At 36.6% G+C, this 230686-nt stretch carries 218 protein-coding genes, 1 tRNA gene, 1 other RNA gene, 6 pseudogenes, 2 riboswitches and 1 other annotated feature (2 of these 229 only partly in view); of the genes and pseudogenes, 165 read left to right on the top strand and 61 right to left on the bottom strand.

Annotated elements, in window-relative coordinates:
- Nucleotides 1-526: the beginning of a putative bifunctional diguanylate cyclase/phosphodiesterase gene (locus DN392_RS08950; RefSeq protein ID WP_061673583.1), read on the bottom strand. It extends 2204 nt beyond the left edge of the window; only the first 526 of its 2730 coding nucleotides appear in the window; the start codon lies at nt 524-526; its stop codon lies off the left edge, out of view.
- A gap of 289 nt (nt 527-815) precedes the next feature.
- Here DN392_RS08950 and nuoA point away from each other — a divergent pair, with 289 nt between their 5' ends.
- The 53 genes and pseudogenes from nuoA to pgtP all read left to right on the top strand — a co-directional run bounded on the left by nuoA (nt 816) and on the right by pgtP (nt 54668).
- Nucleotides 816-1184, top strand: a complete 369-nt coding sequence (nuoA, locus tag DN392_RS08955; protein WP_000179270.1) for an NADH-quinone oxidoreductase subunit NuoA — start codon at nt 816-818, stop codon at nt 1182-1184.
- Nucleotides 1175-1693, top strand: a complete 519-nt coding sequence (nuoB, locus tag DN392_RS08960) for an NADH-quinone oxidoreductase subunit NuoB (RefSeq protein WP_000236331.1) — start codon at nt 1175-1177, stop codon at nt 1691-1693. Before nuoA ends, nuoB begins: the two co-directional genes overlap by 10 nt.
- The gene (locus DN392_RS08965) at nt 1690-2745 is read left to right on the top strand and encodes an NADH-quinone oxidoreductase subunit C (RefSeq protein ID WP_088321277.1); all 1056 of its coding nucleotides are present in this window, start codon (nt 1690-1692) and stop codon (nt 2743-2745) included. The genes nuoB and DN392_RS08965 overlap by 4 nt, the downstream gene beginning before the upstream one ends.
- A 3-nt stretch (nt 2746-2748) precedes the next feature.
- Nucleotides 2749-3849, top strand: coding sequence for an NADH-quinone oxidoreductase subunit NuoD (nuoD, locus tag DN392_RS08970; protein WP_000621434.1), 1101 nt, complete (start codon nt 2749-2751; stop codon nt 3847-3849).
- Nucleotides 3849-4850: an NADH-quinone oxidoreductase subunit NuoH gene (gene nuoH / locus DN392_RS08975; protein ID WP_048566712.1), complete on the top strand. Its 1002-nt coding sequence runs from the start codon at nt 3849-3851 to the stop codon at nt 4848-4850. The genes nuoD and nuoH overlap by 1 nt, the downstream gene beginning before the upstream one ends.
- 25 nt (nt 4851-4875) lie before the next feature.
- Nucleotides 4876-5295: an NADH-quinone oxidoreductase subunit NuoI gene (nuoI, locus tag DN392_RS08980; RefSeq protein ID WP_000677191.1), complete on the top strand. Its 420-nt coding sequence runs from the start codon at nt 4876-4878 to the stop codon at nt 5293-5295.
- Entirely contained in the window at nt 5292-5816 is a 525-nt protein-coding gene (locus DN392_RS08985; protein WP_001012824.1) for an NADH-quinone oxidoreductase subunit J, read from the top strand. The genes nuoI and DN392_RS08985 overlap by 4 nt, the downstream gene beginning before the upstream one ends.
- A complete protein-coding gene (gene nuoK, locus DN392_RS08990; protein ID WP_000100078.1) occupies nt 5809-6123 on the top strand; it encodes an NADH-quinone oxidoreductase subunit NuoK in 315 nt (104 codons plus the stop codon). The genes DN392_RS08985 and nuoK overlap by 8 nt, the downstream gene beginning before the upstream one ends.
- A gap of 29 nt (nt 6124-6152) precedes the next feature.
- A complete protein-coding gene (nuoL, locus tag DN392_RS08995; protein WP_088321278.1) occupies nt 6153-8015 on the top strand; it encodes an NADH-quinone oxidoreductase subunit L in 1863 nt (620 codons plus the stop codon).
- Nucleotides 8012-9514: an NADH-quinone oxidoreductase subunit M gene (locus DN392_RS09000; RefSeq protein ID WP_064057286.1), complete on the top strand. Its 1503-nt coding sequence runs from the start codon at nt 8012-8014 to the stop codon at nt 9512-9514. Before nuoL ends, DN392_RS09000 begins: the two co-directional genes overlap by 4 nt.
- A gap of 7 nt (nt 9515-9521) precedes the next feature.
- Nucleotides 9522-11036: an NADH-quinone oxidoreductase subunit NuoN gene (gene nuoN / locus DN392_RS09005; RefSeq protein ID WP_368681387.1), complete on the top strand. Its 1515-nt coding sequence runs from the start codon at nt 9522-9524 to the stop codon at nt 11034-11036.
- Nucleotides 11037-11248: 212 nt separating this feature from the next.
- A complete protein-coding gene (locus tag DN392_RS09010) occupies nt 11249-11485 on the top strand; it encodes a DUF1146 family protein (protein WP_000940744.1) in 237 nt (78 codons plus the stop codon).
- A gap of 51 nt (nt 11486-11536) precedes the next feature.
- Complete coding sequence (locus DN392_RS09015; RefSeq protein WP_000767922.1) at nt 11537-12241, top strand: YwmB family TATA-box binding protein; 705 nt, start codon at nt 11537-11539, stop codon at nt 12239-12241.
- 39 nt (nt 12242-12280) lie between these two features.
- A complete protein-coding gene (gene murA, locus DN392_RS09020; protein WP_088321280.1) occupies nt 12281-13585 on the top strand; it encodes a UDP-N-acetylglucosamine 1-carboxyvinyltransferase in 1305 nt (434 codons plus the stop codon).
- A 207-nt stretch (nt 13586-13792) separates the two neighbouring features.
- Nucleotides 13793-14812 (top strand): stage II sporulation protein D, encoded by a 1020-nt coding sequence (spoIID, locus tag DN392_RS09025; protein WP_048566710.1) that lies wholly within the window; start codon nt 13793-13795, stop codon nt 14810-14812.
- 114 nt (nt 14813-14926) lie between these two features.
- Nucleotides 14927-15396, top strand: a pseudogene (locus tag DN392_RS09030) (AMP-binding enzyme); the annotation flags it as partial.
- Nucleotides 15397-15512: 116 nt separating this feature from the next.
- Nucleotides 15513-16520: a LytTR family transcriptional regulator DNA-binding domain-containing protein gene (locus tag DN392_RS09035; protein WP_088321282.1), complete on the top strand. Its 1008-nt coding sequence runs from the start codon at nt 15513-15515 to the stop codon at nt 16518-16520.
- A gap of 180 nt (nt 16521-16700) precedes the next feature.
- Nucleotides 16701-17543 carry an ABC transporter ATP-binding protein gene (locus tag DN392_RS09040; protein WP_088321283.1) on the top strand — a complete coding sequence of 281 codons (843 nt, stop codon included), beginning with the start codon at nt 16701-16703 and terminating at the stop codon, nt 17541-17543.
- On the top strand, nt 17543-18247 hold the full coding sequence (locus tag DN392_RS09045; RefSeq protein ID WP_088321284.1) for an ABC transporter permease: 705 nt from the start codon (nt 17543-17545) through the stop codon (nt 18245-18247). The genes DN392_RS09040 and DN392_RS09045 overlap by 1 nt, the downstream gene beginning before the upstream one ends.
- 161 nt (nt 18248-18408) lie before the next feature.
- Nucleotides 18409-19314 carry a stage II sporulation protein SpoIIQ gene (locus DN392_RS09050; protein WP_048566705.1) on the top strand — a complete coding sequence of 302 codons (906 nt, stop codon included), beginning with the start codon at nt 18409-18411 and terminating at the stop codon, nt 19312-19314.
- 285 nt (nt 19315-19599) lie between these two features.
- Nucleotides 19600-19734, top strand: coding sequence for a hypothetical protein (locus tag DN392_RS09055; protein WP_000008907.1), 135 nt, complete (start codon nt 19600-19602; stop codon nt 19732-19734).
- Nucleotides 19735-20041: 307 nt separating this feature from the next.
- Nucleotides 20042-20314, top strand: a complete 273-nt coding sequence (gene spoIIID, locus DN392_RS09060; RefSeq protein WP_000544012.1) for a sporulation transcriptional regulator SpoIIID — start codon at nt 20042-20044, stop codon at nt 20312-20314.
- Nucleotides 20315-20475: 161 nt separating this feature from the next.
- Nucleotides 20476-21477, top strand: coding sequence for a rod shape-determining protein (gene mreB, locus DN392_RS09065; RefSeq protein WP_000457990.1), 1002 nt, complete (start codon nt 20476-20478; stop codon nt 21475-21477).
- Between the two features lie 658 nt (nt 21478-22135).
- Nucleotides 22136-22570 carry a 3-hydroxyacyl-ACP dehydratase FabZ gene (gene fabZ, locus DN392_RS09070; protein WP_000931959.1) on the top strand — a complete coding sequence of 145 codons (435 nt, stop codon included), beginning with the start codon at nt 22136-22138 and terminating at the stop codon, nt 22568-22570.
- A 366-nt stretch (nt 22571-22936) separates the two neighbouring features.
- Entirely contained in the window at nt 22937-23614 is a 678-nt protein-coding gene (locus tag DN392_RS09075) for a CpsD/CapB family tyrosine-protein kinase (protein WP_000467965.1), read from the top strand.
- A gap of 274 nt (nt 23615-23888) precedes the next feature.
- Entirely contained in the window at nt 23889-24632 is a 744-nt protein-coding gene (locus DN392_RS09080; protein ID WP_000393149.1) for a YveK family protein, read from the top strand.
- Entirely contained in the window at nt 24622-25326 is a 705-nt protein-coding gene (locus tag DN392_RS09085) for a CpsD/CapB family tyrosine-protein kinase (RefSeq protein ID WP_149238013.1), read from the top strand. The genes DN392_RS09080 and DN392_RS09085 overlap by 11 nt, the downstream gene beginning before the upstream one ends.
- Nucleotides 25327-25331: 5 nt before the next feature.
- Nucleotides 25332-26099 (top strand): tyrosine-protein phosphatase, encoded by a 768-nt coding sequence (locus DN392_RS09090; RefSeq protein ID WP_000566204.1) that lies wholly within the window; start codon nt 25332-25334, stop codon nt 26097-26099.
- A 242-nt stretch (nt 26100-26341) separates the two neighbouring features.
- Nucleotides 26342-27226, top strand: a complete 885-nt coding sequence (galU, locus tag DN392_RS09095; protein WP_000757811.1) for a UTP--glucose-1-phosphate uridylyltransferase GalU — start codon at nt 26342-26344, stop codon at nt 27224-27226.
- 1 nt (nt 27227) lies between these two features.
- On the top strand, nt 27228-27914 hold the full coding sequence (locus tag DN392_RS09100) for a sugar transferase (RefSeq protein WP_001173936.1): 687 nt from the start codon (nt 27228-27230) through the stop codon (nt 27912-27914).
- A gap of 55 nt (nt 27915-27969) precedes the next feature.
- Entirely contained in the window at nt 27970-28371 is a 402-nt protein-coding gene (tagD, locus tag DN392_RS09105) for a glycerol-3-phosphate cytidylyltransferase (protein ID WP_000167062.1), read from the top strand.
- A 15-nt stretch (nt 28372-28386) separates the two neighbouring features.
- Nucleotides 28387-29631 (top strand): flippase, encoded by a 1245-nt coding sequence (locus DN392_RS09110; RefSeq protein WP_000108281.1) that lies wholly within the window; start codon nt 28387-28389, stop codon nt 29629-29631.
- An 18-nt stretch (nt 29632-29649) separates the two neighbouring features.
- Entirely contained in the window at nt 29650-30846 is a 1197-nt protein-coding gene (locus DN392_RS09115; protein WP_088321285.1) for a CDP-glycerol glycerophosphotransferase family protein, read from the top strand.
- 532 nt (nt 30847-31378) lie between these two features.
- A complete protein-coding gene (locus tag DN392_RS09120) occupies nt 31379-32005 on the top strand; it encodes an O-antigen ligase family protein (protein ID WP_033658934.1) in 627 nt (208 codons plus the stop codon).
- Between the two features lie 179 nt (nt 32006-32184).
- A complete protein-coding gene (locus tag DN392_RS09125) occupies nt 32185-33390 on the top strand; it encodes a glycosyltransferase (RefSeq protein ID WP_000843803.1) in 1206 nt (401 codons plus the stop codon).
- A gap of 6 nt (nt 33391-33396) precedes the next feature.
- The gene (locus DN392_RS09130) at nt 33397-34173 is read left to right on the top strand and encodes a WecB/TagA/CpsF family glycosyltransferase (protein ID WP_000634660.1); all 777 of its coding nucleotides are present in this window, start codon (nt 33397-33399) and stop codon (nt 34171-34173) included.
- Between the two features lie 3 nt (nt 34174-34176).
- The gene (locus DN392_RS09135) at nt 34177-35550 is read left to right on the top strand and encodes a sugar phosphate nucleotidyltransferase (protein WP_000767080.1); all 1374 of its coding nucleotides are present in this window, start codon (nt 34177-34179) and stop codon (nt 35548-35550) included.
- Between the two features lie 36 nt (nt 35551-35586).
- Complete coding sequence (gene manA, locus DN392_RS09140; protein ID WP_088321286.1) at nt 35587-36534, top strand: mannose-6-phosphate isomerase, class I; 948 nt, start codon at nt 35587-35589, stop codon at nt 36532-36534.
- Nucleotides 36535-36645: 111 nt separating this feature from the next.
- Nucleotides 36646-37560: a polyisoprenyl-teichoic acid--peptidoglycan teichoic acid transferase TagU gene (gene tagU / locus DN392_RS09145; RefSeq protein WP_000727076.1), complete on the top strand. Its 915-nt coding sequence runs from the start codon at nt 36646-36648 to the stop codon at nt 37558-37560.
- A 98-nt stretch (nt 37561-37658) separates the two neighbouring features.
- Nucleotides 37659-38477 (top strand): SGNH/GDSL hydrolase family protein, encoded by an 819-nt coding sequence (locus tag DN392_RS09150; protein WP_001034196.1) that lies wholly within the window; start codon nt 37659-37661, stop codon nt 38475-38477.
- A gap of 90 nt (nt 38478-38567) precedes the next feature.
- Nucleotides 38568-39560 carry a UDP-glucose 4-epimerase GalE gene (galE, locus tag DN392_RS09155; RefSeq protein ID WP_001084639.1) on the top strand — a complete coding sequence of 331 codons (993 nt, stop codon included), beginning with the start codon at nt 38568-38570 and terminating at the stop codon, nt 39558-39560.
- Between the two features lie 92 nt (nt 39561-39652).
- Nucleotides 39653-41018, top strand: a pseudogene (locus tag DN392_RS09160) (phospho-sugar mutase); the annotation flags it as partial.
- Between the two features lie 166 nt (nt 41019-41184).
- Nucleotides 41185-41864: pseudogene (locus DN392_RS09165) on the top strand (IS3 family transposase); the annotation flags it as partial.
- Nucleotides 41865-42055: 191 nt separating this feature from the next.
- Nucleotides 42056-43483, top strand: coding sequence for a hypothetical protein (locus DN392_RS09170; protein WP_001061357.1), 1428 nt, complete (start codon nt 42056-42058; stop codon nt 43481-43483).
- Between the two features lie 240 nt (nt 43484-43723).
- Nucleotides 43724-44063 (top strand): annotated as a pseudogene (locus tag DN392_RS09175) (IS3-like element ISBth8 family transposase); the annotation flags it as partial.
- 132 nt (nt 44064-44195) lie between these two features.
- Nucleotides 44196-46142, top strand: coding sequence for a BglG family transcription antiterminator (locus DN392_RS09180; RefSeq protein WP_001042648.1), 1947 nt, complete (start codon nt 44196-44198; stop codon nt 46140-46142).
- A gap of 143 nt (nt 46143-46285) precedes the next feature.
- Nucleotides 46286-48238, top strand: coding sequence for a PTS fructose transporter subunit IIABC (locus tag DN392_RS09185; protein WP_000865784.1), 1953 nt, complete (start codon nt 46286-46288; stop codon nt 48236-48238).
- 17 nt (nt 48239-48255) lie between these two features.
- Nucleotides 48256-49200: a mannose-6-phosphate isomerase, class I gene (gene manA / locus DN392_RS09190; RefSeq protein ID WP_064057292.1), complete on the top strand. Its 945-nt coding sequence runs from the start codon at nt 48256-48258 to the stop codon at nt 49198-49200.
- 121 nt (nt 49201-49321) lie between these two features.
- A complete protein-coding gene (locus DN392_RS09195) occupies nt 49322-49993 on the top strand; it encodes a response regulator transcription factor (RefSeq protein ID WP_000699565.1) in 672 nt (223 codons plus the stop codon).
- An 11-nt stretch (nt 49994-50004) separates the two neighbouring features.
- Nucleotides 50005-51435, top strand: coding sequence for a HAMP domain-containing sensor histidine kinase (locus DN392_RS09200; protein WP_064057294.1), 1431 nt, complete (start codon nt 50005-50007; stop codon nt 51433-51435).
- 66 nt (nt 51436-51501) lie between these two features.
- A complete protein-coding gene (locus tag DN392_RS09205; protein ID WP_048566692.1) occupies nt 51502-52284 on the top strand; it encodes a DUF3919 family protein in 783 nt (260 codons plus the stop codon).
- The gene (locus tag DN392_RS09210) at nt 52281-53315 is read left to right on the top strand and encodes an ABC transporter substrate-binding protein (RefSeq protein ID WP_064057295.1); all 1035 of its coding nucleotides are present in this window, start codon (nt 52281-52283) and stop codon (nt 53313-53315) included. Before DN392_RS09205 ends, DN392_RS09210 begins: the two co-directional genes overlap by 4 nt.
- A gap of 18 nt (nt 53316-53333) precedes the next feature.
- A complete protein-coding gene (pgtP, locus tag DN392_RS09215) occupies nt 53334-54668 on the top strand; it encodes an MFS transporter (RefSeq protein ID WP_048566690.1) in 1335 nt (444 codons plus the stop codon).
- A gap of 106 nt (nt 54669-54774) precedes the next feature.
- On the opposite strand, the gene DN392_RS09220 is transcribed toward pgtP, so the two are convergent.
- Together DN392_RS09220 and DN392_RS09225 are read right to left on the bottom strand one after the other, a co-directional pair.
- Nucleotides 54775-55287 carry a DUF3278 domain-containing protein gene (locus DN392_RS09220; protein WP_048560327.1) on the bottom strand — a complete coding sequence of 171 codons (513 nt, stop codon included), beginning with the start codon at nt 55285-55287 and terminating at the stop codon, nt 54775-54777.
- Nucleotides 55288-55479, bottom strand: a complete 192-nt coding sequence (locus DN392_RS09225; protein ID WP_001067016.1) for a helix-turn-helix transcriptional regulator — start codon at nt 55477-55479, stop codon at nt 55288-55290. It abuts the gene before it with no gap.
- Between the two features lie 375 nt (nt 55480-55854).
- Between DN392_RS09225 and DN392_RS09230 the strand changes: the two genes are divergently transcribed.
- From DN392_RS09230 to DN392_RS09250, 5 genes are all read left to right on the top strand, one after another.
- Entirely contained in the window at nt 55855-57048 is a 1194-nt protein-coding gene (locus DN392_RS09230; protein ID WP_088321287.1) for an efflux RND transporter periplasmic adaptor subunit, read from the top strand.
- Complete coding sequence (locus tag DN392_RS09235) at nt 57045-57725, top strand: ABC transporter ATP-binding protein (RefSeq protein WP_048566688.1); 681 nt, start codon at nt 57045-57047, stop codon at nt 57723-57725. The genes DN392_RS09230 and DN392_RS09235 overlap by 4 nt, the downstream gene beginning before the upstream one ends.
- Entirely contained in the window at nt 57722-58924 is a 1203-nt protein-coding gene (locus DN392_RS09240) for an ABC transporter permease (RefSeq protein WP_000054368.1), read from the top strand. The genes DN392_RS09235 and DN392_RS09240 overlap by 4 nt, the downstream gene beginning before the upstream one ends.
- Before the next feature lie 128 nt (nt 58925-59052).
- Nucleotides 59053-59754, top strand: coding sequence for a YknW family membrane protein (gene yknW, locus DN392_RS09245; RefSeq protein ID WP_088321288.1), 702 nt, complete (start codon nt 59053-59055; stop codon nt 59752-59754).
- A gap of 218 nt (nt 59755-59972) precedes the next feature.
- Nucleotides 59973-60443, top strand: a complete 471-nt coding sequence (locus DN392_RS09250) for a sigma-70 family RNA polymerase sigma factor (RefSeq protein WP_074651561.1) — start codon at nt 59973-59975, stop codon at nt 60441-60443.
- Nucleotides 60444-60498: 55 nt separating this feature from the next.
- Here the strand turns inward: DN392_RS09250 and DN392_RS09255 are convergent, their stop codons facing one another.
- Nucleotides 60499-61005 carry a competence protein ComK gene (locus DN392_RS09255; protein ID WP_064460097.1) on the bottom strand — a complete coding sequence of 169 codons (507 nt, stop codon included), beginning with the start codon at nt 61003-61005 and terminating at the stop codon, nt 60499-60501.
- Between the two features lie 194 nt (nt 61006-61199).
- Here DN392_RS09255 and DN392_RS09260 point away from each other — a divergent pair, with 194 nt between their 5' ends.
- Complete coding sequence (locus DN392_RS09260) at nt 61200-61598, top strand: DUF4359 domain-containing protein (RefSeq protein WP_000731403.1); 399 nt, start codon at nt 61200-61202, stop codon at nt 61596-61598.
- A 19-nt stretch (nt 61599-61617) separates the two neighbouring features.
- On the opposite strand, the gene DN392_RS09265 is transcribed toward DN392_RS09260, so the two are convergent.
- Nucleotides 61618-61833, bottom strand: a complete 216-nt coding sequence (locus DN392_RS09265) for a DUF2922 domain-containing protein (RefSeq protein WP_001197599.1) — start codon at nt 61831-61833, stop codon at nt 61618-61620.
- Between the two features lie 94 nt (nt 61834-61927).
- Complete coding sequence (locus DN392_RS09270; protein ID WP_000257711.1) at nt 61928-62152, bottom strand: DUF1659 domain-containing protein; 225 nt, start codon at nt 62150-62152, stop codon at nt 61928-61930.
- 110 nt (nt 62153-62262) lie between these two features.
- Between DN392_RS09270 and DN392_RS09275 the strand changes: the two genes are divergently transcribed.
- On the top strand, nt 62263-62748 hold the full coding sequence (locus DN392_RS09275; protein ID WP_088321289.1) for a VanZ family protein: 486 nt from the start codon (nt 62263-62265) through the stop codon (nt 62746-62748).
- Between the two features lie 24 nt (nt 62749-62772).
- Here the strand turns inward: DN392_RS09275 and DN392_RS09280 are convergent, their stop codons facing one another.
- The 4 genes from DN392_RS09280 to DN392_RS09295 all read right to left on the bottom strand — a co-directional run bounded on the left by DN392_RS09280 (nt 62773) and on the right by DN392_RS09295 (nt 68691).
- A complete protein-coding gene (locus DN392_RS09280) occupies nt 62773-65529 on the bottom strand; it encodes a DEAD/DEAH box helicase (protein ID WP_088321290.1) in 2757 nt (918 codons plus the stop codon).
- Nucleotides 65513-67132, bottom strand: coding sequence for an SWIM zinc finger family protein (locus DN392_RS09285; protein WP_000939124.1), 1620 nt, complete (start codon nt 67130-67132; stop codon nt 65513-65515). The genes DN392_RS09280 and DN392_RS09285 overlap by 17 nt, the downstream gene beginning before the upstream one ends.
- A 298-nt stretch (nt 67133-67430) precedes the next feature.
- Nucleotides 67431-67733, bottom strand: coding sequence for a DUF3910 family protein (locus DN392_RS09290; protein WP_001102531.1), 303 nt, complete (start codon nt 67731-67733; stop codon nt 67431-67433).
- Between the two features lie 79 nt (nt 67734-67812).
- The gene (locus DN392_RS09295; RefSeq protein WP_048566682.1) at nt 67813-68691 is read right to left on the bottom strand and encodes a cell wall-binding protein EntA; all 879 of its coding nucleotides are present in this window, start codon (nt 68689-68691) and stop codon (nt 67813-67815) included.
- 665 nt (nt 68692-69356) lie between these two features.
- Here DN392_RS09295 and opuD point away from each other — a divergent pair.
- Nucleotides 69357-70871 (top strand): glycine betaine transporter OpuD, encoded by a 1515-nt coding sequence (gene opuD, locus DN392_RS09305; RefSeq protein WP_001229107.1) that lies wholly within the window; start codon nt 69357-69359, stop codon nt 70869-70871.
- Nucleotides 70872-71484: 613 nt separating this feature from the next.
- Here opuD and DN392_RS09310 read toward each other — a convergent pair.
- The 6 genes from DN392_RS09310 to DN392_RS09335 form a co-directional block, all read right to left on the bottom strand.
- Nucleotides 71485-72786, bottom strand: a complete 1302-nt coding sequence (locus DN392_RS09310) for a glycosyltransferase family 2 protein (protein WP_064470701.1) — start codon at nt 72784-72786, stop codon at nt 71485-71487.
- Nucleotides 72783-73538: a diguanylate cyclase domain-containing protein gene (locus tag DN392_RS09315; RefSeq protein WP_088321291.1), complete on the bottom strand. Its 756-nt coding sequence runs from the start codon at nt 73536-73538 to the stop codon at nt 72783-72785. The genes DN392_RS09310 and DN392_RS09315 overlap by 4 nt, the downstream gene beginning before the upstream one ends.
- 260 nt (nt 73539-73798) lie before the next feature.
- Nucleotides 73799-75010, bottom strand: coding sequence for a NupC/NupG family nucleoside CNT transporter (locus tag DN392_RS09320; protein ID WP_001051033.1), 1212 nt, complete (start codon nt 75008-75010; stop codon nt 73799-73801).
- Between the two features lie 346 nt (nt 75011-75356).
- Nucleotides 75357-77078: a C40 family peptidase gene (locus DN392_RS09325; protein WP_064449588.1), complete on the bottom strand. Its 1722-nt coding sequence runs from the start codon at nt 77076-77078 to the stop codon at nt 75357-75359.
- Nucleotides 77079-77287: 209 nt separating this feature from the next.
- A complete protein-coding gene (locus tag DN392_RS09330) occupies nt 77288-78172 on the bottom strand; it encodes a D-amino-acid transaminase (RefSeq protein ID WP_061673549.1) in 885 nt (294 codons plus the stop codon).
- 507 nt (nt 78173-78679) lie between these two features.
- Nucleotides 78680-80608 carry an LTA synthase family protein gene (locus DN392_RS09335; protein ID WP_000665354.1) on the bottom strand — a complete coding sequence of 643 codons (1929 nt, stop codon included), beginning with the start codon at nt 80606-80608 and terminating at the stop codon, nt 78680-78682.
- A gap of 545 nt (nt 80609-81153) precedes the next feature.
- Between DN392_RS09335 and DN392_RS09345 the strand changes: the two genes are divergently transcribed.
- Both DN392_RS09345 and DN392_RS09350 read left to right on the top strand, forming a co-directional pair.
- Nucleotides 81154-81519, top strand: a complete 366-nt coding sequence (locus DN392_RS09345; RefSeq protein WP_000435500.1) for a YkvA family protein — start codon at nt 81154-81156, stop codon at nt 81517-81519.
- Nucleotides 81520-81569: 50 nt separating this feature from the next.
- The gene (locus DN392_RS09350; RefSeq protein ID WP_001139086.1) at nt 81570-82061 is read left to right on the top strand and encodes a metal-binding protein; all 492 of its coding nucleotides are present in this window, start codon (nt 81570-81572) and stop codon (nt 82059-82061) included.
- 117 nt (nt 82062-82178) lie between these two features.
- Here the strand turns inward: DN392_RS09350 and DN392_RS09355 are convergent, their stop codons facing one another.
- A complete protein-coding gene (locus tag DN392_RS09355; protein ID WP_001014097.1) occupies nt 82179-82496 on the bottom strand; it encodes a magnetosome magnetite crystal formation protein family in 318 nt (105 codons plus the stop codon).
- A gap of 283 nt (nt 82497-82779) precedes the next feature.
- Here DN392_RS09355 and lldP point away from each other — a divergent pair, with 283 nt between their 5' ends.
- Both lldP and thiC read left to right on the top strand, forming a co-directional pair.
- On the top strand, nt 82780-84435 hold the full coding sequence (lldP, locus tag DN392_RS09360; protein WP_001099314.1) for an L-lactate permease: 1656 nt from the start codon (nt 82780-82782) through the stop codon (nt 84433-84435).
- Between the two features lie 71 nt (nt 84436-84506).
- Nucleotides 84507-84622: riboswitch (TPP riboswitch) on the top strand.
- 111 nt (nt 84623-84733) lie between these two features.
- Entirely contained in the window at nt 84734-86494 is a 1761-nt protein-coding gene (thiC, locus tag DN392_RS09365) for a phosphomethylpyrimidine synthase ThiC (RefSeq protein ID WP_000814449.1), read from the top strand.
- A 101-nt stretch (nt 86495-86595) separates the two neighbouring features.
- On the opposite strand, the gene DN392_RS09370 is transcribed toward thiC, so the two are convergent.
- From DN392_RS09370 to cydA, 3 genes are all read right to left on the bottom strand, one after another.
- Nucleotides 86596-87954, bottom strand: coding sequence for an arsenic transporter (locus DN392_RS09370; RefSeq protein ID WP_000021139.1), 1359 nt, complete (start codon nt 87952-87954; stop codon nt 86596-86598).
- A gap of 352 nt (nt 87955-88306) precedes the next feature.
- The gene (locus tag DN392_RS09375) at nt 88307-89332 is read right to left on the bottom strand and encodes a cytochrome d ubiquinol oxidase subunit II (RefSeq protein ID WP_000544164.1); all 1026 of its coding nucleotides are present in this window, start codon (nt 89330-89332) and stop codon (nt 88307-88309) included.
- The gene (gene cydA, locus DN392_RS09380) at nt 89325-90680 is read right to left on the bottom strand and encodes a cytochrome ubiquinol oxidase subunit I (RefSeq protein WP_000381970.1); all 1356 of its coding nucleotides are present in this window, start codon (nt 90678-90680) and stop codon (nt 89325-89327) included. The genes DN392_RS09375 and cydA overlap by 8 nt, the downstream gene beginning before the upstream one ends.
- A gap of 254 nt (nt 90681-90934) precedes the next feature.
- Here cydA and DN392_RS30305 point away from each other — a divergent pair, with 254 nt between their 5' ends.
- Nucleotides 90935-91084 (top strand): hypothetical protein, encoded by a 150-nt coding sequence (locus DN392_RS30305; RefSeq protein WP_000283173.1) that lies wholly within the window; start codon nt 90935-90937, stop codon nt 91082-91084.
- Between the two features lie 91 nt (nt 91085-91175).
- Entirely contained in the window at nt 91176-92261 is a 1086-nt protein-coding gene (locus tag DN392_RS09385) for a glycosyl hydrolase family 8 (protein WP_001231681.1), read from the top strand.
- 55 nt (nt 92262-92316) lie between these two features.
- Here the strand turns inward: DN392_RS09385 and DN392_RS09390 are convergent, their stop codons facing one another.
- Nucleotides 92317-93201 carry a LysR family transcriptional regulator gene (locus DN392_RS09390; RefSeq protein ID WP_064470704.1) on the bottom strand — a complete coding sequence of 295 codons (885 nt, stop codon included), beginning with the start codon at nt 93199-93201 and terminating at the stop codon, nt 92317-92319.
- Nucleotides 93202-93336: 135 nt separating this feature from the next.
- Here DN392_RS09390 and DN392_RS09395 point away from each other — a divergent pair, with 135 nt between their 5' ends.
- Nucleotides 93337-95337, top strand: a complete 2001-nt coding sequence (locus DN392_RS09395) for a YhgE/Pip family protein (RefSeq protein WP_064449592.1) — start codon at nt 93337-93339, stop codon at nt 95335-95337.
- 40 nt (nt 95338-95377) lie between these two features.
- Here DN392_RS09395 and DN392_RS09400 read toward each other — a convergent pair whose 3' ends face one another.
- The 3 genes from DN392_RS09400 to DN392_RS09410 form a co-directional block, all read right to left on the bottom strand.
- A complete protein-coding gene (locus DN392_RS09400) occupies nt 95378-95758 on the bottom strand; it encodes a VOC family protein (RefSeq protein WP_048566675.1) in 381 nt (126 codons plus the stop codon).
- Nucleotides 95759-95800: 42 nt separating this feature from the next.
- Nucleotides 95801-96958 (bottom strand): acyltransferase, encoded by a 1158-nt coding sequence (locus DN392_RS09405; RefSeq protein WP_000194349.1) that lies wholly within the window; start codon nt 96956-96958, stop codon nt 95801-95803.
- Nucleotides 96959-97224: 266 nt separating this feature from the next.
- The gene (locus DN392_RS09410) at nt 97225-98442 is read right to left on the bottom strand and encodes a dicarboxylate/amino acid:cation symporter (protein ID WP_000649364.1); all 1218 of its coding nucleotides are present in this window, start codon (nt 98440-98442) and stop codon (nt 97225-97227) included.
- A 222-nt stretch (nt 98443-98664) separates the two neighbouring features.
- Between DN392_RS09410 and DN392_RS09415 the strand changes: the two genes are divergently transcribed.
- From DN392_RS09415 to DN392_RS09425, 3 genes are read left to right on the top strand one after another with little or no spacing between them, the layout of a single operon-like run.
- On the top strand, nt 98665-98967 hold the full coding sequence (locus tag DN392_RS09415) for a PTS sugar transporter subunit IIB (protein ID WP_001023539.1): 303 nt from the start codon (nt 98665-98667) through the stop codon (nt 98965-98967).
- 14 nt (nt 98968-98981) lie between these two features.
- Nucleotides 98982-100283, top strand: a complete 1302-nt coding sequence (gene celB / locus DN392_RS09420) for a PTS cellobiose transporter subunit IIC (protein WP_088321292.1) — start codon at nt 98982-98984, stop codon at nt 100281-100283.
- Nucleotides 100284-100292: 9 nt separating this feature from the next.
- Nucleotides 100293-100610: a PTS sugar transporter subunit IIA gene (locus DN392_RS09425; protein WP_000379646.1), complete on the top strand. Its 318-nt coding sequence runs from the start codon at nt 100293-100295 to the stop codon at nt 100608-100610.
- 110 nt (nt 100611-100720) lie between these two features.
- Here DN392_RS09425 and speD read toward each other — a convergent pair whose 3' ends face one another.
- Together speD and DN392_RS09435 are read right to left on the bottom strand one after the other, a co-directional pair.
- A complete protein-coding gene (speD, locus tag DN392_RS09430; protein WP_064057306.1) occupies nt 100721-101092 on the bottom strand; it encodes an adenosylmethionine decarboxylase in 372 nt (123 codons plus the stop codon).
- A 27-nt stretch (nt 101093-101119) separates the two neighbouring features.
- Entirely contained in the window at nt 101120-102292 is a 1173-nt protein-coding gene (locus tag DN392_RS09435; protein ID WP_149238014.1) for a polyamine aminopropyltransferase, read from the bottom strand.
- Nucleotides 102293-102693: 401 nt separating this feature from the next.
- Here DN392_RS09435 and DN392_RS09440 point away from each other — a divergent pair, with 401 nt between their 5' ends.
- The 5 genes from DN392_RS09440 to chbG all read left to right on the top strand — a co-directional run bounded on the left by DN392_RS09440 (nt 102694) and on the right by chbG (nt 106908).
- A complete protein-coding gene (locus tag DN392_RS09440) occupies nt 102694-102996 on the top strand; it encodes a PTS sugar transporter subunit IIB (RefSeq protein WP_001023569.1) in 303 nt (100 codons plus the stop codon).
- A gap of 16 nt (nt 102997-103012) precedes the next feature.
- A complete protein-coding gene (gene celB, locus DN392_RS09445) occupies nt 103013-104320 on the top strand; it encodes a PTS cellobiose transporter subunit IIC (protein ID WP_001168817.1) in 1308 nt (435 codons plus the stop codon).
- Nucleotides 104321-104502: 182 nt separating this feature from the next.
- A complete protein-coding gene (locus DN392_RS09450; protein WP_000989055.1) occupies nt 104503-104826 on the top strand; it encodes a PTS lactose/cellobiose transporter subunit IIA in 324 nt (107 codons plus the stop codon).
- A gap of 3 nt (nt 104827-104829) precedes the next feature.
- Nucleotides 104830-106155 carry a 6-phospho-beta-glucosidase gene (celF, locus tag DN392_RS09455; RefSeq protein WP_000145757.1) on the top strand — a complete coding sequence of 442 codons (1326 nt, stop codon included), beginning with the start codon at nt 104830-104832 and terminating at the stop codon, nt 106153-106155.
- A gap of 48 nt (nt 106156-106203) precedes the next feature.
- Entirely contained in the window at nt 106204-106908 is a 705-nt protein-coding gene (gene chbG, locus DN392_RS09460) for a chitin disaccharide deacetylase (protein ID WP_064470711.1), read from the top strand.
- A gap of 38 nt (nt 106909-106946) precedes the next feature.
- Here the strand turns inward: chbG and DN392_RS09465 are convergent, their stop codons facing one another.
- A complete protein-coding gene (locus tag DN392_RS09465) occupies nt 106947-108128 on the bottom strand; it encodes a chromate transporter (protein WP_000429775.1) in 1182 nt (393 codons plus the stop codon).
- Nucleotides 108129-108317: 189 nt separating this feature from the next.
- Between DN392_RS09465 and exsM the strand changes: the two genes are divergently transcribed.
- Nucleotides 108318-108731, top strand: coding sequence for an exosporium regulatory protein ExsM (gene exsM, locus DN392_RS09470; RefSeq protein ID WP_000213117.1), 414 nt, complete (start codon nt 108318-108320; stop codon nt 108729-108731).
- Nucleotides 108732-108870: 139 nt separating this feature from the next.
- Here the strand turns inward: exsM and DN392_RS09475 are convergent, their stop codons facing one another.
- The 3 genes from DN392_RS09475 to DN392_RS09485 form a co-directional block, all read right to left on the bottom strand.
- Entirely contained in the window at nt 108871-111546 is a 2676-nt protein-coding gene (locus tag DN392_RS09475) for a sigma-54-dependent transcriptional regulator (protein WP_088321294.1), read from the bottom strand.
- Nucleotides 111547-111650: 104 nt separating this feature from the next.
- On the bottom strand, nt 111651-112388 hold the full coding sequence (locus DN392_RS09480) for a polysaccharide deacetylase family protein (protein WP_048566671.1): 738 nt from the start codon (nt 112386-112388) through the stop codon (nt 111651-111653).
- 200 nt (nt 112389-112588) lie between these two features.
- Nucleotides 112589-113662, bottom strand: a complete 1074-nt coding sequence (locus DN392_RS09485; protein WP_000378301.1) for a glycosyltransferase family 4 protein — start codon at nt 113660-113662, stop codon at nt 112589-112591.
- A 585-nt stretch (nt 113663-114247) separates the two neighbouring features.
- On the opposite strand from DN392_RS09485, the gene DN392_RS09490 reads away from it, so the two are divergent.
- Nucleotides 114248-115618: a UDP-glucose dehydrogenase family protein gene (locus DN392_RS09490; protein WP_083569064.1), complete on the top strand. Its 1371-nt coding sequence runs from the start codon at nt 114248-114250 to the stop codon at nt 115616-115618.
- Nucleotides 115619-115692: 74 nt separating this feature from the next.
- On the top strand, nt 115693-116808 hold the full coding sequence (wecB, locus tag DN392_RS09495; protein WP_064469962.1) for a non-hydrolyzing UDP-N-acetylglucosamine 2-epimerase: 1116 nt from the start codon (nt 115693-115695) through the stop codon (nt 116806-116808).
- A 40-nt stretch (nt 116809-116848) separates the two neighbouring features.
- On the opposite strand, the gene DN392_RS09500 is transcribed toward wecB, so the two are convergent.
- The gene (locus DN392_RS09500) at nt 116849-117982 is read right to left on the bottom strand and encodes an LCP family protein (RefSeq protein ID WP_064057311.1); all 1134 of its coding nucleotides are present in this window, start codon (nt 117980-117982) and stop codon (nt 116849-116851) included.
- Nucleotides 117983-118056: 74 nt separating this feature from the next.
- Nucleotides 118057-118692 (bottom strand): YigZ family protein, encoded by a 636-nt coding sequence (locus DN392_RS09505; protein ID WP_000926678.1) that lies wholly within the window; start codon nt 118690-118692, stop codon nt 118057-118059.
- 239 nt (nt 118693-118931) lie between these two features.
- Between DN392_RS09505 and DN392_RS09510 the strand changes: the two genes are divergently transcribed.
- The 14 genes from DN392_RS09510 to DN392_RS09575 all read left to right on the top strand — a co-directional run bounded on the left by DN392_RS09510 (nt 118932) and on the right by DN392_RS09575 (nt 134725).
- Complete coding sequence (locus DN392_RS09510; protein WP_000844776.1) at nt 118932-119774, top strand: DegV family protein; 843 nt, start codon at nt 118932-118934, stop codon at nt 119772-119774.
- A gap of 172 nt (nt 119775-119946) precedes the next feature.
- Nucleotides 119947-120261: a winged helix-turn-helix transcriptional regulator gene (locus DN392_RS09515; protein ID WP_000400858.1), complete on the top strand. Its 315-nt coding sequence runs from the start codon at nt 119947-119949 to the stop codon at nt 120259-120261.
- Nucleotides 120262-120512: 251 nt separating this feature from the next.
- Nucleotides 120513-121835, top strand: coding sequence for a C40 family peptidase (locus tag DN392_RS09520; protein WP_000734336.1), 1323 nt, complete (start codon nt 120513-120515; stop codon nt 121833-121835).
- Nucleotides 121836-121961: 126 nt separating this feature from the next.
- On the top strand, nt 121962-123311 hold the full coding sequence (comFA, locus tag DN392_RS09525) for an ATP-dependent helicase ComFA (RefSeq protein ID WP_064449594.1): 1350 nt from the start codon (nt 121962-121964) through the stop codon (nt 123309-123311).
- Nucleotides 123311-124015, top strand: a complete 705-nt coding sequence (locus DN392_RS09530; RefSeq protein ID WP_088321296.1) for a ComF family protein — start codon at nt 123311-123313, stop codon at nt 124013-124015. Before comFA ends, DN392_RS09530 begins: the two co-directional genes overlap by 1 nt.
- Before the next feature lie 126 nt (nt 124016-124141).
- Complete coding sequence (gene cspC / locus DN392_RS09535; RefSeq protein WP_001990088.1) at nt 124142-124339, top strand: cold shock protein CspC; 198 nt, start codon at nt 124142-124144, stop codon at nt 124337-124339.
- A gap of 320 nt (nt 124340-124659) precedes the next feature.
- Nucleotides 124660-125202 (top strand): ribosome hibernation-promoting factor, HPF/YfiA family, encoded by a 543-nt coding sequence (gene hpf, locus DN392_RS09540; RefSeq protein WP_000671193.1) that lies wholly within the window; start codon nt 124660-124662, stop codon nt 125200-125202.
- Nucleotides 125203-125476: 274 nt separating this feature from the next.
- On the top strand, nt 125477-127984 hold the full coding sequence (gene secA, locus DN392_RS09545) for a preprotein translocase subunit SecA (RefSeq protein WP_000579394.1): 2508 nt from the start codon (nt 125477-125479) through the stop codon (nt 127982-127984).
- Nucleotides 127985-128128: 144 nt separating this feature from the next.
- Nucleotides 128129-129227 (top strand): peptide chain release factor 2 gene (prfB, locus tag DN392_RS09550; RefSeq protein ID WP_096001656.1). Its coding sequence is split into 2 segments (ribosomal slippage): nt 128129-128200 and nt 128202-129227, totalling 1098 coding nucleotides; the frame shifts between segments, so codons are not numbered across the junction.
- A 438-nt stretch (nt 129228-129665) separates the two neighbouring features.
- Nucleotides 129666-129989: a cytochrome c551 gene (gene cccB, locus DN392_RS09555; RefSeq protein ID WP_000727965.1), complete on the top strand. Its 324-nt coding sequence runs from the start codon at nt 129666-129668 to the stop codon at nt 129987-129989.
- A gap of 317 nt (nt 129990-130306) precedes the next feature.
- Entirely contained in the window at nt 130307-130993 is a 687-nt protein-coding gene (ftsE, locus tag DN392_RS09560) for a cell division ATP-binding protein FtsE (protein ID WP_000594325.1), read from the top strand.
- A complete protein-coding gene (ftsX, locus tag DN392_RS09565; RefSeq protein ID WP_000645020.1) occupies nt 130983-131876 on the top strand; it encodes a permease-like cell division protein FtsX in 894 nt (297 codons plus the stop codon). The genes ftsE and ftsX overlap by 11 nt, the downstream gene beginning before the upstream one ends.
- 118 nt (nt 131877-131994) lie before the next feature.
- Nucleotides 131995-133431: a S41 family peptidase gene (locus tag DN392_RS09570; RefSeq protein ID WP_000830301.1), complete on the top strand. Its 1437-nt coding sequence runs from the start codon at nt 131995-131997 to the stop codon at nt 133429-133431.
- 91 nt (nt 133432-133522) lie between these two features.
- Nucleotides 133523-134725, top strand: a complete 1203-nt coding sequence (locus DN392_RS09575; protein WP_048566663.1) for a PDZ domain-containing protein — start codon at nt 133523-133525, stop codon at nt 134723-134725.
- Between the two features lie 60 nt (nt 134726-134785).
- On the opposite strand, the gene DN392_RS09580 is transcribed toward DN392_RS09575, so the two are convergent.
- Entirely contained in the window at nt 134786-135667 is an 882-nt protein-coding gene (locus DN392_RS09580) for a LysR family transcriptional regulator (RefSeq protein WP_064470717.1), read from the bottom strand.
- 150 nt (nt 135668-135817) lie between these two features.
- On the opposite strand from DN392_RS09580, the gene DN392_RS09585 reads away from it, so the two are divergent.
- The 3 genes from DN392_RS09585 (at nt 135818) to DN392_RS09595 (ending at nt 139038) form a co-directional block, all read left to right on the top strand.
- Nucleotides 135818-136573, top strand: a complete 756-nt coding sequence (locus tag DN392_RS09585) for an arylamine N-acetyltransferase family protein (protein WP_000354455.1) — start codon at nt 135818-135820, stop codon at nt 136571-136573.
- 370 nt (nt 136574-136943) lie between these two features.
- Nucleotides 136944-138659, top strand: coding sequence for an ABC transporter ATP-binding protein (locus tag DN392_RS09590; protein ID WP_000944611.1), 1716 nt, complete (start codon nt 136944-136946; stop codon nt 138657-138659).
- 67 nt (nt 138660-138726) lie between these two features.
- Entirely contained in the window at nt 138727-139038 is a 312-nt protein-coding gene (locus tag DN392_RS09595) for a heavy metal-binding domain-containing protein (RefSeq protein WP_000637523.1), read from the top strand.
- A gap of 113 nt (nt 139039-139151) precedes the next feature.
- Here DN392_RS09595 and abc-f read toward each other — a convergent pair whose 3' ends face one another.
- From abc-f to DN392_RS09615, 4 genes are all read right to left on the bottom strand, one after another.
- Nucleotides 139152-140786, bottom strand: a complete 1635-nt coding sequence (gene abc-f / locus DN392_RS09600; protein ID WP_088321297.1) for a ribosomal protection-like ABC-F family protein — start codon at nt 140784-140786, stop codon at nt 139152-139154.
- Nucleotides 140787-141059: 273 nt separating this feature from the next.
- Nucleotides 141060-141599, bottom strand: coding sequence for a flavodoxin family protein (locus DN392_RS09605; RefSeq protein ID WP_000497637.1), 540 nt, complete (start codon nt 141597-141599; stop codon nt 141060-141062).
- A gap of 4 nt (nt 141600-141603) precedes the next feature.
- The gene (locus DN392_RS09610; RefSeq protein WP_001219220.1) at nt 141604-141972 is read right to left on the bottom strand and encodes a MerR family transcriptional regulator; all 369 of its coding nucleotides are present in this window, start codon (nt 141970-141972) and stop codon (nt 141604-141606) included.
- A 51-nt stretch (nt 141973-142023) separates the two neighbouring features.
- The gene (locus DN392_RS09615) at nt 142024-142917 is read right to left on the bottom strand and encodes a LysR family transcriptional regulator (protein ID WP_048566661.1); all 894 of its coding nucleotides are present in this window, start codon (nt 142915-142917) and stop codon (nt 142024-142026) included.
- 151 nt (nt 142918-143068) lie between these two features.
- Here DN392_RS09615 and DN392_RS09620 point away from each other — a divergent pair, with 151 nt between their 5' ends.
- The 25 genes and pseudogenes from DN392_RS09620 to DN392_RS09740 all read left to right on the top strand — a co-directional run bounded on the left by DN392_RS09620 (nt 143069) and on the right by DN392_RS09740 (nt 164604).
- Nucleotides 143069-144091, top strand: a complete 1023-nt coding sequence (locus tag DN392_RS09620; RefSeq protein ID WP_000438417.1) for a YeiH family protein — start codon at nt 143069-143071, stop codon at nt 144089-144091.
- A gap of 234 nt (nt 144092-144325) precedes the next feature.
- Nucleotides 144326-144523: a helix-turn-helix transcriptional regulator gene (locus DN392_RS09625; protein ID WP_000538359.1), complete on the top strand. Its 198-nt coding sequence runs from the start codon at nt 144326-144328 to the stop codon at nt 144521-144523.
- Between the two features lie 11 nt (nt 144524-144534).
- Nucleotides 144535-144923, top strand: a pseudogene (locus DN392_RS09630) (hypothetical protein).
- A gap of 18 nt (nt 144924-144941) precedes the next feature.
- Entirely contained in the window at nt 144942-145163 is a 222-nt protein-coding gene (locus DN392_RS09635) for a hypothetical protein (protein WP_001150207.1), read from the top strand.
- Nucleotides 145160-145552, top strand: coding sequence for a hypothetical protein (locus tag DN392_RS09640; RefSeq protein ID WP_000043932.1), 393 nt, complete (start codon nt 145160-145162; stop codon nt 145550-145552). The genes DN392_RS09635 and DN392_RS09640 overlap by 4 nt, the downstream gene beginning before the upstream one ends.
- 16 nt (nt 145553-145568) lie before the next feature.
- Entirely contained in the window at nt 145569-145799 is a 231-nt protein-coding gene (locus DN392_RS09645) for a hypothetical protein (RefSeq protein WP_000524129.1), read from the top strand.
- Nucleotides 145800-145899: 100 nt separating this feature from the next.
- Complete coding sequence (locus DN392_RS09650) at nt 145900-146661, top strand: MerR family transcriptional regulator (protein WP_033658957.1); 762 nt, start codon at nt 145900-145902, stop codon at nt 146659-146661.
- On the top strand, nt 146658-147278 hold the full coding sequence (locus tag DN392_RS09655; RefSeq protein ID WP_000025204.1) for a hypothetical protein: 621 nt from the start codon (nt 146658-146660) through the stop codon (nt 147276-147278). Before DN392_RS09650 ends, DN392_RS09655 begins: the two co-directional genes overlap by 4 nt.
- A gap of 46 nt (nt 147279-147324) precedes the next feature.
- A complete protein-coding gene (locus DN392_RS09660) occupies nt 147325-147753 on the top strand; it encodes a DUF4362 domain-containing protein (RefSeq protein WP_000152011.1) in 429 nt (142 codons plus the stop codon).
- A gap of 151 nt (nt 147754-147904) precedes the next feature.
- Nucleotides 147905-149881: an excinuclease ABC subunit B gene (gene uvrB, locus DN392_RS09665; RefSeq protein ID WP_000400992.1), complete on the top strand. Its 1977-nt coding sequence runs from the start codon at nt 147905-147907 to the stop codon at nt 149879-149881.
- Between the two features lie 11 nt (nt 149882-149892).
- Nucleotides 149893-152763: an excinuclease ABC subunit UvrA gene (uvrA, locus tag DN392_RS09670; protein ID WP_033658958.1), complete on the top strand. Its 2871-nt coding sequence runs from the start codon at nt 149893-149895 to the stop codon at nt 152761-152763.
- Between the two features lie 145 nt (nt 152764-152908).
- Nucleotides 152909-153376, top strand: a complete 468-nt coding sequence (locus tag DN392_RS09675) for a DUF4275 family protein (protein ID WP_000394323.1) — start codon at nt 152909-152911, stop codon at nt 153374-153376.
- A gap of 97 nt (nt 153377-153473) precedes the next feature.
- The gene (locus tag DN392_RS09680; protein ID WP_001267305.1) at nt 153474-153854 is read left to right on the top strand and encodes a phage holin family protein; all 381 of its coding nucleotides are present in this window, start codon (nt 153474-153476) and stop codon (nt 153852-153854) included.
- Between the two features lie 156 nt (nt 153855-154010).
- Nucleotides 154011-154940, top strand: coding sequence for an HPr(Ser) kinase/phosphatase (gene hprK / locus DN392_RS09685; RefSeq protein WP_001127247.1), 930 nt, complete (start codon nt 154011-154013; stop codon nt 154938-154940).
- 24 nt (nt 154941-154964) lie between these two features.
- Entirely contained in the window at nt 154965-155777 is an 813-nt protein-coding gene (gene lgt / locus DN392_RS09690) for a prolipoprotein diacylglyceryl transferase (protein WP_000924234.1), read from the top strand.
- Between the two features lie 67 nt (nt 155778-155844).
- Nucleotides 155845-156495: a pyrophosphatase PpaX gene (gene ppaX, locus DN392_RS09695; protein ID WP_001222401.1), complete on the top strand. Its 651-nt coding sequence runs from the start codon at nt 155845-155847 to the stop codon at nt 156493-156495.
- Between the two features lie 75 nt (nt 156496-156570).
- Nucleotides 156571-157077, top strand: a complete 507-nt coding sequence (locus DN392_RS09700; protein WP_001255074.1) for an acyltransferase — start codon at nt 156571-156573, stop codon at nt 157075-157077.
- Between the two features lie 145 nt (nt 157078-157222).
- Nucleotides 157223-158734 (top strand): tetratricopeptide repeat protein, encoded by a 1512-nt coding sequence (locus tag DN392_RS09705; protein ID WP_000517701.1) that lies wholly within the window; start codon nt 157223-157225, stop codon nt 158732-158734.
- 85 nt (nt 158735-158819) lie between these two features.
- A complete protein-coding gene (trxB, locus tag DN392_RS09710) occupies nt 158820-159776 on the top strand; it encodes a thioredoxin-disulfide reductase (RefSeq protein WP_149238015.1) in 957 nt (318 codons plus the stop codon).
- A 163-nt stretch (nt 159777-159939) separates the two neighbouring features.
- Nucleotides 159940-160746 (top strand): DUF368 domain-containing protein, encoded by an 807-nt coding sequence (locus tag DN392_RS09715; protein ID WP_000455195.1) that lies wholly within the window; start codon nt 159940-159942, stop codon nt 160744-160746.
- 228 nt (nt 160747-160974) lie between these two features.
- Complete coding sequence (locus DN392_RS09720; protein ID WP_001190080.1) at nt 160975-161433, top strand: NUDIX hydrolase; 459 nt, start codon at nt 160975-160977, stop codon at nt 161431-161433.
- Between the two features lie 20 nt (nt 161434-161453).
- Nucleotides 161454-162335 carry an RNase adapter RapZ gene (rapZ, locus tag DN392_RS09725; protein ID WP_000138461.1) on the top strand — a complete coding sequence of 294 codons (882 nt, stop codon included), beginning with the start codon at nt 161454-161456 and terminating at the stop codon, nt 162333-162335.
- A gap of 3 nt (nt 162336-162338) precedes the next feature.
- The gene (locus tag DN392_RS09730) at nt 162339-163292 is read left to right on the top strand and encodes a gluconeogenesis factor YvcK family protein (RefSeq protein WP_088321299.1); all 954 of its coding nucleotides are present in this window, start codon (nt 162339-162341) and stop codon (nt 163290-163292) included.
- Between the two features lie 89 nt (nt 163293-163381).
- A complete protein-coding gene (gene whiA / locus DN392_RS09735) occupies nt 163382-164332 on the top strand; it encodes a DNA-binding protein WhiA (RefSeq protein ID WP_000006569.1) in 951 nt (316 codons plus the stop codon).
- A 23-nt stretch (nt 164333-164355) separates the two neighbouring features.
- Entirely contained in the window at nt 164356-164604 is a 249-nt protein-coding gene (locus DN392_RS09740) for an HPr family phosphocarrier protein (RefSeq protein ID WP_046955589.1), read from the top strand.
- A 404-nt stretch (nt 164605-165008) separates the two neighbouring features.
- Here the strand turns inward: DN392_RS09740 and clpP are convergent, their stop codons facing one another.
- From clpP to DN392_RS09785, 8 genes are all read right to left on the bottom strand, one after another.
- Nucleotides 165009-165590 (bottom strand): ATP-dependent Clp endopeptidase proteolytic subunit ClpP, encoded by a 582-nt coding sequence (gene clpP / locus DN392_RS09750; RefSeq protein ID WP_001049163.1) that lies wholly within the window; start codon nt 165588-165590, stop codon nt 165009-165011.
- A gap of 240 nt (nt 165591-165830) precedes the next feature.
- Nucleotides 165831-166700 carry a DUF421 domain-containing protein gene (locus DN392_RS09755; RefSeq protein ID WP_000018900.1) on the bottom strand — a complete coding sequence of 290 codons (870 nt, stop codon included), beginning with the start codon at nt 166698-166700 and terminating at the stop codon, nt 165831-165833.
- A 20-nt stretch (nt 166701-166720) separates the two neighbouring features.
- Entirely contained in the window at nt 166721-166927 is a 207-nt protein-coding gene (locus DN392_RS09760; protein ID WP_000215899.1) for a DUF1657 domain-containing protein, read from the bottom strand.
- Between the two features lie 11 nt (nt 166928-166938).
- Nucleotides 166939-167289: a stage V sporulation protein AE gene (spoVAE, locus tag DN392_RS09765; protein ID WP_000575918.1), complete on the bottom strand. Its 351-nt coding sequence runs from the start codon at nt 167287-167289 to the stop codon at nt 166939-166941.
- On the bottom strand, nt 167286-168302 hold the full coding sequence (gene spoVAD / locus DN392_RS09770; protein ID WP_000938954.1) for a stage V sporulation protein AD: 1017 nt from the start codon (nt 168300-168302) through the stop codon (nt 167286-167288). The genes spoVAE and spoVAD overlap by 4 nt, the downstream gene beginning before the upstream one ends.
- A complete protein-coding gene (gene spoVAC, locus DN392_RS09775) occupies nt 168303-168779 on the bottom strand; it encodes a stage V sporulation protein AC (protein ID WP_000095409.1) in 477 nt (158 codons plus the stop codon).
- 28 nt (nt 168780-168807) lie between these two features.
- Nucleotides 168808-169296 carry a YhcN/YlaJ family sporulation lipoprotein gene (locus DN392_RS09780; RefSeq protein WP_064057319.1) on the bottom strand — a complete coding sequence of 163 codons (489 nt, stop codon included), beginning with the start codon at nt 169294-169296 and terminating at the stop codon, nt 168808-168810.
- Nucleotides 169297-169389: 93 nt separating this feature from the next.
- Nucleotides 169390-169596 (bottom strand): DUF1657 domain-containing protein, encoded by a 207-nt coding sequence (locus tag DN392_RS09785; RefSeq protein WP_000216160.1) that lies wholly within the window; start codon nt 169594-169596, stop codon nt 169390-169392.
- Between the two features lie 205 nt (nt 169597-169801).
- On the opposite strand from DN392_RS09785, the gene DN392_RS09790 reads away from it, so the two are divergent.
- From DN392_RS09790 to eno, 9 genes are all read left to right on the top strand, one after another.
- A tRNA-Arg gene (locus tag DN392_RS09790) sits at nt 169802-169877 on the top strand.
- A gap of 261 nt (nt 169878-170138) precedes the next feature.
- Nucleotides 170139-171446, top strand: a complete 1308-nt coding sequence (rpoN, locus tag DN392_RS09795) for an RNA polymerase factor sigma-54 (protein WP_000647949.1) — start codon at nt 170139-170141, stop codon at nt 171444-171446.
- Between the two features lie 9 nt (nt 171447-171455).
- Nucleotides 171456-171701 (top strand): glutaredoxin family protein, encoded by a 246-nt coding sequence (locus tag DN392_RS09800; RefSeq protein ID WP_000869734.1) that lies wholly within the window; start codon nt 171456-171458, stop codon nt 171699-171701.
- Nucleotides 171702-171836: 135 nt separating this feature from the next.
- Entirely contained in the window at nt 171837-172865 is a 1029-nt protein-coding gene (gene cggR / locus DN392_RS09805; protein WP_001258189.1) for a gapA transcriptional regulator CggR, read from the top strand.
- Between the two features lie 26 nt (nt 172866-172891).
- Nucleotides 172892-173896 (top strand): type I glyceraldehyde-3-phosphate dehydrogenase, encoded by a 1005-nt coding sequence (gene gap, locus DN392_RS09810; RefSeq protein ID WP_000161237.1) that lies wholly within the window; start codon nt 172892-172894, stop codon nt 173894-173896.
- Between the two features lie 139 nt (nt 173897-174035).
- A complete protein-coding gene (locus tag DN392_RS09815) occupies nt 174036-175220 on the top strand; it encodes a phosphoglycerate kinase (RefSeq protein ID WP_001036333.1) in 1185 nt (394 codons plus the stop codon).
- 32 nt (nt 175221-175252) lie between these two features.
- The gene (gene tpiA, locus DN392_RS09820; protein WP_001231045.1) at nt 175253-176008 is read left to right on the top strand and encodes a triose-phosphate isomerase; all 756 of its coding nucleotides are present in this window, start codon (nt 175253-175255) and stop codon (nt 176006-176008) included.
- A complete protein-coding gene (gene gpmI / locus DN392_RS09825) occupies nt 176005-177534 on the top strand; it encodes a 2,3-bisphosphoglycerate-independent phosphoglycerate mutase (protein ID WP_001231145.1) in 1530 nt (509 codons plus the stop codon). The genes tpiA and gpmI overlap by 4 nt, the downstream gene beginning before the upstream one ends.
- A gap of 30 nt (nt 177535-177564) precedes the next feature.
- Nucleotides 177565-178860 (top strand): phosphopyruvate hydratase, encoded by a 1296-nt coding sequence (gene eno, locus DN392_RS09830; protein ID WP_000103947.1) that lies wholly within the window; start codon nt 177565-177567, stop codon nt 178858-178860.
- Nucleotides 178861-178911: 51 nt separating this feature from the next.
- Here the strand turns inward: eno and DN392_RS09835 are convergent, their stop codons facing one another.
- Nucleotides 178912-179862, bottom strand: coding sequence for a nucleoside hydrolase (locus DN392_RS09835; RefSeq protein WP_061673436.1), 951 nt, complete (start codon nt 179860-179862; stop codon nt 178912-178914).
- Between the two features lie 335 nt (nt 179863-180197).
- Between DN392_RS09835 and DN392_RS09840 the strand changes: the two genes are divergently transcribed.
- The 7 genes from DN392_RS09840 to ssrA all read left to right on the top strand — a co-directional run bounded on the left by DN392_RS09840 (nt 180198) and on the right by ssrA (nt 186262).
- Nucleotides 180198-180566 carry a CidA/LrgA family holin-like protein gene (locus DN392_RS09840; RefSeq protein ID WP_000673225.1) on the top strand — a complete coding sequence of 123 codons (369 nt, stop codon included), beginning with the start codon at nt 180198-180200 and terminating at the stop codon, nt 180564-180566.
- Nucleotides 180563-181255, top strand: coding sequence for an LrgB family protein (locus DN392_RS09845; protein WP_000078299.1), 693 nt, complete (start codon nt 180563-180565; stop codon nt 181253-181255). The genes DN392_RS09840 and DN392_RS09845 overlap by 4 nt, the downstream gene beginning before the upstream one ends.
- Nucleotides 181256-181349: 94 nt before the next feature.
- Nucleotides 181350-181583 (top strand): preprotein translocase subunit SecG, encoded by a 234-nt coding sequence (gene secG / locus DN392_RS09850; protein WP_000557263.1) that lies wholly within the window; start codon nt 181350-181352, stop codon nt 181581-181583.
- A gap of 161 nt (nt 181584-181744) precedes the next feature.
- A complete protein-coding gene (gene estA, locus DN392_RS09855; RefSeq protein WP_000761971.1) occupies nt 181745-182485 on the top strand; it encodes a carboxylesterase in 741 nt (246 codons plus the stop codon).
- A 142-nt stretch (nt 182486-182627) separates the two neighbouring features.
- Entirely contained in the window at nt 182628-185066 is a 2439-nt protein-coding gene (gene rnr / locus DN392_RS09860; RefSeq protein ID WP_064449602.1) for a ribonuclease R, read from the top strand.
- 248 nt (nt 185067-185314) lie between these two features.
- Nucleotides 185315-185782, top strand: coding sequence for an SsrA-binding protein (smpB, locus tag DN392_RS09865; protein WP_001123908.1), 468 nt, complete (start codon nt 185315-185317; stop codon nt 185780-185782).
- A 125-nt stretch (nt 185783-185907) separates the two neighbouring features.
- Nucleotides 185908-186262, top strand: a transfer-messenger RNA (tmRNA) gene (gene ssrA, locus DN392_RS09870).
- Nucleotides 186263-186430: 168 nt separating this feature from the next.
- Here the strand turns inward: ssrA and DN392_RS09875 are convergent.
- Nucleotides 186431-186868 (bottom strand): hypothetical protein, encoded by a 438-nt coding sequence (locus DN392_RS09875; RefSeq protein WP_131706436.1) that lies wholly within the window; start codon nt 186866-186868, stop codon nt 186431-186433.
- Between the two features lie 797 nt (nt 186869-187665).
- Nucleotides 187666-188616, bottom strand: coding sequence for a nucleoside hydrolase (locus tag DN392_RS09880; protein ID WP_001125076.1), 951 nt, complete (start codon nt 188614-188616; stop codon nt 187666-187668).
- Nucleotides 188617-189442: 826 nt separating this feature from the next.
- Here DN392_RS09880 and DN392_RS09885 point away from each other — a divergent pair.
- The 8 genes from DN392_RS09885 to DN392_RS09920 all read left to right on the top strand — a co-directional run bounded on the left by DN392_RS09885 (nt 189443) and on the right by DN392_RS09920 (nt 197656).
- Entirely contained in the window at nt 189443-190120 is a 678-nt protein-coding gene (locus DN392_RS09885; protein WP_064449603.1) for a response regulator transcription factor, read from the top strand.
- A 356-nt stretch (nt 190121-190476) separates the two neighbouring features.
- Nucleotides 190477-191490: a siderophore ABC transporter substrate-binding protein gene (locus DN392_RS09890; protein WP_064449604.1), complete on the top strand. Its 1014-nt coding sequence runs from the start codon at nt 190477-190479 to the stop codon at nt 191488-191490.
- Nucleotides 191491-191509: 19 nt separating this feature from the next.
- Nucleotides 191510-192526 (top strand): ABC transporter permease, encoded by a 1017-nt coding sequence (locus tag DN392_RS09895; RefSeq protein ID WP_061679285.1) that lies wholly within the window; start codon nt 191510-191512, stop codon nt 192524-192526.
- On the top strand, nt 192523-193587 hold the full coding sequence (locus tag DN392_RS09900; RefSeq protein ID WP_064449605.1) for an iron chelate uptake ABC transporter family permease subunit: 1065 nt from the start codon (nt 192523-192525) through the stop codon (nt 193585-193587). The genes DN392_RS09895 and DN392_RS09900 overlap by 4 nt, the downstream gene beginning before the upstream one ends.
- Nucleotides 193584-194336: an iron ABC transporter ATP-binding protein gene (locus DN392_RS09905; protein WP_064449606.1), complete on the top strand. Its 753-nt coding sequence runs from the start codon at nt 193584-193586 to the stop codon at nt 194334-194336. The genes DN392_RS09900 and DN392_RS09905 overlap by 4 nt, the downstream gene beginning before the upstream one ends.
- 490 nt (nt 194337-194826) lie before the next feature.
- Nucleotides 194827-196365, top strand: coding sequence for an anthrolysin O/cereolysin O family cholesterol-dependent cytolysin Alo (gene alo, locus DN392_RS09910; RefSeq protein ID WP_000576724.1), 1539 nt, complete (start codon nt 194827-194829; stop codon nt 196363-196365).
- Nucleotides 196366-196830: 465 nt separating this feature from the next.
- Entirely contained in the window at nt 196831-197196 is a 366-nt protein-coding gene (locus DN392_RS09915; RefSeq protein ID WP_002108988.1) for a YxeA family protein, read from the top strand.
- 271 nt (nt 197197-197467) lie between these two features.
- Nucleotides 197468-197656 carry a hypothetical protein gene (locus DN392_RS09920; protein ID WP_061673433.1) on the top strand — a complete coding sequence of 63 codons (189 nt, stop codon included), beginning with the start codon at nt 197468-197470 and terminating at the stop codon, nt 197654-197656.
- Nucleotides 197657-197763: 107 nt separating this feature from the next.
- On the opposite strand, the gene DN392_RS09925 is transcribed toward DN392_RS09920, so the two are convergent.
- Nucleotides 197764-198729: a DUF4822 domain-containing protein gene (locus DN392_RS09925; protein ID WP_088321300.1), complete on the bottom strand. Its 966-nt coding sequence runs from the start codon at nt 198727-198729 to the stop codon at nt 197764-197766.
- A gap of 368 nt (nt 198730-199097) precedes the next feature.
- Here DN392_RS09925 and DN392_RS09930 point away from each other — a divergent pair, with 368 nt between their 5' ends.
- On the top strand, nt 199098-199532 hold the full coding sequence (locus tag DN392_RS09930; RefSeq protein WP_064449623.1) for an Lrp/AsnC family transcriptional regulator: 435 nt from the start codon (nt 199098-199100) through the stop codon (nt 199530-199532).
- A gap of 40 nt (nt 199533-199572) precedes the next feature.
- Here the strand turns inward: DN392_RS09930 and DN392_RS09935 are convergent, their stop codons facing one another.
- The 4 genes from DN392_RS09935 to DN392_RS09950 form a co-directional block, all read right to left on the bottom strand.
- Nucleotides 199573-200130 carry a cysteine hydrolase family protein gene (locus tag DN392_RS09935; RefSeq protein WP_064449609.1) on the bottom strand — a complete coding sequence of 186 codons (558 nt, stop codon included), beginning with the start codon at nt 200128-200130 and terminating at the stop codon, nt 199573-199575.
- Nucleotides 200131-200360: 230 nt separating this feature from the next.
- Complete coding sequence (locus DN392_RS09940) at nt 200361-201641, bottom strand: purine/pyrimidine permease (protein ID WP_064449610.1); 1281 nt, start codon at nt 201639-201641, stop codon at nt 200361-200363.
- Nucleotides 201642-201768: 127 nt separating this feature from the next.
- On the bottom strand, nt 201769-202218 hold the full coding sequence (gene cynS, locus DN392_RS09945) for a cyanase (protein WP_001081567.1): 450 nt from the start codon (nt 202216-202218) through the stop codon (nt 201769-201771).
- Nucleotides 202219-202249: 31 nt separating this feature from the next.
- Entirely contained in the window at nt 202250-202831 is a 582-nt protein-coding gene (locus tag DN392_RS09950; RefSeq protein ID WP_064449611.1) for a beta-class carbonic anhydrase, read from the bottom strand.
- Between the two features lie 167 nt (nt 202832-202998).
- Between DN392_RS09950 and DN392_RS09955 the strand changes: the two genes are divergently transcribed.
- On the top strand, nt 202999-203430 hold the full coding sequence (locus DN392_RS09955; protein WP_002096214.1) for an Lrp/AsnC family transcriptional regulator: 432 nt from the start codon (nt 202999-203001) through the stop codon (nt 203428-203430).
- Between the two features lie 262 nt (nt 203431-203692).
- Here DN392_RS09955 and DN392_RS09960 read toward each other — a convergent pair whose 3' ends face one another.
- Both DN392_RS09960 and DN392_RS09965 read right to left on the bottom strand, forming a co-directional pair.
- Complete coding sequence (locus tag DN392_RS09960; RefSeq protein WP_064449612.1) at nt 203693-203932, bottom strand: DUF896 domain-containing protein; 240 nt, start codon at nt 203930-203932, stop codon at nt 203693-203695.
- A gap of 135 nt (nt 203933-204067) precedes the next feature.
- Nucleotides 204068-204715 (bottom strand): annotated as a pseudogene (locus tag DN392_RS09965) (nitroreductase family protein).
- Nucleotides 204716-204861: 146 nt separating this feature from the next.
- Here DN392_RS09965 and DN392_RS09970 point away from each other — a divergent pair.
- The 7 genes from DN392_RS09970 (at nt 204862) to DN392_RS10000 (ending at nt 210227) form a co-directional block, all read left to right on the top strand.
- Nucleotides 204862-205218 (top strand): winged helix-turn-helix transcriptional regulator, encoded by a 357-nt coding sequence (locus DN392_RS09970; protein WP_064449613.1) that lies wholly within the window; start codon nt 204862-204864, stop codon nt 205216-205218.
- A 71-nt stretch (nt 205219-205289) separates the two neighbouring features.
- The gene (gene psiE / locus DN392_RS09975; protein ID WP_016085619.1) at nt 205290-205694 is read left to right on the top strand and encodes a phosphate-starvation-inducible protein PsiE; all 405 of its coding nucleotides are present in this window, start codon (nt 205290-205292) and stop codon (nt 205692-205694) included.
- 140 nt (nt 205695-205834) lie between these two features.
- Nucleotides 205835-206350 (top strand): spermidine N1-acetyltransferase, encoded by a 516-nt coding sequence (gene speG, locus DN392_RS09980; protein WP_016085620.1) that lies wholly within the window; start codon nt 205835-205837, stop codon nt 206348-206350.
- Between the two features lie 436 nt (nt 206351-206786).
- Nucleotides 206787-208334, top strand: a complete 1548-nt coding sequence (locus tag DN392_RS09985) for an ABC-F family ATP-binding cassette domain-containing protein (RefSeq protein ID WP_064449614.1) — start codon at nt 206787-206789, stop codon at nt 208332-208334.
- Between the two features lie 5 nt (nt 208335-208339).
- Nucleotides 208340-209533 (top strand): MFS transporter, encoded by a 1194-nt coding sequence (locus DN392_RS09990; protein WP_048566647.1) that lies wholly within the window; start codon nt 208340-208342, stop codon nt 209531-209533.
- A 175-nt stretch (nt 209534-209708) separates the two neighbouring features.
- On the top strand, nt 209709-209921 hold the full coding sequence (locus DN392_RS09995) for a DUF3955 domain-containing protein (protein ID WP_016085623.1): 213 nt from the start codon (nt 209709-209711) through the stop codon (nt 209919-209921).
- A gap of 63 nt (nt 209922-209984) precedes the next feature.
- Entirely contained in the window at nt 209985-210227 is a 243-nt protein-coding gene (locus DN392_RS10000; protein WP_000980972.1) for a DUF3947 family protein, read from the top strand.
- Between the two features lie 32 nt (nt 210228-210259).
- Here the strand turns inward: DN392_RS10000 and crcB (DN392_RS10005) are convergent, their stop codons facing one another.
- Nucleotides 210260-210616, bottom strand: a complete 357-nt coding sequence (gene crcB / locus DN392_RS10005) for a fluoride efflux transporter CrcB (RefSeq protein ID WP_064449615.1) — start codon at nt 210614-210616, stop codon at nt 210260-210262.
- Complete coding sequence (crcB, locus tag DN392_RS10010; RefSeq protein WP_016135987.1) at nt 210613-211017, bottom strand: fluoride efflux transporter CrcB; 405 nt, start codon at nt 211015-211017, stop codon at nt 210613-210615. Before crcB (DN392_RS10010) ends, crcB (DN392_RS10005) begins: the two co-directional genes overlap by 4 nt.
- A 54-nt stretch (nt 211018-211071) precedes the next feature.
- Nucleotides 211072-211131, bottom strand: a riboswitch (Fluoride riboswitch).
- Between the two features lie 217 nt (nt 211132-211348).
- Here crcB (DN392_RS10010) and DN392_RS10015 point away from each other — a divergent pair.
- The 5 genes from DN392_RS10015 to tyrS all read left to right on the top strand — a co-directional run bounded on the left by DN392_RS10015 (nt 211349) and on the right by tyrS (nt 217485).
- A complete protein-coding gene (locus DN392_RS10015; protein ID WP_088321301.1) occupies nt 211349-212407 on the top strand; it encodes an endonuclease/exonuclease/phosphatase family protein in 1059 nt (352 codons plus the stop codon).
- Between the two features lie 27 nt (nt 212408-212434).
- The gene (locus DN392_RS10020; RefSeq protein ID WP_088321302.1) at nt 212435-213937 is read left to right on the top strand and encodes a DUF4077 domain-containing protein; all 1503 of its coding nucleotides are present in this window, start codon (nt 212435-212437) and stop codon (nt 213935-213937) included.
- Nucleotides 213938-214148: 211 nt separating this feature from the next.
- On the top strand, nt 214149-214544 hold the full coding sequence (locus tag DN392_RS10025; protein WP_000573650.1) for an SET domain-containing protein: 396 nt from the start codon (nt 214149-214151) through the stop codon (nt 214542-214544).
- A 388-nt stretch (nt 214545-214932) separates the two neighbouring features.
- Nucleotides 214933-215850 carry a UDP-N-acetylmuramate dehydrogenase gene (gene murB / locus DN392_RS10030; RefSeq protein ID WP_001057100.1) on the top strand — a complete coding sequence of 306 codons (918 nt, stop codon included), beginning with the start codon at nt 214933-214935 and terminating at the stop codon, nt 215848-215850.
- 105 nt (nt 215851-215955) lie between these two features.
- Nucleotides 215956-216171, top strand: a binding site (T-box leader).
- Between the two features lie 51 nt (nt 216172-216222).
- Complete coding sequence (gene tyrS / locus DN392_RS10035) at nt 216223-217485, top strand: tyrosine--tRNA ligase (protein ID WP_001021072.1); 1263 nt, start codon at nt 216223-216225, stop codon at nt 217483-217485.
- Between the two features lie 190 nt (nt 217486-217675).
- Here the strand turns inward: tyrS and DN392_RS10040 are convergent, their stop codons facing one another.
- The 3 genes from DN392_RS10040 to DN392_RS10050 all read right to left on the bottom strand — a co-directional run bounded on the left by DN392_RS10040 (nt 217676) and on the right by DN392_RS10050 (nt 220116).
- Nucleotides 217676-218854, bottom strand: coding sequence for an NAD(P)/FAD-dependent oxidoreductase (locus DN392_RS10040; protein ID WP_000043194.1), 1179 nt, complete (start codon nt 218852-218854; stop codon nt 217676-217678).
- 44 nt (nt 218855-218898) lie between these two features.
- Entirely contained in the window at nt 218899-219339 is a 441-nt protein-coding gene (locus tag DN392_RS10045) for a DUF1641 domain-containing protein (protein ID WP_001115310.1), read from the bottom strand.
- Between the two features lie 429 nt (nt 219340-219768).
- Nucleotides 219769-220116: a winged helix-turn-helix transcriptional regulator gene (locus DN392_RS10050; protein WP_000760478.1), complete on the bottom strand. Its 348-nt coding sequence runs from the start codon at nt 220114-220116 to the stop codon at nt 219769-219771.
- 392 nt (nt 220117-220508) lie between these two features.
- On the opposite strand from DN392_RS10050, the gene DN392_RS10055 reads away from it, so the two are divergent.
- From DN392_RS10055 to DN392_RS10075, 5 genes are all read left to right on the top strand, one after another.
- Nucleotides 220509-221672 (top strand): MFS transporter, encoded by a 1164-nt coding sequence (locus DN392_RS10055; RefSeq protein WP_164085710.1) that lies wholly within the window; start codon nt 220509-220511, stop codon nt 221670-221672.
- Nucleotides 221673-221687: 15 nt separating this feature from the next.
- A complete protein-coding gene (locus tag DN392_RS10060) occupies nt 221688-222527 on the top strand; it encodes an aldo/keto reductase (RefSeq protein WP_000793569.1) in 840 nt (279 codons plus the stop codon).
- A 112-nt stretch (nt 222528-222639) separates the two neighbouring features.
- Nucleotides 222640-223557: a thioester domain-containing protein gene (locus DN392_RS10065; protein WP_001022545.1), complete on the top strand. Its 918-nt coding sequence runs from the start codon at nt 222640-222642 to the stop codon at nt 223555-223557.
- A gap of 115 nt (nt 223558-223672) precedes the next feature.
- Nucleotides 223673-224080 (top strand): GNAT family N-acetyltransferase, encoded by a 408-nt coding sequence (locus tag DN392_RS10070; protein WP_048566645.1) that lies wholly within the window; start codon nt 223673-223675, stop codon nt 224078-224080.
- Nucleotides 224081-224535: 455 nt separating this feature from the next.
- Nucleotides 224536-228948, top strand: a complete 4413-nt coding sequence (locus DN392_RS10075) for a putative mucin/carbohydrate-binding domain-containing protein (protein WP_088321303.1) — start codon at nt 224536-224538, stop codon at nt 228946-228948.
- Between the two features lie 42 nt (nt 228949-228990).
- Here DN392_RS10075 and DN392_RS10080 read toward each other — a convergent pair whose 3' ends face one another.
- Entirely contained in the window at nt 228991-229629 is a 639-nt protein-coding gene (locus tag DN392_RS10080) for an NAD(P)-dependent oxidoreductase (RefSeq protein ID WP_048563494.1), read from the bottom strand.
- Between the two features lie 300 nt (nt 229630-229929).
- On the opposite strand from DN392_RS10080, the gene DN392_RS10085 reads away from it, so the two are divergent.
- On the top strand, nt 229930-230686 hold the 5' portion of the coding sequence (locus DN392_RS10085) for an alanine/glycine:cation symporter family protein (RefSeq protein WP_088321304.1). It continues 674 nt past the right edge of the window; the window shows 757 of its 1431 coding nt (coding positions 1-757); the start codon lies at nt 229930-229932; its stop codon lies off the right edge, out of view.

A 230686-nucleotide genomic window follows, 5' to 3' on the forward strand; every position in this document is an offset into this window, starting at 1 on the left:
TTGGATAGGTAAGTTGAACAAATATGTCGATATAGGATGTTGAAGAAACGTGAATGGTGCGTTCAATAAGTAAGTAGTAACTTAAAGTGAATTGTGCTGTAACAATAATACAAATATCACATATCATAAAAAGCTTTTCTAATAAATCGCGGTTATAGATGATTTCATATAGAAAGGCAAATGCAAAGCTAATTAAAAAAAGTAAGTAAAAAAAATCGGACGGATCAACGAATGTATAGTAGTCCTTTAAAATTAAACGTTGATAGGCAACGACCATATCACCAATGAAATAAGAGAGGGTTCCAACAGATAAAATGGTCCAAAATAAACGAGGTAACCCTTCTTTCCTATTTGAAAAATAAAGTATATAACTACAAGCGATAATATCAATGAATAAGGTACTCATTCCAATTAATATTTGAAAAGGAAATGAGTATTCATATAGAAAAGGCATTGCCACGTAATGAATCGCTATAGATAACAATATAATGCTTATAAGAATACTTACATGTGTTTGTTTTTTCATTTATCTCACCCACGGTATATACATATAAATTCCTCTTTTTATTTTTTATTGTTTCTTGAAACATATATATAATTTCTATACTTATTTTACACAGGTTTAGCGAGTTGTAAAAATAGATTTCAATAATTCTCGTTTCGGTCCCCAATATATCGACATAGGAATTTGAAGTTTGCTATAATGATTAAAATAGTTGCATTATTTAGAAAAATTTAAAAATAATAATTACTGCAACTAGGACATATTGTTTACTAAGTGAACTTGTTCTTAATTCAGGGGGGAGGGTTTCACAATGGCAAGTGTATATGAAAATAGTTATATGATCGTTTTGATTTTCTTGCTATTAGGTATATTGCTGCCGGTAGTGGCTCTTACATTAGGAAAGATGCTGCGTCCAAACAAACCAAGTGCAGCGAAAGCGACGACGTATGAGAGTGGGATTGAGCCTTTTCATGATGCAAATATTCGGTTTCATGCTCGTTATTATATTTTTGCTTTATTGTTTGTCATCTTTGATGTAGAAACTTTATTTTTATATCCATGGGCTGTTGCATATGACAAGCTCGGTTTATTTGCACTAATTGAAATGCTCATCTTTGTTGTAATGTTGCTAGTTGGATTAGCGTATGCTTGGAAAAAGAAGGTGTTACAATGGTTATAAATTTTGAGGAATTACATCCAAATGAGCGGGCGGAATTAGAACGAAATATCTTTTTTTCTACATTGGAGCAGTTAAAAGGATGGGCACGAAGCAATTCTTTATGGCCGATGACATTCGGACTGGCATGCTGTGCAATTGAAATGATGGGAGTAGGTTCATCACATTACGATTTAGATCGATTTGGGTCATTTTTTCGGACATCGCCAAGGCAATCGGACGTTATGATTGTGTCGGGAACAGTAACGAAGAAGATGGCTCCTATTGTTCGGCGTTTATACGATCAAATGCCTGAACCAAAATGGGTGATTGCAATGGGATCTTGTGCGACAGCAGGTGGCCCATATGTAAATTCATACGCTGTTGTGAAAGGTGTGGATCAAATTGTACCAGTTGATGTGTATATTCCTGGTTGCCCACCCAATCCTGCTGCTTTAATTTATGGAATTAATAAATTGAAAGAAAAAATTCGTTACGAGGCAAAGACGGGAAAGCAGGTGACGAATAAATGAGTGATCCAAATAAAGACCTAGAGGATTTAAAAAGAGAAGCGGCTAGGCATGCGAAAGAAGAGGCGAGAAAGCGTCTCGTTGCGAAACATGATGCGGAAATAAGTAAACTTGAGGAAGAAAATCGAGAAAAAGAGAAAGCGCTACCAAAAAGTGATGGTATGACTGTGGAAGAAGTAAAACGACGTGCAGCAGCAGCCGCAAAAGCAAAAGCGGCAGCATTAGCAAAGCAAAAAAGAGAAGGAACCGAAGAGGTAACGGAAGAAGAAAAGGCAAAAGCGAAAGCGAAGGCAGCAGCAGCCGCAAAAGCAAAAGCGGCAGCGTTAGCAAAGCAAAAAAGAGAAGGAACCGAAGAAGTAACGGAAGAAGAAAGGGCCAAAGCGAAGGCGAAGGCCGTGGCGGTAGCAAAGGCAAAGGCAGCGGCTTTAGCGAAGCAGAAGGCCTCGCTAGGTGATGGGAAATCGGGAGATGAAAAGGCGAAGGCAATTGCAGCAGCGAAGGCAAAAGTGGCAGCAAGGGCGAAAACAAAGGGCGCTGAAGGTAAAGCGGAAGAGGAGCCGAAGCAGGAAGAGCCATCCGTGAATCAGCCGTATTTAAATCAGTATGTTGAAGTTATTAAGGGGAAAATTGGAGAGGATACGTTAGTAGATTCCTACATTAATAAACTTTCAAAAGACGTGCCAACTCTTGTGGTGGAGCCCTCAAAATATTATGAAGTAATGGAGTTACTGCGATTCCATGAGGGACTTGCTTTTGATTATATGTCAGAGCTACATGCGACGGATTTTGTGACACATATGGAAGTGTATGTTCATTTATTTTCATATGGAAAGAAACAGTCAGTAGCGGTGAAGGTGAAGTTGGATAGGGAAGCACCAGAAGTAGAGTCGGTTGCAGCGCTTTGGAAAGGAGCGGACTGGCCAGAGCGAGAAGCGTATGATTTGCTCGGCATTGTATTTAAGGGACATCCGAATTTATCACGTATTTTAATGCCTGATGATTGGATAGGGTATCCGCTTCGGAAAGATTATGAACCGTATGATGTGGAGGTGTAGCTTATGATCCGTACGGAAGAAATGCTTTTGAATGTAGGGCCTCAGCATCCGAGTACGCATGGTGTGTTCAGGCTTGTTATTAAGATTGACGGGGAAATTATTAAAGAAGCTACACCAGTTATTGGATATTTGCATCGCGGGACCGAAAAGATTGCCGAGAGCTTACAGTATACGCAAATTATCCCTTATACAGATCGAATGGACTATTTATCGGCCATGACGAATAATTACGTCATTTGCCATGCTGTAGAGACGATGATGGGGCTTGAAATCCCGGAGCGGGCCGAATACTTACGAGTACTTGCAATGGAGCTTGGAAGGATTGCGAGCCACCTCGTTTGGTGGGGGACAAATCTTCTTGATATAGGAGCGGTCAGCCCGTTTTTATACGCTTTTCGTGAACGAGAGATGATTATAAATTTATTAAACGAATTATGCGGTGCCCGTCTTACTTTTAACTATATGAGAGTCGGGGGTGTAAAGTGGGATGCGCCGGACGGTTGGATTGAAAAAGTGGAAGAGTTTGTTCCGTATATGCGAGAACAATTGGCAGGTTATCATGATCTCGTTAGCGGTAATGAGATTTTCTTAAATCGCGTAAAAGGCGTTGGTATATATAGCGCGGAAGAAGCGATTTCGTATTCTTTAAGCGGAGCGAATTTGCGGTGTACCGGAGTAAACTGGGATCTTCGCAAGGATGAACCGTACTCCATTTATGATCGTTTTGATTTCGATATTCCTGTTGGGAGTGTGGGAGATGCTTGGGATCGTTACGTTTGCCGCATGCAAGAGATTGAGGAGTCATTAAAAATTGTTGAGCAAGCTGTCCAGCAGTTCCCGAAAGACGGAGCTGTGCTAGCGAAAGTGCCGAAAATCATTAAGGCGCCTAAAGGGGAAGCGTTCGTCCGTATAGAATCGCCGCGAGGAGAGATTGGTTGCTATATTGCTAGTGATGGAAAGAAAGAGCCGTACCGCTTGAAGTTTCGCAGGCCGTCTTTTTACAATTTGCAAATTTTACCGAAGTTATTGAAAGGTGAAAACATCGCCAATTTAATTACGATTTTAGGTGGAGTTGATATTGTACTTGGGGAGGTTGATGGCTAATGATTGAAACGCTCTTACAATCACCTTCAAGCTGGACGAATTTCTTCATTTTTTTCGGATTAGCGGTGCTTCTATTATTTGCAGTCCTTGGCTTCGTTACATATGGTATTTTGGCAGAACGGAAAGTAATGGGTTTTATGCAAGGGCGGATTGGACCAAACCAAGTTGGGGGCCGGTTCGGTTTACTGCAAACGGTAGCTGATGTTTTAAAACTATTATTGAAAGAAGATAGTATTCCGAAAGCGGCAGATAAACCGTTGTTTATATTAGCGCCTGTCATTGCATTCGCACCGGCATTTATGGTGCTTGCAGTCATCCCATTTACTGATAAATTTCAGTTCGCGGATATTGGCGTAGGCTTACTGTATTACATTGCTGTTTCTGGCATTACGACGATTGGTGTCGTAACCGGAGGATGGGCATCCAATAATAAATATTCCCTTTTAGGAGGGATGCGTGCGGCGGCGCAAATGATTTCTTATGAAATTCCGCTCGTAATGAGTGTAATTGGCGTCGTTTTGTTAGCTGGTAGCCTGAATTTAAATGAAATTGTAGCGGCACAGGAGAATGTTTGGTACATTTTCGTGCAGCCAATCGGTTTCGTCGTTTTCTTAATCGCGGCGGTAGCAGAGTTAAATAGGACGCCGTTTGATTTACCAGAAGCAGAATCGGAACTTGTTTCTGGATATCATACGGAATACTCAGGGTTTCGATGGGCGTTTTTCATGCTTTCAGAGTACGTATATTTCTTCGGAATGTCATCTTTAATTACAGTGCTCTTTTTAGGCGGATGGAATCCAGTTATGTTCCTTGGATTTATCCCGGGATCGGTATGGTTTGCTTTGAAATTTAGCAGTGTAGTCTTTCTATTAATTTGGTTCCGCGTTACGTTTCCGCGTATAAGAGGTGACCAGTTAATGGAGTTTGGCTGGAAAGTATTATTGCCAATTGCACTTGCGAATATTTTCTTAACGGCATTGATTAAGGAGTTATTCTTCTAATCTATGAGGGGGGTGCCAGTAAGAGATGAAAGGACTATTTAAAGGATTAAAATATACATTAAGCAATTTGAGTAAGAAGAAGGTGACTTACGATTATCCGAATCAACCGTTGCCGTTGCCAGACCGCTTTCGAGGTATTCAAAAGTTTTATCCGGAAAAGTGTATTGTTTGTAACCAATGCTCCAACATTTGTCCGACAGACTGTATTCAGTTAACAGGAAAAAAACATCCGGATCCTACGAAAAAAGGAAAAATTATCGACACGTACGATATTAATTTTGAAATTTGTATTCTGTGTGATTTATGTACAGAAGTTTGTCCGACAGAGGCGATTGTTATGACAAATAACTTTGAGCTCGCGGAATATTCACGTGATGATTTATTTAAAAATTTGCAATGGCTTGACGAAAACGACGAAAACGTCAGGAAGGAGAATAAAGCATGAATGGCGAGTTTGTAGCATTCTTTATACTATCCTTGTCTGCAATTATCGGCGGTGTTCTTATGTTGAACTTAACGAAAGTCATGCATATGATGCTAGCTCTCGTTCTGACATTTCTTAGTATCGCAGGTTTGTACTTTCTTTTATCGGCCGAATTTATCGGAGTTGCACAAATTTTACTTTACTCCGGTGCGATTACAATTATTATGATTTTTGGCATTATGTTAACGCAACATAACGCAGAAAATGAATCGCGTCTTACTCTTCGAAAATGGATTATCTTCTTTGCGGTTGTAGCATTTGGGGCAGTTATGTATTTCGCTGTTAACAATATTGATTTTGCAAATGAAAGCACACAAGGAAGTTTACCTCTCCATGAAAAAAACACACTTCAAATCGGTACACTTCTCTATTCGAAATATATTATTCCATTTGAGTTAACCTCAGTTATTTTACTTGTAGCACTTGTTGGCGCGATTATACTTGCGAAGAAGGATGAGAAAGAGGAGGATTCCAATGAGTAGTGTTCCAGCTTCTGCATATTTAACGCTTGCGATTATTTTGTTTTGCATCGGTTTGTTTGGAGCTTTAACGAAGCGAAATACAGTGATTGTATTAGTTTGTATTGAATTAATGCTAAACGCGGCCAATTTAAATTTAGTCGCGTTTAGTAAATTAGGTTTGTTCCCAAATTTAACAGGGCAAATTTTCTCTCTGTTTACGATGGCTGTAGCAGCAGCGGAGGCGGCGGTAGGACTCGCCATTTTAATTGCTTTGTATCGTAATCGTACGACGGTTCATGTAGATGAAATGGATACGCTCAAAGGATAACATTGTGACCGAAAAGGGGGAAGGAAACAATGATCGATTATGCATGGCTCATACCGCTTTTCCCGCTTGTTTCGTTTTTTTTATTACTTATATTCGGGAAGAAAATTAGAGAAGGAAGCAGTGTACTTAGTATTTTCCTCGTCTTTCTCTCCTTTATATTTGCGGTACTTGTATTAGTAGAACGGTTTTCGAAAGTAGGATTGAAGCATAAGTGGGTATGGCTTAGAACGGGAGATATTGATATATCATTTGGCTTTGAAGTGACTGCATTAGGGGCTTTAATGCTGTTTATCGTTACACTTGTGAGTTTACTTGTACATGTGTATTCGAAAGGTTATATGAAAGGTGATGAAAGATTACCAACCTTTTATGCCTATTTAGGGCTCTTCACATTTGCAATGCTCGGGCTCGTTATATCACCGAATTTATTACAGCTTTATATATTTTGGGAGTTAGTTGGCCTTGGTTCATTTTTACTCATCGGTTTTTATTTCTTTAAAGAAGAAGCGAAAGCTGCTGCGAAAAAGGCTTTTATTATGACTCGTATTGGAGATGTCGGTTTATTTATTGGGATGATCTTAATTTTCTGGCATGCAGGTAGTTTTGAATATGACGCAATTTTTAGAGCGATTCATACAGGTGATCTTACCCCTACGATGATTACAATAACAGCGATATTAATTTTTATCGGGGCGATGGGGAAGTCAGGTCAGTTCCCGCTTCATACGTGGTTACCAGATGCAATGGAGGGGCCTACGCCTGTTTCGGCACTTATTCATGCGGCGACGATGGTCGCAGCTGGCGTGTATTTAGTGGCGACGATGTTCCCGCTATTTTCAGCAAGTGCGGTGGCGATGCAGACAGTGGCAATCGTTGGAGCTTTCACGGCAATCTTTGCGGCTTCTATCGGTCTTGTACAAACGGATATAAAGAGAGTGCTTGCTTATTCTACGGTTAGCCAGCTAGGTTATATGATGCTCGCATTAGGATCTGCTGGTTATGTAGCTGGTGTTTTCCATTTAACGACACACGCCTTTTTTAAAGCGCTACTATTTTTGGCGGCAGGAAGTGTCATTCATGCAGTGCATACGCAAGACATTAATAAAATGGGCGGTTTACAGAAGAAGATGAAAGTAACGGGTGCACTATTTTTAATCGGTACACTTGCAATTAGTGGGGTTCCGCTCCTTTCTGGTTTCTTTAGTAAAGATGAAATTTTAGCGGTGACTTGGATGAATGGCAATTACGTTTTATTCATATTAGCAGTAATTGCAGCATTTTTAACAGCATTCTACATGTTCCGGCTCTACTTCCTTGTCTTTACTGGGGAAGCAAAGACAAAGGAAGATGTGCATGAATCGCCCCGCGTTATGACGTATCCGATGATCGTCCTTGGTGTTCTCGCCGTAGTGGCGGGTTATATGAATACACCATGGTTTGGGACATTCCTCGGGGATTGGCTTACGAAAGATGTAGCATTTAAAGTGCGAGAGGCACATGGACCAGTTTGGATTATGATTGTTGCGACGCTCGTTTCCTTGGCTGGGATTGCTCTTGCATATTTCATATATGGCAAGAAATCTATTTCTAGAGATTGGGCTGGGGGCGATGGAACACCTCTTTATAACCTTTTGAAAGAAAAATATTATGTGGATGAACTATACAATATGACGGTGCTCCCTATTACGAAGGGAATCGCTCATGTGCTTCGCTTATTTGAGGTGTATGTAGTCGAAGGAATTGCCGTTTTAATAGGGAGTCTAGTTAAAGGGATAAGCGGACTCGGTTCTAGACTCCAAAACGGAAATGTACAAGTGTACGGCACTGTAACAGCTGTTTCGCTTGCAGTACTCGTCATTATTTTGCTCTATACGGGAGGGGATTTACGATGAATGATTTGTTATTAACGTTCTTCATTTTTTCCCCGCTTTTAGGAATTCTCTTACTTGTATTAACGCCAAAAAAAGAATCGCGTACTGTGCGAGCGCTTGGTTTATTTGGGACGGCGCTTCCATTTGGAATCGCTATCGTCCTCGCTTGTACATATGCTTCTGGAAAGAGTTTGTCGCTATTCGATGAAAAAGTGAAATGGATTAAATTTGGGGATTTTGCAGCGGTGGATAAAAGATGGTTTTCCATTTATTACGAGCTCGGCATTGATGGTTTATCGCTCGTTATGATGGTGCTGACAGCCCTTCTAGCGATGCTTGCAGCAATTGCGGCATTTACTATTAAAAGAAACTTGAAAGCCTTTTATATGCTGCTACTCATGTTAGAAATAGGGATGTTCGGCGTCTTCGCTGCTCAAAATTTAATGTTGTTCTTTATCTTCTTTGAAATTACGTTGCCGCCAATGTTTTTATTAATTGGAAAGTGGGGGAAATTGTCGAGTGAAAAGGCTGCTTATAGTTATTTAATATATAACGGTATTGGCTCCGCTATTTTACTCATCGTTTTCTCAGTTTTATTTGCAAAAACAGGTACAACAAATATTACAGAGCTTAAAGAAATATTAACGAGTGTAGGTGCTGGGGGAGGAATGGCTGTCTCAAGTAGCTTACAGTTCGGATTGTTTCTTGCCATAATGATTGCTTTTGCGATTAAACTACCCGTTTTCCCGTTACATCGCTGGATGGTCAATGTGCATATTGAAGCGCATCCGGCTGTAGTTATGCTTCACGCGGGCGTTTTACTGAAGATTGGGGCATACGGTATGATTCGTTTCGGAAAGGGGCTATTCCCGGAATACTTTCGCGAGTTTGCAACGCTTATTGCGATTTTAGGAGTCATCAATTTATTGTACGGAGCCTTCTTAGCGCTCATCCAAACGGATTTTCGGAAGGTGCTTGCTTACTCTAGTATTTCGCATATGGGCATCGTATTAATGGGCCTTGCGGCGTTAAATGCACCAGGTATACAAGGGGCACTATTCCAAGTTGTCTCTCACGGTTTAATTGCAGCCTTACTCTTTTTCTTACTGGGCGTTATAGAACAGCGCTTTGGAACGTCGGATATTACAGCGCTTGGCGGACTCGCAAAAAGTGTCCCGGTACTTAGCGGATTCTTCTTAGCAGGAGGAATGGCATCGCTTGGATTGCCAGGAATGTCTGGATTTGTTAGTGAGTTTCTTGCCTTTCTCGGTTTATTCCAAGGGGAGCCAGTCATTGCTGCAGTCGGTGTACTTGGCATCATTTTAACCGCTGTATACGTATTGAGAGCGACACTTCAAGTAACATTTGGTAAGAAAGAGTGGGAGGCGAAAGCTGATATACACGGATGGGAGTATGTGCCTATATTGCTACTTATCTTCTGCATTATTGCAATTGGAGTAATGCCAGAAATACTAGGGGATCCGCTTCAAAATACATTGAAAACATTGGGGGTGAAGTAGGATGGATATGAATACGTTACTTAGCTTATCATGGCATCTCATGGTGCCAGAATTCATTATTCTCGGAGCTGCCATCCTTCTTTCCATATGTGATTTGTTTTTTAAGTTGAATCATAGATATGTAGCGCTTAGTGCAATCGCAGCCGTCATATTAGCAATCGTGTCGTTAATCACGCTATACGGTGAACCGACAGGAGATATTTTAAATGGATCGTTTGTGTTAGATGGTTTTTCAAAAGGGTTTAAAACGTTGTTATTAGGCGGAGCGGCCCTCATCTTATGCACCGCCATGAGCGATGATAAGAAGAATCCAATTGAAGATAAGGGAGAATATTATTACTTATTTTTAATGGCACTTCTTGGGGCTATGTTTATGGCTTCTAGTATCGACTTCATTACACTTTTCGTCGGTTTAGAATTGCTTTCACTTTCTTCATATATTTTAGTAGGAATACGAAAAAGGAACCGTGCGTCAAACGAGGCGGCCATGAAATATGTCATTAACGGAGGAATTGGAACGGCAATTACGCTCTTTGGAATGAGTTATTTATACGGTATTACAGGATCAACTAATATCGTGGATATGCAAAAAGTATTCGCAGGGGAGCTTGTTGGTGGTATTCAGTTATTGTTAGCTCTCGCATTTCTACTATTACTCGTTGGACTCTCGTTTAAAATTGCGACAGTGCCGTTTCATATGTGGGCACCAGATGTGTATGAGGGAGCGGCTACGCCTGTTACTGCTTTTCTCGGGACGATTTCTAAAATTGCTGGATTCTTACTCATTATTCGTCTGTTTCTCATGGTTTTTGCAAGTGTATCGGTACAAGGAGACATGCAATCTTTATACGGACGTATGAGCATATACATTGCAGTACTAGCGAGTATTACGATGATTATTGGAAACGTAGTAGCGTTAAAGCAATATAACGTAAAACGCCTATTTGCCTATTCGGGAATCGCGCATGCGGGGTATTTACTCGTTCCGCTTGTAGCATTATCACCATTTACGATGGATAGCATGTGGTTTTACATGCTTGCGTATATGCTTATGAATATAGGCGCATTTGCAATTATTCACGGCTTAATCTTACAAAGTAACAAAGAAAACATTACCATTTTTACCGGATTATATAAGCGATCGCCATTTACAGCGATAGTGATGACGATTTTTATATTATCGTTGGCCGGGATACCAGGAACAGCTGGTTTCATCGGGAAAATTAACATCTTTTTAGGTGCACTGCATGTAGAGCCAGCTCATTACGTACTAGCTTCTATTATGATGGGGACGACAGTCATCTCATTCGTATATTATTTCCGTATTCTACAGCAAATGTTTTTCCGGACGGGAGGAGTGGAAGAGAAAATTCGTTTGCCATTGAATATAAAGGTTGTTATGAGCCTTTGTGCAATCTCGATTGTAATACTAGGGATTATGCCGATGATTGGATACAATTTCTTTTATGAATATTTTCCATTAATGAAGGATTTCTTCTTCTTAGGGAACGTGGTACAATAGTGAAAATAAAAGGTGTGGAGTTGTTACTCTGCGCTTTTTATTTTGTGTGAATTATAATTGAAAATGCATGTAGGTATATGTTTTTTGAGAGCAAATTATGATGTAAAATGTAAGATGCTTATTTGTATTTGAAAAAGTGTGGCTCCTACTTATTATGGTATCGTTTTTATAGTATTTCGTAAGTAGTAGCTGGGTAAAAAGGGGTCGATTTTTTGGCACATCTTTTAGGGCAACAAGCACTGATTGCCATTGTTTCGCATTTATTGTTTATTACCATTACGTGGTGGGCCTTACAAGGTGTTCACATTGAGCGTTTAATGAAGTCTGGAAAGGTGATGCAGACGCGAGTGTTACTCATCCTAATTACAATTGCAATTGGGACATCTGTAAGTAACTTTTTCCTTGATTATTTAGGCTATTCAAAGAGTTTAACGTATTTAGTAAAGTAAGTGTATAGAACCTCATATCTCCGTTAACAATGGGGATAGGAGGGGATGAAATTGAAGCTTAAAGCCATTCTTATTGTTGTGATAAGTGTTGTTTTATTTTTGGTTGGATATAGAGAGATGAAACCGATCAGCGATGAACAGAAAATGGAGAGCATGATTGCAACTTTAGAGAAAAATGATGCTAAAGTAGAGAAGTGGTCATGGTTAGCGCGAGAAACAAAAACAATTTCTAATATACATATGTTTCAAAAGTTGTTAAACGATGTGAAGGACAAGGCGAATATTCAAAAGTGGGAATTAGAGCAATCTCCAGATGGATATAAAGCTACATCCTATAAAAAGTTTTCTTCTTATGAAGAACGAGTAGTAGTAACATGGAGTAAGGAAAATACTAAAGAAAACACTTTCATTATTTTTGAAGTAAGCGGGGCGAAATGGGACCCGAAGTACATTCAGAAAACAAATAAAATTTTTAGTGAAAAACCTATAATTTACACTTGTGTTCAAGGTGTACTGAATGATAAGATTGAAGGTGTTTTGCAAAATAAAACCAATCAGTTTTTGAAAGATCTTTCAGCAAGAGCGATCGAACAGATAGAAGAAAGAGCATTTGTGTCAGTCTCCGCATACAATAAAAAGTGGGATGACGCTCTTTCAACAAATAGAGAGAAAATAAATGTGCAAATAGCAATACGTTCTACAGACAACAAAGATACAATTGTGGTTGGCACACCGATCATAACTTCTGAGTATTGAGTGAATAGATACTGAAAAAAGGACACGGAGGGGAATAATTTGGAAAAGATCATCGTCCGTGGCGGAAAGCGGTTAAACGGCACAGTGCGTGTTGAGGGCGCAAAAAATGCTGTATTACCTATAATCGCTGCAGCCCTATTAGCGAGTGATGGAAAGAATGTACTATCTGAAGTACCAGTTTTGTCTGATGTATACACAATTAATGAGGTATTACGTCATTTAAATGCTGAAGTCGTATTTGAAAATAACCAAGTAACAATCGATGCTTCTAAAGAACTAAACATTGAAGCACCATTTGAATATGTACGTAAAATGCGTGCATCTGTTCAAGTAATGGGACCATTACTTGCACGTAACGGCCGTGCTCGTATTGCACTTCCTGGTGGATGTGCAATTGGTTCACGTCCAATTGACCAACATTTAAAAGGCTTCGAAGCAATGGGAGCAAAAGTACAGGTTGGTAATGGTTTTGTTGAGGCATACGTTGAGGGAGAACTAAAAGGAGCTAAAATTTATTTAGACTTCCCAAGCGTGGGCGCGACAGAAAACATTATGTCTGCAGCTACATTAGCAAAAGGGACAACAATCCTTGAAAACGCAGCGAAAGAACCAGAAATCGTTGACTTAGCTAACTTCTTAAATGCGATGGGAGCGAAAGTACGCGGAGCTGGAACTGGAACGATTCGTATCGAAGGCGTTGATAAATTATATGGTGGAAACCACTCTATTATTCCTGACCGTATTGAAGCGGGAACATTCATGGTTGCAGCGGCAATTACTGGTGGAGACATCTTAATTGAAAATGCTGTACCTGAACATTTACGCTCAATTACAGCGAAAATGGAAGAAATGGGTGTTAAAGTTATTGAGGAAAATGAAGGTGTACGTGTTATCGGCCCAGATAAGTTAAAAGCGGTTGATATTAAAACTATGCCTCACCCAGGTTTCCCAACAGACATGCAATCACAAATGATGGCATTATTACTACAAGCTGATGGAACAAGTATGATTACAGAAACGGTATTCGAAAACCGCTTTATGCACGTTGAAGAATTCCGTCGTATGAATGCTGATATTAAAATCGAAGGTCGTTCTGTTATTATGAACGGTCCAAACAGCTTACAAGGTGCTGAAGTAGGCGCAACTGACTTACGTGCTGCTGCTGCATTAATCTTAGCTGGTTTAGTATCTGAAGGTTACACTCGTGTAACTGAGTTAAAGCATCTTGACCGTGGTTATGTAGATTTCCATAAGAAATTAGCTGCATTAGGTGCAACTATTGAACGTGTAAACGAAAAAGTAGAAGAAATGAAAGAACAAGAAGTTTCTGATCTTCACGCTTAATTGAAATAGTCTCTACGTCTTTTGACGTAGGGACTATTTTTTTGGGTTATTACTGTTATAGTCAATAAATTCTATACTTATGCACGTACCAGTAAAAATATTTAGAAAATTTTCGTTTTAGCTGGTTCCCCTTAAGTATGTTCTAAAAGAAAGAGTTGTTCCATAAGAATGAATGGAGTAAAGCTTTTGGATATTGGGGGAAATAAGATGAAATTTTCAAAGCCACTTTTTATCACAGTAGCGCTTCTAATAGCGCTCGTTATCATTGTACCTGCTGCTCTTGTTATTCCGTTTGCGAAAGCAAAAGTAGGGGAAGAAGCAGCTTCTAAAACTCCTCCAGCGATAGAAAGTATACCAGCTCCAGGGAAAGTGGATACAGCGGTTCAAGTTGCTGTATATCGTGATCGGCAAAAGAAGGTAGAAACATTACCTATGGAGGAGTATGTGACCGGTGTAGTAGCTTCTGAGATGAATGCCAGTTTTGAAATAGAGGCGCTAAAGGCGCAGGCATTAGCAGCGAGAACATTTGTGGTACAGCGTATGCTAAGCGGAGGTAAGAAAAACAATGCGGACGTGACCGATACGGTGAAAGATCAAGTGTACAAAAGTAAAGAAGAATTGAAGAAACAATGGGGCAATAACTACGAAAATAATTTGAAGAAAATCGAAGAAGCCGTTTCGAAAACCGCAGGACAAGTTTTAACGTATGATGGAAAACCAATCTCAGCATCCTTCTTCTCAACGAGTAATGGCCGGACAGAAAATGCAGCTGATTATTGGGGAAATGATTATCCGTACTTAAAGAGCGTAGATAGTCCGTGGGATCAAGCCTCTCCAAAATTTACGAGCGAGCAAACCTTTACAGTAGCTGACTTTCAAAAGCGTCTCGGTGTGAAGGTGTTGGCAGATGGGAAGGTTGGAAATATTAAAGATCTTACGGAAGGAAAGCGAGTAAAAGATGTAGCATTTCAAGGGAAAACATTAACAGGAAAGCAAGTTCGTGAAAAGTTAGATTTACGCTCTTCTGACTTCACATGGAAACAAGAAGGGGATAAAATCGTCGTTACAACGAAGGGATTCGGTCACGGCGTTGGCATGAGCCAATACGGAGCAAATGGCATGGCAGCGGAAGGTAAGAAATATACAGATATCGTTGCTCATTATTATAAAGGTGTCGAAATAAAGTCGATGAATGATTATGAAGGAAAGTTGATGGTGAAGAAGTAGGGGGAAAAGAAACCGTTCCAAGAGGTATATTGGGACGGTTTTCTTTTGTTAGTAGATAGGTTCCTTATCGAATCGTTGATATATTAAAAAAATCGTCAATGTTCAGTGGTGACAGAACTCTGTTTAAAGGGCCCATGGATCGCTGGAAGCTATTATAAGGATGAACGTACAGAAAAGAATCAATGAAAGACGGTTGGCTCTATACAGGAGACATTGTCATGGTTGATTCGGAAGGATGTATTAAGATTGCTGATTGTACGAAAGACTGAATTAAAAGTGGAGGCGAATGGATTTCTTCCGTAGATTTAGAAAATGCCTTAATGTCGCACGATAAAGTGTTAGAAGCATCTGTTGTGGCGGTGCCGCATGAAAAATGGCAAGAACGTCCCGTTGCTTGCGTTGTATTAAAAGAGGGACAAGCAGTAGAAAGGGAAGAGCTGTACGCTTTACTAGAAGCAGAATTTCCGAAATGGTGGATGCCAGGTGATATTTTATTTATAAACGAAATTTCGAAAACATCTGTAGGGAAATTCTTAAAGAAAGCGCTGCGTGATCAGCTCAAGACGTATATAGAGCAAAACTAGAGAAGAAGGCTATCCTTTCATTTGGATAGCCTTCTTTTTATGATACTTCATAAAATATCTAAATCTTCCATTAATTGTTTGGTATAATAGGATAAAAAGTATTTGGGGGAGACGGAATGGCACTACTGGAGTTGAAACAATTAGGAAAAACGAATCAGTTGCCGGCAGTTGAACTGAAGGTTGAGAAGGGACAATGTGTTGTTTTGCAATGTAATAACCATACAGCTAAAGTGTTGCACCGCATCATTATTGGTGAGGAAGAAGCTTCAACTGGTAATGTGCTATTTGAAGGTGAAGCGATTGGAAAGAAACATTATTCCCGCATCGGCTTTTGTTTCTTGAAAGATGAGGCATATGATCGTTTGAAGGTAAAGGAATACTTCAAGTTCTTAATAGGACTGTATGAATCAAATATGAGCACAGAAGAAGTAGTGCAATATGTCGGCCTCTTAGATAAATTAAACATTAAAATAGAAAAACTATCATTTTCAGAGAAACGTCGCCTTCATATCGGGCGTGTTATGATTCATAATCCAGACTTAGTTATTTTGGAAGAGCCAGAGCAAAATGTAGATACAGAGAGTACAATTATTACTCGAAAAGCGATTATGAAAATGAAAGACCAAGGAAAGGCGATTTTTATTACATCATCTTTCCTATCGGACGCCCTTTCGTTAACAGAAGATGTATACATATTAAACAATGATGGCGTGAAAAAAGTAGAAATCGAACAAGAAGAAGTGGAAGAGGTGGATGAAGAAAAGGTTGTTCAAATGATTCCGCAAATGAAGTTAGAAAGAATACCAGCGAAAGTGAATGATAAAATCATTTTACTTGATCCGATGGAAATTCATTTCATCGAAACGCAAAACGGAGTGACACATATTCATGTGCGTGAAGGTGATTTCGTATGTGCATTAACATTAAGTGAACTAGAAGCGAGATTAACAGGATTCGGGTTCTTTAGATGTCATCGCTCGTACCTTGTGAATTTACAAAGAGTGCGAGAAGTGATTACGTGGACTCGTAACAGTTTTAGTTTAATTTTGGATGACGAAAGAAAAAGTTCAATTCCGTTATCGAAAGGACGAATGGATGAATTAAAAGGTGTGATTGGGCTATAAAAATTGCTCCAATAAGCTTAAAATACGATTCATTCACCGGTAAAAATACTCCTTTTACCGGTATTTTACTGCGTAACTCCTTTGTTTTTCATATGATTGAGTCAAGAAAAGCGAAACAAACAAACGAAAAGCGCTAAAGCGACTTTCATCTATAAAAAGAAAAACAAAGGGGATGACGAGATGACATTGGCAATTGAAATGAAAGATGTAATGAAAAGTTTCAACGAAAAAACGGCACTTCGAAATGTAAATATTGAGGTGAAGCAAGGAGAAATTTTTGGATTCCTTGGACCGAGTGGATCTGGAAAAACAACAACAGTAAAGATTTTAACTTCTCAATTGCTGCATAGCGTTGGAACAGTGAGGGTACTAGGTAAAGATATTACAGGACCAAGCAGCATCGATTATAAACGAATTGGTATTTTAACAGACAACAGCGGTTTATATGAAAGACTTAGCATTTATGATAACTTACTATTATTTTGCGATTTATACGATTGTAAAAAAGAACGAATCGATGAAGTGCTAGCGCAAGTGAATCTATTAGATGATAAAAAAACATTAGTAAAGAAACTATCAAAAGGGATGAAGCAACGCGTTACACTAGCAAGGGCAGTCCTCCATAAACCAGATATCCTCTTCTTAGACGAACCAACATCTGCACTCGATCCAGTTAACGTACAAAACATTCATAAAGTCTTAAAAGATTTAAATAAAGAAGGAACGACGATTTTCTTAACGACTCACAATATGGAAGAAGCAGAGACGCTTTGTAATCGCATCGCCTTTCTATGCGGCGGAGAAATTGTAGCGCTTGATACACCAGAAAACCTTCGCTTACAATACGCGAAAGATCAAATACAAGTCGTATTAAAAGATAAGCAAAAAGAAGTCGTGCAAAAAGACGAATTAGGTGCAAAACGTATTTCAGAATGGATGAAAAAGGGCGAATTACTATCGATTCATTCACACGAACCAACGCTAGGCGATATCTTTATTGAAGTTACTGGGAGGGGATTATAATGACATTTTCAATGAGACGTGTATCAGCTATTTTTAGAAAAGAAGTACAGGATTTTAAGACAAATTCACAAGTTTTGTTAATGGCATCTTTACCAATTATATTTGCATTTATATTTAGCCGATTTGGAGAAGGGCAGGCAGGAGTTGGCATTATTACTTTAATGTCCTTTCTATTTGTAGCAGGGTTTGTTCAATCAATGGTAATTGCAGAAGAGAAAGAAAAACATACGTTACGTGTGTTAATGCTATCACCGGCTTCTTCTGTGGAAGTTCTTCTTGGGAAAAGTATATTAACAGCATGTTTAACGTTAGGTATTTCCATTGTAAACTTATTCATTTTAGATCAATTAAGTGGAAATTTTTTATTACTCGCATTTGTTTTCTTATGTGGAACAATTCTATTTACTTTAATTGGAACAATGATTGGATTACTAGCTGAGTCTGTCCCCCAAACATCACTAATCGGAATGCCCATATTAATGACGATGTATTTAGCTGTACAATTTGAGCCAATGGTTGAAAATGAAGTAATTAAGACGATGATTAGTTATCTTCCAACATCTCACCTTGAAAAAGCAATTAAAAGCTTAGTAGAGGGTGCTGGGTTTAGTAGTATTAGTGGGCATATGATAAATGTTGGAGCTTGGCTTATTATTTCACTTATTGCATGTTTGATCGTATATAAAAAGAAACAATTAGATTAAAAACTGAGCCGAAACGCTCAGTTTTTTCTTTTTTCTATCATTTCCTCGGAAATTTTACAATTACTATACATATTTTTACAGATTTTGTCGAAAAGTAATTAGTTATACGTTGTATAGGATACGTGGATATTGTTCAAAATGATTGCTGAGGTGATGATGGAATGCGAGGAAGAAATAATAAAAAGTCGCAAAAGGTAGTACATTTATTTCAAAAAAGATGGGTGTTTCCGGCACTATACATTGCTTGTGCAGCGGTAATTTTAATGGTTGCGCTATGGTTCCAAGGAGCTAATCCGAAGAAGACTCCGAACCAAGATCAAGCAACACCGTATACACAATCGGAAGATCCAGCAGTACCAGTAACGAAATCTTCAGAAGTAGTGAAAATGCCAGCAGCCGCGAATGCGGAAGTAGTCGTACAGAAGAAATTCTATGAAGATGCAGCAACTGAGGCGGAACAAGAAAAAGCACTTGTCTTTTATAACAACACATATTCCCCAAATAAAGGAATTGACATTGCTGCGAAGAATGGAAAAGAATTCAATGTAGCTGCTGCTTTAAGCGGTACAGTAACGAAAGCTGAAAAAGATTCACTTCTTGGTTATGTTGTAACAGTTGATAGCGGAAATGGTGTAGCAGTTTCTTATCAAAGCTTAGGCAGTGTGAAAGTAGAAAAAGGTGCACGAGTTGCACAAGGTGAAGTATTAGGAAAATCCGGTCTAAGTGCAATGAATAAAGAAGCAGGTTCTCACGTTCACTTTGAAGTACGTAAAGACAACGTGGCTGTGAACCCTGAGCGCTACTTAAATAAGTCAGTAGCAGAAATTAAAGCTGATGCAGGTGCTGCAAAGGCAACGAACGCTTCTGGTAAAAAAGCTGAAGACAAATCTCAAAAAGAAGAGAAGTCAACAAGCACGAAACCAGAAAATAAAACAGAAGACAAGTCTCAAAAAGAAGAGAAATCAACAAGCGGTTCGACTAGTGACAAAAAGGAAGAGCCGAAGAAAGAAGAAAAATCAACAAATGGTTCTACAGAATCATCTAACAGTTCTTCTTCACAAGAATAAGAAAGTGAAAAAATCAGTTCTCACTAGGAGAGCTGATTTTTTTACTTTTACCCCGCATTAACGGGCAGTAAGACCCCTATTTCAAAATTCAGTGAAAGCTAAGAAGTTAGGTTAGGGGCAACTGCCCGTAAAAGCCCGATTGGTGAAGGCTAATAATCAGTGGGGTGTCCCCCACTGATTAAAGTTTCACTTTATATAAAAATACTCAATTTCGAGAAAAAAGTTGCAATAACAAGGAAATATGACGAGATTCTCGAATATATATTACAAAAGGGAGGGGATACTGTGTCATTTTTGTTTGTTCTGTCGACTGCTATTATTTTATTGTTTGTTTTATTCACTTTATATTATTATATTGCCAGTAAGAAAGAGGTTCCCCACCATCAATTGTTAGAAGAAGAGTTGGAACGAGAAGAATGACGCCTTATATACAAGGTGTCATTTTTTTCGCCAAAATAGTCACTGTTAACGTATTTCTCACAAAAAAACGTAATTTTTCTTCACTTAGTCCGCAAAAATAGTGAACATGTAGCATATATCAGTAGTGCGGGCAATACAATGGTATAAACCAAAGCAAAGAGAGTGTTTGAGGTGAGAAATCGTGAATCATTTCATTATAAATCCAAGAATGTTTAACGCTTACAAACAGCACTCACACTTACTTCTTAGTCGTATGCAGCGAGGCTCATTTCACACTTCTCACATCCAATTTAGGGAGGCGAGTGGTGTGCACGATTACATCAAAGAGAGAACTATCAAGATTGGTAAGTATATCGTGGAGACAAGAAAGACAGTGCGTGTCATTGCAAAGGAATTTGGGGTATCAAAGAGTACAGTCCATAAAGATTTAACGGAACGTCTACCAGAAATTAATCCAGAGCTCGCAAATGAAGTGAAAGAAATTCTTGATTATCATAAGTCTATTCGTCATTTAAGAGGCGGAGAAGCAACAAAGCAAAAGTATAGAAAAGAAGATGTAGAAAAGCCGGTCCGTCAATAAATATGCGATCGCAAACATTCCGTTTCAATTCGGTAATATTTTTCAGAAGAATTCTTTTTGCGAATATTACGTTTCTGTTAAATTTATGATAAAATCAGAAATTAGGTGTAAAAGAATTCGGGTGTAACCTGATTTTGAATATCGAGGAGGAAATGACGGGAATGTTTGCGCGAGATATCGGAATTGACCTAGGTACGGCTAATGTATTAATTCATGTTAAAGGCAAAGGTATTGTATTAAATGAGCCATCTGTTGTGGCAATTGATCGTAACACAGGTAAAGTATTAGCAGTAGGTGAAGAAGCAAGAAGTATGGTGGGACGTACACCTGGTAATATTGTAGCAATTCGTCCGCTTAAAGATGGTGTAATCGCAGATTTCGAAATTACAGAAGCAATGTTAAAGTATTTCATTAACAAATTGGACGTGAAGAGCTTCTTTTCAAAACCTCGCATTTTAATTTGTTGTCCAACAAATATCACATCAGTAGAACAAAAAGCAATTCGTGAGGCTGCTGAACGTTCAGGTGGTAAAACAGTATTTTTAGAAGAAGAACCAAAAGTAGCCGCAGTTGGTGCTGGTATGGAAATCTTCCAACCAAGCGGTAACATGGTTGTTGATATTGGTGGAGGTACAACGGATATCGCTGTACTATCTATGGGTGATATTGTTACCTCTTCCTCTATCAAAATGGCTGGCGATAAGTTTGATATGGAGATCTTAAACTACGTTAAACGTAAGTATAAGCTATTAATTGGAGAACGTACTTCAGAAAATATTAAAATTAAAGTTGGTACAGTATTCCCAGGTGCACGTAGCGAAGAGCTTGAAATTCGCGGACGTGACATGGTAACGGGCTTACCACGTACAATTACAGTATGCTCTGAAGAAATTACAGAAGCACTAAAAGAAGACGCGGCTATCATTGTACAAGCTGCAAAAGGCGTACTAGAGCGCACGCCACCAGAACTATCTGCGGACATTATCGACCGCGGTGTTATTCTAACAGGCGGTGGAGCTTTACTACACGGTATCGACATGCTTCTAGCAGAAGAACTAAAAGTACCAGTATTAATTGCTGAAAACCCAATGCAATGTGTTGCGGTTGGTACAGGTATTATGTTAGAGAATATCGATAAATTACCAAAGCGTGCTTTACGATAAAGTGAAACTTTAATAAGTGGGGGCATCCCCCGCTTATTATTAGCTCGCAAAAGGCGGGGAAGATGAGAAGAACTAAGGTGTTAACCGTAGTTCTTTTTTGTTTTTTTATTCTTTCATTTTTTTATTTTATTTTGATTTATTGAGAAAATAGAAGAAAAATAAAGAAAAACGAAGGAAATAGGTAAAATATTCATATATATGGTTAAATTTAATATTTCCTTATTTGAAAACGTTTATAATATAATGAGTCGAATACGACATTAAGGCAAATCATGTTCAAATACATATTGCCTTTCCCTAATTTGGGCATACACTCTTTTCTACCTCCGTGTCAGTTGCTGGAATATGCAACTATTTTAATGGAATAGGGTGTGTGCATTTTTTTATATATAAAGCTGAAAAGATATTAAAGTTTCACTTTACCCCGCATTAACGGGCAGTAAGACTCCCACCTCAAAATTTAGTGAATGCAAGGGAGTTAGGTGGGAGATCAACTACCCGTAAAAGCCCGATTGGTGAAGGCTAATAATCAGTGGGGATGGAAAAAGCTCCCCACCGATTAAAGTTTCACTTTATAATGACAAACAATAAACAAAATGGGATAATAAACAATATGTCCAAGTGGTAAGACCAATATTATAAAAGGGGCGATTATTGTATGCTAAATATAGAACAAATTAAAGAAATCATTCCTCACCGCTATCCATTTTTACTTGTTGATAAAATATTAGAAGTAGATGAAGGAAAAAGAGCGGTTGGAATTAAAAATGTATCCGCAAACGAAGAATTCTTTAACGGGCACTTTCCTGATTATGCAGTTATGCCCGGTGTACTTATTGTAGAAGCGTTAGCGCAAGTCGGCGCTGTTGCGGTATTAAAGAAAGAAGAAAACCGAGGAAGACTTGCTTTCTTCGCTGGTATCGACAATTGTCGTTTCAAAAAACAAGTACGTCCAGGTGATCAACTTCGCCTAGAAGTAGAAATGACACGTGTACGTGGTCCAATCGGAAAAGGAAAAGCAATCGCAACAGTAGATGGTGAAGTTGCATGTGAAGCTGAAATTACATTTGCGATTGGTGATAAAAAAGAATAGATGTTAATTAAAAAAATTCTTCTGTAACATGCAGAAGAATTTTTTTAATTAATGTATTTTTTATTCGGAATATTAAAATGCAGAGTAATCAGAATTTTTGTTGTAAATGAATGGAAGTTCGTATATAATGACGCTATAAATATCTTGGAATTAAGATAAATGATAGCGCGATGAAAATAGAGATGTCGTTGTCACATTATAGAAGGTGTGGGATAGGACAAAGGTTATTCTGATTCGTTATGATGAAGAGCAGAGGAAAGTAATGGAGAAATTTAACGGTAGAAGTAAATGAAAAATTGGCGTAGCATATCGAGCATAAAAGAGAAAAAGGGGAAAATGACGTATTCTGAAAAAGGAGACCATAACATGTTCGGGAGAAAGAAAAGAAAGCCATTAAGACAATTAATTACAAATAAAGAGCCTAAATCACGCATTACGGAACAATACCGTAATATCCGTACAAATATTGAATTTACATCTGTAGATAACCATATCCGTTCTATCATTGTCACTTCAGCAGATCCAGGTGATGGGAAAACAACAACCATTTCTAATCTAGCAGTTGTTTTTGGACAACAAGGGAAAAAAGTATTGTTAATTGGAGCTGACTTACGTAAACCAACATTGCAAAATTTATTCGCTGCACACAATCCAAATGGATTAACAAATTTATTATCAGGACAAGCATCATTTGTGCAATGTATTCAAAAAACAGACATAGAGAACGTATATGTTATGTCAGCGGGTCCAATCCCGCCAAACCCAGCGGAGCTACTAGGCTATCGTAAAATGGACGAAGTACTTCTAGAGGCATATAAGATGTTTGACATCGTTTTGATTGATACACCACCTGTATTGGCCGTTACAGATGCACAAATACTCGCTAATAAATGTGATGGAGTTTTATTGGTTGCGCGCAGTGAAAAAACAGAAAAAGATAAACTAATAAAAGCGAAACAAATATTAGATAAAGCATCCGGAAAGCTACTTGGTGTTATATTAAACGATAAAAGAGAAGAACAAGAGCAATATGGATATTATTAGAAAATAATGTATGAAATAGTATTTTTTAAAGCTAGTAATTTTTTTACTAGCTTTTTTGAATTGTTTTAAAATTTTGTATCGCATTATACAAAAAACATAATATAATAGAATTTTTGGCAAATTGATGGAATGTGTTGTCATATTTAAGATTATTTTGTAAGATTATATATGTTTTTAAATAACAATCGTACATAGATATTACTAAAATAAAAAAATGTAAGATTATATGTTATAATTTTTGTTATGTGCAAAATTTAGAAAGTTGGAGGAACTTATGGAAGAAACAATTAGTTTGAAAGAGTTATTTCATATTTTAAAAAAACGTTTAGCAATGATCCTCGTAATTGCCTTTGGTGCAGCTATTGTAAGTGCTATCATTAGCTTCTTCTTCATGACACCAATCTATCAATCTTCGACGCAAATTCTTGTGAATCAGAAGAAGCAAGAGGGTGCAATGATTCAAGCTGGTGAAGTTCAAACGAATATTCAATTAACGAATACATATAAGGTTATTATTAAAAGTCCAGTAATCTTAGATCAAGTAAATGAAAAATTAAATTTAAATATGACACCACAAGCGTTAACAGAAAAAATTAATGTTGCGAATGAAAAAGATTCACAAGTTATTTCTGTAACAGCTGAGGATAAAAATCCAAAACTAGCTCGCGATATTGCAAATGCAACTGCAGATGTATTTAAAGGTGAAGTTGCAAAAATTATGAATGTGGACAACGTAACAGTATTATCGAAAGCAGAAGTTGCAGAAAATCAATCTCCAATTAAACCACGCCCAATGTTAAATGTAGTAATTGCCTTTGTTGTTGGCTTAATGGCTTCCGTTGGTCTAGCATTCTTACTAGAATACTTAGATAACACAGTGAAAAAAGAAGAAGATGTAGAAAACTTACTTGGCTTACCAGTGTTAGGTATTGTAGCTCGTATGGATGAAGAAACAATGAACGTGAAATCACACGCTACATCATCAAGAAAAGTGAGGGGACAAACAATTGGCTCTTAATTTATTTAAAAAGAAAAAGAATCATCGTCAACGCCGTCAATTAATTGCTCATCAACAACCGAAATCACCAATCTCAGAACAATATCGTAATATTCGAACGAATATCGAATTTGCAGCTATTGATACGAATTTACATTCATTAATGGTAACGTCTGCGAACCCAAGTGAAGGGAAAACTACAACAACAGCGAATATGGCAGTTGTGTTTGCTCAACAAGGTAAGAAAGTATTATTAATTGATGCAGATATGCGTAAACCAGCGATGCATCAAATGTTTCAAGTAGATAATATTTTCGGATTAACGAACGTATTAACACATAGTGAACGTTTAGAAAAATGTGTACAGACGACTTCAGTTGATAATTTACACTTTTTAGCTTGTGGTCCAATCCCACCGAATCCAGCAGAGCTGTTAGGATCGAAATCAATGCAAGAGCTTCTTGCCCAAGCATATAGCCTGTACGATTTGGTTATTTTTGATTTACCACCAATTTTAGCTGTAACCGATGCGCAAATTATGGCAAATGTGTGTGATGCTTCCATTCTTGTTGTTCGTAGTGAATCAACAGAAAAAGAAACGGCAGTAAAGGCAAAAGGGTTGCTAGAATCAGCTAAAGGGAAATTGTTAGGTGTTGTTCTGAACGATCGTGAACGTGAACAGGGAAAAAAGATTACTATGAGAGAGGGAGGATGAAACAAATGATAGATTTACATTGTCACATTTTACCTGGTATCGATGACGGTGCACAAACGGTAACAGATAGTTTAGTGATGGCACAAAAGGCAATAGAGGAAGGTATTCATACAATTGTCGCAACACCACACCATCAAAATGGAAAATATATAAATGAACGTACTTCAATTATTCATCAAGTAAAACAACTAAATGATGAACTGCAACAACATAATATTCCGCTTACCATTTTACCGGGGCAAGAAGTGAGGTTATATGGTGATTTATTAGAAGACTATGAAGCTGGTAAAATCGTTACTTTAAATGAAACAAATAAATACATATTCATTGAATTTCCATCTAATCATGTACCTCGTTATGCAGAACAACTATTGTATGAACTACGTGTAAAAGGAATGATCCCAATTATCGTTCATCCCGAACGTAATGCCGAGTTAATCGAGCGGCCAGATAAGTTATATAACCTTGTCAATAAAGGGGCATTAACACAAGTAACGGCAGGCAGTTTACTGGGTAAGTTTGGTAAAAAAATTAAAAAGTTCTCACTACAACTTGTTGAACATAATTTAACCCATATGATTGCATCGGATGCGCATAACATAACTTCAAGAGGATTTCATCTGACAGAAAGCTACGAGTTAATTGAAAAAGAATTCGGAATGAATGTTATGAGCGACTTAAAGGAAAATCCGTATTTAATCATTAGTGGGAAAGCAATTTATAAAGAAGATCCAGAACAAATTCGTCGCAAAAAGTTGTTTGGCATCTTTTAAATAAAGAACAGGTGATGTCTCCTAACCGTTATCAATGGAGGCACTCGGTCGTGCTGTGGGTAGAAATTTTCATTTCGAACCTACCTTAGACGCTTGTTGTCGGGAGTATGACGTGAGGATGGGTTAGATGCCCATAATTTATTTGTAATAGAAACTCTACCTATGGAGTTATAAACATGACTCTATAGGTAGGGTTTTTGTTATTGTTACATACAAATAAAAGGATGCAGGGGGGAATACAATTGAAAAAAGTAAGAAAAGCGATTATTCCAGCAGCTGGTCTTGGAACAAGATTTTTACCAGCAACGAAAGCGATGCCGAAAGAAATGTTACCGATCGTTGACAAACCGACCATTCAATACATAGTAGAAGAAGCGATAGAATCTGGAATTGAAGATATTATTATTGTTACTGGAAAAGGAAAGCGCGCGATTGAAGATCATTTTGATCATTCCTTCGAATTAGAACAAAGCCTTTTAGAAAAAGGAAAGTATGAAATGCTTGAAAAGGTACAAGCTTCTTCAAGAATTAATATTCATTACATAAGACAAAAAGAACCAAAAGGGCTTGGTCATGCAGTGTGGTGCGCACGTAAGTTTATTGGAAATGAACCATTTGCGGTATTACTTGGTGACGATATTGTACAAGCAGATACGCCATGTTTACGCCAATTGATGGATCAATATGAAGGGACACAATCATCTGTTATAGGTGTACAAACAGTACCAGAAAACGAAACACATCGTTACGGTATTATCGATCCAGTTGAACAAAATGAACGTCGTTATCAAGTGCGTCAATTTGTCGAAAAACCAGCAGAAGGTACAGCTCCATCAAATTTAGCAATTATGGGTCGTTACGTATTAACGCCAGAAATCTTTATGTTCCTCGAAGATCAACAGACAGGTGCTGGTGGGGAAATTCAATTAACAGATGCAATTCAACGTTTAAATGAAATTCAACGTGTATTTGCTTATGATTTTGAAGGTACTCGTTATGATGTTGGGGAGAAGTTTGGATTTATTAAGACAACAATTGAAATAGCACTTCAGCACAAAGAACTGAAGGAAGAATTGATTAAATATATAAAAATGTTAGCCGGAAAAGAAGGGAATGAGGTGGGGTGAATTGGCTTTAATAAAAGTATCAGAAGAGAATATACAAAGGGAAAAGAATGCATTGTTTACTTTGGAAGAAGTAAATTCTAGAAAAGGTTATTTAATAACCAAACGTTATATGGATGTAATAGGCGCGTTAGTAGGCCTAATTCTCTTATCACCAGTTTTTCTAATTATAGCACTTCTTATTAAGTACGAGGATCCAAAAGGTACAGTGCTTTTTAAGCAGGTTCGTATTGGGAAAGGTGGAAAGGAATTTTATATGTATAAATTCCGTTCAATGGTAACGGATGCAGAGGAAAAACTAAAGGATTTGTTGGAATACAATGAAGTGTCGGGTGCCATGTTTAAAATGAAGGAAGACCCAAGGATTACGAAAATAGGGAAATTTATTAGACGAACGAGTATGGATGAGCTTCCACAATTAATTAATGTGTTACAGGGCGAAATGAGTTTAGTTGGACCAAGACCACCATTATTAAGGGAAGTAAAAGAGTACACCTCCTATGATAAGCAACGTTTATTAGTAACGCCTGGATGTACTGGATTATGGCAAGTGAGTGGAAGAAGTAATCTTTCATTTGAGCAAATGGTAGAACTTGATGTTTACTATATTATACAACGTAATATTATGTTTGATATTAAAATTTTGTTAAGAACTGTAAAGGTTTTATTAAAATCAAACGATGCGTATTAATTAAAGTTAATACATATAGATGAACAAATATTAGTGAAGGAGCTAAAATTTAAATATGACAAAAAGAGTAATTACTTATGGTACATTTGACCTGTTACATTATGGACATATAAATTTGCTAAGAAGAGCAAAGCAACTAGGGGAGTATTTAATTGTAGTTTTATCAACAGATGAATTTAATATGTTGAAAGATAAAAGGGCTTATTTTTCTTATAATGAAAGAAAATTATTATTAGAGGCAATAAAATACGTTGATGAAGTAATCCCAGAGATAACTTGGGAACAGAAAGTAACGGATGTTGTAAGCAATAATATTGATGTGTTTGTAATGGGAAATGATTGGGAGGGTGAATTTGACTTCTTAAAGGAATATTGTGAGGTTGTATATTTACCAAGGACAGATGGCATATCCACTACAAAAATTAAAACTGATATGAAAGAGGTACTTTCTAAATAATATAGGAGTAAGATAATGTCTACTACAAAGAAAATCACAGGAAACTTTATTGCGCTATTTGCTATGCAAATAGCTAATTTTTTATTACCTTTATTGACTATTCCATATTTAGGTATAGTGTTAGGGGCAGAAGGATTTGGATTAGTTATGTTTTCACAAGCATTTATCCAATACTTTGTTTTACTTACTGATTTTGGATTTAATTTGTCGGCGACTCGAAAGATATCGGTATATAGAGAAGATAACGATAAAGTAAGTGAGATAGTTTCAGCAGTATATCTTATTAAAGTTGTTTTATTAGTTATAAGTTTTATTATTTTATTAGTTATGACATTTTTTATTGATAAATTTCATCAACATATGTATGTATACATATTAAATTTTGGTGTAGTTATTGGACAAGTATTGTTTCCAGTCTGGCTTTTTCAGGGAATGGAAAAGATGAAATACACGACGATTTTGAATATAGTAGCAAAGTCAATCTTTACTGTACTAATTTTTATAATTGTAAAAAGTCAAGAAGAATTGTATTATGTACCACTTCTAAATTCCTTGGGATTCGTGGTGGCTGGGGGCATAGGGTTTTATATCGCTATAAAGCAATTTAATCTAAGACTGGCTTTTCCTCAAAAAGCTATAATTAAGGAATCTTTAAGAGAGAGTGGTCAATTCTTTATATCTCGTATTTCAGTGAGTGCTTATACTATATCTAATACATTTTTAATAGGCATATTTTTAGGAAATACAGCAGTAGGTTACTTCTCAGCTGCAGAAAAAATATGCAATGTAATTTCAACAGGTGTTTCTACTATTGTAGATGCTATCTATCCGCATATGGCTAGGAATAAAGATATAAAGATATTTAAGAAGATTTTCCTTGGAGTCATGGTTATAAGCACAGTTGGTTCCGTTGGAGCTTTTATGATGAGTGATTTTATAATTAACCTTTTATTTGGTTCAAACTATGATGTTAGTGTTGGGATTTTAAAAATAATGATAATTGCCGCATACATTTCAATTCCTAGTATGTTAATAGGATACCCATTGTTAGCAGCCTTTGGTTATCTTAATTATGCAAATTATAGTGTTTTAATTGCTTCAATTTTTCATATTCTTTCGCTGTTAATAATAGCTCCTTCAGGTAATATTTACTACATTACAGCTATACTTATATTGACACAGTTTATAGTATTGGTAATTAGGTTATATGGCTGCAGAAAAAAATTAAACGGAGTTATTTTTGAAAACAGCAGGTTATAAAAAATAGGAGGAAAAGAGATGGGAAATGTCATATTAAAAAAGGATTTTAAAAAAACAATTTTTAATATATTAAAATTACCGCTATATATATTGTCAAGTTTAATTCCTAAAAAAAGTAATTTGATAGTATTAGGATCATCTAAAGGGCAACATTTCGCGGATAATAGTAAATACCTGTACTTGTATTTGAAAGATATAGAAGAAAAAAAGGTTAATGAATTAGATTTTTATTGGATAACAAAAAATAAAGAACTTGCTAATAAATATAGTTCTGATAAAAGATTTATATATGGTTATACTCTTAAAGGAATGTATGTTTTATTGAGAGCCAGAATAGCGATTTTAACACATTCAATTGAAGATCTACCCTCATATTTAATGGGAAGAAAAAAAATCATACAATTGTGGCATGGAACGCCCTTAAAAAAGATAGGATACGATGCAGATTCCTGGAATGAAAGAGGAAAAATAAAGAATTCACTGAAAAAGGCTATTAATAAACTCTTTCCTTATATGGATTACATGAAGTGTAATTATTTAGTAGTTGCTTCTGATCAGGTAAAAGACTCTTTTGAAACAGCGTTTAAAATATCTAAAGATAAAATGATAACATTGGGGCAACCAAGGAACGATTTATTTGAGGAAGGAAAAGTAGTTGATGCAGAAAGCAGGCTTGCTGGATATCAAAAAATTATTTCTTGGCTACCTACTCATAGGGGTTTTTCAGATTATACTATTGTTGATTTGTTGAAAGACTATAAATTTAATGAAGCGAAAATTAATGAGTTTTTGAAAAAAAAGAAGTATCTATTGGTGATAAAACCGCACTTTGTTGAAAAGGGGGAGTTATCTAAATACCTTAAGGGTAGTTCAAATATTTTAGTTTACGATGAGGCTGATCCATATCCATTATTAACTAAAAGTGAAATTTTGATTACAGACTATTCGAGTATATTTTTTGATTACATGTTGACTGATAAGAAGATAATATTTGCCCCTTTCGATTACGAGTTTTACACTAAGAAGGTTGCGAATTTATATTATGATTATAAAGATATTGTTTGTGGTGATATTTGTCTTGACTGGGAAGAAATATGTGATCACTTAGATTCCAATGGGGAAAACTCTACAAAATATAAAAGTATAAAGAGAATCTTTAATAAATATGATTTTGGAAACTGTGAACGGGTTTATGAATTTATTAAAAAAATATGATTTAAGTGTATAAATCGTTAATATATCAGAATAATTGGCTAGGGTATTTATTAATATTCTGCTTTATAGGAAGTATTATTGTTCCTATAGGTATTTTATTAATCTTATATTCTTTATATAATCCAGTATCTAATAATATGCTCATGTTAGTAATGAGTTGTATATCATTTCAATGTTTTATAAAAGTAGATTTTTTTGGTGTAGATGCTGTAACAGCTTATAAGTTATTATTCTTGATTAGTATAATAATTTTAGTAATTACAAAAAAACAAAGTTAATTACTCATTTAGTTACCCTAGAATAATTATTAGTTTTATATGTATTTATTCTACTATGGTAGTGTTTTATAGGGGGGGTTCCTTTATTTGTTATATTTAAGGCATATATTGGCTTGTTCCTTCCATTTTTGATAGTAATGATAAAATGGGAAGCAAAATCGATAGAAAAGATACTATTTATATTATCTATATTCCCAATAATCAGTTCCATTGCAGGAGTTACATTAGATTTACTGGGGATTAGAGATGTTTTTATGTATGAATATACAGGAACGAAAAGATTTCAAGAGGAAAATGTCCCGGCGTATCTAGCGGAATTATGTTTTATTGCTATTGCGGTACTTGTATATCAGTATCTAAGAAAACCTAGGGATTTTTATCTGTTGTTGATTGCTATTAATTTTGGAATTATTGTTCTGACATATACTAGAACATTTATGATGGCATGCTCAATCTTAGTTGGAGTAATATTACTATATTTTTTAATAAATTTCTTAAAAGGGAAAGTAATTTATGTAATAACCTTAACATTAGTATTGGTAGCATTGATGATTATGATTTACTTCTCTTTTGATAATTTAATGCAGAGAACATTTAGTTATAACGGTAACTTTGATACTTCTGGTCGTGAGTATGCATGGACATATTTTTTAAAAGAGGCAGCGGATACTAAGCTTCTTGGTAGAGGATTAGGAATCGCACAGCTACTTAATCCACCGGTATATGGTTTTGTAGCACCGCATAATGAATATTTACGTTTTTATTTAGAAACAGGGATTATTGGGTGTATCTTATTTTTCTCAGCCATAGTATATATTTTTAGGCTTGTTTATGAAAAAATTGCAAAAAAAATAAATTTATATTCAAGGTATATTTTGTGAGCTTTGTAGTAGGTTTTGCATTTTTATCTTATTACGATAATACATTGACCAATATTCAATCAATGTATCCTTTTATATTTTTTATAAGTGCTATCGTTTCGATGGAATCGGAAAAAGCATTAGTTAAATAATTATTTTCATTAATCATTTATATTGTAGAATAGAAAGGCTGATTAATTATGAAATCAGTATTATTTGTTACAACCTTACTGCCTTTTCCATTGGATAATGGCGGGAAAATTAAAACGTATAATACAATTAAAGCACTAGCTAAAAATTATGAAGTAGACCTAATAAGTTATGTAAATGTAGAAGAAGATAAAAAACATCTCAGTAGCTTAGAAGAAATAGCAACAAGTTCCCAAGTTATTCAAAAAAATCTAATTAGAAGTACGTCATTTAAGCATTTTTTGAAGGATTATATTAAAAGTCTGTTTAGTGCGTATCCGTATAGTATAAATAAATTTTATTCTAAAGAACTAGAAGCGATTATAATCGAAAAGCTAGAAAAAAAGGATTACGAATATGTATATATAGATCATTTACCAATGATGGTATATAGTCAGATATTTAAGCAAAAAAATGTGATATTGGATCAACATAATGTAGAAAATGTAATCTTTAAGAGATTTATAGAAACAGAAAAGAATCCTATTAAGAAAATCCTAGGCTTTATTGAATATAAAAAATTAAAAAACTTTGAAATGAAAGCTATGGAAAAAGTGAATCAAATCATATGTTTGAGTAACGAAGATAAACTTTCTTTTGAAAAGTTAGGAATTAGTTCTAATAGTTTAAATGTTTTACCTATCCATATGGATATTACTAAAAATTATCAATATAAATTAAAAAAAGATTCTAAAGTAAAGTTATTGTTTTTAGGGTCCATGAGTTGGTATCCGAATCAAAATGGAATCCAGTGGTTCATGGAAGAGGTATGGGATAAGTTAAATAAAGATCATTACGAATTGTATATTGTAGGAAGTAATCCTTCAGAGGATATAAAAAGATATAATAATAATGATGATGTATTTGTCACAGGTTATGTTGATGATGTAGATGAATATATTCAAAAATGTGATATTAGTATAGTACCTCTTTTTGTAGGAAGTGGACAAAGGGTAAAGATTATAGAATCTTTTGCGAAGAAAATTCCTGTGATATCTACATCTATAGGTGCGGAAGGGCTAATTTATAAAAATAAAAAAGACATTATACTGGCAGATAATGAAATGGAGTTTATAGATTCTTTAGAAGAATTGAGGAACCAACCAGAAAAATTATTGAGAATTTCTGAATCCGCCAATATGAATTTTCAACAAAATTATTCAGCAGATTATTTACCAGATAAATTGAAAAAAATTATGGAAAAGTGTAAAGGATGAGAATTTGTGATAGTAGAATCAGTAAAATTATTCGATGTGGATTTTAGTAATCTAACAATGAATGAGACCATTACGCAGATTAATAAAATAATAGATCATAATAAATTTAATAAAGAACAGGGATATGTTGTCACACCAAATGTTGATCATATTGTGAATGTTCATAAAGACCCTAATTTTAGGGAAATTTATAAAGGTGCTACCTTAACACTAGTTGATGGGGCACCTATTTTTATGATTTCAAAAAAAATAGGCGCTCCATTAAAGGAGAAAGTATCGGGATCAGACTTAACCCCCTATTTATTTGAATTGGCTCAGCGTAATAACTATAAAGTATTTATTTTTGGATCACGAGAAGGGGTACCAGATTTGGCTATACAAAAAATCAAATCCGAATTTGGATATACATTTCCTATCGAATCCTATTCACCCCCATTTGGTTTTGAAAAACAACCAGATGTTTTAGGAGAAAGCATAAAAAAAATTCAAGAGTTTCAGCCAGACATATTACTAGTATCTTTAGGATCACCTAAAGGTGAACGATTTATATATGAAAATTTAAAAGAATTAAATGTGCCAATATCCCTTCAGATAGGTGCTTCTATTGATTTTATTGCTGGTACTGTAAAACGTGCACCACTATGGATGCAAAAAGTAGGATTAGAGTGGTTTTATCGATTTCTTCAAGAACCTAAACGTATGTTTAGAAGATATTTTATTAATGATAGTTATTTTCTAGTTTTAGTATTTAAGGAGTTTTTTAAAAGAAGAAGGGGGCAGTAAAATATGAAGTTAATTCTTTTGTCAGGTGGGTCAGGAAAAAGATTATGGCCATTATCAAATGATTCACGATCTAAACAATTTTTAAAGGTACTCAAAAATAATAATGATGAAATGCAATCTATGGTTCAAAGGGTATGGGGACAATTAACAAGCTTAGGAATTGAAAATGATGCAGTTATTGCTACAAGTAAATCTCAAGTAGATATGATTAATGGTCAGCTAGGAAATGATGTACCTATTATTATTGAGCCAGAACGCCGTGATACATTCCCAGCAATCGCCCTTGCCGCTTCATATCTATATTCTAAAGAACACGTTGATTTGGATGAGGTTGTAGGTGTATTACCTGTAGACCCATATGTAGAAAATAGTTTCTTTGAAAGACTATTAGATTTAGAAAAGGCACTAAACTCATCAAACGCAGATTTAGGTTTAATGGGGATTACTCCTACATATCCATCTGAAAAATATGGTTATATTGTTCCAAATGTAGAGAAAAGTACACAGGAACTTATTCAAGTAAGTCATTTTAAAGAAAAACCAGTCATTGCCGAAGCGGAAGAGTTACTAAAGCAAAATGCACTTTGGAACAGTGGTGTATTTGCGTTTAAATTAGATAAAATTATCTCCCTATTAGATCAAAAAGGACTTCCTGTTCAATATGATATGTTAGTTCAACAATATGCAAGTTTACCGAAGATAAGTTTTGACTATGAAGTAGTAGAGAAGACTGAAAATATTGTTGCACTTCCTTATAACGGTTCATGGAAAGATCTTGGAACATGGAATACTCTTACAGAAGAAATGGGGACGAACATCCTTGGTAAGGGAAATATGGGGATTGAATGTGAGAAAAATCATATTATTAATGAGTTAGATATCCCAGTTTCTGTATTAGGTCTCTCTAACATAATTGTAGCTGTTAGTCCAGATGGTATTTTAGTTTCAGAAAAAGATGCAAGCCCTCGAGTGAAAGAATTGGTGGGGGATTGGGATCAAAGACCAATGTATGAAGAGCGCCGCTGGGGTTGGTATCGTGTACTAGATTATACTAAATATGATGATGGGAACGAGGTATTAACGAAGCGCATTGGTATTACAGCTAGTAAAAATTTAAGTTATCAATATCATAATAATAGAAGTGAAGTTTGGACAATTGTAAAAGGTGAAGGTATTTTTGTATTAGATGATGAAATACGAGTTGTTCGCCCTGGGGATGTCTTGGAAATTCAACCTGGACAGAAGCATGCAATTAAAGCTGTTACAGACTTAGAGTTTATCGAAGTGCAATCAGGTAGCGAGCTAGTTGAGGAAGATATTGTTCGAATTTATATGCAATGGAATGAAATCGAGGAAGTTTGTTATTTAAAGAAGTAAAAATTAGTAGTAAAAGTAGCTAGAGGTGGAGTTATTTTGTATAAAGAACCATTATTTTTTCAGCCAGTATTACAGGAACGGATTTGGGGAGGCGAATCTTTAAAAGGATTTAATTATGATTTACCTTCACAAACAACCGGAGAGTGCTGGGGAATTTCTGCTCATTTAAATGGACCGAGTATCGTAAAGGGCGGTAAATATAAAGGGTTAACATTAAAGCAACTATGGGATGAACATAGGATATTATTTGGGAACTATAAATCTGATCAGTTCCCTTTATTAACTAAAATTTTGGATGCAAAACAAGATTTATCTGTACAAGTACATCCTAATGATGAATTTGCAAATATCCATGAAAATGGTGAGTTAGGGAAAACAGAATGTTGGTATATTATTGACTGTAAAAAAAATGCTGAAATGGTGTACGGACATACTGCTCAAACTAAAGAAGAATTTGAAGGTATGATTGAAAATAACCAGTGGAATCGATTACTACGTCGAGTACCAATTAAACCTGGAGATTTTTTCTATGTACCAAGTGGGACGATTCATGCGTTATGTGAAGGAACATTAGTATTAGAGACACAGCAAAGTTCAGATACGACATATCGTGTGTATGATTATGATCGTATCGATAGTGATGGGAATAAGAGAGACCTACATGTTGAAAAATCAATCGCTGTATCAATGATTCCTCATGAAGATTATAAGATCTATCCTGAGATTGGAAAAGAGAATGGTGCCTTTGTTACTAAATATGTAGAAGAAAAGTATTTTTCAGTTTATAAATGGGAAGTTCAAATGGAAGCATCTTTTCAACAGAATCAACCATTTCAATTGGCGAGTGTAATTGAAGGTGAAGCGACGTTAAGAACTGTAAGTGGGGAATTTAGTATAAAAAAAGGAGATCACTTTATTCTTCCTGCTGGAATTGAAAGTTTTGTTGTAAAAGGAAATGTGACTTTAATTGTCTCTCATCCATAGGATAGGTCATATTAATTTTGTAATTTAACTTTATCATTTAGTATTATTGCTATAATATAATGAAGAAGTCTTAGTATTTTATTTGTAATTATAAGCAAAGAGGGTATAAGAATGAAAAAGAAAATTTTATTTTGGATTCTCGGTATAGTAGGAGTACTCGTTATTGGTGGCGGAGCGTATGCTTATCATGTGTATTCTAATGTAACGAACACATTAGATGCAGTTCACAAGCCATTAGACCGTGATAAATCGGATAAACGTTCAGAAAAAGTTGATGTGTCTGATAAAAAGCCTATTTCTATTTTAATGATGGGTGTAGATCAAGAAGATAATGGAACAGGTAGATCAGATTCACTTATGTTATTTACTTTAAATCCAAAAACAAAATCTATGAAAATTACAAGTATTCCACGTGATTCTTATACAGAAATTGTTGGTAAAGGTAAAAAGGATAAAATCAACCACGCTTATGCTTTCGGTGGAATTGATATGGCTGTAAAAACAGTAGAGAATTTTCTAAACGTACCGGTTGATCATTACATTGAAGTAAACATGGCTGGATTTAGAGATATTGTAGATGCTGTTGGAGGTATTGATGTAAATAACGATTTGGAGTTTACATCGAGGGATCAACATTTTGCTAAAGGTAATATCCATTTAAATGGTGAAACAGCCCTAAAATATACTCGTATGCGTTATGAAGATCCACGCGGTGACTTCGGTCGCCAAATGCGTCAACGTCAAGTCATCCAAGCTGTAATTAAAAAAGGTGCAAGTGTATCTTCTCTAGCAAGTTATGGTGATGTGTTAAAAGCGATTGAGAAAAATGTTAAAACAAGTTTAACTCAGGATCAAATGTTTGAAATTCAAAAGAACTATAAAGATTGCATGGAGAATAGTGAAGAAATCCAAATTCCAGGCGATGGCCATAAAGCCGCTGATGGTATTTGGTACTACTATGTTCCAGATGCAGCGAAACAAGATATTACGAATAAGCTAAGAGCGCATCTTGAAGTGACTAAGTAATATGTAATAACCCAACTCCTTTGGTAGGAGTTGGGTTTATTTTTGCATGGATTTATATTAGTATTATATATTGTGAGATTAATAGATGAGGTGAATCGATGAATAAGAAAGCAGTACTTGTACTAGTTATTTTTGTATTGTTTGTTGCTTCGGTTGTGAGCGGTAAATTGTACTGGAATAAGAAGGTTGCGAATGCGACAGGGCAGACGAGTGAAGTAACGAAAATGAAGTCTGAAGTGAAAGATAGTGGAGCGAAGAACACAGAGAAAAAACAAGATGTGGAGTCATCTTTTAATGAAGCATATGCGAAGAATTTACCAGATGCAGTGAAAGAGAAGTTAAAAAAAGCTGCTGAGGATAAGAAGGCAGTAAATCTTGTTATTGTTGGTGATGAAGCTTCTTCATCTGAAAAAGATGCTTGGGCAGCTAAGTTAACGGATAATTTAGAAACTGCTTACGGTAAAGGGTTATGGAATGTGACAGTAAAGGAATATAAGGGTGAAAGCACAGACGAGTTAATCGCAAATAAGCGTGATAAAGAGATTGCGAAAGATAATCCAGATGTGATTTTATTCGAACCACCATTTATTACTGACAATGGTAAAACTGGTAATGGAAACTCTGTTGCGAGTACACAGAAGTTTGTTCAAGCACTTTCTACTAGTGCGAAGGGTGCTACGATTATGATTCAACCACCAAACCCAGTGTATGGTGCGAAGAATTATCCGAAGGCAATTGAGGCGTTAAAGCAATTTGCGACGCAAAATGGTTATACATATGTAGATCATTGGGGAGTATGGCCTGATGCAGCAACGAAGTCTATCCTGCCATATTTAACAGAAGAATTCGGCTTCCCAAGTGCTAAAGGCCACGAAGTTTGGGCACAATATGTAACGGATTATTTCGTTGCTAAGTAATAAAGGTACACAAAAGGTATACGAGCAATCGTATACCTTTTATAATTAAGAGAGTGAATAAGAAATCCTAATATATGTGGGAGGACGACAATGAACTCAATTCTAATCTGCGGCGGAGCTGGTTATATCGGTTCTCACGCTGTGAAAAAATTAGTAGACGAAGGTTTATCTGTAGTAGTAGTAGATAACTTACAAACTGGTCATGAGGATGCAATTACGGAAGGTGCGAAGTTTTATAATGGAGATCTTCGTGATAAAGCATTTTTAAGAGATGTTTTTAAACAAGAGAGTATTGAGGCGGCTATGCATTTCGCAGCTGATTCTTTAGTTGGAGTTAGTATGGAGAAGCCTCTTCAATATTACAATAACAATGTGTATGGTGCACTTTGCTTATTAGAGGTAATGGATGAGTTTAAGGTAGATAAGTTTATTTTCTCTTCTACTGCGGCAACGTATGGTGAGGTAGATGTAGACCTTATTACTGAGGAAACGATGACAAATCCAACGAATACGTATGGAGAGACGAAGTTAGCAATCGAGAAGATGCTTCATTGGTATAGCCAAGCTTCTAATTTACGTTATAAGATTTTCAGATACTTTAACGTGGCTGGTGCAACTTCAAATGGTATTATTGGGGAAGATCACCGTCCAGAGACGCATTTAATTCCTCTTGTGCTGCAAGTGGCGTTAGGGCAACGTGAGAAGATTATGATGTTTGGTGAGGATTATAATACACCAGATGGTACTTGTATCCGTGATTATATTCATGTTGAAGATTTAGTGGCAGCTCACTTCTTAGGGCTTAAAGACCTACAGAACGGCGGAGAGAGTGATTTCTATAATTTAGGGAACGGTAATGGTTTCAGCGTGAAAGAAATCGTTGATGCAGTTCGTGAAGTTACAAATCATGAAATTCCTGCTGAGGTAGCACCGCGCCGTGCGGGAGATCCAGCACGTCTAGTTGCTTCTTCTCAGAAAGCGAAAGCGAAGCTAGGTTGGGATCCTAAGTATGTAAATGTGAAGACAATCATTGAGCATGCTTGGAATTGGCATCAGAAGAAACCTAATGGGTATGAAAAATAGTAAGTTTAAATTTAAATACGAAAATTAAGTTACTACTTTTTAAGGTATATGTTTTAAAGCATACCTTTTTAATTGGAAATTGGGATAATCATATGAATTGGAAACAAGAATATAGTCGCTGGCTTTCATATGCAGAGTTAGATGCAGAATTAAAAGAACAGCTAGAAAACATGAAACAAGATGAGAAGAAAATTGAGGACAGCTTTTATAAAAATTTAGAGTTTGGCACAGGTGGTATGCGTGGTGAACTTGGTGCTGGTACGAAGCGTTTAAACGTATATACAGTTCGTAAAGCAACGCAAGGATTAGCGAAGTTTATTGAAAAATCAGGTGAAGAAGCGCGGTGTTGTTGTAGCATATGATTCTCGTCATAAATTACCTGAGTTCGCAATGGAAGTAGCTGCTACACTTGGTGCACAGGGTATTACAACATATGTGTTTGAAAGCTTACGTCCAGCGCCAGTGCTTTCTTCCGCAGTTCGTCATTTACATATCGTTCTTACGGCAAGCCATAATCCGCCGGAATATAACGGTTATAAAGTATACGGTGAAGATGGTGGGCAGTTGCCTCCAAAAGAAGCTGAGGAGTTAACAGTTGAGGTTGCTAATGTGGAGCAATTAAAAGCTGACGGTTTATTACATATTATTGGACAAGAAGTAGATGATGCATATGCTACAGAATTGAACAATGTCATCATTAATAAAGAAATGGTACAAAATGTTGGGAAAGACTTAAAAATCGTCTTTACACCATTACACGGAACATCAAATATTTCTGTACGCCGTGGTTTAGAAGAAGTTGGATTTACAGATGTAACGGTTGTAAAAGAGAAAGAGTTACCAGATCCGAACTTCTCTACAGTTAAATCACCGAACCCAGAAGAGCATGCAGCGTTTGAGTATGCAATTCGTGACGGTGAGAAGGTAAGCGCAGATGTGTTAATCGCAACGGATCCTGACGCAGACCGCCTTGGCGTAGCAGTTCGTAATTATGATGGTGAGTTCCAAGTATTAACTGGTAACCAAACAGGTGCATTAATGCTTGATTACTTATTATCTCAAAAGAAAGAAAACGGAACACTTCCAGAGAACGGTGTTGTATTAAAAACAATCGTAACGTCTGAAATTGGTCGTACAATCGCGAAAGCATACGGTTTAGATACAGTTGATACGTTAACTGGATTTAAATTTATCGGTGAGAAAATTAAACAGTATGAAGAAAGCGGACAATACGAATTCCAATTCGGTTATGAGGAAAGCTACGGTTATTTAATCCGTCCATTCTGTCGTGATAAAGATGCAGTACAATCTGTTCTATTCGCATGTGAAGTAGCTGCATACTACAAGTCACAAGGAAAAACGTTATACGATGGTCTATTGGAAGTATTTGAGAAGTATGGTTTCTTCCGTGAAGATCTTGTATCGTTAACGCTAAAAGGTAAAGATAATTCTTTACAAAATAGTGAACAAAAGTTACTTACTATTAAGGAAGATATTAGAATCGTTTATAATAAATTTATAAGAGTTCGATATGTAGTGGTAGTATCCCCTATAGATAGACAGTAAAAGAAGAGTCCATCTAATATGATGGACTCAATACTGTTTTATCTGGAGGGGATTTTTTATGGCAAGAAAGGGACAATTATTTCAAAAATATACAGAAGAACTAAAACGAGAAGCAGTTCGTCTTCGATTAGAAGACGGAAAATCATTACGAGAAACTCGTGAACAAATGGGTATAAAGAGTGATGCTACAGATTGTAGAGTGGATAAACGTGCTCAATAGGGAGAATCTTTTTAGGGTCAACGTGGTGTTTGGAATCGCAAGAATTTTAATAGTCTAGAAAAATATGCTTATTTGAAGGCGCAGGTTGAGTGTTTAAAAAAGCGCAATCTAAATCTACAGGGGAAAGAATGGTCTTAAAAAAGAACGATTTTCGCTTATCGATTCATTACACCAGATGTATCCGCTCAGATGGCTATTTCAAATCGCGGAAATAGCATAACGTGCAGCGTTTGCGTCAGAAAAGGGATATGTGGCATAAAGAACATATTTTGTCTATTCATCGTCAGCACCTTTACTATGGAGATAAACGCATGACTCGAGCTTTAGCTCGAGAAGGAATGGCAATGACTCATAAACGCGTTCGTCGTCTTATGAGAGAGCTGGATATTCAATCTATCAATGGAAGAAAAGCATCTGGCGTATTTAAAAATCATTTGAATCGAGAGTTTCAGGCTGAACAGCAAAATCAAAAATTCGTAACAGATATTACTTATGTACGGATCGGAGAACAATTCGCCTAAACCAAGCTACAAACTAACTTTTTGTGATGGGACACAAAAGTTAGTTTGTAAGATAAAAATTACTATACACAATTCACATTAGAACATTAATACATATGTTTATCTATGTTTGAGATATAATGGAATAACTTGACGGAAAATCTTACTTTAGTTACAATTTTTCTAGAAAAAGAATTAAGGGGACCAAAATGAACAATCTTATGTCAATAAAAAAAGATAATATTATAGCTGTTGTTCTATTAATTGTGTTATTATCTGTAATTATTGGTATAGTATCCCTATACCCGATAGTTATAGCTGTTTTTTTTGTATTAATTTTTGTGTTGAGTATAATAATATTTATTGCTAGTAAGCCACATCGATTTATTTATTTGTTAATGTTGTATATTGTGCTTCAAAATTCCATCGCAATGTTATTAGCAAAATATATTGGCGGTTCTATACCTCAGCTGTTTATTTTGTTAAAAGACATATTAACGTATGCCGCTTTAGTAATTATGTTTGTCTATAATTTCAAAAAATTTAAAGCTACTTTTGTTGATGTATTAGCATTCATAAGCACAGTATGCCTTGGTATTTACTTAGTTGTTCCTACAGACGCCGCTTTGTTTACTAAGCTTGTACAATTTAGACAGTTAATGTCACCAATAGCTCTTTATTTGTTAGGTAGGTTTTTATTTATTAAAAAAGAAAGAGCAGATGAATTTTTAAAGTTTTTTGTTAAAATCTCGGTAATGGCATGTATTTTTGGTTTTTTAGAAAGGTTTATTTTAGGAGATTCATTTTGGGTGAATATCGGGATAGTAGAATATATGCACAGTAAGGGAATGGGAAACTGGGCGTATGCAGCCGGTGGACTTCCAGGGAACTTTTACACTTTTGATTTTGTAGCGTTTATAGGAACTTCGCTTAGACGTATGGTTTCATTTATAGCAGACCCTACTTTATTCGGACAGTATTTGGTTTTCCCACTTGCTATATTAGTATTTACTCATATGTTCAGTAGAAAGAAAACTATATTTTATTTTGTAATACTTATAATTGCACTACTGCTTTCTTTATCAAAAGGTGGGATGCTATCTTTTGCCATTGTTGTGTTATTTAAAGTGTTTAGAAGTAAATACAGACCATTAGGGTTTGTATTGATGAGCTTTTTAGGAGCAGTATTGGTTGTAATTTTATCAAATGCTGAGAAGTTTTCATCTTTACCTAGTCACTTAAAAGGTCTTACACATAACTTTACCGTAATAGCTGATGATCCTTTTGGTCTTGGTTTGGGGATGGCCGGTAACTTTGCTAATTTATATGCAAGTGGAAACAATGATGAAATTGGTGCTGGTGAAAGTTTCATAGGTATGATAGTCGGGCAATTAGGTTTATTTTCGATACTTATTTTCTTGTTTTTTATTATAATTGTTCATTTTTTTAGGAAGAATAAAAATAAAGATATTTATATAAGGGATTTCTCAAATTTAATGGCTGCTACATTAATCGGGACATTATGTTCCTCAATCATAAGTGAATCTGCCATTAGTTTCATCTCAGCAGGAATTATATTCTTAATGAGTGGAGTATTTGTTACTATTAAGAGTGAATATAAATCAGAAGCGGATTGATGATATTTTTATAATAAAAGTATAAGTTTTATTAAAAAGGGTGGCTTTGATATTATCCCCTATAGGTAGACAGTAAAAAAAGAGTCCATCTGATATGATGGACTCAATACTGTTTTATCTGGAGGGGATTTTTTTATGGCAAGAAAGGGACAATTATTTCAAAAATATACAGAAGAACTAAAATGAGAAGCAGTTCATCTTCGATTAGAAGAAGGAAAATCATTACGAGAAATTCGTGAACAACTGGGTATTCAATCTATCATTCGAAAGAAACGTCCGTTTTATGGAAGAAAAACATCTGTCGTGTTTAAAAATCACTTGAATCGAGAGTTTCAGGCTGAAAAGAAAAATTAAAAATTCGTAACAGATATTACTTATGTACAAATCGGAGAACAATTCGCCTATCTGTCAACTGTGTTTGATCTATACAACAATGAAATCGCTTCCTACAAGGTATATCTAAAAATAATTTGGATTTGGTTTTAACTACATTAGATCAATTAGAAAGAAGGTATTTAACCACTAAAACTAAGCACCTTTTCCATTCCAGGGATTTCAATATACGTTAAAGGCCGTGGCATAATACTCTTTTTTTATGAACAAATTTCAAACAATAAAATCCCCTAATTCAGAAATTCACTAATATGTTATGATAAATGAACTAAGTTAGTAACATATTGGGTACAAAGGATAGAAGAAACAGGTGAAGCAGATGAATAAAAGACAACAGGAAATTTTACAAGTTTTATTGTCTGAGTCTAATGAGTATTTGTTAGTGCAGGAGCTTGCTGATAGGATAGGTTGTTCGGAGAAGACGATTCGTAATGATTTTAAGGTGATTGAGGAATATTTAGAGAAGTACTCAGATGCACTTCTTATTCGGAAACCGGGTTTAGGTGTCTGTTTAGAAATTAAGGATTATGATAAGTCGAGTTTGTTCAATAAATTGTATGCTGTAAAACAGGATGTAAGCTATGAATCAGACGAGGAGAGAGTGTTACAAATAGCGTATAGTTTGTTGATGAATGTTAAGTCAGTTACGGTGCAGGAGCTTGCTGAGCGGTATTTCGTTAATAGAGCTATAGTTAAGAAAGATTTAGATAGAATTGAAAAATGGCTTGAGGAACTGGGATTAGAGTTAATTTTAAAGCAGAGAGTAGGCTTAACGGTAGAAGGCGATGAGAGAAATAAGAGGAAAGCATTAGTTAAACTATCAGATTTAATTCATAATCGGGAGTTAATGAATCAATTTATTAAAGAGCAGTTTTTGTATCATGAAATTGAATTTGTAATGAAAGAATTGAAAGCGTTACAAAAAAGATACGCTATATTCTTTACGGATGATACGTTAGAAAATCTTTTATTACATACGTTAATCATGGTGCGGAGGATGAAGTTAAAACAACCAATTTCAATGTCTACAGATGATTTAAGCATTGTGCGAGAGACGAAAGAGTATGGATGGACATTAGATTTTTTAACAAGGTTAGAGTTTGTATTTACTGTTCATTTTACTGAAGAAGAGATAGCTTATTTAGCCATTCATATTTTAGGTGGGAAATTTCGCTATCAAGATGAATGGAAAAAAAGTAAGCTAAATGTGAGTAGCCCCGTGCTTTCACAAGTTGTATCGCATTTAATAGATCGTATGTCTAAGTTGAATGAAATCGATTTCGATAAGGATACATTTTTAGTAGAGGGATTACAGATGCATTTGTACACGACATTAAATCGTTTGCAATATAATCTTTCTGTCTCGAATCCGATGCTTCATGAAATTAAGCGTATGTATCCGTATATGTTTGATATGTTAATTCATGAGCTGGATGATATTAATACATCATTAAGCTTACAAATCCCTGAGGAAGAAGCAGCCTATCTTACTTTGCATTTTCAGGCGGCAATGGAGCGTTTGAATGATAAAAAGATATCAAAAAATGTGATTATTGTTTGTCATATGGGGATAGGGATGTCGCAATTATTACGGACAAAAATCGAAAGGAAGTTCCGATATGTACATGTGATGGATTGTATCGCAAAGTCCGATTTAGAAGAATACTTAACGAAAAATAAAAAGGTAGAGCTTATTATTTCTACGATAGATCTTCCACAGTTAAAGATCCCCCATTATGTTGTATCTCCGTTATTAGAGCGGAGTGAAGAAAGTAAGTTAGAGGATTTTATGAAGAAATTAGATGAACTACCGTCTAACGGAAGTAAAGACTTTGTTTTATTGAATTACATAACTCCTTTTTTAGTCTTTTTACAACAAGAAGTAGAACATCGCTACGAATTAATTGAAAGAATGGCGAAATCTCTTTATGAAAAGGGATATGTAGAGAAAGAGTATATTGAAAGTGCGATTGCTAGAGATAGAATGTCAGCAACGACAATTGGTGCAGGAGTTGCTATTCCGCACGGAAGTCCTAAGTTAATTAAACAATCCGTAATTGCAGTGGCTACGCTGAAGGAGCCACTGGACTGGGGAGTAGAGAAGGTATCGCTCGTATTTATGTTAGCAGTTAAGAGTGATGGTAAGGAAGTTACGAAACAGTTATTTCATGAGTTGTCTTTTATAAGTGAACAACCTGTTTTTGTGCAGAAGCTTATAAAGGAAAAGAATATAATGAAGTTTTTATCTTATTTAAGATATGAATAGGTAAGGCGAGAAGCCTTACTTTTTTGTTTGCTTTGGAAAAATAATATTTTTCCGGAGGTTACGGTAAAAAAGAAAACTTTTATGAATCAAATATTGGTATATAGTATTTGTAGGCGCTTACATAAGGGTTGAGGAGGATTAAAATGAAAGTACTAGCGATTACATCGTGTCCGAATGGGATTGCCCATACGTATATGGCTGCAGAAAACTTGCAAAAAGCAGCGGATAAATTAGGAATTCAAATGAAAGTTGAAACACAAGGTGGTATAGGTGTTGAAAATGAACTTACTGAGCAAGAAATTCGTGAAGCGGATGGCATCATTATAGCTGCAGATCGTGCTGTAAATAAAGATAGATTCATAGGTAAAAAGTTACTAGTTGTAGGAGTTAAAGATGGTATTCGTAAACCAGAGGAGCTCATTCAAAAAGTAGTAGAGGGTAATGTTCCTGTTTATCATTCAGATGTGAAAGAGGCAAGGGATGACTCACAAGGAAAAAAACAAAATCCTATATACCGTCATTTAATGAATGGTGTATCATTCATGGTTCCTTTCATTGTTGTAGGGGGATTATTAATCGCAATTGCATTAACACTTGGCGGCGAAAAGACTCCTGGTGGTTTAGTAATACCAGAAGGTTCTTTTTGGAAAACAATTGAGCAAATAGGTGGAGCTTCATTTGCATTTATGGTTCCAATTCTAGCTGGTTATATTGCGTATAGTATAGCTGATAAACCTGGACTTGTTCCTGGTATGATCGGCGGATATATTGCAGCAACAGGAAGTTTTTATGGTAGTGAGAGTGGAGCAGGTTTCCTAGGCGGTATTATCGCAGGTTTCTTAGCTGGTTATGTAGCTTTAGGGATTAAAAAGTTAAAAGTGCCAAAAGCGCTTCAACCAATTATGCCGATTATTATTATACCGGTATTTACATCACTTATTGTTGGTTTAGCATTTGTATTTATTATCGGTGCTCCTGTAGCACAAGTATTTGAATCATTAACAGCTTGGTTAGCTGGTATGCAAGGTTCAAGTTCAATTCTTTTAGCATTAATCTTAGGTGCAATGATTTCATTCGATATGGGTGGTCCAGTAAATAAAGTGGCATTCTTATTTGGTTCGGCAATGATCGGAGAAGGCAATTATGAAATTATGGGACCGATTGCAGCAGCAATTTGTATTCCACCAATCGGGATGGGACTTGCTACATTTATAGGAAAGCGAAAATTCCAAGAGTCTGAAAAGGAAATGGGGAAAGCCTCATTTACGATGGGCTTATTCGGTATTACAGAAGGAGCTATTCCTTTTGCAGCGCAGGATCCATTGCGTGTTATTCCGAGCATTATGGCTGGTTCTATGACAGGTGCAGTTATTGCAATGATTGGTAACGTAGGAGATAGAGTAGCACATGGAGGACCGATTGTTGCGGTACTAGGAGCGGTAGATAACGTATTTATGTTCTTTGTTGCCATTATTGCAGGTTCTCTTGTTACGGCATTTATTGTGAATATATTAAAGAAAGATATTTCGACAGCTGAAGAAACACAGGAATTAAAAGAAATGAAAGAAGTGTCAGCAACTAAGGAAGTAACGGAAGTTCAAGAGCAAGTAATAGAAAAGAAAAATGAAAAGATTGAAATTCAGAAGTTAACAGATATAACGAGCCTGGAGTTAATAGATATTAATTTAGCAGGAGAGACACGTGACGATATTATTGATGAAATGATCGGGAAATTAAATGCTGTCGGTGCTTTACATTCTGATTCGGAGTTTAAGCAAGCTATTATGAGTCGCGAAGCAGAGAGTAGTACAGGGATTGGAATGAATATTGCGATTCCTCATGGAAAGTCGGATGCAGTAAAAAAACCGAGTGTTGTATTTGGGATTAAACAATCGGGGGTAGATTGGAAAAGTTTAGACGGAACGGATGCAAAGTTAGTATTTATGATTGCAGTTCCAAAAGAGAGTGAAGGAAATGAACACTTGAAGATTCTTCAAATGCTTTCACGAAAACTTATGGATGATAGTTATAGAGAGAGATTAATATCTGTCCAAACAAAAGAGGAAGCACATAAGTTATTAGATGACATCGTGTAAAATGGAGGATTTTAATCATGACAGAACCGTTATTTTTTGCACCCATTTTTAAAGAAAGAATTTGGGGTGGAACGAAATTAACTTCTTTCGGATATGAAATACCATCAGAACAAACGGGAGAATGTTGGGCTTTTGCTGCACATCAGAATGGACAAAGTGTAGTTAAGAGTGGAAAGTATGAAGGATTATCTTTAGGACAATTGTGGAATAATCATCGAGAGTTATTTGGAAATATGGAGGGGGATCGTTTCCCTCTTCTTACAAAAATTTTAGATGCAAATCGAGACTTATCTGTTCAAGTGCATCCGAATGATGAATATGCACGTATAAATGAAAATGGTGAGCTAGGAAAGACTGAGTGCTGGTATGTCATTGATTGTAAAGAAGGTGCTGAGATTATTTATGGGCATCATGCAAAGTCACAGGATGAACTAGTAGATATGGTTGAACAAGAAGAATGGGACAAGCTACTACAACGTGTAAAAGTGAAGCCGGGTGATTTCTTCTTTGTTCCAAGCGGCACAGTTCATGCGATTGGCGAAGGTATTTTAATATTAGAAACGCAGCAAAACTCTGATACTACTTATCGATTATATGATTATAATAGAAGAGATTCAGAGGGAGAATTGCGTGAACTTCATCTTGAGAAAAGTATGGAAGTAATAGAAACACCATTTGTTTCAAAACAACAAGTTGTGCAATATGAAGAAATAGAAGATTTATATGTAACAAAACTTATTGAGTGCTCTTATTTTTTAGTGGAAAAATGGGTATTAGACGGGGCGGTTAAATTAACACAAAATAGTCCATTTCTTCTCTTAAGTGTAATAGATGGAGAAGGAGAGCTACTACATGGGACTGAAAGATATCAATTTGAGCAAGGAGATCATCTCATATTACCAAGCAATTTTGGGGAATATAGAGTTGTAGGACGTGCTGAATTTATTATTGCGAGCGTGTAAGCGAAAAATATAAGTGGAGAGAGTATCGTCGACAAAATATGTTCGACAATACCCTCTCTTTTTTTATAGGATTTTTGCTATACTAAACTGTACTATAATACGGGATGGAAGGAGGAGAATAATGAAAATACTTGTAGTTGATGATGAATCGAGTATTCGTAATTTGATTCGGATGCAGTTGGAGATGGAAGGATATGAAGTGCTCACGGCGGCTGATGGAAGAGAAGCTTTAGAGAAATGGAATGAAGGACCGGATGTACTGATTTTGGATGTTATGCTTCCAGATACAGATGGGTATGAGTTGCTTCGCTTGTTCCGTGAGAAGAATAGGGATATTCCAGTGCTCATGTTAACTGCAAAGAGTCAGATGAATGATAAATTGCTTGGTCTGCAGCTTGGTGCGGATGATTATGTGACGAAGCCATTTAATTATGCTGAGCTTATTCTTCGGATTAAGAATATGACGCGGCGTGTGAAGAAGGCAGAGGTAACGGTAAGTCATGAAGTAATTGGAGCAGGAGAGATAACGATTTGTCCTAAGGAAAGAAAGGTACATGTTAGTGGACAAGAAATTCAGTTAACGTACAGAGAGTTTAATTTATGTCAGTTGTTTGTTTCCAATCCGCAGCGTGTATTTATGAGAGATGAGTTACTTGAGAAAGTATGGGGGTTTGAGTATATCGGAAATACGAGAGCGGTTGATATTATGGTGCAAAGACTGCGGAAGAAGCTAGGGAATAGCGGGGAATATATTAAGACAATTTATGGCGTTGGCTATAAACTAGATTGTTAAGTGGTGATGGTATGTCTTTAAAAAGGAATATGGTGTTTGGAATAGTGGGACTGTTAATCCCGATTTTTGTTCTTTTGTACGCAGTTGTTTATATTACGTTAGAAAAGAATATGTATCATAACGCGGCAAATTCTTTAGAAAAGTTAAGTGTAGAAGCACAAATTTATACGATGAATTATTTAGAGAAGGAAGCAGAGGTGGAGACACTCGGTCCGAATTCACTTTTAATTGCTTCGTATTTAGCGAAGCGTATGGATGTACGTGTACAGATGATTGGGAAGAATGGAGATGTTGTTGCGGATACGCAAAAGGGAGCACTTCTTCATCGGAACATTGATATTGAGAGCTCTTTGAAGGGGAAGAAGTCTTATGTTTTTGAAGAGGGAGATCCAGCTCCAATTCTTTTGTTTTCAAGCCCAGTTTATTATGGAAACGATGTCATCGGAAGTGTTCGTTTTATAAATGAGTTAACGGGTGAGAAGGAAGTTTTAACAAATGTTGGTTGGACGTTTTTAATGACGTCTCTTTGTCTAGTAGCTGCGGGTATTTTCTTTGCAATTCGTTTGGCGAAGTCTCTTCATAAGCCGATTGATCAGTTAAGACAAATGGCAAGGCGGCTTGCGAATGGGGATTATAAAAGCAAGATTGAGCTAAATGAATATGTGGAAATTGCTCAGCTTTCAGCATCTTTTAATGCGATGGCTGATGGAATTGAACTGCATATTAAGCAATTGAAAGAGGAGAAAGAGAAGCAGAAAGATTTCTTAGACCGCATTACGCATGAGTTAAAAACACCGTTAACGGCGATTATTGGCTATGTGGATTTAATTCCGAAGTTAAAGGCGAAGGAAGATGTAAAAGAGAGCCTGCGATATGTGGCTGTAGAGAGTGAGCGTTTATTATCACTTGTAGAGGAATTACTTAAGTCTTCAAAGTACGGGACGAGTACGTTTGAAGTATCACCTACAGTTGTGAACATAAAGGAATTAGCAGAAGAAGCAGTTTCAATTGTGAAACCTCGCCTGCAGAAATTCGAGATTGAAGTGATAAATGAGTTAACAGATGTACATGTTGTTGCAGATTTCGATAAGACGAAACAGATCTTCCTAAACGTACTTGATAATGCGATAAAATATAGCGATGCTACGCAAATTCGTATGAATGTAATTGTAAATGAACGTGAGGCAAAGGTTTTTGTTCATGATGATGGTATTGGTATAGATGACAGTGTACTTGCAGAGTGGAATGAATCGCCAGAAGGGAAAGTGCTTCCTTCTAGTTACGGGAATGGTTACGGTTTGTATATTTGTCAGGAGATTATGAATAAGCAGGGCGGAAGTATGCGAATTGAGAGTAGTGAAGAAATAGGCACTACAATATTTATTACATTCTTGCTTCCGAGACGGATGGAAGACATAAAAAACTTGAAAGCGGTTAAATGATACATTTATGAAACAATTATGCGGTATTTTCGAAACAACGTTTTTTTATCTTGGAGGTAGGCAGAAATGAAAAGGCTATCATTTCAAATTCTTATGTTTGTCCTTTGTATAATCGTTTCTCTTATTTTGTTCTATGTGATGGAGAAGCAAATATATAATCGAATCACAATAGTGAATGACAAACAAACTGTTTTACAAAGAGTGAATGAATCCCTGCCTACTGAAATGAAAGTTAGGCATGAAAAGTGGGGAGAAATTGTTATAACGGATGAAGTTCGTTTGCATACGATTGTTTCATTCTTTGACCGAATTCAAATAGAACCGAGAGAAGCTAATAATCAAGAACAAGTATTTACTGGAGAAGTAACGTACTTGAATGGACATAAACGTACTTTTGCAGTAGGTGACTTGTTCCAGTACGGGGCTGATATGTACGGAAAGAATGGTACGGACCCAATGATTTCAGCATTTCAAACGTATTTGTTAAGCCTGTATTACACACCAGAACGTATTAGTGATTTTTTTGCGTCAGCACAGGATGTCATAGTACGCCAAGGTGATGTAGAACGTGCGATGAATCTTACGCACATACTTGATTCGATTCGGTACGCAAAGCAAATTACAGATTACGGAGAAATACAGAAATTATTACAATCACAGAATGAACCGATTGCTTATATTACCGCTTATAAAACAGGGAAGCGTATAAAGAATGAGCGAGAAGACATTCTTACTATTTCTGTGTATCCATCGTACTTTGTTGTGCAATATCTCGGCGATAATAACGGGAATGTTATGTATATGAAAAGCTCCCTCGCAAATTTATTTGTAAAGGAGAATGTGTCATGAGAAAGATAGCCTTTTTCTTCTTTTTGCTAGTAATTGGAGGAGCGATGTCTAGTTGCTCTCGAGATACAACCTCTATTAAATATAATAAAAGTGGTCTCCCTGTTTTGGATGATCGTCATCTTGTTGCGTATGTAGCAGCCCGTGAGGAAGTTGGTGAAGCTTTGCTATCATCATTTTGTAAACCACGCGGATGTACGTATGAATTTATTCGTCTTTCGACAGAAGAGCTTCTTCGGAGGGTAGAAGAGGAAGCTGGAAATCCGAAAGCGGATATTATTATTGGCGGTACGGTAGACGCGCATCAAATGATGAAGCAAAAAAATCTATCTATTCCTGTTACGAGTCAGCATGCGAACCGTATTTCAAAAACTGTTAAAGATAAAGACGGTTATTGGTACGGTTATGAAGTGGAGAAGCTGGCAATTGCGATCAATAAAGAGCGGTGGAATGAAGAAATAGCACCGCTCGGACTTCCTTATCCATCAAGGTGGCAAGATTTATTAAATCCAGTATATAAGGGAAAGATTGTAATGCCAGATCCAAATGTCTCAGGAACAGCATATACGTTTTTTCAATCACTTATTGATACTTTAGGTGAAGTGGAAGCGAAGGAATATGTGAAGAACCTTGCAGGGCAAGTTGGTGAAGTAACGGTGAATGGTTACATACCAGTAGAGCTTGTTGCGAGCGGTGAGTATATGATAGGCATCAATTTCATGGGAGATCAGAGAATGCTTCAAAAACGAGGCTTTCCAATTGTAAGTATTGTACCTGAGCAAACAGGGTTATCTGTTAATGCGATTTCGAAACTAAAACGTGCACCGAATGGTATTATTGCGGATTTATTTATTGATTATTGTTTATCAGAAGAAGCGGGTCACATTTTAGAAAAAGTTTCGTTTGGCGTACCAACGATGTTTGCGAAGAACGAGAAAGAAATAGAAGGACAGCCGGTTAGAAGAACGAACCAAAATATATCAAATAGCGGAATAATCGAGATATGGAATAGACAGCGTCTCTCTCAGAAGTGAGAAAAGGAGACAAAATATATGTTTAAATGGCTCAAGCCAGCACCTGCAATTGAGAGATTGCCAGCGGATATGATTGATCGAGTATACAAATTATTACGTATTCGTGTATTGATGGGAATTTCAGTTGGGTATGCTGCTTATTATTTAGTTCGTAGTAACTTTAATTTATCTACTACATATTTAGTAGATGAGTTCGGATTTAGCACGACACAAATTGGATTATTAGGCGCAGTAATGGCTGTTGTTTACGGACTTAGTAAATTCTTTATGGGTAATTTATCGGATAAAGCATTTGCTCAACGATTTATTGCAGTAGGTTTATTTTTATCTGGGCTTGTTAATATTTGTTTCGGTTATGCATCTTCCTTTGGGATGATTTTAACATTACTTGTTCTAAACGGTATTGTACAAGGTATGGGAGCACCACCTTGTAGTATTGTTATGACGAAATGGTTTTCAAAGAAAGAACGTGGCACGAAAACAGGTCTTTGGAATATTTCACATAACGTTGGTGCACTACTTGTTCCACCATTCATTGGAATTGGTGTAGGTATTTTCGGTGAAAGCCATTGGCAAGGCGGCGTATTTATTTTCCCAGCGATAATCGCTATGGTAATTGCAGTTCTAGTATGGATTAATGCGAAGGATACGCCAGAATCTGAAGGTCTTCCGCCAATTGATGAATATCGTAATGACTATGAAGATCTTGAAAAAGCAGATAATGCTAATAAGATGTCACCAAAAGAAATTTTAATGAAATATGTAGTGAAAAATAAATTTGTTTGGTTTTTATGTATTGCGAATGCATTTGTTTACTTAATTCGTTTCGGTGTTATTAACTGGGTACCAATTTACTTAACAACAGTGAAAGGTTTTACAAAAACAGAAGCGCATTTTGCGTATTCAATATTTGAAACAGCAGCGATTCCAAGTTCTTTAATTGTCGGCCTCTTAAGCGATAAATTATTCAAAGGAAAACGTATGCCATTATGTGTTATGAGTATGGCTGGGGTTGTTGTTGGAACAATCGTCTATTGGCAGGCAACTAATATTATTGTTGTGAGTGTTGCAGTTTCTATTATCGGTTGTTTAATTTATGTACCACAGTTCTTAATTGGTTTAAGTGCGATGGAATTAGTACCGAAATTTGCAGTAGGTACGACAGTTGGTATGTGTGGTCTGTTCGGTTATGTTGGAGGAAGTTTCATAGCAAACGCAGCAATTGGTATCATTGTTGATCGTTCTGGCTGGGATGGTTGCTTCATGTTACTGTTAGCAGGTGGCGTATTAGCAACGATATTCTTACTGATTGTTCAAATGGGACATGAGAGAAAAGCTTCTAAAGTTGCGTAATATTTTGTCTGAAAAGCTATCCAGTTGTTATATTGGATAGCTTTTATATTAGCAAAAATAAAAAGTATGTAAAATTGCAGTTTTATGTGTAAGTGATTTTTGTTAATTAGTATAATTTTTTTAGGTTTAATAAACCAATCATGTACATAGTTACACCGAAAAATATACCGCCGCAACTCCAAAGCCCAACATCAAATAAAGAAATAGAGATTTCTTCTGAACCTACATAGGGAAGGATATAATTCATAAAAACAAACATTTGAAAGCCCCAAAGTACACCTGCTTTTAAGCCCGCTTTTCTTAATTTTTTCTTATGTTGCAAATACTCTTCTTTTGTTGCACATTCAGTCTCATTTAAACCTTTTTTCTTAAGCTTAAATGTTAAATAATTAGCATAAATCATATTAGATAGAAAAACTAATATAGTTCCTATAGATATTGTGTGGTTCATAGTATCAACAAGTAACATAATAAGCATTACCAACATATTTAACCACCATAAACCAATTCCAGCTACAGATAATTCTTTATTGATTTCTTGTTTTTGATATTCATCTCTCTCACTCATTGTTCCAACAAAATTATTATAAACTCTTTCTTTCCATTCAATTTTCATCATTTAATCTCCCTCCCAAAATAGACTGTTTAAATCTGTTTTTAGTGCTTTTGCTAATTCGATACATAAGGCTAAAGAGGGGTTATATTTATTGTTTTCAATTAAGTTTATTGTCTGTCTCGCTACATTAACTTTTTTAGCTAATTCTAGCTGCGATAGACCTTCAGATTTTCGATATTGTTTAACGTTATTCAAATATAAACCTCCTATTAATAATTGTAGACCTCGTGCATTAGAAATGTCATTTATATATGACATTTTATAATTGAATAAATGAAATGTCAAATATATGTGACAAAAATGATAATGGTGCAATTAGGAAAATGATTTTAATAATTTATCTTGGTAAGGAGTTTATTAATAAGGAATGGCTTTTCTTATATTAATATAACCTTTCCTTAAATCTATCTTAAAAGACAATATGTCATATTTCTAATCATTGGAATTTTTGTTACAATATAAATGGATGTGTAAAACTTTGTAAAAAGAATGTAATAATATGTAATTCATTTTCAGAAAGTTTTATACAATTTTTACATTAAACTATTAAGTTATAAAAGGAGAGAGAATATGGTACCAAATACGGTTCGTACTCCAAACAAGAAGAAGAAATGGATTATTATCGGGGTTATTGCACTAATTGTTATTGTAGCAGCAGTTAATATTTTTATTATGCAAGGCAAGAAGAAGGGGGCAACAACAACGGCTGATGCTGTGAGCTTTGAGAAGGTAACGGAGCGAAAGCTTAATAATACGAAGTTAATTTCTGGTCAGGTGAAGCCTGGGAATATTGAAAGTTTTTATGCAGATCCAACTAAAGGAAAAGTGAAAGATATTGAGGTAAAAGAAGGACAAGAAGTAGAAAAAGGTGCGAAGCTATTCTCTTATGATAATGAAGAGATTAATTTACAAATGAAGCAAGCTGAGCTTGATCAGAAGATGGCGGATATGCGTTATGATCAAGGAAAGAAGAAAATTGATTCGTTGAAGAAAGAAATTAAGAAGGCAAAGGATAGCGGAGCTGGGAAAGAAGTAACAGATCCGATGGACGAGCAAGTAAGTGAGTTAGAGATGGCGCAAAAGACAACTGATCTTGAGAAGGAAAAAGGGAAGTTGCAGAAAGAAGAGTTAAGTAAAAAGCAGAAAGAGCTTACGATTTATAGTAACTTTACTGGTGTCGTTCAAAAGTTAGATAAAGATGCGGCGCAAAGTTCATCTCAAGCGTTAGGTGGTCAAGGGAAAGCATTTTTACAAGTGGCGTCTAAAGAACCATTCCAAATTCAAGGGACGTTAACTGAGCTTCAAAAGTCACAAATTCAATCAGATCAAACATTTACTGTAACTGCGAAAGCAAATAATAAGAAGAAGTGGACAGGTAAAATTACAGAGGTAAGTGAATTCCCAACGAGTGCAGAGATGGCTCAAGCTGGTGGTATGGGTGAAGCGACTCAAAATATGTCCCAATATACATATAAAGCAAGTCTTGATAGTCAAGATGGTTTATCTCCAGGTTATCATGTTTCATTGCAAGTAAATTTAGAGAATAAGACGATGATTGCTGTTCCAACTAAGAGCATTGTAGAAAAAGCTGATGATGCATTTGTTTATATTGAAGAGAAAGGGAAGCTTCGTAAACAAAATGTGAAAAAAGGTTCTACTGATGGAGATTGGACAGAGATTGTTGAAGGCGCAAAAGTGGGGCAAAAGGTGGTTAAAAATCCTTCCGACGACGTGTATGACGGAATGGAAGTGAAAGAGAAATGATTACGTTAAATAATATTGCTAAAACGTATTATCAAGGAAAGTTGGCAGTGCCAATCTTACATGATATTAGTGTAACGATTCAAAGCGGTGAGTTCGTTTCGATTATGGGACCGTCTGGTTCTGGTAAATCAACGCTTATGAATATTATCGGTTGTTTAGATCGTCCAACAGAAGGCGAATATATGCTGAATGATGTGAATATCTTAACAGCAGATGAGTCAAAGCTTGCTTTAATTCGTAATGAATATATCGGTTTTGTGTTTCAGCACTTTAATTTGCTGCCGCGTCTTTCAGCAGTAGAAAATGTTGAACTTCCGCTCGTATATGGTGGGGTGAAGAAAGCAGAGCGTCGTCAAAGGGCTCTGGAAGCGCTTAGTAAAGTCGGTTTATCAGACAGGGTTCACCATTTACCGAATGAGTTATCAGGTGGACAGAAGCAGCGTGTTGCTATTGCAAGGTCGATTGCGAATAATCCAACGTTCATTATGGCCGATGAGCCTACAGGCGCGCTTGATACGAAGTCTGGTGAGCAAGTTATGGATATTTTCACGAAGCTTAATGCAGAAGGTACAACGATTGTTATGGTTACGCATGAAGAGGAAGTAGCAGCGTATTCTTCCCGCCGCATTGTACTGCGAGACGGGAAAATTACAGAAGATAGAAGGTGTGCGGTATGAGTTTACTAGATAGTATAAAAATTGCCCTATCTTCTATTTTAGCTCATAAACTGCGTTCAGCTCTTACGATGCTCGGTATTATTATCGGCGTTGGTTCTATTATTACTGTCGTTGCGATTGGGCAAGGCGGGGAAGCGATGCTGAAGTCGAAATTCGCAGGTTCTGGTGGTAATAACCTTATGCCAATTCAATTTAAACCAGATATGAATGATGAGTTTGCTATAGGCGGATTTGAAATACCGAAGTTAACGGAAGAGGATATTTTAGAAGTAAAACAAGTGAAAGATGTTTCACATGTTATTACGACAAATTCGACGACAGAGATACTAGATGTAAATGATAAAAAAGCAAATCTGAACGTTATTGGTCTTGATAATGAATATTTTGCGGTTAATAAAGTAAAGGTCGTAAAGGGACGTACTTTAAATGAATCAGATATTTCTCATGCAAATAACGTTGTGATGATTAGTACAAAAACAGAAAAGACGTTATTTAAGGACGTAAACCCAGTTGGGCAAATTATTGAGATGAAAGGACAACCGATGCAGATTGTCGGTGTGTATACATCTGATAATGAGTTTATGGGATTTGAAATGGAAGAAGCGTTAATCCCCCTTACATTATGGCCTGTTTTATTCGGAACAGATGATATTCAAAATATCGCAATTCAAGCTAAAAATGTAGACGATTTAGAAGCAGCTGGGAAACAAGCTGTTGATGTATTAAATAGTCGTAAGCCAAGTGAAATTCCAGGTAAATATGAACTAGTGAATTTAAAAGAATTCCAAGAAAATGTTTCTAAAGTAACTGGTATTATGACGATGATTATCGGTGGTATTGCGGGTATTTCATTAGTCGTTGGTGGTATTGGTGTTATGAACATTATGCTCGTATCTGTAACGGAGCGTACGCGTGAAATTGGGATACGTAAAGCGCTTGGGGCAACACGTAGTAAAATTTTATTACAGTTTTTAATTGAAGCAGTTATGTTAACGCTTCTAGGTGGTTTGATCGGAATTGGTCTTGGATATGGCGGGGCATATATCGTTTCCACATTTGCGAAATGGCCACCGCTCGTTTCATGGGAAGTTGTCGTTGGTGGCGTACTATTCTCTATGACACTCGGTATTATTTTCGGATTAATTCCAGCAAATAAAGCTGCGAAATTAGATCCAATTGAAGCATTACGTTATGAATAAGTTAGTAGTGTAATAGAGAGGGAGCTCTCTACTACACATTACCGTTCTAGTGGGCGGTTCGTAGCCTCTATGTTGAGGAAGTGAACCGCCCGTTAGAACGGGTTATATAAATAGAAGGAGGCGTTATAATGGAAGCGAATTTGAATACGCAAAAAGCTGGTGGAGAGAAGCCATCATTGTTTGGAATGATTACTTCTCCTGGTTTACAGTTTGAGAGAATGAAGACGACTGAGAAAGTTTGGGGTATGTTCTTCATAGTGGCGCTATTACAAGGACTTGTGGGTGGTTTAAATTCGTATATTACGTATACATCACCTGAGATGATTGAAATGCAAAAGAAATTAGGTGGTGCACTTGCAGAGCAGGGCTCGCTTGTATCAAATTTAATTTCTAGTACGATATGGGGAATAGTAGGTGTTATGATTGCAACATTAGTTGTTGCAGCTATTTATAAAGTGTTTATGATGTTTTACGGGAATGATACTTCTTATAAAAAAATAGTAATGATTATTGTATACGCGGATATTATTGTTATTATTGGTGGACTCATTAATGGTATTATAGCTTTAATTTTAGGTGCTGCACCAACTGCGTATACAAGTTTAGGTCCGTTATTTGAGAAAGGCTCACTTGCATATGGAATCGCTAATTCAATTGAAGTGTTCTATTTATGGAATTTAGTTTTAATTTGGTTAGGATTACAAGTTACAGCAGGATTAAGTAAAGTGAAAGCAGCTATTCCAATTATCGTTTTATTCATTATTAAGGCTGTATTCTTAGCTGCGATTGTTGTATTGATGGCAAAGTTTTTACCAGGTTTGCCGGTATAATATGATTGGACTAAAAGGTGGCTCTCCCGAGAGTCACCTTTTTTATTTTTACCCTTATTTCAAATACGACCAGCAGAATTTCAAATTCTACTTCGTGTAATTTCAAATTTCGGCGGTAGTATTTGAAATTACTCACAGTGAAATCGCTTCTTTATTTTTATATTGTGGAGGTACCGGCGGAATAACAAAGAGGTATACCTTTTAGAAGTGGGTACTGTGTGAAACCAGCAACTTTTACAGAGACAGTTGTTTTGTATGAAGGAATGATTGTAAATCAAATAAAGAAGTTAGGTATTTATCAAGATCATGAAGAGTATTATCAATGTGGTTTAATTGGTCTTTGGCATGCGTATGAAAGGTATGATGCGGAGAAGGGAAGTTTTCCTGCATATGCAGTTATAACTGTGCGTGGTTATATATTAGAAAGATTGAAGAAAGAGTTTGCAGTGCAAGAAAAGTGTGTATGTGTAGGGGAATATGAGGATGTCTTCCATTTTGAAGATATTGAAATGAGAGCAAAGGATTTTATGAGTGTATTAGATGAGAAGGAGAAGTATATTATTTTCGAACGTTTTTTTGTAGGGAAGACGATGGGGGAGATCGCTAGCGAGATGGAAATGACCTATTATCAAGTGAGGTGGGTGTATCGGCAAGCACTTGAGAAAATGCGAAATAGTTTAAGAGAATAAATATGATTATAAGAATGGAAGGCAATGGATATTGCTTTCCATTCTACTTATTCTGTTACGGTAGTAAATGTAATAAGAGGTTTTTAAATTGTAGTGAATCTTGCATGTTCATACGTGATAATACGTATCCAGCTTTTAATAATTGTTGTTTTAACTTATGGGGACTGATATGTATTGTTGTAGTTGTGCCATTTGAAAAATGAATGTTAGCTTTTTTACTCTTTTTGAAAAATTCTATGTCATATATATGGTTATAAAATAGCCATATACAGTTTGGAGAAGAAGGAGATTCTGTCGGGAAAGCACAAATATATTCTCGATGATTAATCGGAATTGGGACATTTTGTTTAAATTTAAAGTTTGTTTGGACTGCATTACGTCTGCCTTGATAAGTAGAGTGAACATTGGTTAGACAAGATTGCTTGATGAGTTGGAGAGCAGTTTGACAGGAGTAAAGATGGTTCCCGCTACTGTCGATAATTTTGGTGCGATAATAAGGGTGCTTGTAAGGTTCCAGCATCATTGTAGAATTAGAAATAATAATATCATTTTCTTCATTCATAAATTTGATTCCTCCCTTATGAATAATTGTAATACCGAATATAATTATATACGAATTGAGTAAATTTATTGTTAATATTCCGTTTCATATTGTAAATTTTGGCTATTCGTTTACAATCAATAGATGTTAGTCTTTCTAATTTGCATCGCTTGTACATATATATGAAAATAGAAAAGAGTAGGCGGTGAGATAGTATGAAGAAAAAGTATATTATTATGGCTCTAGTTGTTGTTCTTCTAGTATATTTAGCAAATAGTAATCCGAGTAAAGGTGAATATACAGACTGGGCAGCGAAGCAGTTTATGAAACGTAATGATGTAAGTAAGAAGCTAGACGAAGTTCAAAAGGAAAATGAAGAGGGTCTCCTTGGCGATTTAGCATCGGCTGGTAAGAAGTTGGCGAAAAAATATGTTGAGCCACAAGTTGGATTATTAATCGAGAATTATACAAAGCGAAATGATTATATTTTCTTCTCAACATATACGACCGAGTTTGATATAGGCGGAGAACACTATAAATATGTATGCGTCGGTTTTTCAAAAATCTTTATTCCGATTGAAATGCCGAAGAAAAAAGACGAATCTGCAAAATGATGCAGATTCGTCTTTTTGTTTATAAGTTAATTGGAACTTCAGATACATTCTTTTCTACGAGACGGGCTCCTTTTTTTCTGGTATTTTCATTAATTGATGAAAATACAGATGAGGCAAGGATGGTATCCATTACTTGATTTACGACTTGTGCATCGACGGGTGTGATAGGTTTTTCGATAGAAAAAACAACTGTTTTTCCATCTTCTTTCGCGAAAATTAATTCTAGTACTTGCATACTTTATTTCCTCCTTTTTATTTATCGTGTTATATGCGGGTAGGGCGATCGGTGTAATCAGCGGGGGGTGCCCGCCACTGATTAAAGTTCCACCTTATAGGGTAGAAAGATCTGATGTGCTAACAAGTTGTATAGCGTGAAGCGGTGATGCTTGTAAAGAAGCAAGAGCACGTGCTACGTTTTGTACTTGCTCTAAGTTTGCGTTTGTTTTAACACGCTTAAATTGTTTTTGCTTAAAAGCTGTTTTTCCGTTCTTATCTAATCCACTGTTTAAGACAAGACGTAAAGTTAAGTCCGTTACGATTGTTTCGACTGCCATGTTTATCACCCCCTTTCACTTTATAAATAGGGTGCAAATGTCACGTTTTGGCGTGAAATTTATTCTTTTTTTTGGTACGCTTAAAAGACTAAGAGAGGGGTTTCGGAAGAATGAATCGTAAATGGTTATTTTGGATTCCTGTTTTACTATGGATGGGGTTGATTTTCTATTCCTCGGCACAACCATATAAAAAGCAGGATATGCGTTCGGATATTGAACAATATGTAAATGTTGAGTTTGTGGAAGAGCATTTTTCGTGGGTATCTATCGATTATGGTGGTGGTACACCTGTTAGCATTGCAAATAAAGGTGTAGGCGGATTTATTGAGTTTTTCCTTCGTAAAGGTGCTCATTTTATGGTGTTCTTTATGCTCGGTTCATTGACGTATTACGCTTTTCATCGATCGGGTTATTCGAGAAAAAGGTGCTTCCTATACGCTCTTCTATTCGTTGCGGGATATGCAACATTTGATGAAATTCATCAATGGGCTACGGGAGATCGTACACCGATGTGGCAAGATTCATTACTGGATACGTGCGGCGGATTAACAGGAATTATAATAAGCAATTGGTTTTGGAGTAGAAAAAGGAGCTAATCTTTTGAGATTAGCTCCTTTTGTTTATACACCAAGTAATTCTTTTAGTTCATCTGTAGATAGTTCGGTCATCCAACTATCGGTTGTAATGACGGCATTGTTTAAGGATTGTTTTCTTTCTAACATTTCATCAATTTTCTCTTCGAGTGTCCCCGTTGTAATAAGTTTATGAACGTGAACGAAGCGTTTTTGACCAATACGATATGCGCGGTCTGTTGCTTGGTTTTCTACAGCTGGATTCCACCAGCGGTCGTAGTGAATGACATGGTTGGCAGCGGTTAAGTTTAAGCCAGTTCCACCTGCTTTTAACGATAAGATGAAAATGTCATACGTTCCGTTTTGGAACTGCTCGATCATTTTGTCACGTTCCTTCTTCGGTACACTACCGTTTAAGAAGAGGACGCGCTGACCGAAATGTTCTTCTAACACATTTTTTAGCATGTTCCCCATACCGATGTATTGTGTGAAGATTAAACAACTTTCATTTTGATCTTTTATATTTTCAATTAGTTCCATTAGCGTGCTCGTTTTCATGGAACGTTCGATGATGTCTTTTGGTTCTGTTTCTTTTAAATAAAGAGCAGGATGGTTACAAATTTGTTTAAGTTTGTTCAGCATGAGTAATATAAATCCGCGTCTTTCAATCCCGCTTAATCCTTCTACATTTTGCAATGTATCTTGAACAAGTTGTTCATATAAGGAAGCTTGTTCACCAGTAAGTGGACAGTACGCTTTCTGTTCTTGTTTATCAGGCAAGTTTAATGCGACGGTTTGATCTTTCTTCGTACGACGCAGTAAAAACGGCGAGATAAAACGTTGAACTTGTTGGATTTTTCCTTCGTCACGGTCCTTTTCAATTGGTGAGACGAAGCGGCGCTGGAATTGTCCTAAGCTGCCGAGATATCCATGATTAATGAAGTCAAAAATAGACCAAAGCTCGGCAAGTCGGTTTTCCATCGGTGTACCGGTTAAAGCGATTTTGTGATTTGCTGGCAAGTTTCGTACTGCTTTCGACTGTTTCGTATGTGGGTTTTTAATATTTTGTGCTTCATCCAAAATAACAGCATCCCAGCATAACGTACTAAGTTCTTCTTCATCAAGCTGAGCTAATGCATAAGATGTTAATACAACATCTGCTGATTGAAGGAAGTCTTTAAATGATTCGCCTTTCGCTCGGTTACTTCCATAATGTAACTGAACACGTAAATTTGGTGCGAAACGCTCAAATTCTTTTTGCCAATTTCCAAGAACAGATGTCGGTGCCACGATTAAAGCAGGGCCTGTTTGGAGATTGTTCTCTTTTATATATAGTAAGTAAGTGATCGTTTGAATGCTTTTTCCAAGTCCCATGTCGTCAGCTAATAATGCTCCGAATCCAAGCGTTCTTAAATATAATAACCACTCAATGCCATGTTGTTGATACGGACGGAGTGTTGCGTTTAGTGCAGAAGGGACATCTACTTTTGGAATATCTCCAATGTGCAATAGTTTTTGGAATAGCTCTTCATAATATCCATCTAGCTCGATTTCAATATCGGTAAATGGACTATCTTCTTCTACAATTTCTGTTTCAGCAGTGTTTGATAAATGTTGCTGAAGGACATCTTTCATTTCTAGTCCATATTTATCGGCACGGTTCATAAGCTTTCGTACTTCTTCAATAAAGGCTGGATCCAGTCTCATCCATTGACCATTTATATTGAATAACCGTTTGTTTTGTTCAACGAGTTCGAAAAATTCGCTTTCGGATAAATCAATGCCGTTCGTTGAAATGCGCCAGTCAAAGTTAACGAGTGTATTCATGCCGAAGAAAGATTGCGTTTGGGTAGCATTTTGCTTCAGTTGCACACGTAATTTTGGTTTTGTCGCTTTTAAATTTTGCCACCAGGATGGCAGTAAAATCGTAATACCTGCAGCGAGTAATTCGTTACTTGCTTCTGTTAAGAAGTTCCACGCTTCTGTTTCAAAGAGCTCACTTCGGAATGTATCGCCTTCTTTTAACCACGGTACGAGCTTACTGAATCCTTCGTGTGTTTCAAGAACACGTTCTTCATAATCGTGCCATCGTTTTGGCAAAGAATCGATACTTTCATATACATATATGCGATGTGCCCCGCGCTTTGGTGTAACAATTGTCTCAAGCTTCCACATTTCAAACTCTTCTTGCGGCTCTTGTAGCCGTAGTCCGATTGTAAAGGGAAGGTCATCTTCAATGTAACCAATTTTTCGAAGCCAATCTTCTTCATGTAGTGCTGCATCCAATTGTCTTTTCGTAAAGTCGTAATGTTCATAAAGTCTCTTGGCATCTTCCCATCCATCGTTTGAACGGTTATCTTGTAATATGCTTTCATTTACCGCGGCCGAGAAAAGAGATGCCAATGTGTCATCTTCGATTGGGGTATTTTGCACTTTCCAAGATGGTTGCTGAGACCAACGCTCCATATCAGGTACGAAGCTACCGCTTGTGAAGGCATCCCATAATTCGTTCGCATCTTTCGTAAGTGCTGTAATAGGGCCATTCATTTGAATATGGGCAAAGGAGTTCATCGGTTTATTAGCGATGTATTCAAATGCTTGTGCGTTTGTTAGCATAACACCTTGTTTTCCTTCAAAGGTCGCTTCTTTTAGAAACGTACCGTAGAAGGAAGTGGAGTGCCACGTAAATGCATTTCGTTTCCAACTTGTTACGGATAATGGAGTACCGCTGTCATTTTCTCCCCAAAGGAACCAACCTTGACTAACGTGCTGGAGCCTAATTGTTACTTCAGTTTGATTGATCATCGATTAATTTTCCTTTCCGCAATTCCTCTTGTAGTGCACGCAGACGTGAATGTAAGTTTGCGATGTGAATAATGAAAGCATCCCATTCATCAGTGCGCTTTAATCGTTTATATAATGTACGTAATTTCTTTAAGTAACGAACTGCACGTCTATATGATTTGCGGTTTCGCTCTTCAATGGCCTCGGTAGCAGCAAGGTGATAAAGAGGAAGGGCTGCTTCTGGTGCTTCCTTTTCAATATCTTTCAGCGGCTCTTTCAAAAGTTCAATTGCTTCAAACCCATGTAAGAGCTGAAGTTCTGCCCATGTACGATATTGCTTTTTCGCGAGTACGTATTGCTCATAGTTTGCGAAACTATATGGTAGTAGCTCTTGCAAAATCATTTCGAGTCCGGCTTGTTCATTTGTATGGGTTGCATACGTTTCATACATGATGACAAATAAGCGAACGATATCTTTTATGAAAATCGTATTTTCGTGCTCATGTATCGTTTTCTTCACTTGTTTATACGTAAAGGAAAGCCAGTTTTTCGCACGATCCCACTGCATTGTATTTAATAGCTCTTCTAACCAATAGAAGTACAGACTTACAACAGAAGCAGGCTGTTTTTTTAGTAAGTCCATCGCTAATAGGTCTTCGTCATTTAAAAAGAGTAGGTGAGAAGATGCTAATGCTTTGGAAAGTGGATTGATTTTCGTATCGATTCGCTTTTCTTCTTCTTGCAGTTTCTCTTTATTGTGTAAGAGTTCACTCCATATGTGACGATAAATAAAAAATCTTTCTTGCGTATAGGCATCGGTGGAGAAGAATACTTCGTGAACGAGACGAGCTGTTTCTTGCAAAATTGCTTCAGACTCTGAAGGAATCGCTTCTGATTGTAAGTCCCGAACGATGGATTCCACTTTATCTACAAATAAGCGAACGACGTTAACAGGCTGGTGATAAGAATACGTTTTATTTGCTTCGAAGTCCTGAATTTCTTCTAATAATTTTTGAAAGCAATAAAGCGCTGCGTGTAGCCTGAACAACTCATGTATCGCAACGATACGCGGAGCTTTCCGCTCGAGTTTCGTATAGAAGTCTGTAAAAATACTCATAAGAAAATACATTTGTTTATAAGTAAGCCGAGCTTGTTCTTTTTTAAATGATTCATATTCGTTGTCAAAATACGATTGCCAACTTTTATAATCCGTTTCTTCAAACGCTGATGATTGCAATACTTGTCTTGCAGTTCGAATAGGAGGAAGGGAAGGTTTCGTATTATTTTTAAATAAAGTTAATACATCTCCTACTTGCCCGAAACTAGATGCTGCAGATAGTAAAACAGCGAGCATATGCTCACATTGCGTTGGTGCAAAGCAATCGCAATAGCTTTCAGCGACGTTACGAATCGGGATATGGACGCTATATACGCTGCCTGCAGCATCTACAGTTCCTGATAGCGTATAACCATCAAAGTCAACGTTGTAGACAACACCACTACGATATAGGTGCCGAGCTGTAGCGACATGTTCCTGATCAGCTGTTTGCTGTGGATCTAGTCCTTGAACGAACTCATTCGCAATCATCATAATTTCATCTTTCGTAATTGAGTGTTGCAGCATAATATTCCTCCGTACACATATTTCTTTCCTTTACCATTATAAACAAAAAATGCTCAAAACAGAAAAAATGAAATTTGGATTATCATATTGTAACTGTGAATGGAGGTGGAAAGGTGTTTTTCAATATTTTTGAACGGCATCTTTTTTGTAGTTTACTTCTCTTGTCAATCTTTGTCAGTAAATCGATATTTCGTGTCGAACCGTTAATATATTTTTCTCTACTCATGTTTACAAAGGGAAAATAAAAAGGATATCACTTAGCCGAAAAAATTCGACTAGGTGATATCCTTTTTTACAATTATGAGCGCGTTTCCTTTAATATCGCTTGCACATATGGATCATGTAATATTTGTTCTATAATTGGTAACATGTTTTGTTCGAATGGAATATCGATAGGAAATGGCTTTTGTGAGCCGGGTTTGATTCCATATTGGACAATTTTGTAATGTGTATTTTCTTCAAAGCTGAGCACAATTAATCTATATCGATTGTCATCGCCAGCGAGTGAAAAGTCAATGGAAGTAGCGTCGTATGTTACTTCATCTTTATATATATACGGTTTTGGTGTACCGATCCAGTCTACTTTTGCTTGTACATTCATGAACATAACCTCCTTATAGTTATTATAAAAAAATAAAAGCCAGCTCTCAACAAAGAGAACCGGCTTTAGCAGTCATTGGTTATTTTAAAATTTTCACTTTAACAGTTTTGCGTCCCCATTTTTGAGCAGCGCTATCTGATCCAAGTAGAATGTCGATACGGTTACCTTTAATTGCACCGCCAGTATCTCCAGCGATAGCTTCTCCATAACCTTCAACCCATACTTTAGATCCTAATGGAATTACTTTCGGGTCAACAGCGATCATTTTCATGTTTGGGTTCGCTGTTAAGTCATGACCCATTGCAGTTAATACACGGCCACCGTATGTGCCACCGTTTTCGCTTGGGTGAGCTGTATATGCTGTAGCTACAACTGTTAACTCACGACCACCAGAAGGTGTGTTAGTTTCAGCAGCTTTCACAGCAGGCTTAGCAGCTGGTTTTGCTTGTGCTGCAGGTGCTTGCGCTTTAGCTGGTGCTACAGTTTTAGCAGGAGCAGGTTGTTCTTGTTTCTCTATAACAGGTGCTGTACCTGTTAAGAAAGGAACGTGAACATAAGCTGTTTTCCCGTTATATTCAAATTGTAACCACTCATTTTGTACTTGGTTCGTTGTTTCGATCATATCGTCTTTCTTCAACGTTCCAAGAATTTCTGAGTTTGTGTTCGTTTCAGCACGTACGTTTAATACGTTAGCTGTTACGTAGTAGATGCTTTTTGTAAACTCTGTACTTACGAATGCGTCTTTACCATCTAAAGTGATTTTTGACCATCCGTTCTCTGTATTTTGAACATCTATTTTATTCCCGTTTAGTAATTTACCGACAACTTTTGATTCCGTAGTAGGGTTTTCGCGTACATTTAGTACGTCTGTTGTTACAACAGTTTCTGCATTAGCAGATGATGTGAAAATCCCAAGACCAAAAACTGCTGCTGTTGCTATTCCAATTAATTTTTTCATGATAGCCTCCATTGCGTTTGTTTTCGTGTCCTCATTATAGCAACAGATTTTTTCGGATTTGAGGAAAACACACAATTACAAACCATTCGTAATCAGTCGTTAACATCCTGTAATATAGCAAAAAATATAAGAAAGCGTTTTTCATTCTATATGATTAGTAGGTTTCTACTTATATTCAAAATATTTAATACAACATATTGTTTTCGGCGTAAATAAAAATATTACAGGAGTATTACATAATGTTTACTAAACGGTTACATTCCTTGAGTATTTTACCGTTTTATGGGTAATATAGTTATATAAACATAAACATTTCGTTTGTGAAACTATAAACACGTGCTATATACTAGCAAAAAAACCGCATAATTGTTACAAACAGAAAGGGTTGCAAGGAAGAAAAATGCCCTTTTTTACATCTGTAACACATCCTTTTTTGGGAAAACACATTCCCCATCCGCATTTTTCTCGCACAATTTGACAGCAGTATTTCGATCTTATAGCTCTTGCAGAGTAAAAAGATTATACGGAAGGTAAGGCTGTCCATAAGAATTCTAGTTGGTGAAGGTGAAAGTAAGAAAATCACCGTAAAATTATAGTTTTCTATCCGATTTTACATATCGGAATTTATGTTATTTACAAAAGTGAAACCTACGAAGGGGGATTTGATGAGGAAACTGACAAAAACATTCATCGTTTCATTAACATTATGTATTGCATTTACAATTTGGGGGATTATTCCCGAATCTATTATTGGAAAAGGTAGCTTAGGAAATGTAACAACCGCAATTCAAACTGCACTAGTTAGTAAGTTTGGATGGTTCTATATTATTTCTGTTTCTATTATTTTAGGTGTGTCTATCTTTTTAATTGTTTCGAAATACGGTTCTATTCGTTTAGGTAAAGATGATGATGAACCTGATTATAGTTATATGACATGGTTTGCTATGCTATTTAGCGCTGGTATGGGTATCGGTTTAGTTTTCTGGGGCGTTGCTGAACCATTAAACCATTTGTACGCACCTCCGTTTGGAGAAGGTGCAACTGAGGAAAGTGCGCGTCTTGCATTACGTTTTTCATTTTTCCATTGGGGATTACATCCGTGGGGACTATATGCATTTGTAGCGCTGTGTATTGCTTACTTTACTTTTAGAAAAGGAAAAGCAAGTACAATTAGTGCGACAGTAGGTCCGTTATTCAAAGACGGGGAACATGGACGTATTGCTCATTCATTTGATGTGTTAGCTGTTTTTGCAACTGTGTTTGGTGTCGCAACATCATTAGGTCTTGGTGCGAAACAAATTGCTGGTGGTGTTAGTTATTTAACATCTATCCCGAATTCATTGCCGACACAGTTAGTTATTATTGCAATCGTAACCGTGTTATTTATGTTATCTGCGCAAACAGGTCTTGATAAAGGAATTAAATATTTAAGTAATGCGAATATTATTTTGGCGTTTGCACTTATGATTATTGTATTATTTGCAGGTCCAACAAACTTTATTATGAATTACTTCACTTCAACAATCGGTTCTTATATTCAGGAATTGCCAAGCATGAGCTTCCGCTTAAGTCCATTAGATGAAGGTGGAAACCAATGGATTCAGTCGTGGACTATCTTCTATTGGGCATGGTGGATTGCATGGTCACCATTTGTAGGTACGTTTATTGCCCGTGTTTCACGAGGACGTACGATTCGTGAGTTCGTTATCGGTGTGTTACTCGTACCGACTGTAATCGGTGCGCTTTGGTTCTCTGTTTTCGGCGGGACGGGTATTCATATGGAGCTGTTCGGCGATGCACATATCTTTGAAAAAATTAAAGAGATGGGGACTGAAGTAGGATTGTTCGCTATGTTTGATCAGATGGGAAGCTTTGGATCAGCTTTATCTGTGCTAGCAATTCTTCTGATTTCTACATTCTTTATTACATCTGCAGATTCTGCGACATTTGTTTTAGGGATGTTAACGACACATGGTAGTTTAAATCCGCCGAACCGCATTAAAATGGTTTGGGGTATCGTTTTAGCCGCACTAGCTTCTATCTTATTATATGTAGGTGGATTAGAAGCCTTACAAACGGCAGCTATCATAGCAGCATTCCCATTCGTCTTCGTTATTTTCTTTATGATGGCAGCATTATTTAAAGAGTTACAAAAAGAAGGACGTATGAAGCGTCATTAATAATAGAAGGAAAAGGAGCTGATTATGTATCAGCTCTTTTTTATATAGAAGGAATTTTAACTGCAAGTCAGGGAAATAAAATACTTTACTATGTAAGTAGTATGCCTTTTATACGAAGATAAATCGATACATTTCGACAATGTTCGATATCTTGCGGATTCTATTTGTATTTTTGACAAAAAATTGTCGGAAATGTGTTGTCACGTTTATTTATATGTGCTATATTATTTCCTGTAAGCGATTTCAAATAGTTTTAAAGCGCATTCAAGGGGGACATCTAGAATAATGAAACGTTACGAAAGAAAGTGGAAGCATATTTGTTTGAAACGTGTGGCACATCGTAGTGTCCAAGAAAGCACGGAACCTAAGACTGAAACGCGCAAAGAACAGCAAGAGAAGCAATTGGTTCTACAAAAATAGCAATCACTTTTTCGTATATAAATGAAGGTCAATCGTTCGTTGGGGGATGGACGTGAAATTACTTTCAGCTAAGGGGTATTGTCTGATATATATAATTTATACGGCAATAAATCAGCACAGAGCATACGGCGCTCTGTGCTGATTTTTATTTACAAAACTTTAATCAGTGGGAGAACTCCCACTGATTAAAGTTTTACTTTTCTTTTTTGAATCGAACTGTTTTATCCCAGCCAATGACTTGTTTCTTGCTCTTTGCACGTAAGTATAAAATTAAGCTGCGAATGAATAAGTACGTAAAGAGCTGTGCGTACGTAAAGTACATGATAACACTAATAAAAATATTAGTTGGTGTAAAGGTTCGTTCCACACTCTGGGCACTAAATAATTGAGAAACATATGTAATATATGCGACATACCACATAAATAGTAGCGGAATGCTATATTGAATTTGGAATATCCCGAGTAACCCAATTACAAACCAAACGTTCGAGATGATTAAGAATAGCCAAAATACAACATACACTAAAACTTGTTGTAAGGAATGGACGAGAAGTTTTCCTTTAAAGAAACTTAAGGAAGAAAACATTTTTTCTAAAATGTACAAGTTCCCTTGGAGCCAACGTGTACGCTGCTTAATAAGGATTTTTAAATGCTCAGGTTCTTGTTCCCATGTAATCGATTCTGGAACGATCGGTAAGAGATAGCCTTTTTGTGTAATTCGTAATGTTAATTCAGCGTCTTCTGCAATTGCATACGGGTCATAGCCGCCAAGTTCTTCTAATGCAGAGCGACGAAGAAGCATATTTGTTCCTGTTAGTGAACCTGTTTGGAATAGTAACCAGCGTCCTGATTGCATAAGGAGCTGGAAGATTTGAAATTCTAATGAAATCATTCGTGTTAGCCAGTTTCTGTTTTCATTTACAGTACGAACGTGACCAACAGCTCCAACAGCATCCTCGGTTGTTTCAGCGTGTTCTACAAGCATTCGCAGTGCATGTGGTTCAGGCTGGTTATCTGCATCATACACACAGAAGTATTCACCATCTGAAATACTAAGACCATAGTTTAGTACACGCGATTTCCCTTTTGGTTCACCCGCCGGAACACGAATGTGACGAATATGAGCATAAGCTTTGTCAAAATCGTCACCAATTTCAGGTGTCTCATCTTGAGAGTTATCGTTTAATAAATAAACAGTTAGTTTACCTGGATATTCAATCTTTGCCATCGCCTCTAAAGTATCTTTAATAACGACCCCTTCATTGTGGGCTGGTATTAAAATGTCGACGCTTGGATAATGTTCTAGCGTACGATCTTTTCGTTTCCTATTTCGGTGAACTAAACCTGCGAGTGTTAAGAAAGAATAGTAAACAAGTAAGGCAGAGAATAGAAAGGCTGTAAAAATAAGTACATATTTAATTGAAAATGTGATACTGATCCAAAAAACGAGTACGCAAAACAGGAGGAATAAAAGAAGTATAACGAGTGTCATCATAATACTGTCGGTCCTTTTGTAGCGATTTGTTCTCGTTGAATCTTAATGTCTTGAATTGCCTCAGCTGCAAGCCATTTTTCCATTTTGGGCTGTAGACGGTTCATTACAATATTGGCACCGGCTTCATTTGTGTTTTGTAATAAAATGACTAATGTGTTGTTATCATATTCAGCAACAAGATCAAAGTCAGCTCTTACCGTTTCAACTAATAATGAAGCTATACGGTCCATAACACTTTCCTTCGTATATTTACTAAAGGAAGTGAAGTCAAAATAAATTATAACGCCTGTTTCATTACGACGATTCATTGCATTTATTAATAATGCTTGTCGTCTTTCGAATTCTTGTCTTGTTAATAATTTTGATTCTCCAATGTATTGTTCTAACGTTCTCACACGTTCGGTTAATTCTTGATTTTCATGAATAACCTTCTTTAATAAATGAGTTGATATATATACGATGAAGAAGTTTGCTGCCATTAGGAAGTGAGTAATAATGTATTGCCATTGTTCTGATGTGCTCCATAAGTAAAGCCATGCTTGGTAGAATAGGTAGAACACCGAAACAATGGTTCCTAATATGAAGAGAACAAATGCAGTCTTATCAGGCAAAAATAGAAATAGTACATTAACCATTACATATATAATTGTAAAAATGAGAGCATGCTCATATTGCGTTACATGTACAGTTGTAAAATAAAATAAAATTTGTAAAACCCACATAGAGAGGACTTTATAGAAGTTATCTTTCACAAAACTTTCCTCCTTAAAGATAATTCATGCAAGGATACTTGTAGTATGCACAATTATTAAGAAATAGACCGGATGACTAGATTCTTTTTGAGAGAGCAACAATAAGTAGTATCCTTCTTTGGTAAGAAAAAATAAACAGACTTACTAATTATTGTATCATAATGTTCTTATATTTCGGCATAAAGTATTTAATATATACAAAAAAAGTAAACATAATAATAAAAAGTCCCCTCTTTAGAAAGAGGAGACTTTACATCATTTTATAGGAACATCATACCTGCAACTGCTGCATTTAAGAAGTTCGCTAATGTACCAGCGATAACTGCTTTAATCCCTAATTGTGCAATTTGTTTACGGCGAGTAGGAGCTAACGTTCCTGTTACACCTAATTGAATTGCGATAGAAGAGAAGTTTGCGAATCCACAGATTGCGAATGTTAAAATTAAGTTTGTTTTCGCAGAGAACTCTGCCATGTGTGGTCCTAAGTTTGCGTATGCAACGAATTCGTTGATTGCAAGTTTTTGACCGATAAAGCTTGCTGCTTGTATAGCTTCACCAGGAGAAACCCCGATTAAGATAGCAAATGGTGATAGTAAGTAACCAAAGATTAAATCAAGGCTAAGTTTAATATCGAACCAAGAACCAACCCATCCTAATAAGCCATTTAATAAAGCGATTAATGCGATGAAAGCCATTAACATTGCTGCTACGTTAATAACAAGTTGCATACCTTCAGATGCACCACGTGCCGCTGCGTCAATAACGTTTGCATCTTCACGTTCTGTAGAAAGTTCAACGTTATTATCTACTTTTTCTGTTTCTGGCATAATTAATTTCGCAATTAATAAACTTGATGGAGCTGCCATAATTGCTGCTGCTAATAAGTGTTCTAACGGAATACCCATTGCTGCATAGCCGACAAGAACTGATCCGGCAACAGCTGTCATACCGCTTACCATAATAGTGAAGAATTCACTATTTGTTAAACGTGCTAAGTAAGGTTTAATTAAGATTGGAGCTTCAGTTTGTCCTAAAAATACAGTTGTTACTGAGTTTAAACTTTCTGCTTTAGAAGTTCCAAGAAGTTTACTTAATGCGCCACCAACGACACTAACAAATCTCTGCATAATACCAAAATGATATAAGATTGCAACTAATGAACTAATAAATACGATTGGAAGTAGTGCTTGAATGAAGAAAACAAATCCCCAAGGGCCTTTTGCGTTGACTAAATCCCCAGCAACGAACTTAATTCCCTCGTAAGAAAAATTAATTAATCCTTGAACGCCATCTGCAGCGTATTTTAAACCTGCTTTTCCGGCATCCCATCGTAATACGATAAATGAAAATGACATTTGTAATGCTAGCGCGATTAAAATTGTGCGCCAATTAATAGCTTTGCGGTTGGAAGATAGTAAGAAAGCAATTGCTAATACTCCAATCACGCCGCCAATTCCCCATAAAAGATTCATGCAGTGTATGCTCCTTCCTCATAGTAAAAAAAGTGTATAAACCAGTTGTCTATACGTTTACGAATATAACATCTTAAGTAACTTATCATAATGGACATCGGAGGTCAAACGTCTAACGAAAAGTTTAAATAAAAAGAAAATTCTTTAAAAAAACACATATAAAATGATTAAACATGAAATAGGTTATGTTTTTTATGTAAAAATATACATTATGATAACGTTATGGAGTGTTTTTGTAGAATATAGTGTATGAAATAGGGAAATAGATACATTATTTTTTCGGGGATATAGGTGACATATATTAAAAAGAGCCTTCTAGTAATCTAGAAGGCTCTAAAAATATAACTTAAGGTGCTTTCGTGTATCCTAAGAAATGGCTCTTCCAATAAGAGTTACTTAATGAAGCGATTGCTACACCTTTATCTCCGGCTTGGATAAATGATCCGCCTCCAAGGTAAATACCCATATGAGAAGGACCTGCTTTATAAGTATCTTTGAAATAAATTAAGTCACCTGGTTGTGGACTTGAAGTTTGTGGTAGGCTACTCCAATATCCTGCAACACTTTGACGACTAATGTTATGACCAAATTTCTTAAATACGTGGTAGATGTAACCACTGCAGTCAACACCAGTAGCAGAAGTACCGCCCCAAACGTACGGTACGCCTTGCATTCCTTTTGCATATGCAAGTATGGAAGAACTGTCGCCGCTATTATTACCTGTATTGTTATTGTTATTATTGTTATTTTGGTTGTTGTTAGGCTTATTATCTACTGCGCCACCAACTGGTGTTTTAGAAAGGTAACGTGTTCCGATGTAACCAGTTTGACCGTTGTAGTTAATTTTGCTCCATCCAGAGTTTTCAGAGATTACTTGAACCTTCTGTCCTTGTGGAAGTGCCCCTATGATTCTATAATTTGTACCTTCGCCGCTACGTACGTTTAAGGCAGAAGCATTAATGTAGTAGTTGCCAATTGCACCTTGATCAGGTTGTTTTGGCTGTTCAGGAGTAGCAGTGCCACCTTTAACGAATTTTACAAACTCGCTACTAACGAAACCTGTTTTTCCTTGATAGTTTACTTTAAACCAACCGTTTTCAGATCCAACTACGTTTAATGTAGTCCCATTTAACACGCCACCAATTACACTATGGTAAGCAGCAGGGCCTGTACGAACGCGTAGAGATGTTGCGTTAACAACGTAAGTACCACCAGTTTGAACGGTTACATTATTATTTTGTTCTTGTTTGTTACCTTGTGTAACGTTGTCGCTAGAACCGCCTTTTGTTACGTAGTCTTTGCTTACGTAAGCAGCTTGTCCAGCGTAATTGATTTTGAACCAATCTTGAACTTCGCCAACAACTTGTACGACTTGTCCTTTTGTAACAGACCCTACAGTTGTGTGAGAAGTGCTAGGACCTGTACGAACACGAAGGGAAGATACATTTACTGTATAGTTTCCGCTTGCTGGTTTTACAGATTCTTGGTTGTTATTATTCGTATTGTTGTTTGAAGAACCTGCATTAGAAGAAACACCAGATACGAATTCGCCACTTACATAGCCAACTTGTCCATTATGGTTGATTTTCACCCAACCATTTTCTTGACCAATTACGTTTAATGCTTGTCCTTCATATACACGTCCTGAAACAGAACTAGAAGTGTTAGGAGCGGTACGTACACGTAATACATCAGCAGTAACTTTATTGTTTCCACCTGTTGTACTTACATTGGAATTGCTTGCACCATTTTTTGATACAAATTCACCGCTAACAAAGCCTGTTTTTCCATTAATGTTAATTTTGAACCAACCATTTTCTTCGCCAATCACGTTTAGTGATTGACCGTTATAAACGCGAGAGATGATGTCGTGAGAAGTACTTGATCCTGCACGAACATGTAATACACTAGCGTTTACCGTATAAGATGAGCTGTTTGATGCAGAAGCTTGGACAGTTGTAGCAGCTTTTTGTGTATTTTGTTCAGGGGCAGCTTGAACACTATCAAGTGTAGGTGCTGCTCCTCCTGCTACAGACACTGCCGCAAGACCGGCAAGGTATTTTTTCATAATTTGTCGATTCCTTTCTGTCTGTAATGTAGTTAAGAAATATTTACCAACTGTTAAAAATTCTAAAGAGCATGTCGATTACTGTCAAGACTTATGCGGGAATCTGAATATGACAAAAAGATTACAAGAAAAAATCAAGGCATAAATTACACCTTGATTTCCATTTAAATACATATATTGAATGTAGAAAGGTTAGAAATTATTCGTGTTTAAGAAGATGACATATTGGATTGTAACAAGCTTTGAGAAAAGGATCTTTGTAACATTTTTGTGATAGGGCCAACTTGACCATCTTGGATGGCAGTTCCATCAAGGTGAGTCATCGGCAAAATTTCAATCGTCGTTCCTGTAAAGAAACATTCATCCGCTTGATAAACATCGCGAATGCTAAACAGTTCTTCTTTTACCGGAATGCGAAGGGTTTTCGCTAAAGAAAGGACATACTGACGAATGATGCCATTTAAAATAAGGTGATTGGCTGGATGTGTGTAGAGAGTTCCGTTTTTTATGAGAAAGAAATTAGAATAGCTTCCCTCAGTTACAGTACCATTTCGTACGAAAAGAGCCTCTTTACAACCTTTACGTTCAGCTTTCGTAGCGGCTAATACATTGGGTAATAAATTTAATGATTTGATATCACAGCGTAGCCAGCGCGTATCTGGTTCTGATATAGCACGTACACCATATTCAATCCATAACGCTGGTCTTTCTTTCTTCGTAATATAGGCATAGATTGTAGGAGGGACGTCATATGAGAATGTGTGGGTACGAGCTTGTACACCACGAGATACTTGTAAATAAATCGTTCCATCTTCGTAGAAATTATTATTTTCAATTAGTTTGTAAAGTAGGATAATAAGTTCTGCTTTTGAGAAAGGGAGTGATAATTCTATTTCTTCCATGGAGCGATATAATCTTGTGATATGCGGATCTAATAAGTGAAAGTTTCCTTTATATAGGCGAATAACTTCGTAGACACCATCTCCAAACTGCAAGCCTCTTTCTTCAAGTTCTATGTACGCGCGATGTTTTGTTGTATCAATAACTGCATCATTCCATAGTACAAATCTTTCATATGCCAATTTCCGTCCCATCCTTTCGTAAGTGCATAAGTAAAGTGAAGCTTTCATTCGGAATAAAAATCACTATAGTAATTTCTATGTGAGTACTTCTTTACATATGACGTATATGTATTTGTAAATGGTAGAGAAGTAGTAATGATTTACAGCATTTTGTATATACAAATTCGAAAATGAGAAATAAGAATCCTGCTTTTGAATAAAAAAAAGCAACATTCTGATGGAATGCTGCACAAGGAGGGTAGCTATCTTTCATAGGGACATCGTCTTATTGAATGTTTTGTGTATGGAAACAAAACATAGTGAAAGACAACTATAAGAAAGTAGAAATAAACGATTCATATATTTCTTTAAGGGATCTTATTACAGATGAGAGATAAGAAATATATAGAACCTTGCTTACATATTTTATTATAGAGATGTTTCATTAATTCTATGTGAATATTTGGTAAAGGTTATGTAATGTTAAAGTTAATGAATATAAGTGATTGTATGGAGAAATATAAAAAAAAGAGGCTGAGATTACTCAGCGCTCTTCTTTTCTTCTTTAATAGCTGTCTTTACTTCACCAGTTTTGGTCTTATTACTTTCAGAGAAGCGAAGTAAGTCACCTTCAATGATTTTGTCAGACATGTTCAATTCATTTTGGGCACGATCAATGAGTGGTTGAGATTCTTCTTTTGGTAATTGTACAACTTCGCTAGTAGTACGGTCGTAGAATGTACTGTTCGTGTACATGTACTTATCTGTAATGAAGCTACCGTCACGAAGAACAACGAATCCTTTATTATCAGGTGAGAATACATCATGACCAAATTGAACTTGATTCGTAGAATCTACACCAAGTAAGTTTAGAATTGTTGGTTTAATGTCAATTTCACCAGTTGGTTTTGAAATTGTTTTACCTTCTTTTTGACCTGGAACGTGAATAAACATCGGTGTTTTTTGTAAGTTCATATGGTCAAATGCAGTGATTTCTTCTTTTCCTAAGAACTGTGCCATTGCACGGTTATGGTTTTCAGAAATACCGTAGTGATCACCGTAGAATACGATAACTGAGTTGTCGTAAATACCTTCTGCTTTTAGACGTTCAATAAAGTGTTTCATTGCTTCGTCTAAATAGCGAGCAGTTACCATGTAACGGTCAAATACGCCATCACCAGAATTGTATTCATCGATTAATTTCGTGCTGTCATCATAAGTGAATGGGTAATGGTTTGTTAAAGTAAGGAAGCGAGTATAGAACGGTTGCTTCACTTCTTTTAACATATCGATAGATTGATCGAAGTATTCGATATCTTTTAATCCCCAATTCAATTTCGTTTCTGGCGTAATCTTGTAGTCAAGCTCGTTGTAGTAACGATCATAACCAAGTGCCGGATACATAATGTTACGGTTCCAGAATGTTGCGTTGTTCGCGTGGAATACTGATGTATGGTATCCTTGCTCACGTAAAATTTCTGGAGTTGCTGTATATTCGTTATTACCGTGTGTGAAGAATACAGCACCACGGTCTAGTGGATACATTGAAGTATCTACTAAGAATTCAGCATCAGATGTTTTTCCTTGCCCAGTTTGATGGAAGAAGTTATCAAAGTAATAACTTTCTTTCGTAAATTGGTTTAAGAATGGTGTAACTTCTTGTCCGTTAACTGTTGCACCAATTAAGAATGTTTGTAATGACTCAAGAGAGACAACAATTACGTTTTTCCCTTTTGCCGTACCAAACATATTTGGATCTGGTTTGCTTTGCGTTGTTTTTACGTAGTTCTCTGTTTCCTGTAATTTACTACCGTCAGCAAAAGCTTTTTGTGAACTTGATTTTGCTTGTAAGCCAAGATCATACACTTGGTGTACATATAAACCTAAGTTTTTAACAAGCATAACGCGGTCGAATGAACGTGTTAATAGTTCAGGACGCTCAGCTTCTGCAAGTCCTAAGTTTGCGAAGAAAATAGCAACTGTTGACACGAAGTATAGGGAACGCATTGGGCGTGCTACACGTTCTGTCGGTGCAAAATTCTTCATCTTCTTCAATAAAATGAAGAATACAATAATATCAGCAAATGCAAGGATAATTTTGTAGTTAAACAATTCTTTCACACTAGAACCTAAACTTCCAAAGTTAGATGTTTGTCCTAGTACTGGTAAAGTAACGAAGTCATTGTAGAATCCGTAGAACATTACGTTACCAACAAGAACGATTGTTAAAACAAAATTAATTCCAAGTGCTATATAGTTACGTTTTTTCCCTTTTGCAAATAATGCAAGACCAACAAGCAGTAATGATGCTGCTAATGGGCTAAGGAATAAAATGAATTCTTGCATGAAAGATTCAAGTTTTAAATCAAAGCTTGTGCGTGTAATAAGATACGTCTTCAGCCATAAAGCTAAAGCTACGAATACAGTGAAACGCACATTTTGAAATTGTGATTTCAAGGTTTCTTTCATTCATTTCCACCCTTTCTCTATCAGGCTTGGTCGATTTTGGAGCGAAAAATGCTAAAATAAAAAATACATAGTTTTCTTGGCCATAATTAGAGGTTCTATATTCACCCATATACGACTATAACTATGCATACCCTTTTGGTTTCTTGTGCTGCTCATAAGCATAACGTCATTTCTGTATTATACAACAAAATTCATTTCTGAGAAACACTATAACATTTTACATTTTTTGTATAAGATTTGTCACTACCAGAGAAAACTTTAACATTCGTTTATATGTCCGTCAACTAGAAAATATAACAAAGGTAGAGCAGAATGTTAAGTGAAAGTGAAAATTTTCTTGTTGAGAAATAAGAAATGACAATGGGTGAGTGGTTATCTAGAAACCTATTATATGAAGGGAAGTATGTAAAAATTAACGAACACTTGTTCTTTTTTCGTTTGTTTGTTACAATGAAAGTTCATTGATAGATTATGTGTAATTTTGATGAACTTTTACTGATAACATATTGTAGCTTATTTCTTTAAAAAAATAGGGAGGCTTTTACATGGAACAAAAATTTTCAGTTGAAGCGTTTTGGAAGAAAGCAAAACATGTTGCAAAGCAAGCGGGACAGTCGGTCATTTATGCAAGTTTATTATTGTTTTATGTTTTGCAAAGACCTGATGTTCCAAAGCGAGTGAAAATTATTGTGATTGGAGCACTTGCTTATTTTATTGCACCAATTGATGCCATCCCAGATTTCATTGCTGGAGTTGGTTATACAGATGATTTAGGGGCGTTAATGGCTGCTCTATTACAAGCGTCGTTATACGTCAATGAAGAGGTGAAAGATAAGGCGCGAGTGAAGTTGGCAGAATGGTTTGGTTCGGATATAGACACATCCTTTATCGATCAGAAATTAGATCAATAGGTGAGAACTGTCATATGGTGACAGGGCGAACGTAAGCGAGGAAGTGCATTATGCCATCAGGAAGAACGCATACGAAAATAAATTTAATATCCCTTCCGGTTGTTTTGTTTATGCTCTTTTCGTATGGATTAACAAACTTGGATTTTTTATTAACTTTTGCAATTGGCTTTTTAGTAGGTACTTCATTTTTAACGCCGGATTTAGATACATATAGTAATGCGTATAATAAATGGGGGTTCCTACGTATATTTTGGTATCCGTATAAGAAGGTCATGCCGCATCGCTCCTTCTTTACACATACAATTATACTTGGTGATGTGATTCGTATTGCATACATGTTAATTGTATTTTCTCCGTTTTTATTCCTATTAAATATAATCGTGTTTGACGGGAATTTAATAGAAATTGCGAAGGAACATGAGGTTGAAATTGTAACGTTCATAATGGGAATTGTTGTGGCAAGCACGCTTCACATTATAGCGGATAAAGTGAATACGCGCCGCAAGAAAATGATGAGAAAAAAGAAGAAGCGCAGAAGATAAAAAAACCGTCCCAAAAGGTATTTTGGGACGGTTTTTTCTTATTAAAAGATTGTCGTATTGCCGATAAAATTTCATTTATTATGATGCGTGCTGTTTTAATCAAACGTTTGTTTAAACTTAAGCTTTCAGCACTTTAATACCTTTTACGATGTTCCAAATGAAGTAGTATAAGCTAATAATTCCGCAAATACATAAGACAATCATTGCTCCAATTCCAAGTGTTACATCTGGCTGGTCAGATCCGATACCCATAATTCCTAGAATAGTTACGCCGATGAATGTAGCGATACTTGGAATAATGTGTGTCCATAGAGCACGTTTTGCATGTGGTTTTGTTTCAGCATCGCCTACAATCCAAACGATAATAGGGAATAAGATAGGGGCAAATAGTACACTAAAGTATGATAAAGCAGCTAATATTTTGTTTCCATTCATATATATCACCTCATGAATAATGTCTGTTGTTATACTATTATTATGCAATAGTTTTGGCAAGCTTTCTATCGATGAACATTACAGGAACGTGACGATTTTGTAAGATTTCCTGTTAAATAATAAAATTTTCAAAAAAATCTTTTTAAATGAAAATTGTTATGGTAGAATTAATGAAAACGTTTTCTTGGGCGTTTTTTTATTTCAGACTTAAAGGTATGATGACCTGATAGTCTATTGATGAGGTTATTCTATTTAAAAGGGGATTCTTTAGGGGGAGAGAACAATGAACACATGGACACAAGTTTATGATCCGTTCGGAAATATTTGGATTTCGGCAGCGGTCGCACTTATTCCGATTATCTTTTTTTTCTTAGCTTTAGCAGTTTTCCGCATGAAGGGGTATGTGGCAGGATTTATTACAGTTGTACTTACAATTTTAGTGGCTTTATTCGCTTATAAGATGCCGTTCACGATGGCGATGGCAGCGACGGGATATGGTTTCTTATACGGACTATGGCCAATTGCTTGGATTATCATTATGTCGGTATTTTTATATAAAATATCTGTGAAAACGGGTCAATTCGATGTGATTCGTGCATCTGTATTATCCATTACGAATGACCATCGTTTACTCGTTATTTTAATCGGTTTTTCATTTGGAGCATTTTTGGAAGGGGCAGCAGGATTTGGTGCACCAGTAGCAATTACGGCAGCACTTCTTGCAGGTCTTGGGTTAAATCCTTTATATGCAGCGGGTCTGTGTTTAATCGCAAATACGGCACCAGTAGCGTTCGGAGCGATGGGAATTCCGATTACAGTTGCTGGACAAGTAACAGGTATTGATCCACATAAAATTGGACAAATGGCTGGACATCAATTACCGTTCTTATCATTATTTGTTCCGTTCTTTATCGTATTTTTAATGGATGGATTTAAAGGAGTAAGACAAACATGGCCGGCTCTATTTGTAGCAGGTAGCTCATTTGCAATTACGCAGTTCATTACAGCGACGTTCTTAGGACCAGAACTTCCGGATATTACGTCAGCACTTGTAAGTTTAGTGAGTTTATCGCTATTCTTAAAAGTTTGGCAGCCGAAAGAAATCTATCAGTCTAAAGAAGCAAATAGTGAAGTAGCAGCAACGGCGATATCTATGCCAAAACTAACGGTAGGAAAAGTAGTAAAAGCATGGTCTCCATTCATTATTTTAACTGTGATGGTAGTCATTTGGAGCCAAAGTTTCTTTAAAGCGTTATTTGCTTCAGGCGGTGCTTTGGAAAGCCTTGTGTTTAAGTTTGAAGTTCCAGGCTTACACAATTTAGTAATGAAAGCAGAGCCAATTGTAAATAAACCGACGCCTTATGAAGCAATCTTGAAATTAGATATTTTATCAGCGACGGGAACAGCAATTTTAATTGCTTGTATCATTTCTATCTTTATTTTGAAAATGAGTGCAAAAGATGCAGTAGTAACATTTAAAGAAACGTTAAATGAGCTTAAGATGCCAATTCTATCTATCGGATTCGTATTAGGATTCGCGTTTATCGCAAACTATTCTGGTCTATCTTCTACATTAGCATTAGCACTTGCAGGAACTGGCGGACTATTCCCGTTCTTCTCACCATTCCTAGGCTGGATCGGTGTATTTTTAACAGGGTCCGATACGTCAGCGAATGCACTGTTCTCGAATTTACAAGCGATTACAGCGCAGCAAGTCGGTGTATCTGAAGTACTTCTCGTTGCAGCAAATACAACGGGCGGCGTAACAGGAAAAATGATTTCTCCGCAATCGATTGCAATTGCTTGTGCGGCAGTTGGACTTGCTGGAAAAGAATCAGATTTATTCCGCTTTACAGTGAAGCATAGTTTATTCTTCGTAATTATTGTTGGTATTATGACGTATGTACAGGCATATTATTTAACGTGGATGATTCCATAAACAACAAAAGAAATAAACTTTGCATTTTTCAGATTATCGTGTATGATGGGAAAGTATTGAAAATTAAATCAGTGATAAACTGGGGGTGCCTAACGTATGCGTAGGCTGAGAGAGAAGCGTGTGAACTTCTTAACCCTTTGGACCTGATCTGGCTCGTACCAGCGTAGGGAAGTTAACGGCTTTACATAATGATGTCTTTATGAGCCAGGTCCTTATTTTTTTATGGACCTGGCTCTTTTTATTTTGGCATACGCTGGCCATATCTTGTCCTTGTCACGTACAGGGGGCAACAAAGGTTATGAAACAGTCTGTTTCAGCTGAGCAAATTGAATTGAAATCGAGTTTACCAGGAAGTAAGAAAGTGTATGTGGATGGACCACGCGCGGGTATGAAAGTGCCGATGCGCGAGATTGAACAAAGCGAAACGAACGGTATTCCGAATCCGCCAATTCGTGTATATGATACGAGCGGCCCTTATACAGATCCTGCGTATAAAGTGGAACTGGAAAAGGGATTGCAGGCGCCGCGCCACTCTTGGATCTTGGAGCGCGGAGATGTAGAAGCATACGAAGGGCGCGAAGTAAAACCAGAGGATGACGGTGTGAAAGTGGCTTTGAAACATACGCCTGTTTTCCCGCAAATGGATCGTCAGCCGCTTAGAGCAAAGCAAGGTGGAAATGTTACGCAAATGCATTATGCACGTAAGGGTATCATTACGTCTGAGATGGAATATGTTGCGATTCGTGAAGGAGTAGAGCCTGAGTTTGTTCGTAAGGAAATCGCGGAAGGTCGTGCCATTTTACCAGCGAATATTAACCATCCGGAAGCAGAACCGATGATTATCGGCCGTAACTTTCACGTGAAGGTCAATGCAAATATCGGAAACTCTGCTGTATCTTCTTCAATTGCAGAAGAAGTAGAGAAGATGACGTGGGCAACGCGTTGGGGTGCGGATACGATTATGGATTTATCTACAGGTAAAAATATTCATACGACGCGTGAGTGGATTATTCGTAACGCGCCTGTACCAGTTGGAACTGTACCGATCTATCAAGCGCTGGAAAAAGTAAACGGAATTGCAGAAGATTTAACGTGGGAAGTGTATCGTGATACGTTAATTGAGCAAGCGGAGCAAGGCGTTGATTACTTTACAATTCACGCTGGCGTATTACTTCGTTACATTCCGATTACTGCAAAGCGTACGACAGGTATCGTTTCACGCGGTGGTTCAATTATGGCACAGTGGTGTTTATTCCATCATAAAGAAAACTTCTTATACACTCATTTTGAAGAGATATGTGAAATTATGAAGCAGTATGACGTTTCGTTCTCTCTTGGAGATGGATTACGTCCAGGTTCGATTGCAGATGCAAATGACGAAGCACAGTTTTCTGAGCTTGAAACACTTGGTGAATTAACGAAGATTGCTTGGAAACATGATGTGCAAGTGATGATTGAAGGACCTGGGCATGTACCGATGCATTTAATTAAAGAGAATATGGAGAAAGAGCTTGATATTTGTCAGGGCGCGCCGTTCTATACACTTGGGCCGTTAACGACAGATATTGCACCAGGTTATGACCATATTACATCGGCAATTGGAGCGGCGATGATTGGCTGGTTTGGAACGGCGATGCTTTGTTATGTAACGCCGAAAGAACATTTAGGTTTGCCGAATAAAGATGATGTTCGCACGGGGGTTATTACGTACAAAATTGCTGCACATGCAGCTGATCTTGCGAAAGGGCACAAAACGGCTCATCAGCGTGATGATGCACTTTCAAAAGCTCGCTTTGAATTCCGTTGGCGCGATCAATTTAATTTATCTTTAGATCCTGAACGTGCGATGGAATATCACGATGAAACATTGCCAGCAGAAGGCGCGAAAACGGCTCATTTCTGTTCAATGTGTGGACCGAAGTTTTGTAGTATGAGAATTTCACATGATATTCGTGAATATGCGAAAGACAATGATTTAGAAACGACAGAAGCAATTGAAAAAGGGATGAAAGAGAAAGCGAAAGAATTTAAAGACACTGGTAGTCATTTATACCAATAATACGTTACACCTCTTTACTTGATTGATCACACTGTAGTACCTAACTTAAATATAGAAGAAGCCCCCTTTGCTAAGACGGTAGCAAAGGGGGCTTCTATTTTCTATAAGGCGAAGAATAATTGTACCCAGTAGTATAAGAGGAATAATGTGACGGCTGTTGTGAGTGGGATTACGATGAGAGATACGCTTAAATAATCTTTCCATTTCACTTTAATTTTGTTTTGTCTTAGGATATACATCCAAATGAGGGAAGCTAGCGTACCGATTGGTAATAATAGTGAACCGATGTCACTACCAATAATGTTTGCCAGGTAGATAGTTTTTAATGTGACTGGGTCTAGTCCCATTTCTGTTAATGTGATTGTACCAATCATAAGTGCAGGGTGATTATTGAAGATGTTAGAGAGGATAGATACAAGTCCGCCCATTGCAAAGCTAGCATAGAGTAGATGCTGACTTACAACTGGCTCAAGCCAATTTACAAGTGCTGTTGTTAATCCTGCGTTGTGAAGTCCGTAAATAATGACATACATAGAGAAAGCGAAAATTAAAATGTGCCACGGTGTCTTTTTCAAAATATCGACTGGGTTTGTTCGTAAGTAGTACCATCTCCAGATGAGAAGAACGAGTGAACCGAGTACAGCAACAATTTCGATTGGAATCGATAAGAAGGATGCAACGAATAGAAGACAGCGCATAAGAAAGACGAAACCTAATACTTTTAACATGAATTTTGTACGTTTTTGTTTCGTATTAACAGATTTTGTTCCTTTAAGTGGATGGAAGTTTTTTGTGAAGAATATTTCTTCGATATCATATGAAGAAACAGGTAATCTTTCTGGTAGTTTTTTCTTTAAAACTGTGTACATAAGCCATGACATAAACAATAGTCCTAATGTTGCAGGTACAAACATCATAGCAGTATGCATGTAAAGAGTCATATTAACGATATTTAATGCGATTAAGTTTACGATATTACTTACACCAATTGGTGCACTAGATGCAGTAGCGATTAAAGCACCACTTAATAAATAAGGAATTTGTTGATGTGGTTTTAATTGAAGGTTTTTTAGAAGAAGAATTAAAATTGGAGTTGTAATTAAAATACTACCGTCGTTATTAAATAAAAGAGTCATAAGAAAACATAATAATTGAATATACCAGTATAGACGGCGACCAGAGCCTTTTGCTAAATTTGCAAGTTTCGCTGCGGACCAGTGGAAGAAGCCGAAGCTTTCTAATATAACCGCCATAACGATGGTCGCTAATATTGTTATAGAGGCACCGCCAATTTTACTAATAATATCTATGACGTCTGGTCTTGATACAAGTCCAGTAATCAAGATAATGCCAGCGCCAATTGCTGCCGGCCAAGCCTCATTTAAGCCACGGGGTCGCCAAAAGATAACAATCATCGTTAAGAAGAATACAATAATAGTAATCCATATTTCAATGCTCATATTTTACCTACCTTTCTAATTTTCCTTAAACCAATGTAGCTTGTCTCAAGGTCTGTATTGGTAGTATATTCAGCAAAAAATAAGAAGAACTAGGCATATAATGGAATGAAGTGAATATGTGTTTTTCAAGCGAAAGGACAAGTGTCACGAATAGTGAAATAACTATTATGAGAGGAGTCTATAAATTAGAGTGGCAGTAAGATAGTAAATGAAATTTATATGGGCGATTATGGAGATATATTGGTGCAACTTAAAATATATCAACGATTTTTAAAATATATCGACTTATCGACAAAATATGACAAAAGGAGCCCATCCAAAATGCCTTTTGGAACAGACTCCCCCGAATATATTATTTTTCCTTCAAAAAAGTTCGATCCTTCAAGAATAAATTCCAGAAGAAAATAAATCCTGGTAGTAAAATTGCGATTCCAATTGCGTATAGGATAAGCAATGCATAGAATGTTTCTGTCGTTGTAAAACTTGTAAATACAGTTACATCAGGATAAATGATATAAGGTAAATGCGCGACACCGTAAGCGTAACTTGCAAATGCATATTGAGCGACGACCGCTAAAACGGCAATGCGAGGGTATCCTAGTGTGCCATACTTCTTGTTTGTCCACCAAAGAGAAGAGTACCCGATAACGAATAAAACGATAGAAACTGTAAACCATGGGAATTGCTTTATGAGTCCTTGCATAAGCCAGTGTGTTTCCGGGTCCATTACAACGAGGGCGATAATCGCCGTAACAAGTGTTGCAGGACCAAGTATGATGGCGTTTCTTCTGTAAATTCTATACGAATCTTCTGAACCTTGCTCTCTCGCAAAATCAGCAAGAAAGAGAGAGGAGAGAAATAGTTCCGAAGTTAGCCCAAAGAGCATATAGCAGTAGATAACCGGGCTAGAAAGAAGTTTTCCATACAGGAGTACTTCTTTTCCTTCAGAGATTGTAATATAAGCCCCCTCTGTAACGGGTAAAACAGTAATTAATAAGGCTGGAATTAAGAGCCCAGTAATACCTGAAATCACCCGAAGGAGGAATTGATACTTTGGCAGAGAGTAAGCGAATACCATGAATGTACTGCGAATTGCAATGAGTATTAAAATTAACATAACTGGCACGAACATCACTGTTGCAAGGGTGAAAGCAGCTTTCGGAAAGAAACCGAGAAAAGCGACAACGACAAAAACGAGAAATGTATTTGTTACTTCCCAAGTTGGTGATAAGTATCGATTGGCAAGTTTGGCAGCGAGCGTTGGATGTTTTGCGTATACCATGCCCCAAAAACCTGCTCCAAAATCGATGGACCCTAATATACTGTATACGAAAATAAGAGCCCATAAGATGATGATTGCAATACTTTCCTCATGCACGAGAATCGCCTCCTTCGTGATGTAAATCATTTGTAAGCGGATGTTTCTTAAAGAATGTCCGTAGTACAAAAACTGTTAAAATGCCGAGTCCAATATATAAAATGATGAATAGAATAAATAAAGGACCGACAAAATCAGCGCGTGTAGAAGCGTCGACTGTCCGTTGCATACCATAAATGGTCCATGGTTGACGACCACTACAGCTGAAAATCCACCCGAATTCAATACCGAGCATCATAATTGGTCCACATGCTGCAGCTCCCCAAAGAAGCCACTTCGGTAATTCTGCACCTTTTTTTCGGTAAACAAAGTACCAATATAAGAGGGCGATTGCTGCAACTGCAAAAGTAAAGGCAGCGGTGCCGACCATTAAGTTGAATAGTGTATGTGTGTAAAATGGTGGCCATGTTTCTTGTGGGAATTCCTTTAGTCCTTTTACGACGGTGCTAGGGTCGAGTCCCACTAGTAGGCTAAGCATGTTCGGAATTTCTAGTGCATAGTTTAGTTCAAGTGTGTTAGGGTCTACAACTCCGCCAATTGATAACGGTGCATGTGATGTCGTTTCAAATAAAGCTTCAGCAGATGCAAGCTTTTCAGGAGAATGCTTATGTAAGGCAATCGCCGATTCGTGTCCCGAAAGCCACATCGTAGCACCTGTAATAAATGTCACGACGAGTCCTAACAGTAGTCCCTTTTTATGATAAGCAATTTCACGTTTACTTAAGTTCTTCTTTAATAATTTAAATCCAGCGATAGAGGCAATGACGGCAGCTCCAGTTGTATAGGCTGTAATCACAACGTGGAATGCGCTTGTACCAAAACTCGGATTAAAGAAAGCTTTCCATGGATCAACGTTAAAAACTGATCCATCTGGCCCCATTGAAAAGCCTGCGGGTGTATTCATCCATGTATTTGCTGATGTAATAAGCACGGCGGATGCCGTGGCACCAATCATTACGAAGAATAGCGAGATTAATCTCATGAATGGAGGTAGTTTGTCAGCTGCATATACATAAATAGACATGAACAACGCCTCTAAAAAGAAGGCGAAAATCTCAATTTGAAAGGGAACAGAAATAACCTGCCCAACAATTTTGGCAAAACCAGGCCAAAGGAGTGAAATTTGCACACCAACAATTGTACCAGTTGGAATTGCTACACCGAGAAGGATGGCAAAAGCCTTCGTCCATCTTTTCGCCATAATGGCGTAATCGGAATCTTTCTTCCAGTGATAGAGTATTTCACTTATAAAAATCATTAATGAAAGTCCGACACCAAGTGTTGCAAAGATAATGTGAAATGCTAATGAAGAACCAAAAAATGCTCTTGCTAATGTTACCGTATCCATATGTAAACTCCTCTTCTTTTTGCCATTATTTTCTGATTGAATTGGAAGATTTATTCAGAAAAACTACCAAAAATATATATGTATTTAAAAAGTGGATATGGTAATATAATGTTTGAATATTCTAAATAGAAAGAAGTTAATGTTTAATAATATTTTGTTTGTTTTTTAGTAAGGAATATTTTATAATCTTTTATGCGAACATAAGTTCTGTTTTTCGAGGTGAAGAAGTTTATGTGAAATGGAGAGGATGTTTTATGTATCCTGAAGTCATTAAAAAGATGGCATTTTCAAAAGAGCATAGAGATTTATTATTGAAGCTGTATAATAAAGAGATTACGCGTCGTGAATATGATCGACTTGTGGCATCGCTATATAGACCTTCTAAAGAGGCTTGTGAGGGATAGAGGCAAGGGAGACAATCTAATAGATTGTCTTTTTTAATTTTACGTATGTTCTGGTAAAATTAAGGCTAGCCTTATTAGGGAGGTGAAAAGATTGCGGAAACGTTTATATATAGGGATTGGAGTTATTCTCTTAATCGCTTTAGGTGGAATTGTATTTTGGTCAGCTTTGCAAGGAAACCGTACGGAACATTTTATTTTAAGACATATGGTAAATGAAAATGGGACGCTTGCTACATATCGTTTGGCAGATACAAAGGCAGGTACGGGTGAAGCGAAGGGCCGTGAAGCTTTATCAGAATCGGCAGGACTGTGGCTACAATATACATTGGATAAAGACGATCAAGCGTTATTCGATGAACAAGTTAAGGTTATTCAAAATAACTTTGTACATAAGGACCAAATTGTTTTATGGAAAATCTCTGAAAAGGGAGAAGTGCAGTCAGCTACAAATGCACTTATAGATGATCTTCGTATTATAGAACAATTATATCGTGCTTATGAAATGTACAAGGAAGAGCGTTATAAAAACTTGGCAGATCAATTGAGTGACGCTGTAATTCGTTATAATAAGAAAGATAATTATTACGTTGATTATTATGATGCAGATGCAGGGAAACAAAATAATTTTGCAACGACATCATACTTAAATCCGCACGCATTCTCGTATATGAAAAAGTACGGGAAAGTTTCTGATCAGCAATATCAGGAAGTTGTTCAATTTTTAGCGGATTATCCAAGGCATGGCTGGGCATTCCCAAAAGAGTATAAAGAAGATGGTACATTTACGTACGATAAAGAAGTGAATCTTATTGACCAATCATACGTTGCATATCATCGAAGTTTAGGTGGCCTTTCATCAGATGCTTATTTGGAATTTATCAAGAAGAAGTTCCAGGAAGATGGAAAGCTATACGGTCGTTACAATTTAGAAACGGGAAAACAAACTGTGAATTATGAATCGCCAGCTGCATACGGACTAACGATCTTGTACGTACTACAAACAGGTGATACAAAGTTTGCAAAGGAATTATATGATCATATGGCCACATTCCGAAATGACAATATATTTAGTAGATATTACGGTGGATACGTAACAGGCGAAAATAATAATACGCACATTTTCGATAACGTATTGCCGCTTTTAGCGGAAATGGAATTGGAGAAGAGTAAGAAATAGAAGGTGCCATCCTCTGGAGATGGCACTTTTTATTTTTTACTAAGTCGATATAATTTTACGTTCTAATATTGGAGAAGTAGTCAATTACGAATTTACGAAATTGCTGAGCAGTTTTCGATAAGTAGCGTTTCTTCGACCAACTCAATCCGATAGTCCGCTCGCAATTGGGTTCAATAATACGTAACTTATTTAATGCTAAAGTAGAGTTTTTTAATAAAGTTAAACTTGGGACAAAGGCGATGCCGAGACCTTGCTTAATAAGGTCGCTAATCACGGTTGGTTCATCTACTTCAAAAGCGATATGTGGAGTGAAGCCAGCTTCTTTACAAAATTTATCCGTTAAGTGCCGAAATCCGTAACCAGTGTTCATACTAATAAATGGTTCGTCTTTTACTTCATGCAGATGGATACTTTCGCGTCCTGATAAACGATGACCTGAAGGGACAACTAAGAAAATTTCTTCTGTAATAAGTGGTTCCCACATAATTTCCTCGCCTTCAATTGGCACAGAAGAAATGCAAAAGTCAATTTCTATATTATCTAGTTGTCGCTTCATAGAAGGAGTAGATGCGAGAAATTGCTGGAATCGAACGTTAGGATGTTCTAGTAAAAAAGAGCCGAGTAGTTCTGGTAATATTCTCGGGATAGAAACTGCCAGTGTAATAGAGCTTTGTTGTAATTCAGCTAAATCTTTAATTTCTCTTTCGCCTTCACTTAATTCATGAAAAATGCGCTCTACTCGTTTTAAAAATACTTTTCCAAAAGAGTTTAATGTAATCTGTCGACCTTGGCGATCAAATAACGGGACGCCTAAGTCCTTTTCTAATCTAGCAATTGTTTTGCTAAGCGAAGGTTGTGCGATATGTAGTTCTTCAGCGGCTTTTGTCATATGTTCTAATCGTGCGACTGCCTGAAAGTATTTTAGTTGAAGAAGTTCCATTTTGACTCTCCTTTCTATAGACCAAAAGGAATGAATTGATAATTAAAGATGTATTATACAGTATGAAAATGGGCGTGTATAGTAAATCTGTTAAACCATTCGAAGGGTGTTAAATTAGGAGAAGGAGTATGTTTCATGAAGGGTATTAAACTTATATTTAAAGATTGGAAAGCGATGTGGCATCATAAACATGGACGTATCGCTTTAATTTTTTTATTAATCGTTCCGTTAATTTATTCAGGATTCTTTTTAGCTGGATATTGGGATCCGTACGGACGATTAGATAAATTACCTGTTGCAATTGTAAATTTAGATAAAGGTGCTGCGATGGATGAAAAAACAATTCATGCAGGAGAAGATTTTGTTAAAAATTTAAAAGAGAATAAGGAACTAGCTTTTCATTTCGTATCAGAAAAAAATGCTGATGAAGGGTTAAAAGAAGATAAGTATTATATGGTCGTTACGATTCCAGAGGATTTCTCTAAAAAGGTAAGTACACTTATGGATGAGAAACCAGAGCCAGCGCAGCTTCGGTACAAAGTAAATCCAGGTAAAAACTTTGTAGCAGCGCAAATTGGAACGACAGCTGTCGAAAATATGAAAACAAAAATCTCAAATAGTATTACGAAATCTTATACAGAAGGTGTCTTTTCAAAGTTTCAAGACTTAGCACAAGGATTGAGTGATGCAAGTAACGGTGCTGAGAAGCTGCATGAAGGAACGACAGATGCAAGAAATGGAGCAAATGAGCTTGCAGGTGGTATTCATCGTTTAAGTGACGGGACATCGAAATTGAAAGAGGGAAGTGACAAGCTTGCATCCAGCCAATCTGCCTTAACAGGGGGAGCAAATGAGCTGAGTCAAGGAGCAAACTCACTTTATAGTGGTATGGAGTTATTAGCACAAGGTGAAAAAACATTACAATCAGGAGTTAGTGAATTAAGTGCTGGTACAAATGAATGGGTGAATGGAAGTGAGAAGCTTGCTGAAGGGCAAGTAAAAGCGGATGATGCAGCTAATAGTGTAAAACAACAATTAGAAGAATACGTGAAAAGTCATCCGGAAGTGCAGCAAGATCCTGCTTTTCAAAAACTCGTTGCTACTTCTAACGGATTAGCTAAAGCAACAAACGCTTTAAATGGTGGCCAACAACAATTGACACAAGGTGCGAAGAAGCTTGCTGACGGTCAGAATAAGATTGAAGAAGGTATGAATACATTCGGAGTTAAGTTAAGCGAAGCTACTGCTGGAACGAAAAAGATAGCAGATGGTGCTGCGAATGTAGCTAATGGATTTACGAAGTGGGGAAATGGATTTACAACATTACAAGAAGGTGTAAATCACCTTGCGATTGGCGGAACAGAGCTGAATCATGGTGCTGATAAGTTAGCAGACGGACTTGTTAAACTTGACGATGGTGCGAAAGAACTTTCTACGAAATTAGGAGAGGGCGCAGAGAAGATAGCGGACGTTCGCAATGATGATACACGCAATACGATGTTCTCAGAGCCGGTTCAATTAGTGAAGTCGACAGTTTCTGATGTGCCTAATTACGGTTCAGGTATTGCACCATATTTTTTATCGCTTGCATTTTATGTTGGCGGAATTATGGCATCAAATATTTTACCTCTTGGTCGTAGACAAAATATGAAGGTAAGTGGAACGGTACATTTTATTAATAAACTAGGATTAGTATATTTAATTGGACTTATTCAAGCATTACTTGTAGATGTGGTTGTGCTAGGAGTTATGAAATTAGAAGTTGCAAGTGTGCCACTCTTTGTTTTATCAAGTATCGTTATTTCCTTTACGTTCATGACATTTATTCTTATGCTAGTAACGGTATTTGGTCTTGTTGGAAAGTTCTTAGCAGTAACGCTTCTCGTCCTGCAATTAGCGACGAGCGGGGGTACTTTCCCAGGAGAATTAAATATAGCTGTTCTTAGCAAAATTGGACAGTTTCTCCCAATGTCCCATTCTCTTAGAGGATTACAAGATGTTATCTCTTTAGGGGATTGGTCGCAATTACAAACGCAAATTTTAATATTGTTATGCTATCTCGTTATTGCTGGCGGAATTGCTTGGATCACGAGTCATATACAACATAGGGAAACGAATGCAGAACAAGTTTCTTAAAATGAAAGAAGCTATCCGTTTTTTTAGGATAGCTTCTTTTTTATTTACGCTCCATTACCGCAAAGTAATTGTTTTCATTATCAGCAAAGTTGAATGCTCTACCTGTAGGTAAATCTACAACTTGTCCAACTGTAACGTTTTTCTCAGAAAGATCTTTATACAGTTGATCTAAGTTGTTAGAGAAGAACATAAGTGAAGGTGTATGTAAGTTTAACTCAGGTTGCATCTTTGCAATTAACGCTTTATCGTGAAGGACAATGCTTGTGCCTGCTTCTTTTGACGGCGCAATTTCAATCCAACGAAAACCTTGTCCGTTATTTTCTTCCGCAATAATTTGGAATCCTACTGTCTCAGTCCAAAATTGTACTGCTTCATCTTGATTATTTACATATAGCATAATTTGTCCAATTTGATTAATCATAGGTGTGTCCTACTTTCTTTTCGTGTATGGAATTCTATTATATCAAAGATATGGTTTGAATACCTTTTCGTGATTTTTTCGAAGTACAATCTTAGCCCACTTCACATTTGTCGTCGGGGAAGGTCCTGTAATCCACGTATGAAGTGGTAGTGTACTGCAAATGACCATTGCTGAAATCGAGATTGTGGCTGTCATTGTAAATAATAATAGGCTATATAATATTGTGTTTTCTTGCAGTGTGAACAAAGAAAGGAATTTTGTACATAGTTGCAAGAAGAAAAAGTGAGCTAAATAAGCACCATACGTATAATTCCCGATAAATCGTAAAGCTTTATATAAGAAACCGCGTCTCTGTACGATTGTAATAGAAAGCACGTAAAGTATGATAATTTCGCATACGATATATAAAAACATAGACGGTTTTAAATAAGTCGAAACGGTTAAATGAATAGAGTTTGCTCCGTAAAAACTAAATAACTCATAATTGATGAATAGAAATAAGACGAAAAATAACATTGTTATAAGCGGGATATGCTTCATGACAAATAAACGCCATGTTTTTAGTGCGACAGCAGCGATTCCTCCCATGACGAAATAGAATGAGTAGAAGAAGAAGGAACGATCTGTATAATGTAAAATGGTTGAGCTAGTCAATTTCTCTCCATTAAAAATGTAGTGGGAAGAATACCACATTAAGAGGAAATATAGACAAGCAAAGATGGTCATATATTTATATATGTCTTTTTTATTTTCTGTTCGTTTTTGAAACCAATAAAATAGTGTGCATAGCAAAGGGAACAATAAGTGAATTTGGAACATCATAATAACGTACCAAAGATGGGGCGCGGCTGTTCCGAGTAATAAACTTTTGATTCCGCTTTGTAGTGTAATCATATCGTTTGTTGTTAATAAGTAAAGAATAGACCAGAAGAAATAAGGAATGAGTAAATGTGCGGCTTTTTCATAAATATATTCTGTGTAGGCCAGTTGCTTCGTATATTGCCGAATTAAATGAAAGCCAACGATAAATATGAATGCAGGTGCCGAAAATTTTGCAAGGTTGAATAGCATGCCCATAATGAGGGATTGCTCAAGTAAGACATTTCCTTGATTCATTGTATATAATAAGGAACTTTGCAAAACGACAGCAAGGAATGCAATGCTTTGCAAAACTTTAAATTCTGGTGCGCTTTGTGTCATCATGTCCAACTCCTTTTCCATACATGATTATAGTACGGAGAATGGATAATGGATGTGGAATATTTGTGAAGATTTTAACAAATTTGTGGCAAGAGGAGATATCAACGATTTTTCGGATATATCTGTTATAACTTCAAATATATCAACGATTTTTCGGATATATCTATTATAACTTCAAATATATCAACGATTTTTTCAATATATCGACTTATCAACAAATAACGAAAAAAAGAGGATGCTCCAAACGAGCATCCTCTTTCTATTTATTAAGCAAATTTGTTTTTGATCCAGTTCTTACCTTCTACAAGGCGAGCTGTCATTACGGCACAAGCGTTATCTGCTGTTACGTTTAACATCGTTGCAGGAGGATCAATGATTGTACTAATTGCTGCGATAATTGGCAATGCTTCTGGCGGGAAGCCGTATAGAGAAACGATTAACATTTCACCAATCATACCACCACCTGGAATAGCGCCCATTACTGTTCCTACTAATAGAGAAACAACAAGTGCAATTGCTAATGTTTTCGGTCCTTCGAATTCCATGTTGAAAATACCGAATAAGAAAGCAATTTTTAATACGCCACCTAAAACAGATCCGTCTTTATGAAGTGTAGATCCAAGAAGGACAACTGTTTCACGAACGTCAGAAGAGATCCCCATTTTCTTCGTTGCTTCCAAGTTCGCTGGAATACTAGCAGCACTACTACAAGTTGCTAGTGATGTAACTGTAGGAGAGACCATGTTCTTCCAAAAAATTTGTACACCTTGCTTGCGACCCGCAAGGTATGCATAGAACGTGAAGAATACAAAGAAGTAAATTAGAGACGCTGGATAGTATACCATTGCTGCTCGGAAGTAAGTTCCAAGAAGTTGTGGTCCGAATTCACCAACTAATGCCGCGAAGTAAGCAGCGAGTCCGATTGGAGCGTAGTACATAATGAAAGATACAACTTTCATTGAAATTTCTGCACCAGCTTGTAAGAATGTAGCGAATGGCTTTCCTTTTTCACCAACTGCTGAAGTTGCAACCCCCATTAAAATAGAGAAGAAAATAAGAGCTAACATATTTTCACGAGATAGTAACTTTGAGAAGTCAGATACTGTTATAATACCAACAATTTGATCAGCAACACTAACAGCTTTGTCAGCCTTGTCAGGTTGTGTTAGTTCTAATACAACACCTTGTGCTGGCGGGAATACTTTCACGACAATAATCATAAAAATAGCAGCTAAAATACTTGTAAATAAGAAAGTCCCAGCCATACTAGACATAATTTTACCGAAACGTTTTAATCCATCCATATTAGCAATAGATGATGCGATGCTAAAGAACACTAACGGTACAACAATCGTAAACATTAAGTTTAAGAAAATGTCACCAAGCGGCTTTAAAGCAACTGCATCGGCACCCATGAAATAACCAATGAAACCACCAATTAGGATAGAAGATAATAAAATAAGTGGAAAGCGATATGCCTTCATAAATATATCCTCCTATCAATTAAAAAAATCATACTGAATTATTATAGCGAGTTAGAGTCCTCTTTACTAGGAGAATAATGATAGATGGAATAGCGTGAAAACCGAGAAATTTTTGTTTTTAAGCTCGGCATACAGCAGGAAATCTAGACATATATATTTGTAACCTAGTGGTGGCAAGGAATGCACCGTGGCTTAGGTTTAGAAAAAGGGGAGGGGAAAGGGATGAATATTTTACTTTGCTGTGCAGCGGGAATGTCTTCCAGTTTGATTGTTACAAAAATGGAGAAAGCAGCAGAGGCAAGAGGGATAGAGGTAAAGATTTGGGCTGTATCAGGTTCTGAAGTAAATAGTCACATAGATGAAGCTGATGTACTTTTACTTGGACCGCAAGTACGTTATTTATTACCGAAAATGAAAGAGTTATGTAAGGAGAAGGGAGTACCTGTGGATGTCATTCAATCCGTCCATTACGGGCTTTGTAATGGAGAAGCTATCTTACAAGCAGCTTTGTCAATGAAACCATGAGGAGAGTGGGATAGATGATACGGTTTTTAGAGAAATATGTAATGCCAGTAGCGGGAAAGGTTGCAGAACAGAGGCATTTGCAAGCAATTCGTGATGGAATTATTTTGACAATGCCGTTCTTAATTATTGGATCATTTTTCCTTATCATTAGTGCGCTACCAATACCAGGGTATAATGATTTTATGGTAGGGTTGTTTGGGGAGAATTGGCAGAGGGCTTTGGGGTATCCAGTTAGTGCAACTTTTAATATAATGGCTTTAATAGCTGTTTTTGGAATCGCTTACAGGCTTGGAGAATATTATAAAGTGGATGCTTTAGCATCCGGGGCATTGTCGCTTGTGACGTTTTTACTTGCAACTCCCTTTCAAGTTGCATATATCATACCAAGCACGAAGGAAAGTGTAATTGTAGACGGAGCAATCCCAGCTGCATTAATGGGAAGCCAAGGACTGTTTGTGGCGATGATTATTGCAATCATATCTACTGAAATTTACCGATTTATTGTGCAGAAAAAGATGATTATAAAAATGCCTGAGACAGTTCCACCAGCAGTAACGCGTTCATTTGCAGCACTTATTCCGGGATTTATTGTTGTGACAGTTGTTTGGATCATTAGACTGATTTTTGAACAAACGACTTTCGGTAGTATTCATAATGTTGTAGGGAAGTTGCTGCAAGAGCCGCTTAGTGTACTGGGAGCTAGTCTTTGGGGTGCAGTAATTGCAGTTATCATTGTCCATGTTCTTTGGGCATGCGGAATTCATGGTGCTGCAATTGTTGGTGGTGTAATGAGCCCAATTTGGTTATCGTTAATGGATCAAAACCGAGTTGCTTTTCAAGCGGGTCAAGATGTACCGAATACGATTACTGCACAGTTTTTTGATTTATGGATTTATATGGGCGGTTCTGGTGCAACACTAGCTTTAGTTGTCGGAATGTTATTGTTTGCGCGAAGTCAGCAATTAAAAAGTATAGGCCGATTGTCGATTGCACCTGGTATTTTTAATATTAATGAAATGGTGACTTTCGGTATGCCAATTGTCATGAATCCACTTTTACTTATTCCATTTATAGTAGTTCCGGTTGTATTAACGATTGTTTCTTACTTTGCGATGGAATGGGGGCTAGTTGCCCGTCCGAGCGGAGCTGCTGTACCTTGGACGACACCGATTCTGTTTAGTGGATATTTGGGATCAGGCGGAAAAATTTCAGGTGTTATTTTGCAACTCGTTAACTTTGCACTAGCATTCTTCATTTATTTACCGTTCTTAAAAATATGGGATAAACAAAAGTTAGCGGAAGAAAAGGGGGAGTAAAGAACTAAAATGGATACGATAGAAACGAAGGCTTTTCACTTAATTTTGCATGGGGGAAATGCGAGAAGTTGTTCAATGGAAGCAATTGATTGCGCAAAGCGTGGAGAATTTACAGAAGCAGAAGCGAAATTACAAGAAGCGTTAGAGGAATTAAAAGAGGCGCACCGTGTACAAACGGAGCTCATACAGAAAGAAGCGGGTGGTGAAAAGACCGAAGTTACCCTTCTGATGGTGCACGCGCAAGATCATTTAATGAATGCAATTACGGTGAAGGAATTAGCGAGTGAATTTGTAGAATTATATAGGAAGATGTCAGTATCGGAATGAACCTTGCGTATGCAAGGTTTTTTTATGTATGTGTCTGTACCATCAGTGGAGTGTTCGTTCCACTGATGGTATTTACAATCCTCCTTTTTACAAATGAGTAAGAGTGATATTTAATCGGTAGTAACAATTTCTCCTATACCACGAATTAGTTTCTTTATATGCATCTCATTTGGTTTTAATAAACTTACGATATAATCAATCGCTATTTGCGGTTCAACGGTCGTACCACACGTATAACAGTCAATGGCTGCAAAGTTTTTTTCTGGATAAGTGTGAATAGAAAGGTGGCTTTCAGATAGTAAAACTAAAATAGTAACACCATGCGGATCGAATTCTTTTGTACTTACGTTTAAAACGTGGGCACCAGATTGATCAGCAGCGTTAACTAAATGATATTCTAAAAAGTAAATATCATCTAATAGAGAAAAATCCACTCCCCATAAATCTACTATTATATGCTTACCGAAAGTAGAGTATTCCATAAGGTAGCACTCCTTACTATAATGTTGTTAAAATTCCATTTCCTGTTTGTAACATTGATGTAGGATAAGATTCGATTCTGAGTTTAAAAGAGCGAGATTACGTTGTTCTAAATGTTCTTCTTTAAATTGAAATAAAGGAGAAAGAAGAGAAGGTAATGTTCGAGGAGTTGGTACTACGTATAATTGCTCAATTTGATTGAGTACATTGGCAGAATTAGCGGCAATATGAAATCCCCAGTCAGTTCCGAAAGAAGGAACGATTGTATGATAACTTTTCACAGTCAATCCAGCATGTTCGATTGTGTTACCGATGCTCCAATATACAAGAGGTGCATCAGCAGGTGAATTAGATTGGCAGACGAATGCTCCGCCTTCTGTTAAGAATGTAGCTATACGAGCAAAGAGTTCGCTTGTATATAAAGTACTTAACAACTCTGTCGCTGGGTCTGGAAAATCAATAATGATTACATCGTATAAAGAAGAAGGAGAGCTTAAAAATTCTTTTGCATCACATACGTGTGTATTTACACGATTATCAAAAAATGCATTTTTGTTTAAAGAAACTAATTCAGGAACATTACGAGCCATATCAATCATCGATCCATCTAAGTCAACAAGGTCTACATGTAGTACAGTTTCATATTTTAAAACTTCTCGCAGGGCAAGACCATCGCCACCGCCTAATATGAGAACACGTTTTGGATCAATTACTTTTGACATAATTGGATGCACAAGTGCTTCATGATAAATTTGCTCATCGACGGAACTGAATTGTAGTTGCTTGTCCAAATATAAACGGATATCGCTAACTTGCAACAAAGCAATATTTTGATAATTACTTTGTTCTGCAAATAAACTCGTATGTTCACCAGCTTGTATTTCCTTTAGAGAAATTTCATCCCATATATCTAAGTTGTGTGAATCTGTGGGTACTATGACTACATTTTCCGATTGTACTTGATTATCTTGATTATCTTGCTTGTCTTGATTATCTTGCTTGTCTTGTTTGTCTTGTTTGTCTTGTTTGTCTTGTTTGTCTTGTTTGTCTTGTTTGTCTTCTTTGCCCTGCTTGTCCTGCTTATTTTCTACCTCCTGCTGTTCTAGTTCAAATTTGTTAGAGTCTAATTCAGAACGTTTGTCTTTTTTATAGCTTGTTATTCTATAAATCTTTATTTTGCTTTGTTTTCTATGTTTTGGCATAGGAATCCCCTTTCGAATTGTGTTATTTTATTCTATTCTATGTAATTTAGTAGAGTTTGCTTGGACAATAGATAGAAGAGTGTGTTCAAGAGAGTTTTATTTTTTTACTAGATTTTCAAGCTGAAAAAAATTTTTTAGTGTTTTTTTGGTTTAAACACAACTAGACAACTAAACACTAATCTATTTTCATACAGTTATGTGTTAAAAGCGTGTTGTTTTATAACACACTGTGTGTTTTTTGGTCGACACACTAATTGAAAGCGTTAACACACAAAGAAAACAGTCGAAAAAGTGCTGATTTTAGTGGTTTTGAAAAGTTGGCACGCTAATTGCATTAATAAATAGCGTAAAGAAAAATAAATAAACATAAACTTTTTATACTACACAAGGGGGATTTTCAAATGAATATTTTATTATGTTGCTCAGCAGGGATGTCTACAAGTTTACTAGTTACAAAAATGGAAGCGGCTGCAAAAGCTCGCGGTCTAGAAGGAAAGATTTGGGCTGTATCTGGGGATGCAGTAAAAACGAATATCGATCAAGCAGATGTATTATTACTAGGACCACAAGTTCGTTACATGCTTTCTTCAATGAAAACGCTTGCTGATGAGAGAAACGTTGGAATCGACGTTATCAATCCAATGCACTACGGCATGATGAATGGAGAAGCAGTTTTAGATCACGCATTAACACTTAAAAAATAATTAGGGGGGAAGCGAAATGCAAAAATTTATTGCATTTATGGAGAAATATATTGTTCCTGTCGCTGGTAAAATCGGATCGCAACGTCACTTAGCTGCGATCCGTGATGGATTTATTGCAGTTATGCCACTTATTTTAGTTGGTGCACTGGCATCACTAATTAATGGTTTTCCGTCTGACGCTTTCCAAGATTTCATGAAAGGTTTGTTTGGTGAAACGTGGAAACAAGTTGGCGGTGGAATGTGGACTGGTTCTTTCGCAATTCTAGCACTAATCATAGCATTTACAACAAGTTATAACTTAGCAAAATCTTACGGCGTTGATGGTTTGTCAGCAGGTATTATTTCATTTGGTGCGTTAATTATTCTTACGCCAACAACACCGAAAGAAGGCGGATTGAACTTAGCTTGGACAGGTGCACAAGGGTTATTCGTAGCAATTATCGTGGCACTCCTTGTTACTGAGGTATTCCGTTTCTTTGTACAAAGAAATATTACTTTTAAAATGCCTGATGGAGTACCACCAGCAGTTTTAAGATCTTTCGCAGCTATAGTTCCAGCATTTGTTATCTTAACAGTAGTTGCAGGTATTCAATTAGCAGTGAAATTAGCTGGTACAAGTGTTCATGAATTTATCTTTAATACGATTCAATCACCACTGCAAAGTTTAGCAGGGACATTACCAAGTGCAATTGTCATTGTACTCCTTGTTCATCTTCTTTGGTTCTTCGGCTTACATGGTCCAAATATCGTTGGTGGTATTATTGAGCCATTATACTTACCGGCATTAGAGAAAAATATGAATTTATTCAAAGGTGGTACATCTGCATTTGATGTTCCAAACATTATTACAAAACCATTCTTTGATACTTTCGTATATCTTGGTGGTTCTGGTGCAACATTAGCATTCTTAGTCGTTGTATTAATTGTAGCGAAAAGTGCACAATTACGCGGTGTATCTCGTCTATCAATTGGTCCAGGTGCATTCAATATTAACGAACCAGTAATCTTTGGTACACCAATTATTTTAAATCCAATTTTATTCTTACCGTTTATCCTAACACCAATTGTATTAGTAATTACTTCTTATACAGCTATATCTATTGGTTGGGTACCAAAAACCGTTGTGATGATTCCATGGGCAACACCACCAATTATTAGTGGTTATCTTGTAACAGGTGGACATATTTCTGGTGCGATTCTACAGTTATTCAACTTTGTAATTGCAATGGTAATCTATTATCCATTCGTTGTGTTATGTGACCGTTCAGTTGTTCGTACTGAAAAAGCAGCAGCGCAAGGAAATAACAACTCTGTACCTATGTAACATAGAAATTGTTCTCACAGACAAATTGTCTGTGAGAACAATTACCTTTATATCATGTTCAGAAAGATGAGACCCATCTTCAAGAACACCAAACTATCATTCATAAATTAATATTTTAATAGAAATGTTCAAACTGAAGGGGTATTTAAGTCGGTTGAACCATAATAGAGAGGGCGGTAATTATGATGACTACAGCAGAACAAATTCCATTCCAATTAATTTTAAATAGTGGTAATGCACGAAGCTTTGCAATGGAGGCACTTCAATTTGCCAAACAGGGGAAAATGGCAGAAGCAGATGAAGCGATGGTAAAGGCGAAAGAAGCGATTAATGAAGCGCATCATTTCCAAACAGAGCTCATACAATCAGAAGCAAGAGGAGAAAAAACAGAGGTTAGTGTTCTGTTAATTCATGCACAAGATCATTTAATGAATGCGATTACAGTAAAAGAATTAGCAGCAGAATTTATTGACCTTTATAAAAAGTTAGAAGCGAAAGGGGAATAAAGCATGACTGGAATTAAAATTGCTACAATTGGCGGTGGATCTAGTTATACACCAGAGTTAATTGAAGGATTTATTAAACGTTATGATGAGCTTCCTGTTCGTGAAATTTGGTTAGTAGATATTGAGGCAGGAAAAGAAAAGTTAGAAATCGTTGGTAACTTAGCGAAACGTATGGTGAAAAAATCAGGTTTACCAATCGAGGTTCATTTAACACTCGATCGCCGCGAGGCATTAAAGGATGCTGATTTCGTAACGACGCAGCTTCGAGTTGGTTTATTAGAAGCACGTGCAAAAGATGAAGCAATCCCATTAAAATATGATGTAATCGGTCAGGAAACGAATGGTCCTGGTGGTTTATTCAAAGCATTGAGAACGATTCCTGTTATTTTAGATATTTGTAAGGATATGGAGGAGCTTTGTCCGAATGCATGGTTAATTAACTTTGCAAACCCAGCTGGTATGGTAACAGAAGCAGTCCTTCGCTATACAAATATCCAAAGAGTAGTCGGTCTATGTAACGTTCCAATCGGAATCCGTATGGGTCTTGCGAGATTACTTGAAGTAGATGCAAGTCGTGTACACGTTGACTTCGCAGGTTTAAACCATATGGTATACGGACTAGATGTATATTTAGATGGCGTAAGTGTAATGGATCGTGTGTTAGAGCTTGTAACAGATCCAGAGAAGCAAATTACGATGGAAAATATTGCAGCGCTTAACTGGGAGCCAGACTTTATTCGCGGTCTTCGTGCAATTCCATGTCCATACCATCGTTATTACTACAAAACACGTGAAATGCTAGAAGAAGAGAAAGAAGCTTCGGTTGAAAAAGGTACACGTGCAGAAGTAGTGAAACAGTTAGAAGACGATTTATTCGAGTTATATAAAGACCCGAACTTAGATATTAAACCACCACAATTAGAAAAACGTGGCGGCGCTTATTATAGTGACGCAGCATGTAGCTTAATTACTTCTATTTACAATAATAAAGGTGATATCCAACCTGTTAATACACGAAATAACGGAACAATTGCAAGCTTACCACATGATTCTGCTGTTGAAGTGAACTGTATTATTACGAAAGAAGGTCCAAAACCAATTGCGGTCGGAGATCTTCCTGTACCAGTTCGCGGTTTAGTACAACAAATTAAATCATTTGAGCGCACAACAATTGAAGCTGCTGTTACAGGAGATTATCATAAAGCGCTGCTTGCTATGACAATTAATCCACTTGTACCATCAGATAAAGTTGCAAAACAAATTTTAGATGAAATGTTGGAAGCACATAAAGAATATCTTCCGCAGTTCTTCAAAAAGGTAGAGAAATAAAGCGGCGCTATTTAGCCCGCTTTTTTTATTCTATTAGGAGGTATTACGATGATTAAGTTAATTGTAAACGCAGATGATTTTGGTCTTACAGAAGGTACAAATTACGGCATTATTGATGGACATATAAATGGACTTGTAAATTCAACGACGATGATGATGAATATGCCAGGAACAGAGCATGCGGTACGCTTAGCAAAAGAATATAACCTACTCGGAGTAGGCGTACATCTCGTATTAACGGCAGGGAAACCTCTTCTTGGAGACGTACCATCACTTGTAAATAGCGATGGATTGTTTCATAAACAAAGCGTCGTATGGGAAGGGAAGCTAAATGCAGAAGAAGTTGAGAGAGAATGGACTGCTCAAATTGAGAAATTCCTATCTTACGGATTAAAACCAACTCATTTAGATAGTCATCATCACGTGCATGGATTACCGATCTTGCACGATGTTCTTGAGAGATTGGCGGCTACATATAATGTTCCAATTCGTCGTTGTGAGGAAGAGCGAGCAGTACGCCCGTTTTCTGACGTGTTTTACAGTGACTTTTACGCGGATGGTGTGACGGAAGATTACTTTGTGAAGTTAAAAGAAAGAGTACAAGGTGAACAAACGGTAGAAATTATGGTTCATCCAGCCTATATTGATCCAGAGCTTGTGAAACGTTCTTCTTACGTAATGGATCGCGTGAAAGAGTTGCGTATTTTAACGGAGAGTGAGCTGCCTGAGGGAATGGAGCTTGTGAAGTTTTAATAGGAAAACGACGGCTATAGAATGCCGTCGTTTTTTATTTACAAAATGGATAAAATATATCCGCCAAAGGCTCCAAGTATAACGATAACCCAAGGTGGTGTTTTCCAAAAAGCGAGCAAGCAAAATAGAAGAGATGCAAAAACAAAATCTACAGCGTTCATAATTGTGCTTGTCCAAATAGGGTCATAAAAAGCTGCTAGTAAAATACCGACAACGGCTGCATTGACTCCAAGTAGTGCACCTTGTATGTAAGAGGTTTTTCTCACACTGTCCCAAAATGGTAAAACACCAATAACGAGCAAGAAAGCAGGAAGAAAGATCGCAATTGTTGCGAGTATTGCCCCAAGCGTCCCGTTTAACATAGCTCCTATATAAGAAGCGAATGTAAATAGTGGACCTGGTACGGCTTGTGTTAATCCGTATCCAGCTAGGAACTGTTCTTTCGTCATCATTCCGTTTTGTACGAACTCACCTTCAAGAAGGGGTAGCACGACGTGTCCGCCTCCAAATACAAGTGCGCCAGAGCGATAGAAACTATCAAATAAAGCGATGTAATATGAGAACGGTCTTAATATTGGTAGCAACAGTAATAGTCCGAAGAATAAGATGAGACAAGAAACTGCTATCGTTTTTGAAATAGGTACTTTTATATTTTGAGATTGGCTAATTGGTTGGTTGCGATATAAAAACCAGCCGATAAAGCCAGATATTATAATGAGAATGACTTGTGTCCAGCTGTTTGGCCATAGTAAGGCGATTGCGGCAGTTACGATAGCAATCGTCGCACGATTTCGGTCTGGCGTTAATTTTTGTGCCATTCCCCATATGGCATGAGCGACAATGGCGACTGCTACAAGTTTTAGTCCATGAATCCAGCCAGCACTTCCAAGATCGAACTGATTAAGGAATGAGGCGAAGAAAACTAAAACAAGCACAGACGGTAAAGTGAATCCAATCCATGAAATAATAGCTCCTAATAGTCCGCCCCTTAATAATCCAACCCCCATACCGACTTGACTGCTAGCAGGACCAGGAAGGAATTGACATAGTGCTACTAAGTCTCCATAGCTTCGTTCATCCATCCATTTTCTTTTTTGCACGTATTCATGGTGGAAATAGCCGAGATGGGCGACAGGACCACCAAATGAAGTAAGTCCTAATTTAAATGAGACGAGAAAAATCTCTAATAATGTGTGGAAAGTGTATTTGTTATTTTCCAAAATGACCTCCTAGAATGTTTTTCTAAGTGCATTATACAAGAGATAGTAAAGCGAAAGGAACGATTCTAATGTAAAGATTGTGTGAATCTTTTCTTCGGAATTAAAGCTTGAAAAAGTCATAAATGATTATGTATAAACCATAAAGTAGTAGAAGTAGTGCTGGGAAATTTATATGAGGAGAATGCCCGTATGACAACACGTTTCTTTGCGAGGTTAACAGGGAAGAGGGAAATACCTCCTGTAAATACAGAAGCTTATGGTGTAACAGAGTTTATATTTAGTGATGATTTAAAGAAATTACAATATCGGATCATATTGAAAAACATCGAAAAAGTTACATCATGCCAAATTCATTTAGGAAAAGCGGATCAAATCGGTCCAGTGGTTTTAAATTTGTTTGGTCCAATAAAGCAAGGTATTAGTGTAAATGAAGGAGTCGTGACCGGTGTAGTCAATGTGGAAGATTTTGAAGGGCCTTTACAAGGGAGAGCGTTTGATAGCTTACTTCAAGAAATCATTCAGGCAAATGTATATGTAAATGTTTATACGAAGTCGAATAAGAAGGGCGAAATCAGGGGGAGAATCAGAAAAGTAAAGAAGTAGAAAAAAGGCTGTCCATTTTGGAACAGCCTTTTTTTCTATAAGGTGCAAATTTTAGCGGTTATTATCGTTAAATCGATATATTGTGAAAATCGCTAATATAATTCGCGTTACGGTCGATATATTTAAAACACTGCTTCGATTAATTTTTTACAGGCTGGTTTTTAATGAAGAAGTCCATGATATAAAACACTTCATCATCAGGGATTTGTATTTCAAATGTATTTTCAATTGGTTGTAATGCTTTTTTCACTTTCATATACATCCAGTACTCATCTTGTCTTCGTTTCTCTTTATCTGGATGAGGGAGGAGGCTTTCTCCTTTTTGAAGACGGTCAACCATACAGCTCATATGCAGAATCACACCCATTAAGCTGTCAGGAGTTAGCTGTAAGGAAATTAATTCTTGAATTGTATTTAATGCGTAACGAATTGTTTTAATAAGTAATGCTCCGTCGTTCCGCTGCATTTGTTGTTCCAGAATATCAGCCATTTTTGCATATGTTTCTTCATACGTAATTAATTCTTGAATTGGCTGAATTGCTGTGTAGTTTACAATGTCTTGGAAATGATACGTTAAGCATGGCACCTGCACATCGAAATTCGTGACGATACAAATGATATTCCGCTCTTTTTTTATGTTCTCAATCATTTTCGTTAAATCTTTTTCATGGACGATACTAATCGGAATAATTTCAATTAAGTCTTTGTCAAATCGCAAATAGTTCTCTAACATTTTTTGAATAGCTAAAGCACTGCCTTCCCCAGTTAAACAAGCTGTTAAAATAACAGACTTCATTGGTGATAGTGGCTTTTTCTTTTCTTCTTGTACGTTTAAGTAAAACGGTGTTAAGTTCTTCACTGTCTCATACAATGCATCTAACGAGTAGCCAAGTTGAGCTTTTCGAGCTGCTTCTAGTGCATGTGGAGTGCTTGTCATGGAAAGAACACGTACCGGAATTTTGAACTCAGTTTCTAATATATCACCAATATAAGCGAGTGAGCCCATATCGACGAGTAAGAGAAGTCCATTTACATTTTGGAGTGTTTTCATATACACTTTCACACGCTCTAAGAAATCTTTCGGCGATTCATGTAACGGCATATCGATACCGGTTACTTCCTCAATGCCGAGCAGTTCGTTTGCGACGTTTGCCATTTCTGTTGCGATGCCGTTGCCGTGCGCTAATATTAATACTTTTACTTCTGTTTGTGAGGCAGGAATTGGATCAACAACGAAGAACATTGTTAAAAAGCCTGCTTCATCAATAGGCATTGTTATTTGTAATTCGTCCTCCAGTAGTTGAATGCATTGCATAGCTACGGAAAAAGCGTCTTTATATTTCGTACGAATTTGATTTAATTGTGGGTGATGAATTTGTTTCCCAGCTTGCAAACGTTGTAGAGTTGTCTGTACATGTAAGCTTAAAGCGAGAAATACTTTTTCATCAAACGTCTTAGATAAATGCTTTTCAGCAAGTTCCGCAATTCTTTCACATACGGAAACGATATTACGATCCACAATTTTAAAAACATTTTCATGACTTGTTTTTTTAGAAATTTGGTTAAAATATTGTACGAAAAAGCTTTGAATATCATTTTCTATTAGTAATTCTAATTCGTCTTCTTCAATACCGCGAGCTTGAAGTTCTTCGTATTTATAATCAATATAATCGTAAATAGAAGACCGTTTTTCATTCTCAATTTTATGATTACTCCAACCTTCATCACCTGTAAATATAAATGTTTCATTTGGTATTTGGTATAGATGACGGCTCTTTCTTTCAATGAATAACCCTTCTTTCATATACCAAGGTAAATCTGTACTTGAAACATAGACAGAGTCACGTTTCTTTGTCACAAGGTCAGAATAGGCTTTCGCACAGGCAATTTGTACATCCGTTTTTAATTGCCCGATGTTATTGGGGCAATTGTAAAAGACGAAAGCGCGCATTGCATTCGGGCTAACGTGAATTTCTTTTCGCAGACGGATTGCTTCATTTGTGAAAAATAGTTGCAGTAAAGCAAATCGTTCTTTATGTGTACGCTCACGAAGTGGTGGCAGCGTAACAGTCATTGGTATACGTCTTGTAAATGTTTTTAATAAAAATGAATTTGGTTCTTCTGTTGTTGCAGTAATGATTAATACTTGTGCTTTACGCTCGTTTTCTGTTTCTCCAAGGCGGCGGTATACCCCGCGGTCAATAAAGGTGAAAAGCATTTCTTGTCCCTCTGGAGGAAGGCGATGTACTTCATCTAAGAAAAGGATCCCTTCATGTGCTTTTTCAATTAACCCTTTTTGATTACTTGCCCCTGTATAAGCTCCTTTTTTAATTCCAAATAACTGTCCCAGTAGTAGCTGTGGATTATTTGCGTAATCGGCACAGTTAAAGACGATAAATGGTGCATTTTTAGGAAGCTGTTCAACTTCAATTGCATATTCGTGCATTAAAGAAGCGAACATAGATTTTCCGACCCCTGTTTCTCCTAGCAGTAAAGTATGCATACCGTTTGGAGGATAGAGAATAGAAGCTTTCGCTTTTTCGATTGCGATTTTAAGGCTTGTATTTTCAATTGCAAATGTATCTAATGAAGTCATTTCCTTTGAATGCGTTTCCAACGAAGCGTTCGTTTCTATATAAAAACGAACAGGACGCGTATTTGTTTTTAATAAACGTTTATCTTTTACAAGTTTGTTTAAGTCGCTACTTACATTGGCACGATCTAGTTGCAACAGGGTAGCTAGTTCTGATGCGGTTACACCTTCTATATAATTGCCTTCTTGTATTGCGTTAAAAATGAGATCTATTCGTTTCATTTCTATTCACCTCGAAACTTCATCACTATTTAAAATTTTACACAAAAATGGGAAGGGTGGGAAGAGAAAAATAAAACAGCTTTAGCAAATAGGCACTAAAGCTGTTACAATCTTGTGTCTTTCCAAAAGTTCACTTCGAGGTGAGAAGATGGATTATAGGGAAGAAGTTTGTATCCTTGTGACTGTAAGTAATCAATTACTTTAGGCAGTATTTGTACGGTTACACTCGAATCATGCATTAAAATCACTTCGACTTGTTCATCGCTCTGATTACGTACTCTTTCTAGTATGGCAGAAGGATTGTCATAGCTTTTCCAGTCATATGTATCGATTGTCCAATCCCACATTTTATACTGGGCGGATACAAGTGCATCACGGTAATTCTTTTTTAAGTAAGGCATACTACCATACGGGACGCGAACGAGATGTGTATTTAATTTTGTAACTTGCTGAACAATGTTTTGTGTTTGTTCCATTTCTGTAATTAAAGCGGATGGATCACCAGTGTAAAGGCGTTTTACATCGTGTGACATACTGTGAAGTCCGATATAATGCCCCTCTTGAATTAATCGTTGCATTGTTTTTTTATAATGTGGTACTTTTCCACCAATAACAAAGAAAGTTGCTTTTCCGTTCTTTTCCTTTAAGATGTTTAAAATTTGCGTAGTATATTTGTTTGGTCCGTCATCAAATGTTAAGTACGCGATTTTTTTTGTAGGAGAGGTAGTTTCAGTATTTGGATGATGTTCAGCAGGGGTCATTGTAGTTGCTCCTGCATGAGATGACGCGTACATAGTAATTGTTAAAAATAAAATAACGTATTGAAATACTCGCTTGATCATAACATTCACCCTCAGTTTGACAATCAAGATGTAAAAAAGAAAATATAATCCTTTTCTTATTATGTATATCTTTCTCCAATAGTGGAGCTCTCAAACAATCTATATTTTGGAAATATAAAATGATGAATAAAAAATAGCATCCTCTTTCTTATAAGAGGATGCTATTTGAATATTTCATAATTGTAAAGGCTATACTACAATTAGTCTTCTCTTTTTTTAACCTTTTTATAGAAGGAAATAATTGGTTTGTAACGGTCGTGTACAAGACCGATTACTTCAGCGACTATTTCAGTAAAGAAAATTAAAGCAAACAGAAGAATCATTGATATCCATAGCGTCGCTTTAGTGAAAAAAATAGCATTTACACTAAAAAAAATACCAAATGCATAAATGATGAGCACCGTCGTACGATGAGAGAATCCCATTGCTAGGAGACGGTGATGTAAATGAGATTTATCTGGTGCTGAAATTGGTTTTTTATTTACAATACGACGAATAATCGCAAAAGTTGTATCAAATATAGGTACACCTAAAATGATAATTGGAACAAGGAAACTAAATAGCGTTACACTTTTGTATAATCCCAATAAAGATAGGATGGAAATACAATAACCTAAAAATAGGGCGCCGGTATCTCCCATGAAAATCTTTGCTGGATGGAAATTATAGAATAAAAATCCAAGCGTACTTGCAAGTGCGATAAGTGCTAATGGCAAGATAATAACTGCACCAGTACCCATAGGGCTGGTGAGGGCCATGTAAGCCAATGTTGCTAGAACGATTGATGAAATTCCAGCGGATAATCCATCTAAACCATCAATTAAGTTGATGGCATTTGTAATGCCTACAATCCAAAAAACTGTAATTGGATATGCGAGCCATCCAAGTTCAGTATCCCCGATAATTGGTATATATAGTACCTGTACTAATAATCCACTTTTTACAATTAATATAGCAACTAATAGCTGGCCACCAAATTTTACTTTTGCTGATAATTCATATATATCATCTAAAATCCCAATGATGATGATGATGATAGCGCCTAAGCTTATTGATAACATTCTTTGTTCGTATAACCCACCAACAACAAAACCTACAGCTACACCGATAAAAATTGCTAATCCGCCAAGACGGGGCATGATTTTTTGGTGTACTTTACGCGCGTTTGGTTTATCTGTTGCTCCTATCTTAAATGCTAATTTAATAACGAAAGGAGTAACGCCGAGTACAGTGATAAAGGATGCCAAAATGGCATAAATCACCTGTGAGTCCATTAATACCCCACCTTTTATATTTAAACGTAATTTTTAGATGTTTTTTCTGAAAATTTCGATGATTATTTACAGGCTCATAACATATGGTATCACAAAAAGATTAGAATTCAATCTTTTTTTCTTTGTGTGGTAAATGGAAGCGGATAGAATATATGACAATTGTATACAGAATGTTGAATCATTTGAGAAGGTTAATCGTATTGGGCTTTGGAATATGACATTTTCTCTTTTTCTTCGATAGTGAATACTTTTATTTCAGTATTATAAGTGTTACACGTAGAAATGAGTAAGTTTCGTGTTAAAATGTGGGAATTTATCCGCATGAACGGGCAGTAAGGTTCGCACTTCAAAATTCAGTTGGAGAAAAGAAGTTAGGTGGGGATCTTAATTCCTGTAAAAGCCTGATTGGTTTAACTAATAATTAGTCGATGATGGATGACCCTTACTGAATAAAGTTTCATTTTATATTCTTACATGTAATTTTACAAAAACTTAAAAAAGAATGGAAAAAGTAATTCATATAATAAAGAAGTAAAAGAGTTTTCTCATTTTTAATGTGAGAGGGGGAAGCACAGGGAGAATTCTATGTATTCGTATATTTTCTATTGTATATTCCTGTGCGAAAAGGAAATGAAAATTACGATAATAGGTACCGGATACGTTGGATTAATTACAGGAGTAGGACTGGCAATGTTAGGCCATTCAGTCACATGTTTTGATATAAATGATGAGAAAATTAAACGGATAAAGCAAGGAGATCTGCCTATTTATGAAGCGGGTTTATATGAATTAATAAATGATGCATGTGAGAATGATTGTTTAACTTTTACAACAAGTAGAGTAAAAGCATTTTACGATGCAGAATTTATATTTATTGCAGTTGGAACGCCGTCTTTATTAGATGGGACAGCGGATTTAACATATATTCGAAGTGCTTGTGACGATATTGGAACATATGCGACGAATGACATTATTGTCGTTACGAAAAGTACGGTTCCTGTAGGTACAAATGATGTTATGAGGGGATGGATTGAGGAGAAATTACAAAATAGATATGAATTACATATCGTATCGAATCCGGAATTTTTACGGGAAGGTTCAGGGATTTACGATTTTTTTCAGGGAGATCGCATTGTAATTGGAGCAGATAATGAGGAAGCGGCACGAAAAGTGGAGAATTTGTATAGTGAATTACGCTTAAAAACGTATGTTACAAATATAAAAAGTGCAGAGATGATTAAGTATGCATCAAATGCTTTTTTAGCTACGAAAATTAGTTTTATAAATGAAATTTCTAATATATGTGAGAAGGTAGGAGCCAATGTATTAGACGTTGCACAAGGGATGGGAATGGATAAGAGAATTGGGGCGTCTTTTTTAAATGCGGGCATTGGTTATGGGGGTTCGTGTTTTCCGAAAGATACGAAAGCCCTTGTGCAAATTGCAGGGAATGTGGCGCATGATTTTCGCTTGTTGAAAGCGGTTATTGAAGTGAATAATAAACAACAGTTGTTACTGGTTGAAAAAGCAAAGAAAATAATAGATATGAATAAAAAGCAGATTGCAGTTCTTGGCGCAGCGTTTAAACCGAATACTGACGATATAAGAGAAGCGCCGTCCCTTGTTATAATGGAAGAATTAATTAATATGGATGCAGATGTGATTCTATATGACCCGCAGGCTATTCAAAATGTAAAAGGTGTGTTTGGAGAGACTATACGCTACACCGGATGCATAGATGAAGCGATTAGAGAAGCTGATGCTGTTTTTATTTTAACAGAATGGGAATCAATACGAACTTATCCGTTAGAGAAGTATGTAAAGCTTATGAAGGAGCCCATTCTATTTGATGGGAGAAATTGTTATACTATTGAGGATGTCAAGAAGCAAGAGATAGATTATTATTCGGTTGGAAGAGAAAGTATTTGTAAGAGGGACTTTTCCGTTATTCGTTAAAAAGGCATGTATTCATGTATATTCTTATATATCATAATAGAAGTTGTAACTAGTGAAAGAAAAGAGGTAATAAAATGACTGAACGTTTAAAAGTAATGACAATTTTCGGGACACGTCCAGAAGCAATTAAAATGGCACCTCTTGTATTAGAGTTGCAAAAGCATCCAGAAAAAATCGAATCAATTGTGACTGTAACAGCACAACATCGTCAAATGTTAGATCAAGTATTAAGCATCTTTGGAATTACGCCAGATTTCGATTTGAATATTATGAAAGATCGTCAAACTTTAATTGATATTACAACGCGTGGTTTAGAAGGTTTGGATAAAGTAATGAAAGAAGCAAAGCCGGATATTGTACTTGTACATGGTGATACAACGACAACATTTATTGCAAGTTTAGCTGCTTTCTACAATCAAATTCCAGTAGGTCATGTTGAAGCAGGACTTCGTACATGGGATAAGTATTCTCCATATCCAGAAGAGATGAATCGCCAATTAACAGGCGTCATGGCAGATCTTCATTTCTCACCTACAACAAAATCAGCAACGAACTTACAGAAAGAAAATAAAGATGAGTCACGCATTTTCATAACAGGAAATACAGCGATTGACGCACTAAAAACGACTGTAAAAGAAACATATAGTCATCCTGTACTAGAGAAACTTGGAAACGATCGTCTTGTACTTATGACAGCTCACCGCCGTGAAAACTTAGGAGAGCCAATGCGTAATATGTTCCGTGCAATTAAACGTCTTGTTGATAAGCATGAAGACGTACAAGTTGTGTATCCGGTTCATATGAACCCAGTTGTTCGTGAAACAGCGAATGATATTTTAGGCGATCATAGCCGCATTCATTTAATTGAGCCGCTAGATGTAATTGATTTCCACAATGTTGCAGCTCGTTCATACTTAATGTTAACTGATTCTGGTGGGGTACAAGAGGAAGCGCCGTCACTCGGTGTACCGGTTCTTGTTCTTCGTGATACAACAGAGCGCCCAGAAGGTATTGACGCAGGTACATTGAAATTAGCAGGAACAGACGAAGAGACAATCTTTAGTCTTGCTGATGAGTTGTTATCAGATAAAGAAGCTCATGATAAGATGTCAAAAGCATCTAATCCTTACGGTGATGGCCGTGCATCAGAGCGTATTGTAGAAGCAATTTTACAACACTTTAATAAGTAAATAAAAAAGAGCCAAATCATATGCGATTTGGCTCTTTTTGTTATTGCTGATTTCTCATAATCCACTCTGCATGAGCATTCGTAGAAGGAGGTGGTTCAGTTGGTGTTTTTTTCTGATTCTGATTCGTTTCTTTCTTTGCCTTTTCGTCAGAGTTAGAATTTGAAGAAGGGTTTGATTCGGTTTTTGTAGTTGGATTTTCTTGAGTGTTTGCTGTTTCTCCTAATTCTTTTTTAATTTCGTTACGTACTGTCTCTACACCGATTGGATCTGGAAGGAAGTAAGAAATACCACCTATTTTTTTGTCTTCTCCCTCAAGCTTGAACGTTTGTATTGTAGAAGGATCAAACCCAGATAGTTTATTGTAAAGTGCAAGTCCGTCAGAAATAGGAATGTCAGTTTTTATATATTTTCCAACGACTGCTGTTAAATCTTTAATTTTAAATACGGTAGAGGCTGAATTTAGTTTTTGAGCAACAGCGGCTAGTAATTGTCTTTGTCTAGCGGCCCGACCATAATCGCCGTTTGGATCCTGCTTTCGCATACGTACGTATGCGAGTGCTTCTTCCCCATTTAAGTCTTGTTGTCCTTGCTTAAATTCGATTTTTTTGTAGTAATCCACGTCTGAACGCTCCCAAAAATCGAATGGGACATCAACAGTAACACCGCCAACAGCATCAACAATTCCTTTAAAGCCTTGGAAATCAATTTTAATATAATGGTCTACAGGAACTTTTAGAAAACCTTCGATAGTTTTGATTGCCATTTCTTCTCCGCCGTAAGCGTGCGCAGCGTTAATTTTGTCCTCTTTGTTCTTACCAACAATTGGAACGCGACTATCACGAGGGATACTCATAAGCGAAATCTTTTTAGTTTTAGGATTGACGGTCGCAAACATTAATGAATCTGTACGACCGTTTTGACCGTCCGTTGCATAATCTTCTATACCCATAATGAGGAGTGTAAAAGGCTCCTTTGTAATTTCTATATCTTCGGTTCTCAAGTCCGATTTTTGACGAGTAAAACCACTATACATCCCCATGAGAGAAGAGTAGGAATTTAATATATAAAGTCCTACACCACCAAATAAAAATACGAAAATAAGGAAGTAGAAAAACTTTCTTCTTCGTTTCTTTTTTATTCTGCTATTTTGGAGATGATAATAACGTTCTTCCATATATAATCTCCTTTGTTCATTTGTAGGAAAGTAATTTACTACATTAATCTTTAAAGGTGAGGATGTAGTTATTCTTAGATAACATCTTGTTCTAAGTACAACATATCTCCTTCTGTAATTGTACATTTCCCATTTGTTAACTCAATCATCCAATCTGTGAATGCTTGTTTTCCGTCTTCTTCTACATACGTATCAAATGTGACATTTTCGAGATAATGTATATCTTTAATGGCATATTTCGAATTACGTAATTCATTTTCAATTTTGCCAAGTAATGTGTAATCAATTTCGGTCTGCATAACACGCATTAGTTTTCGCTGAACAACACCGACATGATTAATGCCTTCGCTTGTACATTTTCCATATGCGCGAATTAATCCACCTGCGCCAAGTTTGATGCCACCAAAATAACGTGTAACGACAACGACGGTATCTTTTAAACCGCGTTTTTTTAGTACCTCTAACATAGGTACGCCAGCTGTGCCGCTAGGTTCTCCATCATCATTTGCTTTTTGGATTTGATCTTGTTCGCCAATCAAATACGCAGAACAATTATGTGTGGCATTCCAATTTTGTTTTTTTATTTTTTGTATAAATTCTTGAGCTTCTGCTTCGGTTGTAGCTCTGCTAACGTAACAAATAAATCTTGATTTTTGAATGACAATTTCGTGCTCACCGTAGTCTTTGATTGTTAAATATTGTAATAACACTCGTATACGCCCCTATCTACCAAAATGACTAGTACTTTACATTTTAAAAGCGAGCGTTTTTATATTCAAACATTTTTTATAAATAAGTTGAAATTTTTGGTGAGTATTTCACCTTTTTGTTGTAATTTGTCGAGATGGTAAGTGTTATTTTAAATTGGCATTTTCATGTATGGATGCACCATTTTTAGTTTTCGTGTAAAATTAGGGAATAAAAACTTTTTTATAAGGCAGGTACGCAAATGAAAACAGCTATTGTTACTGATAGTACAGCATATATACCGAAGCATATTCGTGATGAACTCAATATATATATGATTCCATTAAACGTTGTGTTTGGAACGGAATCTTATCAAGAAGAAGCTGAAATTTCAGTAGATGATTTCTATGTAAAAGTACGTGAGCAAGAAGAACTTCCGAAAACTTCTCAGCCAGCAATCGGAAAGTTTGTTGAGTTATTTGAAGAACTATCTAAGGATTATGATGCGGTTATTAGCATTCATCTTTCAAGTGGGATTAGTGGTACATATCAAACGGCAACGACAGCCGGGCAAATGGTAGAGGGTATTGATGTATATACGTACGACTCTGAAATTAGTTGTGAAGTACAAGGATTCTATGTACGTGAAGGGGCAAAATTAGCAAGCGAAGGAAAAGATCCGAAAGAGATCGTTGCCCGTTTTGATGAAATGAAGCAAACGATGGACGCTTATTTTGTAGTGGATGATTTACATCATTTACAACGTGGAGGACGATTAAATAGTGCACAAGCTTTCATTGGTAGTTTGTTACAAGTGAAGCCCGTTTTATATTTTAGAGATAAAATCATTATTCCATTTGAAAAGATTCGTACACGTAAAAAAGCGTTAAAACGAATTGTTGAAATTTTTGATGAGCAAGCAAGTCAAGGTGTACCTATGGAAGCAGTTATCATTCATGCACAACGTGAAGAGGAAGCGAATGAATGGAAGGCAGAATTAGAAGCAAAATATCCTCATGTTACAATCCGCACAGGTTATTTCGGTGCTGTAATTGGTACGCATTTAGGTGAAGGTGCACTAGGTCTTGGATGGTATACGAAGTAATAAGATATAAAAAGCTCTCTTTTTGAAGAGGGTTTTTTTACGGATATTTTACGTGTAGTTGACAAGTTAATATTTGGAAATGGTAAAATGTACGTAAAATAAAATAATGAGGAAAGTTTTATAACTTACTTTTTACAAGAAACTATATTATAATAGAAGAGAGGTGAAACATATGGAGCATAATTCTTGTTTATGTCCAAAGTTTGAGTCAGCTTTTACTTTGCTTAGTAAAAAATGGACTGGCTTAATTATTAAATCTTTGCTTGAAGAGTCAAAACGTTTTAGAGAAATCGCAGATATTATACCGAATATGAGCGATCGTATGTTATCAGAGCGTTTAAAGGAATTGGAAAGTGAAGGTATTGTAGTTCGTAATGTTTATCCGGAAGTACCAGTGCGAATCGAGTACGGCTTAACTGAAAAAGGGAAAGCATTAGAAAGTGTTATGGATGAAGTCCAAAATTGGGCTGAGAAATGGATGAAATAACATTTTGATTTCATTTGTATTAGTGTATGTAACAAAACGTAAGGGAAACCTTGCGTTTTTTTTTGCTTATAAAAAGCTTTTAAAATTCTACACATATATACAAAAATATGCATATTTTGCGATAGAGTTACATATAATATTACATTTGTTTTACAATAGCGTAACATTAGCAAAAAAAATCCCGAATTATGGTATAAATTTTATAGGTTATATACGGAAAAAAGACAAAAGAAAGCGGTGTAAAAAATAAAATGAAAAAGCTAAAAATGGCATCTTGCGCATTAGTTGCAGGGTTAATGTTTTCAGGACTAACACCAAATGTATTTGCAGAAGATAAAATTTCTGACGTGAAATCACAAATTAATACACAAAATGACACTTTACATAAACAACAACAAGAACGTGATGTATTACAAAAGCAAATGAATGACTTAAACAAAACAATTCAAGGTTTGGATAAATCTGTTCAAGAGAATGCTTCAAAACTTGATGAAACAACGAAAAAAGTTGCGGATACTGAGCAATTAATCGAAAATAAAAATAAAGATATTGCAGAACTACAAACGAAAATTGCAAAACGTGAAGAGTTATTAAGAAAACGTTTAGTTGCACTTCAAGAGCAACCAAACACGAACGTTGTAACAGAAGTTCTTGTAAACTCTAAAAACGTTGCAGATTTAGTTGATCGTTTAACTTCTGTTTCTAAAATTCTTGAGTCTGACGAAGATATCATGAAAACACAACAAGAAGATCAAGCGAACGTGAAAAAAGATGTTGAAACGGTAAAAACAAAGCAAAAAGAATTAAAAGAAGCACAAGCTCAAATTGAAACTGCTAAGAAAGAACTTGACGCTGAAAAAGCGAAAAAAGCAACAGCAGTAAACGATTTAAGTGGTAAAATGGATACAGTTGTAACTTCAATGACAAGTACGGAAAGTCAATTGAAAGATCTTGAAAAACAAGCATTACAATTACAACGTATTGCTGAACAAGAAGCACAAGAGAAAGCGGCACAAGAAGCTGCTGCTCAAAAACAAGCAGAACAAGCTGCTAAAGATGCGCAAGCTCAGCCAGCACAAGCACCAGCAGAGCAAGTTGCACCTGCAGCACCAGCAAACAATGGTGGACAAGCTCAAAAAGAAGAGCCTAAAAAGGAAGAACCTAAAAAAGAAGCACCTAAGCAAGAAACGAAAAAACCAGAGCAAAACCCGGCACCAGCTCCAACTCCGGATACTGGCGTAATTGCTAAAGCACGAAACTACTTAGGCTTACCATATGTTTGGGGAAGTGCATCTCCATCAAACGGTGGTTTTGACTGTAGTGGATTCATTTCTTACATCTATGGTGTAGGACGTCAAGACGTTGCAGGTTACTGGAATTCAGTTTCTAGAGTAAGTAGCCCACAACCTGGAGATTTAGTATTCTTCCAAGGTACTTATAAACCAGGTCCATCTCACATCGGTATTTACGTTGGGAATGGCCAAATGATTCATGCTGGTGATAAAGGGATTGCTTACGCTAGCTTAAGCAGTAGTTACAACCAAAAACATTTCTTAGGTTACGGAAGATTATAGGATTATAATTTAATAAAAAACGTGTATAAAGTCGATAGCTTACTATTTTATAAGTAGGTTATCGGCTTTTTTGAGTTTTTACGAGATTATGAGAAAGGTTTATAGTAGTGCTGGAGGTGGTTGCTGATGTTAGCAGGGAAACAGTTACTATTAGAGGAACTCTCTTCAGATTTACGGGATACATTACAAGATTTGAAAAAGAAGAGGGAGGTCGTATGTGTACAAGGTGTAAAAAAGAAAGCTTCTAAATATATGTGTCAGCGCTGCGGAAATATAGAGCAGCGACTATTTGCGTCATTTTTATGTAAAAGGTGCAGTAAAGTATGTACGTATTGCCGGAAGTGTATAACGATGGGGAGGGTAAGTGAATGTGCTGTACTCGTTCGTGGGATCGCTGAAAGAAAAGGAGAAAAAGGTTTAAATCCGTTACAGTGGAACGGGGCCTTGTCTACTGGTCAGGAGTTGGCGGCGCAAGGTGTTATAGAAGCTATTAAGAAGAAAGACTCTTTTTTTATTTGGGCTGTCTGCGGGGCTGGAAAGACAGAAATGTTATTTTACGGTATGGAAGAGGCATTGCGAAAAGGAGAAAGGGTTTGTATCGCAACACCAAGAACAGATGTTGTACTAGAATTAGCACCGAGATTACAAGAAGTGTTTCCACATATAAATGTAGCTGCTTTATACGGAGGGAGTGTAGACCGGGAAAAAGATGCAGCGTTAGTCGTTGCAACTACGCATCAATTGTTACGTTACTATCGAGCGTTTCATGTCATGGTTGTAGATGAGATAGATGCCTTCCCGTATTATGCGGATAAAATGTTACAGTATGCAGTGCAACAAGCGATGAAAGAGAAAGCGGCGCGTATTTATTTAACGGCAACTCCCGATGAAAAGTGGAAACATAATTTCAGAAGTGGTAAACAAAAAGGTATCATTGTCTCTGGACGATACCATCGTCATCCGTTACCAGTTCCTTTATTTTGCTGGTGCGGAAATTGGAAGAAAAGTCTCCACCATAAAAGAATTCCTCGAGTGTTACTACAATGGTTAAAAATGTACGTAAGCAAAAAATATCCCATTTTTTTATTTGTTCCTCATGTGCGATATATAAAAGAATTGAGCCTGATATTGAAAACGTTGGATCCTAGAATCGATGGTGTACATGCAGAAGATCCGATGAGAAAAGAAAAAGTAGCAGCTTTCAGAAAGGGAGAAATTCCGTTATTAGTTACAACGACAATTTTAGAGAGAGGAGTAACTGTGAAGAATTTACAAGTTGCGGTGTTAGGGGCGGAAGAAGAAATCTTTTTAGAAAGTGCGCTCGTACAAATTGCCGGCCGAGCAGGTCGTAGTTTTGAAGAACCTTATGGCGAGGTCGTTTATTTTCATTGTGGTAAGACAGAGGCGATGGTACGCGCGAAAAGGCATATTCAAAGTATGAACAAAAAGGCGAAAGAACAAGGATTAATCGATTAATGCATTGTCTACTTTGCGATGAATATATGTTGGAAACAGTTAGTTGGTACACCTTCTTTGTAAAGTCTCACAAAAAATATATATGTGATAGGTGTGAGCGGAAACTTTCCTATATTATAGGAGAGATTTGCATGGAGTGTGGGCGACCTTTAGAGGACTTGACTTCCGAATATAAAGAAAATGATATTTGTGTGGATTGCATAAGGTGGATAAAAGAGGAGAAGTATCGTCCTTTTAAAAATCGTTCTTTGCACGTGTACGATGATGAGATGAAAGAAATATTAGCACAGTTTAAGTTTCGGGGAGATGCGGAGTTAGTTCATATTTTTTATCGATCCTTTCGAGAGCTATTTCAAAAGCATTTTACGAGCATTTCAAGTGTTATTGCTGTTCCGCTTAGTAGGGAACGGGAATATGAACGTGGTTTTAATCAGGCAGAGTTATTAGCAGCATGTTTACCTGTCAAAATTTCTTATCCCTCATTAAGAAGAAGGGAAACAGAAAAGCAAAGTAAGAAGACACGTAAAGAAAGGCTTTCGGGAAGTAATCCTTTTTATTTTCAGGGAGAAGATATGTTTCATGATCAACATATTTTACTCGTTGATGATGTATATACGACAGGAATTACAGTTAGACAAATTGGAAGTCTTTTATACGGTAGAGGAGCAAGGGAAGTTTCTAGTTTGACGCTTTGTAGAAGTTGATCTGTAACTGTCGAAAGGGATAATAAAAAGACGATAAGTCTTCTTTGACTTCGTAAGTTGTCATTCGTTATAGTCAAAGTATGGGGCGAATGCCCTGATTTTTAGAGTGAAGGGAATGGAATGAACATGCAAGGAAGAGTGAAATGGTTCAATGCAGAAAAGGGATTTGGGTTTATTGAGCGTGAAGATGGTGATGATGTGTTTGTTCATTTTTCTGCTATTCAACAAGATGGATATAAGTCATTAGAAGAAGGGCAACAAGTTGAGTTTGACATTGTAGATGGAGCACGTGGGCCACAAGCAGCTAATGTTGTAAAACTGTAGGAATATTGTTTTTGGGTAGAGAAAGCTGCGTTTGTGGCAACGTTATATATATAGTAGAACCTCTTGTTTTTTGCAAGAGGTTTTTGTTATGAATCAAGTTGTCAAAAAGTTGTTTCTTTTCTGTAACGAATTGTCCACAGTTATATTCGTTATTCACGATGTTAATAGGATAAAATAAAGATAGAAACGATGCATCTTTTCATTTCAACAAAAAACGATAAAAAAATCGCAATTCCACTAATTTTTTTAAAAAAGTTAGAAGGAATTTTTAAGCCAATGTCGAAATTATAGTACATAGGCTTGAAAGGAGGAATTCATCTATGAAATTCAACATTCGTGGTGAAAATATTGAAGTAACTCCAGCATTAAAGGAATATGTAGAGAAAAAACTAAGTAAGTTAGAGCGTTATTTTGATACATTCCCAGAGATTAAAGTTAATTTAAAAGTATACTCTGACAAGCAACGTGTCGAGGTAACAATTCCATTTACTGATTTATTACTTCGTGCAGAAGAAACTAATAGCGATATGTACGCTGCTATCGATTTAGTAGTTGATAAACTTGAGCGACAAATTCGTAAACATAAAACAAAGGTAAATCGTAAGTTACGTGAGAAAGGTTCTGTGAAAACGAACTTTATCCTTCCAGAAGCAGTAGCTGTTCTGGATGCGGTAGAAGAGGATGAATTAGAACTTGTACGTACAAAACGATTTGATTTAAAACCGATGGACGTTGAAGAAGCGATCCTACAAATGGATATGCTAGGGCATAATTTCTTCGTCTTCACAAATGCTGATACAAATGAAACTAATGTTGTATATGGCCGTAAAGATGGGAAATATGGTTTAATCGAAACTAAATAATAATTCAAAAGCGCAGCCGAAATGGCTGCGCTTTTTTTGCTGAAAATAGATTTTTTTAAAAAGTTTTCTTAATTTAGAACGAGACATTCGGCCGATTGTTGTCATAGTTATAAGACAAGTGTTACAATTATCATTAGGTATATACATTTTAGTTTTTTTAATTAGGAGAAAAATTGGCATAACATACATTTGATTTTTATAACGACTGATTGTAATAGAAAAAGAAAAAACAATCGGAAGTTTTATTTTAATAAAAAAGAGGAGCGTATTTCCTATGATCGGTATTTTAAAAAAGGTATTTGATGTAAATCAACGCCAAATTAAACGTATGCAGAAGACAGTTGAGCAAATTGATGCATTAGAATCATCTATTAAGCCACTAACAGATGAGCAATTAAAAGGAAAGACGCTTGAATTTAAAGAACGTCTAACAAAAGGTGAGACAGTAGATGATCTACTTCCAGAAGCTTTTGCAGTTGTTCGCGAAGCTGCCACTCGTGTTCTTGGAATGCGTCCGTACGGCGTGCAGTTAATGGGTGGTATTGCCTTACATGAAGGAAATATCTCTGAGATGAAAACGGGTGAAGGTAAAACGTTAACATCTACATTACCTGTATATTTAAATGCTTTAACAGGAAAAGGTGTTCACGTTGTTACGGTCAATGAATACTTAGCACAACGTGATGCGAGCGAAATGGGACAACTTCATGAGTTCCTTGGCTTAACAGTAGGAATTAACTTAAACAGTATGTCACGCGAAGAGAAACAAGAGGCTTATGCTGCTGATATTACGTATAGCACAAATAATGAGCTTGGATTCGATTACTTACGTGACAACATGGTTTTATATAGGGAACAGTGCGTTCAGCGTCCACTTCATTTTGCTATTATCGATGAAGTCGATTCTATTTTAGTCGATGAAGCACGTACGCCGCTTATTATTTCGGGACAAGCTCAAAAATCAACAGAGCTATACATGTTTGCAAATGCATTCGTTCGTACATTAGAAAATGAAAAAGAGTATTCATTTGATGTGAAAACGAAAAATGTAATGTTAACTGAAGATGGTATTACGAAAGCAGAGAAAGCTTTCCATATTGAAAACTTATTCGATTTAAAACATGTCGCACTTCTTCACCATATTAATCAGGCGCTCCGTGCACACGTTGTCATGCACCTTGATACAGATTATGTTGTACAAGAAGGCGAAATCGTAATTGTAGACCAATTCACTGGTCGTCTTATGAAAGGTCGTCGTTATAGCGAAGGTTTGCACCAAGCTATTGAAGCAAAAGAAGGCGTAGAAATTCAAAATGAAAGTATGACACTCGCAACAATTACGTTCCAGAACTATTTCCGTATGTATGAAAAGTTATCTGGTATGACTGGTACAGCGAAAACGGAAGAAGAAGAATTCCGTAGTATTTACAATATGAATGTTATCGTAATTCCAACGAACAAAGATATTATTCGTGATGACCGTGCTGATTTAATCTTCAAATCAATGGAAGGCAAATTCAATGCAGTTGTTGAGGATATTGTAAATCGTCATAAACAAGGGCAACCTATTCTTGTCGGAACAGTTGCAATTGAAACGTCAGAGCTTATTTCAAAAATGTTAACACGTAAAGGTGTACGCCATAACATTTTAAATGCGAAAAACCATGCGCGAGAAGCAGATATCATTGCAGAAGCTGGTATGAAAGGTGCTGTAACGATTGCGACGAATATGGCTGGTCGTGGTACGGATATTAAGCTTGGAGACGATATTAAAAACGTTGGTCTAGCAGTTATCGGTACAGAGCGTCACGAAAGCCGTCGTATTGATAATCAGTTACGTGGTCGTGCTGGTCGTCAAGGGGACCCTGGTGTAACGCAGTTCTACTTGTCTATGGAAGATGAACTAATGCGCCGCTTCGGTTCTGACAATATGAAAGCGATGATGGATCGTCTTGGTATGGATGATTCACAGCCGATTGAAAGTAAAATGGTTTCTCGTGCGGTAGAATCTGCACAAAAACGCGTAGAAGGAAATAACTATGATGCACGTAAGCAGTTACTGCAGTACGATGATGTACTTCGTCAGCAACGTGAAGTTATTTACAAACAGCGTCAAGAAGTAATGGATTCTGAGAACTTACGCAGTATTATTGAAGGTATGATGAAATCTACAGTAGAACGTGCTGTTGCGCTTCATACACAAGAGGAAATTGAAGAAGATTGGAACATTAAAGGTCTTGTTGACTACTTAAATACAAACCTTCTGCAAGAAGGTGATATAAAAGAAGAAGAGTTACGTCGTCTTGCTCCAGAGGAAATGAGCGAGCCAATTATCACGAAATTAATAGAGCGTTACAACGACAAAGAAAAGCTTCTGCCAGAAGAGCAAATGCGTGAGTTTGAAAAAGTTGTTGTATTCCGTGTAGTAGATACGAAATGGACAGAGCATATTGATGCGATGGATCACCTTCGTGAAGGTATTCATTTACGTGCTTACGGTCAAATTGATCCACTTCGTGAGTATCAAATGGAAGGATTCGCAATGTTCGAGTCAATGATTGCTTCTATTGAAGAGGAAATCTCTCGTTACATTATGAAAGCTGAAATTGAACAAAACTTAGAGCGTCAAGAAGTTGTTCAAGGTGAAGCTGTTCATCCATCTAGTGATGGCGAAGAGGCGAAGAAAAAACCAGTTGTAAAAGGTGACCAAGTAGGCCGCAACGATTTATGTAAATGTGGTAGCGGTAAAAAATATAAAAACTGCTGTGGTATCGGGAAGTAATACAGGGCGATAGCCCAGATTGCTTTGCAAAATTTTACATCAAAAATGTATAATTAAGAAAGTTTAAACTCTCTCCGTCATAAGTGGAGAGAGTTTCCCTTGTTCTCATAAGAAAGTAACAGCAATTACATAGAGGTGAAGGAAATGGAATTAGTAGAAATTAGACAAGAATTAGAGAAAATGGCTAAGAGATTAGCGGCTTTTAGGGGGTCTCTTTGACCTTCCTACTAAGGAGAAACAAATTGCAGAGTTAGAAGAGACAATGATGGGTGCAGGATTTTGGGATGACCAACAAGGTGCACAAGCTGTAATTAACGAAGCTAATGCACTGAAAGAGATGGTTGGAAAGTTCCGTCAGTTAGATGAGACCTTCGAAAATTTAGAAATCACGCATGAGCTTTTAAAAGAAGAGTATGATGAAGATTTACATGAGGAACTTGAATCTGAAGTGAAAGGCTTAATTCAAGAAATGAATGAGTATGAGCTTCAGTTATTACTAAGCGATCCTTATGATAAAAATAACGCTATTTTAGAATTACACCCAGGTGCTGGTGGAACAGAGTCACAAGACTGGGGTTCTATGTTATTACGTATGTACACACGTTGGGCTGAAAAACGTGGGTTTAAAGTAGAAACGGTTGACTACTTACCAGGTGATGAAGCTGGTATTAAGAGTGTTACTTTATTAATTAAAGGTCATAACGCTTACGGTTATTTAAAGGCAGAGAAAGGTGTACATCGTCTTGTACGTATTTCGCCATTCGATTCTTCAGGCCGTCGTCATACATCGTTCGTATCTTGTGAAGTTGTACCTGAGTTCAATGATGAAGTTGAAATCGAAATACGTTCAGAAGACTTAAAAGTTGATACGTACCGTGCAAGTGGTGCAGGTGGACAGCATATTAATACGACAGACTCAGCAGTTCGTATTACACATACACCAACAAACACAGTTGTAACATGTCAGTCAGAGCGTTCGCAAATTAAAAACCGTGAGCACGCGATGAAAATGTTAAAAGCGAAATTATATCAAAAGAAATTAGAAGAGCAACAAGCGGAGTTAGATGAAATTCGCGGTGAACAAAAAGAAATCGGATGGGGTAGCCAAATTCGTTCTTACGTATTCCACCCGTATTCTCTTGTGAAAGACCACCGTACAAATACAGAGGTTGGTAACGTACAAGCAGTTATGGATGGAGAAATTGATCCATTTATTGATGCTTACTTACGTTCTCGCATCTAATAAGCGAAAAAAAGCCAACAAAGTTGTCGGCGTATGCTGAGGATAATCGAGGATATAAAGAATTTGATTTTATTTCTATAGATGAAGTAAAGAGGAAGAGAAGTTGGAAACGACAACTTCTCTTTTTGATGAGATTATATGTAGCATACAATGTTGTATATTGTATTGTAAAAAGTAGAGAATAGTAAAACAGAGCGGTAATAGAGTAAGACTTGAACAGAACTTTTGTGATTTTCTGTTCAACAAGAATTCTTTATAGAAGTTTTTATGTTGTTCACAGAATTGAAACAACTTATGAAAGCTTTATATTATCAGGGTTTTTACTGTATTTTTGAAAAATATGAAATATACCTTAGTTTTTCTATATAAAGATAGTGCTTATAATGAAAATGAGTGTGTTAGGAATGAAAAGAATATCAACAATGGGGAGCGATAGAAGTGAAAAAGAAATTGTTGGCTATTGCGTTAGGAACATCAGTCGTTTTTGCTTTAGGAGCATGTGGAAATAAAGAAGAGAGTAAGCCTTCGAAACAATCTGCAAGCACAGATAGCGCAGAGCAAATTTACCAAAAAAGTTGTATAGGCTGTCACGCGAAAGATTTATCGGGAGCAACTGGACCGGATTTACGAAAAGTGGGACAGAAATATGATGCAGCAGAGATTGAAAAGATTATTGAAAAAGGTCGCGGTTCCATGTCACCAGGAATCATTCAAGGTGAGGATGCGAAAAAAGTAGCTGAGTGGTTAGCTGAACATAAATAAAAAAGGTAAACTGGACGGGTTGGTTATATAATCTTATCCCAAAATGATTTTGGGTAAGAACTATGACGACTCGTTTCCTTTTTTCGGGGTGTAACATAACTGTAACAAAAATGTATCCGAACTGGAAACCGTTTGATGTTACAATGAGGTTTGTAGAATTTTGCTGAAATATATTACATAGTAGTATTGCTTATAAAAAGATTGTAAGTAGACTACCTTCAACAAGAGTGGTTAAGCGAGAATAAAAGGTTATCTTTTATTTTCAGATGTACAGAAAAGTATTTCGAAAAAAATCATTAAGTATTGGGTGATAAATAATGATAAAAATGACGAATGTTTATAAGGAGTACCCGAATGGTATGAAAGCCATTGCTGGTCTTACAGTTAACATTAAACAAGGTGAGTTTGTATACGTAGTTGGACCGAGTGGAGCCGGGAAATCTACATTTATTAAAATGATGTATCGTGAAGAGAAGCCATCTACAGGATCAATTAATGTAAATGGACTTGTTATTGAAACATTAGCAGAAAGAGATGTTCCATATTTCCGTCGTCAATTAGGCGTAATTTTCCAAGATTTTAAATTACTACCTAAGTTAACGGTATATGAGAATGTTGCGTTTGCCTTAGAAGTAATTGAAGAAGAAAAAGAAGCCATTCGTGAGCGTGTAACAGAAGTTTTAGGTCTTGTAGGTCTTGAGGATCGTGCAGACGCACTACCAAGTGAACTTTCGGGCGGAGAGCAGCAACGTGTTGCGATTGCGAGAGCAATTGTTAATAGACCAAAGGTTGTAATTGCCGATGAGCCAACAGGTAACTTAGATATTGAAACAGCTCTTGATATTATGAAGATTTTTACGCGTATTAACGAGCGTGGTACAACGATTGTTATGGCGACACATAACTCAGATATCGTAAATACAATTCGTCATCGTGTAATCGCGATTGAAGGCGGAAAAATTGTTCGAGATGAGATTGAGGGAGGATACGGATATGAAGGCTAAGACCCTTAGTCGACATTTGCGAGAAGGTGTAAAGAATCTATCACGTAATGGATGGATGACGTTTGCTTCTGTTAGTGCAGTAACAGTTACATTATTACTTGTAGGTGTCTTTTTAACAGCGATTATGAATATGAACCATTTTGCGACGAAAGTAGAGCAAGATGTAGAAATTCGTGTACACATTGATCCAGCAGCAAAAGAAGCTGATCAAAAGAAATTAGAAGATGATATGAGTAAGATTGCGAAAGTAGAATCTATTAAATATTCTTCTAAAGAAGAAGAGCTAAAACGCTTAATTAAAAGCTTAGGTGATAGCGGAAAAACGTTTGAGTTATTTGAACAAGATAACCCACTTAAAAACGTATTTATTGTAAAAGCAAAAGAACCAACAGATACAGCGACAATCGCGAAAAAGATTGAGAAAATGCAGTTTGTAAGTAATGTTCAATACGGTAAAGGCCAAGTTGAAAAATTATTTGATACTGTAAAAACAGGACGTAATATCGGGATTGCGTTAATTGCAGGTCTTTTATTCACAGCGATGTTCTTAATCTCTAATACAATTAAAATTACAATTTATGCTCGTAGTACAGAAATCGAAATTATGAAACTGGTAGGTGCAACAAACTGGTTTATTCGTTGGCCGTTCTTATTAGAGGGATTATTCCTAGGAGTATTAGGATCAATTATTCCAATTGGCTTAATTCTAGTTACGTATAATTCACTACAAAGTGTGTTTAACGAAAAACTTGGCGGAACAATTTTCGAACTTCTACCATACAGTCCTTTCGTATTCCAATTAGCTGGTTTACTAGTGTTAATCGGGGCTTTAATCGGTATGTGGGGAAGTGTAATGTCAATTCGTCGCTTCTTAAAAGTATAAAAAGTTGCAAACATAATTCGTACAAGCTTATCATATAGTAGAAATAGGTAAAGGCATCACACACTGTGTGATGCCTTTTGCTACACCACCTGTGTGTTTTGGAAAGGGGAATTCCGCATTGAAACGTAGAGTTGCAATTATTGGAATGGTTGTTGCATTTTTAATTGGTGCTGGCGGAATGTTTGCAGGTATGTCTTTATTTGGGGTTAACCCAGCAGAAGTAACGCAAACAATTTCGAGTGGAAACGCTAGCACCTCACAAGGGAATTTGGCAAAAATTAATGAGGCGTATGCACTAATTGATTCACGTTATGTGGAAGACGTGAAGGATGACAAGTTAGTCGAAGGTGCAATACAAGGCATGTTGTCTACGCTGAAGGACCCTTATTCCACGTATATGGATAAAGAAACGGCTAAACAGTTTAGTGAATCGCTTGATCCTGAGCTAGAGGGGATCGGGGCTGAGGTGAACAAAACGGACGGTAAGCTTATTATCGTATCTCCAATTAAAGGCTCACCGGCAGAAAAGATTGGAATTAAACCGAATGACCAAATTTTATCTGTAGATGGAAATAGTGTGAAAGATTTATCACGTGAAGAAGCAGTATTAAAGATTCGTGGTAAAAAAGGAACGACTGTCGCGATTGAAATTAAGCGTGCAGGAGTAGCTGATCCGATTGTATTTAAAATTAAGCGTGAAAAAATTCCAATCTTCACAGTGTTTAGTTCTGTGAAACAAGAGAGTGGAAAAGATATCGGTTATATGCAAATCACTTCTTTTGCTGAAAATACGGCGAAAGAATTTAAGGATCAGTTAAAAGAGTTAGAGAAGAAAAATATAAAAGGCTTAGTTATTGATGTGCGTGGTAATCCTGGTGGCTACTTAAATAGTGTAGAAGAGATACTAGGGGAAATTATGACGGATAAAAAGCCGATGCTACAAGTAGAGCAACGAAATGGTGAGAAAAAGAAATTCTCTACGGAACTGAAAGAGAAAAAGCCATATCCAATTTCAGTATTAATTGATAACGGAAGTGCTTCTGCTTCAGAGATTTTAGCGGGTGCGCTAAAAGAGGGAGAAGGATACGATTTAATTGGTGAAAAAACGTTTGGTAAAGGTACTGTTCAGCAAGCCGTTCCATTTAAAGATGGCAGCAACATTAAATTAACGATGTTTAAATGGTTAACACCGGATGGAAACTGGATTCATAAAAAAGGAATCGCGCCAACAGTAGAAGTGAAGCAACCAGATTATTATCATGCGACACCAATTCAAATTGAAAAGACACTTTCATACAATTCAAATGATGTGCAAGTAAAACACGCGCAAGAAATGCTTAAGAGTTTAGGATATGTACCAGGACGTGAAGATGGATACTTTAGTAAAGAGACAGAATCAGCGCTGAAAGCATTCCAAAATGCGAATGAGATGGAAGCGACAGGACAGCTGGATAAAAAGACAGCTGAGGCGATTCAAACTAAAATTATTGAAAAAATCCGTTCTGGAGAAAACGATCTACAATTACAGTCAGCATTAAAGTTAATAGTGAAATAAAAAGAAATACAGGCAGTTTGCTGCCTGTATTTTTTTGTGTTAAACAAACGTTTGTCCAGTTATGATAATATAAAAAGAAAGAATGATATAAATGGTGGTGATTGGGTTCGTGGAGGCATGGATTTTTGAAATAATGCGGGCAGTTGGACGTTTTTTCTTACACCCTGCTGTCTATGTATTTTTAATAAGTAGTATCTTCGTTGGATACTTACGTATGTTACGAGAACGAAAGGATTTTTCCTTTAAAGTTTATGATATTTGGTTTGAACTGCGAACATCTCTATTTGCGGGAGTTGGATACGGATTAATCGTATCTATTATTACAATTGGACTTGGCCTTGTTGTTTCCAAAACGAGCTTATGGGTCATCTTACTTTGGACGTTATTATTTGGATTAACTGCTATGTATCGATATTTATCAGCAGCTTATACATTTAGTATCGCAATTGTATGCGTTCTATTATCTTCTAAGCTACCAGTTTCCTTCTTACAGCTTGGAGAAGGGGAAGAGAGTACGATTGTATCTCTTGCTATTTTACTAGGTGTCATGCTCGTTGTAGAGGGCTTGTTGATTTCTAAAAATGCAGTAGGATATTCTACGCCGAAGATTCGTAAGGGTAAGCGTGGGCTAAAGATTGGTTTACACGAATCAAAGCGTTTATGGATCGTTCCTATTTTTATTCTTGTACCAGGTGATGCAGTAACACAGTTTATTTCATGGTGGCCTGTCGTTTCAATCGGTTCACATACCTATTCTCTATTCCTCGTTCCATTTTTAATTGGATTTATGAGAAAGATTAGAAGTTATGAGCCAACAGAAGCTTTATTATTCACAGGAAGACGTGTCTACGGATTAGCAGGAATTGTACTTGTTTTAGGAATCGCAAGTTATTGGTGGCACGTACTTGCCATTATCGCAATGGGAGTCGCAATGCTTGGGCGTTTCACAATTTCCATGCAAGAAAAAATTGCGGATGAGACAAGACCGGCGTACTTCGCTGCACGTAATGATGGGCTTGTTGTATTAGATACAATCCCGAATACAATTGGGGCAGAGCTGAATTTACTGCCTGGAGAAGTAATTACGAAAGTAAATGGAGTCATTCCAGGAAGCGCTGAGGAATTTTATGATGCACTTCAAACGAAGACGACGGGAGCATTTTGTAAGTTAGAAGTATTAGATACAAATGGAGAGCTTCGCCTTGCTCAAACGGCATTATACGCTGGGGGACATCATGAATTAGGTATTGTATTTGTTCAGCAGGAGCATGAGTGGGATTCGGAAGCGATGTAATAATAAAATGAAAGAAGAGGTTATATAACATTGTAGTTATATAGCCTCTTCTTTTTTGATTTACGGTTTTACTTGAGTGTAATGTTGCACAACAAACTCACGAAACGTTTGTGCAGCAAGTGATAAGTAGTGTTTTTCATTCCATACTAAATGAGGCGTCCATTGGCAAACGGGCTCTTCAATATGGAGAAGCGTTAGCGGGGGTAATTCCTTTTTTGCTGCGATTGGTAAAAAAGCAACGCCAAGTCCAGTGCGTACTAAGCCGCTTATTGCTGCAGGTTCATCTCCTTCACATACAATGTTAGGCGTAAACCCAGCTTGTCTGCAGAAATTGTCTGTAATCTCACGGAAGCTATACCCTGGTTTTAGGGAGATAAAAGGATCATTTGCTACTTCACTTAGCTTGATACGATCGCGATCTTTGAGTCGATGTGTACTTGGTACAGCTAGTACGATCTCTTCGGTCATTAATGGAAGACTATAGACTCCTAGTCGATCAATAGGTGAAGGTGTGAGACAAAAGTCGATTTCGCCTTTTTCAAGAAGCTGAATTTTTAATTCTTCTGTAGATGCTTGTGTTATGCGGAAGTTAATGTGTGGATATAGGGCTAGGAAAGGTGCTAGCAATTCAGAGACCCGATTTAAAGTTGTAGTAGCTACTACAACACTTCCTTGTTCTAATCCAGCCATATCTGTAACTTGTCGTTTGCCTACTTCGAGTGCCTCAAGGGCTGTATCCACTTGCTTGAGAAAAGCCTTTCCGAAAGTGTTTAGACGGATTTTTCGTCCGATTCGATCAAATAAGGGAACCCCTAACTCTTCTTCTAATCGAGAGATAGTAACGCTTAAAGCTGGTTGGGAGATATGAAGTTCTTGTGCCGCTTTTGTTATATGTTCCGTCCGAGCGACTGTCTTAAAATACTTGAGCTGCAGCAATTCCATAAATTATGTTCACCTTCTCTTATATACTCGAAGTTATTAATATGATAGTTATTTTATATTTTTGTTTATCAATAATCAATTTTATAATAGGAGTGTGAAAAGAAATACTATAAGAATTTATATATAGATAAAAAATGAGGTGGATGATTTTTGGATATTCAAAAATATTTAGAGCATATTCAATCTGAAAAAAGAGAGGTAAGTTTCTCTTACTTATCTCATCTTCAAAAGCAACATGTACTCAACGTTCACTTTGAGAATCTTGATATTCTTGCAAGAAAACCTCTATCTTTGCGTGAAGAAGATTTATATCAAAAAATTGTTCATGCGAAGAAGGGTGGCGTGTGCTACGAGTTAAACGGAATATTTTATTTTCTGCTAAAAGAATTAGGATTTGATCCCTATCTTATGGCAGGAACTGTATATGTAAGAGAAGGAATTTGGGCTCTTGAAAATGCTCATTTATTCATAATCGCACCAATTGATCATAAAGAGTATTTGGTGGATGTAGGCATGGGCGGTAATTCACCGAGAATTCCTGTTCCGTTGAATGGAGAGGAAGTTGTGGATAGTGATGGTCTTTACCGAGTAAATAAAGACGAGACAACATCATTTTATTATTTGCAAAAAAAGACGGATGATGATTGGGAGATGCTATATCGATTTGAACAGCCGTCTCATAAATGGAACTTGGAAAACATTCATCCAATTTGTGTCTTAACTGAAACAGCTCCAGAATCAATGTTCAATAAGGTGTATTTCCTTTCACGAGTTACAGAAAATGGGCGCATCACCTTGTTAGGAGACACACTGATTATTGTTGATGGAAAAGAAAAAACAAAAGAAAAGCTAGAAAAACATGAGATTAAAGAAACTGTTCGTCGTTATTTTCAAATCCAAGTGTAGTGAGGGGATTTTAGGGTGGGTTAATATGTAACTTTAGATCTACAAGTTAAACCGTTTATTGCACAGTTGGAAGTTACCGGATAAGAACAGAGAAGCGAAAGATTTATCAGGAGTATGATAAGTTTTGAACTATTTAAAGGATGTATTTGTGAAAAAATAAAAGGAACGAAACTTATCAGTAGAGCACTTTGGGTTGAATGCGATCCGTAACATATAGAAATGAAGCCTAATTTCTCATGGATATAAATGAGGAGTTAGGCTTTTTAAATTTATCCACTTTTTTAGTTTCATAGACGGATAACTTGAATAATTATTTGATAATGGTTATCATTTAGGGAGTCTTTTTAATTTTGGAAAATGGAGGTAAGATATGCTACGTAAATTTTTTTCTTACTATAAACCGTATAAAGGTTTATTTATACTCGACTTTTCTTGCGCAGTTGTCGCAGGGTTACTAGAACTTGGCTTCCCGCTTATCGTAAATCAATTTATTGATAAGTTATTGCCCGGACAAAACTGGACGCTTATTTTATGGGCTTGTTTCGGTTTACTTGCAGTGTATATATTAAATGCAGGCTTACAATATGTCGTTACATATTGGGGACATATGCTTGGTGTTAACATTGAAACAGATATGAGGCAGAAATTATTTGATCACATTCAAAAGCTATCATTCAGATTTTTTGACAATAATAAAACAGGTCATTTAATTTCACGTCTTACAAACGACTTAATGGAAATTGGGGAAATTGCTCACCATGGGCCAGAAGATTTATTTATCGCTGTTATGACTTTAGTTGGGGCATTCTCATTTATGATGATGATCAACTGGAAGTTAGCGCTATTAACGTTCTTCGTCATTCCATTCCTATTATGGTTGGCACTTTACTTCAATAAAAAAATGACAGGTACGTTTAGACGTCTATTCTCAGACGTTGCTGATTTCAATGCATGTATTGAGAACAACGTTGGCGGTATCCGTGTTGTACAAGCATTCGGAAATGAAAAGTTTGAGAAAGAGCAATTTGCTGTTAACAACGCTCGTTTCCGTACAACGAAATTAATGGCGTATAAAATTATGGCATTAAATTCATCGATTAGTTATATGCTCATGCGTCTCGTAACACTCTTCGTCTTAATATGCGGTACATGGTTTGTTCTGCAAGGTGAATTAACGTACGGTGGATTTATCGGATTCGTTCTATTAACGAATATTTTCTTCCGCCCAATTGAAAAAATTAATGCGGTAATCGAAAGCTATCCGAAAGGAATCGCTGGTTTTAAGAGGTATGTAGAGCTTCTTGAAACAGAGCCAGATATTGTAGACTCTAAAGATGCGATGGAAGTTAAACATGTACATGGTGATATTCAATATAGCAACGTTACATTCGGATATGAAAACAAAGAACCGATTTTAAATGATATTAGTTTGAAAATACATGCAGGTGAAACAGTTGCGTTCGTAGGACCATCAGGAGCTGGAAAAACGACGTTATGTAGTCTATTACCACGTTTTTATGAACAATCGTCTGGATCGATTCAAATTGATGGTATTGATACGAAAGATATGACGTTATCTTCACTTCGTAAGCAAATTGGAATTGTGCAGCAAGATGTGTTCTTATTCTCAGGAACAATTCGTGAAAATATCGCTTACGGAAACTTAAAGGCGTCAGAAGCTGAAATTTGGCAGGCAGTAAAACGTGCGCAGTTAGAAGACTTAATTTACTCACAACCAGACGGTTTAGATACCGTTATCGGTGAGCGTGGTGTGAAACTTTCTGGTGGACAGAAGCAACGTCTAGCGATTGCTCGTATGTTCTTGAAAAACCCGCCAATTTTAATATTAGATGAAGCGACTTCCGCATTAGATACAGAGACGGAACTTGCGATTCAAAAATCACTTGCTGAACTATCTGTCGGCCGTACAACATTAGTTATCGCTCACAGACTTGCAACGATTAAAAATGCAGATCGTATCGTCGTTGTAAATAAAGATGGTATTGCAGAACAAGGTTCACATGATGAATTAATTGAGCAAGGCGGAGGATACAGCAGGTTATACGAAGCACAGTTCAGTTCATAAATATAATTTCTACTGAATTAGCACATCATATAAGTAGATGGAAATCTCATATGGGAGGCTATGAAGCATGATTGTAACAACAACGTCTACAATTCAAGGAAAAGAAATTATTGAGTATATCGATATCGTCAATGGAGAGGCGATTATGGGCGCGAATATCGTTCGTGACCTTTTCGCCTCTGTCCGTGACGTTGTCGGCGGTCGTGCGGGTGCTTATGAAAGTAAATTAAAAGAAGCACGCGACATCGCAATGGAAGAGATGAAAACTTTCGCAAGACAAAAAAATGCGAATGCAATTGTTGGTATCGACGTGGATTACGAAGTAGTTCGCGAAGGAATGCTAATGGTTGCAGTGAGCGGAACTGCTGTCCGTATTTAAAGTGAAAAGCCGTGCTGATGCACGGCTTTTCACTTTTATTAATGCTATTCTATGTCGAAGTTCCAATATTTCTTGGGAAATGCGGAAGGCCTTGTCGATATATAGGGAAGACATTAGAGCGCTTCTTTACATTTCTGGATTTGAACTAATAATGTTTCGTATTCTTGTTCGAGAGATGGGATATCATCGTGATGATTTGGCATGGAAATTCGGCCGATAATTTCTGTTAATTTTGTTTGTAATCGTAATAATTCTTGTTCAGTTACGTTTACAGAATCCCCGGTGGTTCTTTTTGTGTATTGCTCGTAATTACCGTGGAATATTCTTGGTTTACTCTCATCTACTTGTAGAATATGGTCTGCAACAGAGCGAATAAAGGCACGGTCATGGCTAATGAAAAGTATTGTGCCAGGATATTCTTGTAACATGATTTCTAATTCTTCTTGCGTCGCTAAGTCTAAATAGTTTGTCGGTTCATCGAGCAGAAGCATATTATAGTTTCCTAAAAATACTTTTGCGAGTGCGACCTTCATTCGTTCGCCGCCACTTAAGACATGTACAGGTTTATGAACATCTTCACGGCGGAATAAAAGCCGTGCAAGTATTGTTCTAACGAATGCTTCTGTATAGTTGGTTTCTTCTAGAACGTTCTCTAAAATGGTTTTATCTGTTTTTAAAATTGATAGTGTTTGTTCAAAGTATCCAATTTTACAACTTTTCGAAAGCTGAATGCCACGCTCGTTTGCGAGAAGCATGTTGAACAAAGTTGTTTTGCCGCTTCCGTTTGCACCTAAAATAGCAAGTTTTGCACCAGGGGCAATAGTTCCATTCATATTTTTAAATAGTGTGCGGTCGCCTATTTTCTTTGTTGCTTTATTGAACTGTACTGCCACTTTACTATGAATGGGTGTATGGTATTGCACGTCAAACTGAGTCTGAGAAAGATCCTTTGGCTTTTCTTTCTTTTCTAGTTTTTCGAGACGTGTTTCTAGTGCGTTCGCTGCTTTGCTAACCTGTTCTTGGCCATGAGCCCCGCTTAACTTATAAAGTTTAGATTCAGATGAACTGAAGCGAGCTGGGATTTTTGTCATATTAGAAGTACGTTGCTTTTTTTGTGAAATTGATTGCTCTAAACGATTTTTTTCTTGTATATATTGATCATATTCTGCTTGTTTTTGTGTTCGTTCACGTTCTTTTTGCTTTCGATAGTTGGAATAGTTTCCTTTATACTCTTGAATCGTCCCGTCTTCAATTTCAATAATTTTTGTACATATATTATCTAGAAATTCACGATCATGCGATATTAAAACAAGTGACCCTTTATAAGATAAAAGTGCCTTTTCTAATTGCTCTGTACCAACCATATCTAAGTGGCTTGTTGGTTCATCAGCAAATAAAATTCCTGCATCTTGTTCGAGAGCATGAGCAATCTTTAGCCGCATTCGTTCACCACCGCTCATTGCATCTGTAACGTTTGAAATACTCCATTTTCCTTTTGCGAGAGCAGAAGTGGTTTCCGGTAGTTCCTCGCTAAGTTGAGGAATGATGCTGATAGAACTATGATGAGTTATTGTGCCTTTGTCAGCTTCTATTTCTTTACTTAATATTTGTAATAACGTAGATTTACCAGCTCCGTTGACTCCGACAATTCCTATGCGATCCTGTGCTTGAATTTCCAGTGACGGTAACGTAAATAGTGTGCGATCACCAAAGCTCTTTTCAATATTGCGTGCGAATAAAATAGTCATAAAAAAACCTCCCTAGTTTCACTAGAGAGGATAAACGTCGCCCTTGCATGTAAAAAATCGTACATAAATAAACGATTTTTTTACATGATCGTTTCGAAAGAAAGTATCGACAAATGGACAGACTAATCCCCTGCTAGTTTTCATCATTTTTTGTTCACTATTTGTGATGGATGAAATAAATAAGAGAATTAGAACTTCATTGGTCAAAGTACCTTCCTTTCATAATGTTACTTTTATTGTATGCGCATACAAAATGGTTTGTCAAACTTATTTCTATTTACTGTTTTTGAACTTATTATTATACAATTGTACTTTTGCTAGAGCCTCAGCATCATTTTTGATTTCATCCAATCCATTCGCATCCCCAATAACATACCCTTCAAATGATGAACCAACAAAATCAAAGATATATTGAAACTGAGCAATAAGCGGTAATGCTTTCAGCTTTGGATTGTCTCCGCCAACGATGACAACGTACATTTTTTTACCTTTCATTTTTTCTTTGAAATGAAGGGATGTATCGCGTAAGCTTTGTGACCAGCGATCGACGAAGTTTTTCATATGACCGCTCATTCCATACCAGTATAGCGGTGTAGCAAAGATAATTGTGTCGTGCTCTAACATACGCTCGATTAACTGCTCGTAGTCATCATTTACAGGTTGGAATCCTTCTGCATCATGACGTTGGTCTGTAATAGGATGGACTGTATGGTCTTGCAAGTAAATTTGTTCTGTTTCAATTCCATCGATCATCGTATGTGTTAAAGCTTCTGTATTGCCATTTTGTCTTGAACTGCCATGTATAACAAACATGTAATCATTCCTTTTCTTTTGCTTGTTTTAGGAGTGAAACGTGTTTTTGCAAATTCGTTTGAATGCTGGAAAGTAATGAGATTTGCTTCGTTACTTCATTGAGTTTATCTTCATAAAGCGTAAGGATACTGCTGCAAGGATTTTCGTACAGGTGTGGTTCAATTTCAAGGCAACGCAGCATCCTTGCCGTCTCTTCTAAATTTAAGCCAATTTGTAAGTACATTTGAATAAGTTCTACTTTTTTGATGGCATTTTCATCAAAATCACGGTAGCCATTTGTGAGGCGTTTAGAAGGGAGTAATCCCTTTTCCTCATAATGTCTTAGTGATCTTTCGCTAACGCCAGTTTCTTTTGATAACTCTCCAATTCGCAACGTGTTTCACTCCTTTTAAACGTATTGTAAACCTTCACACTAATGTGAAGGTCAACTCTGTTTTTTCGCAAAAGAATCTACATGATTTAAAAACACTTGAATAGCTTTAGACTGAATAAAGTATTTGCCACGCACGATGGAGAAGGGACGGATGAGTTGTTCATTTGGAACTTCGACGTGGAATAGCTCTTTTGCCAGTAGCTCTTTCCGTACAGTCCAATCAGAAAGGATAGCGATGCCAAGCCCAGCACTAACTGCTTCCTTCACGCTTTGAATACTACTGAATGTAAAGAATCGTTTCATTTTTAAATGGTGTTGATGAATAAAGCGATCACTATAAGCACGTGTTCCAGAACCACTTTCTCTTAATACCCATACTTGATCTTGGAGTGTGTTTTCATTTATTTCATTTGTGTGGAGCAGTGGATGATTTGGCGGAACGACGAGCTTCATTTCATCTTGCATAAATGTTTCAACGTCAACATCGGCATATACGACTTGCCCTTCCACTAAGCCGATATCAATTTGATTAGAGCGAAGGCTTTGCAAAACGTCTTCTGTATTTGAGATAAAGGTATGAACTTCAACGTGTGGATTTTCATTCGCATAGTTAGCCAGTATTTTTGGAAGTAAGTATTCGCCAATTGTAAAACTAGCACCGATGCGAAGAGTTCCTGTTACAACGTTATGTAATTCGTTAATTTCTTGTTTAGCATCTTCGTAAAGAGAGAGCATTTGCTTTGCGTGTATATATAAAATGTTTCCAGCCTCTGTCACTTGAACGTGCTTAGGAGAGCGCTGAATAAGTGTAGTGCCAAATTCGTTTTCTAAGTTGCGTATGTGCATACTTACGCCAGGCTGTGAAAGGTTTAATAATTCTGCTGCACGGGAGAAGTGTTTCTGTTCAACGACAGTAACAAATATTTTTAAAATGTCTACGTTCATGTAATGGGCTCCTTTCTTTTCCTATCATCTTATCATAAGTATTTCTGATGATAGAGATTCAATATTGATATTAAACTTATTATAGAAACTCTCTTATAATGTAAGTAGAAAGAACATGCATGTTCCAATACGATTATTGGAGTGGTACAAAGTGGAACAAACACTTGTTATACAAAAGAAGAAGGGCTTTGGATTTTCACAAGGAATTGGGATTACATTATTAATCGCAATTGCTGCGAAATATTTAGCAGAGCTTCCATTTTTAAATATTATGGGACAATTAGTGATTGCTATTCTAATTGGGATGGTTTGGCGTGCGGCAATTGGAGTTCCTCATGATGCGATTGCCGGAACGAACTTTGCGAGTAAGAAGTTGCTGCGCTTTGGGATTATCTTACTTGGAATGCGGTTAAATCTTGTTGATATTGCGAAGGCAGGGCCGAAAGTATTGGTCATCGCTGCCGTTGTTATTACATTTACGATTTTCGTTGTATATGGGCTAACGAAAGTATTTAAGGTAGAAAAGAAACTCGGAATTTTAACAGCGTGCGGAACAGCAATTTGCGGCGCGGCTGCGGTCGTGGCAATTGCACCGCAAGTGAAAGCGAAGGATGAAGAAACGGCAGTTGGGGCAGCAATTATTGCAATTTTAGGTACAATATTTACACTTATTTATACGCTATTATACCCAGTGCTTGGCTTCTCACCGTACGGTTACGGTGTATTCTCAGGTGCGACGCTGCACGAAATCGCTCATGTCATCGCAGCTGCGGCGCCAGGAGGAAGTACGGCTGTAGACATCGCAGTTATCGTGAAATTAACGCGCGTTGCAATGCTTGTGCCAGTAGCGATTTTAATTGGATTATGGTTTGGTAAGAGTGAAGGCAGCGAGGAAAAAAAATCGTGGCGTGACCTTCCAATTCCGTGGTTCATCTTCGGATTTTTAGCGATGAGTGCAGTGCATTCGCTCGGGGTTATACCAGAAGTTGTTGCCGGATACATTGTTGTCATTGCTTACATGCTTATTGCAATGGCGATGGCGGGTCTTGGTTTAAATGTAGAGTTTAAAACGTTCCGTAAGTTAGGAAGTAAGGCATTCGTGGCGGGGCTGATCGGCTCGGTTTTTCTTTCTATTCTTGGATACGTTCTTGTATATGTATTAGGATTTATGTAGTAGGACGAAGAAGCTGTTCCAAAAGATATTTTGGGACAGCTTTTTTTATATTTATAGTGCTACGGGTGTCGATATATTAAAAAAATAGCTGATATAAATTGAATTACGCTTGTACTTTGTTAGAGAAGGTGATCAGTGAAACGTTTTTCTGAAATTTGTAGAGATATCTTTACTTATAACTGGAAAATATTTATAATTAAAGTAAAGATATCTTTACTTTCGAAGGTGGAGCCTATGGGTGTGAAAAATAAAATAAAAGAGTTAAGAAAGCAACATCATATAACGCAAGTTGAAATGGCAAAGGCGATGCAGGTGACGCGGCAGACGATTGTGGCGATTGAAAACCATCATTATAACCCGAGTCTAGAGTTATCCCTAAAAATCGCCAAATATTTTGGGGTGAAGGTGGAGGAAATATTTACGCTAGAGTAAGGGGAGAAAAAATGGAAGATACTAAAAAGTTATTTATCGGTGCGACTTTTGGATTGTTTGTGGGAGACATTGTAGTTCATATTATGAATCCGGCTATACCAATTTTACCGCTCGTAGTGAGTAACGTTTTAGCAATTGTATTTTTGATAGTGTATTCGTATTACAAAAAGCGTAAGTACAAAAAAGAAGAACTTCCAGATATAGATGAGCGAGTAAATGAAACATAAAAAAGTATGTAAATGTCTCATTTGTATTCGCGTTTCTATTGCTTATTGTTTATATTGTTGCGAGCAAAGCAATAGGTAGAGCTGTTATACCAGTGCAAGAAATATTTATGATATGTAGTTCCTTATTTGCGGGTAATCTCATCATAGGAGTCATGATAGGAAAACGGGCATAGAGATAGGAGGAATGAAAAATGCAAGATGAGTTTGAGAGATTTCAGTCGGATAAAGCGTTTAAATATGTAGGGGTATTTTTTACGATTAGTTTAGCGATATGGAGTTTATATAATTTAATTGTTGATGGAAATGCTGGTATGCCGTTTGTTTTATTTGTACTAGGGCAGTGGGTGTATTTTCTTGTGAACTATTGGCCGAAGTGGAAATATAGAAATCAAAAAGAGGTCGATCATGTATGAGTAAGCGAGATGTTATACGGTTCATAGGAAGTTTGTTTTTAGCGGGTCTTGTTTTAAATGTGAGTTTAATGATTTTAAGCATTTCGTGGGGAACTATTTTTATATCGAATGTAGCACTAGTCATTTTATATAGTATTGCTGAATATAGAGAACAGAAGCGTTTGAAAGAAGAGGGAGTACCGTCGATTGATGAGCGAGTTGTGAACAAGATGAAGTCATATTTTACGATTAGTATTACAAGCTTCGTGTTCTTGTTCATTATGTATCTTTGTGTAAATAAGTATGTAGATAGGCAAGCAGTACATGTAAATGAGTTATTATATATTGCTATTTTTGGTTTATTAATAAGTATGGCATCGACGAGTGTGTTAGCAACAAGGAATAGATAGAAAAAGGGGAACTGGGATGGGATTACCGGTGTTATGTGTCGCTACGGCTATTTTTGCTTTGTTTTGGGGAATGCAGAACTTCTCTCGTTATCCAGTGCCAAGTATTTGTATTATGCTCGGTACTGTAGGTTTATCATATTATTTATTAGTTTCAGCTCATTATCATAAAACAGCAACGAGTGTTGTTGTTGTTGGAGCACTTATTTTATTTTGTGGGCGCGCTATACAAAAGGGATTATTTCCGTAAAAGCTGTTTATACAAAGAGTATAAATAGCTTTTTGTATTTTTTTTACAAAAGTCTTGAAAGTTACGTAACGTCATCTTTTATAATGAAGGGGAAGAGGTGATAGTAGTGATTTCAATACAACAATTGACGAAAGAGACAGGGATAACAGTACGTACATTACGTTATTATGATCAAATAGATTTATTAAAGCCGAGCGGGAAAACGGAGGGTGGACATCGGTTATATAGTGAAATTGATGTCATTCGACTACAACAAATTTTGTTTTTAAAGGAAATGGGATTTTCATTAAAAGAGGCTGCGAATATGTTAGTAAAAGGTGAGGTTAACTTAAAGGATTCTCTTGAAAAACAACTTCGATTTGTACAGGAAGAACAAAAGAAATTTAATCGAATGGAGCGTGTTTTACAAGCTGTTGTTTATTCGGTAGATGTGGAGGGAGAACTTGATTGGAAAGTTATGTTTGAACTTATTCAGCTTTCGAAACAGTCGTCTCGTATACGTGAAATATTTCAAAATGAAGTATTTTCAAAGGAAGAACAAAAATTGCTTCATAACTTGCCGAATATGAGTGAAGAAGATCCGAATGTTTTAGAATGGGTAGATTTATTAAAGCAATTACGTACTTTTATGAAAGACGGTAAAGAAGCCGCGAGTGATGAGGTACAAGGGGCAACGAAGAGCTTAATGCAGAAGTGTTTAGAAATGGCCAATGGTGACGAAGCGTTTTTAGATAAGTTATGGGAAGTTAGAAAATCGAAGGAAGATTCACAGAAAATGAGCATGTATCCAATTGAAGAAGAACTTTTATTATATATGGATGAAGCTTTTCGTATATATGATGAAAAGGAGAGGGATAAATGAGTATACTTGCAGAATATCGTTGGTACTTTTTAATTGGGGCAGAGATTGTATTTTGGTTATCGGCTATCGGTTTCTTTTTACTTCGTTACGGATTCCGTTTGAAAAAGGCAAGTTTTATTATGGGGATTGTACTCCTCGTAAATGAAGTGTTTATTTTAACTTTAGGGGTAGTGGACTATTATCAAACAGGGAAGTTCTCTAATTTTCAAATCATTACTGTAATTATCTTATTGTATGCAGTTTTCTACGGGAAAAAGGATTTGAAGAAGCTTGATATATTTGCGCAAAAGCTAGTTGCGAAATGGCGGAATGAACCGGCGCCTATTATTGAAGAACAGGTAGAATTAACAGGTATGGCCTATGCGAAGCAGGAAATAAAAAATTGGATATTGCATCTTGTTTTATTCGTTGTTGTGCATATTTTCTTTTTCTTTCTGTACGGTTTTGTCCCGTTTGAACAATGGGGTAATTGGTTAGAAACGGGGATTGTTTTAAATAAAGCAGCGAGTCGTGTTAGCCAAGTTTGGGCGATTATATTTTTAGTGGATACAGTTATTTCATTTTCATATGTTCTTTTCCCGAAGAAGGAGAAAGGAAAAGAGAAGCTACTTTCGTAGAGGAAAGTAGCTTTTTCTAGTATACCAATAGTTTGTATAGGAGAGGATGACAATAGGAAAAACAGGTTTTATATGCTTATTTCTCTTTAGTTTAGTAGCATGCTCACAATCTAACATTACAATTGATAAGAAGAATGATGTTGTTGTAAAGGGAACAGAAATTTCTAATCTAGATAAATTTGAAAAGTTCGTTTTGAATGTGGAACAAGGGGAAGTTGATAAAATAAGAATTGTACATTATACACATGAAGGTGATCCGGTTTTTCAAACGTTAGAGTATAGTGGGACAGATATAATTCATATATTAGATAATAGGCAAGATCGATTTGCTGGTAATCATACAGATATAGATGAAGATAGCTGTAAAAGGATTGTTAAAGAGCAGCGTGAATTACAAACGGCTTATAGGTTAATAGACTGTGTGAATGAAAATGGGCGCAATGGATATGATTTATTATATGTACCTAAAAAATAGAGTTAGTAGAGGAAGGAAGTTTTGGCTCCTTCCTTTTTCTATGTATATATTGTCGAAAGTTTTACCGAATATCTGTTCGTTTTCTTGGTTTTTTTATGAGCATTCGTGGTAAAATGGGAATACAGATTTTTTACGAGGAGGTCGGTTTTGTTTGGAACATCAATTTGAAATTATTTCAGCGTATTCCCCGCAAGGTGATCAGCCGGTAGCTATAGAGAAGCTTGTAGAGGGAATTAATAGTGGAAAGAAAAAGCAAGTGTTGCTTGGAGCGACAGGAACGGGTAAGACATTTACGATTTCAAATGTCATTAAAGAGGTGCAGAAGCCAACACTTGTCATGGCTCATAATAAAACGTTAGCAGGACAGTTATATAGTGAGCTGAAAGATTTTTTTCCGAATAATGCAGTTGAATATTTTGTTAGTTATTACGATTATTATCAGCCAGAAGCGTATGTGCCACAAACAGATACGTTTATTGAAAAAGATGCGCAGATTAATGATGAAATCGATAAATTGCGTCACTCAGCAACATCTGCACTATTTGAACGGGATGATGTGATTATTGTTGCGAGTGTTTCGTGTATATACGGTTTAGGTTCTCCAGAAGAATACCGCGAGTTAGTTGTTTCACTTAGAGTTGGTATGGAAAAGGACCGCAATCAATTGCTTCGTGAACTTGTTGATGTACAGTATGGACGTAATGACATTGATTTCAAGCGTGGTACATTCCGTGTGCGCGGAGATGTAGTTGAAATCTTCCCAGCATCACTTGATGAGCATTGTATTCGAATTGAATTTTTCGGCGATGAAATCGATCGTATTCGCGAAGTAAATGCGTTAACAGGTGAAGTATTAGCAGAACGTGATCATGTAGCAATCTTCCCAGCATCTCACTTCGTTACACGTGAGGAAAAAATGAAGGTCGCTATTGAAAATATCGAAAAAGAATTAGAAGAGCGTTTAAAGGAATTAAATGATAATGGCAAGTTGTTAGAAGCGCAGCGTATAGAGCAACGTACACGTTATGATTTAGAAATGATGCGTGAGATGGGCTTTTGTTCAGGGATTGAAAATTATTCCCGTCATTTGACACTTCGTCCAGCGGGGGCAACGCCATATACGTTATTAGACTATTTCCCGGAAGATTTCTTAATCGTTATGGATGAGTCGCACGTATCAGTACCGCAAGTAAGAGCGATGTATAACGGGGACCAAGCACGTAAACAAGTGCTTGTAGATCATGGATTCCGTCTGCCATCAGCTTTAGATAATAGACCGCTTACGTTTGATGAGTTTGAAGGGAAAACGAATCAAGTTATTTACGTTTCAGCAACGCCAGGACCGTACGAGTTAGAGCAGGCACCGGAAGTAATAGAACAAATTATTCGTCCAACAGGGCTTTTAGATCCACCAATTGATATACGACCAATTGAAGGGCAAATTGATGATTTATTAGGAGAAATTCAAGATCGCATTGCAAAAAATGAACGTGTATTAATTACAACTTTAACGAAGAAGATGTCAGAGGATTTAACAGACTACTTAAAAGATGTAGGAATTAAAGTGAACTATCTTCACTCTGAAATTAAAACGTTAGAACGTATTGAAATTATCCGTGATCTTCGCCTTGGTAAGTTTGACGTACTTGTCGGTATTAACTTATTACGAGAAGGATTAGATATTCCAGAAGTATCACTTGTAGCTATTTTAGATGCTGATAAGGAAGGGTTCTTGCGTTCAGAGCGTTCATTAATTCAAACAATCGGTCGTGCAGCACGTAATGAAAACGGCCGCGTTATTATGTATGCAGATCGTATAACAAGATCAATGGGAATTGCAATTGAAGAAACGCAGCGTCGTCGTACTATACAAGAAGCTTACAATAAAGAGCATGGTATTACGCCGAAAACGATTCAAAAAGGTGTGCGTGATGTTATCCGTGCAACGACAGCTGCTGAAGAGCCGGAAATGTATGAAGCGGCACCAGCTAAGAAGATGACGAAAAAAGAGCGTGAAAAGACAATTGCGAAGATGGAAGCAGAGATGAAAGAAGCAGCAAAAGCGTTAGATTTCGAGCGTGCAGCTGAATTAAGAGATTTACTATTAGAATTAAAAGCGGAAGGGTGAACAGAGTGAGCATAAGCAAGGATTTTATTGTCGTAAAAGGTGCTAGAGCACATAACTTAAAAAATATTGATGTAACCATTCCGAGAAATCAGCTTGTTGTTGTGACGGGATTGTCTGGTTCAGGGAAATCATCATTAGCGTTTGATACGATTTATGCAGAAGGGCAGCGCAGATACGTAGAATCGTTATCTGCGTATGCGCGTCAGTTTTTAGGACAAATGGATAAGCCGGATGTAGATACGATTGAAGGATTGTCACCAGCGATTTCAATCGATCAAAAAACAACGAGTCGTAATCCACGTTCAACAGTTGGAACGGTCACGGAGATTTATGATTATTTACGTTTATTATTTGCGCGAATTGGTACGCCAATTTGTCCGAATCATGGTATTGAAATTACGTCACAAACAGTAGAACAGATGGTAGACCGTGTACTTGAATATCCTGAACGTACGAAATTACAAGTGTTAGCTCCTATCGTTTCTGGGCGTAAAGGTGCACATGTGAAAGTGCTTGAAGATATTAAGAAGCAAGGGTATGTTCGTGTACGTGTTGATGGTGAAATGTTAGATGTATCTGAAGATATTGCGCTAGATAAAAATAAGAAGCATTCCATTGAAGTTGTAATTGACCGTATTGTTGTAAAAGAAGGGATTGCAAGCCGTCTTGCGGATTCTCTTGAAAGTGCATTAAAGCTTGGCGGGGGCCGAGTGTTAATTGATGTAATGGGAGAAGAGGAACTTCTATTTAGTGAACATCATGCTTGTCCGCATTGTGGTTTTTCAATCGGAGAATTAGAGCCGCGCATGTTCTCATTCAACAGTCCATTCGGGGCGTGTCCTTCTTGTGATGGACTTGGTTCAAAGTTAGAGGTGGATTTAGAACTTGTCATTCCGAATTGGGATTTATCATTAAATGAACATGCGATTGCGCCTTGGGAGCCGACAAGCTCACAATATTACCCACAGCTTTTACAATCTGTATGTAATCATTACGGCGTTGATATGGATATGCCTGTGAAAGATATACCGAAAGATTTATTTGATAAAGTGTTGTACGGAAGCGGTGAAGAGAAAGTTTATTTCCGCTATGTAAATGAATTTGGTCAAGTAAAGGAAAATGAGATTTTATTTGAAGGTGTTATTCCAAATATCGAACGTCGTTATCGTGAAACGAGTTCTGATTATGTCCGTGAGCAAATGGAAAAGTATATGGCAGAGCAAGCTTGTCCGAAGTGTAAAGGTGGACGCTTAAAGCCTGAGAGTTTAGCTGTTTTCGTTGGTGATAAAACGATTGCTGATGTAACGAAGTATTCTGTTCAAGAAGTACAGGAATTCTTCTCGAATGTGGAGCTAACGGAGAAACAACGAACAATTGCTCATTTAATTTTAAGAGAAATCCAGGAGCGCGTTGGATTCTTAGTGAACGTCGGTTTAGATTATTTAACGTTAAGTCGTGCTGCAGGAACTTTATCAGGTGGTGAGGCGCAGCGTATTCGTTTAGCGACACAAATCGGTTCTCGTCTTACTGGCGTACTTTACATTCTTGATGAGCCTTCAATCGGTTTGCATCAGCGCGATAACGATCGTCTTATTCGCACATTGCAAGAAATGCGCGATTTAGGAAATACGTTAATTGTCGTTGAGCATGATGAAGACACGATGATGGCTGCTGATTATTTACTTGATATCGGACCTGGTGCAGGTATTCACGGTGGCCAAGTTGTATCAGCGGGTACACCAGCTGAAGTGATGCAAGATGAGAATTCGCTAACAGGGAAGTATTTAAGCGGTAAAGAGTTTATTCCGGTTCCACTTGAAAGACGTAAGGGTGACGGACGTAAAGTGGAAATTGTCGGTGCAAAAGAGAATAACTTAAAGAATGCAAAGATGTCATTCCCGCTTGGTACGTTTGTAGCGATAACGGGTGTATCTGGTTCCGGTAAAAGTACGATGATTAATGAAGTACTATATAAATCATTAGCGCAAAAGTTATATAAAGCGAAAGCGAAGCCAGGTACTCATAAAGAAATTAAAGGTCTTGAGCATTTAGATAAAGTAATCGATATTGATCAATCGCCAATCGGGCGTACACCACGTTCTAATCCAGCGACGTATACAGGTGTATTCGATGATATTCGTGATGTGTTTGCACAAACGAATGAAGCGAAAGTGCGTGGATATCAAAAAGGACGTTTCAGCTTTAATGTAAAAGGTGGACGTTGTGAAGCGTGCCGTGGTGATGGAATTATTAAAATCGAAATGCACTTCTTACCAGACGTATACGTTCCGTGTGAAGTTTGCCATGGTAAACGTTATAACCGCGAAACGTTAGAAGTGAAGTATAAAGATAAGAACATTTCTGAAGTGTTAGGGATGACAATTGAAGATGGAGTAGAGTTCTTCGCTAATATCCCAAAAATTAAGCGTAAACTTCAAACGCTTGTAGATGTAGGGCTTGGTTATATGAAATTAGGACAGCCAGCTACTACGTTATCTGGAGGAGAAGCACAGCGCGTGAAATTAGCTTCTGAATTACACCGTCGTTCTACTGGGCGTACGTTATATATTTTAGATGAGCCAACGACTGGTTTGCATGCACATGATATCGCGCGTCTTCTAGAAGTGCTGCAACGCCTTGTTGAAAGTGGCGAGACAGTTCTTGTTATTGAACATAATTTAGATGTAATTAAAACAGCTGACTATATCGTTGATCTTGGACCAGAGGGCGGAGATAAAGGTGGGCAAATCGTTGCCTCAGGAACGCCAGAGCAAGTAGTAAAAGAAGAGCGTTCGTATACAGGTAAGTATTTAAAAGAGATTTTAAATCGCGATAAAGCAAGAATGAAAGAGAAAATAAAAGAAGTAGAATTATCACAATAAGTGTATTCATAAAAACCGAGTGGGAATGACACTCGGTTTTTATTTTATCCCGCTATTTGTGGGCAACCCGATTGGTTTAACTAATAATCAGTGGGGATGAACAAAATCCCCACTGATTAAAAATTCGCTTTATAGGGGGGAGAAGATGGAGTTTATAGATGTTTTAAGAAAGAAAAACATGAAGGTAAGAGAGTTTCAAAGTTGGGGTGTATATTTTCGCAAGCGCTGGGAGGATCATTTTGCAAATCATTTAAGTGATGAGGAAAAAGAAGATATTTTCCTGTATGGAGATAAGTATGCATGTGGGTATCTTTGGCACATATTTAGTTATGAGAAAAAGAAGTGTTTAGAGGGTGAAGAAGCGGAGAACGCGTTTCATAATGAAGTGAAAAAGAATTGTTACATATTCTATCAACATTGTGAGGAAGTCATACTAATAACGGATGCGAGTTTATTACATATGGATGATATATTACGGGAGACGGATGATGCATATAAAGGTGATATCTATATTGTAGACAAAGATTTCACTTGGACCTTTGTGAAAACTCATGAACATAGATGGTGTGGCCCTTATTTTGCGGGGGAAATGTTAGTAGGTATACAAGCATGAAGAGTAGAATAAATTGATATAAGTGTTCGTATGATACTTGCGTTTATTATCTATTAGCGTATGATGAAATATATATGTCAAAAGGATGTGTAAGAAAATGAGATGGATTGTATCACTTCTTGTAAATAGCATTGTGTTAATCGCTGTATCGGGACTTTTAAAAGGGATTGCACCAGACGCGTTTTACGTAGCAAATATACAGACTGCAATTATTGCGAGTATTATTTTGGCTGTTTTAAATGTGTTCGTAAAACCGTTTTTAATTTTAATTACGCTACCGATTACTCTTGTAACTTTCGGGTTCTTCTTAATTGTTATTAATGCGATTACGTTAAAAATAGCAGATTCATTATTAGGAGATGCATTTAATATATCAGGGTTTGGTGTAGCAATCGTTGCGGCAATTTGTATTTCAATTTTTAATATGATTATTGAAAAGGCAATTGTGGAGCCGCTATATGAAAAAAAGAGAAAATGACAAAAAGAAAAACATTTCATGATGTATATGAAATGTTTTTTTCTATTTATTAGAAACCGTATTTCTTGTTTCCAGAAAAAAATGGTACAATATCCGGTAGAATGGAATTTTACATCAAATGAGACTGAACCCGCAGCGGAGTGGAGGTTTATACATATGCCGAAAGTAAGGACGAAAGATTTAATTGAACAATTTCAATTGGAGTTAATAAGTGGTGAAGAAGGAATTCATCGTCCGATTGATACAAGTGATTTATCACGACCTGGAATTGAAATGGCAGGATTTTTCACATATTATCCAGCTGATCGCGTGCAGCTTCTTGGAAAGACGGAGCTTACGTTCTTTGACACATTAACGTCAGAGCAAAAGCAAGAGAGAATGAAAGCGCTTTGTACTGAGGAGACGCCATGTATCATTATAACTCGTAATCAAGATGTACCAGATGAGTTATTACAAGCATCACGTGAATCAGGCATGCCTTTATTACGTTCTGCTCAAACGACAACAAGATTATCAAGTCGTTTAACAAATTATTTAGAAGGTAAGTTAGCACCAACAACAGCTGTACATGGTGTGTTAGTAGATATTTACGGTGTTGGTGTTTTAATTACAGGTCAAAGTGGTGTCGGTAAAAGTGAGACAGCTCTTGAGCTTGTAAAACGTGGTCACCGTCTTGTTGCGGATGATAGTGTAGAAATTCGCCAAGAAGATGAAGACACATTAGTAGGAAGCTCACCAGATTTAATTGAGCATTTATTAGAAATTCGTGGTCTAGGTATCATTAACGTTATGACGTTATTCGGTGCAGGGGCAGTGCGAAATTATAAGCGTATTACACTTGTTATTAATCTTGAAATTTGGGATCAAAAGAAAAATTACGATCGCTTAGGTCTTGATGAAGAGAAGATGAAGATTATTGATACAGAGCTTACGAAGATTACACTTCCAGTTCGTCCTGGTCGAAACTTGGCTGTTATTATTGAAGTAGCAGCGATGAACTTCCGTTTAAAACGTATGGGAGTCAATGCAGCACAACAGTTCTCTGAACGATTAATGAGTGCGATTGAGTTAGGAAATCAGGAGTAAACTTTGGAGAGGGGGGTCATACATATGCTGTTAGGTTCTGTACCACAGCTTGACCGTGTAGCGATTCAACTTGGGCCGTTTCCTGTATATTGGTACGGGATTATTATCGGTACAGGCGTGCTATTAGGTCTTTGGCTAGCAACTCGCGAGGGAGAAAGACTAGGTATTCCAAAAGATACATTTGTTGACCTTGTATTAATTGCAGTACCGATCGCTATTCTATTTGCGAGAATGTACTATGTTATTTTTGAATGGGAATATTACGCGCAAAACCCGAGTCAAATTATTAATATTCGTCAAGGTGGCTTGGCGATTCATGGTGGTTTAATCGGGGCTGTTATTACAGGGATTCTTTTTGCGAAACGACGCGGGGTTTCATTCTGGAAGTTGGCTGATATTGCTGCGCCAAGTATTTTACTAGGACAAGCAATTGGTCGATGGGGAAACTTTATGAACCAAGAGGCGCATGGTGATGAAGTAACGAGACAGTTTTTAGAAGGACTTCATTTACCGGATTTCATTATTAATCAAATGTATATTGAGGGTGTTTACTATCACCCAACGTTTTTATATGAATCATTATGGAATTTTGCAGGTGTCATTTTATTACTTGCATTACGAAAAGTGAATTTACGACGCGGGGAATTATTCTTCACATATTTAATTTGGTATTCAATAGGGCGCTTCTTCGTAGAAGGCTTACGTACAGATAGTTTAATGTTAGGACCACTTCGTATCGCACAAGTAATGTCAATTGGACTTGTTGTTATTTCTATTATTTTCATTATCGTGAGACGAAAAATGGGGCAAGCTGATAAAAGATATTCGGAAAATTAGAGAAAAGTAGCATCTTATTATAAGGTGCTGCTTCTTTCATATTCAGGAAAGAGAAGGGACTAAGACAATGAGAATAAATACAGTGTTATTTGATTTAGATGGAACTTTAATTAATACAAACGAACTTATTATTTCTTCTTTTTTACATACGTTACATACATATTATCCAAATCAATATAAGCGTGAAGATGTATTGCCATTTATCGGCCCTTCTTTACATGATACTTTCAGTAAGATTAATGAAAACAAGGTTGAAGAGATGATTACATGTTATCGTCAATTTAACCATGATCATCACGATGAATTAGTAGAAGAATATGAAACTGTATATGAAACAGTTCAAGAGTTGAAGAAGCAAGGCTATAAAGTTGGTATTGTTACAACGAAAGCGAGACAAACAGTTGAGATGGGATTAAGGTTATCAAAGCTTGATGAATTTTTTGATGTTGTCGTGACAATTGATGATGTAGAGCATGTGAAACCACATCCAGAACCACTTCAAAAAGCGCTTGAGTTATTAGATGCGAAACCGGAAGAAGCATTGATGGTTGGGGATAACCATCATGATATTGTTGGTGGACAAAATGCGGGTACGAAAACAGCTGCTGTCTCATGGACGTTGAAAGGTAGAGCGTATTTAGAGGCTTACAAGCCGGACTTTATGCTAGATAAAATGAGTGATTTGCTACCGATTTTGTCTAATATGAACCGTTTATAAAGGTCCAAGTAAGTTAGTAGGGGTGTATTTCCCTACTAACTTACAGTTTCACTTTTTAGTAGAGGAGCGAGTTAAGTGCGACGGACAACGCGCTATCCTGTTTCGGGAGAAAATTCATTATGGAATGTGTATAAAACAGTGTCTTTTTGGAAGGTAATGAAAAACTTTATTATTATCCAAATTGCGCGTTATACACCATTTTTATCCGTCAAGAATTGGTTGTACCGTACATTTTTACGGATGAAAGTCGGAAAGAAAACATCAATTGCGCTTATGGTAGTGCCGGATATTATGTTCCCAGAAAAGATAACTGTGGGAGAGAATTCAATTATCGGCTATAATACAACGCTTTTAGCACATGAATATTTAATTCGCGAATATCGACTTGGAGAGATCTTCATAGGAAATGAAGTGATGATTGGAGCAAATACAACTATATTACCAGGTGTGGAAATTGGGGATGGTGCGATTATTTCAGCTGGCACACTTGTTCATAGAGATGTACCAAGCGGCGCTTTCGTGGGTGGAAATCCAATGCGTGTTATTTATACGAAAGAAGAAATGGATGCTAGAGAAGGTTGATGCTAAAAATGTAACATTTCTCTTCTTTTTTAATGAATAAAAAGGAAATAATTGAGTATAATATACTGTTTTGTTTTTTACGGAATCGTTTATACTTATAGATAGAAGAATGTGTGAACGAAGAAAACAAAAAACTGGAGGATATATGGGGAAAAATCAAGGAATATATAAGGAGAACGGACAAGTTATCTCTTTTAATCAATTAGCGGACTTCTTTTATAAAAAAGGGATGAGAGCTTACAAAGGGCAAAAATTGCAAGATGCAATTAAATATTTTCGAAGAGCGGCACAAAGTGAGAAGGAGCCGTTTATTTTATGCCAATTAGCAACAGTATTATCTGAGGCTGGTGAATATCAAGAGTCGAATCAAATCTTCTTTAAGCTTGTTAGATCTAATCCAGAACTTGAACAATGCTATTATTTTATTGCAAATAATTATGCATATATGGGGCTATTTCAGCAGGCGAAAAAGTATGCGGATCGCTATTTAGAAGTTGCAGAAGAGAAGGAATTTGTAGAAGATACATTAGAATTACTTGAAATTATGGAAGAAGAAGCGATGGGTGAGGAAGAGATTGAGGATGAAGATGATCTAATTGTTATGCAAGAAGAAGCGAATCGTTATATTCGTAACGGACAATTGGAAGAAGCAATTGCTACATTGGAAATTGTTACAAAAGATTATCCGGAATTTTGGTCGGGTCATAATAATTTAGCCATTGCACATTTTCAATCTGGTAATGTAGATAAAGCTCTGAAGTTAACGGAAATGATTTTAGAGAAAAATCCTGGTAATATACATGCGCTTTGTAATACGCTTATTTTCCTATATTCAATTGGAGAGCATAAACAAGTAGAAGCGTTAGCGGAGCAGTTAGTTTCAGTATATCCGATTTCGTTCGAGCATCGTTTGAAACTTGGAACGACACTTGCAACAATTGGTCATTTTGAGCCTGCATATAAATGGTTCAAAGTATTAAAGCGTCAAGGATATGAGGGAGACGTTAGTTTTTATTATTGGTTTGCATATTCTGCTTATATGGTGAAAGATCAGCAAGTAGCTGAAAAAATGTGGCAGCATGTTGTAGAATTGCACCCTGATAAAAAGGGAAAAGAACCGTGGAATGCGCTGAATTTAGCAGATGAAGGACAAAACGTATTATTTGAAGAATTACGAAAATCATTTCAACAAAGTGCGACGCTAGAGGAACAAATGCTAGCTTTATATTTAATGAATGAATTGTCAACGCCAGAGAAGGTGGGATTCTTCTTTGATGTAACGCAGGCGAAGAACGGTGTTCCAATCGTATCGCAACTTGCAAAGTATTTCTTTTTACTTAATAGCCATAAGAGCATTCCAGCTGATTTACAGCAATTTGAACAGTGCGCGCAAATTGCGGATGCTTTATATAATTATACGAAAAAAGATGATGAATTAATCGAAGAGTGTTTACAATTTTGGTTTTGTACGTTCATACGTTTATATACATCTGGGGCAGTTTTTACAAATGTATACGGCTGGTCAGCTGCGGTTGAATATATTGTACGCAGCGAACAAGGAAATAAGATGACACAGTCGGAGCTTGGGGATGTATATAATGTATCTGTAGCGACTGTTCGAAAGTATGTGCAGGCTGTTAAACGTACGCACACATAGGGTAAGCAAATCATTGGGAAAAAAATGATGCTAACAGTATAATGAGGGTAACTTAATTGTGTAGGAATGAATAGGAGTGAATAGTGTGTCAGAAGAAAAAATTTATGATGTCATTATTATTGGTGCAGGACCAGCTGGTATGACAGCTGCAGTATATACATCTCGTGCGAATTTAAGCACATTAATGCTTGAGCGTGGTATCCCAGGTGGCCAAATGGCAAATACAGAAGATGTAGAGAACTATCCAGGTTATGAGTCTATTTTAGGACCAGACTTATCAAATAAAATGTTCGAGCATGCGAAGAAATTTGGTGCTGAATATGCATACGGTGATGTGAAAGCAGTCATTGATGGTAAAGAATACAAAACAATTATTGCTGGTAAAAAAGAATATAAAGCACGTGCAATTATCGTTGCAAGCGGTGCGGAGTATAAAAAAATTGGTGTGCCAGGCGAAGCAGAACTTGGCGGCCGTGGTGTATCATATTGTGCAGTATGTGATGGGGCTTTCTTTAAAGGGAAAGAACTTGTAGTTATTGGTGGTGGAGATTCTGCTGTTGAAGAGGGTGTATTCTTAACACGCTTCGCATCAAAGGTAACAATCGTTCACCGTCGTGACACTCTTCGTGCACAGAAAATTTTACAAGATCGTGCTTTCCAAAACGAGAAAGTTGATTTCATTTGGAATCACACTATAAAAGAAATTAACGATGCAAATGGTAAAGTGGGAAGCGTAACACTTGTAGACGTAAACAGTGGAGAAGAGAAAGAAGTCAAAACTGATGGAGTGTTCATATATATCGGTATGTTACCACTATCAAAACCATTTGTTCAACTAGGTATTACAAATGAAAATGGTTACCTTGAAACAAATGAGCGTATGGAAACGAAAGTTCCTGGTATTTTCGCAGCTGGAGATGTTCGTGAAAAAATGCTACGTCAAATTGTAACGGCAACAGGTGATGGTAGTATCGCAGCACAAAGTGCACAACATTACGTAGAAGAATTATTAGAAGAACTAAAAACTGTATCAGAAAAATAAGGGATAATATGCCTTTTGAGAAGAAAGCTACCGATAGGAGCTTTCTTCTTTTTTTATGAAAATGTCAAAGTTTTGTCAAAAAATATTAGGATTATAAGCTTTCTTATTGATATACTGGACTTTACGGAAAAAATCACTATAAGAAATGAGGAATTTATTCAGTATGGAATGGCGTAATATATACCGTGGATTTTGTATGGGTGTTAGTGATTTAATTCCTGGTGTGAGCGGCGGTACAATCGCTGTTGTGTTAGGGATTTATGAACAATTACTTGCAGCAATTAGTGGATTCTTTAGTCGTGAATGGAAAAAACATTTAGGATTTTTAATTCCCCTTGCAGCTGGTGTGGCAGCAGCGTTTTTAACGTTAAGTCACGTTATTAAATATTTACTTGCGAATCATTATGAACCGACTCAATTTTTCTTCCTCGGTTTAATTATTAGTATATTACCGATGTTAATGAGAGAAGCTGATGCAAAGTCGTCGTTTAAAGGTAAGCACATTGTTTTATTAATAGTTGCAGCAATTCTTGTTGCAATCACAGCTTTCTTTAAACCAGATAAGGCAGCAGATCCAATTACGACGTTAACAATTTTAAATGCAATTGGTTTATTTTTCGCGGGCTGGATGGCTAGTATGGCTATGTTGCTTCCTGGAATTAGCGGATCATTTATTTTATTAATTATTGGTGTGTATCCGACAGCAATTAATGCTTTAACTACACTGAACTTACCTTTAATCGTAGTTATCGGTGCTGGTGTTATGGCGGGGTTTGTTGTAAGTAGTAAAGGAATTAGTTTCTTGTTAGATCGTTATAAAAGTATGACATTTGCGGCAATTATTGGACTTGTTATCGGCTCGATTGTAATTGTGTTCCCTGGTATTCCAACTGGAGGATTTTCAATTATAAGTTCAATTATTACCTTTATTTTAGGATTTGCGATTGTTACTTATTTCGGTAAGAAATAAGGACTTTAATCCCCTTGGCGATAAAAATCGTTAAGGGGATTTTTCATGCTATTCATTGAAAGTGTAGGCATTTACATTGCTTGTTCTAAAAAGCTTTTTTAAAATTGTTGAGTAGCATGTGCTTAGCGAAAGAGGACTGGCTCCTTCGTTGTAGCAAACTGTTTTTGATAGTATAATGAAATGAGTATGCAGTGAGAAATTTACTGCAAGTAGCTGAGGTGAAGAAACATGCAAAGAGTGACAAACTGTGTGTTAATTAGAGATAATGAAGTACTCTTACTCCAAAAACCTCGCCGAAATTGGTGGGTTGCACCAGGCGGGAAAATGGAGCGTGGTGAGACAGTAAGAGATTCCGTTGTTCGCGAGTATCGTGAAGAAACAGGTATTTATTTAAAGAACCCAGCGTTAAAAGGGGTCTTCACCTTTGTCATCCAAGAAGGTGATAAAGTTGTTTCTGAATGGATGATGTTCTCCTTTTTAGCGACAGATTTTGCAGGAGAAAACAAACTAGAGAGCGAAGAAGGCATCATTGGTTGGCATACATTTGACAAAATTGATGATTTAGCAATGGCACCAGGAGATTATCACATTATTGATTATTTAATTAAAGGAAATGGCATAATCTACGGTACATTTGTATATACCCCAGATTTTGAGTTGCTTTCATATCGATTAGATCCGAGTTAAACCGTCAAGGAGAGGATACGATGACAGAGAATAATGATATAAAAATGGTAATTATTACAGGAATGTCTGGAGCTGGAAAGACAGTAGCTTTACAAAGTTTTGAAGATTTAGGATATTTCTGTGTAGATAATTTACCACCGATGTTATTGCCGAAGTTTATTGAACTTATGGCGGATTCAAAAGGGAAAATGAATAAAGTAGCACTTGGCGTTGATTTACGTGGCCGAGAGTTTTTCGAACATTTATGGGGAGCACTTGATGATTTATCAGAACGTACATGGATTATTCCTCATATTTTATTCTTAGATGCGAAAGATGGCACGCTTGTAACTCGTTATAAAGAAACGAGACGTTCGCATCCACTTGCACCAACTGGTTTGCCGTTAAAGGGAATCGAGATGGAGCGTGGCTTATTAACTGATATGAAGGCACGAGCGAATATTGTGCTGGATACATCGGATTTAAAACCGAAAGAATTACGTGAAAAAATTGTTCATCTGTTTTCAACTGAAACTGAGCAAGCATTTCGTGTAAATGTTATGTCATTTGGATTTAAGTACGGTATTCCAATTGATGCAGATTTAGTATTTGATGTTCGTTTTTTACCAAATCCATATTACATTCCACATATGAAGCCATTAACAGGACTAGATGAAGAAGTTTCATCGTATGTGCTGAAATTTAATGAGACACATAAGTTTTTAGAAAAATTGACGGATCTTATTACTTTCATGCTGCCTCATTATAAAAGAGAAGGCAAGAGTCAACTTGTAATTGCAATTGGATGTACAGGTGGACAGCATCGTTCTGTTACGCTTACAGAATACCTTGGGAAACATTTGAAACCAGAGTATAGCGTTCATGTATCTCATCGTGATGTGGAGAAGAGAAAGGGCCATTAAGGGATGAAAAAAGAGAGAAAACCTAAAATTGTTATCATGGGAGGCGGTACTGGACTCTCTGTTTTATTAAGAGGATTAAAACAATATCCGGTTGATATTACAGCAGTTGTTACAATCGCTGATGATGGTGGCAGTTCAGGTAGATTACGTGATGAGCTCGAAATTCCACCCCCAGGTGACATTCGTAACGTACTTGTTGCGTTATCAGATGTAGAGCCGCTGGTGGAAGCTTTATTTCAGCATCGTTTCACAACGGGAGACGGGCTGAAAGGTCATGCGTTAGGAAATTTATTATTAGCGGGTATGACCTCGATTACAGGAGACTTCTTCCATGCGATTACGGAAACGAGTAAAGTGTTAAATGTCAGAGGACGTGTGTTACCGGCAGCGAACCAAAGTGCGGTACTTCATGCGGAACTAGAAGATGGAGAAATTGTAACAGGTGAATCAAAGATTCCTTATTCTGGGAAGAGGATTAACCGCGTCTTTTTAACTCCAGAAGATGTAGAGCCGTTACATGAAACGTTGGCTGAGATTAAACGAGCTGATTTACTTGTTTTTGGTCCAGGAAGTTTGTATACGAGTATATTACCGAATTTAGTTGTTAACAAAATCGGGGACGCTGTTCTTGCTGCAAAAGCGAAGAAGGTATATGTGTGTAATGTTATGACGCAAGCTGGTGAAACGATGGGATATACTGCGTTTGACCATGTGCAGGCGTTACATGATCATTTAGGTAAACCATTTATCGATACTGCAATTGTAAATAACCGTGATATTCCTTGTGAATTACGTCAGTTATATGAGGAAGAAATGTCAGCACCAGTTGTAGTAGATGAAGAACGTTTTACAGAGAGCAATATTGATGTCATTCAAGATCAATTAGCGAAGTATGATGATCGTGTTGTAAGGCACGATACATTAAAACTAGCTTCTATTTTATATTCACTGTTGTAGATGTGCGTTGCCTCGTTTGAGGTAACGCTCATCATTTCATATAGGACAAGATTTTTGTTCCAAAGTAATCGTATAAGGAGGTGTTGACTGTGTCATTTGCATCAGAAACAAAGAAAGAGCTAACGAATCTTGAGGTGAAGGAATGCTGTGAGAAAGCAGAATTATCAGCGTTACTTCGAATGAACGGATCGCTTTCTTTTTCAAACCGTCGTCTATCTATCGATATTCAAACGGAGAATGCGGCAATCGCAAGAAGGATTTATACGCTTTTGAAAAAAGGATATGACGTGACGGTAGAATTACTTGTTCGTAAAAAAATGCGATTGAAGAAAAATAATGTATATATTGTGCGGCTTGTTGAGAAGTCTCGCGAAATATTAGCTGATCTTCATATTGTTCGAGACGACTTTTCGTTAATTCGAAATATATCCCAGGAATTAATCGAGAAGAAATGTTGTAAACGATCGTATTTACGAGGTGCATTTTTAGCAGGTGGTTCAGTAAATAACCCAGAAACATCATCTTATCATTTAGAGGTCTTTTCGTTATATAAGGAACATAATGATGCTATATGTGAATTGATGAACGGATTTGATTTAAATAGTAAGACGTTGGAAAGAAGAAAAGGGTACATTACGTATTTGAAAGAAGCAGAAAAGATTACGGAGTTTTTAAATATTATAGGCGCTCATAATGCACTTTTAAGATTTGAAGACATTCGAATCGTTCGCGATATGCGTAATTCAGTAAATCGTTTAGTGAACTGCGAAACAGCCAATTTAAATAAAACAATTGGTGCAGCGCTAAGGCAGATTGAAAATATCCGTTATATTGATGAGACAGTTGGTCTTGATATATTACCAGATAAACTGCGAGAAATTGCACAATTACGAAGAGATTATCAAGATGTAACATTGAAAGAGTTAGGCGAGATGGTATCCGGGGGGAAAATTAGTAAATCGGGTATTAATCATCGTTTGCGTAAAATCGATGAGATTGCAGAGAAATTACGCGCGGGGGAAGCGGTAGCAAAAAAATAAGAGGTTAAAGGGGAAATGGAGCTGTGTTTCAAAAACGAGTTAAGGTTTCATTAAAAAACGGTTTACAAGCACGTCCGGCTGCGTTGTTTGTACAAGAGGCCAATCGCTTTCATGCGGATATCTTCATCGAGAAAGATGGAAAGACAGTGAATGCAAAGAGCATAATGGGGATTATGAGCTTAGCAATTGGAACTGGTAGCATGATAACAATTACAACAGAAGGTTCAGATGCAGAAGAAGCTTTAGAAGCATTAGCTGCATATATACAATAAGAAGCTATCGCGCATGTGCGATAGCTTTTTTGTTTTGTTGTTTGGTGTTTGTTGTTGGGGGTCGGGTATGTAGGCGTGCATGCTTGTCGAGGATTGTCGGTAAGTCGATAAGTTGTGTCGAATCGTCGATATATTAAAATAATCGCCGATATAATTGGAGTTACGGTCGATATATTTGAAAAATCGCTGATATATTTAGAAGGATACTAGCTGGGGTATGCACGTGCGGAGGTTTAATCATAAAAAAAGCGCCCTGTAAGAGGGCGCTTCCGCTTTTAGTTATATCCAGCTCCAGCGGCTAGAATCTCCGGTCGTTTCGCTTTTACATTCGAGGCAAAAAGCGCCTCGGATGTAAAAGCTCCATCGCCCTGCGATTCTGAACGAGCCGCTTCCGCTTTTAAGTATTAACGATTTGTAAAGATCTTATCGATTAAGCCGTATTCTAGAGCTCTTTCAGCTGTCATGAAGTTGTCGCGGTCTGTGTCGCGTTGTAGTACTTCAAGTGGTTGACCTGTGCGGTCAGCAAGAATTTGGTTTAGTTTTTCACGTAAGAATAGGATACGTTTTGCAGCAATTTCGATTTCAGTCGCTTGACCTTGTGCTCCGCCAAGTGGTTGGTGAATCATTACTTCACTGTTTGGAAGTGCATAACGTTTTCCTTTTTCACCTGCTGCAAGTAAGAATGCACCCATAGATGCAGCCATACCGATACAGATTGTTGATACTTGTGGTTTAATAAATTGCATTGTATCGTAAATTGCCATACCTGCTGTGATAGAACCACCAGGGCTATTGATGTAGATGTGAATATCTTTTTCTGGATCTTGAGATTCCAAGAATAAAAGCTGGGAAACGATTGAGTTAGCTACGTTGTCATCAATTGCACTACCAAGCATAATGATGCGGTCTTTTAATAGTCGAGAGTAAATATCGTAAGCGCGTTCTCCACGATTTGTTTGTTCAATTACTGTAGGAATTAAATTCATCTGTTATTTCCTCCTTCTAAAGCTTTCTTAGTCTTATAATACAATTATGGTCAATAAAGGTCAAACGAAACCACTTTAAATCAAAAAAATATGTAGTTGTACCATGAATTATTCGCTATGTTTTTGAAATTCCCTGCTTATGTATCTTCAACATCATAACCGAATTACATAAATTTAAACGTCATGAAATCTGTAGTAAAAAGAAAAGAACGCCTTTTTACTGAAGCGTTCTTGTGATATCTATTCTTTTAAAAGATAGGTTACTTTATTTAAAATCTTTTCGATGTGTTTCGCGTTTTTACTATACATTTCGCTTGCTGATTTCGACTTTGTTTCTAGGGAAAATAGTTCAAGATCAGCATGACATTTTTTTAAAGATGCTAATAATAAAGGCTTGTTTTGAGGAGAAGGCATTTGTAGTTTGTCATTATAAATGTCGATAGTAAGTTGTCCGTATGAATCCACTTGACCGAGAAAGACATTTTCAATAACAACACCGAGCTTTTCTAGTTCAGAATGTAACCAAGCACGGTTATGTCCACTAGAGGATAGAGGCTCATCTAAGACATTGCCATCCATAATAACAGTTTGCGGTTCTTTTTCATTTGGTACTTTTAACCCGATGTCTTTTGCTGTAAGTGGCTGAGAATCTTTCTTTAATAATACATTTAATTCTCCGCTCGGTTCTAAGACAGCAAATTCGACTTCAGCTATACTGAATGCACCATTTCCTCTAAGAAGTTCAAGTAACTCATCACTTGTGTATTTTTCTTTCTTTAAATTATCCTCAAGTACTTTGCCATCTTTTATTAACACTGTAGATTTTCCTTCAAAAAAATCTCTAGCAGTTTTGTTTTTCAAGGAAAGAATTCCAACGAAAAAAGGTACCGAGGCGAAAATAAGTATCGCAAAGACGCCGTGGAAAAATTTTGAATCGAGCCCTGTAGATACTTGGGCAGCGATGTCACCGATTGTCATTCCGGCTATGTATTCAAAAAAGGAGAGCTGAGAGATTTGTCTTTTCCCTAACCATTTCGTAATAGCGAATAAAATAATTAATATGAATACAGAGCGAAGAATGACAAGTGTCCATTCCGGCAGGTGAGACATAGTCATTTCCTCCAGTCTACTTAAAACCCTTTATATTGAGGTTCTTCACGTTCTAATAATGAAACTCTATTCTGTAAATCAGCGATGATGCTGTCCATTTCTAACATACATTCATGAAATACACGTTTTGATTCCGCGTCCTGTGAATGTAGTGAAAGGGAGCTTAAACTTGCTTGAGCGCCCCTTACACTAGCAAGGCAGGTTTTAACGCTAGCGATAACTGTCATACAAACACCTCTTATCCTTTCGGTTTGAATAGTAATGCACCAATGAATCCGAATATGATAGCAGCAGAAATACCAGCGCTTGTTACTTTAAACATTCCGGTAATTACGCCAACGATGCCGTGTTTTGCAGCTTCTTCCATTGCGCCGTGAACGAGGGCATTACCGAAACTTGTAATAGGTACAGTTGCCCCGGCTCCAGCAAAGTCGATTAATGGTTCATACAGGTTGAATCCGTCCAGTATAGCACCGGCAACAACGAGTGTTGCCATTGTATGAGCGGGTGTTAGCTTGCCGACATCAAACATAAGTTGGCCAATTACACATATGAGTCCGCCAATGACGAAAGCCCAGAAAAAAATCATTGCGTTGCACCTCCAAATTCAATCGAAACGGCGTGAGCGATACACGGAATCGTTTCTTCTTGTTGGAATGTAAGTGGAGATAGTAAAGCGCCTGTCGCAACGACAAGTATTTTTTTGAATTCTCCCCTTTTCATTCGGTTTAATAAATGACCGTACACGACTGTTGCGGAACATCCTGGTCCACTAGCACCAGCTATGACAGGTTGCCCCTCTCTATAGATGAGTAGCCCGCAATCTTGAAACTGTTCGCTTGTCACTTTTGTTCCGTGTTTATGTAGTAAGTCATAAGCAATTTCGCGTCCGACATGTCCTAGGTCGCCTGTTACGATTAAATCGTAGTAAGAGGCATCAATTTGGCGTTCGCGTAAGTGGGCTTCAATTGTATCGACGGCGGCTGGAGCCATCGCACCGCCCATATTAAATGGATCCGTTAATCCCATATCAACCACTCGTCCGATTGTTGCAGATGTTACCCTAGGGCCATGTCCAGTGTCACTTAAAATAGCCGCGCCTGCCCCGGTTACTGTCCACTGTGCAGTAGGGGGTTTTTGACCGCCGTATTCAGTTGGATAGCGGAATTGTTTTTCAACCGCAGTGTTATGGCTGGATGCCCCAGTTAATAAATATTTTGCGCCTTTTGCATTTACGATACTTGCCCCAAGTGCTAAACCTTCCATAGAAGTAGAACAAGCACCGAATAATCCGAGGTAAGGAGTGCCAAGTGTACGGCAAGCAAAGCTTGTAGGGGTAATTTGATTAATTAAATCTCCTGCAAGTACGAATTGGATATCATCTTTACGAAGTTCTGCTTTTTCAGTAGCGCGGCTACAAGCTTCTTCGAACAAAATTTTATGTGCTTTTTCATAGGAATCTTGGCCGAGCCATAAATCTTCATGAAGGATATCGAAGTCTTCTGGAATTTTCCCTTTTGCTTCAAACGGCCCACCAACGACTCCTGTCGAAATAATAACTGGTTTGTTTTCAAATACCCACGTTCGGTGTCCTTGTAACATTTATAGCCCTCCCCATTGAACGAGAATCGTTTTAATAAGTGCGATGACGAAAGCCGAAAATACACCAAACAAAATAACGGATCCAGCTAATTTAAACATGTTACCGCCAACACCAAGGACGAATCCTTCTGTACGGTGTTCGATACATGCGGCAATAACAGAGTTACCAAATCCAGTGACGGGTACAGCTGTGCCTGCCCCGGCAAACTGTCCAAGACGATCGTAGACGCCAAATCCCGTCAGTAGCATGGAGATAAAAATAAGAGTTGCAACGGTAGGGTTCCCGGCAGAGCGTTCAGTGAAATCAAAATAAGTAATATAAAAGGTGGAAATCAGTTGGCCTATTAGACAAATTAATCCTCCGACGAGAAAAGCTTTTATACAATTTTTAAAAACGGGGCGCTTCGGTTCGCGCTGTTGTTCGAATTTTTTATATTCTTGTTGTACAGGTGTTAAGTTTTTATCTTTACTAGACATTTGAATCCTTCCTTCTCTATTAGAAAGCTTAAATATTAGATCCCATTTCTGATTGAATGAGTTTCAATTGTTTTTTGATGCCATCTTTACTTACTTTCTTTTTCTTAATTTTGGTTTCAAGTTCTTCTATGAGCATAAAGATCTTTTTGTCTGTACTTACACGAATATTGAAAGTAGGGTTTTCATCACTTAGTTTCTTTTTTAATTTACTTCGTAAAGGTTTTAAACCAAATCTTTCGTGATGTTCAGGCTTGACGGCTATGTAAAGATCTAAATTTGTATTAACTGCGGTAGCTTCTATAATTCCTTCCATAGCAAGAGCTTTTTTCTTAGCGTCTTGCGATATAGATTGATTAAAGGATTCTGTACTCATTTTTGTTAATTTAGGGCCCTTGTCTTCTTCCGTTCGTTTAGCTTCTTCTTTCTTTACCTTTTTATCTAACGGGCTATTATCACATCCGGTAAGTGAACCGAATAGGAGCATAAATAACGCGGTTATGATTCCGAGTTTTCGCATTATAATCATTCCATTTCTATTGCAATATGTAATGTGATAGAAAAAGGATGACTGCATATCATCCTTTTTCTATTTCACAGCATGACGAATCCGTTATTGCTGTGAGTATTGTGGTTCTTCCTGTTGGACTTCTTCAACGCGTGGGTTTAAAGAATCGATAATCGTTTGTGTTTGCTCTGCAGCTGTTTGGAAAAGTTGCTTTGCTTGTTGGTTATCCGTATCAAGAGCGAATCCCTCTAAGCTAGCTTGTGCACTTTTTAATCCAGAAACAGTTTGCTTTAACTTTGTAATTACAGTCATTGAATGAAGCCCCCTTTGGAATATCAATTCAAAGATTATAATTTGTGAGTTGGGGTGAATTTATGATTGGAAAATTTAGGTGAAGAAATGTGTTTCTATACTTTAGGCTAAGGTGCATAAAGGATGAAAGGGGATATTTTTATTGATTTAGATGGATTTTATTGCTATTATTATGAGAAGAAAATGATGTGTTTTTTATAATCATGCGCCCATAGCTCAGTCGGATAGAGCGGTGGTTTCCGGTACCACGTCTGTCGGGGGTTCGAATCCCTCTGGGCGCGTCAAAAAGTCCTAACTTACGTTTTGTAGGTTAGGACTTTTTTTATTTCCCTCTTGTTATATCTAGTAATAAGATTTACTATTAGTACTTGGTTACAATAATGTTTTGCTTTATTATTTTCTTTCAATATTATTCAAATTTCGGTTGTAAGTTGTAAATCTCATTAATACATATAAATTAATAATATTTTGGAATGGGTGTCTGTGATAGCATTCTCCTTTTACCAAACTTATTGTACAATAGAAACAAGGGGGAGATTAGTTTGAAGGCAAGTCTTTTACAAGAACAAAGCTTACGTTTGGCAATGACACAAGAGTTAAGGCAAGCGATTACAATGCTCCAGTATAATGTACAAGAATTATCGGAGTTTTTGTATGAGCAATCGTTAGAGAATCCCCTTATTGAGTTAGGTGGTTTTGAGAGGGAGAAGAAAAAGAGCTCTAACAACAGTAAAAGTACCAGCAAACAAGTCGAGAATCAGATGGAAATCTACAGTGTGGATTCAACAACGATTCAGCAACATTTATTAAATCAAATACAGTATTATAAAATAGATGAAGAAGAGCGAAAAATAGCTTCTTTCATTATTATGAACATGGATGGAAATGGGTATTTACAAGAAACGAACGAAGAGTTAGCGGATCTCCTTTCCGCACCGATTCATGAAGTCGCCCGCTTTGTAGAGCTTGTCCAATCACTCGAGCCAGCAGGGGTAGGAGCGCGTAATATTCAGGAATGTCTAACTTTACAATTGAAGCGCTTACAAAGACGGAATGGATTAGCTGAAGAGGTTATAGAGGATCACTTCGCTTATTTCGTGAAGAAAGATTGGCGAAAGCTCGTTCAAGTGTTGAAGTGTAGTAATGAAGAATTGCAATCAGCAGTGAACTGTATTACGTCATTACAGCCGAAACCAGGTCTTGCTTTTTCTTCGGATAAACCACTTTATATTGTGCCTGATATGGCAGTAAAAAAAGATGGCGATCGTCTCGTTTTACAGATGAATGAGAGAAATATGCCGAGAATTGAAATTCATTCTGAATATAGTGCGCTTCTTAATAATAGTGAAAGTGAAGTAGCATCTTACGTATCAGAAAAGTATCAGCATGTGCAGTGGATTATGCGCAGTTTAAAACAGAGAAAACAGACGCTTCTGCAAGTGATGACTATTATTATGGAAAAACAACGTGATTTCTTCTGGGAAGGTCCAGAATATTTAAAACCGCTTGCTTTAAAAGAGGTGGCGGAAGAGTTAGGTGTGCATGAATCTACAATTAGTCGTGCAACGCGAAATAAATATGTGCAAACACCACACGGTTTATTTGAGATGAAATCGTTCTTTAGCAATGCCGTTTCAACGACTGAAGATGAAGCGATTTCTACAAAGCGTGTAAAACAATTTATTCAAAAGCTTGTTGAAGCGGAGAATAAGAAAAAGCCACTTTCAGATCAAAAGATTTCAAAATTATTAGAAGAAGAGCATGAAATCGTTATTTCTCGAAGAACAGTGGCGAAGTATAGAGAACAAATGCATATTCCAGCGTCATCATTACGAAAAACGATCGGATAGGTGAAGAATATGAAAGTTGTACTGTATACAAAAAAAGATTGTGGTCTTTGCGTGCAGGCGAAACAAGTTTTACAGGAAGTACAATATGAATATTCTTTTCAAATCGAGGAAATAGATATATATGAAGATAATGACCTTTTAGAAAAATATCACCTAATGATTCCGGTTATAGAAATAGGCGGAAAACAAGTAGAATATGGTAACATTCACAAAGGTGTCATAATAAACTATATAAAGAATGCAGTTAAGAGTTGAATAAGTTTCTATCTCCTGTTACAATAATACACGTAGCAGGGATTATTTTTTTAACCTATGTGGGACACAAAATGTCACTACGGGACGTAAAGTGACCACAAGGAAAAATGAACCAATGTAGTGAGGAGAAAAGATATGCGCTCATGGATTCAGAACACAAAAAAATTATTACCTGATCTGCTACCTGTTATGCAAACGAGAATGCAAATTCTTCAATACATTAGGCTCATGCAGCCGATTGGAAGAAGAAATTTGTCAGCAAGTCTCGGTATGACAGAACGAGTATTGCGAAGTGAAGTTCAAGTTTTGAAAGAACAAAACTTAGTTCACGTCGCTTCTTCTGGAATGACTTTGACAGAAGAAGGAACAGCTTTAGTTCTTGCATTGGAAGACTTTATGAAAGAAATTTCCGGGTTAAAGGTTTTAGAAAAGCAACTTAAGGAAACATTAGACTTGGATGAAGTTTTCGTTGTCCCTGGTGATAGTGATGAATCACCTTGGGTCAAACTGGAGATGGGCCGTGCTTGTGTGACTTGTATAAAAGACCGTCTGACAGTGAATAATATCGTTGCTGTGGCTGGAGGAACTACGCTAGCTGCTGCTGCGGACATGATGCAGCTTGATTGCAAAGATTTACATATGCTATTTGTCCCAGCGCGTGGTGGAATTGGAGAGGGTGTTGAATTAGAAGCCAATACCATTTGTGCCAAGATGGCGCAAAATACGATGAGTAATTATCGCTTATTGTATGTTCCAGACCATGTTAGTAGCGAAGCATATGCGTCTATTGTGACAGAGCCTTCCGTGAAAGAAGTTCTTGAGTTGATTCGATCTTCCAATATCGTCATTCATGGAATAGGTGATGCGTTAACAATGGCACGTCGCAGAAATACTTCAGAAGCAGATTGGTTAAAGATTCAAGCAAGCGAAGCAGTAGGCGAAGCTTTCGGTTACTACTTTAATGAACAAGGAAATGTTGTTCATAAAGTAAGAACAGTTGGTATGCAGCTTGAGGATTTACAACATGTATCTCACGTTGTTGCAGTCGCTGGAGGTTCTTCAAAGGCAAAGGCAATACAGGCTGTAATTAAACAAGGGCACACTTCAATTCTAATTACAGATGAAGGTGCAGCAAAACAGTTAACAAAGGGTATTACCCTTTAATATAATCCCCCGAGGAGGAAATTCAAATGACTAAAATTGGTATTAATGGATTTGGACGTATCGGACGTAACGTATTCCGCGCAGCTCTTAACAACTCTGAGGTAGAAGTAGTAGCAATCAACGACTTAACAGATGCTAAAACATTAGCTCACCTTTTAAAATATGACACAGTTCACGGAACTTTAAATGCAGAAGTATCTGCTAACGAAAACAGCATCGTTGTTAACGGTAAAGAAATTAAAGTTATCGCTGAGCGTGACCCAGCTCAACTACCATGGAGCGACTACGGAGTAGAAGTAGTAGTAGAATCTACTGGTCGTTTCACTAAAAAATCAGACGCTGAAAAACACTTAGGTGGATCAGTTAAGAAAGTTATCATCTCAGCTCCAGCTTCTGACGAAGATATCACTGTAGTTATGGGTGTTAACCACGAACAATACGATGCAGCTAACCACAACGTAGTATCTAACGCTTCTTGTACTACAAACTGTCTAGCTCCATTCGCTAAAGTATTAAACGAAAAATTCGGCGTAAAACGCGGAATGATGACAACAATTCACTCTTACACTAACGACCAACAAATCTTAGACTTACCACACAAAGATTTACGTCGTGCTCGTGCAGCAGCTGAAAACATGATCCCAACATCTACTGGTGCAGCTAAAGCTGTAGCATTAGTATTACCAGAACTTAAAGGTAAATTAAACGGTGGCGCTGTACGTGTTCCAACTGCTAACGTTTCTCTTGTTGACTTAGTTGTTGAACTTGACAAAGAAGTAACAGTTGAAGAAGTAAACGCAGCATTCAAAGCAGCTTCTGAAGGCGAATTAAAAGGTATCCTTGGATACAGCGAAGAGCCATTAGTATCTATCGACTATAACGGATGTACAGCTTCTTCTACAATCGATGCATTATCTACAATGGTAATGGAAGGTAACATGGTTAAAGTACTTTCTTGGTACGATAACGAAACTGGTTACTCTAACCGCGTAGTAGACCTAGCAGCATACATGACTTCTAAAGGTCTTTAATTCTTAATTATATAAGTAATCAATGACAAAACGAGGGAGAGGGTTTGTTCCCTCTCTCTCTTCTTTCGTTTTAAAAGCAAATGTGTTAAGCTTTTGAGTGGGTTTTGTCAATCCTAACTAGTAGTCGGAGGGAAATCCAATGAACAAAAAATCAATTCGTGACGTAGATTTAAAAGGTAAGCGTGTATTTTGCCGCGTTGATTTCAACGTACCTATGAAAGAAGGCAAAATTACAGATGAAACTCGTATCCGTGCAGCTCTTCCTACAATTCAATATTTAGTAGAGCAAGGTGCGAAAGTTATTTTAGCAAGTCACTTAGGCCGTCCAAAAGGTCAAGCAGTAGAAGAATTACGTCTTACTCCAGTAGCAGCACGTTTAGGCGAGCTTCTTGGTAAAGATGTTAAAAAAGCAGACGAAGCATTCGGACCAGTTGCACAAGAAATGGTTGCAGCAATGAACGAAGGCGACGTATTAGTTCTTGAAAACGTACGTTTCTATGCGGGCGAAGAAAAGAACGATGCAGAACTTGCGAAAGAATTTGCAGCTCTTGCTGATATCTTCGTAAACGATGCATTCGGTGCAGCTCACCGTGCTCACGCTTCTACAGCAGGTATCGCAGACTACCTACCAGCAGTATCTGGATTATTAATGGAAAAAGAGTTAGATGTACTTGGAAAAGCACTTTCTAACCCAGAACGTCCATTCACAGCTATCATCGGTGGTGCGAAAGTAAAAGATAAAATCGGTGTAATTCGTCATCTATTAGACAAAGTAGATAACTTAATCATCGGTGGCGGACTTGCTTACACATTCGTTAAAGCTTTAGGTCATGAAATTGGTCTATCTCTATGTGAAGACGACAAGATCGAACTAGCTAAAGAATTTATGCAACTTGCAAAAGAAAAAGGCGTAAACTTCTACATGCCAGTTGATGTTGTAATCACAGAGGAATTCTCTGAAACTGCAACAACTCAAATCGTAGGTATCGACTCTATCCCTTCTACTTGGGAAGGCGTGGACATCGGTCCTAAAACACGTGAAATTTATGCAGATGTAATTAAAAATTCTAAGCTTGTTGTATGGAATGGACCAATGGGTGTATTCGAAATGACTCCATTCGCAGAAGGTACAAAAGCAGTAGGACAAGCATTAGCAGATGCAGAAGATACATACTCTGTTATCGGCGGTGGTGACTCTGCAGCAGCTGTTGAAAAATTCGGTATGGCTGATAAAATGAGCCACATTTCTACTGGCGGCGGTGCGTCATTAGAATTCATGGAAGGCAAAGAGCTTCCAGGTGTAGTTTGTCTTAACGACAAATAAGTAGCAGCCAAAGAAAAAGGACGGTGCAAAGCATGCGTAAACCAATTATCGCAGGTAACTGGAAAATGAATAAAACTCTATCTGAAGCAGTTAGCTTCGTAGAGGAAGTTAAAGGTCAAATCCCAGCAGCTTCAGCTGTTGATGCAGTAGTTTGCTCTCCAGCTCTATTTTTAGAGCGTTTAGTAGCTAAGGCTGAAGGAACTGATTTACAAGTAGGTGCACAAAACATGCACTTCGAAAAAAATGGTGCATTCACTGGCGAAATTAGCCCAGTAGCACTTAGCGACTTAAAAGTAGGCTACGTAGTACTTGGCCACTCTGAGCGTCGTGAAATGTTTGCTGAAACAGATGAGTCAGTAAACAAAAAGACTCTTGCAGCATTTGAACATGGTTTAACACCAATCGTATGTTGTGGTGAGACTTTAGAAGAGCGCGAAAGCGGAAAAACATTTGATCTAGTAGCAGGTCAAGTGACAAAAGCACTTGCAGGTTTAACAGAAGAGCAAGTTAAAGCAACTGTTATCGCTTATGAGCCAATCTGGGCTATCGGTACAGGTAAATCTTCTTCTTCTGCAGATGCAAACGAAGTATGTGCGCACATCCGTAAAGTTGTTGCAGAAGCTGTTTCTACAGAAGCTGCAGAAGCTGTTCGTATTCAATACGGCGGTAGCGTAAAACCAGAAAACATTAAAGAGTATATGGCACAATCTGACATCGACGGCGCTTTAGTTGGCGGTGCTAGCTTAGAGCCTGCTTCGTTCTTAGGTCTTCTGGGGGCGGTAAAATGAGAAAGCCAACAGCTTTAATCATTCTTGATGGTTTCGGACTACGTGAAGAAACTCATGGGAATGCTGTAGCACAAGCTAAGAAACCTAATTTTGATGGTTACTGGAACAAATTCCCTCACACAACGCTTACAGCTTGTGGTGAGGAAGTAGGTCTTCCAGAAGGTCAAATGGGTAACTCTGAGGTTGGTCACTTAAATATCGGTGCTGGCCGCATCGTATATCAAAGCTTAACACGCGTAAACGTTGCAATTCGTGAAGGTGAGTTCGATCAGAACGAAACTTTCCAAAATGCAATTAAAAGCGTAAAAGAAAAAGGTACTGCTCTTCATTTATTCGGTTTACTTTCTGATGGTGGTGTGCACAGTCACATGAACCATATGTTTGCTCTTCTTCGCTTAGCAGCAAAAGAAGGCGTGGAGAAAGTTTATATCCATGCATTCTTAGACGGCCGCGATGTTGGACCACAAACAGCAAAAGGTTATATCGATGCAACAAATGAAGTAATTAAAGAAACAGGAGTAGGACAATTCGCGACTATCTCTGGTCGTTATTACTCTATGGACCGTGACAAGCGTTGGGATCGCGTAGAAAAATGTTACAGTGCTATGGTAAATGGTGAAGGCCCTACTTATAAATCAGCAGAAGAGTGTGTAGAAGACTCTTATGCGAACGGTATCTATGATGAATTCGTATTGCCGTCTGTAATTGTTAACGAAGATAACACGCCAGTTGCAACAATCAATGATGATGATGCAGTTATCTTCTATAACTTCCGTCCAGACCGTGCAATTCAAATTGCTCGTGTATTTACAAACGAAGATTTCCGTGAGTTCGATCGTGGTGAAAAAGTACCTCACATTCCTGAATTCGTTTGTATGACACACTTCAGTGAAACTGTAGATGGTTACGTGGCATTCAAGCCAATGAATCTTGATAATACTTTAGGTGAAGTTGTTGCGCAAGCGGGATTAAAGCAACTTCGCATCGCGGAAACTGAAAAGTATCCGCACGTTACATTCTTCTTTAGCGGTGGTCGTGAGGCTGAATTCCCAGGAGAAGAGCGTATCTTAATTAACTCACCGAAGGTTGCAACGTATGACTTGAAACCTGAAATGAGCATTTACGAAGTAACGGACGCTTTAGTAAATGAAATTGAAAATGATAAACATGATGTTATCATTCTTAACTTTGCGAACTGTGATATGGTTGGCCATTCTGGGATGATGGAACCAACAATTAAAGCAGTAGAAGCAACTGACGAATGTTTAGGAAAAGTTGTAGAAGCGATTCTTGCAAAAGATGGTGTAGCACTTATTACTGCTGACCATGGTAATGCTGATCAGGAGTTAACTGCTGATGGTGGACCAATGACAGCTCATACAACTAACCCGGTTCCTTTCATCGTTACAAAAAATGATGTAGAGCTTCGTGAAGGTGGTATTTTAGGAGATATCGCTCCAACAATGCTTACGCTTTTAAATGTGGAACAACCGAAAGAAATGACAGGTAAAACAATTATTAAATAATTTGCTTATATAAAAAGGAGAGAATTTATTATGTCAACAATTATTGATGTTTATGCTCGCGAAGTCCTTGACTCTCGTGGTAACCCAACTGTAGAAGTAGAAGTTTACACAGAAAGCGGCGCTTTCGGACGCGCTATCGTACCAAGTGGTGCATCTACTGGTGAGCACGAAGCAGTAGAATTACGTGACGGTGACAAATCTCGTTACCTTGGTAAAGGTGTTTTAAATGCAGTAAACAACGTTAACGAAGCAATCGCTCCAGAAATCGTTGGTTTCGACGTAACTGACCAAGCTGGTATCGACCGTGCTATGATCGAATTAGATGGCACTCCAAACAAAGGTAAACTAGGCGCTAACGCTATCCTTGGTGTATCTATGGCAGTAGCTCACGCAGCAGCTGACTTCGTAGGTCTTCCATTATACCGTTACCTTGGTGGATTCAATGCAAAACAATTACCAACTCCAATGATGAACATCATCAACGGTGGTTCTCACGCTGATAACAACGTAGACTTCCAAGAGTTCATGATCTTACCAGTTGGTGCTCCAACATTCAAAGAATCAATCCGTATGGGTGCTGAAGTATTCCATGCACTTAAAGCTGTATTACATGACAAAGGTCTTAACACTGCAGTAGGTGACGAAGGTGGATTCGCTCCAAACCTTGGTTCTAACCGTGAAGCATTAGAAGTAATCATCGAAGCTATCGAAAAAGCTGGTTACAAAGCTGGCGAGAACGTATTCTTAGGAATGGACGTTGCTTCTTCTGAGTTCTACAACAAAGAAACTGGTAAATATGACCTTGCAGGCGAAGGCCGTACTGGCTTAACTTCTGCAGAAATGGTTGATTTCTACGAAGAGCTTTGCAAAGACTTCCCAATCATCTCTATCGAAGATGGTTTAGACGAAAACGACTGGGATGGTCACAAATTATTAACTGATCGTATCGGTGATAAAGTACAATTAGTTGGTGACGACTTATTCGTAACTAACACTCAAAAACTTGCTGAAGGTATCGAAAAAGGTATCTCTAACTCAATCTTAATTAAAGTTAACCAAATCGGTACTTTAACTGAGACTTTCGAAGCTATCGAAATGGCTAAACGTGCTGGTTACACAGCAGTTGTATCTCACCGTTCTGGTGAAACTGAAGATGCTACAATCGCTGACATCGCAGTTGCAACTAACGCTGGCCAAATCAAAACTGGTTCTATGAGCCGTACTGACCGTATTGCTAAGTACAACCAATTATTACGCATCGAAGACGAACTAGGCGAAATCGCTGTTTACGATGGTGTAAAATCTTTCTATAACATCAAACGATAATTGTAGAAAATAACGACAGACCGTGAGAAATCACGGTCTGTTTTTTTATGCTTAAAATTGCTCACCCGTCATAAGTGACATGAAATGTTTAAAGAAACGGTTATAATCAAAATCAATTGCAATTTGATGATTCGGCCAATCAGTAAATGGTTTAGATTCTCCTAAAGAGCGAAATTCTCCAATGCTTGCTCCTTGTGCATAGGATTCCGTCATGACAACGATAGGTGATTTGTGATACGTAAACATAGACTTATCAAGTAAAGCGAGTATTGGCATTGTGTCATGGAATGGGCTCCCCTCTAAATGCGGTAAGGCGTCTTTATAATAGCCGTAGTAATAATGATCGAATAACGGTTTGACGAGTGGGGCTTTTCCTTTTGCTTCAATGTATTCAGCCATTTCTGGTGTAATGATGGAATACTGAGTGACGTTTAATGGATAGATGTACATGTTAGGTGAGGATTGAAGGACTATATTAGCGGCAGTAGGATCGCCATAAAAGTTCGCTTCGGAAATAGGGGTCACATTACCAGGATGTAAAAAGGCGCCGCCCATTACGTAGTAAGATTTAATTTGCTTCATGAGCTGTTTGCATAAGATGAATAAAATTGCTAGGGAGGTAAGTCTTCCTAAACTAACAATGATTAATTCATCTTTATACTGTTCAATAAGAGGAATGACTTCGAAAAAATTCTCCATTTCTCCGTTAGTCACATGTCCCTTTGGAATAATTGGCCCGAGCCCTTGTTTCCCGTGTACTTCCGTAAAAAAAGCAGGAGGGGCGCCAGTAAGTGGGCGTTCTGATCCACCAAATATCTTGATATTTCTATCCTTTGCTTCGCTCTTAAGAAAATGAGCGTTTTGTACGGCCATTTCTTTTGGAACATTGCCGTAATCAGCAACAATGCCGACGATTTCTATTTCATCGATAAAGAATGCTAAGAGGAGAGCCATCGTATCATCAATCCCAGGATCACAAAAAATAAGAACTTTTTTGGGCATATGTTCACCACCTATCTTGTTTATCCCGTAAAAGTCCGATTGTGGGGATGAAGAAAACCACCACTAATGAAAGTTTCACTTTATATATATGTAAGCTTAAGGATAAAAAGATTATTTTATTGAAATAACAACGTTGTAAATTCAGAAAATAAAAACTTTTTATATTAGGTCAAGGTTTTTGACTTAATTTTCGTTTAGAAATGCAGTCATATCAAGGGTGTAAGCGTATAACATAGGCTATTTTTGCTGTCAAGTTGATAAATTGCAGCTTTTTACAATTTATACTATGATAAAGATATTAAGAGAAGATCGTATAAACATGAGGGATGATGAACATGAAATTTACAAAGATTCTTGTCCAAATTGCTGCTCTTTACGTCTTTTATATGGTTGGAACTTGGGTACAAGAAGTGTTAAATATTCCGATTCCAGGAAGTTTGATTGGAATGTTTCTCTTACTTGTTTTACTTAGCCTAAAAGTCCTTCCAGTGAAATGGTTCGATTTAGGAGCAGAAACACTCGTTGCTATTATGCCGTTTTTATTAATTCCGCCAACGCTTGGCCTAATGAATTACGGTGCTTTTTTTATGAGTAAAGGAATTTCTCTTTTCATTACAATTGTAGCGAGTACATTTTTAATTATTATTGTCGCAGGACATACAGGACAATATCTTGCGAATAGAAAGGAAAGAGAGTCGCGATGAGCCAAATATTAATCGGAATCGGTTGGGTTCTTTTTACGGTGCTATTATACCAATTATCTAAAAAAATCTATAAATTATTTCCAACACCATTCACCATTCCAATGCTTGTAGCAACAGGATTAATGGCTTTCTTATTTATCATGCTTGATATACCATATCAACATTATATGGAAAGCGGTGGTGGCTGGATTGCAAAACTGCTCGGACCCGGTGTTGTAGCATTTGCAATTCCTCTTTATAAACAACGTCACGTTCTGCAAAAATATGTTGTACCGATTGCTGGTGGCGTATTAGTAGGGACAACAGTTGCAATCGCAAGTGATTTTGCCATTGCATCACTTATGGGAACAGATAAAAGCTTAATTTTATCTTCTTTACCAAAATCGGTGACAATGCCAGTTGCGATGAGTGTTTCAGAGCAAGTTGGTGGTGTACCGTCATTAACAGCAGCTTTCGTTGTTATCGCAGGTATTACTGGAACGATTACCGGCCCACTTTTATTAAAATGGAGCCGCGTTACAAACTCAGTTGGTAAAGGTATCGGATTTGGATGTGCTTCTCATATTATGGGTGTAATGAGAGCGATGAAAAATAATGAACATGAAGGTGTTATTGGATCGGTAACAATGACATTAACAGCAATTTTGACATGTTTGCTCGGGCCGTTATTTGCAATGATGTTTATGTAATAGAAGAAAAGCGAGAGCGACTCTATAGCTCTCGCTTTTCTATAGAATTTATGCTACAGTTAAAATAACTGAATCTTTGTAGGAGGTACGCCAAGTGCATACGTTATTATCCGTTTTACTTATTATTGTATCGATTTTAATGATTGTTATGGTACTTATGCAGTCTAGTAATAGCTCAGGCCTTTCAGGTGCAATTTCAGGCGGTGCAGAGCAATTATTTGGTAAGCAAAAAGCACGTGGAATTGAAGCGGTATTAAACCGTATTACAATTGTTTTAGCTGTTCTATTCTTCGTATTAACAATTGCTGTTACGTACTTAAATTTATAGAATTGAAAGAAGAAGCGTTAGTAAGATGTACTAATGGTTCTTCTTTTTTTATTTTGCCATTTGAAAGATGTTTCTAATTAGATTATAGAAATATAAATATGGTACACTAGATATAGAAAGAATACGACTAGATTACAGAAGAGAAAGAGGAGAAGTACATGATGAAATTAGCATCTCCGAAACCATTTACATTTGAGGGTGGAGACCGCGCTGTTTTATTACTACATGGTTTCACAGGAAACTCAGCTGATGTACGTATGTTAGGGCGTTTCTTAGAGAAGAAAGGCTACACTTGTCATGCGCCAATTTTTAAAGGGCACGGTGTACCACCAGAAGAGCTTGTTCATACAGGTCCTGAAGATTGGTGGCAAGACGTAATGGAAGCATATCAGCTTTTAAAAGATAAAGGCTTTGAGAAAATTGCTGTTGCTGGATTATCACTTGGCGGCGTATTTTCTTTAAAATTAGGTTATACAGTACCGGTTTTAGGTGTAGTACCAATGTGTGCACCAATGTATATTAAGAGTGAAGAAACGATGTACCAAGGTATATTGGCATATGCCCGCGAATATAAAAAACGTGAGCAAAAATCACCAGAGCAAATTGAACAAGAAATGTTGGAATTCCAAAAGACACCGATGAATACATTAAAAGCACTACAAGAGCTAATTGCTGACGTACGTAACAATGTGGATATGATTTATGCCCCAACATTTGTTGTACAAGCGCGTCATGATGAAATGATTAATACAGATAGTGCTAACATTATTTATAACGGTGTAGAATCTACGTTAAAAGACATTAAATGGTATGAAGACTCTACGCATGTCATTACACTTGATAAGCAACGTGACGAGCTACATGAGGATGTATATAACTTCTTGGAGCAACTAGATTGGTAAGATCTAGTTGCCTCTTTTTTTCATAAGGAATTTTTTGTGAAAACTGTAAAAATCATTAGGGGAGTATTAAAGTTTCGCTTTATACATCCCCAGTCTTTCGGATACACTAAATAATATAAGGGTTTAAAGGAGGTATTTCTGCTTGGAAGAAATCATACAAGAAAATATTGATAAGTTGTTATTATTTATGAGAGAAGAAGCGTATAAACCGTTAACAATACAAGAGTTAGAAGAGGCATTTGGAATTGAAGGTTCTGAGGGCTTTAAAGATTTTGTAAAGGCACTTGTAACGATGGAAGAGAAGGGACTTGTTATTCGCACGCGTAGTAACCGTTACGGTCTTCCTGAAAAGATGAGTTTAGTACGCGGTAAATTAATTGGACATGCACGTGGCTTTGCATTCGTTGTACCAGAAGAGAAGAAAACCGGAGATGATGATCTTTTCATCCCGCCTACAGAGTTAAACGGTGCACTTCATGGTGATACAGTATTAGCGCGTGTTAGCGCACAATCAAGTGGATCACGCCAAGAAGGTTCAATTGTACGTATTTTAGAGCGCGGCACAAAAGAACTAGTTGGTACATATACAGAATCGAAAAACTTTGGATTTGTTATACCTGACAATAAGCGCTGGACGAGTGATATCTTTATCTTGAAAAGTGCATCAATGGGTGCTGTAGAAGGCCATAAAGTAGTTGTGAAAATTACGAGCTATCCAGAGAATCGTTTAAGTGCAGAAGGTGAAGTTATTCAAATTCTAGGTCATAAAAATGATCCAGGAGTAGATATTTTATCAGTTATCCATAAACATCATCTACCTTTAGCATTCCCTGAAGAAGTGATGGAGCATGCAAACAGTGTACCAGAAACGATTTCAGAAGAAGATTTAAAAGATCGCCGTGACCTGCGTGACCAAATGATTGTAACAATTGACGGTGCAGATGCGAAAGATTTAGATGACGCTGTTACAGTAACGAAGCTCGAGAACGGTAACTACAAGCTTGGCGTTCATATTGCGGATGTAAGTCATTACGTTCAAGAAGGTTCTCCAATTGATGTAGAAGCAGCGGAAAGAGCAACGAGTGTATATCTTGTTGACCGTGTAATTCCGATGATTCCGCATCGTCTATCTAACGGTATTTGTTCGTTAAACCCGAAAGTAGACCGTCTGACGTTATCTTGTGAAATGGAAATCAACAACTTAGGTGATGTTGTAAAGCATGAGATTTTCCAAAGTGTGATTAAAACGACAGAGCGTATGACGTATGCTGACGTAAGAAGCATTTTAGAAGATGAGGACGAAGAGTTAATCAAACGCTATGAGCCGCTAGTACCGATGTTTAAAGAGATGGGTCAATTGGCACAGATTTTACGTGAAAAACGTATGCGCCGTGGTGCAATTGACTTTGACTTTAAAGAAGCGAAAGTATTAGTAGACGAAGAAGGTAAACCGACAGATGTTGTCATGCGTGATCGTTCTGTATCAGAGAAGTTAATTGAAGAATTTATGCTTGTTGCGAACGAAACAGTAGCAGAGCATTTCCACTGGATGAACGTACCATTCATGTACCGTGTTCATGAGGATCCGAAAGAAGATAAGCTGGAACGTTTCTTCGAGTTTGTAACAAACTTCGGATATGCAGTAAAAGGACGTGCGAATGAAATACATCCTCGTGCGCTGCAACAAATTCTTGAAATGGTTCAAGGACAGCCTGAAGAAGTAGTTATTTCAACAGTAATGCTTCGTTCAATGAAGCAAGCGCGTTACGATGCGGATAGCTTAGGGCATTTCGGTTTATCAACTGAGTTCTACACACATTTCACATCACCAATTCGTCGTTACCCAGATACAATCGTTCATAGATTAATTCGTGAATACATCATTAACGGTAAAGTCGACAATGAAACACAAGCGAAATGGCGTGAAAACTTACCTGAAATTGCAGAGCATTCTTCTAATATGGAACGCCGTGCTGTTGAAGCAGAACGTGAAACAGACGAAATGAAAAAAGCAGAGTATATGGTTGATAAAATCGGCGAAGAGTATGATGGTATGATTAGCTCTGTAACAAACTTCGGTTTATTCGTAGAGCTTCCAAATACAATTGAAGGTCTTGTACACGTTAGCTACTTAACGGATGATTACTACCGTTATGACGAGAAACATTTCGCAATGATCGGAGAACGTACAGGTAACGTATTCCGCATCGGAGACGAAATTACAATTCGTGTTATTAACGTAAACAAAGACGAGCGTGCAATCGACTTTGAAATCGTTGGCATGAAAGGTACGCCTCGTCGTAAGTTCAAAGATCGTCCCGTCGTTATCGAACAGCCAAGAACAGGCAGAAAGAAACGCGGTGGACGTAGCGAACGTAGTAATGAGCGCGGTGGCGAGCGCGGCACAGGAAGAAAGTTTGATCGTGGTGGACAAGGAAAAGGAAAAGGATCAGCATCAGCATCAGCATCCACAGCCGCTAGTCAGCCAGGAAAAAAAGATGGTAACGGTAATGGTAAGAAGAAAAAAGGCTTCTTTGAAAATGTACCAGGATTCAAGAAGAAAAAGAAAAAGCGCAAGTAAGAAAAGAGTGGCTTCGCTTTAATGAAAAGCGGGGCCTTTTCTTTTTTATTGGTGGCTTGAGAGCGAGCCACTTTCGCTTTTTAATGGAATCCAGCTACAGTGGCTAGAATGTTCGGCGGCTTCGCTTCTTTCCGAGAGGCAAAGAGCGCCTCAAGGTCAGAAGCTCCATCCACCTCACATTCTGAGCGAGCCACTTTCGCTTTTTTATAACATTTGTTACAATAGTAAAAATAGAGGAGGGACGTTATATGCCAAAAGGTTCAGGTAAGGTTATTGCACAAAATAAAAAAGCATTTCATGATTATTTCATCGAAGAAACATACGAGGCAGGGCTTGTCCTTCAAGGAACTGAAATTAAGTCGATTCGCGCTGGACGCGTGAACTTGAAAGATGCGTTTGCACGTGTACATAATGGTGAAGTATGGGTACATAATATGCATATTAGTACGTACGAGCAAGGGAATCGTTTCAACCACGATCCGCTTCGCACGAGAAAGTTACTTCTTCATAAAAAAGAGATTGAAAAGTTAACGGGTGCTTCAAAAGAAACAGGCTATGCATTAGTTCCAGTTAGAATTTATTTAAAAAATGGATTCGCGAAAATGGCACTTGGTTTAGCAAAAGGTAAAAAGCAATATGATAAGCGTAACGATTTAAAAGAAAAAGAAGCAAAACGTGAAATTGCACGCGCGTTCCGTGATCGTCAAAAGATGTAATACAGATATTTACATTTGTAAAACGACGCGCGTATGTTATAATAACTTATGTAAGATTGTTGCACATTGAAAAATAGCTCTTAGTAGCTATCACGATATTTCTTCGTATGCTCCATTTTTATCATGGGGACGTTACGGATTCGACAGGGATAGTTCGAGCTTAGGTTGCGAGTCGAGGGGATCGGCCTCGTTAAAACGTCAAAGCCTATAATTGGCAAACAAAACAATCTTTCTTTAGCTGCTTAATTGCACTAAAGGTTCCTCCCTCCATCGTCCATGTGGTAGGGTAAGGGACTCAAACTAAGTGGACTACGCCGGAGTTCGCCGTCTGAGGGCGAAGGAAGAGAACAATCAGACTAGCAACTTGGAAGCCTGTCGATAGGCCGAAGAGTTCGCGAAATACTAATATATCGACTACACTCGTAGAAGCTTAAGTGCCGATATTTTTGGACGTGGGTTCGACTCCCACCGTCTCCACCAATACATATTTGGTGGTTTTTTTATTTTGTGTGATTTGAACCATAACTTTGCCGTTTGGGCAAGGTTATGGTTCTTTTTGTTTTTAGAAAAACATTATAGGGAATAACTAATTTCTTAAAATGATGGGTATGTATGATGATGACCCCTAATTATTATTCAGTTATTTATTTAATTTGAATAACTTTTTTGTTGTCTTATTTCAGCGTCCATATTAGTCGGCACATAAAGACCTGGATTTATCTCTTTATCTATGTACCTTAAATTCTTATAATCTTTCACCAGTGTTATCTGTAACATAGGTTTATCGACCAAGTCGGTGTACGCGACAGGAATTGCCTGCTCAATCGTACGCACTTGCCCTTCCTTGTCGAGATACTCTATTTTCATACGATACACAGATTGAAGGTTGCTATAGTTCTCCCATATCATTTGAATGTCTGGCATCACAGTTACCGGATTTACATTATGTAATACCTCAAGATTTTCATAACTCTTTACTTCATAGAACACACGCGTATGTTCTTCATAATGCTGTAAAACCCATTTCTCCTCATTATCAATAAGAAACATCCTAATAAACACCCAAATAATTAGGCACACAATCACAAACAGAACCCGCCTTAAAGTACTTTTTCTCGCTACCTTTATATCTCGTATTTCTTCCATCAACCCTTCACCTCTTTTACGTTGTTCCCCATATATTTTACCACTTCCCTGTAAGGTGCCACATTGCTATCAAGCTAACAAAATAAAAATTCCCTAAAATAAAAAATACCCAACTAAAATTCAGTTAATTTGGTTAATAAAAATAAATGATAGGATCAAGTTCTTTATCAGAATTTGGTCTTTTTTGATTTTAAAGGTTGGAGATGGACTTCTAATATCTTAATCCTTGAGGCGAGCTTATAGGTTAATAAAAGATTTATGGCAATGTTATGCTTCAAATGTAACAAGAATGTTCTCTAAAAACTAAGCTTTATGGAAATATTATGTTTCAAATTGTGGCGGACTTATGATTCAAATTACATTTTGTATGTAACAAGAAGCATAAGATGGCCGTTTTGGTCAACTTATGCTTCCAACTGCGGCCAACTTATAAGTAAAGTGACATTGTATGATAGGAACCATAATTTTGCCGGATTGGCAAGGTTATGGTTCTTTTTGTTTGTGGCAAACTTATACTTCCGAAAATAAAATGTAACAAGAAGCATAGTAAGGACCATATTACAATCAAGATAGGAAAAGCAAATACCCCAAAACTAATAAATAATCTTTTTGGTTCGATGGGCATGTGGGGGGGCCCTACTAGGCGAATTTTAACCTAAAAAATTCGAATTTCTGTACATTAAGTAAAGTGAATTTTTATTCGCGTGATTCTTATTATCTGAAATTAATAAAGCATGTTATACTCTCTTCTTTAAGAACGTCTCCATAATATCCTTTTTGAATCTTTCATAATCAAACTGAAAAGCTACATTATGCATTTTATAGCCTGGATTAGCAACAAAGCGAAAATCTGCAATGCTTTGACCGAATCCTTCTCCTTGATCAGGAATTATTTTAATGGGTACTCTTGAAAGGCTAACAGCCTCTTGATTTAGCAAATACCACACTGTTACAAAATCATGCATAGGACTTCCACTTATACCAGGATTAGACTTGGAGTAGAAATTATAATAATAGTCTAGCATGGGCTTGATGATGAGTCCTGCAAGATCTTGTGTATTCCGATGAAATGTATCAATTTGCTGGACCATTTCAGGTGTAACAATCGCATGTTGTGTCACATTTAAAGGAATAATTGTCAAGTTCTTCGCATGCTGCAGAATTAAATTTGCTGCATAAGGGTCTGCGTAAAAGTTAGCTTCAGCCACAGCAGTTACGTTACCTGGATAGAAAAAAGCTCCCCCCATGCAAATGCATTCTCTTACGTTTCGCATTGTTTCTAAATTCAATACAAAAGTCGTGGCTAGCGAAGAAAGTCTTCCTAAATTGATAATTGTAAGATCTTCTAAATTTGATTCTATAATTTGATAAATATCATTTAAGGGGTAAATTGGATATGGAATTTCAGGGGGAATAATAGGACCTAATCCGACTTTTCCGTGTACCTCAGGGAAATACTGAATCAATATACCTGTCAACGGCACAGAAGCACCAAGGAATACAGGTATCTCTTCTCTTCCCGCAATGTACTTCAAATAGTTAATATTTCTTATTACATTTTCTCTTGATACATTTCCATAATCGGCTACAATTCCTACAAGTTGAATGTCTTTACGAAAAAAGGTGTACAGTATAGCAAACGCATCATCAATTCCCAAATCTGTAAACAGGAGAACCTTTTTTGGCATACCTCTCCCTCCAAAATTTATAGAATCCTATGTTCACTAATGAGTAGGCTAAACTTGTGTGTATATATTTTATGTATTCTTAAAGAGTGAATTCTATTCACTTGACGTGGCTTCGCTCATCTAATTTTAATATTATGTTTAAGCGTAAAATACATAAGGTGCATTAGAAATATGAAAAGATCCATTGTTATTGAGGAGTTTACACCGGATTGGGCAATATCATTAGGGCTCATCATATCAAAAAAAGAAAATTGTACGTTTAGATACAAAATAATCGATTTCTTGTATGTTAAGGAACTGGTTATTTGTTTTTCTACTTTTTAGGGAGTTTTTCTGGTAATGGTGTATACAAATAATAAAGTTGTTTAATTTACAATAAAGACGTTTAAAACAAAGTGTTTTTAATTGTGTGATTAGTGTTAACCCATATAGATCAAGAGAGAAACTTTATTGTAAATAGATAAAATAAAAGCAAGACTAATACTTAAAATTATATGTATCTCGGCTGTACTCTCATAAATAACTGTAGAAGATAAAAATCTCGTTATGGGGATGGGGCAGTATCCCTGAAACAAAAAATGAAGAAATAGTTATTGATGATAATCAGGTAGATACTATAGCTGCACCTTAATGATTAAATAATATTTATTTAAATCTTCATATCTTTTGTATTCGTCTCCATATCTATTGTAAGATTATATAGAGTTCCCCTAATAAGCTGTTATAATGGCTTTTTTTAGGAGTTTAATATTTATAAATCTTACATTATTTTTTTGAGATAATTTTTTATCTAACTAAGTTATATTGAAGTAGAGGTGAACCATCGGTGAGGCAGGTGTTAGTAATTAAGAATGAACGGTCTTTTGCGAAGAAAATCGTAAGCGGTCTAACGCAAGTGGGCTATTTCATTTTAAAACTTCACAATGAAAACCAAGGTTTAAATATAGTATATGAACAAGATTGGGATATTATCATATTGGATTGGGATTCATTAAGTATATCGGGGCCAGAAATTTGTAGACAAATACGACTTGTTAAAACTACACCGATCATTATTGTGACCGACAATATTTCTAGTAAGGATTGCATAGCAGGGCTACAAGCAGGAGCAGATGATTATATTAGAAAACCATTTGTGAAAGAAGAATTAGTAGCAAGGGTTCAAGCTATTTTAAGGAGAACTGACTATAATCAGCAAAATGAGACAAACTTTTTTCAGTTTAAAGATCTCTTTGTTGATGCATCTAGTAATATTGTAAAAAAAGGTGGTAAAAATCTCTCGCTTACGAAGCGTGAGTACGATTTACTTGTATTTTTAATTAAGAATAAAAATACAATATTGAGCCGTGAAATGCTTTTGAATCAAGTTTGGGGATATAACGTAGTAGTAAATCCAAATGTAGTAGACTTATATATTGGGTATGTAAGAAAAAAGTTAAAGTGCGAGAAGAAAGACAGATATATTCAAACGATACATGGCAGAGGCTATTCAATGGTTGAATGATAAAATAGTTTCTGTGAAATATGAAAAGAAGGAAACTATAAAAAGAAGATTGCTATCAGGAAATGGGCATTTTTTTTGCAGTAGAAATCATGGTTTATAAGGTGCTCAATCTATTGATTAGCACGTGTGGGGGCTGACTCTGGTGCGCATTAGATAAGGTTGTATCTAATTTATGTTTAATTTTATTAACTCACACCATTCACAAGATTTTCACAGAATTAATGACTATACTAATTAACAGGATGTTTAAATGAAAATGATTATCAATATTGATTTAGGTGAATAGCAGTTACTATCTAATTCAATCTATGGACTTTATCATTTTCGAACTAAATTACATTATAAGGAGTATACGTATGAAAAAAACTATGCTTTTAAAATTAGTAAGTATTCTAGCAATTTTCACTTTAATGTTAGTAGCTTGCTCAGATTCAGGTAAAGAAACTTCGAAGGCTACTAAAGATAACGGTAGTGATAAGCCAAAAACGGTTGAAATCACTGATGCACATGGAAAGGTTACTGTTCCTGTAAATCCAAAGAATGTAGTTGCTTTAGATAATAGAACGTTTGAAACTTTAGCTGATTGGGGAATTAAATTAGCGGCTGCTCCAAAGGATATCATGCCTGCAGATTCAGCATATAAAAAGGATGATTCAGTTAAAAATATCGGGAATCACCGCGAACCAAATCTTGAAATCATTGCAGCGGCAAACCCTGAACTTGTAATCGTTGGTCAAAGATTTGCTGATCATTACGAAGAAATCAAAAAATTAGTGCCAAAAGCAGCTGTTATTGATCTTAATTTTGATGTTTCTGAGAAATCTACTACGCCTGGAAAAAATTTAGTAGATGGACTTAAAAATTCTACAACTACTCTAGGAAAAATCTTTGATAAAGATAAAGAAGCTAAACAATTAGTAGCTGATTTTGATAAATCTATTGAAAAAGCAAAATCTGCTTATAACGGAAAAGATAAAGTTATGAGTGTTATCGTTACTGGTGGGAATATTGGTTTTGCTGCTCCACATTCTGGTCGTGTTTGGGGACCGATGTATGAAATTTTCGGTTGGACTCCAGCATTAGAAGTGTCTAATTCTACTGCAGGTCATAAAGGTGATGACGTTTCTGTTGAAGCTATCGCACAAACAAATCCTGATTGGCTGTTCGTATTAGATCGTGATGCTGCAACATCTGATGCAGCTAAGTCAACACCTGCTAAGGATGTTATTTCTAAATCACCAGCTCTTCAAAACACAACTGCTGTTTCTAAAAAACAAGTTGTTTATGCACCAGAAGATACTTACACAAATGAATCAATTCAGACTTATGTAGAGTTATTTGGAAATCTTGCAAAAACTTTAGCTAAGTAGTGTAAAGGAGTACGAAACAGTGTCAAAAAATATGATTTCTAGGGTTGAGAATATTTCTCAACCCCAGTTTTATAATCACAATAAAATATGGACAAAACCTTTTATAATAGCGGTTATAGTTGTTATAATTTTAGGGATTATATCACTGTTTACTGGAGTTTATGATATACGTGGACAAGAGGACGGAATGGAGATGTTTTTCATCACTCGTGTTCCGAGAACTGTTGCATTAATGCTTACTGGAGCTGCGATGGCGATGGCAGGACTCGTAATGCAACTCATTACACAGAATCGTTTTGTTGAACCTACTACAACGGGTACTATTGAATGGTCAGGCTTAGGCCTGCTTTTTGTGTATTTACTATTTCCTGCCCCGACTTTAGTTCAAAGAATGACTGGTGCAATCATTTTTTCTTTTATAGGAACTATGATTTTCTTTCTATTTTTAAGAAGAGTTAAGCTTCGTTCGTCTTTAATTGTCCCGATTATTGGATTGATGCTTGGAGCAGTTATTTCTGCAGTGTCTACTTTTTTGGGACTTCTTTTTCAAATGACACAAAGTATTGAAACTTGGTTCGTAGGTTCATTTGCTAACATTCAGGTGGGAAGGTATGAATATTTATGGCTGATTGTTATCATTACTTTGCTTATTTTTATGTATGCGAATAGATTGACTTTAGCTGGACTAGGAGAAGATGTCGCAACAAGCCTTGGCGTTAATTACAATAGAATTGTTCTTTTTGGGACTGCTCTTATCTCTGTTGCAGTTGGAATTGTTGCAGCTGTTATTGGACACTTACCTTTCTTAGGATTAATTGTGCCAAACATTGTTTCCATGTTTAGAGGCGATGATCTTAGAAGTAATTTACCTTGGGTTTGTGTGATTGGAATGGGGACAATAACTGCCTGTGACATCATTTCTCGAACAATTATAAAGCCTTTTGAAGTCCCTGTTTCTTTAATACTTGCAACAGTGGGAGCGGTCGTGTTTATTACTATTCTATTGAGACAAAGAAAACCAAGGAGGCTGCGATGATCACATTAGAATATAAAAATAAAGAAAATGTCGAAATCGATTCTAGCCTTCATAATGCAAGTAGATCAGCTAGTGCTTTTCGTTCTAAAAAGGAAGCAAGACGTTATTGGATTTTACTCATAACATTGATCGCTTTAGGTCTCCTTTCTTCATATGGACTTTTAGTTTATAACAATCCAGTTCCGATAGATTCACCTTCTTTTATCCCAGTTGTTAAGAGAAGGATAGTAGCTATTGTTGCAATGATTATTGCTGCAGTTTGCCATAGCTTATCGACAGTTGCTTTCCAATCTATTACGAACAATAAGATTATTACTCCTTCGCTTTTAGGTTTCGAATCACTTTATTCGGCAATTCAAACGAGTACAATATTCTTCTTTGGTGCTAGTGCATTAATAAACTTTAATGGAATTGGATCATTTTTATTTCAAGTTGTTGTGATGGTCTTCATGAGTTTGATACTTTATGGATGGTTACTTTCCGGTAAATATGGGAATTTACAACTTATGCTTTTAGTTGGAATTATTATTGGTACCGGGCTAAATTCTGTGTCAACTTTTATGAGAAAACTACTTGCGCCTTCAGAATTTGATATTTTACAAGCGAGATTATTTGGTTCTGTTAATCATGCAGACCCTGCATATTTTCCTATTGTAATTCCTATGATCATAATTGTAGCGGTATTAATTTTTGCTCATTCTAAGAAGTTGAATGTTTTGTCACTAGGAAAGGATGTTGCTACTTCTTTTGGGGTTAAATATCAACCTAGTGTAATTTATACGCTTGTGTTAGTAGCTATTTTAATGTCTATCTCAACAGCTCTAATTGGGCCACTTACGTTCTACGGCTTTTTAGTAGCAACTTTGAGTTATCAGGCGGCGTCAACTTATGATCATAGATATATTTTCCCAATGGCTTTTGCTATAGGATTTTTAATAATGACGAGTGCATACTTTTTAATGTATCATGTATTCCATGCTCAAGGGGTAGTTTCAGTTATTATTGAATTATTTGGTGGAATCATATTCTTAACTATAGTTTTAAGGAAGAGGGCTTTATGATAAAAATCGATAATGTTAAAAAGTTCTATACGGATAAGGTGAAAATAGGACCTTTGGATATTGAAATACCAAAAGCGGGCTTTACTTCTTTAATTGGACCAAATGGCGCTGGAAAGTCTACGACACTTTTGATGATTGGAAGACTCTTAGATATGGATGAAGGTCAAATTCAAGTAGCGAATATGGATGTTTCTGAATCCAAATCAAAAGACTTAGCAAAAATCCTGACTATATTGCGACAAGAAAATCATTTTGTAACGAGGCTCACTGTTAGACAATTAGTTGGATTTGGGCGCTTTCCTTATTCAAAGGGTAGATTAACTAAAGAAGATGAGGTTATCATTTCTAAATATATCGATTTCTTAGATTTAACTAGTTTAGAGAATAGATATTTAGATGAGCTTTCTGGTGGTCAAAGACAAAGGGCATATGTAGCGATGGTATTGTGCCAAGAGACTGAATATGTGCTATTGGACGAGCCTCTGAACAACCTTGATGTTGCTCGTTCTGTTCAAATGATGGAGCATTTAAGACGTGCGGCTAATGAGTTTGGAAGAACAATTTTGACTGTTATGCATGACATAAATTTTGCAGCTAAATACTCTGATAAAATTTGTGCTATGAAAGATGGACAAATTGCTGCTTTTGGAACAGTAGAAGAGGTTATGGACCCAATACTTTTGACAGATATTTTTGAAACGAAAATTGAAATTATCCAAGGTCCTTATGGGCCGATTGCTGTTTATTAATTACAAAATGAGTATGAAAAAAGCTGCTGCCTATATTTTATAGGCAGCAGCTTTTTTATACGATTGCCGATGATAGCTCTGTCCTACAGGTATTTCATTATTTCCGTTCCTGCGACGCTTCCAACAATAAACTTGTAAATTACTCATAAAATGCAAAGGAATGCTTCGATTTTTTTCAAGTATCTACCAAACGGGAAATTTATCTCTGTATAACTTTTTATAAGAATTCAGCTTGTTTTTTTGTATGTAATATTGCATATCAGAGTGTATTGATAAAAGTGTAAGGGGTCACTATAATGAGGGCATAAAGATAAATCACATTTTCGTAGCAATAAAAAGGAGGAAATAATATGGAAATCGCAATGGCAGTTTTGAAATTTGTAGGTGGCGTAATCCCGTTAATTCAAGAACTTTTAAAAGCATTTATGTAAGTGTATTAGTTAGCTATCATTTATCAATCATTATCATATCTTACTAAAAAAAGAACGGGGTGATTTTTCTGAATATTAAGAAAAACACTAAAAGAAGAAAGTTCCTTGCATGTTTATTAGTTAGTCTATGCACTATTAATTATTCATCTATTTCCTTCGCAGAAACACAAGCCAGTAATGCAACTGATGTAACCAAAAATGCTAGTGGCATTGATACTGGTATAGCAAATCTTAAATATAATAATCAAGAGGTTTTAGCTGTAAATGGTGATAAAGTAGAGAGTTTTGTTCCGAAAGAAAGTATCAATTCAAATGGTAAATTTGTAGTAGTGGAACGCGAGAAAAAATCACTTACAACGTCACCAGTCGATATTTCAATTATTGATTCTGTAGTGAATCGCACGTATCCAGGAGCGGTACAACTTGCAAATAAAGCTTTTGCAGACAATCAACCTAGTTTATTAGTGGCTAAGAGAAAGCCTTTGAATATTAGTATAGACTTACCTGGCATGAGAAAAGAAAATACAATTACTGTCCAAAATCCGACATATGGTAATGTAGCTGGAGCAGTAGACGATTTAGTATCTACTTGGAATGAAAAGTATTCTAAAACACATACGTTACCTGCAAGAATGCAGTATACGGAATCTATGGTTTATAGTAAATCACAAATCGCAAGTGCTCTTAACGTTAACGCTAAATATCTTGATAACAGTCTAAACATTGATTTTAATGCGGTTGCAAATGGAGAGAAAAAAGTGATGGTTGCCGCATATAAGCAAATATTTTATACCGTAAGTGCTGAACTACCTAACAATCCATCCGATCTTTTTGATAATAGTGTTACTTTTGGTGAGTTAACTCGTAAAGGTGTAAGTAATTCGGCTCCACCTGTTATGGTCTCAAATGTAGCTTATGGTAGAACTGTTTATGTAAAATTAGAAACAACATCTAAGAGCAAAGATGTACAAGCTGCATTTAAAGCCCTACTTAAGAATAACAGCGTCGAAACGAGTGGACAGTACAAAGATATTTTTGAAGAAAGTACCTTTACTGCTGTAGTATTAGGCGGAGATGCGAAAGAGCATAACAAGGTTGTTACTAAAGATTTCAATGAAATCCGAAATATCATTAAAGATAATGCTGAATTAAGTCTTAAAAATCCAGCATACCCAATTTCATATACAAGTACTTTCTTAAAAGATAATGCAACTGCTGCTGTTCATAACAATACAGATTATATTGAGACGACAACTACAGAATATTCAAGTGCTAAAATGACACTTGATCATTACGGTGCTTACGTTGCTCAATTTGATGTATCTTGGGATGAATTTACATTTGACCAAAAGGGTAACGAAGTACTAACACATAAAACATGGGATGGTAGCGGAAAAGACAAAACGGCTCATTACTCTACAGTTATCCCTCTTCCACCAAATTCAAAAAATATAAAGGTCGTAGCAAGAGAATGTACAGGTCTTGCATGGGAATGGTGGAGAACAATTATTAATGAACAAAATGTTCCATTAACAAATGAAATAAAAGTTTCAATTGGAGGAACAACATTATACCCAACAGCTAGTATTAATCATTAAGTATAAAAAAGCGCCCTATAAGTAGGGCGCTTTTTTACTTAGTCACAAATTTTATCCCGCATTAACGGGCAGTAAGACCCCCACCTCAAAATTCAGCGAAAGCAAAGAAGTTAGGTGGGGGATGAACAAAACCCCCACTGATTAATAATGTAATTCCTCATATAGTTAATCGGCGTCGATTTACTTCTTCACGTAAAATGGATTGAAATGAAATTCCTATTACTTGGACAAGTGTTGCTAAAAGTGCGGCAATTGAAGGAATAAAACTTTAAAAAGTTTATGCTCTTTTGTTTACGGCCAACTTAAAAAACTTTTGTAAAATGATAGAATTACAAAAATGTATTGTGAGTGTAAGGCAGCTGGATTGTACCATCTTTATGGTTAAAGCATACTTAAGGTAAGGAAGATTTATATTTTAATGGGTATAAATCTTACAAGTAGAATAGAAAGGTTAGGTATTATCATATGAAATGGATCATGAGAATTTTTGTGTTATTAGCTATAGTAGGAGGTGCTTTCTACTATATGAAGTCAGGGAATGGATATTATTCAACTAAACAATATTATGTAAAAGTAATGACGGATTCTACAGTAGAAAACGAAAAATTGAGTAATGGAGAAGTTCTTACGTATCATGCTTACGATGAGAAGGTGTACGATAAAAAAGGGAAAGAAAGAGAACTGAAAATTTCCGTACAAAATAAATTGGAAAAAAATCAATATTATTTGATTGATTGGGAAGATCGCCGTGGGATTGTTTCTAAAATAGCTAAAGTGAATCAAGCAAAAATAGATAAAAGTGTTTTAGATAAGTTGAACGCAAATTCATAATATTTCAGGATAAGTTAATTAAGAGCTGTGTTAGCGTAAGATTTATAAGAAAAAGGTATTGTAGAAAAATAAGAGAGATTATTATAAAACAAAAAGGACCGAACCGTCTGGTTCTGTCCTTTTTTAGGAGTGAAGAATGAATTGTACAAATGATGTGGCACAAAGCTGGATTGCTACGATCATAATGATATGTATAAATATTGGACTGTAACACTTATGCAGATGGTTTGCAGAGATATAAAATCAATATAGAAGAGGAGTATTGTTATAAATGACTGAAGTAACTACAATTCTATCAATAGCGGGTATCGTTATCATGTCTTTAGCAAGGATTAATTTTAAAATAAGGGCGTTTGCTAATAAACCAGCTTGGGGTGGCTTCACTCTTCCCTTAATTCTAATTGGATTTATTTTATTTTGTATCGGTATGTTTTTAGGTTTTGTAAATCATCAATTATAAGGTGGGAATATTGTGAAGATGAAAAGCTACATGTTTTTCGTCTTTTCGTTCTCTTGCTTAATAAGAAAGATCCTGCAACTCAGTACAGGATCTTTAATCAAACGTTTTTAAAAGCTAAATTGTGGTTTTATATCACCTTTATAAGGTTCATGTTCAACGAATATAGTTATATCCTTACCAGCTTGGTCTTTACCAGTTCTTTTATACGTAAATTTATTCTTATTCAGTTCGGTAAGTTCAAGAGCAGCACCGTATTTATTATTTCCAATTGAAACATGGGCTCTTATTTTATTTTCGTGTACAACATCGAAGTAGCCATAATCACCGCGGCTTTGACCTGTTTCGCTATTGAAGAACTCATATTTATTAGATTTGTCATCAAATTTTGCTAGACTTATAAAATTAGAATTAAACTGTGTTACATCGTTACCAGCTTCATCTAATACCTTTGTTCCGTGCCAAAGGGTACCGCCTAAAATTTTATCTCCATCAACGTTTTTAACGATATCGCCTGTAGTCGTGTTCAGCTGCTTGTCCGGATCAGTGAAAGAAAGTTCTTTTTCTTTATATGGAACATGTTCAACAAAAATTTCTATATCTTTACCGTTAGCATCTTTCCCCATTTTTTTATAGGTAAATACATTTTTATTTAGCTTTGTCATGTCAACAACAGCTTGATATTTCATTGATTCTGAAATTAATATTCTCTTTTTCCCATCATTTGTGATAAAGAAAGTTCCTTTATCGCCACGACTTGCACCTGTTTTAGCATCAAAGAATTCATATCCTCCTGACTTTGCATCATATTTCGCAAGGCCAATGAAGTTTGCATTTTCTTTCGTTAAGTCATTTTTATCTTTGTCATACACTTTTGTACCTTGCCAATTCGTATCGCTAAGAATATTAGCCATTTTTTGGCCTTTCGTTAACTTATTTTCCCTTTTAGTATCTTTCGCAGCTTGTTCTTGTTTCGGTTTACTATGTGTTTCTTCGGCTTTCGTACCAGCACACCCTGTTAGTACTAGTGTGAATCCGAGCAATATAGATGATAGTGCTTTCGTTTTTTTGTTCATGTTTTATCGTCTCCTTATTTTATGATTTTAAGTAGTACGGTTAGCGATTATAGTAGCAGTGCGTTATATATGAAAAGACTCAAAGTGAATAGATGAACTTAGTTGCTACGTTTCTTATATTAATACCCGACTATAAACTCCCTCTAAATAAATCATTAAAAAAAGATAAACTAATTCCTAAAAAATTTTCATATTCATAAAAAAGTCGCTAGCTTGCTGTAGTGCCTACGAGTAATTAATAAAATACATTGTAAAGAAGAAGGAAAGCCGTTAACAGTAATGTAATTCTTAATAGAGTTAATCGATTGTATTGTAAAGATTTTGGGGGAAATGATGATCGTATAGAAGGTGATTCCTATAGGAAGGGGATGTCCATGTTTGATTCAACAGATTTTAAAATTATAAAGTTACTACAAGAAAACGCTAGAATGAACTGGAAGGAAATTGGAGAGATAGTACATTTGACGGGTCAGGCTGTTGGGAAACGAATTAATAAATTAGAAGAGGCAGGTGTCATTCAAAAATATACGATAGATATCGACAGGGCTAAGCTGGAAGGATCTATTATGACGTTTGTTACACTATTTCTGCATGCACCACATTATCATAATCAAATTCAAACCTTTTTCGAAAAAACGGACTTAATTACTGAAATGTATCGTATAAGTGGTAATGGGTGTTATATCATGATTCTTCATACATCTTCGCATCAGCAATTAGAAGAGACTCTTGCAGATGTTTTACATTATGGTGATTATCGTATAAATACTGTCATCAAGACAATCGAAAAAAAGAAAGAATAAGATATTCATTCTTTCTTTTTTTCTATGGAACTGTAATTCTTTATTTGCTCTTGTTTATAAAACAGTTTGCCGACATGATTTTTGCATAAATATCACCAAACTCTAATGAACTCATGAACGATTGATGAGCGTGTACTGCGGGGATTAGATTTCCTTGGAATTCTAAATCTTTTGTTGTACAAGCATCTTCAATTACAATACATTGAAATTCTAAATCACTGGCAGCGCGTACGGTTGCATCAATACATACATGAGTCATCATACCGCAAATGACTAGTTGATCTATTTTTTCTGCTTTTAATGTTTCTAATAAATTGGTTCTTAAAAAACTGTTAGGGTGATGTTTTTGTATGACTCTTTCGTTAGCAATCGGTTGTACATCATCATGAATTTGAACACCTACTGTTTCAGGTAAGAGGAAAGTAGCTCCTTCATTGTTCGCAATATGTTGTACATGAATGACTGTTTTATGTTTTTCACGAAATACTTTCAATACTTCCTTGGCTTTTTGTACGGCTTTTTCAGGTTGATATAATTCCATATTGCCGCCTTCAAAGTAATCATTTTGTATGTCTACTAATAGTAACGCTTCGTTCATCGTTATTCCCCCATACTTATTGATTCAGTACGTTATTTGTACTGTACCGTTATTATATAAATTGCAACTATGTGGAAGTAATAATGTCATGAAACGATTTTGATGTATATAGTTTCATTGTGAAAAAGTGGGAGGGTAACAATAATTTGAAAGAAAAGTATGAATATTATCTTTTTAATTCACTAATAAATTTATCTAATTCTTTTTTTATAATTAAGTATATAAATACTTTACTCTTTCCAAAACTGTTCTAACAGAATAACGATCATAGTACCTACGAGTAGTCCGTTACTTAACACATATTGTAAGGAAGAAGGAATGCCGCTAAATGCGCTTTCTGGAAGAAACATTATTCCTAAACTGATTAATAATGTAATTCCTAATATAGTTAATCGGCGTTGATTTAATTCTTCACGTAAAATTGAGTGAAATGAAATGCCTATTACTTGGAAAAATGTTGCTAAAAGTGCAGCATTAGCAATAGGGCCTGGAAGCAAGGATATAAAGCTTACAATTGAGGGAATAAAAGAAATTCCTGCTAATATAAGACTTGCTATAAGGAACGACTTCACTTTTCTTTGTCCTGTTAGTTGAATAAATCCTGCTGATGCAGGTAATGGTACAATTCCAATTGTAGAGAACAACGACGAGATAATATGTGATATACCTCCGACCCATACACCACGGTTCAGTGTTTGCCTTTCATTTTCTTTAGATAACGGAGCCACTTGTTTTACAGCTGAAACAGCAGCAATCGTATTTGCGACTAAAAGAAATGTAAATAAAGTTGCAGTTAGAGTCATTCCAATATCGAATCTAGGCATGCCCCAAGCGAATATCTGTGGTAACTTAACTAGCGGTGTGTATGAAGGCACATGAGAAGACTTTCCTAATAAAGCATACAAAAGCCAACCAAATGAAATGCTAAGTAACACAGCGTAACTTTTCATCCATCCTTTCCCTTTTATTGATAAGAAGGTAATCATGGCAAAAACAAAGAGTGCAATAGTAGATGTTGTATAATCAGGATGAGTTGCAGCCCCTTGTAACCCCATCATTCCTTTTAGTAACACACCACTAAGTTGAAGTGCTAAGATTAAAAGAAAAGTTCCTGTAACCAAAGGTGTAAATAAACGTAGAATTCGATGTACAAGACCTGTTATACCAATAACGAAGAGTAATATACCTGCAATAATTAACCCGCCTTCTAAAAGCTGCAACACGTCTTTTGCACTTTGTCCCTGATACATAGCTACTTGTCCCAGTATGACAAATATACTTACCCATGAACCGGCTGGACCATCCGCAATGGGATAGTTATGCCCAACCAAAGCTTGTATAAATGAACTTACTCCAACGACTAAAAAAGTGCGCTGCATTAATGTTGAAATATCTTCTATTGATAAATGGAATATTCCACCAATAATGATAGGCAATGCAATTGCATTTGCTAATAGAAAAACAAACCACTGTAGAATATTAAAGCTCGTATTAAAGTATTTTTTATTCATATTATTCTCCTTTACCGAAAAAGAATCTCATAGTAAAAATCCATCCTTTCTATACAGTTAGATTAAAAAGGATGGATTTTGTAACTCTATAAAATTATTTTAATTATATAGATAGATTTTTAATTAATTACCATGTACGAAACGGTAAGAATTTCCCGTTAAGTGTAATAACGATACGAGGATCGCCACCTTTTGGATCTTCTTGTGTATCCACACCTAGATTGAAGTTAATTGCACTCATTACACCTTCGCCAGCTTTTTCTAAGATTAATTCTCTAAGAGTTGGTGCGTATTGTAACATCATTTCATATAATCGATATAAGATTGGGTCAGTAGGAGGCATTTGCATTACTTGACCTCTAAGTGGAACTACTGTTAATGCCTGAACTACTTCTTCATCTAATTCTAATAGTTTACCGATTTTTTCTGCCTCCGGACGTGTCATTGTAGCTTGTCCTAATAATGCTGTTACAACCCAAGTCTCAGAGTTTTCACTTACTTTTGAAATTTCTTCCCATGTTAAACCTTTTGCGATTTTTGCTTCCATAATTTTTTGCGTAGCTTCTTGTCTATTCATATCTAATAACTTCCCTTCATTTAAGTAATAATTAATGTTTCATACCATTTAATGTTTTATATCCGTCGACTACTAAATCTAATTTACCTGTGTGAGGATCAATAACTAAACCATGTACAGGAACATCTTTTGGAATAAGTGGATGATTTCTTACTAAATCAACATTAGCTTGAGTCGAATCGCAGACATCATCGAATCCAAATAACCATTTTTCAAGGTCAACACCAGCATATTTAATTGCTGATAGAATTTCTGGTGAAGCTACTCCACGATCTAATATTTTTTGAAGTGTTCCTTTTGGATTAGTTTGGCTTGCACCACATCTATGGTGTCCGATAAGAAAGATTTCATCTGCATTTAGATCATATACTGATGCTACAACACTTTGCATAATGCTATCGAAAGGAGAAGCAATTTTACCACCTGCATTTCTGATAACTTTTGCATCACCATCGTGTATATCTAAAGCTTTTGGAAGTAGCTCAATTAAACGAGCATCCATGCAAGAAACAACAACCATACGTTTTTTAGGCATTTTCGTCGCTTCACGAGGAGCGTATTCCTTATTTTCTACAAATTGTTCATTGAACGATAGAATTTCTTGTAATAACATATTTGTAACCTCCTTTAAATCTAGATGTATTTTTTTGTTGTGTCCTCTATGTTATAAGTGAATATACCTGATAAATAATGTGATGTAAGAGGATAAACTAAGTATAGTGAATTGTATCGATAAGCAGAATAAGTTGGCGAAACACTTTCTGGCTTTCTACTTTCACGGTGAAAGGATTGGTTTATATCATTGATCAAACAGATTTTGAGATACTGAAATTATTAGGAGAAAACTCAAGAATACAATGGAAAGAACTTGGTCAGAAAATACATATGACGGGGCAGGCTGTAGGAAATCGAATTCGGAGATTAGAGGATTTAGGAATTATTGAACAATATACAATCGCAATAAACCGAATCAAATTAGGACAAGTAGTGACTGCATTTGTTACTTTGTTCGTAACAACAGCTAATCATCAAGAGTTTATGAATTTCTTTCAAGGAGAAGAAGGAATTTCTGAAGTACACCGTATAAGTGGTGAGGGATGTTATTTATTAAAAACACATTTTGCTTCCAATGAAGAATTAGATAACTTTCTAGGACGATTATTAAAGTACGGGAACTATCGTGTTAATCTATCAATAGGAAAGTTGAAATAAGGTTTCTTTTCTTTGGAGGTTATAGTAACTTTATTTGCTGTTTTGTGGAAAACTTATAAGCTAATGATTAACTTAGTGGTATTGTAGACTGAAAATCATAACTTGCCGGAGAGGCGGGGGATGGTTTTTTGTTTGTAGATTTTTAAGTTAGAACTAGAAGTTTTAAGGATATGTTGATGAGGTATGTAATGTTAACTTAATGATTCATCTAATCGCAAGTTTACTTAGACGAATCATTAAGTAACAAAAAATCTTGGTATTTTCATGCATTGCTATCTGTGTTTAGTGATAGCTTTTGTTGTTCGTTTAATCTTTCAGGTGTCACGTCATTTCCTACAGGATTTAATATTTTTAATCCTGTAACAGTGGTGTTGATTTGACCACGAATAATTTGAAGGTATTCCTCGCGTAATGCTTTACGCCCATGTAATTCTGTTTTTGTTAAACCTGCTTCTTTTTGTTTGTTAGCTAGTTCATTAATTCGATTTAAAACTTCAAGCATTGTTTTCTCAGCCTTTCTTTTTTGCAAGTAGTCGATAAGGTTGTAGTTTTGCGTCAGGATTATAATTGATATCGTCATAGTTTCATTAATAGAGTTTATCGTACTTTTATTCTAAAAGTACGATAAACACGGTGATTAAAACTCGCCATTCCAAGAAGTTACTTCATCTACAGTTAATCGAACTGTTGGGAATCCTGGTTCTTTTGCGTTACCTAGTGCAATCATTAAAACGTCAGTTAAGTTTTCTGGAACGTTAAATGCTTTGCGGAATTCTTCAACGTTATAGCCAAGCATTGGAACTGTATCATATCCTCTCGCTTTTGCAGCAAGCATCAATTGCATAGCTAACAAACCACCATCAAGCATTTGCCATTCTCTTTTTCCTTGGTCACTGACAGGTGCATAAAACTCACGAATACTGTTGTTTAGTCTGTTTTTAATTTCTTCTGTCATGAATCCAGCAGCTACTGCACGCTCATTCACCTTATTGATATGTTCGAATTCGTGAGCATTATTTTCGCTTAAAATTACGATCATAGCAGATGCTTCTAACACCTGTGGTTAATTTAAAGCGATTGGATGAAGCTTTTCTTTTAAATCTTGATCTGTGATTACCATGAAACGCCATGGGTTTAAGTTGGAACTACTTGGTGCTAACATTGCTTCTTCTAAAAGTTCTTTAATCTCTTTATTAGAGATTATAACTGAAGGATCATAGGAGCGAACGGAACGACGCTCACGAATCACATCATAGAAATTTGCAGTACGATTTTCTTTTTTCATTTTTAAATACCTCCACTAAGTTGCTTACATGCATCATTATGGTATAGTACAGGTACTATGAAAAGTACGCACTTTTTCGTGATATAGACACCATCTCGTGACATAGGCACGAGAAAGTGCCTATAAAAATGCAGAAGGAGTTCGGTATGAAAAAAGAGTATAACAATAGAATTGAAGTCGTTTTGGATGTGATCGGGGGTAAGTGGAAATCCCACATTTTATATCATTTAACAAGTGGACCGACGAGAACGGGTGAGTTAAAACGATTGGTAACTGGTATTACGCAAAAAATGCTTACCGAACAATTGAAAGAGCTTGAAAAGGATGGGCTCGTATCTAGAAAAGTATACAATCAAGTACCGCCGAAAGTGGAATACTCCCTTACAGAACAGGGACAATCATTAAAACAAGGTTTAAAAGTACTTTGTGATTGGGGCAGCGATTATCTTGAGCATAAATATCCTAATGGTGAAGTGATAGTGAAAGAGGACGATCACATATGATTTAACACTTCTGTAAGTATAATTTTGCTATAATAAATACGTACTTATACGAAGGGGAGTTTAATGTGAAAATGAAATCATTTAATATCGATCATTTTATCGCGAGTGTTTTACAGTGGATATTAAATATAGCTCTAATTATATTGTCCATTGTCTTATCGATCTTTTTAATTAACGAGACAATCACATTTATTCAATACATATTTTCAGCGAAGAAGTATACGTCCTATAAATTAGTTGAAAGCATCATTGTCTACTTCTTATACTTTGAGTTTATCGCATTAATTATTAAGTATTTCAAATCGAATTATCATTTCCCGTTACGTTATTTTATTTATATTGGAATTACGGCATTAATTCGATTAATTATCGTATCTCATGAGAAACCGATGGAGACGTTATTATATGCGGGATCCATTCTTGTTTTAGTTATTGCTTTATACATATCGAATATGAGAGATTTGAGAAAAGAGTAGTAGTGCAGGCGTAGCTTGCACTACTTTTTATGTCTTGACCTTCAAGTTACTTGAAAGTTTACAATGAAAATAGGGCGTTTGAAATTGAAAAAAATTGAGAAATTAAGTGAAGAGGTTTCTTTTACTTGGAGGTTATAGCAATGAGTCAGGAATTGAAGTTACGTCCTTTAGAACGGGAAGATTTAAAGTTTGTACACGAACTTAATAATAATGCACATATTATGTCGTATTGGTTTGAAGAGCCGTATGAAGCTTTTGTAGAACTACAGGATTTATATGATAAACATATCCATGATCAAAGTGAACGCCGTTTTATCCTGGAGAAAGATAATGAGATGGTTGGATTAGTCGAGTTAGTGGAAATCGATTATATTCATCGAAGAACTGAATTCCAAATTATTATTGATCCGAATTATCAAGGACATGGTTATGCAGCGGAAGCGACGCGTTTAGCGATGGATTACGCTTTTTCTGTATTAAATATGCATAAACTTTATTTAGTGGTGGATAAGGAAAATGAAAAAGCAGTACATGTTTATAAAAAAGTTGGATTTATGGTAGAAGGTGAACTTCTCGACGAGTTTTTCGTGGATGGTAACTATCATAATGCGATAAGAATGTGTATGTTTCAGAAGGAATATTTTGAAAGCAAGTAGTTGAATGATTTGGAAGTAATGTTGACGCTTCGTAAAACTGTATGCTAAAATCCCTTTTAAGTATTAAGGAAGGTGCAGAACATGCTTTATATAAAATTTGTAAAACTCATTAGAAAACTTTGCTCCGCACAAATGTATACGGTGAAGCGTTGTACGGAGCTTAATCAAGGGGCATAAATCCCCTATATTCATCGGCTGAATAACTTTTCGAAAAAAGTATAGTTTACCTATGCTTGTTTCGTTATGGTTTTTCAGCTGATGTATAAAATAGATTAAGGGCCATAGACAATGCTTTGTCTATGGCCCTTTGTGTATATTATTCCAATGAGCTTTTACTGTAAATTGGAGTAGTATGGGAAAAACCACGAAGCAGAGGGCTAGTGTCGAATGACGCTATCTCTCTGCTTTTTTTAATTTCAGGAAAAGAGGAATAAAAATGAGTTTACTTAAAGTTGAAAGTTTATCACATAGTTTTATAGATAAAGCATTATACGAAAATGCTTCTTTTGATTTACATAAAGGAGAACATATGGGGATTGTTGGGCAGAATGGTGCAGGAAAAAGCACATTAATGAAAATATTGGTGGGGGAAATTATTTCTGATAAGGGGAGCATTAAGTGGCAACCTAATATTCAAATTGGACATCTTGATCAATATGCAGAAATTGATGGGAGCTATACCATTGCACAATATGTAAAGCGAGCCTTTTATGATTTGTTTGAAATGGAAAAGAGAATGAATACGTTATATGAAGAAAGTGCGATGACTGGAGATGAGAATCAACTATTGAAAGCAGCTGAAATACAAGAGCAGCTTGAGGCTCGTGATTTTTATTCAGTAGACAGCGTAATAAATAAGGTGGCAGCCGGTTTAGGTATTGACGCTATTGGGATGGATTGTGTTATTGGTGAATTAAGCGGAGGACAACGGGCAAAGGTGATTTTAGCAAAGCTTTTATTAGAAGAGCCTAATATTTTATTACTAGATGAACCGACAAACTTTCTTGATAAAGAGCATGTTGAATGGCTTGCTAATTATTTAATGAATTTTGGAGGGGCGTTTATTGTAGTATCACATGATTTTGATTTTCTAGAAAAAGTAACTTCTTGCATATGTGATGTAGAGTTTGGAACGGTGAAGAAGTATTACGGCAAATACTCAGATTTTGTAAGACAAAAGGAGCATTTACGAAAAGATTATATTCGCCAATATGATGCACAGCAAAAGAAAATTGAAAAAACGGAAGAGTATATTCGTAGAAACATTGCTGGAGTGAATTCCAAAATAGCACAAGGACGTAGAAAGCAGTTGCAGCGTATGGAAAGAATTGCGCCGCCAAGTTTTACTCATAAACCGTCTATTCATTTTCAGGAACTTCCTATTTCTGTTCAGACAGTTCTTGAAGTAAATAACCTTGAAGTTGGTTACGATTTTGCTCTTTTACCAAAATTGAATTTTTCAGTAATGGGTGGGCAAAAAATTGTTATTACAGGGTTCAATGGAGTAGGGAAATCTACTTTATTAAAAACAATCATGGGTATTATTTCTAGTATTTCTGGAGAATTTCATTTTTCAGAGCAAATAAAGATGGGATATTATGAGCAAGATTTAAATTGGAGTAATGATTCTTTAACGCCGCTTCAAATTATTGCGGAACGATTTCCAAAACTGAATACGAAGGAAATACGTCATCATTTAGCTGCATGTGGTGTGAAGGATACTCATGTTTCACAAGAAATTCGTACGTTGAGTGGTGGTGAACAATCAAAGGTTAAATTATGCGGATTATTATTAGCACCTTGTAATTTCTTAATCTTAGATGAACCGACAAATCACCTAGATGCAGAAGCGAAGGAAGCTTTGCAAAAGGCGTTAATACAGTTTAAGGGGAGCGTTATACTCGTATCTCACGAAGCAAGTTTTTATCTTGATTGGGCAGATAGTATTTTTAATATAGAGACAGGATTAGTTAAGGGGGTGTGAAACATATGAGTAGCAATGATTGGAAAAAGAAAATTATTATATTTTTGACCGCTCAAACTATTTCGTTGTTCGGTTCCTCTCTCGTGCAATACGCGATTATATGGTATATCACCTTAACAACATCGTCAGGGTTAATGTTGACCATTTCAACCGTTTGTGGTTTCCTACCACAAATTGCGATATCTTTGTTTGCAGGTGTTTGGATTGATCGTTATGACCGTAAAAAGATGATTATGTTATCGGACGGGGTTATAGCAATTGCTACGTTAGTTTTGGCAGTTTTATTTTTTACAGGATATAAAAGTATTTGGTTACTTTTTATCGTACTACTCATTCGTTCAGCTGGGACAGGGGTACAAACGCCAGCTGTGAATGCGTTAATCCCGCAAATCGTTCCGAAAGATTATCTTATGAAAGTAAATGGGATAAATAGCAGTATTACATCTTTAATTATGTTTCTTTCTCCAGCAGCAAGTGCTGCAATTCTTTCTATTGCTAGCATTGAAACAACATTTTTTATTGATGTTATTACGGCTATGATTGGAATTAGTATTATGTTTATCATTCAAGTGGAGAGATATGTGAATGTAGAGAGTACGCAAAAATCTAATCTACAAGGCATTAAAGAAGGATTTGCTTATTTAAAAGAAAATAAATTTATTAAAAGGCTACTTGTTTTATTAATTATGGTCATGATTCTAATAAGTCCAGCTGCTTTTTTAACACCTTTAATGGTAACTCGTTCTTTCGGTGCAGAAATGTGGAGACTTACTGCTAGTGAGATGACTTTTAGCGCGGGGGCAGCAGCTGGTGGCGTATTAATTGCGGCATGGGGTGGTTTCCGTAATCGTATGCATACAACAGCGCTAGCTTGTGCGTTGTATGGACTGCTTATGATTGGAATAGGGATTGCACCAATATTTATTATGTATTTAGTATTTAATTTTTTAATTGGTATAACAATGCCGTGCTTCAATACACCAGTTACCGTATTATTGCAGGAGAAAGTAGAACCTTCTATGCACGGGCGGATGTTTAGTGTTGTACAAATCGCTAATTCATGCGCGCTTCCTTTAGGAATGATCATATTTGGCCCATTGGCTGATATGTTTAGTGTAGAAATTTTGTTGATCTATGCTGGGATATTCGTGCTATTGTGTGCGATTTATGTTGTAGTAAGTAAGAGATTTGAAGTGTAAATATTTGTTTTTGAAAAGGTTTGTAAGGCAATTTAAGGTGCCTTAACAAACCTTTTTTCGTTTTGGTCAATAATTATTTATTGTTTTACGATAAATAATTATTGACCATTAATGTTATTTTGAGTAATATGATGTTAACTAATCAAAAGATTATACGAATAGAGGAGAATATAAGATGAAGAAAAAATACTTACTAGCTTCTAGTCCAATATTTTTGGGAGTGTTATGCATCATCATGTTTAATATAATTGGTTCTGAAGTGAAACCAGATGGAACTTTAGTGGAGCCATTTTTCTTAATTCCGTTAGCATATTTATTTACTTTTACTGGAATTGTTTTGGTTTTGTGCGTGGCTCTTTTCTCGGTGCTTCGAAAAAAGACAGTATGACAAAACACTCACTATGAAATAGAAACATACTATATGGAAGAAAAATAATAAGTGAGCTGAATCATGATGAATCATTATTTTTATAGTGGTAGACAAGTGGGAGCAGCTATTACGCTGGCAGGAGCGCAAGGGACTATGCATGCTGTGTATCAGGCTATTCAAATGCAGCAGCAACAAGCACAAGTAGCGCAAATGATGCAAAGTCAGTATATGCCGTATGCGCAGCCGCCTATGCAAATTGTACATTACGATGTGCATCCAGCAGGTTTATTTTCCATTCCATATGGTGGGACATATTTCTTATGAAAGAAAGCGACTGATCAGAGTCGCTTTCTTTTTTATATTCCGCCTAGCTTCATTCCAAGGAATGCGAAGAGGAGACCAATTATGTAAGTAGCACTTAAATATAGAAATAGTATGCCAAGGTTTTTACGATTGAAGAGCTGAATGGACTCTAGCTTAAATGTCGAAAATGTAGTGAACGCTCCCATAAATCCAGTACCTAATAATAATTGCCAACTTGTAGTGACTCCGTTACCAATTATATATCCGAGTAAAAATGCTCCTGTTATATTAATGAGAAACGTAGCAATTGGAAATGAAGTTTTATTCCTTTTTTTAAACCAATTGCTAATTGCAAATCGTGTAATAGCACCGAAAAATCCTCCTGTTGCTACTAATAAAGCTCCTATCATAAGTGATCACCTTCCGTAAGATGTTTCTTAATTAAGAAATCACCTAGTGTAAAGCCAAGTCCAGACATAATGAGGCCACCAAGTATGCTGCATGATACATATAAGAAGGCTATGCTCCACTCAGAATGATTGATCAATTGAATAGTCTCTACACTAAATGTTGAAAACGTCGTAAAGGAACCAATGAATCCAGTCCCAATGCCTGTGATAATCTCTGACGGCAAGATGTTTCGCCGAGCTATATAGGTAGTTAGCCACGCTAATAAGAAGCAGCCGGCTAAGTTAATAAGTAATGTAGCTAATGGAAATGAATGATGCCAAAATGTATGAATAGTAAGTCCTAAATAATAACGAGAGAGGGCTCCTAATATACCGGCAATGCCAACGATAATATAAATCAATTTTCTCACCTCTTTAAATAGCTTGCTCAAAAAAATAGACTCCTACCAGTAGTTATACTGGTAGGAGTCATTAGCTAAGCAGCGTTTATGGCGAACTCCATCGCCTATAATTATTACATATAGTGTACTAAACATTGCGTTGGATTTCCAGTGAAGGAGTTGGGGCATTTTGTACTTTTGATAATTTAAGAGCAAGAATTATTACTTATAAACTAAATATAGTGATATAGGGTTTTCAATGTGATAAAATATTTCGTATGTCTGTCATTCAGTTTTAGTTAACTGAAAATAAAGAAAAATAAGTTGGGTGTTTTAGAAAAGAGGCGTTTATTTGAAGAAATTATTAAAAATAGTACTTATATGTATTTTAGTAGGGGTGGGAGTTGTAGGTGGTTTTTTAGGGTATATGACACTTACTAAAGAACAGCCTGCTGATGTTGTAAGTTTGAAGGTGGAAAATAATAAAGAGCGCGTATTAGCGACAGGAAATGAATTTAAAGTTACAACATTTAATATTGGATATGGTGGATTAGATAAGGACCAAGACTTCTTTATGGACGGAGGAAAGGGTTCTGGTTCTAGTAGTAAAGAACAGACTGAAGTGAACTTAAAGAATATGCTTTCGTTTTTACAAAATGAGAATAGTGATTTTGCATTATTACAAGAAGTTGATATAAAATCACTGCGATCTTTTGATGTGAATGGGCATGAATTTTTGAAAAAAGGATTATCTGATTATGCTTCGTCGTTCGGAAAGAACTATGACACAAAATGGGTCCCTGTACCAATTACAAGTCCAATGGGATATGCGGAGGCCGGGTTAAGTACGTTTTCTAAATATACAGTTCAAACAGCGAAGAGATTCCAGCTTCCTGGAATGGAACCTTGGCCAAAGCGTTTATTCGATTTAGATCGAGCGATTGTTGAACATACAATCCCTGTTAATAATGGAAAGTATGTTAGACTTGTAAACTTACATTTGTCTGCGTACGATGAAGGCGGAAAAATTAGAAAGCAGCAAGTAGAGTATTTAAAAGAATATATGAACAAGCATTATAAAAATGGTGATTACGTAATAATGGGCGGAGATTGGAATCAATTGCTTTCTGACGTTCAATTAAGTGATCCGAAGTTTGTGAAAGAGCGTCCTGAGTGGTTAGTAGAGTTACCGAAGGACTTTACTGATGGAGGCTTTAAGTGGGCTGTAGATCCGTCTGTTATGACGGTGAGAGATGATGTGAAGAAGTATGTAGAAGGTGAAAACTTTGTCACGATTATTGATGGCTTTATCGTTTCACCAAATGTGGAAATTGTAAATGTACAAGGGAAAGATTTAAAGTTTGAAAATAGCGATCATAACCCAGTAAGTGCGGTATTTAAGCTGAAGTAATTAAGTGCAGAAGGTGGGGCTTCATATATGGAGTGGTTAAAGAGAACTTGTTTTTCTAACCTTGAGAAAGAATCACAGAAAAATCATTTATTACTGTTTATCACGATTTGTAGTTTCTTCCTTGGAATAATCGCGATTGGGTATTACGGATATATTTTTACGGAGAGAGCAATAGCGTTTTGGGTTTGTGGTATTTCTGTTGTTGTATTTGGGACGTTTTTTACTTTTATAAAAAGTATGGAATCAATGTATAAATACATCATGACATTTATGTTGCTTATGATGTCTTTCATTATGGTACAAGCTTTTAATGAAAGCCCAGCTGTATTTCAAATGGTCTACTTTACACTAGCAGTTTCACTTATTTATTTAAGTGAACGTCTCGTTATCATTCTCGGCGGAGTGGCGGTTGTTATCACATTTATTCTTTGTAGTTATTGGCCGGAGCAATTTTTTGCTTATACAGCGGCATCTGAAGCTGCAAACTTCGCGAGTTTGTTAGCGATCGTAACGATCGCAATGTGGGGCGTAACGAAGATTGGCTCTAATTTGTTAGCTCGTTTAAGTGATGAGAAGCAAGAAGTAATGAGGAAAGCTCAGGAGCTAGAAGAGACTCAAAGACTTATTGAGGAAACTGTTGTGAAACTAGATAGTAATTTCAATCATTTAAGACAAAATATGAATACATCGATGGAGTCGATGAGTGAAATTAATTTCGCTTTTGAAGAGGTGGCAGTTGGTACGCAATCACAATCAGAGATGATGTCACGTTCAGTAGAAGTATTGAATGATATGGAAGGAAATATTGAACAAATCATCTCTCAAGTAAGAAATGCATCAATTCGTGTTGATGAAAGTTTAGAGATTTCAAAGGGTAGTGTGAATACTTTAAGAAATTTTGAAGCTAACATGAGAAGTTTAAATGATGTTGTTTCACAATCGGGAATTATATTTAGAGATTTAATGATGCAATCGAAGCAAATTAATGAAATTGTAGATGTAATAACGAATATTTCAAGTCAGACGAGTTTGCTAGCTTTAAATGCAAATATTGAAGCTGCAAGAGCAGGAGAACATGGAAAAGGGTTTGCTATTGTAGCGAATGAAGTATTAAAGCTTGCTGAAGAATCGAATCGTTCAGCTGGAAGAATTCAAGGGATTTTGAAGGAGTTTAGTAATCAAGCAAGCAAGGTGGAAGTGCAGGTAGAAAAATCAGAAAGAGTACAAGAAGAATGTAATGAAATGCTAGCAAGCGTTTTAACAAATGTAACGGATTTAGGGAAGTTTATTGATGCAATTAATGATGTAATGAGAGAGATTGTTGTTCATCAAGAAAATTTCCAGGCTAAAACGACGAATATCGTAAAGGATGTTACACATGCTTCTAATGTAATTCAGCAAACTTCTGCGGCTACAGAAGAAGTGTTAGCAAGTGTGGAAGAAGAAAAACATCGAAATGATATATCGGTGAAGACGTTGCATACTGTTAGCGAGCAAGTGAAGTTACTAGAAGATATTTTAGAAAAGTAATATTGATTGAAAAGGGCACACTATGTGTGCTCTTTTTCATTTTAACGAATACTTAATAGTAATTTAATTGCTTTTCTTTGAGTTTTCTGCCAAGCTTAAGGAGATAAAGTGAGACTTTAATTAGTGGGGCTATACGCTACTGATTATTAGTTGAACCCCGCAAATAGCGGAATTAAAATACTTCAAAGAAAGAATTATATAGGTGACGCATATGATCGAAGTTAAGACTTCTGAACTTAGTGATGGAGAATTTAATAGAGGTGTATTTGCAACTCGTGATATTAAAAAGGGTGAGTTGATTCACTCAGCACCAGTTATCTCTTATCCGAATGAACAGCATGAACACATTGAGAAAACGTTACTTGCTGACTACGCATTTGAGTATGGGGTAAATCATACAGCATTCCTTTTAGGATACGGCATGTTATTTAATCATGCATATAATCCGAATGCAACGTATGATATTGTCTTTGAGAATCACACGTTTAACTTCTTTGCTTACAAAGATATAAAAGCGGGAGAAGAGATTCTAATCAATTATAATGGTGAAGTTGATGACGATGAGCTGTTATGGTTTGATAAGGAAAAAGAAGAGAACGAAAAGTAAATTATAATAAGTAATAAAAAAGATGCTTTTACATAGGTAAAAGCATCTTTTTTATTGATGAAAATAAAGTAAAGATTACAAAAAAATACCACTTTATTTTCGTATGGTATAGTAAGATACTGAAGGATAGTGTTTTGAAAAAGTTATATATTTTACAAATTGTTGTCTTTCTGATGACATGTCAAGTTTAGTAGCCCATTTGGGTTGCTTTATTATGCAATATATATTTTAATATGAGTGGCACCTCTTATAAATTAAGAGGTTTATAGGTGTCTCGAATTGATTTTGGGTACACTGTATCCACCACTTTAGGTTCGTTCATGTATGTGGGGATATTATGGGCCCGTATAACGGGATAAAAAGAATATAGAAATAGAGGAATCGTAAAATGAATATGCAAGAGGTTTATAAATATTTAAGTACGGTATTGCCTGAAGGTCATGTGAAACAAGATGAAATGTTAAAGAATCATACGCATATTAAAGTTGGTGGAAAAGCAGATGTGTTCGTTGCGCCTACGAATTATGATGAAATTCAAGAAGTTATCAAATATGCTAACGAATATAATATTCCAGTTACGTTTTTAGGAAATGGATCGAATGTCATCATTAAAGACGGTGGAATTCGCGGAATTACAGTAAGTTTAATTCACATTACAGATGTGACTGTAACAGGAACGACGATTGTAGCACAGTGTGGTGCAGCAATTATTGATGTATCACGTATTGCATTAGATCATAATTTAACGGGTCTTGAGTTTGCTTGTGGTATTCCAGGCTCAGTTGGCGGAGCATTATATATGAATGCTGGTGCTTACGGGGGGGAAGTATCGTTTGTATTAACAGAAGCTGTTGTAATGACAGGTGATGGAGAGCTACGTACTTTGACGAAAGAAGCATTTGAATTTGGATATCGTAAGAGTGTATTTGCAAACAACCATTACATTATTCTTGAAGCGAGATTTGAACTTGAAGAAGGTGTGCGTGAAGAAATTAAAGAAAAAATGGATGATTTAACGTTTAAACGTGAGTCAAAACAACCTCTAGAATATCCTTCATGTGGTAGTGTATTTAAGCGCCCACCGAATAACTTTGCTGGTAAATTGATTCAAGAATCAGGACTACAAGGTAAGCGAATTGGTGGAGTGGAAGTTTCTCTAAAACACGCTGGATTTATGGTGAATGTTGATAACGGAACAGCACAAGATTACATTGATTTAATTCACTTTGTACAAAAGACCGTTGAAGAGAAATTTGGCGTGAAGTTAGAGCGAGAAGTAAGGATTATTGGGGAAGATCTACAGTAATCTTTGAATTAAAAGTGTATAAAAGTATGAATTATTTTGAAATAATATTTGGGTATTGTTGACAATTTGTTTTCAATTCAATATAATGGCTAATAATTTAACAAATAACATACGTTGAAAGAGCCCAGTAGCAGTTTGTCACTGTTAACGAGAGAGCTAGGGGTTGCTGGAACCTAGCACAAACAAACTTGCGAATTACACTCTGGAGTATCTTAGGTAATGCTAAGCGGATTGGCAATCGATATTATTGCTAAGAGTGGTATGAGTAGCTATGCTATTTATACAAACTGGGTGGTAACACGGTGAATCATCGTCCCTATGTCATAGACATAGGGACTTTTTGTTTTCAAAAAATAGAGGGGATGACAAAAGATGAATATTATTGATGAATTAGAATGGCGCGGCGCCATTAATCAACAGACGGACGAAGAAGGTTTACGTAAGCTAGTAGATGAGAAAAAGATTTCACTATACTGCGGAGTGGATCCGACTGGTGATAGTATGCATATCGGACATTTGATTCCGTTTATGATGATGAAGAGATTCCAGTTAGCTGGCCATCATCCTGTTATTTTAATTGGCGGGGCAACAGGAACAATTGGTGATCCGAGTGGACGACAATCAGAACGTCAACTTCAAACGTTAGAAGTAGTTCAGCATAATGTGGATGCGTTAACAGCGCAAATGAAAAAGCTATTTGATTTTGGCGGAAATAGCGAAGTGAAGATGGTAAATAACTACGACTGGACACATGAAATAAACATTATTGAGTTTTTACGTGATTACGGGAAAAACTTTAGCATTAATAGCATGTTAGCGAAGGACATTGTAGCAAGTCGTTTAGATACAGGTATTTCTTTCACAGAATTTACGTACCAAATTTTGCAAGCGATGGATTTCCATCATTTATACACGAAAGAAGATGTTCAACTGCAAATTGGTGGTAGTGACCAATGGGGAAATATTACGAGTGGTTTAGATTTAATTCGTAAGTTAGAAGGGCACGAAGCGAAGGTATTCGGATTAACGATTCCGTTATTATTGAAATCAGATGGAACGAAGTTTGGTAAATCAGCAGGTGGTGCAGTTTGGCTTGATCCTGAAAAAACAACACCATTTGAATTTTACCAGTTTTGGGTGAATACAGATGACCGTGATGTCGTTAAATACTTGAAATACTTTACGTTCTTAACGAAAGAGCGCATTGATGAATTGGCAGTGAAGGTAGAAACAGAGCCTCATAGACGTGAAGCGCAAAAAGTATTAGCGGAAGAAATGACGAAATTCGTTCATGGAGAAGAGGCATTCCTGCAAGCTGTGAAAATTACAGCAGCGTTATTTAGCGGAGATATTAAATCGTTAACAGCGGATGAAATTGAGCAAGGTTTTAAAGAGATGCCAACATTCCAGTCTTCAAAAGAGACGAAAAACATCGTAGAATGGCTAGTTGATTTAGGGATTGAACCATCTAGACGACAAGCACGTGAAGATATTAATAATGGAGCTATTTCTATGAATGGTGAAAAAGTAATGGATGTGGGTACAGATGTAACTGTAGAAAATTCATTTGATGGACGATTTATTATTATCCGTAAAGGGAAGAAGAACTACAGCCTTGTGAAGTTAGGAGAATAGTTTGTGTGAAAGGATGGGAGCAGGAAGAATACTTCCATCCTTTCGTATACATAATTTAGACATAAAATAATCAGTAAATTTAGATAATTAAAAGGGTTATATTATTCTTCTGCCGAATAAATAGGTTAGAGAAAATTACGGACAAAAATAGCCCGAACCATGCAGGGCATGATTCGGGCTTATATTCAGCTTAGTAAGCTAAGCTGAATAGACCTTTAATGTGTGATAAGTAACGAACGTTACTTGCTTCTTTCATTAATGATGCTGGTAGGCCTTTAAGTGGAGTATTGCTTGCTCCGATTGTAGCAACAGCATCTTTACGTCCTAGACTAGCAAGTGTTCCAGAGTTAACAGGTGCGAACTCTTCGAATGCTTTGCCTTCTAGTGCTGCGTATAAGTTGTATCCAATTAACTCACCCATTTGCCAAGCGATCTGTGCAGTTGGTGGGTATGGACGTCCGTCTGGAGCGAAGACAACAGCGCTGTCTCCAGCAACGAATACGTCTTTGTGAGAAGTAGATTGTAGGTATGCATCAACTGTTGCACGACCACGGTTTACTTCAAGACCTGATTCACCGATTAATGGGTTACCTTGTACGCCGCCTGTCCAAACGAATGTGTTAGCAACAAGTTTTTGACCGTCTTTTAAGTCGATTTCATTGCCAGCAACGTTTGTTACAGGAAGACCAGTTAAGAATGTAACACCGCGTGCTTCTAAGCTAGTAGTTGCACGTTCGATTAAGTGGTCTGGTAATACTGGAAGAATTTTTGGACCTGCTTCAACAAGAAGAAGTTTAACTTCTTTTGGATTTACGCCGTGGCTTTTTGCAAGTTTAGGCATAATGTCAGCAAGCTCACCAACTAGCTCAACGCCAGTTAATCCGCCACCACCGATTACGATTGTAGCATCAGCTTCGTTTTTCGTTTTCGCGTATTCACGAATACGGTCTTCAACGTGTTTGTAGATTTTGTTTGCATCAGCAGCAGATTTTAATACCATGCTGTTTTCTTCTAGTCCTGGAATACCGAAGTAAGCAGTTTTACTTCCTAAAGCAACTACAAGTGCATCGTAAGATAAAGTAGTGCCACCAGCTAGTTTGATTTCTTTGCTATCAACAGAGAATGACTCAACTGTTGCAATTTTAAGATCGATGTCTTTACCTTTGAAAAGCTTTGTAAGTGGCATTGCAATTGCTTGCTCAGCAACGTTACCAGCTGCAAGGCGGTGTAGTTCAGTGATAATTTGGTGTGTTGGGTATTGGTTAATCACTGTAACTTGTGCTTCTGATTTGCTATAGTATTTACGTACGTTTAAAGCGGCAAGAAGACCGCCATAACCAGCGCCTAAGATGACAATTTGTTTTGACATAGTATGATATCCCCCGTCTTTACTAATTGTTGTTATAATTTTAATTATTTATTGTTACGTTCTGCACTAATTTGAAGATATGCGTTCACAAAGCGGAACATTTTTTGTGCTTGTGGGTCTTTTAGTAATTTTAACAGACCGAATAGGCCGATAACTTCAGTGCTTTCGTCAGCACGATCTTTCGCTTCGATTGCAGTTGCAGCCATGCTTTTTACTGTATCTTTTACAGGTTCTACAAGCTCTGTGATTGCACCAACAGTGTCGCTTTTTAATACTTCATCAGTAGCAACAGTTTGAGCGAAGTCATAAGATTTAGTTAAAATGTTAACAAGCTCAGTTAATTTTGGAAGCTGTTCTACTAGTGTAGTTAATGATTCTTGTACCTCAGGTTTTAACAACTGATCAAGTACATCAAGTTGTCCTTGGCTAGCAGAAATTTGTACAGTTTCTTGTTCTGGCTTTGTTTGAGTCATAGTTTCTGGCATCTCCAATTCTCCTTTACGATAGCAATACTCTTATTTTTGATAGGTAAGATAGTAAACGCTTGCGAAACTTTATACAAAGTTTCACAAAGCACAATAAAATGCCTTTAAATTTATGCCAGCAAGTAAGCTGAAATCATAAATCCAAAACCATAATGTCTTACCTATTATTTATGAACTGTCCGATACATGGCTTGTCCGCATAATGGAAAGCTCCGTTACCGGAAAGTGTATATAATATATATCCTATATTATATACTATATACACCTATGTTAACATAAAAATGATTCCTAATTATTCGATATTAAGCGTATAACGTAGTACTGACAAGGTGTGAAAGCGCATAAATTATTTTGATAAGGTTAGAAATGTACGTATATATAAAGAAAAAAAGGAAAAAACGGACAAATTTATGTTCATTTTTTCCTTTTTTATTGTTCACCCTCTGTAATGAGCATCGATGTATTACCGCTTTTTTCAAGATGGCATTCGCCCCAAGTACAAAGAGAATCAAGAATGGATTCTAAAGACCAACCGTAGTCTGTAAGAGAATATTCTACTTTCGGTGGTACTTGATTGTATACCTTCCTTTGAATAACTCCATCTTCTTCTAGTTCGCGTAATTGCTGTGTTAACATTTTTTGTGTAATACCAGGCATGAGACGTTTTAATTCACTCGTTCTCTTTGTCCCTTTCGTTAAGTGGCAAAGAATAACGACTTTCCATTTTCCGCCGATAACCTCTAAAGTTGCTTCAACGGGAATATTATATTTCTTCATATAAAAATCTCCTTTGATGAATGTAGATGTCAGTTTTCCAACAAAAGAAGCTAAATAATTTAAATGTTACTAAAAAGTACCTATAGCACTTTAAAGTACGTACTTTTTATCATGTTGAATATGTTCCATAATAGCATACGTAAGAGTGAAATGAGTAGTACGGTACTAAAAAGTGCCTATGTTACTTTTTGGTACCTATCGTACTTTAAAGTGCGTTCTTCAAAAAAAGAGTGAAGCCATTCATAATAGCATATATCAGCAGTAACATTATCTTTGTAGAAGAAAAAAGGCCTTTTTTCATACTATTATGATTGGATTTCTCGCATTAAGGAGGAGTTCAATTGAATTCATATACAATATCTTCTTCGGCAGTACAGAAGAATCGGAGAAGTATGTTTGCTTTATTGGCACTAGCAATTAGTGCGTTTGGAATTGGTACAACCGAATTTATTAGTGTCGGTTTATTACCATCTATTTCAGAGGATTTACATGTTTCCGTTACAACAGCGGGCTTAACCGTTTCTTTATATGCGTTAGGAGTAGCGTTTGGTGCCCCAGTATTAACGTCATTAACAGCTAGTATGTCGCGAAAGACGTTATTAATGTGGATTATGATTATTTTCATTATTGGTAATGGAATTGCGGCAGTGGCAACAAGTTTTACCGTGTTACTTATCGCGAGGGTTGTATCTGCTTTTGCACACGGCGTTTTTATGTCGATAGGATCCACAATTGCGGCTGCGCTTGTACCAGAGAATAAACGTGCGAGTGCAATTGCATTTATGTTTACTGGATTAACTGTTGCGACCATTACAGGCGTACCAATTGGAACATTTATAGGTCAACAATTTGGCTGGAGAGCATCGTTTATGGTAATTGTGGTAATTGGAATCGTTGCCTTAATCGCCAATAGTATGCTGATTCCGTCTAACTTGAAAAAAGGTACGTCCGTATCATTTCGTGATCAATTCAAACTGATTACGAACGGAAGGTTATTACTTGTTTTCATCATTACTGCATTAGGATACGGTGGGACATTTGTAACGTTTACGTATTTATCTCCGTTACTACAAGAAGTAACAGGGTTTAAAGCAAGTACTGTTACAATCATTTTGTTAGTGTACGGAATCGCAATTGCGATTGGGAATATGGTCGGCGGAAAATTATCAAATCATAATCCGATTCGAGCGTTATTTTACATGTTCTCTATTCAAGCAATTGTATTATTTGTTTTAACATTTACAGCACCATTTAAAGTCGCTGGGTTAATCACAATTATTTTCATGGGACTATTCGCATTTATGAATGTTCCAGGGCTGCAAGTATATGTCGTTATTTTGGCTGAGCGCTTTGTGCCTAGCGCTGTCGATGTTGCATCAGCAATGAATATTGCAGCATTCAACGCAGGAATCGCTCTTGGTGCTTATTTAGGCGGTGTTGTAACGAACTCGTTAGGGTTAATTCATACGGCGTGGGTAGGCGGCGTTATGGTAGTAGGTGCTGTTATTTTAACAGCATGGAGTATGGCATTAGAAAAAAGAGATCAAGCAAAATAAAGGAGAGAAAATATAATGAAAAATTTACAAAGTACAATAACATTGCATAACGGTGTAGAAATGCCTTGGTTCGGTTTAGGTGTATTTAAAGTAGAAGATGGACCAGAACTGGTAGAGGCTGTAAAGTCGGCGATCAAAGCAGGATATCGCAGTATTGATACAGCTGCGATTTATGGAAACGAAAAAGCGGTTGGAGAAGGAATCCGCGCTGGTATAAAAGAAGCGGGTATTTCAAGAGAAGATTTATTTATTACTTCAAAAGTGTGGAATTCGGATCAAGGATATGAAACGACACTTGCTGCATATGAAGAGAGCTTAAAAAAATTAGAGCTAGATTATTTAGATTTATATCTTGTTCATTGGCCTGTAGAAGGGAAATACAAAGATACGTGGAGAGCGTTAGAAACACTTTATAAAGAAGAACGCGTACGTGCGATTGGCGTAAGTAACTTCCAAATTCATCACTTACAAGATGTAATGAAAGATGCGGAAATTAAGCCAATGATTAACCAGGTAGAATACCACCCTCGTTTAACGCAAAAAGAATTACAAGCTTTCTGTAAAGAACAAGGTATTCAAATGGAAGCATGGTCACCACTTATGCAAGGTCAATTATTGGATAACGAAACATTACAAGAAATTGCTGAGAAACATGGTAAAACAACAGCACAAGTTATTTTACGTTGGGATCTTCAAAATGGAGTAATCACAATTCCAAAATCAACGAAAGAACACCGCATTATTGCAAACGCTGATGTATTTAATTTTGAATTAACGAAAGAAGATATGGAAAAGATTGATGCGTTAAATCAAAATCACCGCGTTGGTCCAGATCCTGATAACTTTGATTTCTAAGATTCAAGTAAGAAAGAAAAAAGGGTGCTTTTATGCACTCTTTTTTTGTGCATAAAAATATTTTCTAAATAAATACTACTTAGTATTAAGTTTGTTATAAGGGGCTGTAAACATGAATATAAAGCAATCGTTCAAACTTTTAGCTATGCTTTTAAGTGTTTTATTTGTGTTATTCCCACTTCAAAAAGCATTTGCAGAAGTTATGGATCATACAAAGTATCAAATGGATTGGAGTTATAGTAAGTCAAAGAAGAAACCAATTCGAACAGAGCTTATTAAAACGGCAGATGGCAAAATTGCTTTTTGCTTAAATGTAGATTTGAAATCTCCGAGCGGTCAAGATTTACCGGAAATGGGGAAAGTGGATATTAATGTGTACCGCGTACTATTGAATGGATATCCACAAAAGAGTCCACAAGAATTAGGTGTTTCTGATTGGAGAGAAGCGCATTACGCAACGCAGCTTGCAGTATGGAATGCGTTAAAACAAATCGATATTAATGATTTAGATTTCCGTAATAAAAATGTAGAAAAGGTAACGAAAGATATCGTTGCAAAAGCAAGTGCTAGTGAAGAGTTACAAGAAATTACGATGAGTGTCATACCAGCAGAAGAACAACAAGCAGTATTGAAAAATGATTTCTTTGAAACAGGCTTATATACAGTAGAAACAAATGCGAAAAGCGGAACATATAAAGTGCAAGCAACAGGTGCACCAGCGGGTGTGAAATTTGTAAATGAAAAGGGCGAAGCAAAAATGGAATTTAATGTAGGAGAAAAGTTCCGCATCTTAATTCCGAAACAAACATCAGCTGGTGGGTTTAGCTTTAAAGTATTAGGAAATTTAACAAAGTTACAAGGGATTGCACATAAAGGGACACCGATTATTCAAAATGCAGTTGTATTACTTGAGCGTAGTGAAGAAAAAACAAGTCCAGAGTTATCGGTAAGTTGGAAAACAACAAATGGTCATGAAAATAATAAACCACATACTCCAAATGAACCACATAAACCGAATCAAAAGAGATAATGAAAAAGCATTGGCTGTGTGCCAATGCTTTTTTTGCATTTCTTGCATTGCCGGTACTAACGATTTGATGAGTTACGATATAATGAGGATGATAAATTAGAAAGAGAGATAAAAGATGAACCTTCGTATTTGTGACATAACGACAGAAAATCGGCATGAAATTGCTAATTTAAAAGTAACAGAAGAACAGCATAAATTTATTGAAAGCACAGTCGCAAATTGTTTAGTACAAGCTGAAACAGAATACAAAGAAGATGCAGTTTCAGTAGGTTTATATAAGGGTGATATGCCTATTGGATATGCGATGTATGGATGGTTCGATGAAGAAGAAAAGGCTGTATATTTAAATCAATTTGTTATTGATAGTGCATGCCAAGGAAAAGGGTATGCAAAACCATTATTACGTTTGTTAATAGAGCATTTTAAAAAAGAATATAATCGCAAAGTTATGTATTTAAGTATACATCCAGAAAACAAACTTGCACAAAAGAGTAGCATCTTTTTTGGCAGTTTTTTATTTTAAAGTAATATTAAATTCCTTTAATCGCAACGTTAAGATTAATGAATTATATTCACGAAATTGTAACATTATTCTGATTGGAAGTGCTATCAAACAAAGTGTAAAGCGTGTACAATTCAGTTGGAAAAACTACCTATAGATGGTCATATATGAAGAAAATGTAAGATTCTATTACTATTTTTAGATGTATAGATGACAATACTAAATTATATCTTTTACTATTCCCTTTTTATGTATGAAGAGAACTCATCACAAATAGAGAGAAGTGAGGAGAGCATATTACATAAAAGTTTTACAATGTAAGAAAGCGAATACATGGAGGGAAATGCGGGAGTAATAGATACAGGTGCGCGAGGTGTTAGTCTATTTATTAAATGTTTTTATAAAAATAATAGGATTACTTATTAAATGAATATATAGGATAGTTTCTCTAAATAAAGGAACAGGGGACACAGATTATGTCGAAGAAAAAAACGAGTAGGGTATTAGTAGCTGGTATATGTATATCTACATTATTATCACCAGTAGCTTTCGAAGCATCGAAAGGATATGCCGCACCTTTGGAAGAGAATAAGGGCGGGAATTTAGAAGAGATTAAAGAGAATAAATTTGAGCAGAGAGTATTTCGGTTGCCGGGGAAAGGTAGCGTGGAAGAAGAAAATAACCGCTTAAGAGTTACTTGGAAACTTTCCGCTAATGAGCCGACTGGAATTTATGCGGCGCCAAATGAAGAGATTACAATTGATATAAAAGGAACACAGACTATTCAAGCTTTCATAGGAACGAGATCTTATGATGAGGAGGGGCCAGAAGAGTTTGATTTAAAACCAGGGAAAAACGTTATATCATCTCCAAGAGGCGGTATTTTATATTTTTACAATATGAATAATGAAGGGGAAGTAACAGCTTCGGTTACGAATGGCGGTAGCCACTTTCCTTTGTTTATCTTAGGTAAGCATACGGAAAAAGATTGGGATGAGATGTTGAAGAAATATAAGGATCCTTATGCAGTTGAATTAAAAGGTGAGAGAAGTTTAATCACTACTACTTACGATTCAGTGCAGAAATATATGAAGAATACGGATCCAACAGATTTAATGAAATTGCACGATAAGATTATTCGTTTGGAAAATGCAGTGGCTGGATTATCTGAGGACGGTGTTGGGATAGCGAAATCTCCAATTCATTATGTACAGTTTATTGAGAAACGGAAGCCTGCTGAAGGGGACTTTATGTTTGCGAAAAATTATCATACAGGATATATCCCGAGAGCGATGAATAGAGTTTTAGATATAGAAGTGCTTGAAAAGGATGGCTGGGGACCCTGGCATGAAGTTGGACATTTACATCAGCAAGAACCTTGGAAGTGGTCTAAAGTAAGGGAAGTTACAGTAAATATTTACTCATTAGCTGTTCAAAAGGCGTTAGGGAACCGATTAGAAATGGATGGGCACTATAAAGACTCATTTGAATATTTAGAGAAACCTAAAGCAGAAAGGTTCATTGATGACATTAATCCTCTAACAATGTTTTGGCAATTAAATGTAGTGTATGGAGAACATTTCTATCCTAGGTTACATCAAGCTTATCGCTTGTTACCACAGAGTGAAATGCCTGCGTCTGATGGAGAGAAAAAGCAAATGTTTGTTTATATGACATCAAAAGTGGCAGGGCAAAATTTAATTCCTTTCTTTGAGGAATGGGGATTAACGCCAAATGATGATATTAGAGAGAAAATAGAAAAATTAAATCTACCTAAATTAGAAAAGGAAATTTGGAAAGCTACAGATAGTAATGATATTCGTGAGAAGCAAGTTGAAGCTTACGAAGTTCCATATGGTGAACCATCTAATGAGATGAGAAATCTTTTAGTTGGTACAGATTTTGATGAAAATGAAGCAAGTAAGCTTGTTCAAAAGTTAGGTGAGAATGTAAAAGTAACAGGTAAGATGATATGGTCTAAATTAGAGAATGGGAAACAGGAAGTATTAGTGGAAATTGAGGATGAGAAGGGAAATAAAAATTCAATTCCTGTTCAAGTTAATGGGATTTATGGTGACAGTATTATTTTCCAAGGAATTTCAAACGATGTAATGTCAACAGTGATGCTTCGTCACAATGAAAAAAAATTAAATGCAAACTTTACTAATAATGAGATACATTACCGTTTTGAAAAAGAAGAATATATGGGCTTAACGCTATACGATCGAAATGGGATTGAAAAGAAACGTGTATCAGCAGAAGGGCAAGAAACTGGAAAACGATTCGCAATGGAACTAAATGAATTGGATTTTGAATATGGTGATGTAGTAAAAGTATTCCACGCAGAACCAAGCCGTCTGAAATGGTACAAAAATAACGCACTTGTAGATCAAGGGAAAGCTAAAAATAAAGAAGAAAAATTATTCAAAATTACTCCGCAAGGGTTCGAGTTAAAAGATGGTTTACAAGAAGTGACGGCGAAACCGCAAAAAGTAGTAGTCGGAACAGATATTAAGAAGTTAGATGCGAAAAACTTTGTTGAAGTAAAAGATGGAGAAGTAGTTGGATTTGTAGAAAAACCGAATACAACAAAAATCGGTGAACAAAAAGTAAAAGTAGAAACGAAAGATCGTTTTGGAAATAAGAAAGTGACGGAAGTACCGTTAGAAGTCATTTATGGAGACAGCATTATGTTCTTCGGTACATGGCATGGCGGAAGCAATATTAAATCGGTTGTCACATTAAATCATGAAGAAAAGAAATTTAGTACAACAGATTCAGAAGGTCCAATGCATACTTCATTTGCAGATGAGAAGTATATGGGGATGACTGTATACGATAAAAATGGAAAAGAGAAGAAAGCTCTATCAGTAAAGGCATCTGAAAATACAAAAAGATTTGCAGAACAATTCAACGGAATGACGTTTGAATATGGGGATATGGTAAAGGTATACCAAAAAGAGTTTGATAGATTTAAGGTGTACAAAAAGAATGAAATAGTGGATGTGCAGTACGGTATTCATGAAGTAATCTTTAAAGTAACGGAGCATGGTTTCGAGAGAATAGAAGCTCAGCAAGAAGTAAAGGCAGTACCGCAAAAAGTAGTAATCGGAACAGATGCTGAAAAATTAGAAGCGAAAAACTTCGTTCAAGTGAAAGATGGAGAAGTAATTGGATTTGTAGAAAGACCAGATACAACAAAAATCGGTGAACAAACAGTGAAAGTAGAAACGAAAGACTACTTTGGAAATAAGGAAGTGACAGAAGTACCATTGGAAGTAATATATGGCGATAGTTTAGTCTTCCAAGGTGATGGTAATACAACGCGTTCTGTCGTAACTGCGGATCATAATACGAAAAAGCTACAGGCAACATCAACGGACTCTAAAGTTCATTATCGTTTTGAAAAGGAAAAATATATGGGGATAACGATATATGATCGAAGTGGGAATATAAAGAAAAGCATTTCAGTAGAAGGGCAAGAGAGTTCGAAAAACTTTGCAAATCAATTAAATGGCTTAGATTTTGTATATGGTGATGTTGTGGAAGTATATCATGCGGAATCAGATCGATTAAACTGGTATCAAAATAACGAGTTTGTAGGTAAGGGAAAAGGGAAAACAGAACAAAAGTTGTATTTTAAAATAACGGAGCAAGGTTTCGAGAGAATGGAAACTGAACAAGAAGTAACGGCAATACCACAAAAAGTAGTAATCGGAACAGATGTTGAAAAATTAGACGCTAAAAACTTTGTTCAAGTGAAAGATGGAGAAGTAATCGGTTTTGTAGAAAGACCAAATACATCAAAAATTGGTGAACAAAAAGTAAAAGTAGAAACGAAAGACCGTTTTGGGAATAAGAAAGTAACGGAAGTACCATTGGAAGTAATCTATGGCGATAGTTTAATATATCAAGGTGATGGTAATACGGTACGTTCTATCGTAACGGCGAATCATAATACGAAAAAGCTACAGGCAACATCAACGGATTCTAAAGTTCATTATCGTTTTGAGAATGAAAAATATATGGGAATCACGCTTTATGATCAAAAGGGAAATGAAAAAAAAGTTATTTCGGTAGAAGGGCAAGAGAGTTCCAAAAACTTTGCAGAACAGTTAACTGGTGTAGATTTCGAATATGGTGATGTTGTGGAAGTATATCACGCAGAATCAAATCGATTACACTGGTATCAAAATAATGAATTTATCGGTAAGGGGAAAGGGAAAGTAGAACCGAAGTTGTACTTTAAAATAACAGAGCAAGGTTTCGAGAGAATGGACGCTTTACAAAAAGTAACAGCAGTACCGCAAAAAGTAGTAATAGGAACAAACAGTGAAGCATTAGATGCGAAGAAGTTTGTTGAAGTGAAGGATGGAGAAGTAGTCGGTTTTGTAGAGAAATTAGATACATCAAAAATCGGTAAACAAACGGCAAAAGTAGAAACAAAAGACCGCTTTGGGAATAAGAAAGTGACAGAAGTGCCAGTGGAAGTAACATATGGAGACAGTCTAGTATATCAGGGACTAAGTAATAGTATTCGTTCGATTGTAACGTTAAATCATGAAGAAAAGAAATTGCATGCAACATATACAAATGAACAAATTCATAGCTACTTTAAAAGCGAACTATACATGGGGATTACGTTATATGATGGAGAAGGAAATGAGAAAAAACATGTAACAGCAGAAGGGCAAGAAACTTCACAGAATTTTGCAGAGCAAGTAAACGGTACGCCATTCCAGTATGGGGATACGATAAAAGTGTATCATGCAGAATCGGATCGTTTCAATTGGTATAAAAACAGTGAGTTAGCTGGAAAAGGGGATGCGAAGAGATTTGAAGAAATTTCCTTCAAGGTTACTCCAAATGGTTTAGAACAAGTACAATAATAAGAAAGCTCGTAAAACATAACGTTTTACGAGCTTTTTCTATTACTCAGCTTCAGAAACAACTGTGAAGCGTTCATTTACATGTTTTGGATTTTCGATTTCATCAAGTGCTGCTACTGCGAAGTCTTCATAACTTACGTAGCTATCACCTTTTGAGTTCACAAGAAGATTGTCTTCACCAGCTGTATAAGAACCAGTACGTTTTCCTAGTGCGAATAGTGCAGAAGGGCTGATGAACGTCCAAGTAATATCGTTAGTTTGTTGCAGAATTTCTAAGTTTTTACCTTGGTTTTGAGCAGTTGCAAGGTATTCATTTGGGAAACCTGGTGTATCAAATACACGTGTTGTTTTCTCTTCGTCTACAAATAAGCTTCCAGCGCCGCCAACTACAAGTAATTTTGTGTTAGGTGCACCTTTCATAGCTTCAATTAGTACATTTCCTGCATCTACGTGAAGATGTTCTTGTCCTGCTGGAGCACCAAATGCATTTACAACTACGTCGAATGCTTGTAGGTCGTTAGATGTAAGAGTGAATACGTCTTTTTCTAAAACTTTTACGTTTTCTTCTGTAATTTTTGCAGCGTTTCTTACGATTGCAGTTACTTCATGTCCGCGATCTAATGCTTCTTTTAAAATACGACTTCCTGCTTTACCAGTTGCTCCAATAATTCCGATTTTCATAATAAATCCCTCCAAAGTGTTTTGTTAAAGTGTATATCTTAAAGTGAATGAATGTGTTGTAATAAGGTTTGTTACAACCTGATGTAATCATTATAGTTACAGGTTGGCGTTTTTGTCAATGGAATAGTTTGTAGATTTACTTTTTATTTTAGTATGCACAGTTAGAGGGAGGAGAGTCATAAAGATATTGTTACTTCGTGTCTGGCTAATATTTGGAAATTGCAAATTGTCGAAAAATGTTGATTTTTAAATGTTTTTTAAATATAATTCGTTTTATGGAGAAAAGGAGGGGTTAATTGTATGAATATTTTAGAGCAATTTGTTTCATCAACGAATACAATTCTTTGGTCATATATTCTTATTGCAATGTTAATTGGTTTAGGTCTTTATTTTTCTATTAAATTGAAATTCGTACAAATTACTCATTTAGGGGAAATGGTTCGACTAATGAGTGATGGATTAACTGGAAAGACGCGTAAAAAAGGTAGTGTATCTTCTTTCCAAGCGTTTTGTATGAGTTCAGCAGCTCGTATTGGAATCGGGAACTTAGCGGGCGTAGCGTTAGCTATTTCTATGGGAGGACCTGGAGCTGTATTTTGGATGTGGGTTATTGCGATTGTCGGAGCGTCTTCAAGTTTCGTGGAAAGTACGCTTGCACAAATTTATAAAATAAAAGATGGCAGTGGCTTCCGTGGTGGTCCTGCTTATTATATGGAAAAAGGTTTAAATAAACGTTGGATGGGAATTTGGTTCTCTATCCTTATTACAATTAGTTACGGATTAATTTTCAACTCCGTACAAGCAAATACAGTTACATTAGCATTTAAAAACGCTTTTGGTATTGAGCGTTACGTTGTTGGGATTGTATTAGCAGTATTAGTTGCGGTTATTATTTTTGGTGGCGTGAAAAGTATCGCGCGTATGTCTGAAATGATCGTTCCGCCAATGGCACTTATTTATATTGCAGTAGCAATTTTCGTTGTTATTAAAAATTATTATTTAATACCGGATATGTTTACAGAAATCTTTAAAGGTGCATTTGGTTTAGATTCAGCTG

It is taken from the genome of Bacillus sp. BB51/4 (assembly GCF_008368845.1).
GTDB lineage: Bacteria > Bacillota > Bacilli > Bacillales > Bacillaceae_G > Bacillus_A > Bacillus_A wiedmannii.

Excerpts from the sequence above, each read along its gene's own strand:
- nuoA (WP_000179270.1), top strand. The coding sequence starts at position 816 with ATGGCAAGTGTATATGAAAATAGTTATATGATCGTTTTGATTTTCTTG.
- nuoB (WP_000236331.1), top strand. The coding sequence starts at position 1,175 with ATGGTTATAAATTTTGAGGAATTACATCCAAATGAGCGGGCGGAATTA.
- DN392_RS08965 (WP_088321277.1), top strand. The coding sequence starts at position 1,690 with ATGAGTGATCCAAATAAAGACCTAGAGGATTTAAAAAGAGAAGCGGCT.
- nuoD (WP_000621434.1), top strand. The coding sequence starts at position 2,749 with ATGATCCGTACGGAAGAAATGCTTTTGAATGTAGGGCCTCAGCATCCG.
- nuoH (WP_048566712.1), top strand. The coding sequence starts at position 3,849 with ATGATTGAAACGCTCTTACAATCACCTTCAAGCTGGACGAATTTCTTC.
- nuoI (WP_000677191.1), top strand. The coding sequence starts at position 4,876 with ATGAAAGGACTATTTAAAGGATTAAAATATACATTAAGCAATTTGAGT.
- DN392_RS08985 (WP_001012824.1), top strand. The coding sequence starts at position 5,292 with ATGAATGGCGAGTTTGTAGCATTCTTTATACTATCCTTGTCTGCAATT.
- nuoK (WP_000100078.1), top strand. The coding sequence starts at position 5,809 with ATGAGTAGTGTTCCAGCTTCTGCATATTTAACGCTTGCGATTATTTTG.
- nuoL (WP_088321278.1), top strand. The coding sequence starts at position 6,153 with ATGATCGATTATGCATGGCTCATACCGCTTTTCCCGCTTGTTTCGTTT.
- DN392_RS09000 (WP_064057286.1), top strand. The coding sequence starts at position 8,012 with ATGAATGATTTGTTATTAACGTTCTTCATTTTTTCCCCGCTTTTAGGA.
- nuoN (WP_368681387.1), top strand. The coding sequence starts at position 9,522 with ATGAATACGTTACTTAGCTTATCATGGCATCTCATGGTGCCAGAATTC.
- spoIID (WP_048566710.1), top strand. The coding sequence starts at position 13,793 with ATGAAATTTTCAAAGCCACTTTTTATCACAGTAGCGCTTCTAATAGCG.
- DN392_RS09035 (WP_088321282.1), top strand. The coding sequence starts at position 15,513 with ATGGCACTACTGGAGTTGAAACAATTAGGAAAAACGAATCAGTTGCCG.
- DN392_RS09040 (WP_088321283.1), top strand. The coding sequence starts at position 16,701 with ATGACATTGGCAATTGAAATGAAAGATGTAATGAAAAGTTTCAACGAA.
- DN392_RS09045 (WP_088321284.1), top strand. The coding sequence starts at position 17,543 with ATGACATTTTCAATGAGACGTGTATCAGCTATTTTTAGAAAAGAAGTA.
- DN392_RS09050 (WP_048566705.1), top strand. The coding sequence starts at position 18,409 with ATGCGAGGAAGAAATAATAAAAAGTCGCAAAAGGTAGTACATTTATTT.
- mreB (WP_000457990.1), top strand. The coding sequence starts at position 20,476 with ATGTTTGCGCGAGATATCGGAATTGACCTAGGTACGGCTAATGTATTA.
- fabZ (WP_000931959.1), top strand. The coding sequence starts at position 22,136 with ATGCTAAATATAGAACAAATTAAAGAAATCATTCCTCACCGCTATCCA.
- DN392_RS09075 (WP_000467965.1), top strand. The coding sequence starts at position 22,937 with ATGTTCGGGAGAAAGAAAAGAAAGCCATTAAGACAATTAATTACAAAT.
- DN392_RS09080 (WP_000393149.1), top strand. The coding sequence starts at position 23,889 with ATGGAAGAAACAATTAGTTTGAAAGAGTTATTTCATATTTTAAAAAAA.
- DN392_RS09090 (WP_000566204.1), top strand. The coding sequence starts at position 25,332 with ATGATAGATTTACATTGTCACATTTTACCTGGTATCGATGACGGTGCA.
- tagD (WP_000167062.1), top strand. The coding sequence starts at position 27,970 with ATGACAAAAAGAGTAATTACTTATGGTACATTTGACCTGTTACATTAT.
- DN392_RS09110 (WP_000108281.1), top strand. The coding sequence starts at position 28,387 with ATGTCTACTACAAAGAAAATCACAGGAAACTTTATTGCGCTATTTGCT.
- DN392_RS09115 (WP_088321285.1), top strand. The coding sequence starts at position 29,650 with ATGGGAAATGTCATATTAAAAAAGGATTTTAAAAAAACAATTTTTAAT.
- DN392_RS09120 (WP_033658934.1), top strand. The coding sequence starts at position 31,379 with ATGTATGAATATACAGGAACGAAAAGATTTCAAGAGGAAAATGTCCCG.
- DN392_RS09125 (WP_000843803.1), top strand. The coding sequence starts at position 32,185 with ATGAAATCAGTATTATTTGTTACAACCTTACTGCCTTTTCCATTGGAT.
- DN392_RS09135 (WP_000767080.1), top strand. The coding sequence starts at position 34,177 with ATGAAGTTAATTCTTTTGTCAGGTGGGTCAGGAAAAAGATTATGGCCA.
- tagU (WP_000727076.1), top strand. The coding sequence starts at position 36,646 with ATGAAAAAGAAAATTTTATTTTGGATTCTCGGTATAGTAGGAGTACTC.
- DN392_RS09150 (WP_001034196.1), top strand. The coding sequence starts at position 37,659 with ATGAATAAGAAAGCAGTACTTGTACTAGTTATTTTTGTATTGTTTGTT.
- galE (WP_001084639.1), top strand. The coding sequence starts at position 38,568 with ATGAACTCAATTCTAATCTGCGGCGGAGCTGGTTATATCGGTTCTCAC.
- DN392_RS09170 (WP_001061357.1), top strand. The coding sequence starts at position 42,056 with ATGAACAATCTTATGTCAATAAAAAAAGATAATATTATAGCTGTTGTT.
- DN392_RS09180 (WP_001042648.1), top strand. The coding sequence starts at position 44,196 with ATGAATAAAAGACAACAGGAAATTTTACAAGTTTTATTGTCTGAGTCT.
- DN392_RS09185 (WP_000865784.1), top strand. The coding sequence starts at position 46,286 with ATGAAAGTACTAGCGATTACATCGTGTCCGAATGGGATTGCCCATACG.
- manA (WP_064057292.1), top strand. The coding sequence starts at position 48,256 with ATGACAGAACCGTTATTTTTTGCACCCATTTTTAAAGAAAGAATTTGG.
- DN392_RS09195 (WP_000699565.1), top strand. The coding sequence starts at position 49,322 with ATGAAAATACTTGTAGTTGATGATGAATCGAGTATTCGTAATTTGATT.
- DN392_RS09200 (WP_064057294.1), top strand. The coding sequence starts at position 50,005 with ATGTCTTTAAAAAGGAATATGGTGTTTGGAATAGTGGGACTGTTAATC.
- DN392_RS09205 (WP_048566692.1), top strand. The coding sequence starts at position 51,502 with ATGAAAAGGCTATCATTTCAAATTCTTATGTTTGTCCTTTGTATAATC.
- DN392_RS09210 (WP_064057295.1), top strand. The coding sequence starts at position 52,281 with ATGAGAAAGATAGCCTTTTTCTTCTTTTTGCTAGTAATTGGAGGAGCG.
- pgtP (WP_048566690.1), top strand. The coding sequence starts at position 53,334 with ATGTTTAAATGGCTCAAGCCAGCACCTGCAATTGAGAGATTGCCAGCG.
- DN392_RS09220 (WP_048560327.1), bottom strand. The coding sequence starts at position 55,287 with ATGATGAAAATTGAATGGAAAGAAAGAGTTTATAATAATTTTGTTGGA.
- DN392_RS09230 (WP_088321287.1), top strand. The coding sequence starts at position 55,855 with ATGGTACCAAATACGGTTCGTACTCCAAACAAGAAGAAGAAATGGATT.
- DN392_RS09235 (WP_048566688.1), top strand. The coding sequence starts at position 57,045 with ATGATTACGTTAAATAATATTGCTAAAACGTATTATCAAGGAAAGTTG.
- DN392_RS09240 (WP_000054368.1), top strand. The coding sequence starts at position 57,722 with ATGAGTTTACTAGATAGTATAAAAATTGCCCTATCTTCTATTTTAGCT.
- yknW (WP_088321288.1), top strand. The coding sequence starts at position 59,053 with ATGGAAGCGAATTTGAATACGCAAAAAGCTGGTGGAGAGAAGCCATCA.
- DN392_RS09255 (WP_064460097.1), bottom strand. The coding sequence starts at position 61,005 with ATGAATGAAGAAAATGATATTATTATTTCTAATTCTACAATGATGCTG.
- DN392_RS09260 (WP_000731403.1), top strand. The coding sequence starts at position 61,200 with ATGAAGAAAAAGTATATTATTATGGCTCTAGTTGTTGTTCTTCTAGTA.
- DN392_RS09265 (WP_001197599.1), bottom strand. The coding sequence starts at position 61,833 with ATGCAAGTACTAGAATTAATTTTCGCGAAAGAAGATGGAAAAACAGTT.
- DN392_RS09270 (WP_000257711.1), bottom strand. The coding sequence starts at position 62,152 with ATGGCAGTCGAAACAATCGTAACGGACTTAACTTTACGTCTTGTCTTA.
- DN392_RS09275 (WP_088321289.1), top strand. The coding sequence starts at position 62,263 with ATGAATCGTAAATGGTTATTTTGGATTCCTGTTTTACTATGGATGGGG.
- DN392_RS09280 (WP_088321290.1), bottom strand. The coding sequence starts at position 65,529 with ATGATCAATCAAACTGAAGTAACAATTAGGCTCCAGCACGTTAGTCAA.
- DN392_RS09285 (WP_000939124.1), bottom strand. The coding sequence starts at position 67,132 with ATGCTGCAACACTCAATTACGAAAGATGAAATTATGATGATTGCGAAT.
- DN392_RS09290 (WP_001102531.1), bottom strand. The coding sequence starts at position 67,733 with ATGAATGTACAAGCAAAAGTAGACTGGATCGGTACACCAAAACCGTAT.
- DN392_RS09295 (WP_048566682.1), bottom strand. The coding sequence starts at position 68,691 with ATGAAAAAATTAATTGGAATAGCAACAGCAGCAGTTTTTGGTCTTGGG.
- opuD (WP_001229107.1), top strand. The coding sequence starts at position 69,357 with ATGAGGAAACTGACAAAAACATTCATCGTTTCATTAACATTATGTATT.
- DN392_RS09310 (WP_064470701.1), bottom strand. The coding sequence starts at position 72,786 with ATGATGACACTCGTTATACTTCTTTTATTCCTCCTGTTTTGCGTACTC.
- DN392_RS09320 (WP_001051033.1), bottom strand. The coding sequence starts at position 75,010 with ATGAATCTTTTATGGGGAATTGGCGGCGTGATTGGAGTATTAGCAATT.
- DN392_RS09325 (WP_064449588.1), bottom strand. The coding sequence starts at position 77,078 with ATGAAAAAATACCTTGCCGGTCTTGCGGCAGTGTCTGTAGCAGGAGGA.
- DN392_RS09330 (WP_061673549.1), bottom strand. The coding sequence starts at position 78,172 with ATGGGACGGAAATTGGCATATGAAAGATTTGTACTATGGAATGATGCA.
- DN392_RS09335 (WP_000665354.1), bottom strand. The coding sequence starts at position 80,608 with ATGAAAGAAACCTTGAAATCACAATTTCAAAATGTGCGTTTCACTGTA.
- DN392_RS09345 (WP_000435500.1), top strand. The coding sequence starts at position 81,154 with ATGGAACAAAAATTTTCAGTTGAAGCGTTTTGGAAGAAAGCAAAACAT.
- DN392_RS09350 (WP_001139086.1), top strand. The coding sequence starts at position 81,570 with ATGCCATCAGGAAGAACGCATACGAAAATAAATTTAATATCCCTTCCG.
- DN392_RS09355 (WP_001014097.1), bottom strand. The coding sequence starts at position 82,496 with ATGAATGGAAACAAAATATTAGCTGCTTTATCATACTTTAGTGTACTA.
- lldP (WP_001099314.1), top strand. The coding sequence starts at position 82,780 with ATGAACACATGGACACAAGTTTATGATCCGTTCGGAAATATTTGGATT.
- thiC (WP_000814449.1), top strand. The coding sequence starts at position 84,734 with ATGAAACAGTCTGTTTCAGCTGAGCAAATTGAATTGAAATCGAGTTTA.
- DN392_RS09370 (WP_000021139.1), bottom strand. The coding sequence starts at position 87,954 with ATGAGCATTGAAATATGGATTACTATTATTGTATTCTTCTTAACGATG.
- cydA (WP_000381970.1), bottom strand. The coding sequence starts at position 90,680 with ATGGATACGGTAACATTAGCAAGAGCATTTTTTGGTTCTTCATTAGCA.
- DN392_RS30305 (WP_000283173.1), top strand. The coding sequence starts at position 90,935 with ATGTATCCTGAAGTCATTAAAAAGATGGCATTTTCAAAAGAGCATAGA.
- DN392_RS09390 (WP_064470704.1), bottom strand. The coding sequence starts at position 93,201 with ATGGAACTTCTTCAACTAAAATACTTTCAGGCAGTCGCACGATTAGAA.
- DN392_RS09395 (WP_064449592.1), top strand. The coding sequence starts at position 93,337 with ATGAAGGGTATTAAACTTATATTTAAAGATTGGAAAGCGATGTGGCAT.
- DN392_RS09400 (WP_048566675.1), bottom strand. The coding sequence starts at position 95,758 with ATGATTAATCAAATTGGACAAATTATGCTATATGTAAATAATCAAGAT.
- DN392_RS09405 (WP_000194349.1), bottom strand. The coding sequence starts at position 96,958 with ATGACACAAAGCGCACCAGAATTTAAAGTTTTGCAAAGCATTGCATTC.
- DN392_RS09410 (WP_000649364.1), bottom strand. The coding sequence starts at position 98,442 with ATGAAGGCATATCGCTTTCCACTTATTTTATTATCTTCTATCCTAATT.
- DN392_RS09415 (WP_001023539.1), top strand. The coding sequence starts at position 98,665 with ATGAATATTTTACTTTGCTGTGCAGCGGGAATGTCTTCCAGTTTGATT.
- celB (WP_088321292.1), top strand. The coding sequence starts at position 98,982 with ATGATACGGTTTTTAGAGAAATATGTAATGCCAGTAGCGGGAAAGGTT.
- DN392_RS09425 (WP_000379646.1), top strand. The coding sequence starts at position 100,293 with ATGGATACGATAGAAACGAAGGCTTTTCACTTAATTTTGCATGGGGGA.
- speD (WP_064057306.1), bottom strand. The coding sequence starts at position 101,092 with ATGGAATACTCTACTTTCGGTAAGCATATAATAGTAGATTTATGGGGA.
- DN392_RS09435 (WP_149238014.1), bottom strand. The coding sequence starts at position 102,292 with ATGCCAAAACATAGAAAACAAAGCAAAATAAAGATTTATAGAATAACA.
- DN392_RS09440 (WP_001023569.1), top strand. The coding sequence starts at position 102,694 with ATGAATATTTTATTATGTTGCTCAGCAGGGATGTCTACAAGTTTACTA.
- celB (WP_001168817.1), top strand. The coding sequence starts at position 103,013 with ATGCAAAAATTTATTGCATTTATGGAGAAATATATTGTTCCTGTCGCT.
- DN392_RS09450 (WP_000989055.1), top strand. The coding sequence starts at position 104,503 with ATGATGACTACAGCAGAACAAATTCCATTCCAATTAATTTTAAATAGT.
- celF (WP_000145757.1), top strand. The coding sequence starts at position 104,830 with ATGACTGGAATTAAAATTGCTACAATTGGCGGTGGATCTAGTTATACA.
- chbG (WP_064470711.1), top strand. The coding sequence starts at position 106,204 with ATGATTAAGTTAATTGTAAACGCAGATGATTTTGGTCTTACAGAAGGT.
- exsM (WP_000213117.1), top strand. The coding sequence starts at position 108,318 with ATGACAACACGTTTCTTTGCGAGGTTAACAGGGAAGAGGGAAATACCT.
- DN392_RS09475 (WP_088321294.1), bottom strand. The coding sequence starts at position 111,546 with ATGAAACGAATAGATCTCATTTTTAACGCAATACAAGAAGGCAATTAT.
- DN392_RS09480 (WP_048566671.1), bottom strand. The coding sequence starts at position 112,388 with ATGATCAAGCGAGTATTTCAATACGTTATTTTATTTTTAACAATTACT.
- DN392_RS09485 (WP_000378301.1), bottom strand. The coding sequence starts at position 113,662 with ATGGACTCACAGGTGATTTATGCCATTTTGGCATCCTTTATCACTGTA.
- DN392_RS09490 (WP_083569064.1), top strand. The coding sequence starts at position 114,248 with ATGTATTCGTATATTTTCTATTGTATATTCCTGTGCGAAAAGGAAATG.
- wecB (WP_064469962.1), top strand. The coding sequence starts at position 115,693 with ATGACTGAACGTTTAAAAGTAATGACAATTTTCGGGACACGTCCAGAA.
- DN392_RS09500 (WP_064057311.1), bottom strand. The coding sequence starts at position 117,982 with ATGGAAGAACGTTATTATCATCTCCAAAATAGCAGAATAAAAAAGAAA.
- DN392_RS09510 (WP_000844776.1), top strand. The coding sequence starts at position 118,932 with ATGAAAACAGCTATTGTTACTGATAGTACAGCATATATACCGAAGCAT.
- DN392_RS09515 (WP_000400858.1), top strand. The coding sequence starts at position 119,947 with ATGGAGCATAATTCTTGTTTATGTCCAAAGTTTGAGTCAGCTTTTACT.
- DN392_RS09520 (WP_000734336.1), top strand. The coding sequence starts at position 120,513 with ATGAAAAAGCTAAAAATGGCATCTTGCGCATTAGTTGCAGGGTTAATG.
- comFA (WP_064449594.1), top strand. The coding sequence starts at position 121,962 with ATGTTAGCAGGGAAACAGTTACTATTAGAGGAACTCTCTTCAGATTTA.
- DN392_RS09530 (WP_088321296.1), top strand. The coding sequence starts at position 123,311 with ATGCATTGTCTACTTTGCGATGAATATATGTTGGAAACAGTTAGTTGG.
- cspC (WP_001990088.1), top strand. The coding sequence starts at position 124,142 with ATGCAAGGAAGAGTGAAATGGTTCAATGCAGAAAAGGGATTTGGGTTT.
- hpf (WP_000671193.1), top strand. The coding sequence starts at position 124,660 with ATGAAATTCAACATTCGTGGTGAAAATATTGAAGTAACTCCAGCATTA.
- secA (WP_000579394.1), top strand. The coding sequence starts at position 125,477 with ATGATCGGTATTTTAAAAAAGGTATTTGATGTAAATCAACGCCAAATT.
- ftsE (WP_000594325.1), top strand. The coding sequence starts at position 130,307 with ATGATAAAAATGACGAATGTTTATAAGGAGTACCCGAATGGTATGAAA.
- ftsX (WP_000645020.1), top strand. The coding sequence starts at position 130,983 with ATGAAGGCTAAGACCCTTAGTCGACATTTGCGAGAAGGTGTAAAGAAT.
- DN392_RS09575 (WP_048566663.1), top strand. The coding sequence starts at position 133,523 with ATGGTGGTGATTGGGTTCGTGGAGGCATGGATTTTTGAAATAATGCGG.
- DN392_RS09580 (WP_064470717.1), bottom strand. The coding sequence starts at position 135,667 with ATGGAATTGCTGCAGCTCAAGTATTTTAAGACAGTCGCTCGGACGGAA.
- DN392_RS09590 (WP_000944611.1), top strand. The coding sequence starts at position 136,944 with ATGCTACGTAAATTTTTTTCTTACTATAAACCGTATAAAGGTTTATTT.
- DN392_RS09595 (WP_000637523.1), top strand. The coding sequence starts at position 138,727 with ATGATTGTAACAACAACGTCTACAATTCAAGGAAAAGAAATTATTGAG.
- abc-f (WP_088321297.1), bottom strand. The coding sequence starts at position 140,786 with ATGACTATTTTATTCGCACGCAATATTGAAAAGAGCTTTGGTGATCGC.
- DN392_RS09605 (WP_000497637.1), bottom strand. The coding sequence starts at position 141,599 with ATGTTTGTTATACATGGCAGTTCAAGACAAAATGGCAATACAGAAGCT.
- DN392_RS09615 (WP_048566661.1), bottom strand. The coding sequence starts at position 142,917 with ATGAACGTAGACATTTTAAAAATATTTGTTACTGTCGTTGAACAGAAA.
- DN392_RS09625 (WP_000538359.1), top strand. The coding sequence starts at position 144,326 with ATGGGTGTGAAAAATAAAATAAAAGAGTTAAGAAAGCAACATCATATA.
- DN392_RS09635 (WP_001150207.1), top strand. The coding sequence starts at position 144,942 with ATGCAAGATGAGTTTGAGAGATTTCAGTCGGATAAAGCGTTTAAATAT.
- DN392_RS09640 (WP_000043932.1), top strand. The coding sequence starts at position 145,160 with ATGAGTAAGCGAGATGTTATACGGTTCATAGGAAGTTTGTTTTTAGCG.
- DN392_RS09645 (WP_000524129.1), top strand. The coding sequence starts at position 145,569 with ATGGGATTACCGGTGTTATGTGTCGCTACGGCTATTTTTGCTTTGTTT.
- DN392_RS09655 (WP_000025204.1), top strand. The coding sequence starts at position 146,658 with ATGAGTATACTTGCAGAATATCGTTGGTACTTTTTAATTGGGGCAGAG.
- DN392_RS09660 (WP_000152011.1), top strand. The coding sequence starts at position 147,325 with ATGACAATAGGAAAAACAGGTTTTATATGCTTATTTCTCTTTAGTTTA.
- DN392_RS09675 (WP_000394323.1), top strand. The coding sequence starts at position 152,909 with ATGGAGTTTATAGATGTTTTAAGAAAGAAAAACATGAAGGTAAGAGAG.
- DN392_RS09680 (WP_001267305.1), top strand. The coding sequence starts at position 153,474 with ATGAGATGGATTGTATCACTTCTTGTAAATAGCATTGTGTTAATCGCT.
- hprK (WP_001127247.1), top strand. The coding sequence starts at position 154,011 with ATGCCGAAAGTAAGGACGAAAGATTTAATTGAACAATTTCAATTGGAG.
- lgt (WP_000924234.1), top strand. The coding sequence starts at position 154,965 with ATGCTGTTAGGTTCTGTACCACAGCTTGACCGTGTAGCGATTCAACTT.
- ppaX (WP_001222401.1), top strand. The coding sequence starts at position 155,845 with ATGAGAATAAATACAGTGTTATTTGATTTAGATGGAACTTTAATTAAT.
- DN392_RS09705 (WP_000517701.1), top strand. The coding sequence starts at position 157,223 with ATGGGGAAAAATCAAGGAATATATAAGGAGAACGGACAAGTTATCTCT.
- DN392_RS09715 (WP_000455195.1), top strand. The coding sequence starts at position 159,940 with ATGGAATGGCGTAATATATACCGTGGATTTTGTATGGGTGTTAGTGAT.
- DN392_RS09720 (WP_001190080.1), top strand. The coding sequence starts at position 160,975 with ATGCAAAGAGTGACAAACTGTGTGTTAATTAGAGATAATGAAGTACTC.
- rapZ (WP_000138461.1), top strand. The coding sequence starts at position 161,454 with ATGACAGAGAATAATGATATAAAAATGGTAATTATTACAGGAATGTCT.
- DN392_RS09730 (WP_088321299.1), top strand. The coding sequence starts at position 162,339 with ATGAAAAAAGAGAGAAAACCTAAAATTGTTATCATGGGAGGCGGTACT.
- clpP (WP_001049163.1), bottom strand. The coding sequence starts at position 165,590 with ATGAATTTAATTCCTACAGTAATTGAACAAACAAATCGTGGAGAACGC.
- DN392_RS09755 (WP_000018900.1), bottom strand. The coding sequence starts at position 166,700 with ATGTCTCACCTGCCGGAATGGACACTTGTCATTCTTCGCTCTGTATTC.
- DN392_RS09760 (WP_000215899.1), bottom strand. The coding sequence starts at position 166,927 with ATGACAGTTATCGCTAGCGTTAAAACCTGCCTTGCTAGTGTAAGGGGC.
- spoVAE (WP_000575918.1), bottom strand. The coding sequence starts at position 167,289 with ATGATTTTTTTCTGGGCTTTCGTCATTGGCGGACTCATATGTGTAATT.
- spoVAD (WP_000938954.1), bottom strand. The coding sequence starts at position 168,302 with ATGTTACAAGGACACCGAACGTGGGTATTTGAAAACAAACCAGTTATT.
- spoVAC (WP_000095409.1), bottom strand. The coding sequence starts at position 168,779 with ATGTCTAGTAAAGATAAAAACTTAACACCTGTACAACAAGAATATAAA.
- DN392_RS09780 (WP_064057319.1), bottom strand. The coding sequence starts at position 169,296 with ATGCGAAAACTCGGAATCATAACCGCGTTATTTATGCTCCTATTCGGT.
- DN392_RS09785 (WP_000216160.1), bottom strand. The coding sequence starts at position 169,596 with ATGACTGTAATTACAAAGTTAAAGCAAACTGTTTCTGGATTAAAAAGT.
- DN392_RS09800 (WP_000869734.1), top strand. The coding sequence starts at position 171,456 with ATGAAAGTTGTACTGTATACAAAAAAAGATTGTGGTCTTTGCGTGCAG.
- cggR (WP_001258189.1), top strand. The coding sequence starts at position 171,837 with ATGCGCTCATGGATTCAGAACACAAAAAAATTATTACCTGATCTGCTA.
- gap (WP_000161237.1), top strand. The coding sequence starts at position 172,892 with ATGACTAAAATTGGTATTAATGGATTTGGACGTATCGGACGTAACGTA.
- DN392_RS09815 (WP_001036333.1), top strand. The coding sequence starts at position 174,036 with ATGAACAAAAAATCAATTCGTGACGTAGATTTAAAAGGTAAGCGTGTA.
- tpiA (WP_001231045.1), top strand. The coding sequence starts at position 175,253 with ATGCGTAAACCAATTATCGCAGGTAACTGGAAAATGAATAAAACTCTA.
- gpmI (WP_001231145.1), top strand. The coding sequence starts at position 176,005 with ATGAGAAAGCCAACAGCTTTAATCATTCTTGATGGTTTCGGACTACGT.
- eno (WP_000103947.1), top strand. The coding sequence starts at position 177,565 with ATGTCAACAATTATTGATGTTTATGCTCGCGAAGTCCTTGACTCTCGT.
- DN392_RS09835 (WP_061673436.1), bottom strand. The coding sequence starts at position 179,862 with ATGCCCAAAAAAGTTCTTATTTTTTGTGATCCTGGGATTGATGATACG.
- DN392_RS09840 (WP_000673225.1), top strand. The coding sequence starts at position 180,198 with ATGAAATTTACAAAGATTCTTGTCCAAATTGCTGCTCTTTACGTCTTT.
- DN392_RS09845 (WP_000078299.1), top strand. The coding sequence starts at position 180,563 with ATGAGCCAAATATTAATCGGAATCGGTTGGGTTCTTTTTACGGTGCTA.
- estA (WP_000761971.1), top strand. The coding sequence starts at position 181,745 with ATGAAATTAGCATCTCCGAAACCATTTACATTTGAGGGTGGAGACCGC.
- smpB (WP_001123908.1), top strand. The coding sequence starts at position 185,315 with ATGCCAAAAGGTTCAGGTAAGGTTATTGCACAAAATAAAAAAGCATTT.
- DN392_RS09880 (WP_001125076.1), bottom strand. The coding sequence starts at position 188,616 with ATGCCAAAAAAGGTTCTCCTGTTTACAGATTTGGGAATTGATGATGCG.
- DN392_RS09890 (WP_064449604.1), top strand. The coding sequence starts at position 190,477 with ATGAAAAAAACTATGCTTTTAAAATTAGTAAGTATTCTAGCAATTTTC.
- DN392_RS09900 (WP_064449605.1), top strand. The coding sequence starts at position 192,523 with ATGATCACATTAGAATATAAAAATAAAGAAAATGTCGAAATCGATTCT.
- DN392_RS09905 (WP_064449606.1), top strand. The coding sequence starts at position 193,584 with ATGATAAAAATCGATAATGTTAAAAAGTTCTATACGGATAAGGTGAAA.
- DN392_RS09915 (WP_002108988.1), top strand. The coding sequence starts at position 196,831 with ATGAAATGGATCATGAGAATTTTTGTGTTATTAGCTATAGTAGGAGGT.
- DN392_RS09920 (WP_061673433.1), top strand. The coding sequence starts at position 197,468 with ATGACTGAAGTAACTACAATTCTATCAATAGCGGGTATCGTTATCATG.
- DN392_RS09925 (WP_088321300.1), bottom strand. The coding sequence starts at position 198,729 with ATGAACAAAAAAACGAAAGCACTATCATCTATATTGCTCGGATTCACA.
- DN392_RS09930 (WP_064449623.1), top strand. The coding sequence starts at position 199,098 with ATGTCCATGTTTGATTCAACAGATTTTAAAATTATAAAGTTACTACAA.
- DN392_RS09935 (WP_064449609.1), bottom strand. The coding sequence starts at position 200,130 with ATGAACGAAGCGTTACTATTAGTAGACATACAAAATGATTACTTTGAA.
- DN392_RS09940 (WP_064449610.1), bottom strand. The coding sequence starts at position 201,641 with ATGAATAAAAAATACTTTAATACGAGCTTTAATATTCTACAGTGGTTT.
- cynS (WP_001081567.1), bottom strand. The coding sequence starts at position 202,218 with ATGAATAGACAAGAAGCTACGCAAAAAATTATGGAAGCAAAAATCGCA.
- DN392_RS09950 (WP_064449611.1), bottom strand. The coding sequence starts at position 202,831 with ATGTTATTACAAGAAATTCTATCGTTCAATGAACAATTTGTAGAAAAT.
- DN392_RS09960 (WP_064449612.1), bottom strand. The coding sequence starts at position 203,932 with ATGCTTGAAGTTTTAAATCGAATTAATGAACTAGCTAACAAACAAAAA.
- DN392_RS09970 (WP_064449613.1), top strand. The coding sequence starts at position 204,862 with ATGAAAAAAGAGTATAACAATAGAATTGAAGTCGTTTTGGATGTGATC.
- psiE (WP_016085619.1), top strand. The coding sequence starts at position 205,290 with ATGAAATCATTTAATATCGATCATTTTATCGCGAGTGTTTTACAGTGG.
- speG (WP_016085620.1), top strand. The coding sequence starts at position 205,835 with ATGAGTCAGGAATTGAAGTTACGTCCTTTAGAACGGGAAGATTTAAAG.
- DN392_RS09985 (WP_064449614.1), top strand. The coding sequence starts at position 206,787 with ATGAGTTTACTTAAAGTTGAAAGTTTATCACATAGTTTTATAGATAAA.
- DN392_RS09990 (WP_048566647.1), top strand. The coding sequence starts at position 208,340 with ATGAGTAGCAATGATTGGAAAAAGAAAATTATTATATTTTTGACCGCT.
- DN392_RS09995 (WP_016085623.1), top strand. The coding sequence starts at position 209,709 with ATGAAGAAAAAATACTTACTAGCTTCTAGTCCAATATTTTTGGGAGTG.
- DN392_RS10000 (WP_000980972.1), top strand. The coding sequence starts at position 209,985 with ATGATGAATCATTATTTTTATAGTGGTAGACAAGTGGGAGCAGCTATT.
- crcB (WP_064449615.1), bottom strand. The coding sequence starts at position 210,616 with ATGATAGGAGCTTTATTAGTAGCAACAGGAGGATTTTTCGGTGCTATT.
- DN392_RS10020 (WP_088321302.1), top strand. The coding sequence starts at position 212,435 with ATGGAGTGGTTAAAGAGAACTTGTTTTTCTAACCTTGAGAAAGAATCA.
- DN392_RS10025 (WP_000573650.1), top strand. The coding sequence starts at position 214,149 with ATGATCGAAGTTAAGACTTCTGAACTTAGTGATGGAGAATTTAATAGA.
- murB (WP_001057100.1), top strand. The coding sequence starts at position 214,933 with ATGAATATGCAAGAGGTTTATAAATATTTAAGTACGGTATTGCCTGAA.
- tyrS (WP_001021072.1), top strand. The coding sequence starts at position 216,223 with ATGAATATTATTGATGAATTAGAATGGCGCGGCGCCATTAATCAACAG.
- DN392_RS10040 (WP_000043194.1), bottom strand. The coding sequence starts at position 218,854 with ATGTCAAAACAAATTGTCATCTTAGGCGCTGGTTATGGCGGTCTTCTT.
- DN392_RS10045 (WP_001115310.1), bottom strand. The coding sequence starts at position 219,339 with ATGCCAGAAACTATGACTCAAACAAAGCCAGAACAAGAAACTGTACAA.
- DN392_RS10050 (WP_000760478.1), bottom strand. The coding sequence starts at position 220,116 with ATGAAGAAATATAATATTCCCGTTGAAGCAACTTTAGAGGTTATCGGC.
- DN392_RS10055 (WP_164085710.1), top strand. The coding sequence starts at position 220,509 with ATGTTTGCTTTATTGGCACTAGCAATTAGTGCGTTTGGAATTGGTACA.
- DN392_RS10060 (WP_000793569.1), top strand. The coding sequence starts at position 221,688 with ATGAAAAATTTACAAAGTACAATAACATTGCATAACGGTGTAGAAATG.
- DN392_RS10065 (WP_001022545.1), top strand. The coding sequence starts at position 222,640 with ATGAATATAAAGCAATCGTTCAAACTTTTAGCTATGCTTTTAAGTGTT.
- DN392_RS10070 (WP_048566645.1), top strand. The coding sequence starts at position 223,673 with ATGAACCTTCGTATTTGTGACATAACGACAGAAAATCGGCATGAAATT.
- DN392_RS10075 (WP_088321303.1), top strand. The coding sequence starts at position 224,536 with ATGTCGAAGAAAAAAACGAGTAGGGTATTAGTAGCTGGTATATGTATA.
- DN392_RS10080 (WP_048563494.1), bottom strand. The coding sequence starts at position 229,629 with ATGAAAATCGGAATTATTGGAGCAACTGGTAAAGCAGGAAGTCGTATT.